Origin of the sequence: Myceligenerans salitolerans (assembly GCF_017349295.1) — a bacterium.
Lineage (GTDB): Bacteria > Actinomycetota > Actinomycetes > Actinomycetales > Cellulomonadaceae > Myceligenerans > Myceligenerans salitolerans.
Genome location: NZ_JAFMPK010000019.1, coordinates 1 through 213,292, shown reverse-complemented (window position 1 = coordinate 213,292; position 213,292 = coordinate 1). Strand labels below are relative to the sequence as shown.

General features: G+C 71.9%; 199 protein-coding genes, 5 tRNA genes, 1 other RNA gene and 3 pseudogenes. 127 read left to right on the top strand and 81 right to left on the bottom strand.

Annotated features, from left to right (window positions below):
- Positions 1-50: 50 nt before the first annotated feature.
- Together J0911_RS03010 and J0911_RS03005 are read right to left on the bottom strand one after the other, a co-directional pair.
- Positions 51-623: a hypothetical protein gene (locus J0911_RS03010; RefSeq protein WP_207273968.1), complete on the bottom strand. Its 573-nt coding sequence runs from the start codon at positions 621-623 to the stop codon at positions 51-53.
- Between the two features lies 1 nt (position 624).
- Positions 625-1,446, bottom strand: coding sequence for a hypothetical protein (locus J0911_RS03005; protein WP_207273967.1), 822 nt, complete (start codon positions 1,444-1,446; stop codon positions 625-627).
- Between the two features lie 55 nt (positions 1,447-1,501).
- On the opposite strand from J0911_RS03005, the gene J0911_RS03000 reads away from it, so the two are divergent.
- From J0911_RS03000 to J0911_RS02995, 3 genes and pseudogenes are all read left to right on the top strand, one after another.
- On the top strand, positions 1,502-1,969 hold the full coding sequence (locus J0911_RS03000) for a MafI2 family immunity protein (RefSeq protein WP_207273966.1): 468 nt from the start codon (positions 1,502-1,504) through the stop codon (positions 1,967-1,969).
- Between the two features lie 12 nt (positions 1,970-1,981).
- A pseudogene (locus tag J0911_RS21330) lies at positions 1,982-2,098 on the top strand (DUF7660 family protein); the annotation flags it as partial.
- An 18-nt stretch (positions 2,099-2,116) separates the two neighbouring features.
- Positions 2,117-2,608 carry a YxiG-like protein gene (locus tag J0911_RS02995; RefSeq protein WP_207273965.1) on the top strand — a complete coding sequence of 164 codons (492 nt, stop codon included), beginning with the start codon at positions 2,117-2,119 and terminating at the stop codon, positions 2,606-2,608.
- 325 nt (positions 2,609-2,933) lie between these two features.
- Here the strand turns inward: J0911_RS02995 and J0911_RS02990 are convergent, their stop codons facing one another.
- Positions 2,934-4,658: a lysyl oxidase family protein gene (locus J0911_RS02990; RefSeq protein ID WP_242636173.1), complete on the bottom strand. Its 1,725-nt coding sequence runs from the start codon at positions 4,656-4,658 to the stop codon at positions 2,934-2,936.
- A 223-nt stretch (positions 4,659-4,881) separates the two neighbouring features.
- Entirely contained in the window at positions 4,882-5,526 is a 645-nt protein-coding gene (locus tag J0911_RS02985) for a TetR/AcrR family transcriptional regulator (protein WP_207273964.1), read from the bottom strand.
- A gap of 54 nt (positions 5,527-5,580) precedes the next feature.
- Between J0911_RS02985 and J0911_RS02980 the strand changes: the two genes are divergently transcribed.
- The 6 genes from J0911_RS02980 to J0911_RS02955 all read left to right on the top strand — a co-directional run bounded on the left by J0911_RS02980 (position 5,581) and on the right by J0911_RS02955 (position 12,424).
- Complete coding sequence (locus J0911_RS02980; protein WP_207273963.1) at positions 5,581-6,954, top strand: MFS transporter; 1,374 nt, start codon at positions 5,581-5,583, stop codon at positions 6,952-6,954.
- 117 nt (positions 6,955-7,071) lie between these two features.
- Positions 7,072-8,082, top strand: a complete 1,011-nt coding sequence (locus tag J0911_RS02975) for a TerC/Alx family metal homeostasis membrane protein (RefSeq protein WP_207273962.1) — start codon at positions 7,072-7,074, stop codon at positions 8,080-8,082.
- 52 nt (positions 8,083-8,134) lie between these two features.
- Positions 8,135-9,082: a diacylglycerol/lipid kinase family protein gene (locus J0911_RS02970; protein WP_207273961.1), complete on the top strand. Its 948-nt coding sequence runs from the start codon at positions 8,135-8,137 to the stop codon at positions 9,080-9,082.
- A gap of 117 nt (positions 9,083-9,199) precedes the next feature.
- On the top strand, positions 9,200-10,393 hold the full coding sequence (locus J0911_RS02965; protein WP_207273960.1) for an acyltransferase family protein: 1,194 nt from the start codon (positions 9,200-9,202) through the stop codon (positions 10,391-10,393).
- A gap of 29 nt (positions 10,394-10,422) precedes the next feature.
- Positions 10,423-11,778: a sensor histidine kinase gene (locus J0911_RS02960; protein WP_207273952.1), complete on the top strand. Its 1,356-nt coding sequence runs from the start codon at positions 10,423-10,425 to the stop codon at positions 11,776-11,778.
- Positions 11,768-12,424, top strand: coding sequence for a response regulator (locus J0911_RS02955; RefSeq protein WP_207273950.1), 657 nt, complete (start codon positions 11,768-11,770; stop codon positions 12,422-12,424). The genes J0911_RS02960 and J0911_RS02955 overlap by 11 nt, the downstream gene beginning before the upstream one ends.
- Positions 12,425-12,558: 134 nt before the next feature.
- Here the strand turns inward: J0911_RS02955 and J0911_RS02950 are convergent, their stop codons facing one another.
- Positions 12,559-12,999 (bottom strand): DUF4383 domain-containing protein, encoded by a 441-nt coding sequence (locus tag J0911_RS02950; protein WP_207273948.1) that lies wholly within the window; start codon positions 12,997-12,999, stop codon positions 12,559-12,561.
- A 211-nt stretch (positions 13,000-13,210) separates the two neighbouring features.
- Here J0911_RS02950 and J0911_RS02945 point away from each other — a divergent pair, with 211 nt between their 5' ends.
- The 4 genes from J0911_RS02945 (at position 13,211) to J0911_RS02930 (ending at position 15,459) form a co-directional block, all read left to right on the top strand.
- Positions 13,211-13,693: a DUF892 family protein gene (locus J0911_RS02945; RefSeq protein ID WP_207273946.1), complete on the top strand. Its 483-nt coding sequence runs from the start codon at positions 13,211-13,213 to the stop codon at positions 13,691-13,693.
- A gap of 29 nt (positions 13,694-13,722) precedes the next feature.
- Positions 13,723-14,013: a hypothetical protein gene (locus J0911_RS02940; protein WP_207273944.1), complete on the top strand. Its 291-nt coding sequence runs from the start codon at positions 13,723-13,725 to the stop codon at positions 14,011-14,013.
- Positions 14,014-14,156: 143 nt separating this feature from the next.
- A complete protein-coding gene (locus tag J0911_RS02935) occupies positions 14,157-14,402 on the top strand; it encodes a nuclear transport factor 2 family protein (protein WP_207273942.1) in 246 nt (81 codons plus the stop codon).
- A gap of 19 nt (positions 14,403-14,421) precedes the next feature.
- Complete coding sequence (locus J0911_RS02930) at positions 14,422-15,459, top strand: DNA topoisomerase IB (RefSeq protein ID WP_207273940.1); 1,038 nt, start codon at positions 14,422-14,424, stop codon at positions 15,457-15,459.
- Between the two features lies 1 nt (position 15,460).
- Here the strand turns inward: J0911_RS02930 and map are convergent, their stop codons facing one another.
- Complete coding sequence (gene map / locus J0911_RS02925) at positions 15,461-16,249, bottom strand: type I methionyl aminopeptidase (protein WP_207273938.1); 789 nt, start codon at positions 16,247-16,249, stop codon at positions 15,461-15,463.
- Between the two features lie 77 nt (positions 16,250-16,326).
- Between map and J0911_RS02920 the strand changes: the two genes are divergently transcribed.
- The 3 genes from J0911_RS02920 (at position 16,327) to J0911_RS02910 (ending at position 19,263) form a co-directional block, all read left to right on the top strand.
- Entirely contained in the window at positions 16,327-16,629 is a 303-nt protein-coding gene (locus J0911_RS02920; RefSeq protein ID WP_207273936.1) for a helix-turn-helix domain-containing protein, read from the top strand.
- Positions 16,630-16,684: 55 nt separating this feature from the next.
- The gene (ddaH, locus tag J0911_RS02915) at positions 16,685-17,449 is read left to right on the top strand and encodes a dimethylargininase (RefSeq protein ID WP_207273934.1); all 765 of its coding nucleotides are present in this window, start codon (positions 16,685-16,687) and stop codon (positions 17,447-17,449) included.
- 116 nt (positions 17,450-17,565) lie between these two features.
- Positions 17,566-19,263 (top strand): glycoside hydrolase family 13 protein, encoded by a 1,698-nt coding sequence (locus J0911_RS02910; RefSeq protein WP_207273932.1) that lies wholly within the window; start codon positions 17,566-17,568, stop codon positions 19,261-19,263.
- Between the two features lie 2 nt (positions 19,264-19,265).
- Here J0911_RS02910 and J0911_RS02905 read toward each other — a convergent pair whose 3' ends face one another.
- Both J0911_RS02905 and J0911_RS02900 read right to left on the bottom strand, forming a co-directional pair.
- Positions 19,266-19,805, bottom strand: a complete 540-nt coding sequence (locus J0911_RS02905) for a putative immunity protein (protein ID WP_207273930.1) — start codon at positions 19,803-19,805, stop codon at positions 19,266-19,268.
- Between the two features lie 50 nt (positions 19,806-19,855).
- Positions 19,856-20,614, bottom strand: coding sequence for a TetR/AcrR family transcriptional regulator (locus J0911_RS02900; RefSeq protein WP_207273928.1), 759 nt, complete (start codon positions 20,612-20,614; stop codon positions 19,856-19,858).
- A gap of 93 nt (positions 20,615-20,707) precedes the next feature.
- On the opposite strand from J0911_RS02900, the gene J0911_RS02895 reads away from it, so the two are divergent.
- A complete protein-coding gene (locus J0911_RS02895) occupies positions 20,708-21,715 on the top strand; it encodes an ATP-binding cassette domain-containing protein (protein WP_207273920.1) in 1,008 nt (335 codons plus the stop codon).
- Positions 21,712-22,503 carry an ABC transporter permease gene (locus tag J0911_RS02890; protein WP_207273913.1) on the top strand — a complete coding sequence of 264 codons (792 nt, stop codon included), beginning with the start codon at positions 21,712-21,714 and terminating at the stop codon, positions 22,501-22,503. The genes J0911_RS02895 and J0911_RS02890 overlap by 4 nt, the downstream gene beginning before the upstream one ends.
- Here the strand turns inward: J0911_RS02890 and J0911_RS02885 are convergent.
- Together J0911_RS02885 and J0911_RS02880 are read right to left on the bottom strand one after the other, a co-directional pair.
- Positions 22,482-23,093 (bottom strand): histone deacetylase, encoded by a 612-nt coding sequence (locus tag J0911_RS02885; protein WP_207273912.1) that lies wholly within the window; start codon positions 23,091-23,093, stop codon positions 22,482-22,484. The two genes, J0911_RS02890 and J0911_RS02885, sit on opposite strands and share 22 nt — an antisense overlap.
- 31 nt (positions 23,094-23,124) lie before the next feature.
- On the bottom strand, positions 23,125-23,712 hold the full coding sequence (locus J0911_RS02880) for a carboxymuconolactone decarboxylase family protein (protein WP_207273910.1): 588 nt from the start codon (positions 23,710-23,712) through the stop codon (positions 23,125-23,127).
- A 215-nt stretch (positions 23,713-23,927) separates the two neighbouring features.
- Between J0911_RS02880 and J0911_RS02875 the strand changes: the two genes are divergently transcribed.
- The 5 genes from J0911_RS02875 to J0911_RS02855 all read left to right on the top strand — a co-directional run bounded on the left by J0911_RS02875 (position 23,928) and on the right by J0911_RS02855 (position 30,905).
- Complete coding sequence (locus J0911_RS02875) at positions 23,928-24,401, top strand: cold shock domain-containing protein (RefSeq protein WP_242636172.1); 474 nt, start codon at positions 23,928-23,930, stop codon at positions 24,399-24,401.
- A 329-nt stretch (positions 24,402-24,730) separates the two neighbouring features.
- Positions 24,731-26,551 (top strand): ABC transporter substrate-binding protein, encoded by a 1,821-nt coding sequence (locus tag J0911_RS02870; RefSeq protein WP_207273908.1) that lies wholly within the window; start codon positions 24,731-24,733, stop codon positions 26,549-26,551.
- 122 nt (positions 26,552-26,673) lie between these two features.
- Positions 26,674-28,197, top strand: a complete 1,524-nt coding sequence (locus tag J0911_RS02865; RefSeq protein WP_207273906.1) for an ABC transporter permease — start codon at positions 26,674-26,676, stop codon at positions 28,195-28,197.
- Positions 28,198-28,222: 25 nt separating this feature from the next.
- Entirely contained in the window at positions 28,223-29,170 is a 948-nt protein-coding gene (locus J0911_RS02860) for an ABC transporter permease (protein WP_207273905.1), read from the top strand.
- 4 nt (positions 29,171-29,174) lie between these two features.
- Positions 29,175-30,905, top strand: coding sequence for an ABC transporter ATP-binding protein (locus J0911_RS02855; protein WP_207273903.1), 1,731 nt, complete (start codon positions 29,175-29,177; stop codon positions 30,903-30,905).
- Positions 30,906-30,957: 52 nt separating this feature from the next.
- Here the strand turns inward: J0911_RS02855 and J0911_RS02850 are convergent, their stop codons facing one another.
- Positions 30,958-31,857 (bottom strand): hypothetical protein, encoded by a 900-nt coding sequence (locus J0911_RS02850; protein WP_207273990.1) that lies wholly within the window; start codon positions 31,855-31,857, stop codon positions 30,958-30,960.
- Positions 31,858-32,015: 158 nt separating this feature from the next.
- Entirely contained in the window at positions 32,016-32,963 is a 948-nt protein-coding gene (gene dapD / locus J0911_RS02845) for a 2,3,4,5-tetrahydropyridine-2,6-dicarboxylate N-succinyltransferase (RefSeq protein WP_207273901.1), read from the bottom strand.
- 138 nt (positions 32,964-33,101) lie between these two features.
- On the opposite strand from dapD, the gene dapE reads away from it, so the two are divergent.
- The 4 genes from dapE (at position 33,102) to J0911_RS02825 (ending at position 36,576) form a co-directional block, all read left to right on the top strand.
- Positions 33,102-34,325: a succinyl-diaminopimelate desuccinylase gene (dapE, locus tag J0911_RS02840; RefSeq protein ID WP_207273900.1), complete on the top strand. Its 1,224-nt coding sequence runs from the start codon at positions 33,102-33,104 to the stop codon at positions 34,323-34,325.
- Between the two features lie 102 nt (positions 34,326-34,427).
- The gene (locus tag J0911_RS02835; protein WP_207273899.1) at positions 34,428-35,243 is read left to right on the top strand and encodes an LOG family protein; all 816 of its coding nucleotides are present in this window, start codon (positions 34,428-34,430) and stop codon (positions 35,241-35,243) included.
- Complete coding sequence (gene folP / locus J0911_RS02830) at positions 35,240-36,238, top strand: dihydropteroate synthase (protein WP_207273898.1); 999 nt, start codon at positions 35,240-35,242, stop codon at positions 36,236-36,238. Before J0911_RS02835 ends, folP begins: the two co-directional genes overlap by 4 nt.
- A gap of 170 nt (positions 36,239-36,408) precedes the next feature.
- Entirely contained in the window at positions 36,409-36,576 is a 168-nt protein-coding gene (locus J0911_RS02825; protein WP_123815402.1) for a DUF3117 domain-containing protein, read from the top strand.
- 111 nt (positions 36,577-36,687) lie between these two features.
- Here J0911_RS02825 and J0911_RS02820 read toward each other — a convergent pair whose 3' ends face one another.
- Positions 36,688-37,293 (bottom strand): O-methyltransferase, encoded by a 606-nt coding sequence (locus J0911_RS02820; RefSeq protein WP_207273897.1) that lies wholly within the window; start codon positions 37,291-37,293, stop codon positions 36,688-36,690.
- A 230-nt stretch (positions 37,294-37,523) separates the two neighbouring features.
- Here J0911_RS02820 and sigE point away from each other — a divergent pair, with 230 nt between their 5' ends.
- The 7 genes from sigE to J0911_RS02785 are packed head-to-tail and all read left to right on the top strand — an operon-like array spanning position 37,524 to position 43,522.
- The gene (gene sigE / locus J0911_RS02815; protein ID WP_207273896.1) at positions 37,524-38,117 is read left to right on the top strand and encodes an RNA polymerase sigma factor SigE; all 594 of its coding nucleotides are present in this window, start codon (positions 37,524-37,526) and stop codon (positions 38,115-38,117) included.
- Complete coding sequence (locus tag J0911_RS02810) at positions 38,114-39,100, top strand: anti-sigma factor family protein (protein ID WP_207273891.1); 987 nt, start codon at positions 38,114-38,116, stop codon at positions 39,098-39,100. The genes sigE and J0911_RS02810 overlap by 4 nt, the downstream gene beginning before the upstream one ends.
- Positions 39,097-40,500 (top strand): S1C family serine protease, encoded by a 1,404-nt coding sequence (locus J0911_RS02805; RefSeq protein ID WP_207273889.1) that lies wholly within the window; start codon positions 39,097-39,099, stop codon positions 40,498-40,500. Before J0911_RS02810 ends, J0911_RS02805 begins: the two co-directional genes overlap by 4 nt.
- 32 nt (positions 40,501-40,532) lie before the next feature.
- On the top strand, positions 40,533-40,907 hold the full coding sequence (locus J0911_RS02800; protein ID WP_207273887.1) for a twin-arginine translocase TatA/TatE family subunit: 375 nt from the start codon (positions 40,533-40,535) through the stop codon (positions 40,905-40,907).
- 53 nt (positions 40,908-40,960) lie between these two features.
- Complete coding sequence (trpS, locus tag J0911_RS02795; RefSeq protein WP_242636170.1) at positions 40,961-42,037, top strand: tryptophan--tRNA ligase; 1,077 nt, start codon at positions 40,961-40,963, stop codon at positions 42,035-42,037.
- Positions 42,034-42,573, top strand: coding sequence for a 2'-5' RNA ligase family protein (locus J0911_RS02790; RefSeq protein WP_207273884.1), 540 nt, complete (start codon positions 42,034-42,036; stop codon positions 42,571-42,573). The genes trpS and J0911_RS02790 overlap by 4 nt, the downstream gene beginning before the upstream one ends.
- Entirely contained in the window at positions 42,551-43,522 is a 972-nt protein-coding gene (locus J0911_RS02785; protein ID WP_307864879.1) for a YihY/virulence factor BrkB family protein, read from the top strand. The genes J0911_RS02790 and J0911_RS02785 overlap by 23 nt, the downstream gene beginning before the upstream one ends.
- A 176-nt stretch (positions 43,523-43,698) precedes the next feature.
- Here the strand turns inward: J0911_RS02785 and J0911_RS02780 are convergent, their stop codons facing one another.
- The 4 genes from J0911_RS02780 to sdhC are packed head-to-tail and all read right to left on the bottom strand — an operon-like array spanning position 43,699 to position 47,173.
- Positions 43,699-44,466: a succinate dehydrogenase iron-sulfur subunit gene (locus tag J0911_RS02780; RefSeq protein WP_207273882.1), complete on the bottom strand. Its 768-nt coding sequence runs from the start codon at positions 44,464-44,466 to the stop codon at positions 43,699-43,701.
- Positions 44,466-46,298, bottom strand: coding sequence for a succinate dehydrogenase flavoprotein subunit (sdhA, locus tag J0911_RS02775; RefSeq protein WP_207273880.1), 1,833 nt, complete (start codon positions 46,296-46,298; stop codon positions 44,466-44,468). The genes J0911_RS02780 and sdhA overlap by 1 nt, the downstream gene beginning before the upstream one ends.
- 9 nt (positions 46,299-46,307) lie before the next feature.
- On the bottom strand, positions 46,308-46,793 hold the full coding sequence (locus J0911_RS02770; protein WP_207273878.1) for a succinate dehydrogenase hydrophobic membrane anchor subunit: 486 nt from the start codon (positions 46,791-46,793) through the stop codon (positions 46,308-46,310).
- Positions 46,793-47,173: a succinate dehydrogenase, cytochrome b556 subunit gene (gene sdhC, locus J0911_RS02765; protein ID WP_192863660.1), complete on the bottom strand. Its 381-nt coding sequence runs from the start codon at positions 47,171-47,173 to the stop codon at positions 46,793-46,795. Before sdhC ends, J0911_RS02770 begins: the two co-directional genes overlap by 1 nt.
- Positions 47,174-47,351: 178 nt before the next feature.
- Between sdhC and J0911_RS02760 the strand changes: the two genes are divergently transcribed.
- The 8 genes and pseudogenes from J0911_RS02760 (at position 47,352) to J0911_RS02725 (ending at position 57,254) form a co-directional block, all read left to right on the top strand.
- The gene (locus J0911_RS02760) at positions 47,352-48,509 is read left to right on the top strand and encodes a mannose-1-phosphate guanylyltransferase (RefSeq protein WP_207273876.1); all 1,158 of its coding nucleotides are present in this window, start codon (positions 47,352-47,354) and stop codon (positions 48,507-48,509) included.
- A 155-nt stretch (positions 48,510-48,664) separates the two neighbouring features.
- Positions 48,665-49,840 carry an amidohydrolase gene (locus J0911_RS02755; protein ID WP_307864881.1) on the top strand — a complete coding sequence of 392 codons (1,176 nt, stop codon included), beginning with the start codon at positions 48,665-48,667 and terminating at the stop codon, positions 49,838-49,840.
- Between the two features lie 173 nt (positions 49,841-50,013).
- Positions 50,014-51,090 (top strand): BMP family lipoprotein, encoded by a 1,077-nt coding sequence (locus tag J0911_RS02750; protein WP_207273874.1) that lies wholly within the window; start codon positions 50,014-50,016, stop codon positions 51,088-51,090.
- A 154-nt stretch (positions 51,091-51,244) separates the two neighbouring features.
- The gene (locus J0911_RS02745; RefSeq protein WP_207273873.1) at positions 51,245-52,765 is read left to right on the top strand and encodes an ABC transporter ATP-binding protein; all 1,521 of its coding nucleotides are present in this window, start codon (positions 51,245-51,247) and stop codon (positions 52,763-52,765) included.
- On the top strand, positions 52,762-54,099 hold the full coding sequence (locus J0911_RS02740; RefSeq protein WP_307864878.1) for an ABC transporter permease: 1,338 nt from the start codon (positions 52,762-52,764) through the stop codon (positions 54,097-54,099). Before J0911_RS02745 ends, J0911_RS02740 begins: the two co-directional genes overlap by 4 nt.
- The gene (locus J0911_RS02735) at positions 54,096-55,400 is read left to right on the top strand and encodes an ABC transporter permease (RefSeq protein WP_207273871.1); all 1,305 of its coding nucleotides are present in this window, start codon (positions 54,096-54,098) and stop codon (positions 55,398-55,400) included. The genes J0911_RS02740 and J0911_RS02735 overlap by 4 nt, the downstream gene beginning before the upstream one ends.
- 40 nt (positions 55,401-55,440) lie before the next feature.
- Positions 55,441-55,845: pseudogene (locus J0911_RS02730) on the top strand (cytidine deaminase); the annotation flags it as partial.
- A gap of 95 nt (positions 55,846-55,940) precedes the next feature.
- On the top strand, positions 55,941-57,254 hold the full coding sequence (locus J0911_RS02725) for a thymidine phosphorylase (RefSeq protein WP_207273865.1): 1,314 nt from the start codon (positions 55,941-55,943) through the stop codon (positions 57,252-57,254).
- Between the two features lie 43 nt (positions 57,255-57,297).
- Here J0911_RS02725 and J0911_RS02720 read toward each other — a convergent pair whose 3' ends face one another.
- On the bottom strand, positions 57,298-58,098 hold the full coding sequence (locus J0911_RS02720; protein ID WP_207273864.1) for a siderophore-interacting protein: 801 nt from the start codon (positions 58,096-58,098) through the stop codon (positions 57,298-57,300).
- Positions 58,099-58,187: 89 nt separating this feature from the next.
- On the opposite strand from J0911_RS02720, the gene J0911_RS02715 reads away from it, so the two are divergent.
- The 4 genes from J0911_RS02715 to rfbB all read left to right on the top strand — a co-directional run bounded on the left by J0911_RS02715 (position 58,188) and on the right by rfbB (position 62,415).
- Positions 58,188-59,279, top strand: a complete 1,092-nt coding sequence (locus tag J0911_RS02715) for an adenosine deaminase (protein WP_207273862.1) — start codon at positions 58,188-58,190, stop codon at positions 59,277-59,279.
- A gap of 58 nt (positions 59,280-59,337) precedes the next feature.
- Entirely contained in the window at positions 59,338-60,051 is a 714-nt protein-coding gene (gene deoC, locus J0911_RS02710) for a deoxyribose-phosphate aldolase (protein ID WP_207273860.1), read from the top strand.
- Positions 60,052-60,203: 152 nt separating this feature from the next.
- Positions 60,204-61,370 carry a nucleotide sugar dehydrogenase gene (locus J0911_RS02705; protein WP_207273858.1) on the top strand — a complete coding sequence of 389 codons (1,167 nt, stop codon included), beginning with the start codon at positions 60,204-60,206 and terminating at the stop codon, positions 61,368-61,370.
- 49 nt (positions 61,371-61,419) lie between these two features.
- Positions 61,420-62,415, top strand: a complete 996-nt coding sequence (gene rfbB, locus J0911_RS02700; RefSeq protein WP_207273852.1) for a dTDP-glucose 4,6-dehydratase — start codon at positions 61,420-61,422, stop codon at positions 62,413-62,415.
- 125 nt (positions 62,416-62,540) lie between these two features.
- Here the strand turns inward: rfbB and rfbC are convergent, their stop codons facing one another.
- On the bottom strand, positions 62,541-63,185 hold the full coding sequence (rfbC, locus tag J0911_RS02695; RefSeq protein WP_207273851.1) for a dTDP-4-dehydrorhamnose 3,5-epimerase: 645 nt from the start codon (positions 63,183-63,185) through the stop codon (positions 62,541-62,543).
- A gap of 74 nt (positions 63,186-63,259) precedes the next feature.
- On the opposite strand from rfbC, the gene rfbD reads away from it, so the two are divergent.
- Positions 63,260-64,171, top strand: a complete 912-nt coding sequence (rfbD, locus tag J0911_RS02690) for a dTDP-4-dehydrorhamnose reductase (RefSeq protein WP_207273850.1) — start codon at positions 63,260-63,262, stop codon at positions 64,169-64,171.
- Here the strand turns inward: rfbD and rfbA are convergent.
- From rfbA to J0911_RS02675, 3 genes are all read right to left on the bottom strand, one after another.
- A complete protein-coding gene (gene rfbA / locus J0911_RS02685; protein WP_207273844.1) occupies positions 64,135-64,998 on the bottom strand; it encodes a glucose-1-phosphate thymidylyltransferase RfbA in 864 nt (287 codons plus the stop codon). The genes rfbD and rfbA overlap by 37 nt on opposite strands.
- Before the next feature lie 85 nt (positions 64,999-65,083).
- A complete protein-coding gene (locus tag J0911_RS02680) occupies positions 65,084-66,991 on the bottom strand; it encodes a phospho-sugar mutase (protein WP_207273843.1) in 1,908 nt (635 codons plus the stop codon).
- Positions 66,992-66,995: 4 nt separating this feature from the next.
- The gene (locus J0911_RS02675; RefSeq protein WP_207273842.1) at positions 66,996-67,835 is read right to left on the bottom strand and encodes a purine-nucleoside phosphorylase; all 840 of its coding nucleotides are present in this window, start codon (positions 67,833-67,835) and stop codon (positions 66,996-66,998) included.
- 97 nt (positions 67,836-67,932) lie between these two features.
- Here J0911_RS02675 and J0911_RS02670 point away from each other — a divergent pair, with 97 nt between their 5' ends.
- The 3 genes from J0911_RS02670 to J0911_RS02660 are packed head-to-tail and all read left to right on the top strand — an operon-like array spanning position 67,933 to position 70,363.
- Positions 67,933-68,451, top strand: coding sequence for an NUDIX domain-containing protein (locus J0911_RS02670; protein WP_307864877.1), 519 nt, complete (start codon positions 67,933-67,935; stop codon positions 68,449-68,451).
- 9 nt (positions 68,452-68,460) lie between these two features.
- Positions 68,461-68,928 carry a hypothetical protein gene (locus J0911_RS02665; protein ID WP_207273841.1) on the top strand — a complete coding sequence of 156 codons (468 nt, stop codon included), beginning with the start codon at positions 68,461-68,463 and terminating at the stop codon, positions 68,926-68,928.
- Positions 68,929-68,932: 4 nt separating this feature from the next.
- Positions 68,933-70,363: an NAD(P)H-quinone dehydrogenase gene (locus J0911_RS02660; RefSeq protein WP_207273840.1), complete on the top strand. Its 1,431-nt coding sequence runs from the start codon at positions 68,933-68,935 to the stop codon at positions 70,361-70,363.
- 113 nt (positions 70,364-70,476) lie between these two features.
- Here the strand turns inward: J0911_RS02660 and J0911_RS02655 are convergent, their stop codons facing one another.
- The 3 genes from J0911_RS02655 to J0911_RS02645 form a co-directional block, all read right to left on the bottom strand.
- The gene (locus tag J0911_RS02655; RefSeq protein WP_207273839.1) at positions 70,477-70,938 is read right to left on the bottom strand and encodes a hypothetical protein; all 462 of its coding nucleotides are present in this window, start codon (positions 70,936-70,938) and stop codon (positions 70,477-70,479) included.
- Between the two features lie 80 nt (positions 70,939-71,018).
- The gene (locus tag J0911_RS02650; protein ID WP_242636169.1) at positions 71,019-72,830 is read right to left on the bottom strand and encodes an ATP-binding protein; all 1,812 of its coding nucleotides are present in this window, start codon (positions 72,828-72,830) and stop codon (positions 71,019-71,021) included.
- A gap of 182 nt (positions 72,831-73,012) precedes the next feature.
- Positions 73,013-73,699: a Maf family protein gene (locus J0911_RS02645; protein ID WP_307864876.1), complete on the bottom strand. Its 687-nt coding sequence runs from the start codon at positions 73,697-73,699 to the stop codon at positions 73,013-73,015.
- Positions 73,700-73,733: 34 nt separating this feature from the next.
- Here J0911_RS02645 and J0911_RS02640 point away from each other — a divergent pair, with 34 nt between their 5' ends.
- Positions 73,734-74,474: a crotonase/enoyl-CoA hydratase family protein gene (locus J0911_RS02640; protein WP_207273837.1), complete on the top strand. Its 741-nt coding sequence runs from the start codon at positions 73,734-73,736 to the stop codon at positions 74,472-74,474.
- A gap of 108 nt (positions 74,475-74,582) precedes the next feature.
- Here the strand turns inward: J0911_RS02640 and J0911_RS20970 are convergent, their stop codons facing one another.
- Complete coding sequence (locus tag J0911_RS20970) at positions 74,583-75,722, bottom strand: adenylate/guanylate cyclase domain-containing protein (RefSeq protein ID WP_207273836.1); 1,140 nt, start codon at positions 75,720-75,722, stop codon at positions 74,583-74,585.
- Between the two features lie 51 nt (positions 75,723-75,773).
- Positions 75,774-76,613: a biotin--[acetyl-CoA-carboxylase] ligase gene (locus tag J0911_RS02630; protein ID WP_207273835.1), complete on the bottom strand. Its 840-nt coding sequence runs from the start codon at positions 76,611-76,613 to the stop codon at positions 75,774-75,776.
- Between the two features lie 119 nt (positions 76,614-76,732).
- On the opposite strand from J0911_RS02630, the gene J0911_RS02625 reads away from it, so the two are divergent.
- The 4 genes from J0911_RS02625 to J0911_RS02610 all read left to right on the top strand — a co-directional run bounded on the left by J0911_RS02625 (position 76,733) and on the right by J0911_RS02610 (position 80,279).
- Positions 76,733-78,331 carry an acyl-CoA carboxylase subunit beta gene (locus tag J0911_RS02625; RefSeq protein WP_207273834.1) on the top strand — a complete coding sequence of 533 codons (1,599 nt, stop codon included), beginning with the start codon at positions 76,733-76,735 and terminating at the stop codon, positions 78,329-78,331.
- A gap of 78 nt (positions 78,332-78,409) precedes the next feature.
- Positions 78,410-79,021 (top strand): hypothetical protein, encoded by a 612-nt coding sequence (locus J0911_RS02620; RefSeq protein ID WP_242636168.1) that lies wholly within the window; start codon positions 78,410-78,412, stop codon positions 79,019-79,021.
- On the top strand, positions 79,018-79,260 hold the full coding sequence (locus tag J0911_RS02615; RefSeq protein ID WP_207273833.1) for an acyl-CoA carboxylase epsilon subunit: 243 nt from the start codon (positions 79,018-79,020) through the stop codon (positions 79,258-79,260). Before J0911_RS02620 ends, J0911_RS02615 begins: the two co-directional genes overlap by 4 nt.
- Positions 79,257-80,279: a hypothetical protein gene (locus tag J0911_RS02610; RefSeq protein ID WP_207273832.1), complete on the top strand. Its 1,023-nt coding sequence runs from the start codon at positions 79,257-79,259 to the stop codon at positions 80,277-80,279. Before J0911_RS02615 ends, J0911_RS02610 begins: the two co-directional genes overlap by 4 nt.
- Here J0911_RS02610 and J0911_RS02605 read toward each other — a convergent pair.
- From J0911_RS02605 to J0911_RS02595, 3 genes are all read right to left on the bottom strand, one after another.
- The gene (locus J0911_RS02605) at positions 80,249-80,692 is read right to left on the bottom strand and encodes a CBS domain-containing protein (protein ID WP_207273831.1); all 444 of its coding nucleotides are present in this window, start codon (positions 80,690-80,692) and stop codon (positions 80,249-80,251) included. The genes J0911_RS02610 and J0911_RS02605 overlap by 31 nt on opposite strands.
- A 218-nt stretch (positions 80,693-80,910) precedes the next feature.
- Complete coding sequence (locus J0911_RS02600; protein ID WP_207273830.1) at positions 80,911-82,617, bottom strand: DUF885 domain-containing protein; 1,707 nt, start codon at positions 82,615-82,617, stop codon at positions 80,911-80,913.
- A gap of 72 nt (positions 82,618-82,689) precedes the next feature.
- Complete coding sequence (locus J0911_RS02595; protein WP_207273829.1) at positions 82,690-83,439, bottom strand: SOS response-associated peptidase; 750 nt, start codon at positions 83,437-83,439, stop codon at positions 82,690-82,692.
- Positions 83,440-83,586: 147 nt separating this feature from the next.
- On the opposite strand from J0911_RS02595, the gene J0911_RS02590 reads away from it, so the two are divergent.
- The gene (locus J0911_RS02590) at positions 83,587-84,852 is read left to right on the top strand and encodes a multidrug effflux MFS transporter (protein ID WP_307864875.1); all 1,266 of its coding nucleotides are present in this window, start codon (positions 83,587-83,589) and stop codon (positions 84,850-84,852) included.
- Between the two features lie 106 nt (positions 84,853-84,958).
- The gene (locus tag J0911_RS02585; protein ID WP_207273828.1) at positions 84,959-86,395 is read left to right on the top strand and encodes an LCP family protein; all 1,437 of its coding nucleotides are present in this window, start codon (positions 84,959-84,961) and stop codon (positions 86,393-86,395) included.
- Between the two features lie 45 nt (positions 86,396-86,440).
- Here the strand turns inward: J0911_RS02585 and J0911_RS02580 are convergent, their stop codons facing one another.
- Positions 86,441-87,658 carry a pyridoxal phosphate-dependent aminotransferase gene (locus tag J0911_RS02580; RefSeq protein WP_207273827.1) on the bottom strand — a complete coding sequence of 406 codons (1,218 nt, stop codon included), beginning with the start codon at positions 87,656-87,658 and terminating at the stop codon, positions 86,441-86,443.
- 354 nt (positions 87,659-88,012) lie between these two features.
- On the opposite strand from J0911_RS02580, the pseudogene J0911_RS02575 reads away from it, so the two are divergent.
- The 14 genes and pseudogenes from J0911_RS02575 to ssrA all read left to right on the top strand — a co-directional run.
- A pseudogene (locus J0911_RS02575) lies at positions 88,013-89,311 on the top strand (TadA family conjugal transfer-associated ATPase); the annotation flags it as partial.
- 272 nt (positions 89,312-89,583) lie between these two features.
- A complete protein-coding gene (locus J0911_RS02570) occupies positions 89,584-90,438 on the top strand; it encodes a type II secretion system F family protein (RefSeq protein ID WP_207273825.1) in 855 nt (284 codons plus the stop codon).
- The gene (locus tag J0911_RS02565) at positions 90,435-91,370 is read left to right on the top strand and encodes a type II secretion system F family protein (RefSeq protein ID WP_207273824.1); all 936 of its coding nucleotides are present in this window, start codon (positions 90,435-90,437) and stop codon (positions 91,368-91,370) included. The genes J0911_RS02570 and J0911_RS02565 overlap by 4 nt, the downstream gene beginning before the upstream one ends.
- Positions 91,371-91,402: 32 nt before the next feature.
- Positions 91,403-91,588 (top strand): hypothetical protein, encoded by a 186-nt coding sequence (locus J0911_RS02560; RefSeq protein WP_207273823.1) that lies wholly within the window; start codon positions 91,403-91,405, stop codon positions 91,586-91,588.
- The gene (locus J0911_RS02555; RefSeq protein WP_207273822.1) at positions 91,585-91,962 is read left to right on the top strand and encodes a TadE/TadG family type IV pilus assembly protein; all 378 of its coding nucleotides are present in this window, start codon (positions 91,585-91,587) and stop codon (positions 91,960-91,962) included. The genes J0911_RS02560 and J0911_RS02555 overlap by 4 nt, the downstream gene beginning before the upstream one ends.
- On the top strand, positions 91,959-92,411 hold the full coding sequence (locus J0911_RS02550; protein WP_207273821.1) for a pilus assembly protein: 453 nt from the start codon (positions 91,959-91,961) through the stop codon (positions 92,409-92,411). The genes J0911_RS02555 and J0911_RS02550 overlap by 4 nt, the downstream gene beginning before the upstream one ends.
- On the top strand, positions 92,408-92,887 hold the full coding sequence (locus tag J0911_RS02545) for a hypothetical protein (protein ID WP_207273820.1): 480 nt from the start codon (positions 92,408-92,410) through the stop codon (positions 92,885-92,887). Before J0911_RS02550 ends, J0911_RS02545 begins: the two co-directional genes overlap by 4 nt.
- A 122-nt stretch (positions 92,888-93,009) precedes the next feature.
- On the top strand, positions 93,010-94,125 hold the full coding sequence (gene prfB / locus J0911_RS02540) for a peptide chain release factor 2 (RefSeq protein ID WP_207273819.1): 1,116 nt from the start codon (positions 93,010-93,012) through the stop codon (positions 94,123-94,125).
- A 216-nt stretch (positions 94,126-94,341) separates the two neighbouring features.
- Positions 94,342-95,154 carry a cell division ATP-binding protein FtsE gene (ftsE, locus tag J0911_RS02535; RefSeq protein ID WP_207273818.1) on the top strand — a complete coding sequence of 271 codons (813 nt, stop codon included), beginning with the start codon at positions 94,342-94,344 and terminating at the stop codon, positions 95,152-95,154.
- Between the two features lie 3 nt (positions 95,155-95,157).
- Positions 95,158-96,069, top strand: coding sequence for a permease-like cell division protein FtsX (gene ftsX, locus J0911_RS02530; protein WP_207273817.1), 912 nt, complete (start codon positions 95,158-95,160; stop codon positions 96,067-96,069).
- Positions 96,070-96,071: 2 nt separating this feature from the next.
- A complete protein-coding gene (locus J0911_RS02525; protein WP_242636167.1) occupies positions 96,072-97,412 on the top strand; it encodes a peptidoglycan DD-metalloendopeptidase family protein in 1,341 nt (446 codons plus the stop codon).
- Positions 97,413-97,539: 127 nt separating this feature from the next.
- Entirely contained in the window at positions 97,540-98,037 is a 498-nt protein-coding gene (gene smpB, locus J0911_RS02520; protein ID WP_207273815.1) for an SsrA-binding protein SmpB, read from the top strand.
- A gap of 3 nt (positions 98,038-98,040) precedes the next feature.
- Positions 98,041-98,361 (top strand): Rdx family protein, encoded by a 321-nt coding sequence (locus J0911_RS02515; RefSeq protein ID WP_207273814.1) that lies wholly within the window; start codon positions 98,041-98,043, stop codon positions 98,359-98,361.
- A 262-nt stretch (positions 98,362-98,623) separates the two neighbouring features.
- Positions 98,624-98,995: a transfer-messenger RNA gene (gene ssrA, locus J0911_RS02510) on the top strand.
- 283 nt (positions 98,996-99,278) lie between these two features.
- Here ssrA and J0911_RS02505 read toward each other — a convergent pair.
- The 3 genes from J0911_RS02505 to J0911_RS02495 all read right to left on the bottom strand — a co-directional run bounded on the left by J0911_RS02505 (position 99,279) and on the right by J0911_RS02495 (position 103,472).
- Positions 99,279-99,821: a hypothetical protein gene (locus tag J0911_RS02505; RefSeq protein ID WP_207273813.1), complete on the bottom strand. Its 543-nt coding sequence runs from the start codon at positions 99,819-99,821 to the stop codon at positions 99,279-99,281.
- A gap of 270 nt (positions 99,822-100,091) precedes the next feature.
- On the bottom strand, positions 100,092-100,280 hold the full coding sequence (locus tag J0911_RS02500; RefSeq protein WP_207273812.1) for a hypothetical protein: 189 nt from the start codon (positions 100,278-100,280) through the stop codon (positions 100,092-100,094).
- 342 nt (positions 100,281-100,622) lie between these two features.
- On the bottom strand, positions 100,623-103,472 hold the full coding sequence (locus tag J0911_RS02495; RefSeq protein ID WP_207273811.1) for a glycoside hydrolase family 9 protein: 2,850 nt from the start codon (positions 103,470-103,472) through the stop codon (positions 100,623-100,625).
- Between the two features lie 343 nt (positions 103,473-103,815).
- Between J0911_RS02495 and J0911_RS02490 the strand changes: the two genes are divergently transcribed.
- From J0911_RS02490 to nagB, 11 genes are all read left to right on the top strand, one after another.
- The gene (locus J0911_RS02490) at positions 103,816-104,805 is read left to right on the top strand and encodes a L,D-transpeptidase family protein (RefSeq protein ID WP_242636166.1); all 990 of its coding nucleotides are present in this window, start codon (positions 103,816-103,818) and stop codon (positions 104,803-104,805) included.
- Between the two features lie 162 nt (positions 104,806-104,967).
- Positions 104,968-108,411: a family 20 glycosylhydrolase gene (locus J0911_RS20115; RefSeq protein ID WP_307864874.1), complete on the top strand. Its 3,444-nt coding sequence runs from the start codon at positions 104,968-104,970 to the stop codon at positions 108,409-108,411.
- Between the two features lie 17 nt (positions 108,412-108,428).
- A complete protein-coding gene (locus tag J0911_RS02475; protein WP_207273810.1) occupies positions 108,429-109,634 on the top strand; it encodes an alanine racemase in 1,206 nt (401 codons plus the stop codon).
- A 22-nt stretch (positions 109,635-109,656) separates the two neighbouring features.
- Complete coding sequence (locus tag J0911_RS02470; RefSeq protein WP_207273809.1) at positions 109,657-110,058, top strand: RidA family protein; 402 nt, start codon at positions 109,657-109,659, stop codon at positions 110,056-110,058.
- A gap of 267 nt (positions 110,059-110,325) precedes the next feature.
- Positions 110,326-111,645, top strand: a complete 1,320-nt coding sequence (locus J0911_RS02465) for an extracellular solute-binding protein (RefSeq protein WP_207273808.1) — start codon at positions 110,326-110,328, stop codon at positions 111,643-111,645.
- A gap of 73 nt (positions 111,646-111,718) precedes the next feature.
- Positions 111,719-112,864, top strand: coding sequence for an ROK family transcriptional regulator (locus tag J0911_RS02460; RefSeq protein WP_207273807.1), 1,146 nt, complete (start codon positions 111,719-111,721; stop codon positions 112,862-112,864).
- Positions 112,865-112,943: 79 nt separating this feature from the next.
- On the top strand, positions 112,944-114,236 hold the full coding sequence (locus J0911_RS02455; RefSeq protein WP_207273806.1) for an extracellular solute-binding protein: 1,293 nt from the start codon (positions 112,944-112,946) through the stop codon (positions 114,234-114,236).
- Between the two features lie 99 nt (positions 114,237-114,335).
- The gene (locus J0911_RS02450) at positions 114,336-115,292 is read left to right on the top strand and encodes a carbohydrate ABC transporter permease (protein ID WP_207273805.1); all 957 of its coding nucleotides are present in this window, start codon (positions 114,336-114,338) and stop codon (positions 115,290-115,292) included.
- A 59-nt stretch (positions 115,293-115,351) separates the two neighbouring features.
- Positions 115,352-116,224, top strand: coding sequence for a carbohydrate ABC transporter permease (locus J0911_RS02445; protein ID WP_372434806.1), 873 nt, complete (start codon positions 115,352-115,354; stop codon positions 116,222-116,224).
- Positions 116,224-117,447 (top strand): ROK family protein, encoded by a 1,224-nt coding sequence (locus J0911_RS02440; protein ID WP_207273804.1) that lies wholly within the window; start codon positions 116,224-116,226, stop codon positions 117,445-117,447. The genes J0911_RS02445 and J0911_RS02440 overlap by 1 nt, the downstream gene beginning before the upstream one ends.
- A complete protein-coding gene (gene nagB, locus J0911_RS02435; protein ID WP_207273803.1) occupies positions 117,435-118,214 on the top strand; it encodes a glucosamine-6-phosphate deaminase in 780 nt (259 codons plus the stop codon). Before J0911_RS02440 ends, nagB begins: the two co-directional genes overlap by 13 nt.
- A gap of 85 nt (positions 118,215-118,299) precedes the next feature.
- On the opposite strand, the gene J0911_RS02430 is transcribed toward nagB, so the two are convergent.
- The 3 genes from J0911_RS02430 to J0911_RS02420 form a co-directional block, all read right to left on the bottom strand.
- Positions 118,300-119,781, bottom strand: coding sequence for a nicotinate phosphoribosyltransferase (locus J0911_RS02430; protein WP_207273802.1), 1,482 nt, complete (start codon positions 119,779-119,781; stop codon positions 118,300-118,302).
- A gap of 134 nt (positions 119,782-119,915) precedes the next feature.
- The gene (locus tag J0911_RS02425; protein WP_207273801.1) at positions 119,916-121,733 is read right to left on the bottom strand and encodes a DEAD/DEAH box helicase; all 1,818 of its coding nucleotides are present in this window, start codon (positions 121,731-121,733) and stop codon (positions 119,916-119,918) included.
- Positions 121,730-122,068, bottom strand: a complete 339-nt coding sequence (locus J0911_RS02420; protein WP_207273800.1) for a DUF3039 domain-containing protein — start codon at positions 122,066-122,068, stop codon at positions 121,730-121,732. Before J0911_RS02420 ends, J0911_RS02425 begins: the two co-directional genes overlap by 4 nt.
- A gap of 100 nt (positions 122,069-122,168) precedes the next feature.
- Between J0911_RS02420 and J0911_RS02415 the strand changes: the two genes are divergently transcribed.
- The 8 genes from J0911_RS02415 (at position 122,169) to rdgB (ending at position 128,493) form a co-directional block, all read left to right on the top strand.
- Positions 122,169-123,524: an AAA family ATPase gene (locus J0911_RS02415; protein ID WP_207273799.1), complete on the top strand. Its 1,356-nt coding sequence runs from the start codon at positions 122,169-122,171 to the stop codon at positions 123,522-123,524.
- A 112-nt stretch (positions 123,525-123,636) separates the two neighbouring features.
- On the top strand, positions 123,637-123,972 hold the full coding sequence (gene clpS / locus J0911_RS02410) for an ATP-dependent Clp protease adapter ClpS (protein WP_207273979.1): 336 nt from the start codon (positions 123,637-123,639) through the stop codon (positions 123,970-123,972).
- On the top strand, positions 123,969-124,766 hold the full coding sequence (locus tag J0911_RS02405; protein WP_207273798.1) for a DUF2017 family protein: 798 nt from the start codon (positions 123,969-123,971) through the stop codon (positions 124,764-124,766). Before clpS ends, J0911_RS02405 begins: the two co-directional genes overlap by 4 nt.
- Positions 124,767-124,860: 94 nt before the next feature.
- Positions 124,861-125,664, top strand: coding sequence for a glutamate racemase (gene murI, locus J0911_RS02400; protein ID WP_207273797.1), 804 nt, complete (start codon positions 124,861-124,863; stop codon positions 125,662-125,664).
- Positions 125,664-126,494, top strand: coding sequence for an MBL fold metallo-hydrolase (locus J0911_RS02395; RefSeq protein WP_207273796.1), 831 nt, complete (start codon positions 125,664-125,666; stop codon positions 126,492-126,494). Before murI ends, J0911_RS02395 begins: the two co-directional genes overlap by 1 nt.
- A 69-nt stretch (positions 126,495-126,563) precedes the next feature.
- Positions 126,564-127,325 carry a ribonuclease PH gene (gene rph / locus J0911_RS02390; protein ID WP_207273795.1) on the top strand — a complete coding sequence of 254 codons (762 nt, stop codon included), beginning with the start codon at positions 126,564-126,566 and terminating at the stop codon, positions 127,323-127,325.
- Positions 127,322-127,783 carry a DUF3054 domain-containing protein gene (locus tag J0911_RS02385; RefSeq protein ID WP_207273794.1) on the top strand — a complete coding sequence of 154 codons (462 nt, stop codon included), beginning with the start codon at positions 127,322-127,324 and terminating at the stop codon, positions 127,781-127,783. The genes rph and J0911_RS02385 overlap by 4 nt, the downstream gene beginning before the upstream one ends.
- 83 nt (positions 127,784-127,866) lie before the next feature.
- Positions 127,867-128,493 (top strand): RdgB/HAM1 family non-canonical purine NTP pyrophosphatase, encoded by a 627-nt coding sequence (gene rdgB, locus J0911_RS02380; protein ID WP_307864880.1) that lies wholly within the window; start codon positions 127,867-127,869, stop codon positions 128,491-128,493.
- Positions 128,494-128,550: 57 nt separating this feature from the next.
- Here rdgB and J0911_RS02375 read toward each other — a convergent pair whose 3' ends face one another.
- The 6 genes from J0911_RS02375 to J0911_RS02350 form a co-directional block, all read right to left on the bottom strand.
- Positions 128,551-129,753: a sulfotransferase family protein gene (locus J0911_RS02375; protein ID WP_207273792.1), complete on the bottom strand. Its 1,203-nt coding sequence runs from the start codon at positions 129,751-129,753 to the stop codon at positions 128,551-128,553.
- Positions 129,754-129,820: 67 nt separating this feature from the next.
- Positions 129,821-130,651, bottom strand: coding sequence for a LytR/AlgR family response regulator transcription factor (locus J0911_RS02370; protein WP_207273791.1), 831 nt, complete (start codon positions 130,649-130,651; stop codon positions 129,821-129,823).
- A gap of 4 nt (positions 130,652-130,655) precedes the next feature.
- Positions 130,656-132,077, bottom strand: coding sequence for a histidine kinase (locus J0911_RS02365; protein WP_207273790.1), 1,422 nt, complete (start codon positions 132,075-132,077; stop codon positions 130,656-130,658).
- 3 nt (positions 132,078-132,080) lie between these two features.
- Positions 132,081-133,781 (bottom strand): sodium/solute symporter, encoded by a 1,701-nt coding sequence (locus tag J0911_RS02360; protein ID WP_207273789.1) that lies wholly within the window; start codon positions 133,779-133,781, stop codon positions 132,081-132,083.
- Positions 133,778-134,119 (bottom strand): hypothetical protein, encoded by a 342-nt coding sequence (locus J0911_RS02355; protein WP_207273788.1) that lies wholly within the window; start codon positions 134,117-134,119, stop codon positions 133,778-133,780. Before J0911_RS02355 ends, J0911_RS02360 begins: the two co-directional genes overlap by 4 nt.
- A gap of 71 nt (positions 134,120-134,190) precedes the next feature.
- A complete protein-coding gene (locus tag J0911_RS02350) occupies positions 134,191-134,610 on the bottom strand; it encodes a hypothetical protein (RefSeq protein ID WP_207273787.1) in 420 nt (139 codons plus the stop codon).
- A gap of 328 nt (positions 134,611-134,938) precedes the next feature.
- Here J0911_RS02350 and J0911_RS02345 point away from each other — a divergent pair, with 328 nt between their 5' ends.
- From J0911_RS02345 to J0911_RS02335, 3 genes are all read left to right on the top strand, one after another.
- Complete coding sequence (locus J0911_RS02345; RefSeq protein ID WP_207273786.1) at positions 134,939-135,265, top strand: DUF4212 domain-containing protein; 327 nt, start codon at positions 134,939-134,941, stop codon at positions 135,263-135,265.
- Positions 135,262-136,938, top strand: coding sequence for a sodium:solute symporter family protein (locus J0911_RS02340; protein WP_207273785.1), 1,677 nt, complete (start codon positions 135,262-135,264; stop codon positions 136,936-136,938). The genes J0911_RS02345 and J0911_RS02340 overlap by 4 nt, the downstream gene beginning before the upstream one ends.
- A gap of 146 nt (positions 136,939-137,084) precedes the next feature.
- Positions 137,085-138,734, top strand: coding sequence for an ABC-F family ATP-binding cassette domain-containing protein (locus J0911_RS02335; protein WP_207273784.1), 1,650 nt, complete (start codon positions 137,085-137,087; stop codon positions 138,732-138,734).
- 442 nt (positions 138,735-139,176) lie between these two features.
- Here J0911_RS02335 and J0911_RS02330 read toward each other — a convergent pair whose 3' ends face one another.
- Positions 139,177-139,902, bottom strand: coding sequence for a hypothetical protein (locus J0911_RS02330; RefSeq protein WP_207273783.1), 726 nt, complete (start codon positions 139,900-139,902; stop codon positions 139,177-139,179).
- Between the two features lie 99 nt (positions 139,903-140,001).
- Positions 140,002-140,571 (bottom strand): NUDIX hydrolase family protein, encoded by a 570-nt coding sequence (locus tag J0911_RS02325; protein ID WP_207273782.1) that lies wholly within the window; start codon positions 140,569-140,571, stop codon positions 140,002-140,004.
- Positions 140,572-140,743: 172 nt separating this feature from the next.
- On the opposite strand from J0911_RS02325, the gene J0911_RS02320 reads away from it, so the two are divergent.
- Positions 140,744-141,154, top strand: coding sequence for a VOC family protein (locus J0911_RS02320; protein WP_207273781.1), 411 nt, complete (start codon positions 140,744-140,746; stop codon positions 141,152-141,154).
- A gap of 11 nt (positions 141,155-141,165) precedes the next feature.
- Here J0911_RS02320 and J0911_RS02315 read toward each other — a convergent pair whose 3' ends face one another.
- The 4 genes from J0911_RS02315 to J0911_RS02300 form a co-directional block, all read right to left on the bottom strand.
- Entirely contained in the window at positions 141,166-141,546 is a 381-nt protein-coding gene (locus J0911_RS02315) for a DoxX family protein (RefSeq protein WP_207273780.1), read from the bottom strand.
- Between the two features lie 176 nt (positions 141,547-141,722).
- A tRNA-Lys gene (locus tag J0911_RS02310) sits at positions 141,723-141,795 on the bottom strand.
- A gap of 160 nt (positions 141,796-141,955) precedes the next feature.
- A tRNA-Lys gene (locus J0911_RS02305) sits at positions 141,956-142,028 on the bottom strand.
- Positions 142,029-142,140: 112 nt separating this feature from the next.
- The gene (locus tag J0911_RS02300) at positions 142,141-142,437 is read right to left on the bottom strand and encodes a GroES family chaperonin (RefSeq protein ID WP_207273978.1); all 297 of its coding nucleotides are present in this window, start codon (positions 142,435-142,437) and stop codon (positions 142,141-142,143) included.
- Positions 142,438-142,590: 153 nt separating this feature from the next.
- Between J0911_RS02300 and J0911_RS02295 the strand changes: the two genes are divergently transcribed.
- From J0911_RS02295 to trmB, 12 genes are all read left to right on the top strand, one after another.
- Positions 142,591-143,073 (top strand): peroxiredoxin, encoded by a 483-nt coding sequence (locus J0911_RS02295; RefSeq protein WP_207273779.1) that lies wholly within the window; start codon positions 142,591-142,593, stop codon positions 143,071-143,073.
- Between the two features lie 213 nt (positions 143,074-143,286).
- Positions 143,287-144,276 carry a phosphate/phosphite/phosphonate ABC transporter substrate-binding protein gene (gene phnD, locus J0911_RS02290; RefSeq protein WP_207273778.1) on the top strand — a complete coding sequence of 330 codons (990 nt, stop codon included), beginning with the start codon at positions 143,287-143,289 and terminating at the stop codon, positions 144,274-144,276.
- Between the two features lie 67 nt (positions 144,277-144,343).
- Complete coding sequence (gene phnC / locus J0911_RS02285; RefSeq protein ID WP_207273777.1) at positions 144,344-145,123, top strand: phosphonate ABC transporter ATP-binding protein; 780 nt, start codon at positions 144,344-144,346, stop codon at positions 145,121-145,123.
- On the top strand, positions 145,120-145,926 hold the full coding sequence (gene phnE, locus J0911_RS02280) for a phosphonate ABC transporter, permease protein PhnE (protein WP_207273776.1): 807 nt from the start codon (positions 145,120-145,122) through the stop codon (positions 145,924-145,926). The genes phnC and phnE (J0911_RS02280) overlap by 4 nt, the downstream gene beginning before the upstream one ends.
- On the top strand, positions 145,923-146,816 hold the full coding sequence (phnE, locus tag J0911_RS02275; protein WP_207273775.1) for a phosphonate ABC transporter, permease protein PhnE: 894 nt from the start codon (positions 145,923-145,925) through the stop codon (positions 146,814-146,816). Before phnE (J0911_RS02280) ends, phnE (J0911_RS02275) begins: the two co-directional genes overlap by 4 nt.
- Before the next feature lie 48 nt (positions 146,817-146,864).
- Positions 146,865-146,946 (top strand) — tRNA-Leu (locus tag J0911_RS02270).
- 183 nt (positions 146,947-147,129) lie between these two features.
- Entirely contained in the window at positions 147,130-147,672 is a 543-nt protein-coding gene (locus tag J0911_RS02265) for a SigE family RNA polymerase sigma factor (RefSeq protein WP_207273774.1), read from the top strand.
- Positions 147,669-148,763: a hypothetical protein gene (locus tag J0911_RS02260; protein WP_207273773.1), complete on the top strand. Its 1,095-nt coding sequence runs from the start codon at positions 147,669-147,671 to the stop codon at positions 148,761-148,763. The genes J0911_RS02265 and J0911_RS02260 overlap by 4 nt, the downstream gene beginning before the upstream one ends.
- Positions 148,764-148,988: 225 nt before the next feature.
- The gene (locus J0911_RS02255; protein ID WP_207273772.1) at positions 148,989-150,311 is read left to right on the top strand and encodes an acyl-CoA dehydrogenase family protein; all 1,323 of its coding nucleotides are present in this window, start codon (positions 148,989-148,991) and stop codon (positions 150,309-150,311) included.
- A gap of 109 nt (positions 150,312-150,420) precedes the next feature.
- Complete coding sequence (locus J0911_RS02250) at positions 150,421-154,362, top strand: metallophosphoesterase family protein (protein ID WP_207273771.1); 3,942 nt, start codon at positions 150,421-150,423, stop codon at positions 154,360-154,362.
- Positions 154,338-155,636 (top strand): HupE/UreJ family protein, encoded by a 1,299-nt coding sequence (locus J0911_RS20110; RefSeq protein ID WP_307864871.1) that lies wholly within the window; start codon positions 154,338-154,340, stop codon positions 155,634-155,636. Before J0911_RS02250 ends, J0911_RS20110 begins: the two co-directional genes overlap by 25 nt.
- 49 nt (positions 155,637-155,685) lie before the next feature.
- Positions 155,686-156,501, top strand: coding sequence for a tRNA (guanine(46)-N(7))-methyltransferase TrmB (gene trmB / locus J0911_RS02240; RefSeq protein ID WP_207273770.1), 816 nt, complete (start codon positions 155,686-155,688; stop codon positions 156,499-156,501).
- A gap of 22 nt (positions 156,502-156,523) precedes the next feature.
- On the opposite strand, the gene J0911_RS02235 is transcribed toward trmB, so the two are convergent.
- Positions 156,524-157,117 carry a VanZ family protein gene (locus tag J0911_RS02235; RefSeq protein WP_207273769.1) on the bottom strand — a complete coding sequence of 198 codons (594 nt, stop codon included), beginning with the start codon at positions 157,115-157,117 and terminating at the stop codon, positions 156,524-156,526.
- 107 nt (positions 157,118-157,224) lie between these two features.
- The gene (locus J0911_RS02230) at positions 157,225-159,654 is read right to left on the bottom strand and encodes an FdhF/YdeP family oxidoreductase (protein WP_307864870.1); all 2,430 of its coding nucleotides are present in this window, start codon (positions 159,652-159,654) and stop codon (positions 157,225-157,227) included.
- Between the two features lie 75 nt (positions 159,655-159,729).
- On the opposite strand from J0911_RS02230, the gene fdhD reads away from it, so the two are divergent.
- Positions 159,730-160,584 carry a formate dehydrogenase accessory sulfurtransferase FdhD gene (fdhD, locus tag J0911_RS02225; RefSeq protein ID WP_207273975.1) on the top strand — a complete coding sequence of 285 codons (855 nt, stop codon included), beginning with the start codon at positions 159,730-159,732 and terminating at the stop codon, positions 160,582-160,584.
- A gap of 63 nt (positions 160,585-160,647) precedes the next feature.
- Here fdhD and J0911_RS02220 read toward each other — a convergent pair whose 3' ends face one another.
- The 3 genes from J0911_RS02220 to J0911_RS02210 form a co-directional block, all read right to left on the bottom strand.
- Positions 160,648-162,444 carry a carboxylesterase/lipase family protein gene (locus J0911_RS02220; protein WP_307864869.1) on the bottom strand — a complete coding sequence of 599 codons (1,797 nt, stop codon included), beginning with the start codon at positions 162,442-162,444 and terminating at the stop codon, positions 160,648-160,650.
- Positions 162,445-162,685: 241 nt separating this feature from the next.
- Complete coding sequence (locus J0911_RS02215) at positions 162,686-163,441, bottom strand: MerR family transcriptional regulator (protein WP_207273767.1); 756 nt, start codon at positions 163,439-163,441, stop codon at positions 162,686-162,688.
- Between the two features lie 327 nt (positions 163,442-163,768).
- Positions 163,769-164,611 (bottom strand): alpha/beta fold hydrolase, encoded by an 843-nt coding sequence (locus J0911_RS02210; protein ID WP_207273766.1) that lies wholly within the window; start codon positions 164,609-164,611, stop codon positions 163,769-163,771.
- 164 nt (positions 164,612-164,775) lie between these two features.
- Between J0911_RS02210 and J0911_RS02205 the strand changes: the two genes are divergently transcribed.
- Entirely contained in the window at positions 164,776-165,573 is a 798-nt protein-coding gene (locus J0911_RS02205) for a MerR family transcriptional regulator (protein ID WP_207273765.1), read from the top strand.
- Between the two features lie 174 nt (positions 165,574-165,747).
- Here J0911_RS02205 and J0911_RS02200 read toward each other — a convergent pair whose 3' ends face one another.
- A complete protein-coding gene (locus J0911_RS02200; RefSeq protein WP_207273764.1) occupies positions 165,748-166,371 on the bottom strand; it encodes a TetR/AcrR family transcriptional regulator in 624 nt (207 codons plus the stop codon).
- A 115-nt stretch (positions 166,372-166,486) separates the two neighbouring features.
- Between J0911_RS02200 and J0911_RS02195 the strand changes: the two genes are divergently transcribed.
- Both J0911_RS02195 and J0911_RS02190 read left to right on the top strand, forming a co-directional pair.
- The gene (locus tag J0911_RS02195) at positions 166,487-167,458 is read left to right on the top strand and encodes an alpha/beta hydrolase family protein (RefSeq protein WP_207273763.1); all 972 of its coding nucleotides are present in this window, start codon (positions 166,487-166,489) and stop codon (positions 167,456-167,458) included.
- Positions 167,459-167,740: 282 nt separating this feature from the next.
- Positions 167,741-168,139: a DUF4260 family protein gene (locus tag J0911_RS02190; RefSeq protein WP_207273762.1), complete on the top strand. Its 399-nt coding sequence runs from the start codon at positions 167,741-167,743 to the stop codon at positions 168,137-168,139.
- 32 nt (positions 168,140-168,171) lie between these two features.
- Here J0911_RS02190 and J0911_RS02185 read toward each other — a convergent pair whose 3' ends face one another.
- Positions 168,172-169,110: a LysR substrate-binding domain-containing protein gene (locus tag J0911_RS02185; RefSeq protein ID WP_278186733.1), complete on the bottom strand. Its 939-nt coding sequence runs from the start codon at positions 169,108-169,110 to the stop codon at positions 168,172-168,174.
- Between the two features lie 212 nt (positions 169,111-169,322).
- Here J0911_RS02185 and J0911_RS02180 point away from each other — a divergent pair, with 212 nt between their 5' ends.
- From J0911_RS02180 to J0911_RS02160, 5 genes are all read left to right on the top strand, one after another.
- A complete protein-coding gene (locus J0911_RS02180; protein WP_207273760.1) occupies positions 169,323-169,985 on the top strand; it encodes a hydrolase in 663 nt (220 codons plus the stop codon).
- 188 nt (positions 169,986-170,173) lie between these two features.
- Positions 170,174-170,740 (top strand): small multidrug efflux protein, encoded by a 567-nt coding sequence (locus J0911_RS02175; RefSeq protein WP_207273759.1) that lies wholly within the window; start codon positions 170,174-170,176, stop codon positions 170,738-170,740.
- 243 nt (positions 170,741-170,983) lie between these two features.
- Positions 170,984-171,316 (top strand): GNAT family N-acetyltransferase, encoded by a 333-nt coding sequence (locus J0911_RS02170; protein WP_207273758.1) that lies wholly within the window; start codon positions 170,984-170,986, stop codon positions 171,314-171,316.
- Between the two features lie 240 nt (positions 171,317-171,556).
- Positions 171,557-172,042: a cation:proton antiporter regulatory subunit gene (locus J0911_RS20965; protein ID WP_207273757.1), complete on the top strand. Its 486-nt coding sequence runs from the start codon at positions 171,557-171,559 to the stop codon at positions 172,040-172,042.
- 3 nt (positions 172,043-172,045) lie between these two features.
- A complete protein-coding gene (locus J0911_RS02160; RefSeq protein ID WP_207273756.1) occupies positions 172,046-173,251 on the top strand; it encodes a cation:proton antiporter in 1,206 nt (401 codons plus the stop codon).
- Positions 173,252-173,285: 34 nt separating this feature from the next.
- Here the strand turns inward: J0911_RS02160 and J0911_RS02155 are convergent, their stop codons facing one another.
- The gene (locus J0911_RS02155) at positions 173,286-174,017 is read right to left on the bottom strand and encodes a CPBP family intramembrane glutamic endopeptidase (RefSeq protein WP_207273755.1); all 732 of its coding nucleotides are present in this window, start codon (positions 174,015-174,017) and stop codon (positions 173,286-173,288) included.
- A gap of 251 nt (positions 174,018-174,268) precedes the next feature.
- Positions 174,269-174,799 (bottom strand): hypothetical protein, encoded by a 531-nt coding sequence (locus tag J0911_RS02150; protein WP_207273754.1) that lies wholly within the window; start codon positions 174,797-174,799, stop codon positions 174,269-174,271.
- 292 nt (positions 174,800-175,091) lie between these two features.
- On the opposite strand from J0911_RS02150, the gene J0911_RS02145 reads away from it, so the two are divergent.
- A complete protein-coding gene (locus J0911_RS02145) occupies positions 175,092-176,186 on the top strand; it encodes a GNAT family N-acetyltransferase (protein WP_207273753.1) in 1,095 nt (364 codons plus the stop codon).
- A 117-nt stretch (positions 176,187-176,303) separates the two neighbouring features.
- Here the strand turns inward: J0911_RS02145 and J0911_RS02140 are convergent, their stop codons facing one another.
- Positions 176,304-177,527: a glycosyltransferase gene (locus tag J0911_RS02140; RefSeq protein WP_207273752.1), complete on the bottom strand. Its 1,224-nt coding sequence runs from the start codon at positions 177,525-177,527 to the stop codon at positions 176,304-176,306.
- Between the two features lie 200 nt (positions 177,528-177,727).
- Between J0911_RS02140 and J0911_RS02135 the strand changes: the two genes are divergently transcribed.
- Positions 177,728-180,175, top strand: coding sequence for a Tex family protein (locus J0911_RS02135; protein ID WP_207273974.1), 2,448 nt, complete (start codon positions 177,728-177,730; stop codon positions 180,173-180,175).
- Positions 180,176-180,238: 63 nt separating this feature from the next.
- Here the strand turns inward: J0911_RS02135 and J0911_RS02130 are convergent, their stop codons facing one another.
- Positions 180,239-181,264: a glycine betaine ABC transporter substrate-binding protein gene (locus tag J0911_RS02130; protein WP_207273751.1), complete on the bottom strand. Its 1,026-nt coding sequence runs from the start codon at positions 181,262-181,264 to the stop codon at positions 180,239-180,241.
- A 105-nt stretch (positions 181,265-181,369) separates the two neighbouring features.
- Positions 181,370-183,532 (bottom strand): MMPL family transporter, encoded by a 2,163-nt coding sequence (locus tag J0911_RS02125; protein ID WP_207273750.1) that lies wholly within the window; start codon positions 183,530-183,532, stop codon positions 181,370-181,372.
- A gap of 86 nt (positions 183,533-183,618) precedes the next feature.
- Between J0911_RS02125 and J0911_RS02120 the strand changes: the two genes are divergently transcribed.
- The gene (locus J0911_RS02120; protein WP_207273749.1) at positions 183,619-184,263 is read left to right on the top strand and encodes a TetR/AcrR family transcriptional regulator; all 645 of its coding nucleotides are present in this window, start codon (positions 183,619-183,621) and stop codon (positions 184,261-184,263) included.
- 14 nt (positions 184,264-184,277) lie between these two features.
- Here the strand turns inward: J0911_RS02120 and J0911_RS02115 are convergent, their stop codons facing one another.
- The 4 genes from J0911_RS02115 to J0911_RS02100 all read right to left on the bottom strand — a co-directional run bounded on the left by J0911_RS02115 (position 184,278) and on the right by J0911_RS02100 (position 187,070).
- Positions 184,278-185,186 carry an ATP-grasp domain-containing protein gene (locus tag J0911_RS02115; protein WP_207273748.1) on the bottom strand — a complete coding sequence of 303 codons (909 nt, stop codon included), beginning with the start codon at positions 185,184-185,186 and terminating at the stop codon, positions 184,278-184,280.
- Positions 185,187-185,274: 88 nt separating this feature from the next.
- A complete protein-coding gene (locus J0911_RS02110) occupies positions 185,275-185,973 on the bottom strand; it encodes an ABC transporter permease (RefSeq protein ID WP_307864868.1) in 699 nt (232 codons plus the stop codon).
- The gene (locus tag J0911_RS02105; protein ID WP_207273747.1) at positions 185,970-186,629 is read right to left on the bottom strand and encodes an ABC transporter permease; all 660 of its coding nucleotides are present in this window, start codon (positions 186,627-186,629) and stop codon (positions 185,970-185,972) included. Before J0911_RS02105 ends, J0911_RS02110 begins: the two co-directional genes overlap by 4 nt.
- Positions 186,630-186,710: 81 nt before the next feature.
- Positions 186,711-187,070, bottom strand: coding sequence for a winged helix-turn-helix transcriptional regulator (locus J0911_RS02100; protein ID WP_207273746.1), 360 nt, complete (start codon positions 187,068-187,070; stop codon positions 186,711-186,713).
- A gap of 110 nt (positions 187,071-187,180) precedes the next feature.
- On the opposite strand from J0911_RS02100, the gene J0911_RS02095 reads away from it, so the two are divergent.
- Complete coding sequence (locus tag J0911_RS02095; RefSeq protein WP_207273745.1) at positions 187,181-188,041, top strand: SDR family oxidoreductase; 861 nt, start codon at positions 187,181-187,183, stop codon at positions 188,039-188,041.
- A gap of 109 nt (positions 188,042-188,150) precedes the next feature.
- Here J0911_RS02095 and J0911_RS02090 read toward each other — a convergent pair whose 3' ends face one another.
- Genes J0911_RS02090 through idi form a run of 8 tightly spaced genes read right to left on the bottom strand, consistent with a single transcriptional unit; the run spans position 188,151 to position 195,147 of the window.
- A complete protein-coding gene (locus tag J0911_RS02090) occupies positions 188,151-189,506 on the bottom strand; it encodes a TIGR01777 family oxidoreductase (protein WP_207273744.1) in 1,356 nt (451 codons plus the stop codon).
- Complete coding sequence (locus J0911_RS02085) at positions 189,503-190,372, bottom strand: prenyltransferase (protein ID WP_207273743.1); 870 nt, start codon at positions 190,370-190,372, stop codon at positions 189,503-189,505. The genes J0911_RS02090 and J0911_RS02085 overlap by 4 nt, the downstream gene beginning before the upstream one ends.
- Positions 190,362-190,667, bottom strand: coding sequence for a lycopene cyclase domain-containing protein (locus J0911_RS02080; protein WP_207273742.1), 306 nt, complete (start codon positions 190,665-190,667; stop codon positions 190,362-190,364). Before J0911_RS02080 ends, J0911_RS02085 begins: the two co-directional genes overlap by 11 nt.
- A complete protein-coding gene (locus J0911_RS02075) occupies positions 190,664-191,017 on the bottom strand; it encodes a lycopene cyclase domain-containing protein (protein WP_207273741.1) in 354 nt (117 codons plus the stop codon). Before J0911_RS02075 ends, J0911_RS02080 begins: the two co-directional genes overlap by 4 nt.
- Positions 191,014-192,675 (bottom strand): phytoene desaturase family protein, encoded by a 1,662-nt coding sequence (crtI, locus tag J0911_RS02070; protein WP_207273740.1) that lies wholly within the window; start codon positions 192,673-192,675, stop codon positions 191,014-191,016. Before crtI ends, J0911_RS02075 begins: the two co-directional genes overlap by 4 nt.
- Positions 192,663-193,553: a phytoene/squalene synthase family protein gene (locus J0911_RS02065; RefSeq protein WP_207273739.1), complete on the bottom strand. Its 891-nt coding sequence runs from the start codon at positions 193,551-193,553 to the stop codon at positions 192,663-192,665. Before J0911_RS02065 ends, crtI begins: the two co-directional genes overlap by 13 nt.
- A complete protein-coding gene (locus tag J0911_RS02060; protein WP_207273738.1) occupies positions 193,550-194,590 on the bottom strand; it encodes a polyprenyl synthetase family protein in 1,041 nt (346 codons plus the stop codon). Before J0911_RS02060 ends, J0911_RS02065 begins: the two co-directional genes overlap by 4 nt.
- Positions 194,587-195,147 (bottom strand): isopentenyl-diphosphate Delta-isomerase, encoded by a 561-nt coding sequence (gene idi / locus J0911_RS02055; RefSeq protein ID WP_207273737.1) that lies wholly within the window; start codon positions 195,145-195,147, stop codon positions 194,587-194,589. The genes J0911_RS02060 and idi overlap by 4 nt, the downstream gene beginning before the upstream one ends.
- Before the next feature lie 75 nt (positions 195,148-195,222).
- Here idi and J0911_RS02050 point away from each other — a divergent pair, with 75 nt between their 5' ends.
- Positions 195,223-195,822: a MarR family winged helix-turn-helix transcriptional regulator gene (locus J0911_RS02050; protein ID WP_242636164.1), complete on the top strand. Its 600-nt coding sequence runs from the start codon at positions 195,223-195,225 to the stop codon at positions 195,820-195,822.
- Between the two features lie 66 nt (positions 195,823-195,888).
- Here the strand turns inward: J0911_RS02050 and J0911_RS02045 are convergent.
- The 3 genes from J0911_RS02045 to J0911_RS02035 form a co-directional block, all read right to left on the bottom strand.
- A tRNA-His gene (locus J0911_RS02045) sits at positions 195,889-195,961 on the bottom strand.
- Positions 195,962-196,027: 66 nt separating this feature from the next.
- Positions 196,028-196,666, bottom strand: a complete 639-nt coding sequence (gene orn / locus J0911_RS02040; protein ID WP_307864867.1) for an oligoribonuclease — start codon at positions 196,664-196,666, stop codon at positions 196,028-196,030.
- Positions 196,667-196,859: 193 nt separating this feature from the next.
- Positions 196,860-197,015 carry a hypothetical protein gene (locus J0911_RS02035; protein WP_207273736.1) on the bottom strand — a complete coding sequence of 52 codons (156 nt, stop codon included), beginning with the start codon at positions 197,013-197,015 and terminating at the stop codon, positions 196,860-196,862.
- Between the two features lie 186 nt (positions 197,016-197,201).
- Here J0911_RS02035 and J0911_RS02030 point away from each other — a divergent pair, with 186 nt between their 5' ends.
- On the top strand, positions 197,202-198,512 hold the full coding sequence (locus tag J0911_RS02030; RefSeq protein ID WP_207273735.1) for an MFS transporter: 1,311 nt from the start codon (positions 197,202-197,204) through the stop codon (positions 198,510-198,512).
- Here the strand turns inward: J0911_RS02030 and J0911_RS02025 are convergent.
- From J0911_RS02025 to J0911_RS02005, 5 genes are all read right to left on the bottom strand, one after another.
- Positions 198,424-199,563, bottom strand: a complete 1,140-nt coding sequence (locus J0911_RS02025) for a PP2C family protein-serine/threonine phosphatase (protein WP_207273734.1) — start codon at positions 199,561-199,563, stop codon at positions 198,424-198,426. The two genes, J0911_RS02030 and J0911_RS02025, sit on opposite strands and share 89 nt — an antisense overlap.
- Complete coding sequence (locus J0911_RS02020) at positions 199,560-201,731, bottom strand: serine/threonine-protein kinase (RefSeq protein WP_207273970.1); 2,172 nt, start codon at positions 201,729-201,731, stop codon at positions 199,560-199,562. Before J0911_RS02020 ends, J0911_RS02025 begins: the two co-directional genes overlap by 4 nt.
- A gap of 5 nt (positions 201,732-201,736) precedes the next feature.
- A complete protein-coding gene (locus J0911_RS02015) occupies positions 201,737-202,801 on the bottom strand; it encodes a glutamate ABC transporter substrate-binding protein (protein ID WP_307864866.1) in 1,065 nt (354 codons plus the stop codon).
- Positions 202,798-204,084, bottom strand: a complete 1,287-nt coding sequence (locus J0911_RS02010) for a GlnX family signal transduction membrane protein (protein WP_207273733.1) — start codon at positions 204,082-204,084, stop codon at positions 202,798-202,800. Before J0911_RS02010 ends, J0911_RS02015 begins: the two co-directional genes overlap by 4 nt.
- Before the next feature lie 122 nt (positions 204,085-204,206).
- Positions 204,207-204,280: transfer RNA gene (locus J0911_RS02005), tRNA-Arg, on the bottom strand.
- A 149-nt stretch (positions 204,281-204,429) separates the two neighbouring features.
- Between J0911_RS02005 and J0911_RS02000 the strand changes: the two genes are divergently transcribed.
- The 6 genes from J0911_RS02000 to J0911_RS01975 all read left to right on the top strand — a co-directional run.
- Positions 204,430-206,121, top strand: a complete 1,692-nt coding sequence (locus tag J0911_RS02000; RefSeq protein WP_207273732.1) for a GTPase domain-containing protein — start codon at positions 204,430-204,432, stop codon at positions 206,119-206,121.
- Positions 206,118-207,728, top strand: coding sequence for a GTP-binding protein (locus J0911_RS20685; protein ID WP_207273731.1), 1,611 nt, complete (start codon positions 206,118-206,120; stop codon positions 207,726-207,728). The genes J0911_RS02000 and J0911_RS20685 overlap by 4 nt, the downstream gene beginning before the upstream one ends.
- Positions 207,729-207,783: 55 nt before the next feature.
- Complete coding sequence (locus tag J0911_RS01990; protein WP_207273730.1) at positions 207,784-208,392, top strand: single-stranded DNA-binding protein; 609 nt, start codon at positions 207,784-207,786, stop codon at positions 208,390-208,392.
- Between the two features lie 128 nt (positions 208,393-208,520).
- On the top strand, positions 208,521-210,203 hold the full coding sequence (ettA, locus tag J0911_RS01985; protein WP_207273729.1) for an energy-dependent translational throttle protein EttA: 1,683 nt from the start codon (positions 208,521-208,523) through the stop codon (positions 210,201-210,203).
- A gap of 123 nt (positions 210,204-210,326) precedes the next feature.
- Positions 210,327-211,280: a hypothetical protein gene (locus J0911_RS01980; RefSeq protein ID WP_207273728.1), complete on the top strand. Its 954-nt coding sequence runs from the start codon at positions 210,327-210,329 to the stop codon at positions 211,278-211,280.
- 55 nt (positions 211,281-211,335) lie between these two features.
- A partial coding sequence (locus J0911_RS01975; RefSeq protein ID WP_207273727.1) for a dynamin family protein occupies positions 211,336-213,292 on the top strand: 1,957 nt, incomplete at its 3' end.

The following is a 213,292-nucleotide window of genomic DNA, read 5'->3' as shown; positions in this document are numbered from 1 at the left end:
GATAGGGCTTGGGCACGATGACATCCTTCCAGCCCGCCGAAGCAGGCAAGTCAGTTGTCACCTATCCGTGCAGCAGACCCGACCGCAGCCGCCGTGAAGACTGTCGACGCACACCAGTCCCAGTTCTCGATGCCGCCGCTCCACTCGAACAACGACGTATAGAAGGCCTCAACGCCGACCTGGCGAACACCTTGATCGCCTGCCGCCAGCACTTTGAGCACATCCATCATCTGATTGCGACGCCGCTGCTCGTCGAGGCGCCCGGTGATGCCCGTAGTCGGCTCGCCGATGGCGTCGTCCCCAGCCGACGGTAGAGGGAGCCATTCGAGTTCCTGGAGACCTGGCACGTCACTGACCGGGCCGACTGTGGTCAGCGTGTTGTCGCGGACGTACAGTGCGATGCGCCCCTCGTGGTCGCAGGACGGGCACTCGCACAGCCAGGCATCCACGACCACGTCGGACACGGCACGATCGCCCACGTCGTTGCGGCCCCATCGCAGCACGTCGCCGAGGCTGTAGCGGTACTGCCACACGGCGCCGTACTGGAACTGGACCTCCCGTGGCGCGACCTCCTGGCAGGAGGGGCACTCGATCGTTACGTCGAGCGAGTTGAACAATCCCATGTCACTCCGCCACATAGCCCTGGTCGGCGAGCCACTCCGCGAGGAGATCGAGCGCCAGGGTGCAGGCCTGCTCGTTCTCCTCGACGGTCAGATCGTCGATCCGCGCGTTGGGACGCGCGGGGCCCGCGATGTGCCTCACGATGTGGTACTCCCAGGTGACGTTTGCACCGGAGGCGCCCAGGCGAGCGGTCAGCCACCGCGAGAGTCCGTGGAGGTCGGTCCTCAGCGTCCACAGCGACCCTGTCACGAACGCGGCGAGCGTCGAGAACGAGTCGCCCGAGACGAACATGCCGCGTCGCAGCCGCAGGTGATGCACCAGCGTGGCGGGGTTGTCGAAGTGCCACCGGTCGAGCCTGTCGCGGGGATCTTCTGGTGCTCCTGGACCCGACCAGCCTGCGGTGAAGTCGGTCGCGACGACGGTGATGGTGCCGCCGGTGAACGTCAACTCGTGACGGACGCCGCCCTTGTCGTCGGGCAGAATCTCGTCGACCAGCAGATTGGAGCGTGGCTGTTCGCTGTGGTCGCCGTCGGACTCCACCGACGTCACGCCCTGGTACCTCAGGACGAACTCGGGCGGCGCGTCGCCGTACGCCGCCAGGACCAGGGTGACCACGACGCCGTCGTCGGTGAATCGTGTGGACATCCGGTCGAAAGACGCGCTGCGCGGGCACCACGGGTGGCTGAAGTCGTAGTGTTCGGGATGGGTGGCGAACGCTCGCGCGCAGGGTGGAAGCTCCTCTGCGTGCTCGGCGAGCCACTCCAGATACTCCCGCGGGTCGGTCATCGACCCGCCGCCGGTCGACTCCACCTTCACGTAGCGCACACGGGAGTCTCCCACGGCGCACCGGCCAAGCCCAGCGGCCTGCGATGATCCGAGCATGTCATCGAGTCCTGGCTTCTCGCGGACCACTGTTCTGCTCTCACTCCAACAGGCGTTGTGGGATACGGTTACGCCCGGCCTGCGGGGCGTGACGGTGCGCCTCGGTGGGTCCGGGATCGAGGGCCGCATGATCTACGACCACGAGCCCGATGCCACGGATCGCGAGGACTGCTCGCTCGTGGAGACTTTCGTCGTCGCCGACGTCCCTGACGATGTCGAGGTCAGACTGAAGGCCGTCGCCGTCGTCCTACCCGAGGAGTGGACGCTGCTGGACGGAGAAGAGTGGGTCTACCTGCGCAAAGAACCCGCACCACCGCAACCCTGGCATCCGCACCCGAACCCAGCAGCAACACCGCTGCTGGACTCACCACGCACCCGCGACGAACTCGCGTCGTTCATCGACGAACTCGCGAGCACGAGCGCCGTGTCGCCCGGCGCCTGGGAGAACGCGACCCTGCCCGACTAACTTCACGCGCTCGCCGCGTGGACCCGCGACCTGGATGGCTACTACTTGGGCAACGGCGAGCCGGTACCCGAGACGCCTTCCTGGAACCTCGTGGCGCGGATGCTCCAGGCCGCGACCACCTACGAGTAGAAGTAGAAGGGATGCAGTGTGGACCGGCACCAACTCCAGGACGCGTTCGACGAGATCTTCGACCAGGCGCTTGTCTTCCATGGGTACGCCGACTACATGAGGGACTACGACCTCTACGTCTACGCGACGGCGGATCCGCGCACCGGAATCGCACCGGAACACCTGCGCTACCGGTTCACCCACTGTGTTCGTGCGACCGTGACCACGACTGTGCGGCGCGACGTCTGGGCGACGTCACTCGGCGATGAGTTCACCGACCACCTCGCCTGGCAGCGGGCCGGCGAACCGGACGGGTACGTCTGGGGCGTGCGGTGGCAGGCCCTCTACCCAGGAATCCGGCTTCTACCGGAGTCCGACGAGGCGGCACGATGGGCGTCCGAGCTGGGAGTCCCGTTCCACACGGCGCGCGTGGAGACGAACGCTCACGACATCGAACTGGTCTTCTCCGACCTCCGCATCGACCAGGTCGTCACCGGTCATGTCGTCCTCGCGTTGGATGAGGCGCCGTGATGAGCTACCCGTACCTCGGCGTCGAGGGCTACCAGCCGAACCTTCAGCGTGGCCTCGCAACGATCGCGGAAACGCATCGGCGGCGTCTTGCTGGGACTCATCGGCCGGCGCCTCACTCGGGCGTGGCTGCTCTGGGACCGTGCGCGCGACGAGTGGTTCGCCGATGCGCCGGTGCTCCTGGAGTTCGACGGTGAGCAGGTCGAGGTGTGTCACCACGCCCGGCAGCCTATCGGCGGTAGCTCGTGCCGATGCGGGCGGTCCGCAGTGCGCGCCACGGAGGCGGACGACGACGGGCCGCACCCGCCCGCCGTCGTCCGTCAGACCGTCAGTGGTGCGAGTGCGACGACATCGAGGCGGTGCCGGCCGTCCGGGCCGACTCCGTCGCGAACAGGTAGTCACCGGTCTCGGTGTCCACGCCGTCGATCTTCGGGACCTTCACCGTGCGCGCGCCCGGCTTGCCACCGATGACGACCTTCCGCAGGCTCACGTTGTTCTCGGCCGTCACCTCGTGCAGGTTGCCGTCCGGATTCACCGTGATGCGGATCTTGTAGGTGCCGTTGGGGACGCCGGTGAGGTCGAACGCCTCGGTCTGGTACTGCGCGTAGGTGTCGCCCCAGCCCACGGGCAGGGACTCGCGCATCCAGGTGGCTTCCTTCCCACCGCAGGCGCTCTCCAGGCCGATCAGCTCGGGACGCCATGCCGCGTTCTCCGCGAGCATGTCCACGGGGTCGGTCGGCACGAGGCACCACGACTGCTTGCCGCTGGTGGTGACCAGGTCGCCCTGGGGCGTGACGAGCTCGTACTGTGCGAAGTCGAGGAAGTGCCAGTGGTTGTGGCCCGGGGCGGCGTGGTACTTCATCGTGCCGGTCCTGGCGTACCCGACCTGCTCGCCGTCCTCGTAGAAGAACTGGTAGGCGTCCATCACGCTCTTGTTCGGACGGCGGAAGCCCTCCACCACGAGCGGGGCAGGGCCGGCGTTCCACTCGTGCGCGTTGAAGGTGAGCCGGTCCTTGCCGCCCTGCCGCTCGGTACCGATCGACCAGGCAGGCTCGGCGACGAGATCCGGGAGGGTGCCGTCCCGCGGATCCGCGACCTTCGGGGCCGCACCCTTCGTGCCCGGCTTCGCGCTGGCGGTCGCGTTGTCGGCCCGCTTGACCTCCTCGGCCAGGTACAGGTTCGGCGTGCGCTCCACGACGCCCGAGTCCTCGATCCCGCCGGCGGAGGCCGTGCCCGGTGACACGTCCTGCATCAACTGGCCGACGTCGGCGCCCTCGGCGCTGAATCCCTCCACGGGTTCACCCGCGAACCCGCCGTCGTCGCCCCATTCCTTCGACGCGTTGCGCACGGTGACCTTCTGCTTGAGCTTGCGCTCGCTGTCCGGGATGCCGAGGAACGCGGCCACCGGTTCGGTGATCGCCGTCGTCATCGTGAGCCGGTGGCCGATCTTCACGCCCTTGACGTCGGTGTAGGCCTCGAGGTTCGCGGCCCAGCCCTGGTCGACGCCGAACACCACGGACCGCGTGAACCAGTTGCCGCCGCAGAACGCGGGGTAGCTCGCTTCCGACGGGCCGTTCGGCGCGATGCGCCGTGTGTCGTAGCCCGCGGGGCACAGCGTGCGCTTCTCGTCGAACACCACCTTCCCCTGCGAGTTGACGATCCTGACCCGCAGGCCGTCCTTGATCCCGTTCATCCCGTCCACCAGTTCGGCGGGAACGGTGACGGTCTCGCCCCTCCTGGTGCCGTCGACGGTGGTCATGGTCATCATGGGCGTCGCGCCGTACGAGTCCCGCTTCGTGGCGAACTCGTAGCCGACCTCCGGCGCGGCGAGATAGCGCACGGAGTCGAGGAAGGCGAAGCTCTCGCCCGGGTAGGCGTACGCGTCCACCGTCGGAGGCCCGGTGATCCTCAGGCCGTTGTCGGTGTCCGACGCGGTGGACGGGGTCGATCCGTCGTCGGCGGACGCGGTGCCCGCGGCGAGCTGGGCCGCGGACAGCCCGAGGGTCATCACACCGGCCAGGCCGACGGCGGTCAGCCGGCTCCTGGATGCCAATCGCTTCTTCAAGACAACCTCCGGGGTCGAGTGGTGACGCTGTCGTCACTCCCGACGAGACTGCCGGGCAGAAGGTTGTGCCGAATGTGAAATACCCGCTAACTCCACAGCTTCTCGACATTCGCGCGCGAAATGCCGGTCTTCTCCACGAGGTTCGACGGCGCGTCGCCACGCGTCTGCCCGATCTCGCGTGGATCTGCGCCACGCGCGATACGAGGTCGGGTCAGAGCGGCAGGGAGTGCTGGATGTCGATGGTGCGGCTGTGCGCGACGAGTCTCTCGTAGTCGGACGCCGCGCCACGCATGAGGATCTCGATGAGTGCCTCGGCCTCGTCGTTGGACAGATGCGTCGCTCCGACGACGGCACGGTGATGGATGACGGCGTTGAGGATGTCGAGCAGACTGCCGATGTCGACGTCCTCGCGCAGGTCACCACGCCGTTGCGCCCGCTGGAGCAGGCCCGTGACGACGGCTCGAGGCGGTTCGTCGACGATGCGCCGGTACTCGGCGCGGAGCTCCTCGTCGTTCGCGCAGGCGACGTGGATCGCGTTCAGCACGTCGGGTCGGAGGGTGCGAAACGCGGAAAGGAACACTTTCATGCCTTCGGCCAGGTCGCACAGGGTGCATCCGGTGTCAGGCGCCGGTGGTACGTCGAGTCGCCACGCGACGACGGCCAGTGCGAGGTGGGTTCGCGTCGGCCAGCGTCGATAGATGGCGGCCCGGGTGGTGTGTGCCGTTCGCGCGACGGACTCGAACGACAGAGCCTGGAAACCGCGGTCGTCGAGCTGCCGGCCCGCTGCGGTGAGAACCGCGGTATCGATGCCCGGGTCGCGTGGCCGGCCCGCGCCGGCGCCCTTGCGCACGTCCATAGCGTCGACCATACTCCATTCCAATACGATACGCATTGCATCGAAAGGAACCTTGTGTCACGACGGAATCCGGAGCACGGCGACGCGGGCCCGCGCGCCTGGACAGGCCTGGTCGTGCTGATGTTGCCGCTGTTCGTGCTGTCCATCGACGTGAGCGTGCTCTATCTCGCGGCGCCTCACCTCGATGTCGCGCTCCGGCCCAGCCCGACCCAGTTGTTGTGGATCCTCGACATCTACGGCTTCGTGATCGCGGGCTCGTTGTTGACGATGGGTCGTCTCGCCGATCGGATCGGTGCGCGTCGCCTGCTGATGATCGGCTCCTCGCTGTTCGCGGCGGCATCGGTGGCGGCCGCGTTCGCGCCGAGTGCCGAGTGGCTGATCGCGTGCCGTGCGGCCATGGGCCTGTCCGGCGCCACGTTGATGCCGTCGACCCTGGCCCTGATCAAGGCGATGTTCACCGACGAGCACCAGCGTCGGCGCGCGGTGGCGATCTGGATGAGCGTCTTCTCCGGCGGCGTCGCAGTCGGCCCGGTGATCGGGGGAGCGATCCTGGAGGCATTCTGGTGGGGAGCGGTCTTCCTGCTCGCGCTACCGCCCATGGCGGCCGTCGTTCTGGCCGGCCCCTTCCTGCTGCCCGAGCAGCGGGAGGAGCGACCAGGTCGCGTGGACCTGGTGAGCGTGGGCCTGTCCTACTCCGCGATGCTGGCTCTCGTGTGGGCGCTGAAGCAGGTGGCCGCCGGTGAGAACGTCGGGTGGGCGGTTCCGGTCGCGCTGCTCGGGCTGATCTCCGGCTGGGCGTTCTGGCGGCGCCAGCCCCGCCTGCGGAAGCCGTTGCTCGACCGAACGTTGTTCGAGGTGCCACGTCTCCGGCGGGCGGTGCTCCTGCTCTTCTCGGGCCTCCTGGTCGTCAACGCCGTCTTCTATCTCTACCCGCAGCTGCTTCAGCTCGACCTCGGCCTGTCCGTCCTGGTCGCAGGCCTGTGGGTGATGCCGGTGGCGGTGTCGAGCATGCTGGCGACACTGGCGACGCCGCTACTGGTCCGTCGGTTCGGCGTCGAGCGGGTGATCGCGACCGGGCTTGCGGTCGCCGCCTCCGGGCTGGGAGCGGCCGCCGTCGCGAGCCTCATCGGTGGGCTGCCCGCGCTGGTGGTGGCCGTCGCCTGGACCGTGATCGGCGTGGCGCCGCTGCCCACCCTCGCCACCGACCAGGTGATCGGTGCAGCTCCGGCCGACCGTGCGGGCTCGGCGTCCGCGCTCACGGAGACGGCCGGTGAGCTCGCGGTGGGTCTCTCCGTCGCGCTCGTCGGGAGCCTCGTGATCGCGGCCGGTGCGCTCGACCGCGGGCTCCTGGTGACAGGGATCCTCGGCGCCGGACTGATCGGCGGCCTCGCGCTCCGCGAGGCGCGTACCGGCGGGAGCGCGGCGTGACGCCCTCGGGTCCGTGCGCCGGTCGACCGCCGTCGGCGCTTCGACCGGGAAGATCGAGGAGTTTCCCGTAATGTCAACCCTGCAGCTCCTGCGCCCGGAGACACGACGGAGGAAAGTGTGCTCGACATCAGCCCATTGACCTGGGCCCTCACCATCGGTCTGATCATCTTGCTGCTGGCCGTGGACCTGGTCCTGGCCGCGGCTCGCCCGCACCACGTCGGGTTCAAGGAGGCCACGGCCTGGTCGGTGTTCTACATCGCGGTGGCGATCGGGTTCGGCGTCTGGTTCGGACTGCAGTACGGCAGCACGGCGGGCACCGAGTACTTCGCGGGCTACATCATCGAGAAGAGCCTGTCGGTCGACAACCTGTTCGTGTTCGTGATCATCATGAGTACGTTCGCGGTACCGGACCGGCACCAGCACAAGGTCCTCGTCTTCGGGATCGCGCTCGCCCTCGCCATGCGTGCCGTCTTCATCGCCCTCGGCGCCTCTCTCATCAGCCTGTTCTCGTTCACCTTCCTGCTGTTCGGGCTCCTGCTGCTCTACACGGCCGTGCAGTTGTTCCGTCACCGCAACGAGGACCCGGACATCGAGAACAACCTGATGGTGCGCGGTGCGCGGCGGCTGCTGCCCGTCAGCGACGGGTACATCGGCGGCAAGCTCCTCGCCCGGGAGAACGGCCGCCGCGTGGTCACCCCGCTGTTCATCGTGCTCGTCGCGATCGGCAGCGTCGACCTGCTGTTCGCGCTCGACTCGATCCCCGCCGTCTTCGGCGTCACGGCGGAGGCCTACATCGTCTTCACCGCCAACGCCTTCGCGCTACTGGGCCTGCGGGCGTTGTTCTTCCTCGTCAAGGGCCTGCTCGACCGACTCGTCTACCTCTCGGCCGGTCTCGCGATCATCCTGGCGTTCATCGGGGTCAAGCTGATCCTGCACTGGGCTCACGTCGACATCGACGAGTCGATCCCCGAGATCCCGACACCACTCAGCCTCGGTGTCGTGCTCGGTGTGCTCGCCGTCGTGACCGTGGCGAGCCTGATCAAGACCCGCGGCCTCTCGTACGAGAAGGCACACGCCGGATCGCTCAGCCTGACGAGCACCAAGAAGAAGGACGGGACGCCGCAGTAGCCGCCGCGGCAGCGCGGCGCCCTTCCCCACCGACAACGGAAGCAGATCGCTCATGACCACACCCCGCGTGGGCGTCGTCTGGAACCCCGCCAAGACGACCCGACAGGATCTCGAGCGCGCGCTCGAGAAGGCAGGCTCCTCGGTGTCGTCGGCTCCGGAGGCCCTGTGGTTCGAGACGAGCGAGGACGACCCCGGCCAGGGCGCAGCCGCCCGGGCGACGGGCGAGGGCGTGGCCGTGGTGGTCGTCGCGGGCGGTGACGGCACCGTCCGGGCCGTCGCCGAGCATCTCGCGGAGGCGGACACCTCGGCCGCGCTGGGGATCGTGCCGCTCGGTACGGGAAACCTGCTGGCGAGGAACCTCGGAGTGCCCCTGGGGGACCTCCCTGGAGCGTTCGCCCGGGTGCTGGCCTCCGAACCGCGAGCCATCGACGTGGGATGGCTCGAGATCGACCTCGACGCCGGCACCGAACGTCACGCGTTCGCCGTCATGACCGGCTTCGGCCTCGACGCCCACATGATCACCGAGACGGACGACGACCTCAAGGACAGTGTCGGCTGGCTCGCCTACGTGGAATCGATGGGCCGCGCACTCTCCGCCAGCGACACGCTCGACATCCGGATCGCGGCCGACGGCGGACCGCGCCGCCACGAGCACGTGCACACCCTCCTCGTCGGCAACTGCGGAACCCTTCAGGGCGGGATCAACCTCCTGCCGGAGGCCGACCCGGGTGACGGTGAGCTCGACCTGCTCGCCCTGAGCGCGGCCGACGCGGCCGGCTGGGCCGACACGCTGCGCAACATGGTCTGGGACAACGGCATCAAACGGCTGGCCACGCGCCGCTCGGCGGCCGAGAGCAGCGCCAGCACCATGCACTTCCGCCTGCGCGGCCTCCAGGTAGAACTGTCGGAGCCGCGCGTGGTCGAGATCGACGGCGAGGATCTCGGGGAGACCACCCGCTTCGGCGTCACCGTTCAACCGGGCGCGGTCCGCGTCCACTGAGTACGCCCGAGGCCGCCCGGGGACGACGGCATCCACCGATCGGACGACCCGCGGATCATCCGATCGGTGTCCCCGTGGTTGATCCGCGTCCGCGGGGACACGGCCACGCTGGACGCCATGACGACACCCCCGGACCAGGTCCCGCCCGTGCGTACGGCCGCGACCTCCATCTCCGTCGCCGATGCCCGTTCCGCCGCCGCCCCGTCGGCACCACGTCTGGCGTGGATCGACAACCTGCGCATCTGGCTCACCGCGCTCGTGGTCCTGCACCACGCGGCGTTCACCTACGCGCCCTTCCCCGCCTGGCCGTACTGGGAGCCCGACCACGGGCTGGGAGGCAGCCTCCTCCTGCTGTTCGGCGTGTTCAACCAGATGTGGTTCATGAGCGCGTTCTTCCTCGTCTCGGGCCTTTTCGTGCCGGGTTCCTACGAGCGCAAGGGCACCCGCCGGTTCGTCGTCGACCGCCTGTGGCGGCTCGGCCTGCCGTTGCTGCTGGTCGTCGTGGCGCTACGCCCACTGGTGGACGGACAGAGGTACCAGGCCGCCCAGGACGCCGCCGCGGCGGCGGGGACGGAGCTGTCGCCGGTCACGTTCTACCTGCAGACCGCCCGGCCGATCTGGATGTGGTTCGTCGAGGTGCTGCTGGTCATATGCGTGGCCTACGCCGTCTGGCGAACGCTGCGCACTCGTCCTGTTGCCGCCGTGCCGCGTGCGGCCGCACCCACGGCGTGGACGCTCCTCGCACTCGGGGCCGGTTTGACCGGGGTGACCTACCTGTGGCGCATCGTGGTGCCGACCGGGGCCGGATGGCCCGTGCTAGGGCTCCCCACGCCGGACCATCTGCCGCTCTACGTGGCGTTCTTCGTGCTGGGCACGCTCGCGCTGCGCCGCGGCTGGCTCGACCTGCTGACTCCCCGTGCGGGCTGGATCGGAGCGGGGGCCGCGACCGTCGGCGCCCTCGTCCAGCTCGCCGTCATCGCCGATCCCGCGGCGGCCGGAGGCGGAACGTGGCAGTCGCTCGTCGTCGCCGCCGGGCTCGTGCCCACGGCGATCGGTACGACGGTCGCGGCCCTCGCTCTGTTCCGCTCCCGGTTCGCGCGCCAGGGGCGCCTGCTCCGGTTCCTGTCGACGCACACCTATGCCGTGTACGTCGTGCACGGCCTGGTCCTCGTCGGTGTCGGCAGGATGCTCGCCCCCGTCGACGCGCCGGTCCTGGCGAAGTTCGTGCTCCTCGCCGCCGCCGCGCTGCCGATGTGCTGGGCCGTCGCCTGGGGAGTGCGGAGCATTCCCGGCGCCAGGAGAGTGTTCTGAACCGTCCGCTCGCGCGGCAGGATGGGACGGTGACCGACACGACGGCGCCCCGCACCGCGGCCCGGGCCGCGCCCGCCTCCCCGGCCGCGGCCCGGCCCGCGTCTCCGGCCGCGCATCGGCTCGCGCCCCGGCGCTGGTCGGTGCGGCAGTGGCACGCGGACCTCACCGGCCCCGACTGGAGCGTACGTTTCGAAGCTGCGCTGGTCGCCCTGCCGTGGATCCTTCTCGCGGTCCCGCTCGTGCTCGACCAGGCGCTCAGCGACCGGGCCGACGACGGCGCGCGACTCCTCGGCGTGGGGCTGCCGGCCGCGGCCGGGGCCTGGATCTACCTCGGGCACACCCGCGTCGACCCCCTCCGGCGGACCGTGGTCGGCGCCGCGGTCCACCTCACGGGGCTGCTGGCGTTCTCCACCGTCCTGATCTGGTACGACGAGCTCTACCTCATCTTCGCCATCACCGGGTTCTTCCACAGCTACCACCTGCGACCGTGGCCGTTCACCGCGACGGCCGTCCTGGCCACCTCACTCGTCGTCAACGGTCTGGCCCTCTCCCCGTGGGACCCGACCCTGCGTTCCGTCGGCACGTTCGTCACGGTCGTCGTGGTCCAGTCCGCGGCGGTCACCGGCGGATACGTCTTCTCCGTCAAGGAACTCGAGCGCCATGACCGGCAGGCCGACACCGTACGACGGCTCGGGGAGGCGCTCGCGGAGAACGAGCGCCTCCACGTGCTGCTCGTCGAGCAGGCCCGCCAGGCGGGCGGTGCGGACGAGCGCCGGCGCCTCGCCGGGGAGATCCACGACACGCTGGCCCAAGGCCTGACCGGCATCGTCACCCAGGTGCAGGCCGCGCAACGGGTCTGGGACGATCCCGAACGCGCCAGGCCCCACGTCGACCGTGCCCTCGATCTCGCCCGCGAGTCGCTGGGGGAGGCCCGCCGGTCGGTCCAGGCGCTGCATCCGGCCGAACTGGTGGAGAGCCGCCTGCCGGAGGCGCTGGCCTCGCTGACCCGCCGCTGGTCCGCCGACAACGACACTCCTGCCACGTGCGAGGTCACCGGTAGCCCGGTGATGCTGTCACCCGCCGCCGAGATCGCACTGTTCCGTACGGCCCAGGAGTCCCTGACGAACGTGGCGCGCCACGCGCACGCGGCCCGCGCCGGGGTCACCCTCAGCTACACGGGTGACACGGTACTGCTCGACGTGCGCGACGACGGCGTCGGGTTCTCCCACGACGCGACCGCGTCGGGCGAGGCGGGGACCGGCTTCGGGCTCGCCGGGATGCGACGCCGGCTTTCCGGCGTGGGCGGGGTGCTCACCGTGGAGAGCGCCCCCGGCGAGGGAACCGCGATCAGCGCCCGCGTCCCGGGAGGCCCCCATGAAAGCTGACGACGGGACGGGTGGCGCGCCGATCCGCGTCCTGATCGCCGACGACCACCCCGTCGTTCGCAACGGCCTGCGCGGCGCGTTCGCGGACGACCCGGGCGTCACCGTGGTCGGTGAGGCGGCCGACGGCGACCAGGCCGTGGCACGCGCCTGCCAGGGGGACGTGCACGTGGTCCTCATGGACCTGCGCATGCCCGTGATGGACGGCGTCGAGGCGATCTCCGTGCTCCGCGAGCGCGCGCCCGGCGTGCACGTGCTGGTGCTCACCACGTTCGACGGCGAGGCGGACGTCCTTCCGGCGGTCGCGGCGGGTGCCACCGGCTACCTGCTGAAGGACGCCTCGACCGAGGACCTGGCGCGCGCCGTGCGCGCGGCCCACCGCGGCGAGGCGGTGCTCGCGCCGTCGGCGGCCGGGCGGCTCATGGGGCAGGTGCGCCGCCCGGCGGGCGCCGTGCTCTCGGCGCGCGAACTGGAGGTGCTCGCCCTCGTGGCCGACGGCGCCTCCAACCGGGACGCCGCCCGGCGCCTGTTCATCAGCGAGGCCAGTATCAAGACCCATCTGCTGCACGTCTACGACAAGCTGGGCGTGCGGGACCGTGCGGCGGCGGTCGGTGAGGCCTACCGGCGCGGGCTGCTCCCGGCACGATGAACTCACCACTTGTCGTCGCGACGCCGGCTGCCCGGGACGATGCCTCGCGGACGCGGACGCGGACGCGGACGCCGCCGCCGGACGGGCCGAAGCCCTTCCGGCGGCGGCGTCGCCTCGTCCGGCGGAACGCCGGGTTACGCCGGGCCCGGCATGGTGGTGTCGGGCCGCGGACGAGGCCACAGCGCGATGACGAGGCCGGCCACGGCACTGACGATGTGGAGCCAGTTGTCCGCGACGTTGATGTTGAGGATGTTGATCTCCGGGTCGTCCACGGCGATCAGGCCGTAGACGAAGGCCGCACCGTAGCCGACGGCGAGCAGCCAGCCGAAGGTTCGTGCCCCGCCCGGGGTCGCCCACAGGGCCAACCCGAGGAGACCGATCAGGACGTGCACGATGTTGTGCAGGGGGTTGATCGCGAAGCCGAGCAGGGTCTGGCCGTCGTCGTGCTCGGCGAAGCCCTCGAACCCGGTGACGAAGAACCCCGCGACACCAACCAGGAGATAGACCGCGCCGATCGCCAGGGCGAGCCACTGGAACGGTGCTCGCGTGCGCGTGGTGTGCATGGATTGCGTCATGGCGCCTCTCCATTCTGAGTGGTGATCAGTACGAACAGGCTGTGCGGGAACCGATCCACTCGCAACCGCTCGTGCGGACCACCGGCGAGTTGCCAGTGGGCGTCAGCTCCCTACCGTGGGAGGCAGGTCCAGAACCGGGCCGACACCCGTGGAGCGACGCCGCGGAACGCCGACCCGTGGGCGACCGCGTCGTCCGGAACGGAGGATCGACATGACGTCACGCGAGAAGATCATCGACTGGCTGAACGACGCGCACGCGATGGAACTGGCCCTGGAGGAGAACCTGGTCCGCCACGCGAAGGATGCCGAGGGCGACGTGACGGTGCAGGCCCGGATCGAGCAGCACGTCGAGGAGACCAGGCGCCAGGCCGAGATCGTGCGCGGCTGCGTCGAGACCCTCGGCGGCGAGGTATCCGGCAGCAAGGACGCGTTCGCCAAGATGTTCGGGGCGATGCAGGGCATGGCCAACCGGCCCATGGCCGACACCATGGTGAAGAACGCGCTCGCCGACTACGCCGCCGAGCACTTCGAGATCGCTTGCTACCGGGCCCTCATCGACGCCTGCGAGGAGATCGGGGCCCAGGACGTGTCCGTCCGGCTCACCGAGATCCTGCGCGAGGAGGAGGCCATGGCCCGGTTCCTCGAGCAGAAGCTGCCGGGCGCGGTGCGGACCGCGCTCGCCGATGCCGCCTAGCAGAGACGCCGCCTGGCGCAGGAGGAATCATGGCTGACACATCACAGAGCAGAACCACCACCGATCACGACGAGATCCGCGAGTGGGTGGAGCAGAACGGCGGGAGTCCGGCGAGCGTTCGCGGTACGGCGGACGGCGACGACGCCGGCGTGCTCCGGATCGACTTCCCCGGCGGCGCCGGGGAGGAGCAGCTCGAGCCGATCAGCTGGGACACCTGGTTCGAGAAGTTCGACGACGCCGGGCTCGCGTTCCTCTACCAGGCGGAGCGTGCGGGCGGCGGTGGCAGCACGTTCTTCAAGCTCGTCCGGGAGGGGGCCTGAGGGCCGCGGACGCGGCCGGCGGCACCGCAGCCGGCTCAGGAGCGGGCGCGCGCTCCACCCACGAGGTCCTGAACGACCACCTGGAGTGCCGGCGAAGCCTCGATCTGGAGCGGGACCTGCGGCGCAACTACGCGGACGACGTCGTGATGCTGTCCTGGGGCGAAGGGGCGCACCACGGGCACGACGGGGTGCGCCTCCTCGCCGGCGTCCTGCGGACCTACCTGCCCGACGGCGGCTACCGGTACGACGACCTCAGGATCGTCGACGCGTACGGGCTGTTGCGCTGGTCCGGCAGCGGGCCGCGTGACGAGCGGCTGCGCGGTGTCGACTCGTTCGTCGTCGCGGACGGGCGGATCATCGCCCAAACCATCAGCTACGTGGCCGACTGAGCGGCGAGGAGGAGCGGCGATGGACACCGTCGGCACCTCGCTCGCCCACAGCTGTGACACCGACCCGGGCATCCGTCGCCGCCGGCGCGGCAAGGGGTTCACCTACGTGGACGAACGGGGTGCCAGGGTCACCGACCGGGAGACGCTCGCGCGGATCCGTGCGCTCGCCGTCCCGCCCGCCTGGACCGACGTGTGGATCTGTGCGGACCCGGCCGGCCACCTGCAGGCCACGGGCCGCGACGCGAAGAACCGCAAGCAGTACCGGTACCACCCCCGGTGGCGCGAGCACCGGGACGCCGCGAAGTTCCACGAGCTGGCCGGTTTCGGCGAGGCGCTCGTGCCGCTGCGGCGACGCGTGGACGCCGACTTGCGCTCACCCGGGCTGGAACAGGATCGTGTGATCGCCACCGTCGTGTGGCTCCTGGACGCGACGCTGATCCGGGTCGGCAACGACGAGTACGTGCGTTCCGGCGAGTCGTTCGGGCTGACCACGCTGCGGAACCGGCACGCCGCGATCGAGGGCTCCGAGGTCCGGTTCCGTTTTCCCGGCAAGTCCGGCGCGCCGCACGACGTCGTCGTGCACGACCGGCGGGTCGCGCGGATCGTCCGCCGGTGCCGCGAACTCCCCGGTCAGCAGCTGCTGCGCTACGTCGACGGCGACGAGGTCCGGAGCGTCGGCTCCCGTGAGGTCAACGACTACCTCGGCCGCGTGACCGCCGCCGACTACACGGCCAAGACGTTCCGGACCTGGGGAGCCAGCGCGGTGGCCTTCGGCCACCTGCGCCGGCTGACCCCGTCGAACGGACGCGAGCACGACACGCAACGCGCCGAGGCCGTACGGATGGCGGCCGGCCATCTCCACAACACCCCGGTGGTCTGCCGCAAGAGCTACATCCACCCCGCGATCCTCGCCGACGACCGCGGCGAGCTCGACGAGCTGATCGAACGATCCGGGGCCAACGCCGCCCGGACGTCGCGCTGGATGGACGCCGACGAGCGTGCCCTCCTGAAGTTCCTCACGGAGGCCGAACGCATCCACGGATCCGCGGCAGCCTGAGTCAGGAAGCGCCGCCCTCACGGCTCGTGCCGGTGAGGATCTCGGCCCCGTCCTCGGTGACGGCGATCGTGTGCTCGCTGTGGGCGGTCCGGCAGCCTGTCGCGCTGCGGAGCGTCCATCCGTCGGCGTCGGTCACGAGCCGGCTGGTGTCCGCCATGACCCATGGCTCCAGAGCGAGCAGCAGGCCGGGGCGCAGCCGGTACCCCCGGCCGGGCCGTCCGATGTTGGGGACGTGTGGCTCCTGGTGCATCGTCGACCCGATCCCGTGCCCGCCGAACTCGGTGTTGACCGAGTAGCCCGCCTCGGCGAGGGCGGAGCCGATGGCATGGGAGACGTCGCCGAGGCGCGCCCCCGGACGGATGGCGGAGATCCCGGTGGCGAGGGCGTCCTCGGTCGCGCGAATCAGGGCCGAGCTCTCGGGGGCCGCGGGGCCGCCCACCACGAAGCTGATCGCCGAGTCCGCGGCGATCCCGCCGAGCGAGACGGCGAGGTCCAGGGTCAGCAGATCGCCGTCGGCCAGCCTGTAGTCGTGAGGCATCCCGTGGAGCACGGCGTCGTTGACGGCCGTGCAGATGTGGTGGCCGAACGGCCCGCGCCCGAAGGAGGGCGCGTAGTCGACGTAGCAGGACGTCGCGCCGGCATCCACGATCATCTCCCTGGCCCAGCGGTCGATATCCAGAAGATTGGTGCCGGCCGTGCTGCGGCCCCTCAGGGTGCGCAGGGTGTCGGCGACCAGGGCGCCGGTGTCCCGGGCACGGGCGAGCTCGGCCGGGGTGAGAATCTCGATCATGTGAAACCTCGTCGTGTGACCAATAACTATACCGGGAAAACTATACCGTAAAACTGTACCGGTACTAGAATCGGCTCATGGTCAGGTTGCCGCTCACCCCCGCAGAGGTCGAACGTGGACAGCGTCTCGGTGCGCTCCTGCGCCGGGCCCGCGGCACGCACTCGATCCTCGAGACCGCGCTCGATGCCGGCGTCTCGCCGGAAACCCTCCGGAAGATCGAGTCGGGCCGCGTGGCCACTCCTGCCTTCCCGACCGTCGCGGCGGTCGCCGAGGTCCTCGGCCTGTCCCTGGACGCGGTCTGGGCGGAGGTCAGCGGGGCCGACGGTGACGCCCCAGCGGTGGGCAGGCGGCGCGACGCGAACGAGCGGATCGCCTCCTGAGCCTCGACGGCCCGGCGAGATCCACCCGCGTTCCGCCGTCTGGGACGATGCCCTCATGAACCGCACCGCGCTCGTCCGTCGTCCGAGCCCTCGTCTGGCGGACGGCCTCGTCACCCACATCGACCGGCGGCCGGTCGACGTCGACCTGGCTCTGCGCCAGTGGGAGGCCTACGTCACGGCGCTGCACGACGCGGGCTGGCAGACCGTCGAGGTGCCGCCCGCCGACGGCTGCCCCGACTCCGTCTTCGTGGAGGACACCGTGCTCGTGTACGGGAACCTGGCCGTGATCTCACGGCCCGGCGCCGACGAGCGCAAGCCCGAGACGGCCGGCACCGAGACGACGCTCCGGGACCTCGGCTACCGCATCGCGCACATCGAGGCGCCGGGCACGCTCGACGGCGGGGACGTGCTCAAGCACGACGGCACCGTCTGGGTCGGCCTCGGCGGGAGGACGAACCAGGCGGGCGTCGACCAGCTCGCCGCACAGCTCGAACCGCTCGGGGCCACGGTGATCGGCGTACCGCTCACCAAGGTGCTCCACCTCAAGTCCGCCGTGACGGCGCTGCCCGACGGGACCGTCGTCGGCTTCGAGCCGCTCGTCGACGATCCGTCGGTGTGGCCGCGGTTCCTGGCGGTGCCGGAGGAAGCGGGGTCCCACGTCGTGGTCCTCGACGGGGGTACCGTCCTGATGTCGGCCGGTGCGCCTCGCACCAAGGAACTCTTCGAGGCGCGCGGCCTGCGGGTCGTCGCGGTCGACCTGACCGAGTTCGAGAAGCTGGAGGGCTGTGTCACGTGCCTCTCGGTACGGTTGCGTGGCTGACGCGCGGCCGTCGTCCGGCCGCCACCGTCCCGGGAGAGTCCGGACGGGCCAGAGGTTAGATTGAAGTGCTCGCCATCACCGGTCGCACCGTGGAAGGTAAGGAGACGAACCACCTCATGACCGAAGTCGTCGAGACCGACCTGACCCCCGACACGACCGACGACGCCGCCAACTGGTGGCGCCAGGCCGCCGTCTACCAGATCTATCCGCGAGCCTTCGCCGACTCGAACGCGGACGGCATGGGCGACCTGCCCGGCATCACGAGCCGGGTGCCGTACCTGCGGGCCCTGGGCGTGGACGCCGTGTGGCTCAGCCCGTTCTACCCGTCGGCACTCGCCGACGGCGGTTACGACGTCGACGACTACCGCGACGTGGACCCACGCCTCGGGACGCTCGACGACTTCGACCGGCTCGTCACGGCGTTGCACGACGCGGGCCTGAAGCTGATCGTGGACCTGGTCCCGAACCACACCTCGGACCGGCACGTCTGGTTCCAGGAGGCTCTGGCCTCGCCCCGGGGCTCGGCCGCCCGGGACCGTTACATCTTCCGGGACGGTGCGGGTCCGAACGGGACCGAGCCGCCCGCCGACTGGACGTCGGTCTTCGGCGGGCCGGCCTGGGAGCCGGTCGGGGACGGGCAGTGGTACCTGCACCACTTCGCGGTCCAGCAGCCGGACCTGAACTGGGACAACGAGGAGGTGCGGGCCGACTTCCTGCACACCCTGCGGTTCTGGTCCGACCGCGGTGTCGACGGGTTCCGGGTGGACGTGGCGCACGGCCTCGCCAAGGACCTCGGTGACGAGCTGCTCAGCCAGGCCCAGCTCGACGCGTTCCCGAAGGAGGGCGAGCACCCGCTGTGGGACCGCGACGACGTGCACGAGATCTACGCCGAATGGCGCAAGGTCTTCGACTCCTACGACCCGCCCCGTACGGCCGTCGCGGAGGCGTGGGTGGCGGCCCATCGCCGCGCCCGCTACGCCAGTGCCCACGGGCTGGGACAGGCGTTCAACTTCGACCTCCTCGAGGCGGATTTCGACGCGAAGCAGTTCCGCGAGATCATCACCTTCAACCTCGAACTGGCCGAGGAGTCGGGCTCGTCCACGACGTGGGTGTTCTCCAACCACGACGTCGTCCGGCACCCCACTCGCTACGGCCTGCCGCCACGTGGTCCCGGCGTGGGCGCGGGCGGGGGTGATCACACCGCCGAGAAGCAGGGCCGCAGGTGGCTCCTCGCGCGCGGCGCCGAGCCGGTGCTCCGGCGCGAGCTGGGGCTGCGCCGAGCACGGGCCGCCACGCTGCTGGAGCTGGCCCTGCCGGGGTCGTCCTACCTCTACCAGGGTGAGGAGCTCGGGCTGCACGAGGTGCCCGATCTCCCCGACAGTGCCCGGCAGGACCCCACGTTCTTCCGCAGCCCCGGCGTCGACGTCGGACGGGACGGGTGCCGCGTACCGCTGCCGTGGACGAGCGAGGGAGTGTCGTTCGGGTTCGGCGACGCCCCCGCCGACCTGCCTCAGCCCGACTGGTTCGCGCAGTACGCGGTCGACGTCCAGGACGGCGACCCGGCGTCGACGCTGACCCTGTACCGCCGGGCGCTGGCCCTGCGGCGCGAGCTGCAGACCGGCGAGACGATGACCTGGCTCGAGACCGGGCACGACGACGTGCTCGCCTTCGTCCGCCCGGGCGGGTGGCTCAGCGTCACGAACTTCGGGGCCGGTGCCGTGGACCTGCCCGAGGGGGAGGTGCTGCTCACGAGCGCCCCTCTCGACGACGACGGCCGGCTGCCCGGCGCGACGTCGGCCTGGCTGCGGGCCTGACCTCAGTCGTCGAAGACGCTCCAGCAGATCGCTGACCGTCTCCGCTGGTCATCGAGCACGAGCTCCCGGATCTTGCCGGGGATCCGGGCGCGCTGCCAGTCCCGTTCGGCGCGGCGGGCCGCCTCGGCGCCGTCCTCGGCGGCCGGGTCGCCGCCCGAGGTGGCGTCGGCGACGGCGGCCCGGATCGCGTACGCCGCCGCGCCGAGCGCGTGGGCGGCGACGTGGGCCACCGGCGCCGCCTGCCCGGCGGCGAGCGCGGCGAACTTCGCGGGGTCGGGCAGGCCGCGCCCGGAGGCGTTGGCCGGGAACGCGGCCCGGTGCGCCTCGCGCATGCCCACCTCCCCGCGCGCCCAGGCGAGTCCGGTCTCGATGGCGTCGCGCGGGCGGGTGTCGTCCGGGCGGGCCTCCTCGAAGATCCCCAGCACGTGGTCCGCGCAGAGGGCCGCCCACTCCGCGAGCAGGTAGTGATCCTCGTCGGTCAGGGTCCCGCCGCGGCGCAGGGTGATCAGTCGGGGGTCCCGTTCGGCGGGCAGGATCGGCATGCGCTCATCCAACTACATCGTGTCGTGGCCGCTCCACCGCTGCCCTCGGCTCAGGGCCGGTCCGGGTGCTCGACATACGCCACGATGCCGTCGATGATCCGCGCCAGTCCGAACTCCAGTTCCGCGGACGGGTCCGCCGAGGCCTGGTACGCCATCCCCGCGGCGGCGCCCACGCGGCCGGAGAGCGGGTACTCGCGTCCCGCCATCAGCCTCCCGAGCTCCGGCGCGTTCGCCTCCCACCACTCCGCCTCGGACACGCCCGACGCCCGTTCGGCCCGTCGCATGCGCTCCTGAGAGCGGGCGATGCCGGCGGCGAAGCCCATGAGCACGGCCACGGTCTGGTCCATCTCCAGGTCGTCCAGGCCGATCCCGTCGACGCCGGAGAGCTGCCATTCGTACAGGTCCGACAGCCCCGGGCCGATCCCGTTCTGCAGCACCATCACGTCTGTCAGCCAGGGATGCTCGTGGCAGATCCCGTAGTGCGTGCGGGCGATGAGCGCGAGACGCGCGCGCAGGCCGCCGGGCATCGCCGGCAGGGGATGGCGCCGGAACACCTGGTCGGCCATGAGCGCCAGGAGCTCCTTGCGGCCGGGGACATAGGTGTAGAGGCTCATCGCGCCGATCCCGAGCTCCGTGGCCAGCTGCCGCATGGTGAGAGCGTCCAGCCCGTCGCGGTCGGCGACCTTGATGGCGGCGTCGACGACGTCGTCCACGGTCAGGCTCTGCCTGCGCCCGCGCCGTGGCTTCGGGGGCTCGTCGAGGCCGTGCCGCCACAGGAGGCGCAGGACCGGGTCGGGCTGAGGTGCCATGCACACCACGATAACTTTCACGTACGCCGTACGGAATAGATGCTACGGTAGGCGGGTTCGAAATCGTACGACGTACGAGAAAAGGAGCCGGCCATGCCCGCACCACCCCTGACCGCCCGTGGACTCCACAAGCGGTACGGCGAGACGACCGCCCTGGACGGCTTCGACCTCGAGGTCGAAGCCGGTGCCGTCCACGCCCTGCTCGGTCCCAACGGCGCGGGCAAGAGCACCGCCGTGGGCGTGTTCGCCACCCTCACGCGCTGCGACGCGGGGGAGGTCCGGGTCGCCGGCCACGACGTGCGCCGCGACGCCGTGGCCGTCCGCGCCGCCATCGGACTCGTCGGCCAGGGGACCGCTCTCGACGAGGTCCTGCACGGCCGCGAGAACCTCGTCATGTTCGGACGCCTCCACGGGATGGCCCGCCAGGCCGCCCGCGAGCGCGCCGACGAACTGCTGGAGGCGTTCGGGCTGGCCGACGCGGCGGACCGGAAGGTGTCCACCTACTCCGGTGGCATGCGCCGCCGGCTCGACATCGCGGCCGGCCTGATCCGCCGGCCCGCCCTGCTGTTCCTGGACGAGCCGACGACGGGTCTCGACCCGCGCGCCCGGAACGAGGTCTGGCAGGCGGTACGGGAGATCGTCGCCGCGGGCACGACCGTGCTGCTCACCACGCAGTACCTCGACGAGGCCGACCAGCTCGCCGACCGGGTCACCGTGATCGATCACGGCCGGGTCGTCGCCGAGGGGTCGCCGGGCGGGCTCAAGCGCCGCATGGGCGGCGACCGGGTGCTGGTCACCGCGCCCCTGGGCGTCGACGTGGAAGCACTCGCGTCGAGCCTCGGCGGGGTCGCCGAACCCGGCCTGCGCCAGGTGGTGGTCGAGGCGGGGCCGGAGGGCGGGGCCGCCGCGGTCACCGCCGTCGTGCGGGCGCTCGACACCGAGGGCGTCGTCGTCGACGACATCCTGCTGCGGCGCCCGACCCTCGACGAGGTGTTCCTGAGCCTCACCGGCACGGGGCCGACGACGGAGGCGGGTGTGCCGGTTCCCGGCGCCTCCCGGCCCGCCGAGCTCCACCCGGCGACCGAGGGAGGCCGCTCATGACCGCCGTCGCCGCGACGCTGCGCCAGAGCTGGATCATCACCCTGCGCGACCTCAAGCACTGGCAGCGCGAGCCGTGGACACCCGTCTTCTCCGTCCTCTTCTCCGTGATGCTCGTGCTCATGTTCGGGTATCTCCTGGGCGGGGCGATCACGATCCCCGGCGGGGGCGACTACCTGCCCTACCTGCTGCCCGGGATCTTCGCGCTGTCGATGATGTTCGGCATCGAGGCGACGATGACCGCCGTCGCGAACGACACGAAGAAGGGCGTCACCGACCGGTTCAGAGCGCTGCCGATCAGCGGGGCGGCGGTGCCCCTCGGCCGGGCGGGTGCCGACCTGCTGAACTCCGCCGTCGAACTCACCGTCCTGCTGGTGGGCGGCGTCCTCATCGGCTGGCGTGCCACGGGCGGCGTCGGGGGAACGCTGCTGGCGGTCGCCCTGTTGCTGTGGTTCCGGTTCGCGATGCTGGTGATCGGGGTGTTCCTCGGGCTCACCATCCGCGGCGAGGGCGGGGTGACGGCGGTCCAGGTGCTGGTGTGGCCGGCCGGGTTCCTGTCCAACGCCTTCGTGGCGCCCGAGTCGATGCCCGCATGGCTCGGGCTGGTCGCCGAGTGGAGCCCGCTGTCGGCGACGGCGGCCGCCTGCCGGCAGCTCTTCGGCAACCCCACGGGAGCATCGGGTGGGTTCGTCGCCGACAACGCGGTACTCCTCGCCGTCCTGTGGCCCGCGGTGCTCGTCGCGGTGTTCACGCCGCTCACGGCGCGGGCCTACCGGAGGCTGGCGCGGTAGGGCGCGCGCCGCGGGAGCCACCTGCTCAGATACGTGTCCGCCCGCTCGCGGTCCCAGCCGTGCGACTCCGCCAGACCCGCGCGGATCATCGCGAGGTAGGGCTCCGACGGCGCGGCGTGCGGGCTGGTGCCGGCGCGGTGCGGCGAGGTGAACGTGTACATCGGCAGCCCGTCGAGGGTGCCGACGTGGACCATCGTCTCGTAGCGGCCCGGGCCGGCGCGGTAGGAGCCCACGAACCCCCGGTTCAGCACCGCTTCGAGAGCACTGCCGGAACGGGGCTCGCGGTGCATCTCCTGCTCCGCGATGTCGGTCAGCTGAGCGACGGTGACCCGGTACGCGCGGGCCGCCGTCGGACCGGGGGAGTGGTGGTCGTAGAAAGCGGTCGCGCCCTCCCACGTCGTGGAGGCGCCCCAGAAGTACAGCCGCCCGGACAGCTCGACCGGCCGGTCCTCGGCCGGGGGCCGCGCATCGCGCGCCCCCGGCTGGGCCCGCAGCGCCCCGGGCGGGCGGCCCCCGGCCAGGTAGCAGTTCAGGCGCTCGCGGGACAGATTGGATCCATAACTGACATACCAGACCTCGCGCGAACTCATCGGCACGATTGTGCCCGACGGCGGCCGGGGGTCACGCGGCCCCCGGGCCGCGGCTCGGCTCGGGCAGCGGCTTCAGGCCGCACGCCGCCGCGAACCCGTCGGACTCGATCCCGAGGGCGACGTTCGTCCGTGTGGTCAGGTTCGCGAAGGCGATGACCGATGTCAGCTCGACCAGCGCGGCCGGGCCGAGCCGCTTCAGGAGGGTGTCGACCATCTCGTCGGTGACCGTCGGCTCGGTATGGGTCATGGCCTCCGCGTACGCGAGGACGTCCCGTTCGAGCGGCGTGAACACGTCGGACTCGCGCCACCGCGGGACCTCGCGTGCCTTGTCCATGTCGAGCTTCTTGTTGTGCGCCTCGAAGTAGTTGAAGTCGAGGCACCAGGAGCAGCCGACGAGCGACGCGACGGCCATGTGGGCGAACGTCTTCAGACTCTCGTCGCAGGCGTCCCACTTCTTGATCTTGCCGCCGAGCCCCGCGGTCGACCTGAGGACGCGCTGGTTGTGCCAGAGCACGCCGAGGCTGGCGGGCACCGTACCCAGCGCCTTCCGCGCGAACCGCTTGACGACGGCGCCCTGGAAGCCGGTGATCTCGGCCGGTGGAACACGAGTGCTGGTCATGGTTGTCTCCCTCTTCTCGCTCTTTCCCACCACGACACCGGCCGCGGCCGGCGTGTGACAGGTGGGAGGCGCGGGTGACCGGTGTCACTCGCGTACCGGTGGAACGACGCGACACGGAGGCCGGGAGGCCCGGGGTGTCGCCGGGACGGCCTGGCGCAAACCTTGTGTGCTGGTCATAGACTCGCAGTCGAAGCGTTGTCCAGAGGTTGAAGGTGATGAGAGTGGTCCAGGGTCGGGTGATCCGATATGACGAGGTGCGCGGATACGGGTTCGTCGCGCCGGACGAGGGCGGGGACGACGTGTTCCTGCACGTGAACGATCTCGAGTTCGACAAGCGGAAGCTCGTCGTGGGGGCCGTGGTGGAGTTCGACACCGAGGAGGGGGACAGGGGTCCGAAGGCATCGCAGGTGACGCTCGTGTCGACACCGGTGGCCCAGCCCCAGGCGGTCGCCGCGGCGACGGGCAACGGGGCGGCGACGGTCCTGACCGGCCCCCCGGCACCGACGATCGTGCTGCCCGACACGGGGGCCGACGACGGCGACTCCGTCACGAGCCGCCAGCTCACGGCCGAGGTGACCGAGATGCTGCTCGCCGGCGTCCCGACCCTGACCGCGGAGCAGGTGGTGCTCACCCGGCAGGCGGTCGTCGCCCTCGCCACGGCACATGGATGGGTGAACGACCCGGCGTGACCCGGCGCCGGCCCGCGGGTGGGCCGGCACTCCGAGCCTGTGGCGGGATGCCGTCAATTGTGGCGGAATCCCGCCACACCCATGTATCAGGCTGTTGGCGTGTTTCCGCAATGTTTCGTCGCGCGGTGCTTGTGGACACGGGTGCTACCAGGCAATATCGAGTCGGTAACGATCGGTTGGTGCGAGGAACCAGGTGGGCGACGCTCGGTTCCGGGCTGAGTAACGTGAGCGGAAACCATGACGTGGGCCACTTCATGCGAAGGAGCGTGATGAGCCTTCGCGGTGGGCTGGACGGCCCTCGGCCCGCGCCATTTTCCTGAGGAGGAACATTGAAGATCAGGCGACTGAGCGCCGCGATCGCGGCGGTGGCCAGCGGTGCGCTGCTCTTCTCGGCGTGCTCGAGCCCGCTGGGTGGCGAGGAGACCACGGGCGAGACGGAAGGCGGCTCGGTGGAGGCCGACGGCCCCTGCAAGGCCGACCTCGGCGACGTCACCACGGCTGACGGCGATATCAAGGTTGCGAACGAGCAGGAGCTTTTCGCCTACAACGGGCTGACCTCCGACACGTACTCGACCTACAACAGCGCCATCCTTGACCGGATGCAGGGCTCGTTCTACTACTTCGGCACCGACGGCACCATCTGCCACGACGACGCCTGGGGCTCGTACGAGGCGCTGAGCCCGACGGAGATCCAGTACACGCTCAGCGACGAGGCGACCTGGTCCGACGGGACGCCCATCACCTACGCAGACTACCTGCTCGACTGGGCCACCCAGGCGATCACGAAGGACGTCGCCGTCAGCGACGACGCCACCGAGGAGCCGCTGTTCAACCACGTCTCCGGACTGACGCTGGGTGACTACGTCCCCGAGGGCCCCGAGGCCGACTCGGCCGACGCCAAGCAGTTCACCTACAACTACGAGCGGGTCAACGCGGACTGGGAGATCCTGGTCTCCACGGCGCTTCCGGCTCACGTGGTCGCCGAGCAGATCGGCGTCACGACCGAGGAGCTCGTCGACGCCATCCACAACCTCGACGCGGACGTGCTCGAGGACGCCGCGGAGTTCTGGAACGAGGGCTGGCTCCTCGACAAGCCGGGTGAGCTGCCCGACCCGGCGCTCACGCCGTCGAGCGGCCCGTACATGTTCGCCGAGGGCGGCTGGTCCGCCGGCCAGTCCGTCACCCTGACCGCCAACCCGGACTACTGGGGCCCGGCGCCGGCGACCGAGACGCTGACGTTCCGGCAGATCGCCGCCGACGGTCAGATCCAGGCGCTGCAGAACGGCGACCTCGACGTGATCCAGCCGAACGGCCCGGTCGTCGACACCGTCACGCAGCTCGAGGCCCTGGGCGACTCGGTCAATCTGGAGACGGGCCAGACCCTGATCTGGGAGCACCTCGACTTCAACTTCCGCGAGGGCAGCGCGTTCGCGGACGACGCGGGAGGCCTGGCCGCCCGCGAGGCGTTCGCCCTGTGCGTGCCGCGCCAGAAGATCGTGGACGACCTGATCAAGCCGATCGACTCCACCGCCGTCGTCATGAACGCGCGCGAGGTGTTCCCGTTCCAGGACAGCTACGAGGAGGTCACCTCCGCGTCCTACGACGGCCGGTACGACGAGGTCGACGTCGAGGCCGCGCAGGCGAAGTTCGCCGAGTCGGGTCTTGAGGAGGGCACCGAGATCCGGATCGGCTACCTGGACGGCAACCCCCGCCGTACGGACACGGTCGCCGCGATCAAGGCGTCGTGCGACGAGGTCGGCTTCGACATCGTCGACTCCGGCTCCCCCACGTTCTTCGACGAGGAGCTGGGCAACGGTGACTACGAGGTGGCCCTGTTCGCCTGGGCCGGCTCCGGCCAGATCACCTCGGGCGAGAACATCTACTCCACGCCGGGCGGCCAGAACTACGGCGAGTACTCGAACGAGACGGTCGACGACGCGTGGAAGACCCTCACGGAGTCCACGGACCCGGCCGTGCACACCGAGCAGGTGAAGACGATCGAGAAGGAGCTGTGGGACACCCTGTTCGGTATCCCGCTGTACGCCCACCCGGGCGTCGTCGCCTCCAGCTCGTCGGTGAACAACGTCCGCGCGACGGCCACGCAGGGTGGCGTCTCGTGGAACGCCGAGCAGTGGGCGCGCGCGGAGTGACCCGCCGCTGATCCCACCACCTGCGGGGAAGGGAGCACCTGCTCCCTTCCCCGCAGGCATGTCTTTCCGCTCTCCACCCCCTGTCCGCCTGTCGGCGGCCGCCTGCGAAGGGTCATGAACCCGTGTTCCTCTTCATCCTGAGACGCACACTCGCGTCCGTTGTCGTCCTGCTGCTCTCATCAGTGCTGATGTTCTGGCTGACGGTGAACTCCGGAGATCCTCTGGCCGATCTGCGCGGATCGAACGCCGACAACGCCCAGCAGCTCATGGACGCCCGTGTCGCGACGATGAACCTCGACCTGCCGTGGTACGAGCGGTACTGGATGTGGCTCGACGGTGTGGCCGGCTGCTTCACGGGATCGTGTGACTTCGGGGTCAACCGCAGCGGGCAGGACGTGCTCTTCCTGACCGGCCTCGCGGCGCAGTCCACCCTGCGCCTGGTGACCGCGGCCACGCTGATCGCGATCGTCGTGGGAGTGGCCCTGGGCATCCTCACCGCGATCCGGCAGTACTCCGGGTTCGACTACGGCGTGACGTTCGCGGCCTTCCTCTTCTTCTCGCTGCCGGTGTTCTGGGCCGCGGTGCTGCTCAAGGAGTTCGGCGCGATCCGGTTCAACGACTGGATCGCAGGCGGCCAGCTCGGGCCCGTCACGATCCTTCTCCTCGCGGCGGTGATCGCGGTGGCGCTACCCGCGGTCCTGGGCGGCACCACCCGGCGCAAGGTGGTCACCGGCGGTGCGACGTTCGCCTTCGTCGTCGTGGTGCTGTTCCTGTTCAACCTGCTGGACTGGTACCGGAACCCGATCTCCGGTCCGTTCACGGCGCTCGTCGCCGCCGGGGGTGCGGCGGTCCTGGTCACGGCCGTGGTGGCGGGCATCCGGAACCGCCGGGCCTTGTACGCGGCGCTGACCACCGCCGTCGTCGGCGTCATCGCCTACGCGGTCCTCGCCTTCACGCCCCTGCTGGCGGACCCCTCCTGGCTGGGTCTGTTCGGTCTGTTCGTGGTGGCGATCGCCGTCTCGCTGGTGATCGGCCGGCTCTGGGGCGGGTACAACAAGAAGCAGGTCATGCTCGTGACCGGCGTGACGGGCGCGCTCACGTCCCTGATCGTGGTCGCCGACATCCTGATCGGCTACTGGGCGCGCTTCCTCGGCCTGAAGTCTCGGCCGATCTCCACCATCGGCGCGCAGACGCCGAACTTCACCGGTGACTTCTGGGAGCGCCTCATCGACTACGGCACCCAGCTCATCCTCCCGACCGCCCTGCTCGCGCTGGTCTCCATCGCGACCCACTCCCGGTTCACCCGGTCGTCGATGCTCGAGGTGCTCAACCAGGACTACGTGCGTACCGCGCGGGCGAAGGGACTCTCGGAGCGCGAGGTCGTCGTCAAGCACGCGTTCCGGAACTCGCTCATCCCGATCACGACCATCGTCGCCTTCGACTTCGCCGCCCTGATCGGCGGTGCCGTCATCACCGAGACGGTGTTCGGCTGGCAGGGGATGGGGCAGTTGTTCATCACGGGACTGCGGCAGGTCGACCCGGCCCCGGTGATGGCGTTCTTCCTCGTCACCGGGACGGCCGTGGTCGTGATGAACCTGCTCGCCGACCTCGCGTACGCGTCCCTCGACCCGCGGATCCGGCGCTGACCCGCCGATCGGGAGGAGAAAACTCATGAGTGAATCACCGAAGAGCGGCGCCGGGAGCGACGCCCTGCTCGCCGCGGACCAGGAACTCGTGCCCGAGGCCAAGTCCTACAGCGCCAACCAGATCGTGCTGCGGCGCTTCCTCAGGCACCGGGGCGCCATCGCCGCCATGGTGGTGATGGCCGTCGTCATCGTCGTGGCCTTCTCGTCGATCGGGGTCGGCGCGATCCCGGGCTGGTGGGACAAGGACATCACCACGGCGTACGACAAGATCGGCACCGGAGCTCCGACGTGGGAGCACCCGTTCGGCCAGGACACCATCGGCAAGGACTACTTCGCGCTGACCATGCGCGGAACACAGATCTCCCTGTTCATCGCGTTCGGCGTCGGGATCATCTCCACGCTGATCGGCACGCTGATCGGCGCGATCGCCGGGTACTTCCGCGGCATCGTCGACTCGCTGCTGATGCGGCTGACCGACGTCGTCATCATCATCCCGCTGCTCGCCATCGCGGCGGTGCTCGCGCGGATGTCGGAAGGCGACCTCAACCTGCTGATCCTGGCGCTGGGCGTGCTCGTCTGGACCAGCCTGGCGCGGCTCGTGCGTGGTGAGGTGCTGTCGCTGCGCGAGCGGGACTTCGTCATGGCGGCCCGGGCCGTCGGCACGAGCCCGGGCCGGATCATCGTCCGGCACATCCTGCCCAACACGGTGGGCGTCATCACGGTGTCGGCCACCCTGACGATCGCGACGGCGATCCTGCTGGAGACCAGCCTGAGCTTCCTCGGGTTCGGCGTGCAGGCACCCGACGTCTCGCTCGGCTCGCTGATCTCCGACTACCAGGGCGCCTTCCTCTCCCGGCCGTGGCTCTTCTGGTGGCCGGGCCTGATGATCCTCGCGATCGCCCTGTCCGTGAACTTCATCGGCGACGGTCTGCGCGACGCGTTCGACCCCCGGCAGACCAGCACCAAGGAGTGACACCGTGACCACACTCGACATCTCCACCTCCGGTGCTACCGAGACCGCCGGGGACGCGGTCCTCTCGTTCGAGGGGCTGACCGTCACGTTCCGGACCCAGTTCGGCGAGGTGCACGCCGTCAAGGGCATCGACCTCGACGTGCGGCCCGGTGAGGTCGTCGCCCTCGTCGGCGAGTCGGGCTCCGGCAAGTCGGTGACCTCCACGACCGCGCTCGGGCTGCTGCCGGGCAACGCCCGTGTCAGCGGCACGGTTCGCGTGGGCGGGCAGGTCGTCGGTTCGCTGGACAAGGCCGGCCTGCGCCGGCTGCGCGGGAACGACGTCGCCATGGTGTTCCAGGAGCCCATGACGGCGCTCAACCCCGTCCTCACCATCGGTGACCAGCTCACCGAGGGCCTGCAGCTGCACGGCATCGCGTACGGCAAGGAGGCCGAGGCCCGCGCCGCCGAACTGCTGCGGATGGTGGGTATCCCCGAACCGGAGCGCCGGCTCAAGCAGTACCCGCACGAGCTGTCCGGTGGTCAGCGCCAGCGTGTCGTCATCGCGATGGCCATCTCCTGCGACCCGACGGTGATCATCGCCGACGAGCCCACCACGGCCCTCGACGTCACCGTGCAGGCCGAGATCCTGGACCTGCTGCGCTCGCTCACCGAGAAGCTCGACACGGCGATCCTGCTGATCACGCACAACATGGGCGTCGTGGCCGACATGGCCGATCGCGTCGCCGTCATGTTCAAGGGCGACCTCGTGGAGACCGGCACCGTCGACCAGGTGCTGAACCACCCACGTCACGAGTACACCAAGCGGCTGCTCGCGGCCGTGCCGCACCTGGGCGAGGGGCCGGGCCAGTTCGGTGACGTCACCCCGCCGGAACCGGTACCGGGGGAGGCCGCCGCGCTCGATCTGCGGAACCTGGTCATCGAGTACCACCGGATCGGCAGGCCCGCGTTCCGGGCCGTCGACGACGTGACGTTCCACGTCGACCCGGGCGAGATCGTCGGCCTGGTGGGCGAGTCGGGCTCCGGCAAGTCGACGATCGCCAAGTGTGCCCTCGGGCTGATCCCGTCGCGTTCCGGCTCCGTCTCGATCCTCGGGCAGGACTTCCGGAACACCCGGGGGCGCAGGCTCAAGGAGCTGCGCAAGCGCATCGGCGTGGTCTTCCAGGACCCGGCGGCGTCGCTCAACCCGCGGTTCCCGATCGGTGACCTCATCGCCGAGCCCCTCGTCGTGCACCAGGTGGGTGACGCCCGCTCGCGCCGCGAGAAGGTCATGGAGCTGCTGGACGCCGTCGAACTGCCGCCCGCGGTCTACAACCGGTACCCGCACGAGCTGTCCGGCGGGCAGCGTCAGCGTGTCAGCATCGCGCGGGCGCTGACGCTGGAGCCCGAGCTGCTCGTGGCCGACGAGCCGACGTCGGCCCTCGACGTGTCCGTGCAGGCCAGTGTCCTGAAGATGTTCACGTCCCTGCAGGAGCGGTACCGGTTCGCCTGCCTCTTCGTCAGTCACGACCTGGCCGTGATCGACCTGCTCGCGCACCGCGTCGTGGTGATGCAGAACGGCGAGATCGTGGAGCAGGGCGCACGGGAGGAGGTGCTGCGCAACCCGCGGGAGGACTACACGAAGCGTCTCCTGGCCGCGGCGCCGGTGCCCGACCCGGGAGAGCAGCGCCGCCGGCGCGAGGCACGCCACGCGCTCCTGACGTCACTCGGCGAGGAGTCGGCGGAGCTCCACCTCTGATCACGCGGCCGCCACCCGTGCCAGGCACCGCCTGGCACGGGTGGCGGGCTCGTTACCCTGCCACGGCGGGGAAGATCCGCACCTGGCCCGCCGGAAGCGGCTCCGCGGCCTCGCCCCACTCGGCGCTCTCCCGCGACCAGACCCGGTCCGCCACCTGGACCTCGACGACGTTCGTCTCCGCCGCGGTGGCGACGGCCCAGTGCGCCACGGCCCAGCCGCCGCGCGTGGCCTCACCCGGGGTCAGCGGCGTGGCGTCGACCTCGACGACCGCCGTGCCCGACGACGTCGTGCCCGAGGGGCCGAGCCCCAGGTCGCGGCCGAGTCGCCCGACCACCACGTCCAGCGCGGGCGCCGGTGCCAGCAGGGCGTCCTCGTCGACCGGCGCGATCTCGCAGGTCAGTGACGCGGGCGAATGGCCGGTCAGGCTCGACGCCCAGGCGCGGGAGCGGACCTCGTGACGCGCGTACGCCTCGGGATAGGCCGACCGCTGCACCGCCTGCGCCGCGTCGGTGATCTCCATGGTCTCGTAGCCGTCGATCTGTTCCAGGCCGTCGTAGAAGGCGTTGGTGGAGTACACCGGGTCGAGGATCTCCTCCTCGCTGCCCCATCCCTGCGACGGTCGCTGCTGGAACAGCCCGAGCGAATCACGGTCGCCGTAGGTGATGTTGATGAGCTTGGACTCCTGGAGCGCCGTCGCGAGGCCGATCGTCGCGGCCCTCGCGGGCAGGCCGCGCCGGACCGCCGTCTCCGCGATCAGTGCGGCGTTGTCTGCCTGGGCGGGTGAGAGGTACCAGTCCGTGCCGTCCAGTTCCGCGGCACACCGCTCGGTCAGCGGCGCGGTGCCCGACAGGTGGTTCAGGAGCAGTACCACCCCGGCCGTCGCCGTGGTGCCCACGATCGCCGTCGCGACCAGATACTTCAGGGCACGCCGCACGGGGCGGCGCCGGGGCACCGTGGTGCCACCGGGGGCGCTGCCGCCAGCATCGCCGGGCGAGCGGGTGAGCAGGACCATGCGAACCTTCCGGGACGGCCTCGAACGAGACGGCCCAGTTTAGAACGTGGATCCTGCGCGTTCCTCCAGGTTCGGTGAGTTTCCCGGCCGTGCGTTGGTCAGTTCTTGTGGAGAGCCTCGTTCAGCTCGACACCCGTACCGGCGCGGTCGATGACCTCGACCGTCCCCGTGGTCGAGTTGCGCCGGAACAGCAGGTTGGACTGCCCGGCGAGCTCCACGGCCTTGACCGTCATGCCGCCGCGCAACGTGACCTTGGTGCCCGCCGTGACGTACAGGCCCGCCTCGACCACGCAGTCGTCGCCGAGCGGGATGCCGAGCCCCGAGTTAGCGCCCAGCAGGCAGCGCTCGCCGAGCGAGATGACCTCCTTGCCGCCACCCGACAGGGTCCCCATGATGGAGGCACCGCCACCGACGTCGGACCCGTCGCCCACCGTCACGCCCGCCGAGATCCGGCCCTCGACCATGGACGAGCCGAGGGTGCCGGCGTTGAAGTTCACGAAGCCCTCGTGCATCACCGTGGTGCCCTCGGCCAGGTGCGCGCCCAGGCGCACCCGGTCGGCGTCGGCGATGCGCACGCCGGACGGCAGCACGTAGTCGGTCATCCGCGGGAACTTGTCCACGCCGTACACCGCGACGGGCCCGCGGGCCCGGAGGCGCAGCCGCGTCGTCTCGAAACCCTCGACCGCGCACGGTCCGGCGCTCGTCCACACCACGTTGGTGAGCACGCCGAACAGCCCGTCGAGGTTCACGGCATGCGGCCGCACGAGCCGGTGCGAGAGCAGGTGGAGGCGCAGGTAGCCGTCGGCGGCGTCCTTCGGGCCCGTGGACAGGTCCGCCACGACGGTCACGACGCGGGTGGTCACGCCGCGAGCGGCGTCGTCCCCCTGCAGTGCGACCAGATCGGCCGGCGGCTCTGCCGCGGCCGAGCCCTCGGCCGGCGGCTCCCCGAGCGCGGGAGCCGGGAACCAGGTGTCCAGGACGCTGCCGCCTGCGGCGATCGTGGCAAGGCCGTGACCCCAGGCGGTGGTGGGAGCGGTCGACGTCATGGCGCCCAGCTTAGGCGAGCAGCCGGCACCGGCCCGTCGTCGTCCACCACCCGAACGCCCGCCCGGCCCGGCGCCACGGCCGTCCGCCGCGGCCGGCGGGACGGCGCTCCCGGGCGCGCCGGGCATAGCCTCTGCCCTGTGACCGCATTCGACGAAGCCCTCCTCGCCCCCGACTCCGACCTCGTGGGCCTCACCGCCGCGATCTGCGACATCCCGTCCGTCTCGGGCGACGAGGCCGCTCTCGCCGACGCGATCGAGGCGACCCTGCGTGCCCGCCCGCATCTCGAGGTCCACCGGGACGGGGACGCGATCGTGGCGCGGACCGGCTTCGGACGGGACCGCCGGGTCGTCGTCGCGGGGCACATCGACACGGTGCCCGTCGCGGACAACCTCCCGACGAGGCTCGAGGCGCGGCCGGACCGACCGTCCGGCGGCGAGGACGCGCCGCCGGAGGGCCCGCTGCCGGAGGGCCCGCTGCCGGAGGGGGTGGGGCCGGAGGGGCCGGGGGACGGCGGATCGCGGCCGCGTGACGAACGCGTCCTCTGGGGCCGCGGCACGGTGGACATGAAGGGTGGCGTCGCGGTCGCCCTCGCGCTCGCCTGTGAGCTCGGGACGCCGGGCAGGGTACCCGCCGTCGACGTCACCTGGGTGTTCTACGACCACGAGGAGGTCGAGGCGGCGCGCAACGGCCTCGGCAGACTCGCGCGCAACGACCCCGGCCTGCTCGACGCCGACTTCGCCATCCTCGGCGAACCGAGCAACGCGGGGATCGAGGGGGGCTGCAACGGCACCATGCGCGTCGAGGTCCGCACCCGCGGCGTCGCGGCGCACTCCGCCCGCTCCTGGACCGGTGTGAACGCCATCCACGGCGCCGCGGACGTGCTCGCCCGGCTGGCGGGCTACCGGCCCCGCACCGTCACGGTGGAGGGCCTCGACTATCGTGAGGGACTCAACGCCGTGGGTATCCGCGGCGGGATCGCGGGGAACGTCGTCCCCGACGAGTGCGTGGTCGAGGTCAACTACCGCTTCGCCCCGTCACGCGGGGAGGCCGAGGCCGAGCGGCACCTGCGCGAGGTCTTCGAGGGTTTCGACGTGACCGTCACCGACTCGTCGCCGGGGGCCCGCCCCGGGCTCGACGCGCCCATGGCCCAGGACTTCGCGGCCGCCGTGCTCGCGGTCACGGGCGGCGAGCCGCGGCCGAAGTACGGCTGGACCGACGTCGCCCGCTTCGCGGGCCTGGGGATCCCGGCGGTCAACTTCGGGCCCGGCGACGCCCTCCTGGCCCACAAGGACGACGAGCACCTCCGCGTCGCGGAGCTGGCGGCCTGCCGCGACGCCCTGCGCGCGTGGCTGCTCGGCTGAGGTGCGCGAGGCCGTCTGCCGCCTCGCCCGCCGCCACGCCCACCGCCGCCCGGACCACCGCCGTCCGTCGTCGCCGGCACGCGGGCGGGATAGGTTTGCCGTATGAGTGACGACGGAGTTCCGCAGCGAGGACGCGGCTACCGGAAGGGCCCCGTGCTGCTGCGCGGCAACCAGATCCCGCTGGAGACCACCGACCAGCGCCTGCTCGCCAAGGGCGCACAGGCCGACTGGGTGCACTCCGACCCGTGGCGCGTGATGCGGATACAGTCCGAGTTCGTGGAGGGCTTCGGCGCGCTGGCCGAGATCGGCCCGGCCGTCTCCGTGTTCGGCAGCGCCCGCACCGACCCGGAGCACCCCGACTACGCCCGGGCCGAGGAGATCGGACGCCTGCTCGTCGAAGCCGGCTACGCCGTCATCACCGGCGGCGGCCCGGGCATCATGGAGGCCGCCAACAAGGGTGCCCACGAGGCCGGCGGCGTGTCCGTGGGCCTGGGCATCGAGCTGCCGTTCGAGCAGGGCGTGAACGAGCACGTCAACCTCGGTATCAACTTCCGCTACTTCTTCGCGCGCAAGACGATGTTCGTCAAGTACGCCCAGGGGTTCATCGTCCTGCCCGGCGGGTTCGGCACGTTCGACGAGCTCTTCGAGGCCGTGACCCTCGTGCAGACACGCAAGGTCACGAGCTTCCCGCTGGTCCTCTTCGGATCCGACTACTGGGGCGGCCTGCTGGACTGGGTCCGCACCGCCGTCCTGGACCGCGGCATGATCTCCGCGCACGACCTCGAGCTGCTGCACGTCACCGACGACCCGGGCGAGGCCGTCGAGCACGTCGTCGAGAAGGGCGCCGTCCTGGCCGACGAGAGGCGCGCCCAGGCGGCGCTCGCCGCCGAGGAGCAGGCCGCCGCGGGTTCCGCGTGAGCGGAACGGCCCCCCGTCCCGCGGGGACCGTCCGGGCAGCGGACGCCGTTCCCCCGGGGTCGGCACCGCTCGTGCTGCGGGGGCGTGAGCTCGGTCGCGAGGGCGGCGCCGTGCGGCCCGTGATCATGGCGGTGGTCAACCGCACCACCGACTCGTTCTTCGCCCCCGCCCGGTTGCCCGACGACGACGCCGCGCTCCGCGCCGCGGAGCGGGCGCTCGCACAGGGCGCGGAGATCCTCGACGTCGGCGGAGTGCGCGCGGGCGTCGGTCCCGACGTCGACGAGGCCGAGGAGCTCCGGCGGGTACTCCCCGTCGTCGCACGGGTCCGCACCGAGCTCCCGGAACTCCTGGTCTCGGTCGACACCTGGCGCTCCGGCGTGGCACGCGCCGCCGTCGAGGCGGGCGCCGACCTGATCAACGACACCTGGGCGGGCCACGATCCCGCGCTCGTGGAGGTCGCCGGTGCGGCGGGGGTGGGCGTCGTCTGCTCGCACACCGGCGGCGCCACCCCGAGAACCGATCCCTGGCGCGTGGAGTACTCGCCGTCCCCGGCGCCCGGCGGGCCGAGCGACGAGACCCCCGGCCTCGACCCGCGGGACGGCGTCGTGGACGACGTCCTGGCGACGCTGCGAGCGGCCGCCGAGCGGGCCGTGGCCGCGGGGGTGCCGCCGTCGTCGGTGATCGTGGACCCGACGCACGACTTCGGGAAGAACACCTGGCACTCGCTGCACCTGCTGCGTCGCACCGCGGCGCTGGCCGCACTCCGGTTCCCGCTCCTGATGGCGCTCAGCCGGAAGGACTTCGTGGGCGAGACGCTCGACCTGCCGCCCGGTGAGCGCCTGGAAGGCACGCTCGCGGCGACGGCGGTGGCGGCCTGGCTCGGGGCGCGGGTGTTCCGTGCGCACGACGTCGGCGCCACGCGACGGGTCCTCGACATGGTGGCCGCGCTGCGCGACGAGGCACCTCCCGCCGCGGCTCTTCGTGGCCTCGGCTGACCCCCGGGGACCAGCGCCGAGGCGCACGGTGGGGCGGTTCCGGGAGGAAACGGAAGTGTGAAGAAGGTGGCTCGAATTCGACTAGAATGGGCCGGTGCCCTCTGTCACACGGCGACAGCTGACGGAGGACGAAGCACACGGTAACGGACAACGGAATGGGAGAGCCACACATGGCTGCGATGAAGCCGCGTACGGGTGACGGGCCGATGGAGGTCACCAAGGAGGGGCGCGGCATCGTCATGCGTGTTCCGCTCGAGGGCGGCGGTCGGCTGGTCGTCGAGCTCAACGCGACCGAGGCGACGGAACTGGGCGAGGCTCTCAAGGGCGTTGTCGGCTGAGGCCGACGGGTCGGTCCCGGCGGAGCCCGGCCCCCGCGGACGCCGTCCGTCGAGCCCGCCGGGGCCCGGATCCCTCGGCGCCGGTGGTGTGGTCGGCCCGGCGCCCGGGTCTCAGCGGCGGACCGCCAGCAGCAGGCCGTCGCCGCTCGGCACCATGGCCGGCATGACGCGCTCGTCGTTGCGCAGTGCGCGGCCCACCTCCCGCACGATCGTCGTGATCTCGTCGCGGCGGGTCGGATCGGCGACGCGGTCCCGGTGCAGGGCGTCGTCGACGGCGAGCAGCCCGCCCGGGCGCAGCAGGCGCAGCGCCTGTTCGACGTACTCCGGGTAGGCGTACGGTTCGGCCCCCACGAGCACGAGGTCGTAGTGGCCGTCGGTGAGCCGGGGCAGCACCTCGTCCGCGCGGCCCGGGATGATGCGCGTGCGGCGCGGGTCCACGCCCTCCTCGGCGAAGGACTCGCGCGCCGCCCGCTGGTGCTCCACCTCCCGGTCGATGGTGGTCAGCTGGCCGTCGGCGGGCATGCCGCGCAGCAGCCACAGCGCCGCGACACCGGCGCCCGTGCCGACCTCCACGACCGCCCGCGCGCGCATCGACGCGGCCAGCACCCGCAGCAGCGCCCCCGTCCCGGGCAGCACCGACGGGCAGCCGAGATCCGCGGCACGCTCGCGGGCACGCAGCAGCACGTCGTCCTCCGGCACGAACGACTCGCTGTACATCCAGGCCGCGGCCTTCGCGTGACGGCCGCCCGTGTGCTCCGTGGCTGCGCTGATGACATCCTCCAGGTCTGTGCAGACGCCATGCTTCCTCGGACTCCGCTCCGCGCGCGTGCCTCTTTCCCGGTCCGCACGCTCCGCCGCGCCCTTCGTCAGCGTGGATCGGGGGCCAGGCTACCGGTGCCGCGGGAACGACTGGAGACTCCTGGGCGTTGTGAGGGACGATGAGTCTCATGAGCGTGTCGAAGCCGGAACCCGAGGGTCAGGTCACGGCCGAGCCCTGGCAACCTCCCACCTGGGAGGAGATCGTGCGCGAGCACTCGGCGCGCGTCTACCGGCTCGCCTACCGCCTGACCGGTAACCAGCAGGACGCCGAGGACCTGACCCAGGAGACGTTCATCCGGGTCTTCCGGTCCCTGTCGAGCTACACGCCCGGCACGTTCGAGGGCTGGCTGCACCGCATCACGACGAACCTCTTCCTCGACATGGCGCGCCGCCGCAAGCGGATCCGCATGGAAGCCATGGGGGACGACGACGGCGCCGTGGCCGCCACGGGAGAGCAGGGCCGGCCCGAGCGCGAGTTCGAGCACGCCAACCTCGGGCACGACGTGCAGCACGCGCTGGACGAGCTGCGGCCGGAGTACCGGGCCGCCGTCGTGCTGTGCGACATCGAGGGGCTCAGCTACGAGGAGATCGCCAAGACCCTGAACGTCAAGCTGGGCACCGTCCGGTCGCGGATCCACCGGGCGCGGGCTCAGCTGCGGGAGGCGCTGGAACACCGGTCCCCCGAGGCGGTGCGCGCCGGCGAGGCCGGAGGTGAGGCATGACGCCGCACCTCGGATCCTGGATCTCCGCACTGGCGGACGGGCAGCTCGACGCCGGCCAGACGGAACAGGCCCTCGAGCACGTGGCGATCTGCCGCGCGTGCGCGCGTGAGCTGGACGACGCGCGGCGCTCCCGCCGCCTGCTCTCGTCGGCCACCGACGACGTACGTCCCGACCCCACGCTGACCGCGCGCCTCATCGCGCTCCAGGCGTCGATCCCGGGCACCGACGACGATCCCCTGCGCAGTCCGCGCCGCCTGGCGTTCGACGCACCGGATGCCGCGGCACGCCCGCACGGCACCGCGCGGCCCGGGTGGGGCGGCGTCCCGCTGCCCGGCCTGGTCGACGGCGTCCGGCTCAGCGGGAACGTTCCCACGGGCCGCCGTCGTACCGCCCGGTTCCTGGCGTTCGGCGCCGGCAGTGTGGGCGCGCTCGGGCTGGTGCTGTTCGGCCTGGGCCAGAGCCCGCAGGTGTCCCCGGGAATCTCCGCGGCCGACGCGATGACCATGCTGGCGAGGACGGGACCGGACGAGCGTGCCGCGGGTACGGACGTCCTGGGCGGGCTGGCTCCTGCGGGCACCGTCCCCGAGCAGCGCAGCGCCGCCGCGCTCGACTGGGTCGTCGCCGAGGGCTGGGCCGCGCCGTCGGACCTGCCCGAAGGCCTGGAGGTCACGGCGGTCCGGCTCGTCGGCGACGAGGGGCAGATCCTCGAGATCGACCTGTCCGGCGAGGCCGGGCACGCGGTCGTGCGGGAGCAGATCGGGCGGCTGGCCGGGGGGAGCGATTCCGTCCAGGTGCTGGCCCGCACCCCGGCCCATCTGGCATGGCAGTCGGACGAGGTCGTCGTGGACGTCGTGGCCGATCTGCCCGAGGACAGGCTCGCCGAACTCGTGGCATCCTTCCCGGCCCGTGATTACGATGCCGGGGTCCTGTCCCGCATCGCACGCGGGTGGAGTACGGCTACGGGAGCGATCACCAGTCCATGAGCGACGACAACCCCTTCGCACCACCGACGCCCGCGTCCCGGCAGGTGCCTCCGCCCCGGCCGCCGGACGAGGTGCCACCGGGCGCCTCATCGGGGCCGGACGCCGAGCGGGCGCACGCCGACCGGCCGGGTGGCGGCCGGCCGGGCACGAGCGGGCCGGCCCCGTACCCGCACGGGGCGCCGACGAGCCCGCCGCCGCCACCGTTCACCACGGTGCAGACCGTCTCCCACCCGGGACACGGCGCCGGTCCGGTGCCACCGCCACCGCCGCCTCCCGCGGGCCGCACGCGGGCGCGGGGCCTCGGTGCGGGGTCGATGGTCCTCGTGGCGTCGCTGGCCCTCCTGGCCGGGCTCCTGGGCGGCATCGGTGGGTCGGCGTTGATGGACGAACGGGAGGACACCGCACGCCCTGCCGACGCGGCCCTGCCGAAGGCGGCCGGCGGCGCGACCGTGGACCGGCCCGAGGGCTCCGTGGCGGCCATCGCGGCCGAGGCGCTGCCCAGCGTCGTCTCGATCGCCGTGCGCGGCGCCGAGGGCGAGGCCACCGGCTCGGGCATGGTCCTCAAGTCGGACGGCTACATCCTGACGAACAACCACGTCGTCGCGGGCGCGACCACGTCGGGGGCGCCGGTCTTCGTGACGTTCTCCGACGGTCACGAGAAGCGGGCGGAGATCGTGGGTGCCACCCCCGACTACGACCTGGCGGTGCTCAAGGTCGACGAGGAGGGGCTCACACCCCTCGTCCTGGGCGACTCCGATGCCGTCGTCGTCGGTGACGACGTGCTGGCGGCGGGTTCCCCGCTCGGCCTGGACGCGACCGTGACCACCGGTATCGTGTCCGCGCTGCACCGTCCCGTGCAGGCCGGGGAGCAGTCCGCGACCGCCTTCATCGACGCGATCCAGACCGACGCCGCGATCAACCCCGGCAACTCGGGCGGCCCGCTGCTGAACTCGGCCGGTGAGGTGATCGGGATCAACTCGGCGATCGCGCAGGCGCCCGGTTCCCTGACCGCGACCGGCAACATCGGTCTCGGCTTCGCCATCCCGTCCAACCAGGCGCGCCGGACCGCCGAGCAGCTCATCGAGACCGGTGAGGCGACGTTCCCGGTGATCGGCGTGCTCCTTGACCAGACCTACCAGGGCGAGGGCGTCAGGGTCGCGAGCACGGCACAGGGGGGCCAGCCGCCGGTGACACCGGACGGACCGGCCGACCGGGCCGGCATCGCACCCGGCGACGTGATCCTGGCGATCGACGGCAGGCCGGTGTCGCGGTCCGACGAGCTGATCGTCGCGATCCGCGCGATGGCTCCCGGAGACGCCGTGACCCTCCGGGTCCGGTCCGACGGCGAGGGCGAGGGACGCGAGGTGCGCGTCGTCCTGGACGAGAAGACCAGCGGCTAGGGGCCGCGGTCCGCGCGGGTAGGCTGTGGCGCGTGTTCGGGATCAACGGGTGGGAGCTCGGTCTCATCGTCGTGCTGGCGGTCGTGCTCATCGGCCCCGAGCGGCTGCCGGGCTACGCCGAGCAGCTGGGCCGTGCCGTGCGGCGGGCCCGCGGGTACCTGACCGACGCGAGGAGCCGGGTGGACGAGGAGCTCGGGCCCGAGTTCCGGGACGTCGACTGGTCGAAGTTCGACCCGCGGCAGTACGACCCGCGCAAGATCGTGCGGGACGCCCTCCTGGACGACGGCCCGCTGGACGGCGATCCCGGTCGGCGTCCCGGTTCCGCGAGCCCGGGCGCGGCCCGGGACGGCGAGCCCGGGACGGCGGCGCCCGCCGGGCGGCCCCCCTACGACGACGAGGCCACCTGACGGACGCGCACGAGATTCGTCCCCTCGGGGCACGGCCTGCCAGAATGATCCCCATGCCGTCCGAAACTCAGGTTGCGGCGGGGCCCACGGCCGTGGCCGACCGCCCCGTGAAGCAGCGCATCTTCTCCGGGATGCAGCCCACGCACGACTCGCTGACCATCGGGAACTACATCGGCGCGTTGCAGCAGTGGGTGGCACTGCAGGACTCGTACGAGGCGCTCTACTGCGTGGTGGACCTGCACGCCCTCACCGTTCACCCGGATCCGGCCGTGCTGCGGGAACGCACACGCCGGACCGCCGCGCAGTACCTCGCGGGCGGGGTGGACCCGAAGCGCTCGATCCTTCTGGTGCAGTCCCACGTGCCCGAGCACGCCGAGCTCGCCTGGCTGCTGTCGTGCCAGACCGGGTTCGGTGAGGCGAGCCGGATGACGCAGTTCAAGGACAAGGCGGCGAAGCAGGGCACCGAGGGGACCACGGTCGGACTGTTCACCTACCCCGTGCTCATGGCGGCGGACATCCTGCTGTACGACGCCGCCCTCGTGCCCGTCGGCGAGGACCAGCGGCAGCACCTCGAGCTCTCACGCGACCTCGCGGAGCGGCTGAACACACGCTTCGGCGAGGGCACGGCCGTCGTGCCGGACGCGCACATCGTCAAGGACGTCGCCAAGATCTACGATTTGCAGGAGCCCACCGCGAAGATGAGCAAGTCGGAGGCGGGCAAGGGCTCGCTCCTGCTGCTCGAGGACGTCAAGCGGGCCGCGAAGAAGATCAAGTCGGCGGTCACCGACGCGGACGAGACGTATGGCGTGCGGTTCGACCCGGCGGCCAAGCCGGGCATCTCGAACCTGCTGACGATCTTCTCCGCGGTCACCGGCCGGCAGGCCGACGAGATCGCCGCCGAGTACGACGGCCGGGGCTACGGACACCTCAAGGTGGACCTGGCCGACGCGGTCGTCGCGTTCCTGGAGCCGTTCCAGGAGCGTGCGAACACGTACCTGCGGGACCCGGCCGAGCTCGACGCGGTGCTGGCCGACGGTGCGGACCGGGCCCGTGCGATCGCGCAGCCGGTGCTGGACCGGATCAAGGACCGGTTCGGGCTGCTCCCGGCGCGCGCCGGGGATGCGCGGTGAACATCCCCGATCGCGCGCCCGGGCAGGTACGCATCGGGATCGCGGTGGCCGTGCCGGAGCCGTACGCGGCCCTGCTCGCCGCCGCCCGGTCGGCGGTGGGCGATCCGCTCGCCGACCTGATCCCGCCGCACATCACGCTGCTCGGCCCCACCGTCATCGACCAGTCCGACCTGGACAAGGTGCGTGACCACCTGGACCAGGTCGCCGCCTCGGTCGGGCCCTTCGAGGTGCACCTGCGCGGCACGGCCACGTTCCGGCCGGTTTCGCCGGTGGTCTTCGTGGCGCTGGCGCAGGGCATCGCCGAGTGCGAGACGATCGAGTCGCGCGTGCGCACGGGCATGCTGGCCCAGGACCTGCGGTTCAACTACCACCCGCACGTGACGATCGCGCACGAGGTGCCGGACGACCGCCTCGACAAGGCGTACGAGGCGCTGCGCGACTTCGAGGCGAGGTTCGAGGTCGCCAGCTTCTGGCAGTACGAGCACGGCGACGACGGTGTGTGGCGGCCGCAGCGTGAGTTCGGCCTGGGGGGCTGACCGGGTGGTGCGGGCGCTCAGGGAGCTCTGGCAGCGGTGGCAGGAATCCCGTCCGGGGCGCACCCTCACGCGCTACACCGAGCGCGGCGGCAACGTGCTGTGCGGCGGGATGGCCTACACGGCCCTGTTCTCCCTGTTCGCCGCCCTGACCATCGGGTACACCGCGTTCTCCGCCGTGCTGGGGCGTGACGCCGAGCTCCAGGAAGCGGCGCTCGCCCAGGTGGACCAGTGGGTCCCGGGGCTGATCGACACCGGGTCGGGCGGCGTGATCCAGCCGGACGACCTCCTGCTGACGAGCGCGTTCAACCTGACGTCGGTCATCGCGGCGGTGGTGCTGCTGTGGACCGCGACCAGGTTCATGGGGGCGCTGCGCGTCGCGGTGCGCTCCATGTTCGACCTGGCCGACGACGGGCCGAACGTCGTGGTGGCGCGCCTGCTCCAGCTCGGTGGCTTCCTCCTGCTGCTCGCAGGGGTGCTCGTGGGCGCGGCCGTCGGCGTCGCGGTGAGCACGGCGGCGCCCTGGCTGCTGGACCTGATCGGTCTCGGAGGTGCCAGCCGCGTCGTCGTGCAGACGCTGGGGCCGGTCGCCGGGGTGGTCGTCGACGCCGCGGTCGTCGCGGGCGTCATCCGGTACGTCGCGGGCGTCCGCATCCCGAGGCGCGAACTGGTCACGACGGCCCTCGCCGTGGGTGTCGCGACGGGCCTGCTGCGCTGGGCCGGGAGCTCGCTCATCGTGGAGCTGGCCTCCCGCAACGCGCTCCTCGCGGGCTTCGCGGTCCTGGCCAGCGTGCTGATCCTCGTCAACCTCGTGGCCCGGGTCCTGCTCCTGTCCTGCGCCTGGGCGGCCGAGGCGAACGGCGTCCGCACGGACGGCGGGGCGCCGGCGGAGACGAACGCGCACACGGACGGCGGGGCCGGGCCGGAGGCCGCGGCGGCGTCCCGGGCCTGAGCCCGGTGGCACCCCGGACCTGGGCCGGGTGACCTCCCCGGCCGGTCCGACGGCCTCCCGGCCCGCGCCCGCCCCCGCCCGGGCCGCGCCCGCCCCCGTCCGGACCGATCCGGCCGGCGCCGGGCACGAGAAGGCCGCCTCCCCGGCGAACGGGCGAGGCGGCCGATCTCACCGGATCAGAAGGCGCGCGTGATCATCGCGCGCTTGACCTCCTGGATCGCCTTGGTGACCTCGATGCCGCGCGGGCAGGCCTCCGTGCAGTTGAAGGTCGTGCGGCAGCGCCACACGCCCTCCTTGTCGTTGAGGATCTCCAGGCGCTGCTGGGCGCCCTCGTCACGGCTGTCGAAGATGAACCGGTGCGCGTTCACGATCGCCGCCGGGCCGAAGTACTGGCCGTCGGTCCAGAACACCGGGCAGCTCGACGTGCACGCCGCGCACAGGATGCACTTGGTCGTGTCGTCGAACCGCTCGCGCTGCTCGGCGGACTGGATACGCTCCTTGGTGGGCTCGTTCCCGGTCGTGATGAGGAACGGCATGATCTCGCGGTACGACGCGAAGAACGGCTCCATGTCCACGACCAGGTCCTTCACCACGGGCAGGCCCTTGATGGGCTCCACGAGGATCGGCTTGCCGGGGTTCACGTCCTTGAGCAGCGTCTTGCACGCCAGCCGGTTGCGGCCGTTGATCCGCATCGCGTCCGAGCCGCACACGCCGTGCGCGCAGGACCGGCGGAACGTGAGGGAACCGTCGTGCTCCCACTTGATCTTATGCAGCGCGTCCAGCACGCGGTCCGTGCCGTACGCGGTGATGTGGAACTCGTCCCAGTACGACTCGCCCGCGGCGTCGCCCTCCGGGTTGAACCGGCGGACCTTGATCGTCACGTCGAAGCTGGGGATCTCGCCCGTCTTGGGCTGGGCGTCGGCCTTCTCCATCACAGCAGTCATCAGTACTTCCGCTCCATCGGCTCGTACCGGGTCTGGGTCACGGTCTTGGAGCCCAGCACCACCTTGTAGCCGTCGAACTCCTCGACGTGATCGAAGTAGCCCGCGATGTGCCCGTCGGCCTCGTCCGCCGCGGCGGTGGGCCGCCGGTACGCCATCGTGTGCTGCATGTAGTTCGCGTCGTCGCGGTCCGGGTAGTCCTCGCGGTAGTGCCCGCCGCGCGACTCCTTCCGGTTCAGCGCGCCGACCACGGTGACCTCCGCGATGTCGAGCAGGAAGCCCAGCTCGACGGCCTCCAGGAGGTCCGTGTTGAACATCTTGCCCTTGTCCTGCACGGACGCGCCTCGGTACCGCTTGCGCAGCTCGCGGATGTCGGAGAGCGCCTGGTTCAGCGACTCCCCGGTCCGGAACACCTGGGCGTTCGCGTCCATCGTCTCCTGCAGCGCGCGGCGGATGTCCGCGATGCGCTCGCCGTCGGGCCGCTCGCGCAGCTCGGTCAGCTGCGCCTCGACCATCGCCGCCGGGTTCTCGGGCAGGTCGATGAACGACGCCGTCTTCGCGTACGCCGCCGCGGACCGCCCGGACCGCTTGCCGAACACGTTGATGTCGAGCAGCGAGTTCGTGCCGAGCCGGTTCGAGCCGTGCACCGAGACGCAGGCGACCTCGCCGGCCGCGTACAGCCCCTTGACGACGTCGTGCCCGTTGCGCAGCACCTCGCCCGCCACGTTGGTCGGCACGCCGCCCATCGCGTAGTGCGCCGTCGGGTACACCGGCACCGGCTCGGTGTACGGCTCGATGCCGAGGTAGGTCCGCGCGAACTCGGTGATGTCCGGGAGCTTGGCGTCGATGTGCGCGGGCTCCAGGTGCGTCAGGTCGAGCAGGACGTAGTCCTTGTTCGGGCCCGCGCCGCGGCCCTCGCGCACCTCGTTGGCCATCGACCGGGCGACGATGTCGCGCGGCGCCAGGTCCTTGATCGTCGGGGCGTAGCGCTCCATGAACCGCTCGCCGTCGGCGTTGCGCAGGATGCCGCCCTCGCCACGGGCCGCCTCCGACAGGAGGATGCCGAGCCCGGCCAGGCCCGTGGGGTGGAACTGGAAGAACTCCATGTCCTCCAGGGGCAGGCCGCGGCGGTAGGCCAGCGCCATGCCGTCACCCGTCAGGGTGTGCGCGTTCGACGTCGTCTTGAAGATCTTCCCGGCGCCGCCCGTGGCGAACACGATGGCCTTGGCCTGGAAGACGTGGATCTCACCGGTCGCCAGGTCGTAGGCGACGACGCCGGTGGCGTTGACCTCGGCGCCCTCCTCGACGTCCTCGGTGGCGAGGTCACGGTCCGTGATGAGGTCGAGCACGTAGAACTCGTTGAAGAACTCCACGTCCTGCTTCACGCAGTTCTGGTAGAGCGTCTGCAGGATCATGTGGCCCGTGCGGTCCGCGGCGTAGCACGCGCGGCGCACCGCGGCCTCACCGTGGTTACGGGTGTGGCCGCCGAACCGGCGCTGGTCGATCCTGCCCTCGGGCGTGCGGTTGAACGGCAGGCCCATGCGCTCCAGGTCGAAGACCGCGTCGATGGCCTCCTTGGCCATGATCTCGGCCGCGTCCTGGTCGACCAGGTAGTCGCCGCCCTTGACGGTGTCGAACGTGTGCCACTCCCAGTTGTCCTCCTCGACGTTGGCGAGCGAGGCGCACATACCGCCCTGCGCGGCACCGGTGTGGGAGCGGGTGGGGTACAGCTTGGAGATGACCGCGGTGCGAGCCTCCTTCGAGGACTCGAGTGCGGCGCGCATGCCCGCGCCGCCCGCACCGACGATCACGACGTCGTACTGGTGGGTGATCAAGACTCTCTCCTAGGCGGTGCAGAACGAGGCGAGCAACTCGGGGTCCGCGCCCACGGGGCACGGTTCGAACGTGAAGATGACGAGCGTGCCGAGCACCACCACGATCGTGAAGGCCAGGTACAGCAGCCCCTTGAGGACGCCGCGCGTCACGTCGCGCTCCGCGTAGTCGTTGATGATCGTACGCAGGCCGTTCGTGCCGTGGATCATCGCGAGCCAGAGCATCAGCAGGTCCCAGATCTGCCAGAACGGGCTCGACCACTTGCCACCGACGAACGCGAAGTCGATCGCCTTCACACCCTCGCCGACCATGAGGTTCACGAACAGGTGCCCGAACACCAGCACCACGAGCACCACGCCGGACGCCCGCATGAACACCCAGGAGTACAGCTCGTAGTTGCCGCGCGTCGTCTTCTTGCGCATGTAGGGGGAGCGAGGCGCGTCGAGCGTGCCCACCTGCTCGGCCACCGCGGGGGTTCCGTGGGTCGCGCTGGTCATCAGTGGCCTCCGAAGACGTTCATGAGGTGACGCGGCAGGAAACCCGCCATCGTCACGACGAAGAGCCCGAGGACGATCCAGAGCATCACCCGCTGGTAACGGGGGCCGTTGGCGAGGAAGTCCACGAGCATGATCCGGATGCCGTTGAACGCGTGGAAGACGATCGCGGCCACGAGGCCCACCTCGCCGAGTCCCATGATCGGCGTCTGGTACGTGCCGATCACTGCGTTGTAGGCCTCAGGCGACACGCGTACCAGCGCTGTGTCCGTGACGTGGACGAGCAGGAAGAAGAAGATCGCGAATCCGGTCACGCGGTGCGCGACCCAGGACCACATGCCTTCGCGGCCGCGATAGAGCGTGCCGCCTTGTGCGGTGGGCACTTCGGGAGCCTCCTATGGCTTTCCGGTGAACGTATGAGGCAGGCGTCTCCCACTGTAGTGACACCCGGTCGCATCGATCGTCCGAGAGATGTGGTTCCGGCACGTGAGATGGTCGATTTGTGATTGATCGCACAGAGGAGATGTCGCCTCCCGAACCCACGTCACTATGCTGCTTCCCATGAGCAATCCCGCGGGCACCAGCAGTGCCGCCGCCGAGACCGCCGTCGGACCCGTCGAAGGATTCCACGCCGTGATCCCCGCGGGCGGGGCGGGAACCCGGCTCTGGCCCTTGTCCCGCAGGAGGGCCCCGAAGTTCCTGCACGACCTCACCGGGTCCGGCCGCACGCTCCTGCAGGCCACGGTCGACCGCCTGAGCCCGCTGACCGGTGCCGACGGGATCATGCTGGTCACCGGTACCCACCACGTGGCCGCATGCCGCGCGCAGCTGCCCGGCCTGGACGAGCAGAACGTCCTCGCGGAGCCCTCACCACGCGACTCGATGGCCGCGATCGGCCTGGCCGCCGCCGTCCTGGCCGAGCGCCACGGCGACGTCGTGATCGGGTCCTTCGCCGCGGACCACGTGATCTCGGGACAGCCCGCCTTCGAGAGCGCGGTCCGTGAGGCCGTCGCCGCGGCCCGGGCCGGTTACGTCGCCACCATCGGGATCGCCGCCTCGCGGCCCTCCGTCGCGTTCGGCTACATCCGCTCGGACGGCACCCTCGGCGTCGACGGCGCACCCAGCGCGCAGCACGTGCGCGGTTTCACGGAGAAGCCGGACGCCGCGACGGCGCGCGAGTACATCGCCTCCGGCGAGTACCGGTGGAACGCGGGGATGTTCGTCGTGCGGACGTCCGTGCTGCTGGGCCACCTCGCCGAGCAGCGACCCGAGCTGCACGACGGCCTGCGCACCATCGCCAAGGCCTGGGACACCGGCGACCGGGACCGCGTCCTGGCGGACGTCTGGCCCGGGCTGGAGAAGATCGCCATCGACCATGCCATCGCCGAACCGGTGGCCGACGCCGGCGGCGTCGCCGTGGTCCCCGGGACGTTCGGCTGGGACGACGTCGGCGACTTCAACTCTCTCGCCGCCCTGCTGCCGTCGGACGACGACGAGGGCTCCAAGGTGCTCGGCGACACGGGCGACGTGCTCCGGATCGACAGCGCCGGGTCGGTGGTGGTCCCGGCGAGCGGCCGTCTGGTGAGTGTGCTGGGCCTCGACGACGTGGTGGTCGTGGACACCCCCGACGCCCTGCTGGTCACGACCCGCGCCCGCGCGCAGCAGGTCAAGCAGGTCGTCGACGCGGCCCGCGCCCGTGACCTGGACGAGCTCCTGTAGCAGCCGTGGCGTCCGGTCCACATGGCGGTCCCACATCATGGGACGAGCGAGCGCGGGAGGGTGTGACCCCCGTTACAGTGGGGCGGGTGACATCGACCCAACCCGCCGTGAGCGTCGCAGAGCTGGATCAGATCGTTTCGACCGCCCCGACCCGGGTGACGGGCGCGCTCGTCGCGCAACGCGTGACCGAGCTCGCGCAGGAGCTGGAGAGCGAGCTGATCGCGTTCCGGCGGGACGTGCACGCCCACCCGGAGCTCTCGCGCCGTGAGACGCGGACGACGGCGGCCGTGGCGGACCGGCTGCGCGCCGCGGGGCTGAGCCCGCGGCTGCTGGAGGGCACCGGCCTGGTGTGCGACATCGGTCCCGCCGACGGCCCTCGCACGGGTCTGCGTGCCGATCTCGACGCGCTGCCGCTGCAGGACACCAGCGGGGTCGAGTTCGCCTCCACGGCGCCCGGCGTCGCGCACGCCTGCGGTCACGACGTCCACACCACGACCGTCCTGGGCGCCGGCCTGGTGCTCGCCCGGCTCGCGTCGGAAGGGCTGCTGTCCCGCGGCGTGCGGCTGTTCTTCCAGCCCGCCGAGGAGGTCATGCCGGGCGGCGCGCTCGACATCCTGGGCACCTCGGAGCTCGACGACGTGGAGCGCATCGCGGCGGTGCACTGCGACCCGAAGATCGACGTCGGCACCATCGGCACGCGGATCGGCTCCATCACCTCGGCCGCCGACGCCGTCTCGGTCACCGTCTCGTCGCCCGGCGGGCACACCTCACGCCCGCACCTGACCGGTGACGTGGTGTTCGCACTCGGCCAGGTGATCACCCAGGTCCCCGCCGCGCTCGGGCGGCGCCTCGACCCCCGGTCGGGCGTCAACCTCACGTGGGGCACGGTGCAGGCGGGCAGCATGCCCAACGTCATCCCGTCCGTCGGGACGGTGAAGGGCACGTTGCGCTGTCTCGACGTGGCGGCCTGGGAGAACGCCGGCGACCTGGTGCGCGACGTCGTCGAGCAGGTGGTCAAGCCGTACGACGTCGAGGTGACCGTGCACCACACGCGCGGTGTTCCTCCCGTCGACAACGACGCCGCCGAGACCACCGCCCTCGAGGAGGCGATCCGGGAGACCATCGGCGCGGACGCCATCGTCCTGACCGAGCAGTCGATGGGCGGCGAGGACTTCGGGTGGTACCTGACGAAGGTGCGCGGCACGATGGCGCGGCTCGGCACGCGGACCCCCGGCGGCCGGACGTACGACATCCACCAGGGCGACCTCGTCGTGGACGAGCGCGCGATCGGCGTCGGGGTCCGGATGCTCGCCCAGTACGCCGCCCGCTGAACCGGGCGGCCGAGGGTGACGGGGCGCACACATACCACCGGGTTCCGGTGACGCTTCGGTAACGACTTGTCGTCGTCACCGGCTCGATACGCGGATCGTCTCAGGTGCTGGATAATCTCGATGCATTGCTGGGCCTGACCGAGGCCCTCAAAGAACCCATCGAGGAGCAACAGGTGAAGAAGGCTGTAGCGCTCACCGCGCTGACCGGTGCTGCGGCACTCGCACTCTCGGCTTGTGGGGCCGCCCCCGAGGAGTCCGGCGGCAACGAGGCCACCAGTGACTTCCTGCCCTGCATCGTCTCCGACGAGGGCGGATTCGACGACAAGAGCTTCAACCAGCTCAGCTACGAGGGCGTGCAGGCCGCGGCCACGGCGATCGGCGCGGAGGTCCGGCAGGTCGAGTCCAACTCCGAGACCGAGTACCAGGGCAACGTCCAGTCGCTGGTCGACGAGGGCTGCGACGCCATCGTGACCGTCGGCTTCGCGCTGTCGGCGGCCACGATCGAGTCCGCCACCGCGAACCCCGAGATCAACTACATCCTCATCGACGACCCGGCGGACGCCGACGGGGACGGCGAGACGGACGCCGAGAACATCAAGCCCCTGCTGTACAACACGGCCGAGGCGGCGTTCCTCGCCGGCTACCTGGCCGCGGGCTACTCGGAGACCGGCAAGGTCGGCACGTTCGGCGGCATGGAGTTCCCGACCGTGACGATCTTCATGGACGGCTTCAAACAGGGGGTCGACCACTACAACGAGGTCAAGGACGCCGACGTCGAGGTGGTCGGCTGGGACGGTGAGACCGGCTCGTTCACGGGCGGCTTCACGGCGGACAACACCGCGAAGAACACGGCGACGAACATCATCGACCAGAACGTCGACGTGCTCCTGCCGGTCGGCGGTCCCATCTACCAGTCCGCGATCAACGCGATCCAGGACTCGGGCAAGGACGTCGCGCTGATCGGTGTGGACGCCGACCTGTACGAGACGGACCCGGCCACCCAGGACCTCGTGCTGACCTCCATCCTCAAGGGCATGGACGTCTCCACGTCGCAGGCCGTGCAGCAGGCGGCCGACGGCTCGTTCGACCCGACGCCGTACATCGGCACGCTCGAGAACGAGGGCGTGGGCCTCGCCCCGCTGCACAACTTCGAGGGTGAGGTCGACCCGACGCTGATGGCCGAGGTCGACTCGCTGCGGGAGTCGATCATCGGCGGTGAGATCGAGGTGGACTCCTACCTCGCCGAGTGACGCTTCGTATCCCGGGGCCGCGCGCGTTTGCCGCTCGCGGCCCCGGAGTGCGTCAATGGGACGGGCAGCGGCTCCGCTCCGGCACGACGACGTGCCCGGGCGGAGCCCGACGAGCGGCAGGAGAGAGTGCAGCGGTGCTGCGGAGAGGAACGACATGCGGCTGGAGCTGCGGGGTATCACGAAGCGCTTCGGTGCGCTGGTCGCCAACGACCACATCGACCTGACGGTCGAACCGGGTGAGATCCACTGCCTGCTCGGTGAGAACGGTGCGGGCAAGTCGACGCTGATGAACGTGCTGTACGGGCTGTACGAGGCCGACGAGGGCGAGATCCTGCTGGACGGCGAGGTCCAGCACTTCTCCGGCCCGGGCGACGCCATGGCGGCGGGCATCGGCATGGTGCACCAGCACTTCATGCTGGTGCCGGTGTTCAGCGTGGCCGAGAACGTGATGCTCGGCCACGAGCCGGGCCGCGGCGGCGTGCTCGACGTCGAGTCGGCGCGGGCGCAGGTGCGGGAGATCTCGGAGCGGTTCGGCTTCCACGTCGACCCGGACGCCCTGATCGAGGACCTGCCGGTGGGCGTGCAGCAGCGGGTCGAGATCATCAAGGCCCTGTCGCGCAACGCGGACGTCCTCGTCTTCGACGAGCCGACGGCGGTCCTCACGCCGCAGGAGACCGACGAGCTCATGGCGATCATGCGCCAGCTGCGTGACTCCGGCGCCGCGATCGTGTTCATCACCCACAAGCTGCGCGAGGTCCGCGAGGTGGCGGACCGCATCACCGTGGTGCGGCACGGCAAGGTGGTCGGTGAGGCGAGCCCGACGGCGTCCGACGCCGAGCTCGCCTCACTCATGGTGGGACGCGCCGTCGAGCTGACCGTGCACAAGGAGGAGCCCCGGTACTCCGAGGGCCTGCTGCGGGTCAGCGGGCTGCAGGTCGTCGACGAGGCCGGAACCGTGGTGGTCGACGACGTGTCGTTCGAGGTGCGCGGCGGCGAGGTCCTCGTCGTCGCGGGCGTGCAGGGCAACGGGCAGACCGAGCTCACCGAGGCGTTGCTGGGCCTGCAGGACGACGTGTCCGGGAGCGTCACGCTCGACGGGCAGGAGCTCACGGGGCTGAGCGTGCGCCAGGTGCTGGACCGGGGCGTCGGCTTCGTGCCGGAGGACCGTACGCACGACGGCCTGGTGGGGGAGTTCACCATCGCCGAGAACCTCATGCTGGACCGTTCCGACGGGCCTCCCTTCGTCCGGTCCGGCTCGCTGCAGCTGGCCTATCGCGACGAGTTCGCCCGGGACGCGGTCGCCGAGTACGACGTCCGGACGCTCGGGATCGACACCCCGGTGGGCAGGCTGTCGGGGGGCAACCAGCAGAAGGTCGTGCTCGCCCGCGAGCTGAAGCGCGACCTGCGGCTGTTCGTGGCGGCGCAGCCGACGCGTGGTGTCGACGTCGGCTCGATCGAGTTCATCCACAAGCAGATCGTGGCCACACGCGACGCCGGTGTGCCCGTGGTCGTGGTCTCCACGGAGCTGGACGAGGCGGCCGCGCTGGCGGACCGGATCATGGTCATGTACCGCGGACGGGTGGTGGGGATCGTGCCGTCGACGACGCCGCGCGACACCCTCGGACTGATGATGGCGGGGATCCCGCCGGTCGAGCACGGAGGAGAGGCCGCGTGAGCCACCAGAAGGACCCCAACCCGGGACCCGGGCCGGAGACCGAACCGGGCCGGGCCGAGGAACTGGAGCAGGAGGTCGCACGCGAGTCGGGCGCCCCCGCCGGGCCGGAGAAGGCCGACGACACCGCCGACCGCCTCGCACACGCGCTGCAGCAGACGATGAGCCACCGATGGACGGTCGCGGTCGGTGCGATCCTGCTCGCCGTGCTCGTCGGCTCGGTGATGATCGCGTTCACCGACGAACGTGTGACCGCCGCCGCGGGCTACTTCTTCGCACGCCCCGCCGACACGTTCGTCGCGCTGGGCGACGCGATCGGTGGCGCGTACTCCGCGCTGTTCCGCGGTGCGGTGTTCAACCCGCGCGCCGACGGCTTCGCGGCGCAGATCCGGCCGCTCACCGAGACGTTCAACTACGCGACGCCGCTGATCGCGGCCGGGCTCGGCGTGGCGCTGGCGTTCCGGGCCGGCCTGCTCAACATCGGTGGTCAGGGGCAGATGCTCATCGCGGCCGCCGCGGCGGGCTGGGTCGGCTTCGGCGTGACCGGTCTGCCGGTCGGCGTGCACACGCTGCTCGCGGTGGTCGCCGGTGTCGCCGGAGGCGCCGTGTGGGCCGGGATCGCGGGCGTGCTCAAGGCCCGCACCGGTGCGCACGAGGTCATCGTCACGATCATGCTCAACTGGATCGCGTTCTACCTGGTGGCCTACTTCCTGGCGACCCCCGGCCTGCTGCAGGCCCCCGGGTCGGCCAACCCGAAGACACCGCCCACCCCGGAGTCGGCCCAGCTGCCCGAGCTGCTCGGCGAGCGGTACAACCTGCACTGGGGCTTCGTGCTGGCGCTCGGCGCGGTCGTCTTCGTCTGGTGGCTGCTGAACCGGTCCTCGCAGGGCTTCGCGTTCCGGGCCGTGGGTGAGAACCCGCGCGCCGCGCGCGTGGCCGGTATCGATGTCCCGTGGACCACGGTGAAGGTCATGCTGGTGGCCGGCGGTCTGGTGGGGATCGCCGGCGCGACGCAGGTGCTGGGCCAGGTCACCACCGGTTTCGGCGGTGACATCGACGCCGGGATCGGCTTCGACGCGATCACGGTCGCCCTGCTGGGCGGCTCGAACCCATGGGGTGTGCTGGCCGCCGGGATCCTGTTCGGGGCGTTCAAGGCCGGTGGTACGGCGATGCAGGCCTCCGAAGGTGTGCCGAACGACATCGTGCTCGTGGTGCAGTCCCTGATCGTGTTGTTCATCGCGGCGCCGCCGCTGGTTCGCGCCATCTTCCGGCTCCCCGATCCGGAACGTCGCCGTCGGCCGCGAAAGGCCCGGAAGATCAAGGAGGAGGCAGCGTGAGCGCCGCAGTCGAGGCCCAGGGCACGCCCGGAACGCCGCCGTCGGACACCGAGAAGCGCCACCGCGTGCACGTGGGGTGGAAGGCCGCGAACGGCCTGATCATCGTCGGTGCCCTGTTCGCCCTGCTGCTCGTCGCCGTCCCGCGCGACGGCGTGACGAGGTTCGCCCTGTCGCGGGGTGCCGACGCACTCCAGATCCCCCTGCTGGAGATCCCGGCGATGCCGCTGGCATGGGGATGCCTCGTCGTCCTGGCGCTGATCGCCGCGTACTCCGTGGTACGTACGCTGGCGAACCGGAGGACGTCGGTCTGGGCGATCGCCGCGTTCGGAGCCGTCTTCCTCGTCGGGTTCCTCGCCTGGGCGGGCGCGGGGAGCTCCGGCACCCTGTCGATCGTGAGCCTGCTGTCCGGATCGCTCCTGGGCGCGGTGCCGCTCGTCTACGGTTCGCTGAGCGGCGTGATCGGCGAGCGGTCCGGCGTCATCAACATCGCGATCGAGGGGCAGATGCTCGCGGCGGCCTTCACCGCCGCCGTCGCCGGCTCGATCACGGGCTCGCCGTTCGCCGGCGTCCTGGCCGCCGTGCTGGCCGGCATGCTCGTGGCCCTCGTGCTCGCGCTGTTCACCGTCACGCACCGGGTCAACCAGATCATCGTCGGGGTGGTGCTGAACGTGCTGGTCCTCGGGCTGACGTCGTTCTTCTACTCGCAGGTGCTCGTCCCGAACGCGGCGACGCTGAACAGCGCTCCGCGGTTCGGCTCGTGGACCGTCCCGCTGCTCAACGACATCCCCGTGATCGGGCCGGTGCTCTTCGACCAGGCTCCGCTGATCTACCTGATGTACCTGGTGGTCGCCGGGGTGTGGTTCGCGCTGTACCGCACTCGCTGGGGCCTGCGGCTGCGGGCCGTGGGCGAGCACCCGAAGGCCGCGGACACCGTCGGCATCAACGTGGAGCGCACCCGCTACCTGGCCCTGCTCATCGGGGGCGCGTGCGCGGGCCTCGGCGGGGCCTTCTACACGACCGTCGCGGTCGACCAGTTCGGCCTGAACATGACCGCGGGCGCGGGCTTCATCGCCCTGGCCGCGATGATCTTCGGGAAGTGGGACCCGGTGCGGGCGGCCATGGCGGGCCTGCTGTTCGGCTTCGCGTCGAACCTGCAGAACGTGCTGAGCGTGGTCGGGTCGCCCGTGCCGAGCCAGTTCATGCTCATGGTCCCGTACGTGGTCACGCTGTTCGCGGTCGCCGGGCTGGTGGGCCGTTCGCGCCCGCCGGCCGCGAACGGCCAGCCGTACGTGAAGGGCTGATCCCGTGAGCACCACCGACGACGACGGCCCGGGGCACCCCGTGTCCGGCGCTCCGGGCCGGTCCCTTCGCCCCGACTGGACGGCGCTCCGGGCCGCGGCGCGCGACGCCCTGCGGTTCGCCTACGCGCCGTACTCCGGGTACGCGGTCGGGGCGGCCGCCCTGGCCGACGACGGACGGCTGCTGACCGGTGCCAACGTGGAGAACTCCGCGTACGGCGTCACGCTGTGCGCCGAGTGCTCGCTCGTGAGCGCGCTGGCGATGTCGGGCGGCGGCCGGCTCGTCGCGTTCACCTGTAGCGACGCCGACGGGCGGGTGATCATGGCCTGCGGCCGCTGCCGTCAGCTCCTGTGGGAGCACGGCGGCGCGGACCTGTTGGTCGACACCCCGCGAGGCGTGCTGACCATGGATCAGGTGCTGCCGCAGGCGTTCGGACCCGAGGACCTGGCCCGGGTGAACGGCGGCCGGGCGGCTGCCGGCCCGGGCACCGCGGCGCCCGCCGCGCGAGACCTTGGCAGTGAGGCCCACGGAGAGGAACCGTCATGACGACCGAGCAGTTCGACGCCGTGGACGTGATCCGCGCCAAGCGGGACGGCCTGGCGCTGTCCGGCGCGCAGATCGACTGGGTGGTCGGCGCGTACACCCGGGGGGTCGTCACCGACTACCAGATGTCGGCGCTGGCCATGGCGATCTTCCTGAACGGGATGTCGCGTACGGAGGTGGCGCACTGGACCGGCGCGATGATCGCCTCCGGCGAGCGGCTGGACTTCTCCGGCCTGTCGCGCCCCACCGCCGACAAGCACTCCACCGGCGGTGTCGGGGACAAGATCACGCTGCCGCTGGCGCCGCTGGTCGCGTCGTTCGGCGTGGCGGTGCCGCAGCTCTCGGGGCGCGGGCTGGGGCACACCGGCGGCACGCTGGACAAGCTCGAGTCGATCCCCGGCTGGCGGGCCGCGCTGTCCAACGACGAGACCGTCGCGCAGCTCGAGGACGTCGGCGCGGTGATCTGCGCGGCCGGGTCGGGCCTGGCTCCCGCGGACCGCAAGCTCTACGCGCTGCGCGACGTCACCGGCACCGTCGAGTCGATCCCGCTCATCGCCAGCTCCATCATGTCGAAGAAGATCGCGGAAGGCACCGGCGCGCTCGTGCTCGACGTGAAGGTGGGCTCGGGCGCGTTCATGAAGTCCCTGCCGCAGGCGCGCGAGCTCGCCCGGACGATGGTGGACCTCGGGACCGACGCGGGCGTGCGCACCGTGGCGTTGCTGACCGACATGTCGGTGCCGCTCGGGCTCACGGCCGGGAACGCGCTCGAGGTGGCCGAGTCGGTCGAGGTGCTCGCCGGCGGTGGCCCGGCGGACGTCGTCGAGCTGACCGTCGCGCTCGCCGTCGAGATGCTGGCGGGGGCCGGCCGGCCGGCCGGCGCCGACGAGGTGCGGGCAGCGCTCGCCGACGGGCGCGCCATGGACACCTGGCGGCGCATGATCGCCGCGCAGGGCGGTGACCCGGACGCGAGGCTCGAGGTGGCGAAGGAGACGGAGACGGTCGTGGCCGGGGAGGACGGCGTGCTGACCCGCCTCGACGCCTACGCCGTGGGAGTCGCCGCGTGGCGGCTCGGGGCGGGACGTGCCCGCAAGGAGGATCCGGTGCAAGCCGCGGCGGGCGTCCAGCTGCACGCGAAGCCGGGCGACCGGGTGAGGGCCGGCCAGCCCGTGATGACGCTGCACACCGACACCCCTGAGCGCTTCGCTCGCGCCCGGCAGGCGCTGGAGGGCGCATGGGAGGTGGCGCCGCACGGAACTGCTGAGGCGGCCGCCGCGGCCGCCCCGGGAAGGCTGATCCTCGACCGGGTCGCGTGACCTCAGATCTCGACGTGCGCGTCCGTGCCGTCGACGAGCGCTCTCAGCGCGTCAGCGCCGCGTCGTCCTGCTCGACGGCGGCGCGCCAGGCGGGCTTCTCCGCGCGCCAGCCCTCGTCGTCGCGCCCCTTCTTCCAGTAGCCCGACGCCGACAGCAGCTCGCGGGGGATCCCGAGCTCCGCGCGGGCCCAGCGGCGCAGGTCGCGAACGCAGCCGGCCTCGCCGTGCAGGAAGGCGTGAGGGATGCCACCGGGCAGCGCACCCGCCTCGTGGGCGGTGCGGACCGTCTCGAAGAGCCCGGGGCCTCCGTCGCGGTACACCCAGGTGACGCGCAGGTCGCCGTCGGACACGAGCTCCTGCCGCTCCTGAGGCCCGGCGACCTCCACGAACGCGTGCGCCCGGGCGGAGTGCGGCAGGGCCTCGCACGCCGCCGCGATCGCGGGCAGCGCCGACTCGTCACCCACGAGCAGATGCCAGGGAGCGTCCGCGGACGGCACGTAGTCGCCGCCCGGGCCGAGGAAGGACACCTGGTCGCCCGGCCGGACCCGGCCGGCCCACGGCCCGCCGTACCCGTCGCCGTGCTCGACCACGTCGATGTCCCAGCCCTCGCCGTGCACCCTGCGGATCGTGTAGGTCCGCACCAGGGGACGCCCCCCGGGCGCGGGCGGGGGGCCGAGCACGATCTTGATGTACCGGTCCGTGAACGGCCCGGGATCGACGGCCGCGAGCGCCTCGCCGCCCAGCGTCACGCGGACCATGTGCGGCGTGAGACGCCGGACGGCCGTGACGGTGGCGGTGACGGGGGTGCGCGACTTCCGGGCGGTGGGGATCTCAGCGATCTGCATAGTGAGGCAAGCCTAACCTCTTTTGTCGCCCGGCGGGTGTGGAGCCGTCCGCCGGACGACGAGGCCGCCGGGTAGGTAGGTTGGACGGCATGACACATCTCGGCGTCGACACCATCCAGGCGCTGCCCAAGGTCCTGCTCCACGACCACCTCGACGGGGGGCTGCGACCCGGCACCGTCAGCGAGCTGGCCGACGCCGTCGGTCACGAGCTGCCCGCCGCGCCGGCCGGGCTCGCGGACTGGTTCGCGAGGGCGGCCGACTCCCACTCGCTGGTCCGCTACCTCGAGACGTTCGCGCACACCGTCGCCGTCATGCAGACCGCCGAGGCCCTGGAGCGCGTCGCCCGCGAGGCGGTCCTCGACCTCGCCGCCGACGGCGTCGTGCACGCCGAACTGCGCTGGGCACCGGAACAGCACCTCGAACGCGGGCTGACGATGACCCAGGCCGTCGAGGCCGTGCAGACCGGGATCGACGACGGGGTCGCGCGCGCGGCCGCCGACGGCCGCACCATCCGCGCCGGGCAGATCCTCACCGCCATGCGACAGGCCGACCGCTGGACGGAGGTCGCCGACCTGGCGATCGCCCTGGCGGGCGACGGAGTCCTCGGCTTCGACCTCGCCGGGCCGGAGGACGGCTTCCCGCCCGGACGGCACGACGGCGTGTGGCGGCATCTCGCCGCCCACCAGGTGCCGGTGACGATCCACGCCGGCGAGGCGGCCGGCGTCGACTCCGTCGCCGAGGCCCTGCACACCGGGCAGGCGCTGCGGCTCGGGCACGGCGTCCGGATCGCCGACGACATCACGTTCGGCCCCGGCGACGCGCCCGCCGAGCTGGGGCCCGTGGCCCACTGGGTGCGCGACCAGCAGATCCCCCTCGAGGTGTGCCCGGTGTCCAACACGCAGACGGGAGCCGCGGAGTCCGTCGCCGCCCACCCGATCACGCGCCTCAAGGAGCTCGACTTCGCCGTGACGCTCAACACGGACAACCGCCTGATGTCCCGCACCTCCATGACCCGCGAGATGATGCTCCTGAACACCGAAGCCGGCTGGACCCTCGAGGACCTGCTCGACGTCACCGTGGCCGCGGCGTGGAGCGCCTTCGTGCACCACGACGAACGGCGCACGCTCGTCGAGCAGGTGATCGTGCCCGGCTTCCAGAAGATCGAAAGGGCACAGCTCTGACGAGGTACCGGACGCCGGGCGTACGGGAGGCCTCGGAGCGGTGCGGAACGGAGCAACGATGACCCTGGACCGTGCGGCGCTCGCCGCCACCGTCGACCACACCCTGCTCAAGCCGGAGGCGACGGCCGACGACGTCACCGCGCTCGTCGAGGAGGGCGCCCGGCTCGGGGTGTTCTCCGTGTGCGTGTCGCCGACGTTCGTGGCCCACGCGCGCGAGGCCGCGGCCGGGCGGCTCGCGGTCGCCACGGTGTGCGGGTTCCCGTCGGGGAAACATGTCAGCGAGGTGAAGGCGGCCGAGGCCGCCCGTGCCGTGTCCGAGGGCGCGGACGAGGTCGACATGGTGATCGACGTCGGCGCCGTGCGGGCCGGACTGTTCGACGACGTCCGCGCCGACATCGCCACCGTCCGGGCCGCCGTTCCCGAAGGACGCCTGCTCAAGGTGATCATCGAGTCCGCGGCCCTGACCGACGACCAGATCGTCGCCGCGTGCGAGGCCGCCGAGGCGTCCGGCGCCGACTTCGTCAAGACGTCCACCGGTTTCCACCCCACGGGCGGCGCGTCCGTCGAGGCGGTCTCGCTCATGGCGAGGACCGTCGGCGGGCGGCTCGGCGTCAAGGCGTCCGGCGGCATCCGGGACCTCGGCACGGCACTCCGGATGATCGACGCCGGCGCGACGCGGCTGGGCCTGTCGGGTACGGGCGCGGTGCTGGACGGGTACGACGGCGGCGCGGTACCGGCCGGCGGCGCCGTGCCGGCCGGCGGCGGCTACTGATCCGGCCGAGGCGAACCGCCGCCGGTCCGGCGGCGGTCCGCCGTGCCGGACACCTTGCACGCCGGGTGCTCGGTGAGAAGTCCCTGCGGTGAGCTTCTGGTCCTCGGGTGAAGCCCGGCGTCCCGCTCGCGCTCAGCCTCTACTATGGCCGCATGAAGATCGCCGTTGTCGGTACCGGATACGTCGGCCTGTCGAACGCAGTGCTGATCGCCCAGAATCACGAGGTGTGGGCTGTCGACCTCGACGCGTCGAAGGTCGCCCTGGTGAACGAGCGGCGCTCGCCGATCGTCGACGCGGAGCTCGAGGAGTACCTGCGCGACCGGGAGCTGAACCTCACCGCCACGCTGGACGCGCACGCCGCCTACGAGGGTGCGGAGATCGTCGTCGTCGCGACGCCGACGAACTACGACGAGGTGACGAACTTCTTCGACACCTCGTCGGTGGAGTTCGTGGTCAAGGACGTGCTGAGCGTCGCGCCGCGCGCGACGATCGTCATCAAGTCGACCATCCCCGTGGGCTTCACCGAGCGGATGCGCTCCGAGTACCCCGACGCGTCGATCGTGTTCTCCCCGGAGTTCCTGCGCGAGGGCCGCGCGCTGTACGACAACCTGCACCCGTCCCGGATCGTGGTCGGGGACCGCTCGGAGCGCGGCAAGCGCTTCGCGGACCTCCTGCTGGAGGGTGCGGTCACGAAGGACGTCCCGGTGCTGCTGACCGACGCGACCGAGGCCGAGGCCATCAAGCTGTTCGCCAACACCTACCTGGCGCTGCGGGTCGCGTACTTCAACGAGCTGGACAGCTACGCCGCCACGCACGGTCTCGACACGGCCCAGGTCATCGAGGGCGTGGGCCTGGACCCGCGGATCGGCTCCCACTACAACAACCCGTCCTTCGGTTACGGCGGCTACTGCCTGCCCAAGGACACCAAGCAGCTGCTGGCGAACTACTCCGAGGTGCCGCAGAACCTCATCCAGGCCGTGGTCGACGCGAACACCACGCGCAAGGACTTCGTCGCCGCGGACATCCTCAAGCGCGACCCGAAGGTCGTGGGTGTGTACCGGCTCGTCATGAAGTCCGGCAGCGACAACTTCCGTGCCTCGGCCATCCAGGGCATCATGAAGCGGATCAAGGCCAAGGGCGTCGAGGTCGTGGTGTACGAGCCGACCCTGGAGGACGACGAGTTCTACCACTCCGAGGTCGTCAAGGACCTCGACGAGTTCAAGGCCCGCGCCGACGTGATCATCGCCAACCGTCGTACCGAGGTCCTCGACGACGTCGCCGAGAAGGTCTACACCCGCGACATCTACGGGCGCGACTGATCACATCCGCGTACGCGCGCACCACGAACGGCAGGGGATACTACACAGCGTGAAGGTCCTGGTCACCGGCGGCGCCGGTTTCATCGGAGCGAACTTCGTCCAGCAGACGGTCCGCGAACGGCCGGACGCCGAGGTCACCGTCCTCGACGCGCTCACCTATGCGGGCGACCGCGGCTCGCTCGCGCCGGTCGCGGAACGGGTGCGGCTCGTCGAGGGGTCGATCACCGACGCCGTCCTGGTGGACCGGCTGGTCGGCGAGGCCGACGTCGTCGTCCACTTCGCGGCCGAGTCGCACAACGACAACTCGCTCGACGACCCGTCCCCGTTCGTGCAGACCAATCTCGTCGGCACGTTCACGCTGCTGGAGGCCGTGCGCAAGCACGGCACCCGGTTCCACCACATCTCGACGGACGAGGTCTACGGGGACCTCGAGCTCGACGACCCGGCGAAGTTCACGCCCGAGACGCCGTACAACCCGTCGTCGCCCTACTCGTCCACGAAGGCGGGCTCCGACCTGCTCGTGCGTGCCTGGGTACGGTCGTTCGGTGTTCGGGCCACGATCTCGAACTGCTCCAACAACTACGGCCCGTACCAGCATGTCGAGAAGTTCATCCCGCGCCAGATCACCAACCTCCTCGACGGTGTCCGCCCCCGCCTCTACGGCGCCGGGCGCAACGTGCGGGACTGGATCCACGTGGAGGACCACAACACCGCCGTCTGGGCCGTCATCGACCACGGGCGGATCGGTGAGACCTATCTGATCGGCGCCGACGGCGAGCAGAACAACCTGGACGTGGTGCGGACCCTGCTGGAGCTGTTCGGCCGCGAACCCGACGACTTCGACCACGTCGCGGACCGTCCGGGCCACGACCTGCGCTACGCGATCGACGCGACCCGGCTGCGCGACGAGCTCGGCTGGACGCCCCGGTACACGGAGTTCCGGGACGGGCTGGCGGCGACGATCGAGTGGTACCGGGGCAACGAGGCCTGGTGGAGGCCGGCGAAGGCGGCTACGGAGGCGAAGTACGCGCGGACCGGCCAGTGAGTTCTCTGGTGGGGTCCGGTCCGGGGGCTGGGGTGTGGTGTGCGCCGCCTCCGCTCACGGGCCCTTGGGGGCCCTCCGCTACGGTGTGACGGCGGCGCACACCACACCCCAGCCCCCGGACCTCGCTATGCACTCACTGGCCGGTCCGCGCGTACTTCCCGCCTGGTCGCCAGGTAGCTGCTGACTGCTTCCATGGTGGGGAGGAGGCCGTTGGCTTCCGCCTCGGCGAGGGTGGGGGCGGACTCGTCCTTTGGTGAGAGCTGCGGGGAGAGGGGGCTTCCGTCGCGGGCCGTCGTCGGCCAGTCGATGCCGACGGTGGGGTCCAGCGGGTGGATGCCGTGCTCGCGCTCGGGTGCGTAGCCGGCCGAGCAGAGGTACATGACCGTGGAGTCGTCCTCCAGGGACATGAAGGCGTGGCCGAGGCCCTCGGACAGGTACACGGAGCGGCGGTCGACGTCGTCGAGCAGCACGCCGTCCCACCGGCCGAAGGTCGGCGAACCGACGCGGACGTCCACGACGACGTCGAGCACCGCGCCGCGCAGGCACTGCACGTACTTGGCCTGGCTCGGCGGGACGTCCGCGAAGTGGATGCCGCGCAGCACCCCGGCCGCGGAGACGGAGCAGTTGGCCTGCTGCAGGTCGAAGGAGTGCCCGACGGCGTCCGCGAACGGGCCCGCCTTGAACGCCTCCAGGAAGAGACCGCGGGCGTCGCCGAACTGCTTCGGGGTGATCTCGAACGCGCCGGGCACGGACAGCTCGCGGTACTGCATGAAAACTCCTCGGGGCCGGGACGATCCCACGTGGCGGAGGTGGGGAAGGGACGTCGGACCCTAGGATCATACGTATGGAACCAAGGCGTGGCGTCGGGGAACGATGGCTGGTGGTCGGGGCCGCAGGGATGCTCGGACAGGACATGGTCGAGGTGATCCGGTCCGCGGGGCGTGAGGTGGACGGCGTGGGCCGGAGCACCGGGCTCGACGTCCGCGACCCCGCCGTCGCAGCGCGCGCGGTGAGCGGCTACGACGTCGTGGTGAACTGCGCCGCCTGGACGGCCGTCGACGACGCCGAGGCCCACGAGGCGGACGCGTTCGCCGTGAACGCCGTGGGGGCGGCCAACCTGGCCCGGGGCTGCACGACGGCGGGCGCCCGCCTGGTCCAGATCTCCACGGACTACGTGTTCGACGGTGCCGCGACGGCGCCCTACGCGGAGCACGCGCCGGTCGCGCCCCGGTCGGCCTACGGACGCACCAAGGCCGCGGGGGAGTGGGCGGTACGCACGGAGGCGGCCGATGCCCTGATCGTGCGCACGGCGTGGCTGTACGGTGCCGGTGGGAACTGCTTCCCGCGCACGATGGCGCGCCTCGCCGCCGAGAGGGACCACCTGGACGTCGTGGCCGACCAGGTGGGGCAGCCCACGTGGACGCGTGACCTCGCGGACCTCGTCGTGCGGCTCGTCGACGCGGACGTCCCGGCCGGGACGTACCACGGGACGTCCTCGGGACAGGTGTCCTGGTTCGGCTTCACGGAACGCGTCGTCGCGGCCACGGGGAGCGTTGTGACGCTGGAGCCGACGACCACCGACGCCTTCCCGCGCCCCGCGCCGCGGCCGGCGTACTCGGTGCTCTCCCACGGTGCCCTGGTCGAGGCCGGCGTCACCCCGATCGGCGACTGGGCGGAGCGCTGGGAGAAGGCCGCGGCCGAGGTGCTCGGCCCCGGCGCCTACTCGTCCAGCAGCCCCAGCAGGTACCGCCCGTAGCCGGACTTCGTCAGCTTCTCCGCGCGGGCGCGCAGCTCCTCGTCCGTGAGGAAGCCGCGGCGCCACGCGACCTCCTCCGGGGCGCCGATCTTGAGCCCCTGGCGGCGCTCGATCGTCCGGACGAAGTCCGAGGCCTCCAGGAGCGAGTCGAACGTGCCGGTGTCGAGCCAGGCCGTGCCCCGCGGCAGGACCTCGACGCGCAGCTTGTCCCGCTCCAGGTAGTGGCGGTTGACGTCGGTGATCTCGTACTCGCCGCGGGCCGACGGGCGCAGGCTCTTCGCGATCTCCACCACGTCGTTGTCGTAGAAGTACAGTCCCGGCACCGCGTAGCTCGACCGTGGCCGGGCCGGCTTCTCCTCGAGCGAGAGGGCGCGGCCGGCGTCGTCGAACTCGACGACGCCGTACGCCGTCGGGTCCGCGACGCGGTAGGCGAACACCGCGCCGCCGTCGATGCCGGAGAACCGGGTCAGCTGGGACCCGAGCCCCGGGCCGTAGAAGATGTTGTCGCCGAGCACGAGTGCGGCCGCGTCGCCGCCGATGAATCCCTCACCCAGCACGAATGCCTGGGCCAGCCCGTCCGGCGCCGTCTGGACCGTGTACTGCAGGTTGATGCCGAACTGCGAACCGTCGCCGAGCAGCCGCTGGAACTGGCCGGCGTCGTGCGGGGTGGTGATCACCAGGATGTCCCGGATCCCCGCGAGGATCAGCGTGGACAGAGGGTAGTAGATCATCGGTTTGTCGTAGACGGGGACCAGTTGCTTGCTGACCCCGAGCGTGATCGGGTGCAGCCGGGTCCCGGACCCGCCGGCCAGGATGATTCCGCGCATGGTCCCCGATCCTTCCATGCCCGGCGTGGTGTGCAACCACTCCGGCGGTCGCGGCAACCACTCCGGCGGTCGTGCTCCGGTCTCCTCAGAGCCCGAGCGCGACGGCCATCTCCTTCTGCAGACGTTCCAGGCGCTTCTGGGCGGTGACGCGGGCGCGGCCCAGGTCCTCGGCGGTCGCGTCCGCCGCGACCGGCGTCACGACCTCCAGGTAGCACTTCACCTTGGGTTCGGTCCCGCTGGGCCGGACGATCACGCGGGTGTCGTCCGCTGCCGTCAGCACGACGCCGTCGGTGGGGGGCAGGCCGTTCGTGCCCGCCGTGAGATCGACGACCTCGGTCACCGGCGCACCGTCCAGCTCCGCCGGGGGCGCGGCCCGCAGCGTCGCCATCGCCTCCGGGATACGGGCGAGGTCGTCGAACCGTGCCGCGAGCTGTCCGGTGCTGTACAGGCCGCAGGCACGTGCGATGTCGTCCAGGGCGTCCCGGAGCGTGCGCCCCGACTCCTTGAGCCGCTCGGCGAGCAGCGCCACACGCAGCGCGGCCGACAGGCCGTCCTTGTCCCGGACGGCCTCCGGGTCGACGCAGTACCCGAGCGCCTCCTCGTACCCGAAGACCAGGTCCGGCGTACGGGAGATCCACTTGAACCCGGTCAGCGTGGTCGCGTGGCGCAGTCCGTGCCGCTCGGCGATCCGCGCGAGCACGCGGGACGACACGATCGAGCACGCCAGGGTGCCGGACGACGTGCGCTGGGCGGCGTCCCAGCCGAGCAGGGCCCCGACCTGGTCGCCGGTGAGCATCCGCCAGCCGTGCGACGCCGCCGTCTCCGTGCCCTGGTGGGTGCCCCAGTCCGGGTCGCGCACGGCGACGGCGCAGCGGTCGGCGTCGGGGTCGTTCGCGATGACGAGGTCGGCCCCGAGATCGGACGCCATCGACAGCGCGAGATCGAGGGCGCCCTTCTCCTCCGGGTTCGGGAACCGCACCGTGGGGAACGCCGGGTCCGGGTCGAGCTGCTCCTCCACGGGGACCACGTCCGTGAAACCCGCGTCCGCGAGCACCCGTCCCAGCGTCCTCCCGCCGACGCCGTGCAACGACGTCGTGATGATCCGCAGCGGCGGCGGCCCCGTGTAGTCGTCCGGGACGGCGACGGCGGTGCGAGGGTCCGCGGCCGGTACCAGGCGAGGCGCGTGCACGTCGCGGATGTGCAGGTCGGGATCGTGGAGGGACGCGACCCGCCGCAGGTACGCCTCGTGGATCTCGGTGCCCAGCACCGTCCAGCCGTCCGTGGCGCGCGGCACGGAGGACGCCCCGCCCGGTGCGGCGGACACGCGGGCGATCTCCGCGGCGATCCGCGCGTCGTACGGCGGCACGATCTGCGCGCCCTGTCCGGCGTCCGTGACCACGCGCCCGCCGAGATAGACCTTGTAGCCGTTGTCGGCGGCGGGGTTGTGGCTCGCGGTCACCATCACGCCGGCGTCGGCGTCGAGATGACGGACGGCGAACGCGAGCACCGGTGTCGGCAGCGCAGCGGGCAGGACCGCGACCTCGACGCCGGCGGCGGTCAGCACGGCGGCGGTGTCCCGCGCGAAGTCGGCCGACCGGTGCCGTGCGTCGTAGCCGACGACGACACGGGGCGCGTCCGCGACGGCGGACGTGAGATACGCGCCCAGGCCCGCGGCCGCCGTGACGACGACCGCCCGGTTCATCCGGTGCGGGCCGGCGGCCATCGCGCCGCGCAGCCCCGCGGTGCCGAACTCCAGCGGCCCGGAGAACCGGTCGCGGAGCTCCGCGACCGCCGTCCGGCGCAGGTGCGGCTCGGCGGTCCGGGCGAGCAGGCTCCGCAGTTCGGCACGGTCGGCGTCGTCCACGTCGGCGGCGATCCACGCCTCCGCGCGGGCGATCAGCAGGTCGTCGTCCCGGAGCGGATCCGCCTCGCGTGGCCCCGGGGTCCCGCCGTCGTCCCCGGCGGTGCTCGTGTTCTGCGTCGAGGTGCTCATGCCACTAGATCTTCGCGACGATACGGGCGAGGAGATCGCTGATCCGGGGCCCGGCCTGTTTGCCGGCCTCCAGCACCTCCTCGTGGGACAGCGGCTGCGCGCTGATACCGGCCGCCAGGTTCGTGACGAGCGAGATACCGAGCACGTCCATGCGGCAGTGCCGGGCCGCGACGGCCTCCAGCGCCGTGGACATGCCCACGAGGTCCGCGCCGAGCAGCTGCGCCATCTTCACCTCGGCGGGGGTCTCGTACTGCGGACCGTGGAACTGCGCGTACACGCCCTCGGGCAGCTCTGGGTCCACCTCACGGGCGACGGCGCGCAGACGGGGCGAGTAGACGTCGGTCATGTCGGCGAACTTCGCGCCCTCGAGCGGGGTCCGGGACGTCAGGTTCAGGTGGTCCTTCAGGAGGACGGGCTGGCCCGGCCGCCAGCCGATGTGCGTGGTTCCGCAGCCGTTCGTCAGGACCAGGGTCTCGGCGCCGGTCGCCGCCGCGGTCCGCACGCCGTGCACCACCCGGCGCACCCCCATGCCCTCGTAGAGGTGGGTACGCGAGCCGAGGACCAGCGCGTGCCGCACCGAACCGTCGGGGCGCTCGACGCGGATCGAGCGCGTCGTCGACCGGTGGCCCTCGACGGCCGGCTTGAGGAAGCCGGGGATCTCGGCCGTGGGCATCTCGGCGACCACGTCACCGATGAGCTCGGCCGCGCCGCCCCAGCCGGACCCCAGCACGAGCGCGACGTCGTGACCGGCCACGCCCGACTTCGCGGCGATGTGCTCGGCGGCGGCTGCGGCGACGTCGAACGGGTCGGTGGTGGGGTCGTCGAGGTCCGGGGCGGTGCTCATGATCCGAGGTTAACCGGCGGCGACACCGGGGGCCACCGCCGCCAGGCGCGGCCCTCACGAGTGTCCGCCCGGGGACCGGTCTGCCAGACTGGCGGTCGTGTCCGAATCGCTGAAGCCCCCGCCCGGTCTGCATCGCCATGACGGCGACGAGTGGGTGACGTGCGGCGACCACCGGCACTGGGGCCGCTTCGGCGCGGCAGGCCTGCTCCTCGTGCGGCGCGCGGCCGACGGCGCTCCGGGGCACCTCGTGCTGCAGCACCGGGCGCTGTGGTCGCACATGGGCGGCACCTGGGGCATCCCCGGCGGTGCGCTCGCCCCGGGGGAGAGCGCCGGCGACGGCGCACTGCGTGAGGCGCAGGAGGAGGCCGCCGTCGACCCGGCCGCCGTCCAGGTGGTGGGTACGCACGTGCTCGAGCATCCCGTCTGGAGCTACACGACGGTGGTCGCCGAGGTGCGGCCGGGAGCCCGCGTCGTGCCCCGGGCCGCCGACGCGGAGAGTCTCACCGTCCGCTGGGTCGCGCTGGGCGAGCTCCCGGACCTCACGCTGCTGCCGCCGTTCGAGGCCGCGCTCCCCGACCTGCTGGATCTCCTGCCCCCACGGGTCCGGGCGGGATAGGGTCTGCGCGTGCACATCCGCATCACTCCCGCCGAGGTCCTGGGTCTGGTCAAGGTCGCAGGCCAGCCCGTTCCGCCCGTGATCAGCTCCGTGAGCGGCGACGGCGACGTCGTCCGCGTCGTCGCCGATCTGCGCCGACTCGACGCCCTGCCGGGCCCGCTCAAACTCGCCGTCCGGATCGCGCCGATCGTGCGGGCCGACGTGCGAGTCGTCGCCTTCGCCGCCGGCGTCGCCACCCTGGAGGTCGAGGCGAACGCCGCCGGGCTCCCGGCGCACAGGCTGCTCTCCCTGGCCGCCGCGCCCATCGAGCAGGCCCTCGTCAAGCAGGACCTGCCGCCCGGCGTCGTCGACATCCAGCACGACGCACGGATCGCCGTCGACGTCGAGCGACTCCTGGAGGCGAAGCTCCCCGGGCTCACCGTGACGAACCTGCGTCTGGCGGACGGGGAGATCGTGCTGGACGGCTCGGTAGGCTGAGCCCGTGACCACGCCTGCCCCACCCGAACGCGAGCCTGCCCACATCGTCGTCGTGGGGGGTGGTCCGGGCGGTTACGAGGCGGCGCTCGTCGCCGGCAGCCTGGGCGCGCGCGTCACCGTCGTCGAACGTCAGGGACTGGGCGGGGCGGCGGTGCTGACCGACGTCGTGCCCTCGAAGACCCTCATCGCCACCGCCGAGTGGATGACGATCGCCGACCGCGCGCCCGAGCTCGGCATCCGGCTGACCGACGAGGCGGCCAAGCGCGACCTCACCGTCGACCTGCGCGCCGTCAACCAGCGTGTGCTGGAGCTCGCGGAGGCGCAGAGCGCGGACATCCGCGGCCGGCTGGTGCGCGAGGGCATCGAGATCGTGAGCGGCACCGGGCGGCTGGACGGGAAGTCCCGTGTGGTCGTCGAGCCGGAGGACGGCGGCGAGCCGCGCGTGCTCCACGCCGACACGGTTCTCCTCGCCCTCGGCGCGACGCCGCGCATCCTGCCCACCGCGGTCCCCGACGGCGAGCGCATCCTCACCTGGACGCAGATGTACAACCTGGACGAGCTGCCGGAGAAGCTCATCGTCGTGGGCTCCGGCGTCACCGGTGCGGAGTTCGCGGGCGCGTACAACGCGCTGGGTTCGGACGTGGTGCTCGTGTCCTCGCGGGACCGCGTGCTGCCGGGCGAGGACGAGGACGCGGCCGAACTGCTGGAGGGCGTGTTCCGCTCGCGCGGTATGACGGTGCTGAGCCGTACGCGTGCCGAGGCGGCCGTGCGGACGGACGACGGCGTCGCGGTGACGCTCTCCGACGGCCGCGTGGTACACGGGTCGCACGTGCTCGTGGCCGTCGGCGGTGTGCCCAACACCGAGGGCGTGGGGCTGGAGGAAGCCGGGGTGACGCTCACCGCGAGCGGGCACGTCGAGGTCGACAAGGTCTCCCGGACCTCCGCGCGCGGCGTCTACGCCGCGGGCGACTGCACCGGTGTGCTCCCGCTGGCCTCCGTGGCGGCGATGCAGGGCAGGATCGCCATGCAGCACGCCCTCGGCGACGGGGTCGCGCCGCTGCGTCTCGGTACGGTCGCCTCCAACATCTTCACCGCGCCGGAGATCGCCACGGTGGGCTACAGCGAGGACGCCCTCAAGAAGCAGGGCTCGCGGTACATCACCACGACGCTCCCGCTGGCCCGGAACCCGCGCGCCAAGATGCTCGGCATCCGCGACGGGTTCGTGAAGCTGTTCGCCCATCCGGAGGCCGGCGTCGTCCTGGGCGGGGTGGTCGTCGCGCCGCGTGCGGGCGAGCACATCTTCCCGATCACGCTGGCGGTGCGGCACCGGCTCACGGTGGAGGACGTCGCCGCGTCGTTCACCATCTACCCGTCCCTGAGCGGCACGACCGCCGAGGCGGCGCGCGTCCTGGACGCCCGCGTCCAGGAACGCTGAGGCGCGGGCGCCCGTCGGCGGCCGAGGGCGACGCGCCGCCCGGACGACGATGCCGGGGCGGCGCGCCACCTCGGTGACGTGCCGCCCCGGCAGGGGAGAGGCCGAAGAGGCCGTCAGGCCGGCGTGCCCTCGACGATGACCTTGCCGCCCTCCAGGCGGATGCCCGTCACGTCCTTGACGCGGTCCGCGAGGACGGTGGCGAGGTTCACCGAGAACGTGCCCGCGCCCAGCGAGACGACGTCGGTCGGCAGGCCTTTCTCCTTGAGGAGGCCCTTGACGATCGGCTGCGCCAGGCCGAGCAGCTTGCTGACCGGGAGGCCGGCGGCGTCGGCCTTCAGGTTGAACGTCGCGACACCGTCGGTCACCTCCTTGACCTCGGCCGACGCGTTCAGCGTCGGAACCACCTTCGCCGCGGCCTTGACGGCGGCGGGAGCGTCGACGAGACGGCGGAGGTCGGCGTGCGCCGACGCGGTGCCGTCGTCGACCTTCACGTCGCTGATGAACGACGGCAGGCCGGAACCGGGGCGGACAAGGGCGATGGCCTCTTCGGGCGTGAGTGTCAGTGCTTCAGTCACGAGGCAAACCCTAGCGGACCGAACAGGGTGCAAATGACCAGATCAGCCCGGTATTCGATCCGTGATCTCCGAGGGCCCGGTCAGTCGGTGATCTCGCAGATCACGGCGCCCGCCGTGACCCCCGCACCCGCCTCCGCGACGAGGGCCGCCACCGTTCCCGAACGGTGGGCGACCAGTGGCTGCTCCATCTTCATGGCCTCGAGCACGACCACCAGATCGCCCTCGGACACCTGGTCCCCCTCGTTCACGGCGACCTTGACGATCGTGCCCTGCATCGGCGAGGTCAGCGTGTTGCCCGTGGTCGCGGACTTCGTGCCGCCGGAACGCCGGCCGGGCCGCCGCGCGGCGTTCGCGGAGCGCGCCTTCCCGGCCGCCACGCCGAGGCCCACCGGCAGCACCACCTCCAGACGCCGCCCGCCGACCTCCACGACCACACGCTCGGCCAGTTCCTCCGGCTCGCCCTGCGGCGACGGGGCCGCGACCGGCGCGGGCCCCAGGCCCTTGACCGTCTCCGCGAACTCGGTCTCGATCCAGCGGGTGTGCACACCGAAGACGTCGGAGGGCGAGTCGTCGCCGGACACCAGCTCCGGCACGAACGCCGGGGCCTCCAGCACCGCACGATGGAACGGGACGACCGTGGGGATCCCCTCGATCCGCAGCTCGCGCAGCGCGCGACGCGCCCGCTGCACCGCCTGGGCGCGCGTCGCGCCGGTGACGACGAGCTTGGCGATCATCGAGTCGAAGTTGCCGGACACGGTGTCGCCCTCGACGACCCCTGTGTCGACGCGCACGCCCGGGCCGGACGGCCAGACGATCGTGTCCAGCGTGCCGGGAGCCGGCATGAACCCGGCTGCCGGGTCCTCACCGTTGATCCGGAACTCGAAGGAGTGCCCGCGCACCTCCGGCGCGCCGTAGCCGAGCTTCTCGCCCGCGGCGACACGGAACTGCTCGCGCACCAGGTCGATGCCCGTGACCTCCTCCGTCACCGGGTGCTCCACCTGCAGACGCGTGTTGACCTCCAGGAACGAGATCGTGCCGTCGACACCGACGAGGAACTCGCACGTCCCCGCACCGACGTAGCCCGCCTCACGAAGGATCGCCTCCGACGCCTCGTAGAGCGCGGCGGTCTGCTCCGCGGTGAGGAACGGCGCGGGAGCCTCCTCGACCAGCTTCTGGTGCCGCCGCTGCAGCGAGCAGTCACGCGTCGAGACCACGACGACGTTGCCGTGCGCGTCCGCGAGACACTGCGTCTCCACGTGCCGCGGCTTGTCCAGGTACCGCTCCACGAAGCACTCGCCCCGGCCGAACGCCGCCGTGGCCTCGCGCACGGCGGAGTCGAACAGCTCGTCGATCTCGTCGTGCGTGCGGGCGACCTTCAGGCCGCGGCCCCCGCCGCCGAACGCCGCCTTGATGGCGATCGGCAGACCGTGCTCCTCCGCGAAGGCGCGGACCTCGGCGGCGTCCGCCACCGGATCGGCCGTCCCCGGAACCAGGGGAGCGCCCGCGCGCTGCGCGATGTGCCGCGCGCTCACCTTGTCGCCGAGCGCCTCGATCGCCGCCGGCGGCGGACCGATCCAGACCAGTCCGGCGTCCATCACCGCCTGGGCGAACTCGGCGTTCTCGGAGAGGAACCCGTACCCGGGGTGGACGGCGTCGGCCCCCGACCGCCGCGCGACGTCGAGCAGCTTCGGGATGTCCAGATACGTCTCGGCGGCCGTGGTGCCGCCCAGTGCGAACGCCTCGTCGGCGAGGTGCACGTGCAGGGCGTTCCGGTCCGGGTCCGCGTACACCGCCACGGAGGCGATCCCCGCGTCGGCGCACGCGCGGGCGACGCGGACGGCGATCTCACCGCGGTTGGCGATGAGCACCTTGGAGATGCTGGCGCTGGGCATACGAGAACTGGGCACGGCTCACGGTAACGCGACCGGACGTCGTCGGACGTGTGGAAGGTCCGCCAACGAGGCCGGAGCGCGTTTGGAGGAATCCACCATGCGGGGCGACGTCCGCGAGCCCCGGCGCTCCCCGCGCCCGGCCGTGCTGTCGGATTCCGCAACACGTGCGGTGCGCCGATCGGTCAGGCGGTGCGAAGCGTGTGCCACGGTACGCCGATGTCACGCAGCAGCGCGCGGAGCAGCGGCAGGCTGATCCCGACGACTCCGTGGTGGTCACCTTCCACCCGGTCGACGTACGGCCCGCCGAGACCGTCGATGGTGAACGCGCCCGCCACCTCCAGTGGTTCCCCCGTGGCCACGTAGGCGTCGATCTCGTCGTCCTCCATCTCGCCGAACCAGACGGTGGTGGAGCTCGTGGCGCCCACCGTCGCACCGGTGCCGCCCGCGTCCGCGTCACGCAGGTCGACCAGCCAGTGACCGGAGTGCAGCACCCCCTTGCCGCCCCGCATCGCGCGCCAGCGCTCGCGGGCGACCTCGGGCGTCGCGGGCTTGCCGACCACCTCGCCGTCGATCTCCAGCATCGAGTCGCAGCCGACCACGACGACGCCTCCGCCGGTGTCCGAGCCGTCGGCCACGGTCGCGCCCTCGCGCGCGTCCCCGCCGGCGGGAGTCCGGCGCGCGACGTCCTCCGCCTTCGCCTGCGCGAGCAGGAGCACGGCGTCCTCGGGCCCGAGGACGCCGGTGCGGCGGGCATCGGCGAGCAGCGCCTCCTCGTCGACGCCGGAGACCCGCACGACGGGTTCCACGCCCGCGGAGCGCAGCGTCGCGAGCCGGGCGGGGGAGCGGGAGGCGAGCACGAGTCGGAGCACGGGCGCCAGGTTAGCCGAGACGTACGCTTCGGCCATGTCGCACATCGCCTGCACCGTGGACGACGACGCCGTCGCGCACGTCCGCCTCGACCGGCCCGACAAGCTGAACGCGCTGACGCTCGACATGCTCACCGACCTCGCGGCGACCGCACGGCGCCTGCGTCGCGTGCCCGGGCTGCGCGCGGTGGTGCTCTCCGGCGAAGGGCGGTCTTTCGGCGCGGGACTGGACCTCGGCGCCGCGGCTCGCGACCCCGCGGGGGTCGCCAGGGCGTTCGTGCCGACGTGGCGCGGCACCAACCGGTTCCAGGAGGCGTGCTGGGCGTGGCGCCGCCTGCCGGTTCCCGTGATCGCGGCCGTGCACGGGCACGTCCTCGGGGGAGCCCTGCAGCTCGCCCTGGCTGCCGACCTGCGGATCACCGCGCCCGACGCCCGCTGGTGCGTCATGGAGGTGGCCCGAGGCCTGGTGCCGGACATGTCGGGTGTCCAGGTGCTGTCGGAGCTGACCGGGATGGAGACGGCACGGCGCCTCACGCTGACCGCCGAGGAGTTCTTCGGGACGGAGGCGGTCCGTCTCGGCCTGGCGAGCTCGGCGTCCGCCGACCCGCTGACCGAGGCCCGGGCGCTCTCGGGAACCATCGCCGGTCACCGGCCGGAGGCCGTCCGGGCGGCGAAGCGCCTGCTCGACCGTACCTGGCGCCGGGGGCCGCTGCGGACGTTCGCCGCCGAGCGCGCGGCACAGCTCCGCCTGCTTCCCGGGGCGATGCGCGGCCGCTGACACCCGCTGCTCGCGCGCCGGACGCCGCCGGCCGGACGCCGTCGGCCGGACGCCGCCGGCCGGACGCCGTCGGCCGGATGCCGCCGACCGGGGGCGCGTGGTGCGGTGTCAGCCGGTGTACGCGCGCTGGAGCCGAACCGGTGCGAGCGGCCCGATCCCGGGCACCTCCCGGACCGGCTGGCTCGTGAGCGCGTACTGCGACGACGACGCGGCCAGGATGTCCGCCGTCGCCTTGTCCACCAGCACGGTGGAGGGCTCCGCCTGGTCGGTCAGCCGGGACGCGAGGTTCACCGACGGGCCGAACACGTCGCCGAAACGCGACAGCACGCGGCCCCAGACGAACCCGACGCGCACCGGGATCTCGGGTTCGTTCGGGGCTGCCGTGCCGAGGGACTCGCCGGTCGCCTCCGCGAGGTTGAGCGCGACCTGGGCGCCGGTCTCGGCGTCGTCGGCCACGAACAGGATGGCGTCGCCGATCGTCTTGACCACGCGACCGCCGCAGTTGGTGATGATGTCGCGGGCGCCGGCCTCGAAGCGCTGCACGAAGTCGGCCAGCTCGGCCGACTCCAGGCCCGCGGTCCGCTTCGTGAAGGACACGACGTCGGCGAACCCCACCGCGCGCGGCAGCGGGAGCTGGTGGGCGTCGTGGTCCGCCTCGTCACGCGCCCCGGCGAACTCGATCGCCATGCGCCCGGTCAGCGCCGCGAGCTGCCGCCGCCAGGCGTGCTCGAGCTGGCGGCCGAGGATCTCGGCGAGATCGGGCAGGCGGTCCAGCGCGAGCAGTCGTGCCGACGTCTCGTCCAGTCCGTAGCGCCGGGCCAGGTGCTCCACGAGGGCCTCGACCTGCCAGAGCGCGAGGCGCTCGGTGGTGTGTCCCATCGCCCGGACGAACGCCATGCGCGCCCTGGCGTCCATCTCCTGGGCCTCGAAGACCTCGTCGATCTCGCGCAGCGCCGTGACGTCCGACGCCGTGAACCACTTGTCGGTCGGATGGGTCACGGGCAGCCCCATCCAGCGCCAGAAGTCCTCGATCTTCTTCCGGTCCAGACCGGTCCGCTCGACGATCTCCGAGAAGGTGTACTGCCGCGGCCCGCCCAGGATCTCCTCGTCGAGCCGGGTCGCGGTGTCCGAGCCGAACGCGTGGGAATGGCCGTGTTCCGGTCCGGACGAGTCGGCGGGCGCGTCCTGGTGAGGCCGGTCCTCCGGTGCTGGGGCGCTCTCGGCGCGGTCGGGTTCGTTCTCGAGCACGGGCCTTAGCCTAGGGGTCGCCGCTCGCGGAACGGGGACCTGACGTACCGGTCATCGCAGATGGTGGACGTCCCCCGCCGAGACCGCGCGTTCCTCGCCGTCATCGGTGCGGATCACGAGGGCGCCCGTCGCGTCGAGCCGCAGCGCCTCGCCCTCGACGGTGCCCGAGCCGCCCGCCAGCTCCGCGCGGACGCGCGTGCCGAGGGTCGCGGAGACGCGACCGCACTCGTCGGCCAGTCCCGACCCGACGGGATCGCCGCCTGCCTGCTCCCACCGGCCGACGGCGTCGGTCAGCTCCGTCAGGAGCGTCGCGAGCAGCGGGGTGCGGTCGAGCTCCCCGAATCCGGCGAGCGCCAGCGACGACGCGGTCGCCACGGGCAGTTCGTCCCGGTCCTGGGAGACGTTGAGCCCGATGCCCAGCACGACCGCCGCCGGGGTACCGGCACCACCGGTGGGCAGCACCTCGGCCAGGACACCCGCCACCTTGCGGTAGCCGCCCAGCCCTGGCGCCGGCCTGTCCGCCCGGACGAGCACGTCGTTGGGCCACTTCACCGCGAGCCCGCCGGGACCGTCGTCGTCCGGGGAGACCGCCCGGACCACGGACGCTCCGGCCAGCAGCGGCAGCCAGCCGAGGCGCGCGGCGGGGACGGACGGGCGCAGGACGACCGAGACGATGAGGGAGGCGCGGGGCGGCGTCGCCCAGGAGCGGCCGGCGCGGCCACGACCGGCGGTCTGGTGCTCGGCGACCAGTGCCGACGGCGCGGGCCAGGCATCCGGCTCCGCCCGTACGGCGGCGGCGAGCTCACCGTTGGTCGACGCCGCCTCCTCCACCACCTCGATCCGGTGGAAGCCGGGAACGTCCAGCTCGTGGGGGCGAAGCGGTGCGCGCATGGCCACATCCTGCCTCGCCACCGGCCGAGCCGCCGCTGTAGGAACCGCACAAGGCCCGCCGACCCCACGCTGAAGACCCTGCCATCGAGTTGGCCGAATCTTCCAACTAGGCTGCCCCCGTGAACGACGCCACGACCACTGCTCCCGCGGGCACCCAGGCCAAGCTCGACGACCTCGAGGCCCGCCGTGCGGCCGCCGTCACCGATCCGGAGGTGACCGCGCAGGCCAAGCAGCACAAGCGCGACAAGAAGACGGCACGTGAGCGGATCGCCGAGCTGCTCGACGAGGGCAGCTTCGTCGAGCTCGACGCGCTCGCGACGCACCGCAGCCGCAACTTCGGTCTCGACAGGAAGCGGATCCCGGGCGACGGCGTCGTGACCGGGTACGGCACGGTCGACGGCCGTCAGGTGTGCATCTACGCGCAGGACTTCACCGTGTTCGGCGGCAGCCTGGGCGAGGTGCACGGCGAGAAGATCACCAAGGTGCAGGACCTGGCGCTGCGTACCGGCGTGCCGATCATCGGGATCAGCGACGGCGGCGGCGCGCGCATCCAGGAGGGCGTGGCGGCCCTGACGCAGTTCGCGGAGATGTTCCGGCGCAACGTGGCGGCGTCGGGCGTGATCCCGCAGATCTCCCTCATCCTCGGGCCGAGCGCCGGCGGCGCGGTGTACTCGCCGGCGCTGACGGACTTCATCGTCATGGCGGACGGCACGTCGAACATGTTCATCACCGGGCCGGACGTGATCCGTTCGGTGACGGGGGAGGACGTCGACTTCGAGACGCTGGGTGGCGCGCGGACGCACAACGCGACGTCGGGCGTGGCCCACTACATGGCCAACGACGAGGAGGACGCGCTCGACTACGTGCGCCACCTGCTCGGCTACCTGCCGCAGAACAACCTGAGCGACGCGCCGGCCTTCCCGGCCGAGGACACCCCGCTCGAGGTCACCGCCGACGACGAGGCGCTGGACCGGCTCGTTCCCGACTCCGACAACCAGCCCTACGACATGCGCGACGCCGTCGAGGCGGTGCTGGACCCGGAGTCGTTCCTGGAGGTCCAGCCGATGTTCGCGGCCAACGTGCTCACGGGCTTCGGGCACGTGGAGGGGCAGGCGGTGGGCATCGTCGCCAACCAGCCGCTGTCGATGGCGGGCACGCTGGACATCGACGCGGCGGAGAAGGCCGCGCGGTTCGTGCGCACATGCGACGCGTTCAACATCCCCGTGCTGACGTTCGTCGACGTGCCGGGCTTTCTTCCGGGCGTGGGCCAGGAGCACCAGGGGATCATCCGCCGCGGCGCGAAGCTGATCTACGCCTACGCCGAGGCGACGGTGCCGCTGGTCACCGTCATCACCCGCAAGGCGTACGGCGGCGCGTACATCGTGATGGGCTCCAAGCAGCTCGGCGCGGACATCAACCTGGCCTGGCCCACCGCGCAGATCGCGGTCATGGGCGCGAGCGGCGCCGTGAACATCCTGCAGCGCGGCGCGCTGAAGAAGGTCGCCGACGACGGCGGCGACGTCGAGGCGGAGCGCGCCCGGCTCACCGCGGAGTACGAGGAAGCCATCGTCAACCCGTGGGACGCGGCCGAGCGCGGGTACGTCGACGCGGTGATCCGCCCGTCGGAGACGCGCGTCCAGGTGGTCCGGGCGCTGCGGGCGCTGCGTACCAAGCGTGCCAGCCTGCCGCCGAAGAAGCACGGCAACATTCCCCTGTGAAGGGGGCACACAGTCGGGCGCACTACGCTTGGCCTCTCACGGCCCTGTCCCCGGCCGGCCCCACCGGAGGAACCCCACATGAGCCATGAGGACGCCACGCACGGCCCGGCACCGCTGGGCCCCGTGGATCCTGAGCCGCTGCACCGCGCGGTGGACGCGCTCGCCGCGACCCTGCACGACTACGTCCGCACGGCGGTCGGCGTGCGCGCGGAGTTCGGCGCCGCCGAGGCCGACGAGGACCCTCGCGTGCATGCTCTCGAGGAGAAGGTGGGGCAGCGGAACGCCGACCTCTTCGACACCCTGCACGCCGCCCTCGGCATGCACCCGGACCTCACGACGTCCATCTGGGAACCGGGTGCGGACGGTGCCGGCCGGCCGGACGAGGCCGGCGCGCAGCAGCGGGCGGAGGCCTTCTACCTGAGCTTCCTCGTGGCCGCGCGCGGCGCCGACGCCTCGCTCGACGGGGTGCTCGGCCTGGTCGACGCCACGGGGGAGGACATCGCGGAACGCCTGGCCGACGGCGGCTACGAGGTGCTCGAGTGGATCTCCTCGCGCGGCGCCCCGGCCGGGTTCGACGACGGTCCGCTCGCCGAGGACCTGTTCGACGGGACCGACGACGAGCTCGGCGACGCCGGGTTCGACGACGACTCCGGCCCTGGCCGGGACGACTTCAGGGAGGACGATCGATGAGCACGCACCCCCAGGTACGCGTCGTGCGCGGCCGGCCCGATGACGTCGAGGTGGCCGCGCTCGTGGCCGGCCTCGCGGCCGTGACCGCCGCCGTCGAGCCGGACGACGCCGCCCCGATCGACGAGTGGACCAACCGGTCGCGGGTGCTGCGCGGCAACGGCGCCGCGACGGCGCAGAACTTCGGTGGCCGGTCCGGCCGCCACAACGCCGACTCCTGGCGCTGGAGCCTTCGCTCGTGAGCGCGCGGGCGCGTGTCGTCGGCGCACTCGTCGAGTCGCCGCTGCAGCTGCTGTGCACGATCGAGGCGCATGCCGCGGGACTCGGCGGGGACACCACCCGGGTGCACGTGCGCGACGACGTCCCCACACTGGCCCAGGTGAGTCATGCCCTCTGCCGTGCGGACCTGCCGGCCGGCCTGACGATGGACGTGCGGCCGGTCCGGAACGCCATGTGGTCCCTGAACCGGAACCGCATCGTCGGGGAGGCGTTCTCCGGCGTGGTGCAGACCGCCCTCCTGACGCGCCCGGTCGCCTCGATCACGCTCGTCGACGACGGGCTGGCGGCGCTCGACCTCGACCGCATCCTCACCTCCCCCACGGGGGCCTTCGTGCGTTCGGGCGTGCGCTCCGGTGCCGCCCGCCGGGTGCTGGGCCGCGCGACGGCCGAGCGGCTGCGGTCGCTGGCGCGACGCGGCGGGCTCACCCTGTTCACCGCTCTTCCGCTGCCGGGCGACGCGCTCGGGCGTCTGTCGGAGGCCGGAGTGCGGGTGGTGCGCGACGAGTTCGCGTGGTTCGCCTCCCAGCCGCTGGAGGCGGCTCCCGCCGAGCCGACCGTCGTCGTGGGCTCGGGGCTCGTGGGTGCCGGCTTCGTGGACGCCGACAGCTACTTGTCCTGGGTGTTGTCCCTGGCCGCCGAGGGACCCGTGCTGTACGTGCCGTACCGCCGCGACGAACCGTTGGTGCAGCGCGTCCTGCGGACGACGCCCGGCGTGACCATCGCCGACCCGGGGGCGATGCTCGAGTTGCGGCTGTCCGGCATGCACGAGGGCCAGCGGGTGCTCAGCCTGCCGACGACGTCGACCGTGCTGCTCACCTCGATCCTCGGGCGGCGCGGAGTGAACGTCGAGGTCAAGGCCGTGCCCGACAGCTGGTGGGCGCCGAGCGTCCCGGAGCAGGTGCGCAAGGACGCGGCGTTCCTGGTGGACCTGTCCGCCGCCGCCCGGGACGCTCAGACCGGGGCGCGCCCTCCGGTGATGTAGTCCGTGAGCTGGTCGCACTCGGCCTGCATCTCGGCGATCCGGTGCTTCACGACGTCACCGATGCTCACGATGCCGGCCAGCCGGCCCTCCACGAGCACGGGGACGTGGCGGACCCGGTGCTCCGTCATCACGGGCATCAGTTCGTCGAGCGTGGCCCCGGGCTCGCAGGTGTGCACGTCGGCCGTCATGATCTGCGCGACGGTGCGGTCCAGGACCCCGTCGCCGTCCGCGTGCAGCCGGCGGACCACGTCGCGCTCGCTGACGATGCCGTCCACGCGGGCGCCGTCGCCGGACACGACGACGGCGCCGATACGGTGCTCCGCGAGCAGTGCGAGCAGGTCGCGTACGCTGCGGTCGCCCGGGATGGTGACCACCGCGTCGCTCTTACGCCGTAATGCCTCAGTCACCCGCATGGGAAGCACCTCCGTCGCTGCTCGCCGGGCCCGCGCCGTCGCGAGCTCCCTCCTCGACGGTACGGCACCGACGCCTGTTCAGGTAGGGGCGTGCGCAGGGCGCCGTCCCGCTCTCCCGGCCCTGGGGACGGCCACGCGAGCCGGAACACTGTGCCGCCGGCCCGAGCACCTGCCCGGGCCGGCGGCCGGCCTCGTGGCCCGACGAACCGCCGCGGGACTCAGGCGAGCGCGTCCCGGAGCACGTCGAGACCCACCGAGCCCAGGTTCAGCGCACGGGCGTGGAACGCCTTCGCGTCGAACTCCTCGCCCCGGGCGGTCGCGGCGGCCTTCGCCTCGTCCCGGGTCCGCTCCCACAGCCGCTGGCCCACCTTGTACGACGGCGCCTGCCCGGGCCAGCCGAGATACCGGTGGTACTCGAAGCGCACGAACTCCTCGGGCATGTTCACGTTCGCCTTGAGGAACTCCCATGCCGTTGCGGCGTCCCAGGTCTTCCCGCCCCAGGCCGCGGGTGCCCGGAGTCCGAGGTGCATCCCGATGTCGAACACGACGCGGGCGGCCCGCAGGCGCTGGCCGTCGAGCATGCCGAGCCGGTCACCCGGGTCGTCCAGATAGCCGAGGTCGGCCATGAGCCGTTCCGCGTACAGCGCCCAGCCCTCGCCGTGACCGGAGACCCAGCACGCCAGCCGCCGCCACGAGTTGAGCGTGTCGCGCGCGTGCACGGCCTGGGAGCACTGCAGGTGGTGACCGGGGACGCCCTCGTGGTAGACGGTCGTCTTCTCCCGCCACGTGTTGAACTCGGTGACACCCTGAGGCACGGACCACCACATGCGCCCGGGCCGCGAGAAGTCGTCGCTGGGCGGGGTGTAGTAGATGCCGCCGGTCTGCGTGGGCGCGATCAGGCACTCCAGGTTCAGCACGGGGTCGGGGATGTCGAAGTGCGTCCCGTTCAGGTCGCGGATCGCGGCGTCCGAGGTCTCCTGCATCCACGCCTTGAGCGCGTCGGTCCCGAGCAGTTTGCGCGCCGGGTCCTCGTCGAGCATCCGGACCGCGTCCTCGACGGTCGCGCCGGGGCCCGCGATCTCGCGCGCCACCGCCTCCTGCTCGGCCACGACACGGGCGAGCTCATCGACCCCCCACGCGTACGTCTCCTCCAGGTCGACCGTCGCGCCGAGGAACGTCCGGCTGAACAGCGCGTAGCGGTCGCGGCCCACGGCGTCGGCCTCGGGCGCCTGCGGGGCGAGCTCGGACTCGAGGAAGTCGGCGAGCTTCGCGTACGCCTCGCGGGCCCCGGCGGCGTTCAGCTCCAGCTCGCGCCGCAGCAGGCTGCACGACGACGAGTCGTCCAGCACGGACTCGGCCTCCTTGCCGCGCACGAAGGAGGTGAAGAACGACTCGTCACCCGCCAGCTCGCGAGCCTGTGCGACGCACTCGCGGACCTGCCGGACCGCGGCGACGTTGCCGCGGGAGGCGGCGAGGCGGAGCGACTCGGTGTAGCCGTCGAGGGCCGTCGGCAGGGCGCCCAGCCGGCTCGAGACGTTCTCCCAGGCCTCGACGGAGCCGGTCGGCATCATGTCGAAGATGTCCCTCAGGTACTGGACCGGCGAGGCGATGTTGTTCAGGTCCGCGACGTCCTCGCCGGCGTCGTGCAGTTCGAGCGCCAGGCCCAGCCGCTCCCGCATGGCGGCGAGCGTCACGTGGTCGACGTCGTCCACGGGGTCCACGGCGTCGAGCGCGTCGAGGGTGGCACGGTTCAGGGCGGCCGCCTCCTCGTGGTACGCCGGGTCCAGCGCGTCCACGAGGTGGTCGTGCCCGGGGACGCCGATCTCGGTGGCGGTGGTCGGGCTGTGCTCGGTCAGGCGCCGCACGTGCTCGTCGGCGACGGCGTCGACGGCGGTGGGCGTTCGTGTGATGGAGGGTGTGGTCACACCGGGAGGGTACTGCCGTCGTGGCGACCGACGCCTGCGGTTTTCCGGCCCGCGGCGTGGCCGGCGGGGGCGTCAGAGGAGCACGGGCTCCGGATCCAGGGGTTCCGGATCCGGCTCGATCAGGCCTGGCCCGTCGTTGCGGACGGAGCCGACGGCGGCACCCACCGGGGTGGTCGTCAGCGGGGTGCCCGGCGCTCGCAGGACGGCCGCCGCCTCCTCGGTGCCGACCTCCGGATCCAGCCAGCGGGCCCAGGCGTCCCGCGGCAGGACCACGGGGGTGCGGTCGTGGACGAGCTCCAGCTTCCCGGTGGCCGGCCCGGTGATCACCGTGGTCGTGACGAGCCAGCGGGCGGGGTCGTCGTCGGGCCTCGAACGGTCACGCCAGAACTCGTACAGGCCGGCGAAGGCCGCCGTGCGGCCGGTGGCCGGCCGGATCCAGTAGGCCTGCTTGGCCGCTGTCCCGCCGGTACGCAGCTTGCGCCACTCGTAGTAGCCGTCCGCGACGACGAGGCAGCGCCGGGCGGCGAACGGCTTGGCGAACGCCGGCTTGTCCGGCAGCGACTCGCTGCGCGCGTTGATCATCCGTGCCCCGATGCCCGGGTCCTTGGCCCAGGAGGGCACGAGGCCCCAGCGGGCGACCCGCATCGACCGCGTGACCTCACCGGTCGTCCGGTCAGGGCGCTCGACCACGATCCTGACCGGGTCCGTGGGCGCGACGTTCCACGACGGCCCCAGCAGGCGGGCGTCCTCGGCGAGCTCGGCGACCGCGAGCTCGTCGGCCAGATCCTGGGCGTCCCGGAAGGACGCAAATCTTCCGCACATGCCCTCAGTCTGCTCCGGCTGTCTGACATCGTCGGCCGGCCGGCGTGACGGGAATTACCCGTGACACGTTCGTATCGTTTCGATAGACTGGGGAAACCGTCCTCACGCATCGTCGCAACCCGCTCTCGTCGTGCCTTCAGGAGACTTGTGTCCACCGCGCAGCTCGCTTCCCGTCCCGTCGCTCTCCCTCCCGTCCCGGCCGCCCCCACCGCACCCACGCGTCCTCGCGGCAGGACCGTCGCCCTCTGGGTCGTCATGCTCGGCTCGCTCTGCGCGCTGCCCGCCTTCACCACGGACATGTACCTGCCGGGCATCCCCCAGGTCGCCGCGGACCTCGGCTCCACCGAGGCGATGGCCCAGCTGACCGTCTCGGCCATGCTCGTCGGTGGCGGGCTCGGCCAGCTCGTCATCGGGCCGCTCTCCGACCGGTTCGGCCGTCGCGCCCCGCTGCTCGTCGGTCTGGTGCTGCACGTCGTGACATCGCTGCTGTGCGTCGTCGTGCCCACGATGAGCGGCCTGATCGCGCTGCGGGTGATGCAGGGATTCTTCAACGCCGCCGCCGGCACGACCGCGATGGCCGTCGTCCGTGACCGCTTCGTCGGCTCCGAGGCGGCGCGCGTCCTCTCCCGCCTCATGCTGGTCATCGGCATCGCGCCCATGTTCGCCCCCACCATCGGCGCGGCCATCCTCTCCGAGGCCTCGTGGCGCTGGGTGTTCGTGCTGCTCGCGGCCATGGGGGCGGTTCTCGCGCTCATCGTGCTGCGGTTCATGCCCGAGACCCACGGGTCCGAGCAACGTGTCGCCACCCGGACGAACCGCGTGTTCGCCGGATATCTGACGCTGCTGCGGGACCGGCAGTTCCTCGCCCTGGCGGTCCTGCCGGGCCTGTCGTTCGGCGTGCTCATGAGCTACGTGGTCAGCTCGCCGGTGGTGTTCCAGCAGGAGTTCGGGCTCTCGCACGGGCAGTTCTCCCTGCTGTTCGCCGCCAACGGCGTCGGGCTGGTGCTCGCCGCCCAGGTGAACGCCGCGCTCGTGCGCCGGGTCGACCCCATGCGCCTGATGCGGTTCGCCGTCGTGGCGCAGACCGTCACCGCGGCGGCACTCCTGGGCGTCGTCCTGCTCGACGTGGGCGGCCTGATGGGTCTCCTCGTGGTGATGTGGTTCGTGCTGGCGACCCAGCCGCTCATCCAGCCGAACGCCGCGGCGCTCGCGATGTCGCGGCACGGTGAGATCGCCGGGACCTCGGCGGCCATGATCGGGGCGGCGCAGTCGTCGGTCGCGGGAGTCGTCAGCTCGCTGGCCGGCTTCCTCGGCGGAGGTTCGGTGGCGATGGTGTCCGTGATGTTCGCGTCCGTACTCGGTGCGCTGCTGGTCATGGCCGTCGCGACCCCGGCCTTCCGCCGGCGCCGCTGAGATCGGCGCGGTGTCGCGGTTCGGCGGGTTCGGGCTGCCGGGCAACGTTTTGTTCCTGACAAGCGTCTGAACAAGTGTGAAACGCGGTGACGCTATCCTCCGGCCTATGCCTCAGCCCGACCGGCCGTCCGCGCAGCACGCGTCGATGCCGCCACATCGGATCCCCAAGCGTACGGACCGGCCGGCCAACCGGCACTCCTCGGGCAAGGGCTGGTCGCGCAAGCCGCGCATCGTGGCGATGTCGTTCGTGGGCGTGCTCGCGCTGGGCGGCGCTGCGGCGGCGACCGTCATGGAGCAACTCGCGGCGGAGGTCGAGGTCTCCGACGTCTCCGGCATCGTGCAGGGCGCGAGCAAGGAGGTGAAGGACCCGTCCGACCCCTTCAAGGACGTCCCGGTCAACATCCTCGTCATGGGCACCGACTTCCGTGACGCGGAGAACATCGCCGTCGCCGGTGGTGGGAACGAGACGGGCATGCGGTCCGACACCACGATGCTGGTGCACATCTCCCGCGACCGGTCGTGGATCCAGGTCGTGTCGATCCCGCGTGACTCGATGGTGAACCGGCCGGGGTGCGAACTGCCGGACGGCAGCATGGCGCCGGCCCTCGGGCTCGGGCAGTTCAACGGCGCGTTCAACGCCGGCGGCTACCTGACCGGTGAGGGCGAGAACGACCTGACCTACGGTGCGGCCTGCACCATCACGACGGTCATGGACAACACCGGCATGCCGATGCCCAACCACATCGTGGTCAAGATGCACAGCGTGCTCGACGTCGTCGACGCCATCGGTGGCGTGCGTGTGTGCCTGCCCTACCCGATCGTGACTCCGCAGCAGTACGGTGGCGTGAACCTTCCCGCGGGGCCGCAGACCCTGGACGGCATGGACTCGCTCGACTACCTGCGCGCACGCCACGTCGAGGGGACGACCCAGAGCGACCTGGACCGCATCGACCGGCAGCAGGGGTTCATCAACGCGCTCCTGCGGCAGATCCTGTCGGCCGACACGATGGCGAACCCGGCGAAGATGCTGAACCTGTCCAAGGCGGTGCTGGGGTCGGTGAACCCGGACCCGGAGCTCGGCGACGCCCGGAACCTGGTGGGTCTCGCGTTCAGCCTCAAGGACATCCAGAAAGAACGGATCCTGTTCACCACGGTTCCGAACCAGCCCTGGACGCAGGATCCCAACCGCGTCGAATGGACCTACGAGGCGGACCAGCTGTGGGCCGATCTCGCGAACGACGTGGCGCCGGCGAACCTGCCGCCGCTCAAGGGCGAGGGCACGCCGAGCGGCGGTACGTCCGGTGGAGAGGACGGTTCCACGGGCGACGGCACGACGGGTTCCGGTGACGGGGGGACGTCAGGTGGCGGGGGCGGTGGCGGCTCCACGGAGGGCGGCGACGGCTCCGGCGAGGGCGGGGCGAACGGCGGCGGCTCCGGCGGTACGGCGGGGAACGGCACCACGGGTGAGGGGACCGGCGCGGAGTCGGACGGCGAGGCGTCCCCGGATCCGGAGCCGAGCCAGCCGACCGGCACCTGTTCCTGAGCCGCGGGGCCGGTCGCGACCTCACGGACGTGGTGCGCGGACGACTCAGCCGAAGGCTTTCCCGAGCCGCCGCATCCCCTCCTCCAGCACGTCGCGCTGCTTGACGTAGGTGAAGCGGACCCAGCTGCTCAAGGCCTCGGACGTCGTGGAGCCGGGTGCGCAGAAGGCGGGCACGGGCACGGCCACCACGCCCGCGAGTTCGGGAAGGCGGCGGCAGAGTTCCGTCGCGTCGTCGAACCCCAGCGGGGACGCGTCGGCGGAGACGAAGTAGGTGCCCGCGGGCACCGCGACCTCGAACCCGGCGGCCGTGAGGCCCTCGCAGACGAGGTCGCGGCGTTCGGCCAGGGACGTGGCGAGTGCCCGCGGGACGGCGTCGTCGGCGAGCACCTCGGCGATCGCGGGCTGGAACGGCGCGCCGGAGGTGAACGTGAGGAACTGCTTCACGGTGCGGACGGCCGTGATCAGGTCGGCCGGACCGCTCACCCAGCCGATCTTCCATCCGGTGAGCGAGAAGGTCTTGCCGGACGACGACACCGTCAGCGTGCGCTCCCGCATGCCGGGCAGGGTGGCGACGGGGACGTGGCGGGCGTCGTCGTACACGAGATGCTCGTAGACCTCGTCGGTGACGACGACGGCGTCGTGCTCCCGTGCGACGGCGGCCACGGCCTCCAGCTCGGCGGGCGTGAGCACCGCGCCGGTGGGGTTGTGGGGCGTGTTGATCACGATCACGCGGGTGCGCGCGGAGGCGGCCGCGCGCAGGGCCGCGACGTCCAGCCGGAAGGTGCCGTCCCGCGGCAGGAGCGGTGCGGTGACGTGCGTGGCGCCGGACAGGGCGATGCACGCCGCGTGGACGTCGTAGAACGGCTCGAGGGTGAGCACTTCGTCGCCGGGTCCGGCGAGCGCCAGGACCGAGGCGGCGATCCCCTCGGTCGCACCGGTCGAGACGAGGACCTCCGAGTCGGGATCGAGGTCGATCCCGTAGTGGCGGTGCTGGTGGTCGGCGACGGCTCGGCGCAGCTCGGGCACGCCGTCCCCGGGGGCGTACTGGTTGCGGCCGGCGCGGATGGCGGCGATCGCGGCGTCCTTCGCCGCCTGGGGGCCGTCGACGTCAGGGAATCCCTGGCCGAGGTTGACGGCACCGGTCCGCGCCGCGAGGGCGGACATCTCGGCGAAGATCGTGGCGGCGACCGTGCCGTCGCCGGACATCAGGCCGATGGATCGGGCGACGGACTGCCAGGGACCGGGAGGGCCGACGGTGGTCATGGGCTCGACCCTAACGACTCGGTGTGGTGCGGGGAACGTCGTGCGGCGTGTCCGCTCGGCGGGCATCCACCGTCCGTCCACCGGCACCGTGCGCCGGGCTCCCGCGTCGCGGTGCTCTCACCAGGGCGTATGTGGAAAAGACCGTGGATCTGTGGATAACTCCGGCACGCCCTGTGGCGTGTCGTCCACAGGGCGCGGAAACACTGGTCCTCGGGACGGCCAACTCTGCACAGAGTTATCCACAGGTACTCGCCCGTGGCGAGCGGATTCGGACTCATGCCCCTACGCTCGACGGCAGCAGCGATCGGGGGGTCGCTGACCTGGGAACACACCAGCATAGTCAGGGGGACACGTATGCCCGTCGCTGCCGGGAGGAACGCCACGGCCGGAGTGGAGCCGGACGCCGCCGGCGGCGTCGCCGAACTGCCGCCCGACGGCGCGGCGGGTGTCGCCGTACTGGAACGTGAGGTGCGTGAACTCGTCCGCCGGCACGGCGTGGACCCGGTGGCCGAGACCGGCCGCCTCGAGGACCTGGTCCGTGAGGCGACGTCGGACTACGAGGAGCGGGCGGCACGCGGCGTCGTCACCCCGCTTGCCGACGTCGCGGCCGCCGCCCGCGAGGTGTTCGACGCCGTGGGCGGGCTGGGGCCGCTCCAGCGTTACCTCGACGATCCCGAGATCGAGGAGATCTGGATCAACGGGCCCAGCCAGGTGTTCGTCGCCCGCGGCGGCAGGAGCGAACTGACCACCACGATCCTCGGCGCCGGCCAGGTGCAGGACCTCGTGGAGCGGATGCTCAAGTCCACGGGACGCAGGCTCGACCTGAGCAGTCCCTTCGTGGACGCCTGCCTGCCCGGGGGCGAACGGCTCCATGCCGTGCTCCCGGGCATCACCCGCCGTGACCTGAGCGTCAACATCCGCAAGCACGTGGTGCGCGCGTCGGGGCTCGACGAACTGGTCCGCCTCGGCTCGCTGACGCGTCACGCGGCCACGTTCCTCGACGCCGCGGTCCGTGCGGGGCTCAACGTGCTGGTCGCCGGCGCGACCCAGGCAGGCAAGACCACCATGCTCAACGCGCTGGCCGGCTCCATCCCGTCGCACGAGCGTGTGGTCTCGTGCGAGGAGGTCTGGGAACTGCGGCTTCCGGTGCGTGACCAGGTCGCCATGCAGTGCCGGCAGGAGTCGCTGGAGGGCACGGGCGAGATCCCGCTGCGCAGGCTGGTCAAGGAGGCGCTGCGGATGCGACCCGACCGCATCGTCATCGGCGAGGTCCGTGAGGCGGAGGCGTTCGACCTGCTCATCGCCCTGAACTCGGGCATCCCGGGAATGTGCACCGTACACGCGAGTTCCGCGCGGGAGGCCGTCGGCAAGATGACCACTCTCCCGTTGCTGGCGGGAGAGAACGTCACCGACCGTTTCGTCGTACCGACGGTGGCGGCCGCCGTCGACCTCGTGGTTCACCTGGCCGTCGAGCGGGGGCACCGGGTGGTTCGCGAGATCCTCGCCGTCACCGGCCGCGTCGAGAACGGCGTCGTGGAGACCGCCACCCTCTTCCGGCGTGACGGCCAGGGGCTACGCCGCGCCGACGGCATGCCGCCCCATCCGGAGAGGTTCGCCGACGCCGGGATCGACGTCCACGCGCTGCTCGCCGGGCGCGGTCTGCGGGCCGCGGAAGTAGCCGGTGGTGCGGGCCCGGCCGGGCACGGCGGCGACATCGCCGCGGCGTTCGCCGGACGGGCTGCGGGGCTGGACCCGGTCCTGGGCCCCGAACCGGCCTCGGGCCACGAACACGGCTCGGCGTCGCGTGACGAGGGCGCCGTTCGGCCGGCCCACGCGCCGCGTAGCCGAGCAGGTCAGGAGCCGGACGCCCGGACCGGTGCCGCACCACGCGCCGTGTCGCCCTGGACGATCGCGGCGCGCACCTGATGGGCGTCGTCGTCGGCCTGCTCCTCGGAGCGGGCGTGTGGTGCCTCTGGTGGTCCTGGTGGGAAACGCCCTCCGGCCGGCGCCCCGGGGTGCGCACCTCCCGGACGCGCGAGCTGCTCAACCAGGCCGGTCTCGCGCACGTCTCGCCCTCGGCCCTCCTCGGCGCCACGGTGGCGGCCGCGTCGACCACCGCCGTCGTCGTGCTCGCGGCCACCAGATCACCCGCGGTCGCGCTCTGCTTCGCGGCACTCGCGTCGCTGGCACCCCGAGCCGTGCTCCGCGCGCGCTCCCGGTCCCGGCAGCGCGCCCTGCGTGCGCTGTGGCCGGACGTCGTCGATCACCTCGCGTCCGGTGTGCGCGCGGGGCTGTCCCTACCCGAGGCGGTCGCCCAGCTCGCCGAGCGCGGGCCTGCCGCCCTGCGCGAACCCTTCGCGCAGTTCGCACGCGACTTCCGCGCCTCCGGCCGGTTCGGTGACAGCCTCACGGCGCTCAAGGACCGGCTCGCCGACCCGGTGGCCGACCGGATCGTCGAGGCGCTGCGGATCACGCACGACGTCGGCGGGCGTGACCTCGGCCGGCTCCTGCGGACGCTGTCCGCGTTCCTGCGGGACGACCTGCGTACCCGGGGAGAGCTGGAGGCCCGGCAGAGCTGGACGGTCAACGGCGCACGCGTCGCCGTCGCGGGGCCGTGGCTGGTTCTCGCGCTGCTCGCCACCCGCCCCGGCGCCGTCGGCGCGTACGACTCGCCGGCCGGGGTGTGGGTCCTGATCGCCGGTGCCGCGTGCTCGTTCGCCGCCTACCGGGTCATGCTGCGGGTCGGGCGCCTCCCGGCCGAGGTGCGGGTGCTGCGATGAACGCGTGGGCAGCATGGGGTGGCATGGCCGGGCTCGGAGCGGGAGCGGGGCTGTGGCTGCTGTGGGCGGCGGCGAGGGCCCGCCGCCCCAGTCTGGTGGAGCGGCTCGAGCCGTATCTGCGTCCGCGTGCGGCGACCTCGGCCCTGCTGCACGACGGCGACCGCCCGCGTACCGGGCCGTTCGGGCTGCTCGTGGAACTGGTCGCCCTGCCTGCGGTCGCGGCGCGGCTGGAGCGCCTCGGCTCGCCGGCCGACGCGCTGCGGCGCCGACTCGACCGGGCGGGCGCGGACGAGACGGTGGAGCACTTCCGGGCGCGTCAGCTCACCTGGACCGTTCTCGGTCTCGCCGCGGGGCTGGGAGCCGCGATCCTGCTCGCATGGACGCGCCCCACCCCGGGCATCGTGCTCGCGGCGGTCGTCGTGCTCAGCGGTGGCGTCGGCTACGTGGCCTGTGATCAGGCGCTGGGCTGGGCCGTGCGCCGGCGGGAGGAGCGGATGCTCGCCGAGTTCCCGACGGTCGCCGACCTGCTCGCGTTGGCCGTCGCGGCGGGGGAAGGCCCTGCTGCCGCGCTCGACCGCGTGGCGTGCGGCACCACCGGGGAACTGTCCCGCGAGCTGACCCGCGTCGTCCGGGCCGTTCGCGCGGGGGCCGCGGTGCCGGACGCGCTCACCGCGATGTCGGCACGTACGGGCTGTGTCCCGCTGAGCCGGTTCGCGGACGCCGTGGCCGTCGCTCTCGAACGCGGCACACCACTGGCCGGGGTGCTGCAGGCCCAGGCGCAGGACGTCCGCGAGGCGGGCCGGCGTGTGCTCATGGAGTCCGGCGGGCGCCGCGAGATCGCGATGCTCGTGCCCGTGGTCTTCCTGATCCTGCCGGTGACCGTCATGTTCGCCGTGTTCCCCAGCCTCGCCGCCCTGCGCGTGGGGTTCTGACGCCCGAAGAGATCCGACGAAGGGATACCGAGATGCTGCCGACAGTCCACCGCGCGCCGCGGGGCCGCGCCCGCGACCCCGAACGGGGTGACGTTCCCGGATGGGTCCTGATCACCCTGATGTCCGCAGGGCTGGTCGTCGCCCTCTGGGCGGTCGCCGGCCCTCTCCTCGAGGACGCGTTCCGCCAGGCGATCAGTTCGGTGACGGGCAGCGGATGACGGCACGGCGCGAGCACGGTGCGGCGGTCGCCGAGACCGTGGTCGTCACGGGGTTCGTTCTCGTCCTGCTGCTCGGTGTCATCCAGGTGACGCTCGCCGTCCACGCGCGTGCCCTCGCGGTCGACGCCGCCGCCGAGGGCGCCCGGGTGGCAGCCCGCGCGGACCGCGGGCCGGCGGACGGGGTCGCCCGTGCCCGGGAACTCCTGACGGCGTCCCTGAACAGCTCGTACGCTCGCGACGTGACGGCCCGGGAGACCACGCTGGACGGGTTGCGCGTCATCGAGGTGCGGGTCACCACCCCGCTTCCGGTCATCGGCCTGCTGGGACCGGCCGAGGCCGTCACCGTTCGCGGGCACGCACTGGAGGAACCATGACGGGGGCCCGCGATCGGCGCGGTGCCGCCGAGGCGGGTTCGGCGGTCGTGGAGATCCTGCTCGCCGTGCTGCTGCTCGTGCCGCTCGTCTACCTCGTCGCCGTCGTCGGACGGGTCCAGGCGGGAACGTTCGCCGCCGAGACCGCCGCGCGGGAGGCGGTGCGGGCGGTCGTGACCGCCGAATCGGCGGACCAGGGGGCCGCGAGGGCGGAGGCCGCCGTACGGATCGCCCTCCGTGACCAGTCCCTGCCCGACGGCGCGGGGGCGCTCGACGTCGAGTGCGAGCACCCGGTGTGCCTGACCCCAGGGGGAGAGGTGGCGGCCGTGGTCCGTGTCTCGGTGCCGCTACCCCTCGTGCCAGGGGCGGTGGGGGCACACGTCCCTGCCGCGGTGCAGGTGGACGCGGCACACGTCGGCACCGTGGACCGGTACGCGGCGGTGCGGCCATGAGCCCCGGCCCTTCCTCGACGCGCCCCGCCGACCCGGAGGACGGCCGCGTATGGCTGCTGACCGCGACGTTCGTGATGTTCGCGGTGGCACTGACCGGAATGGTGGCGTCGGCGACGGCGGTCCACCTGGACCGCAAGCAGCTCGCCGGCCTGGCAGACTTGCTGGCGGTGCACGCCGCGCAGGCCGTCGACGAGCACCGGCTGTACGCGGGCGACCTACCGCCCGCCGGCCCACCCGGGACGGGTGGCCCCCTGGTGCTGGACGACCGCAGCGTGGCGGCCGCCGTCGAGCGGTACCTCGCCGCACATCCGGGCACCGCACCCGAAGGCCTCCGGGTCGTGTCGGCCACGTCGCCGGACGGCCGCTCGGCCCGTGTCGCTCTCGCGTCGCCGAGCCGGCCTCCGCTGCTCGGCTGGTTCACGGACGCGGCGTCGCCCATCGTGGTCACGGCGGCGTCGACGGCGAGGGCGTGGTGAGGGCGTGGGGAGGACGGGCCTCGCCGCGAGGACCCGTGCCGCCCTGAACGGGCGGCCGCCGTGCCTCCGGGGGCAGCTCGGCCGGGGCCGGTCGGTGGACCGGGCAGGTAGGCTGGATACTCGTGGCAACCATCGACTTCCCGTCCGAGATCAAGGGCCTGCGCGGCACCCTCGAGTCCATCGAGGCGGTCAGTGACCCCAGCGCGCTGCAGGGCAAGATCGCCGAGCTGTCCGAGCAGGCGTCGGCGCCCGACCTCTGGGACGATCCGGAGACCGGGCAGAAGGTGACGTCGGCGCTGTCGGCGGCGCAGGCCGAGCTCGACCGGGTGAAGAAGCTGGGGGCGCGGATCGACGACGTCGAGACCCTCGTGGAGCTCGGTGAGGAGATGGAGGACGAGGACTCCCTCCAGGAAGCGGAGACGGAGATCGCCGCCATCCGCAAGGATCTGGACTCGCTCGAGGTGCGCACGCTCCTCAACGGCGAGTACGACGCGCGTGAGGCCGTCGTCACGATCCGGGCCGGCGCCGGTGGCGTGGACGCCGCGGACTTCGCCGAGATGCTGCTGCGCATGTACCTGCGGTGGGCCGAGCGGCACGGGTACCCCACCAAGGTGGGTGACACGTCCTACGCCGAGGAGGCGGGCCTGAAGTCGGCGACGTTCGAGGTCAACGTCCCGTACGCGTTCGGCACCCTCTCCGTCGAGGCGGGCACGCACCGGCTCGTGCGCATCTCGCCGTTCGACAACCAGGGGCGCCGGCAGACGTCCTTCGCCGCGGTCGAGGTGGTCCCCCTCATCGAGCAGACCGACCACATCGACATCCCGGAGTCCGAGCTGAAGATCGACGTGTACCGCTCCTCCGGGCCCGGAGGACAGTCCGTCAACACGACCGACTCCGCGGTACGCATGACGCACATCCCGACGGGTGTCGTGGTCGCGATGCAGAACGAGAAGTCGCAGATCCAGAACCGCGCCGCCGCCTACCGGGTGCTCCAGTCCCGGCTGCTGCTCCTGCGGCGCCAGGAGGAGGCGGCGAAGAAGAAGGAGCTCGCCGGAGACATCAAGGCGAGCTGGGGCGACCAGATGCGCTCCTACGTGCTGCAGCCGTACCAGATGGTCAAGGACCTGCGCACCGAGCACGAGCAGGGCAACACGCAGGCCGTCTTCGACGGAGCCATCGACGACTTCATCGAGGCCGGCATCCGCTGGCGCCGCAACCAGCAGATCGCGGACTCCTGACGCCGTCGCCCCGACGTCCGCGGCGCCTTGTCGCGAAATTTCAGACCTTCCCCTGAAAGCCCCCGCGGGAGCCGCGACACGAAACGGGCCACCGGCGTGTCTCGCCGTGTGCGTCGGCAAAATCACCCTTAGCCTCGCAGTGGGCCGTCGCCGGTGGTGACGCCCACGGGCCGCCGGGCAGGGCCGGGGGCCGACGTCATCCGTGGGGGAGTGCACGTGATTAGGTTCGAGAACGTGTCGAAGGTCTACACGCGCGGTGCGCGGCCCGCCCTCGAGGACGTCTCGGTGGATGTGCAGCGCGGCGAGTTCGTCTTCCTGGTCGGGGCCTCGGGCTCCGGGAAGTCGACCTTCCTGTCCCTCGTGCTCCGTGAGCACCGGCCCACCCGCGGCAGCATCTACGTGGCCGGCCGCGACGTCGCCCGGTTGTCCGCCTGGCGGGTGCCCAAGCTGCGCCGCGAACTCGGCGTCGTCTTCCAGGACTTCCGCCTCCTGCAGAACAAGACGGTCTACGAGAACGTCGCCTTCGCGCTCAAGGTGATCGGCAGGCCTCGCTCCGCGGTGCGGGACACCGTCCCCGAGATCCTCGACATGGTCGGCCTGACCGGCAAGGAGAAGCGGATGCCGACCGAGCTGTCCGGTGGCGAACAGCAGCGCGCCGCCATCGCGCGCGCCATCGTCAACCGGCCGCAGATCCTCCTTGCCGACGAGCCCACCGGCAACCTCGACCCCACCACCAGCCTCGGCATCATGCGGCTGCTGGACCGCATCAACAGCACCGGCACCACGGTCGTCATGGCGACGCACGACGACGAGATCGTCAACGAGATGCGCCGCCGTGTCGTCGAGCTGTCCGACGGCGTCGTCGTGCGGGACGAGGCGTCCGGCGGTTACGGCGAACGCGAGTCGATCCTTCCCGACGTCGGCCGGTCCGCGGTCCTCGACACACCCACGGGCAGCGTCCGCCGGCTGAGTGCGATACCCCGGCCCGGCCAGCCCCGGGTCCGGGCGTTCACCCGCGGGGAGGCCTGAGACGTGCGATTCCAGTTCGTCGCCGGTGAGGTGGCAGCAGGCCTGCGGCGCAACACCACCATGGTGGTCGCCGTCGTCCTCGTGACCTTCGTCTCCCTCACCTTCGTGGGCGCCGCGGCGCTCCTGCAGAGCCAGATCGGCAAGCTCAAGGACGACTGGTACGACCTCGTCCAGGTCTCCGTCTTTCTGTGCCCTACCGGCTCGCTGATGCCGACCTGCGCCGCCGGCGAAGCCACCGATGACCAGATCGACGCGGTACGCGACGTCATCGACACCGAGCTCGCCGACGAGGTCGAGGCCGTCTACGTCGAGACCAAGGCCGAGGCCTTCGACGCCTTCACCGAGCGCTATCCCAACGGGTATCAGGGCACCCAGCTCACCGAGGACGACATGCAGGCGTCGCTCCGCCTCGAACTGGCCGACCCCGAGCAGTTCGCCGTGGTCAGCGACGTTCTCACCGGCCGCGACGGAGTCGAGCTCGTCGAGGACCAGCGCGCCGTCTTCGAACCCCTCTTCCGCACCCTCAACGTGGCGACCCTCCTCGCGGCGGGCCTCGCGGGTGTCATGCTCCTGGCCGCCGTCCTCCTCATCACCACCACCATCCGGCTCTCCGCCGTCTCGCGCCGCAAGGAGACCGAGATCATGCGGCTCGTGGGCGCGTCGAACCTGTTCGTCCAGCTGCCGTTCCTCCTCGAGGGTGCGATCGCCGCCGTCACCGGCGCGCTCCTCGCCTGCCTCGGGCTGTGGCTCGCGGTGCGTTTCCTGGTCACCGACTGGCTGGAACGCTCCGTCGACTGGGTGGCCTACGTCGACTCCGGCGACGTGCTCACCGTCGCGCCGTTCCTCGTCCTCGTGGCGGTGGCGCTCGCGGCGGTCAGCTCCGTCGTCACTCTCAACCGGTACACGAGGATCTGATGATGTCGCACCGAAATCTGGCACGAGCCGTCCCGGTGGCCCTCGCACTCCTGCTGGCCCTCGGCGGCGGTACCGTCGTCGTCCCCGCCGCGGCCGACGACCTCGACGACCAGCGCGCCGCCGCGGAGGCGCGGGCCGAAGCCAAGGAGCGGGAGCGGGAGGAGCTCGAGAGCAGCCTCGAGCACACCGACCAGCGGCTCGCGGAGGCCGCGCTCGAGCTCAACGACGTGGAGGCCCGCCTGCCGCTCGCCGAGGCCGAGCTGGCCCAGGCCGAGGCCGGACTGGAACAGGCGGAGCGGGAGGCCGCGATCCTCGCGCAGCGGCTCACGGACGCCCAGTCCGAGGAGGCCAGGATCGTCCGCCAGATCGCCGACGACGCCGGCAAGGCGGACACGGCGCGGGAGGACATCGTCCAGATGGCGCGGGAGGACTTCCGGTCTTCGGGCACGACGACGGCGCTCGGGCTGGTCACCGGCGCGCAGACCACCGAGGAGTTCCTCGCCGGGTACGCCGTCTCCTCCTCGGCGGCGCGGAGCCAGGCGCGGGCACTGGCCGAACTGCAGGACTCCGCGGCGCAGGCACGCAACCTCAAGGCCCGCCTCACCGCGATCCGCGAGACCGTCACGGAGCTCAAGACGCTCGCCGACGAGAACGTCGAGCGCAAGAAGCAGGCCCGCGAGGAGGCCGCGACCACGAAGGCCGAGATCGAGAGCCTCATCGGGGAGCAGCGGCAGCTCAAGAACCGCATCGAGCGGCGCAGGGCCGCCGCGACCCGTTCGCTGGAGGAGACCGAGCAGGCGATCAGCTCGATCGAGGCGGACCTCAAGGAGATCATCGCCGAGCAGCAGGAGCGTGACCGGCAGCGCGCGGCCAGCCGGAGCGGGCGGGGAAGCGGCGGGTCCGGCGGCGACGGCGGGTCGTCTGGCGGGTCGCCGGGGACGGCGTCGTACCTGACGTGGCCGACGGCGAACCCCGTGGTCACCTCCTCCTACGGAATGCGTTTCCACCCGGTGCTGAACTACTGGCGGCTGCACGCCGGCACGGACTTCCGCGCCTACTGCGGTACCCCCATCCTGGCGGCGAACTCGGGCACGGTGCTGTACGCGCGCACCATCCAGGGACTGGGCAACCAGGTGCTCATCGACCACGGCTACACCGGTTCGGGCAACAGCCTCATGTCCAGCTACAACCACCTCACGAGCTGGGCGGTCTCGCCGGGGCAGCGCGTGACGCGGGGCCAGGTGATCGGCTACTCGGGGACCACGGGCACCTCCACCGCCTGCCACCTGCACTTCGAGGTCTACGTCAACGGGTCCACGGTGGACCCGATGACCTACCTCTGAGTCCGGCCTCGCGCCCTAAATCACCGGACGGGGCGGTTGACGGCGCGTATCCTGGAACGTCGCGCGCGAACCCGGACGGACGCCGGTCCGCTGGACGTGCCGATGTGATCGGACGTGGAGGGAGACCATGGCGAAGGGCGCCAAGAAGAAGCAGAAGCCCGAGGACCCGCGCAAGATCGTGGCGAACAACAAGAAGGCACGCCACGACTACGTGATCGAGGACGTCTTCGAGGCGGGCCTCGTGCTGTGGGGCACCGAGGTCAAGGCGCTACGCATGGGGCGCGCGTCCCTCGTGGACGGCTACGTGCACGTCGACCGGGGAGAGGCCTGGCTGGAGGGCGTGCACATCCCCGAGTACTTCCAGGGCACCTGGAACAACCACTCGCCCCGCCGCAAGCGCAAGCTGCTGCTGCACAAGGACGAGATTCTGCGTCTGCAGGCCAGGGCGCACGAGAAGGGCCACACGGTGGTGCCGCTGTCGCTGTACTTCCTGGACGGCCGGGCCAAGGTCGAGATCGCGCTCGCGCGCGGCAAGAAGGAGTACGACAAGCGCCAGGCCCTGCGCGAGAAGCAGGACAACCGCGAGGCCCTGCGCGCCATGCGCCACCGCGAGAAGCTGAGCTAGGGCATGCCGGGGCCGCGCGTCGTCATCACCTACTGCGTCCGCTGCAAGTGGCTGCTGCGTGCCCAGTGGTATGCCGCGGAGCTGCTGCAGACCTTCGAGTCCGAGGTCGGTGAGGTCGCCCTGCGGCCGGCCGCCAAGGACGTCGAGGCCGGCGTCTTCCGGATCCAGGTGTTCGGGTCCGACGACGACGCCGCGCCCGTCACCGTCTGGAACCGCAAGCGCGACGGCGGGTTCCCCGACATCGCCGAGCTCAAGCGCAGGGTCCGCGACCTGGTTGCGCCGCAGATGGCGCTCGGTCACGCGGATCGCGCGGCCGAGGGCTGACGGTGAGGATCGTTCTCGCAGCCTGATCGTGCCGGGGCCTGATCTGGTGGCTCGTGGTCTGGTGGCTGCGCACGTGATCATGGTCGGGCTGTGCCCGATCGGCGCGTCGGCGCTCCCTGTTATGCCTGTGACCTGGGCGTTCGTGGACGACGGCGGTCGTGGCGCGGTCCGGAAATAACGTGACGGGCCCGCGTGTTGATCCACTAGACTGAGTACCTCGCCGAAGTCCACGGGCATCGGCGGGGCGTTGACAACTCAACATGGGGCTGATCGGTTTCGACGGTGGTCGTGCTTCGAGGGGAAGCGGGCCGAGGATGCAGACTTATCTCGCTAACGATGTCTGCAAACCAATAGTTGCCGATACCAACTCGCGCAACGACTTCGCCCTCGCCGCCTGAGGCGAGCCCGAAGTCCGTCGGCCCGGGGGTGCTCTCACCCCGGTAGCCGGCGTCATCTTGAGAGCCACTGCTGGTAGTCCACGTCACCGGGACTACCGGGACTTCTAGGTGACTGAGCCCGTCCGCGAATGAGTCTGCGCAAGCGCGGGGGCCGAGAAAAGCCATAGCAGACTGCGCCCGGAGAAGTCCTCGAAAAGCGACACCGGACCCGGGTTCGATTCCCGGCAGCTCCACTCGACGAGGGGCGAGCTGTGTCCGCGGAAAGCGTGGACCGGCTCGCCTCGTCATGTTTCGTGGGGGTGCAACCCCACACCCCGCCCCCGGGCCCCCGCCTGGGTATCGTTCGGTGTGAAGGGCTTGGGACGTGTCCACCACCGTCCGGGCACATTCCACGGCTCGCAGCCGTGTGAACGGCTCCTTGGGCTCGCTCTCGGTGATCTCGTCCTCGTCGATGTCGAGGGCAAGGGAGATCGCCCGGGGCGGGCGGCGGATCCTGTCGGGGGCCACGCCGTGGCGTGTTCAGCCCGTTTCGGACGCGTGCTCGTACCGGCTGACGGGGACCGCGAGGGGGCCGATCCCCAGGCTGCGGCGCACCGCCTGGTAGAACTGTTTCTGCTGGCTGCGGATCTCCCGGTCGAGCGGTTCCCAGTCGGCAGGGTCGAACCTGTCGAGGTCCCGGATCTTGTACTCCAGATTTCCGGTCGCGTGCCACATCCGGCCGCCGGTGGCCACCGTGTCGTCGTCGGCGATCAGGCACAGCGACTCCCAGGCCAACATCCGCCGGTAATTCGCCGCCTGCAGGCGTGTGTGTCCCTCGTCGGCGTCGAGCGGGGGAGACTTGTCACCCTGCCGCAGGTGCACCGTCATGCTGGCCAGTGTCTGGACGATCTCCCGGATCGACGCGACGTACTCGGCGCTCACGTCGAGCACCTGCTTGTCGAACCGAACCCGCTGTTCCCGGCGCCAGCGTGCGGCGTCGGTGGCCGCGGTCGTGACCAGCGTGCCGACGACGCCGATCACCACTCCGACGAGGGTGGGCAGCTGCGTGAGGAAGGCATCCACCCGGCAAAGCTACCATTAGAGACATATAGCACTAAGTTCTGGGTGTGACGGGCTGGTGGAACGTCGTGCCCTGTGGGGGTGCAACCCCCACACCCCGCCCGGGGGTACGCCCCCGGACCCCCGCGGTGGTCGCGTTGTTCGAGTAGCGTCCCTGCAGGCGGCGTGTGCCCTTTCGGGCCACGCCGTCTCGTCATGTCTTGCGGGAGCGGAGCCCCCACGCCCCGCGCCGGGGGCGCGCCCCCGGGCCCTCGGTCGTGATGGGGTGGCCGCTCACTTCCGCGACAGGTCCACCAGGGGAACGGTGAACTCTCGCTTCCGCAGCAGGCCGGGGGATTCCACCACCGCTTCCATGCCGGTCCAGCCGCGCCGGATCGCCTTCACCACACCTTCGGACCCGTGCTCCGTGCTCGATGCTCCGGTGACCCGGACCTCGACACCGGTGGCGATCGCGTCGCCCATAGCGTTCTTCTCTCTGTTGTTGCTCCGGCCGGGCCGGCGCGCGTGACACGTGTCGCGCGGTCAGAAGCCCGGCTCGATGGTGGGGGAGAGCCTGCCAGCGAGAGAAGAATGCCGTCAAGAATAATTGAGATGTTGCTGTTGGACGCATGTCCAGCATTTCTGTTCGTACATTTCTTGACGCACGGGGGTCAATTCCGTAGATCGTAGACGTGCCCTGGTCAGCGCGGATTTGCGCCTCCCTGCCCGGGCGCAGCGGTGCCCGCGAGCGGCTGCGCCGCCCCGGTCCGCGAGGTGGCGGAACGGGGCGGCGCGGCCAGTCGGTGCCACTCCACGGCGTCGGTGTCACTCCATGGTGCAGGGCGTTCCGTTGAGCAGGACGGTGGTCGGCGGGACCGGGGTCCCCGTGCCGATGAACCCGAAGCTCCACGTCGCTCCCGGCGCGAGATCGGGGGCCCACCCGGGTGCGACGACGGTCACCGCCGAGCCGGCCTGCGTCGCCGTCCCGCTCCACGCCTGCGAGATCGTCTCGCCGTTCGTGAACTCCCACGTGACGACCGCGTCCTCGACGGTCCCGGTCCCGGTGTTCGTCACCGAGACCTCGCTCTGGAAGCCGGTGTCCCACTGGTTGACGACGGTGTACACCGCCGTGCAGGAGATCGCGCCCGGGTCGGGGGCCTGGGCGGTGGTGAAGGTCGCCACGGCACTGGCCTGCGAGGCGTTGCCCGCGTTGTCGGTGGCGACCACGGTGATCTCGTAGCTCGTCCCGGCGTCCAGGCCGGTGAGCGTGTACGCCGCGGTGGGGGTGGCGGCCACGACCGCTCCGTCGAGGAGTACCTCGTACGAGGCGACGCCGGATCCGTCGTCGGTGGCGGGGGCCCAGGTCAGGGTCGCGCTGTTCGCGGTGATGTCGCTCACGACCGGGGTGCCGGGTGTCGTGGGCGGCGTTGTGTCGGGTGACGGCTCCTCGGCCGTGGTGAAGGACGTCGTGGCGCTAAGGTCCGACGTGTTGCCGGCGTTGTCGGTGGCGACGACGGCGACCTCGTAGGTGGTCTCGGCGTCCAGCCCGGTGAGGGTGTGGGCAGGGGTCGTCGTGGTGGCCACGACCGCTCCGTCCAGCAGTACGTCGTACGAGGCGACGCCGGATCCGTCGTCGGTGGAGGGCGTCCAGGTCAGGGTGGCGCCGTAGGCGGTGACGTCGTCGGCCACGGGGGTGCCCGGCGTCGTGGGTGCCGTCGTGTCGGGTTCGGCCGGCCCCGGTTCGGAGCCCCACAGCAGCTCGGTGCCCTCGTAGAGCGTGATCCGGTCGTTCTTGGCCGGGTCGGCGCCGACCGCGGTGTAGGACCAGTCGTTGCTCGGATCCCACACGTCGGCGGTCACCCGGAACTGGATCTCGCGCCGGTGCTGCGACTGACCACCCGGGTACACGGGCGAACCGGAGCAGTCGATCTCGACGTAGTACTGGTCCCCGCCGGCGTGGCCGACGGCCGCCGCACCGTCGGGGCACTCGGTGTAGTTGGTGGAGGCCTGGATCGTCGCCGGGTCGGCGCCGGCGTCGAGCGTGAACCAGTAACGCACCCGCACGTCGTCGAGCACGCGCGCGGGGAAGGCCGACCGGTTGCGCACCATCGCCTTGATCTCGGTGAACTGGGTGCCTGGCTGGTTGAGGCTCGACTCGACGAAGAACTCGTCCTGGTCAGGGGTCTCCGGCTGGGGGAAGTCGGCGAGCGGGGTGCCGCCGTACTCGTCGACCAGGTACGCGAGGGCCGAGGTGAAGCCCGCGTTGTAGTCGGTGGCGACCTCGTTCGACACGTAGTCCGACCGGTCGTCGGTGTACGAGTCGTCGGGCGAGCCCGGGCCTCCGACCAGCGCGCCGTAGAGCGTGTGCCGGGTCTCGGCCGGATCGGTCAGCGAGTCGAGCCAGGACCCGTGGGCGGTGCGGTGGTGCGGGTCCTGCGGCGGGTTCTCGCCGAACCCGACGACGTACGACGAGCCGCGCGGATTGTCACCGAGCGCGTAGTCGATCTGACGCTCGCCGAAGTCCTGGTAGGTCTGCGCGCGCGTCGTGTCACCCTGCTGGGCGAGCCAGTCGCCGTAGGTCAGGGCGACGAACGCCGTGTTCGCGGCGTAGCGCAGCGAACCCCACGTGTCCAGGTGCGCCTGGCCGCCGGGGGAGTAGTCCACCCGCTCACCGTTGTACCCCGTGGTCCAGTAGTCGAGCCATCGGTTCGCGTCCTCGACGTACCGTTGATCGCCGGTGGCCTGCGCCAGCAGCGCGTACGCGCCGTAGGACTTGTCGTCCCACGCGACCGTCCAGCGGTAGGCGCGGGTGTCGGTCTGCGGCTCGGTCCCCAGGTGGTCGTACTCCGCCTCCGCCTTCGCGAGATAGGACGGGTCGCCCGTGGCCTCGTAGAGCCAGTAGGCGCCCCAGACCAGCTCGTCCTGGTAGCCCGACCACGAGTTGTAGAAGTTCCCCGCGGGGACGCAGTCCGAGTACTCGCCCCGGTACGTGTCCGCGAAGTCGTAGAGCTGTTCGGCGTGCGTGACCAGCTCGGCCGCGTACGCCGGGTCGGAGTCCGCGAAGACGACGGACGACGCCGCCATCGCGGCCGCCGTCTCTCCCGCGACGTCGCTGCCCGGGCACGACGCGTCGACCTTGTAGGCCGGACGTTCCATCTGCATCGCCTCGGCCGGTCCCCACCACTTGTGATCGGCGTCGCCGTCGCCCACCTGCGCGTAGAGCACGTTCGGCTCCGGGTGTGCCTTGATGAAGTAGTCGTTGACCCAGCGCAGCGAGTCCAGCAGCTCGTCCTGCTGGCCGGAGGCCGTGTAGCCGCCGGGACTCTCGATCGCCCCCCACGCGAGCATCGTCGTCGTGAACGCCATCGGCAGGCCGAACTTCACGTGGTCGCCCGCGTCGTACCAGCCGCCCGTCAGATCGAGCCCGACGTCGGCGCCGTCGTCCAGGGCGGAGTCGCCGCGCCAGTTCACGCGGAAGTCGTCGGGAAGGTCGCCGGAACGCTGGGCGTCGTAGAAGAACAGCGATTTCTGCAGGACCTCGGCGTAGTCGTGCTCGCCGGCCGCGGCGGCCGACGGCGCGACGCCGGCCGCCCCGGCGGTGAGCAGAGCACACGTCGCCGTGAGCGCGGTGGCCCGCGCCGCCGCGCGCCGTCGTGCGGTGTCTCGTGGGTGCATGGCTACCTCTCGGAATCCGCCCGCGTCCACGTCGACGCAGGTCCGTTCGACACTTTCGCCAGGTGCCCAGCGAGCGGCAAGGAGCGGCCGGAGGCCGAAACGTTTAGCCGTCCGGTCCCCGCCCACGTCCCGTGCCCCTGGCCCCGCTCCCGCCGTCCGTTCTCCCGCCGTCGGGTCACGGTCCGGTGACGATGTGTCACCGCGGAGCAACGGACGGCACGGCCCGGCCGTCTCCACCCATGACGAACGGCACGTGCGAGTTCCCCGGCAGGGGGAGAAGCGGTCGGCGGCGAGCGGCAACGGCCCGGGCCGATCGCGGTGCCGCCATATGGGAGGAAGATCGATGGACGACGGCGTGACACGCAAGATGACGATCGGCACCCTGGGGGTGGTGGCGCTGGCGGCCGCGCTCGTCACGGCCGGTAGTGGCGAGGCGGTCGAGACGACCGCGGACGCCGCCACGCCGTCGGCCACCAGCGACACGGAGGGGTCGGGCGGTCTCCTGTCGGCCGCCGGCCTGGAGTCGGCGCTGGACGCGCGACGCATCGCCGAACAGGAGCAGGCCGCCGAGCGCCGAGCCGACGCCGCGAGGGCCGCCGAACAGGCGAAGGCCCGCGAGGAGGCCCGGGCGGAAGCCGAGGCGGAGGCGAATGCGGAGGCGAAAGCCCGGGCGGAGGCGAAGGCACGGGCGCAGGCCGAGGCGCGGGCCAAGGCCGAGGCGGAGCGGGAGGCCCGCCTCGCCGAGATCACCCTCGGCGAGCGTGGCGAGCACGTGGCGCGGATGCAGGAACGCCTGCGGGAGCTCGGTTACCAGGTCGGCGCCGCGGACGGGGTGTACGGCGCCGAGACGTGGCAGGCGGTGGTGGCCCTCCAGAAGGTCGCCGGCCTGGGCCGGGACGGTGTGGTGGGGCCGGCCACCAAGAAGGCCCTGGACAACGGCGTCGTCCCCGTCTCGCGGTTCGGCGGCACCGGGGTGGAGGTGGATCTCGGCCGGCAGGTGCTGCTCATCGTCGAGAACGGCACGGTGATCCGGACGTTCAACGCGTCGTCGGGCAACGGCGAGAGCTACGAGGCTCTTGGCGCGCGCTATGTCGCACACACCCCGAGCGGCAGCTACTCCGTGTACCGGCAGGTCGACGGGATCCGGGAGTCGTCCCTCGACCTCGGCAGCATGTACCGGCCCAAGTACTTCACCGGCGGCATCGCCGTGCACGGCTCACCGTCGATTCCGGCCTACCCCGCCTCGCACGGCTGTGTGCGTGTGTCGAACGCCGCGATGGACTGGATCTGGTCCTGGGGCGCCTCGATCGGCACCCCGGTGCACGTGTACTGAGCGAAACGCCGCATGGCGGCGGCCGGCCCGTCGCGCGGCGGTGAGCGAGAACCCGCGGGCGGGCCATGCCCTCCGCCGGGCCGAGGTCTACCATTTCGGGCCGCTTCGTGCGCGGGCACCGCCCGCGTCACGTGACGCGAGTCGGCACTAAGGTTGCACTCCGTGACCCACCACGAACTCGGTCTCGTTCCCGCACCCGTGTCGCTGGAGACCGGGAGCGGTACGGTCACGCTCGGCGACGGAGCACGGGTGGTCGCGGACGCCTCCCTTCGCCCCGCGGCGCGATGGTGGCGCGGGGTCACCGAGGCGGCGTTCGGGATCGACCTGGTGCCCGGCGGTGGGACCGCGGACGAACCCGACGTGAGCTTCGATCGGGTCGACCACCTTCCGGCGGGCGGCTACCGCCTGCGGGTCTCGCCCGCTCCGGCCCGTGACCCGGATCCGGTGGACGACGGGCGGCTTCGCCCCGTGCAGGGTCCGGCGGTGCCGCCGGCGGACCGCGTGGCGCCGCCGCGCGCGCGAGTCAGGGTGGAGGCCGCCGACCTCGACGGCGCCCATGCCGCGGCACAGACCCTCCGGCAGCTCGCGGGGACCGCCGCGTACCGCCGGGCAGCCACGCGGTCGCGCGCCGACCTTCCCGTCGTCAGCCTCACGGACCACCCCCGCTTCCCTCACCGCGGCGTTCTTCTCGACGTCGCACGGCACTTCCTGCCCAAGCACGACGTACTGCGCTTCGTCGACCTCGCCGCGACGCACAAGCTCAACGTGCTGCAGCTCCACCTCACCGACGACCAGGGCTGGCGGTTCGAGGTGCGCCGCTATCCCGAGCTGACACAGGCCGGCGCGTGGCGCGCGGAGTCCACGGTCGGAACCTGGCGTACCGGCACCGGTGACGACACGCCCCACGGCGGCTTCTACACGCAGGACGACCTGCGTGAGATCGTCGCCTACGCGCGCGACCGCGGAGTCACCGTCGTCCCCGAGATCGACGTGCCCGGACACGTCGAGGCCGCCGCTGCCGCCTACCCGTTCCTCGGTACCCGGAAGGACCGGCGCGGTGTCCGTACCACCTGGGGCATCAGTGAAGACGTGCTCGACCCGTCCCACGAGTCGCTGTCGTTCTTCCGGCACGTGCTCGACGAGGTCGCGGAGGTGTTCGACGCGCCGTGGATCCACCTCGGCGGCGACGAGGTGCCGCCGGACCGCTGGCAGGGGACACCGGCCATCCGCGCCCGGGCCGCCGCGCTCGGCCTCACGCGACACGACGGTGCCCCCGACGTCACCCGCCTGCACGGCTGGTTCCTGGCGCGTCTCGCCGCCCACGTGCGGTCCCTCGGGCGGCGGGCGATCGTCTGGGACGAGGCGTTCGGCCCGGACCTGCCGCGCGACGTCGTGGTCATGGCGTGGCGGTCGGGCAGCCCGAGCGTCGCGTCACGTGCCGCCGCGGCCGGGCACGACGTCGTCGTCGCACCCGAGGCGGCGTGGTACCTGGACCACCGCGGTGGTGACCACCCCGGCGAACCGGTCCCGGTCGGCTTCCTCCGCACCACCGAGGACGCCCTCTCCTACGACCCGGGCCCGTTCCTGCCCGCCCGGCCGGCCGCGACGGACCGCAGCGGCGCGCCCCACGGGCGGCTGCTGGGCGGGCAGGCGCAGGTGTGGACCGAGCACCTCGACTCCGCCCGCCGCGTCGACTACGCCACCTTCCCACGGCTGGCGGCCGTCGCCGAGGTGCTCTGGTCGCCCGAGGCCGACCGCTCGCCCGGAACGCCGTCGTCGGCGCAGTTCCTGGACCGGCTGGCCCGGCATCACCTGCCACGGCTCGACGCGTACGGCGTCGAGTACCGGCCCCTCGCCGGACCCCTGCCGTGGCAGCGCAGACCCGCCGTACGGGGCGCGCCGCGGGACCTCCCGCGCGAGATGGCCGAGGCGCGCGACGCCGAGACCCGCCTCCACGGCGCCGAGGCGGGGGCGCTCGCGGACCTCTTCCTGCGGCCCCGGGCCCCCCGTGCGGCCGCGGTGTCCGGCAGCGGGCCCCGCACGGAGCACGTCACGACGATCCGCGCGGCACGGCTGCCGCTGCCCGGCGGCTCGCTGTCCGAGCCGGTCGACCTCCACCTCGCCGACGGACGCGTCGCGCTCGTCACGCGTGCGGGCACCGGCGGCGCCCTCGACGGTCGCGTGCTCGACGCGGGCGGACGCGTCGCCCTGCCGGGGCTCGTCGACGCGCACTCGCACGCCGAGGGCGTGGTGTTCGAGCCGGAGGTGCAGCTGGCACTCCTGCGGCAGGGCGTGACGACCGTCGTCACCGGTCAGGACGGCGTCTCGTACGCGCCCGGCGACGGCCGGTGGCCCGCCACCTACTTCGCGGCGATCCTCGGCGACCACCCGCGGTACCGCGGTCCCCGGGTCCGCGACCTGCTGGCCTCCTACGACGGTACGGTCCCGGTGAACGTCGCCTACCTCGCCCCGCACGGCACCATCCGGCACGAGGTGCTGGGGGACGACCCCAAGCGGGCCACGAAGAAGGACCTCGCGCGCATGCGCGGGCTCCTGCGGCAGGCGCTCGCCGACGGCGCGTGCGGGCTGTCCACCGGCCTGGAGTACGTGCCCGGCGGGTACGCCGACGAGCGCGAACTGGTCACGCTCACACAGGTCGTGGCGACGCATGGACTGCCGCACGTCAGCCACATGCGCGGGTACGAGGACAAGGCCGGTGACGGGTTCGCCGAGCTGGTGCGGGTCGCGCGGGCGTCCGGGGCGGCCACGCACGTGTCGCACTACCACGGGCCCGCGGCCGAGCTCGCCGGCTACGTCGACGAGGCGCGGGCCGAAGGGCTCGACGTGACGTTCGACTCCTACCCGTACCTGAGGGGATGCTCGATCCTCGCGATGGTCTCGCTGCCCTCCTGGCTGCCGCTCGCGGACCCCGAGGCCACGGTGACCGCGCTGCGGGATCCCGCGGTGGTCGCGCGGCTGCGGCGCGAGCACTTCGCCGGGCTGGCCGAGCTCTGGCCGCGGATCACGTTCGCGTCGGTCCCGGAGCGCGGGCACCGCAACCTCACCTGGGCGGAGGGGCGCACGCTGCCCGACGTCGCCCGGCTCCTGGGCCTCGACCCCGCCGGCGCCGTGATCGAGATCCTCGTGGCGACCGGCCTGCGGGCCACGTGCGTGTTCGCCCAGCCGCCCACGAACTCGGCGGAGTCGGTGCGGGCGCTCGCGAACCACGCGGCGCACCTGGGCGGGTCTGACGCGATCTACCTGGGCGGACGTCCGCATCCCCGGGGCTGGGGCGCGTTCGCGCGGATGCTCGCCGAGCGCGTCGGCTCCGGCGACTGGTCGTGGCACGACGCCGCGGAACACCTGTCCGGCAGGGCGGCACGTCGTTTCGGTTTCGCCGGGCGCGGTTCACTCGCCGCCGGCTCCGTGGCCGACGTCGTCCTGGTCGATCCGGGCACGGTCCGCGACCGCGCCACCTATGACCTGCCGCGCGTGGTCGCCTCGGGCGTCGACGACGTCCTGGTCCGCGGCGTCCCGGTACTCTCGGACGGCCACCTGACGGAAGCCACCCCGGGCCGCCCGGTACGCCCCGTGCGGCGGCGATGATCCGGCACAATCTCCCCGTGCGCATCGACGACTTCTCGCTGTCCTGGCCCCTGCTCACCGTCGACCGGGCGGCGCTCGAGCACAACATCACCTGCGTGGCCGACGTGTTCTCGGAGGCGGGCGTGGAGTTCGCACCGCATGTGAAGACGCACATGTCCACGGGGATCTACCGGCGTCAGGCGGCCGCCGGTACCTGGGGCGCGACGGTGGCCACGCCCGGCCAGCTCCGGGAGGTCGTGTGGTGGGGCAAGGTGGGACTGCGCACGCGCGTCCTGCTGGCGAACGAGCTCACCGACCCGCGCGAGGCCCGGTGGCTGCGCGCCGCGCTGGACGCGGGCGAGGTCGAGGAGGTCTGGGTCTACGTCGACTCGCCGGAGGGCGTGGCCCTTCTGGACGCGGCGTTCGCCGAGGCGGTGTTTCCCGAGCGGCTCGGCGTGCTGGTGGAGGTCGGCGTGCCGGGCGGACGCACCGGGGTGCGGTCGATCGCCCAGGTCGCGGCCCTGGCCCGGGAGGTGACCCAGGCGGGGCTGCGGCTCGTCGGCGTCGCCGGGTACGAGGGGCCGGTGGCGGGCGGCACGAGCGCCGGCGAGCTCGACGCGGTGGCGGCCTGGTGCCATGACCTGCGCGCGGCGGGCGCCCGTGTCGCCGGCCTGGTGCCCGGCGAGGTGGTGCTCAGCGCGGGCGGGAGCGCGTTCGCCGACGTCGTGCTGCGCGAGCTGACCAAGCCGCTGAGCGATCCCGCCGGCGCGACCGTGGCGGCGCGCGTGGTGCTGCGCTCGGGCGCGTACGTCGCCCACGACCACGGCCACTACCACCGCGCCGACCCGTGGCGCCGGCTGGGTGCCGGCCCGCTCCGACCGGCGCTGACCGTCTGGGGCCAGGTGCTGTCGACGCCGGAGCCGGGCCTGGTCATCTGTGGGACGGGACGGCGCGACGTGTCGTCGGACCTCGACCTGCCCGTGCCGCTGGTGGTCCGCACCGTGGGCGACGACGGGCGCCTGGGCAAGGCTCGTGACCTGCCCGACCGCTGGGGCGAGGTGACCGCGCTCAACGACCAGCACGCGTTCGTCCGGGTGACCCCGGACGCGGCGCGGGAGCTCCGGCCGGGCGACGTCGTCGGGTTCGGCGTCTCCCATCCCTGCACGACGTTCCAGCTCTACCGGACGGCGTACCTGGTCGACGGCGACGAGATCGTCGAGCCGCTGCAGCTCGCCTTCCACTGAAGCACACCGCGAGAGGAACCCCATGACCAAGGAAGCCATCCGCACCGACTCCGCTCCCGCCCCCGCGCACGTCTTCCACCAGGGCGTCCGCAAGGGCCCGTTCGTCCAGGTGAGCGGGCAGGGTCCCGTCGACCCGGCGACGGGGGAGTACGTGCACGCCGGTGACGTCGCCGCGCAGACCACGCGCACGCTGGAGAACGTGGCCGCGATCGTGGAGGCGGCGGGCGCGACGTTCGACGACGTCGTCATGCTGCGGGTGTACCTCACGTCACGGGACGACTTCGCCGCGATGAACGAGGCGTACGGCGCGTTCGTCACCGAGCGCTGCCCGTCCGGCGTGCTGCCGAGCCGTACCACCGTGATGGTGGGCCTCCCGCGTGAGGAGATGCTCGTCGAGATCGATGCCCTGGCCGTCACGGACTGAGGGCGGCGACCGGCGGCCCGGTGACAGGCTCCGCCACCAAACGGGGTTGCCGGTCCCTCCCGTGCGCCCGAACGGGTGAAAAGCGGGCCGGTGCAGCGCTTCCGCCGGTCAGCGGCGGTGTCAAGGTTCGGTTGCGGTCCGCGCGAGGGACTGGACTTTGCGTGCCCGACGATGTTCAGTAGGGGGCCTAACTTATAAGTCGGCGCACAGGGGAGCCGACGTGACGCCAGGCGTGTGATGCGCCGGCCCCGTCGGAAAGGTCCCCGCATGAAGAAGAGTTCTCGTCTCCTGGTGGTCGCCGCGACCGTGGCGTTCGCGGCCCTGGCGGGTTGCGCGCCCGGTCCCGCGGGGGCCGGGCCGAGCGCCTCCGGCGGTGACCGGCCCACCACGGTGCGTGTCTGGCTGGCGGGCCAGGACACGCCGCAGGCGGCCATCGATCACCTGACCCGGACGTTCGCCCGCGAGCACCCGGACGTCGAGCTGCTCGTGGAGCGGCAGTCCTGGAACGGGCTGGTCGAGGTGCTGACCGAACGTCTGAGCGGCGGGACGCACCGCGTGGCGCCCGACGTCGTCGAGATGGGCAACACCCAGTCGGCCGCCCTCGACGCCGGAGGGCTCCTCGCGCCGATCACGCCGGAGCAGTACGAGGAACTCGGCGGTGACGACCTCCTGCCCGGTTTCGTCGAGGCCGGCACCTACGACGGCGTGCGCTACGCGCTGCCCTACTACGCGGGCTCCCGGGTGATCTTCTACTCGGAGCAGCTCCTCGGGGACCGCCCGGTGCCCCAGACCCTCGACGAACTGGTGGAGACCGCCGTCAGCATGCGGACGGCGGAGTTCTCGGGCATGTGGATGCCCGGGCGTGACTGGTACAGCGCGCTGCCGTTCATCTGGGAGAACGGCGGCTACGTGGCGGAGCGGCGGGACGACGGGACCTGGGACGCGGGCTTCTCCTCGCCCGGCGGGATCGAGGGCATGCGGCAGGTGCAGCGGCTCATGACGGCCGCGTCCAACGCACCCGCCGGTGACGACGGTACCGACCTGGTCCAGCCGTTCTGCGCGGGGGTCGCGGGCTTCGTCTCGGCGCCGACGTGGATGCGGTGGGAGATCCAGGCGCCGGAGGAGCCGGAGGACGGCGGGGTGCCGGGCTGCGCGTCCACCTACGGCAAGGACCTGAGGGCCATTCCGCTCCCGGGGAGCGAGCCGGGGGAGGTGGCGCCCGTGTTCGCGGGCGGGTCGAACATCGCGATGGCCGAGGAGTCCCCCAACCCCGAGCTCGCCTACGAGGTCATGCGCATCATGCTCGGGGACGAGTACCAGACGATCCTCGCGGAGAACGGCCTGATCCCCGGACGCCGGTCGCTGGCGGACGCGGTGGACCAGTCCGATCCGATCGCCGCGGCGGGGGTGGCCGCCGCGCAGGGGGCCCGCCTCACCCCCGCCACGCCCAAGTGGGGCGACATCGAGGACCACGGGATCATCCCCGCGGCCTTCGCGCGCCTCGCCCGGGGCGCCGATCCCGTCACGGTCGCCCAGGACCTCGATGCGCAGATCGAGTCGATGCTCAACTGGCGCGTCGGCGGGTGAGATCCGGTAACGGTCAGGTAACGGCACCGTCCGGGAATAGACAGAACGCTGTTAATCAGGTGTACTAACAAACATGCCGACGACGACACGCAGCAGCGGAAGAGTGGGGGCGCGTCTGCGCGCCACCTCCAAGGTGCTCCCCGAGCACGCCCGGGCGCACAACCGGTCGCTCGTGCTGCAGCACCTGTTCCACGAGGGGCCGACGTCGCGCGCCGACCTCGCGCGGGCCACCGCGCTCACCCGCGTCACCATCTCCGACCTCGTCTCGGTCCTCATCGCGGAGGGTCTCGTCGAGGAGCTGGGCACCCGCCCCGGCCAGCGCGTCGGCAAGCCCGCGATCCTCGTCGGCCTGCGCGGCGACGCCTTCCAGATCGTCTCTCTCGACCTCACCGACGCCGCCCAGATGCGCGGCGCCGTGATCAGCCTGACCGGCCAGGTCGTCGAACGCCGCACCCTCGACGTCGACGGCCGCACCGGCGAGGAGCTCACCGACCTGGTCGCCCGCTTCGCACGCCTGCTCGTCGCCCAGGCGACCTGCCCCGTGCTCGGCATCGGCGTCGGGTCACCCGGCGTCATCGACGACCACGGCCGCGTCATCGAGGCGCCGAACCGTGGCTGGTACGACGTCCCGCTCGCCGAGGTCCTCACCGACCGCATCGGACTGCCCGTCCAGGTCGCCAACGACGCCAACACGGCGGCACTCGGCGAGTTCACCTACGGCGGTGCCGCCTCCGGGATGCTGCTGCTCCTCGTCGGGCTCGGCGTCGGCGCCGGGATCGTCGTCGACGGCATCCGGGTCCACGGCCTCCGCTTCGCCGCCGGCGAGCTCGGGCACACCACCGCCGTCGACGACGGCGAACCGTGCGCCTGCGGCCGCCGTGGCTGCCTCGAGACCGTCCTGTCCACCCGCGCGCTGCGCAGCGCCGTCGAGGACAAGGACCCCACTACTGCTGACGCCGACCTCGCGGAAGTCGGAAGGGTGCTCGGAACGACCCTGGCACCCGTCGTCAGCGCGCTGAACCTCGCCGAGGTCCTGCTGAGCGGTCCCGCGGACCTGCTCGACGGACCCTTGCGGGAAGCAGCGCAGGAGACGCTCCAGCAGCGGACGATGCCGGCGGTCAGCGCCGGGCTCCAGCTGCGGATGTCGTCTCTCGGCCAGGACGTGGTGCTTCTCGGTGCCGCCGTCCTGGTCCTGTCCGCTCAGCTGGGGGTGTCGTGAGCACACAGGAGTGGTCACGGGAGGGCGCGGCAACGAACCGCACCGACATCACAGGCAAGACCGAGAGGAATGACAAAGCGTGAGAAAGAACCGTCTCGTCGCCGTCACGGCGGCGGCATCCATGACCATGGCACTGGGCGCGTGCTCGTCCGGCGCCGAAGCCGGTGACGGCGACGGCGGCCCGAGCACCGGTGAGGTCCGCGTCTGGCTGGTCGGCACCGACACGCCCGACGAGGCCCGCGACTATCTGAAGGAGACGTTCGAGGAGCAGAACGAGGGCTCCACGCTCGTCATCGAGGAACAGTCCTGGGAGGGACTGGTCGACAAGTACACGACGGCGCTCGCGGGCTCGGACGCCCCGGACGTGGTCGAGGTCGGTAACACGCAGGCGTCGGCGTTCACGTCGTCGGGCTACTTCAGCGAGATCACCGCCGAGGAGTTCGAGGAGCTGGGCGGCAGCGACCTGCTGCCCGGGTTCGTCGAGGCCGGGGACTGGGAGGGCGCGCACTACGCGCTTCCGTACTACGCCGGCTCGCGTGCGGTGTTCTACAGCCCGCAGCTGGTCGACGCCGAGGTGCCGACCACGCTCGACGAGTACGTCGACACGGCGAAGAGCCTCTACAAGGAGGGCGAGTTCTCCGGCGTCTGGTGGCCGGGCCAGGACTGGTACAACGCCCTGCCCTTCATCTGGGAGAACGGCGGCTACATCGCCGAGCAGGCCGACGACGGCACCTGGGAGGCCGGCTTCTCGACCGAGGGCGGCATCGCCGGCCTCACCCAGATCCAGGACCTGATGCTCAACGCGTCGAACGCGCCGGCGGACGGGCAGGAGACCGACCTGCAGATCCCGTTCTGCGAGGGCAAGATCGGCTACCTCTCCGCCCCGACGTGGATCCAGTGGTCGATCAACGCTCCCGAGGAGCCCGAGACCGACGACGGCGTGCCGGGCTGCGCGTCGACGTACGGCGGCGACCTCGAGGCGTTCGCCCTTCCGGGCAAGGACGGCGGCGCCGCCCAGGTGTTCGCCGGCGGCTCGAACATCGCCATCGCGCAGAAGTCCGAGCAGCGCGACCTCGCGTACGAGGCGCTCAAGATCATGCTGAGCGACGAGTACCAGTCGATCATGGCCGGCATCGGTCTGATCCCCGCCAAGGTGTCGCTGGCCGGCGAGGTGCCGCAGGAGAACTCGATCGGCGTGGCCGGTGTCGAGGCGGCCGCCAACGCCAGGCTCACCCCCGCCACCCCGAAGTGGGCCGACGTCGAGGCGCAGACCGTGCTCCAGACCCAGTTCACGCGACTCGCCAACGGTGAGGACGTGGAGCAGGTCGCGGCCGACATCGACGCCGAGATCGAGTCGATCCTCAACGGCTGATCCAGCAGCCCACCTCTCGCGGTCCCCCGCCCGGCAGCCCCGGAGCCCGGGCGGGGGACCGTCACACTGCCCCCTCCACCTGCTCATCGGAAGGCAGCCATGAGCTCCCTCGTCACCGAACCCGTCGCGCCCCCGGCACCCGCGCCGCCGGCACGACCGCGGCAGCGCCGCCGCTTCCCCACCGTCCCCTGGCTGATGCTGTCCGCGTCGATCCTGATCCTCGGCGTCGTGACCGGGTACCCCGTCGCGCGGATGCTGATCATGTCCTTCCAGGAGTACGAGCGCGCCCAGGTCATGGGCATGCCCGCCGAATGGGTGGGCCTGGACAACTACGTCGCGATCCTCACCGACAGCGGCTTCTGGGCCGTGCTGGGGCGCAGCATCGTGTTCATGGTCGTCGCCGTGACGCTGACCATGGTGTTCGGCACGCTCATCGCCCTGCTGATGATGCGGCTCGGGAAGAAGATGCGGCTCCTGGTCGCCGTCGGCCTGCTGCTCGCCTGGTCCATGCCGCCCCTGAGCTCGACCACGATCTGGGGCTGGATCTTCGACACCGAGTACGGCCTCGTGAACAACCTGCTCACGCGGATCACGGGGGAGCGCTGGTTCGGTCACTCCTGGCTGCTCGACCCGCTCGGCTTCTTCACCATCCTGACGTTCATCATCGTCTGGGGCGCCATCCCGTTCGTCGCGTTCACCATGTACGCGGGCCTGTCCCAGATCCCGGGCGAGGTCCTCGAGGCCGCCCAGCTCGACGGCGCGGGCCCCTTCGCGCGCTTCCGGCTCGTCATGCTGCCGTACGTGCGCACCATCGTCACGGTGCTCATCGTGCTCTCCATGATCTGGGACCTCAAGGTCTTCCCCCAGGTCTACGCACTGCAGGACATCGGCGGTGACCGCGAGAAGACCAACACCATCGGCGTGTACATCTACCAGATGGGCATGGGGCAGGGGCACTTCGGGACGGCCAGCGCGATCGCGTTCGTGTTCGTCGCGATCATGCTCCTGCTGTCGGTCTACTACGTGCGCCGCACCATCAAGGAGGAGGAGCTGTGAACCGGGCGAGAACGGCCGACCTGAAGCCGGCGGCTCCGCCGCGCGGGGCCGCGGGCACCATGCCGAGCACGCGGGTGCGCCGGTCACCGGCCAGACGGATGCGGGACGCCGGATGGGGGCTCGTCGCCGTCCTCGTGTTCGCGGTCTTCGTGTTCCCCGTCTACTGGATGCTGAACACGTCCTTCCTGCCGAACAACAGGATCCGCGGCGAGGAGATCTCGTTCTTCCCGATGCCGGACGTCTTCACCCTGGACAACTACCGTTCGGCGATGTTCAGCCAGGAGCGTGCGCCGTTCCCGCCCGCCGTGGTGAACTCGCTGAGCGCCACGTTTATCACCCTGGTGGTGTGCCTGGTGATCGGCTTCGTCGCGTCGATCGCACTGACCCGGTTCACCTTCAAGGGGCGGCGCACCTTCATCATCCTCATCCTGGTGATCCAGATGATCCCGGGCGAGGCGATGATCATCTCCCTCTACCGGATCATCGACGGCTGGGCGCTGATCAACACGATCATCGGCCTGTCACTGGTCTACGTGGCGGGTGTGCTGCCCTTCACCATCTGGACGCTGCGCGGCTTCGTCGCGGGTGTGCCGAAGGAGCTGGAGGAAGCGGCGATGGTGGACGGCTGCTCACCGGCCGGCGCCTTCTGGCGGGTCACGTTCCCGCTCCTGGCGCCCGGCCTCGTCGCCACGGGAATCTTCGCGTTCATCAACGCGTGGAACGACTTCGTGCTGGCGCTGGTGATCATGCAGCGCCCCGACACGATGACCCTGACCCTCTGGCTGCGGACCTTCCTCATGGTCACGCAGGCCACCAACTGGGGCGCGGTCATGGCCGCCGCGGTTCTCGTGGCGATCCCGGCCGTGATCTTCTTCCTCATCGTCCAGGGCCGGATGTCCGGTGGCCTGGTCGCCGGCGCGGTGAAGGGCTGATGACGAACACGAGCACCAACCGGTCCGGGCCGGCGGCACACACGGTCGGCCTGGACATCGGCGGCACCAAGATCCTCGGCGCGCTCCTCGACGCCGAGGGCGGCCTGGTCGCGACCACGCGCCTGGCCACCGAACTCGGGCCCGACGGCGTCGTGCGGTCCGCCGCCCGCGCCGTGCGCGACGTCGTGGACGCCGCCGGTCTCAACCTGTCCGTGGTGGGCGGCATCGGGCTGGGTATCCCGGGCATCGTCGACGCCCGCGCGGGCACCGTGAAGCACGCGGTCAACCTCGGCGTCGGCGACGAGCTCCCGCTCGCCGAGCGGCTGTCGACCGCGCTCGGCGGCATCACCGTCGTCGTGGAGAACGATCTCAACGTCGCCGCGGTCGGCGCCGCGCACCTCCTGGAGCGCGGCGGCGGAGCGGACGGCACGCCCGGGACCGGCACGTCCGCGTCCGCGAAGCACGAGGACCTCGCGTTCCTCGCGCTCGGCACCGGTGTCGCCTCCGGTCTCGTCATGGACGGCCGGCTGCGCCGCGGTGTCAGCGGCGCCGCGGGCGAGATCGGCCACGTGCCCGTGGACCCCGCGGGCCCAGACTGCTCCTGCGGTCAGCGGGGCTGCATCGAGACGTTCGTGTCGGGGACGGCGCTGGCCGCCGCGTGGCCCTCGCGGCACGGCAGGCCTTCCCCGGTGGAGCTCTTCGAGGCTGCCGACGCGGGAGACGCCGCGGCGGTCCGCGTCCGGAAGGCGTTCGCGGACGCGGTCGCGGCCGCCGTCCGCCTGCTCGTGCTGACCGTCGACGTGCACTACGTGGTCCTGGGCGGAGGCGTCGCACAGCTCGGGCGGCCCCTGCTCGAGGTGGTGCGCGACTCCCTGCGGGAGCAGGCGGAGGCATCGCCCTTCCTCGCGTCGCTGGGCCTGCCCGCACGTGTCACGCTGGCACCGATGGACGTGCCCGTCGCCGCCGTCGGCGCGGCGGTGCTCGGCCGGAGGGACGAGCGGGACGGTACCGGGGGAGTCCGGCGGGCACGACCGGCCGCATCGGCCGGTTCGCCGGAACGCCCGGTGTCGCGGCCGGGCGACGGACCGGGAACGGCGGACACGGGCACCGGCCCGGACGAGGACGGCCGTCCGGAGGCGGACACCCGCACGGAGGCGCCCGCCGGCGCGGACACCGCCCTGGCGGGCGCGGAGACGGAAGGGACGTTGACATGGAGGTCGTGATCGCGCCGGCGGACGAGCTCGCGCGGCTGGCGGCGGACTCGATCGAGGCGCTGCTGTCCGAGCGCCCCCGCGCCGTGCTGGGTCTGGCGACGGGGTCGAGCCCCCTGAAGGTGTACGACGAGCTCGCCCGCCGGCACAAGGACGGGCTGTCCTTCGCGCACGCCCGCGCGTTCATGCTGGACGAGTACGTCGGGCTGCCGGGCGACCATCCCGAGCGGTACCGGAACGTCATCGAGCGGGAGATCGCCTCCCGGGTCGACTTCGCCCCCGGAGCGGTCCAGGGGCCGGACGGCAACGCGCAGGACCTGGACCGCGCGTGCGCGGACTACGAGGCCGCCATCGCGGCGACCGGAGGGGTCGACCTGCAGCTCCTCGGCATCGGCACCGACGGGCACATCGCCTTCAACGAGCCGGGCTCGTCGCTGGCCTCGCGCACACGGATCAAGACGCTGACGCGCCAGACCCGCGAGGACAACGCGCGGTTCTTCGGCGGCGCGGTGGACGACGTCCCGCGCCACTGCCTGACCCAGGGTCTGGCGACGATCATGTCGGCGAAGCACCTGGTGCTGCTCGCGACCGGCCGGGCCAAGGCGGAAGCGGTGCACCAGCTCGTGGAGGGCCCGATCTCGGCGATGTGGCCGGCCACGATCATGCAGCTGCACCCGCACGCGAGCGTCCTGGTCGACGACGCGGCAGCCGGCCGTCTCCAGCTCGCCGACTACTACCGCCAGACCTACGCGGAGAAGCCGGCCTGGCAGGCGCTCTGACGGACCGACGGCGCCGCGACCTCCGCCGCGACGGCGCCACGACTTCCGCCGGGACCGCGCCACGACCGGCCCAGGCCGCGGGCGGTCAGTCGGTCAGCGCCAGGGGAGTGGTCGGCAGTGCCGGGTCCCCGGCCGACAGGCGGCGGGCACCGCGGGGCAGCTCCGCCCGGGCGTTCGCGTGGGTGCGCACCGCGTTCTCCACGCCGTAGGCGCCGACCCAGCGGGAGTCGACCGCGCCCTCCACGACGAGCGGAGCGTGCAGCAGGCGCACGTCCCGGTTGTCGGGGGTCCACGCGGTGACCAGCTCGTCCGGTCCCGTGACGAGGAGTTCCTCGGTCGCCCGGCCGTCGGGCCCGTACCGGCGGCCGGCCGCCTTGCGGCCCCCGCGCGACTCCTTGCCCGACGACGCCTTCTCCACCGGTTCCAGCCGGCCCGCCGAGTTCTCCCGCGCCACCAGCTTGTAGACCATCCCGCACGTGGGCGCTCCGGAGCCGGTCACCAGGTGCGTCCCGACGCCGTAGACGTCGACCGGGACGGCCGCGAGACCCGCGATCGAGTACTCGTCCAGGTCCGACGTGACGACGATCTTCGTGTCGTGGGCGCCCAGTTCGTCGAGCCGCGCGCGCACCTCGACCGCGAGACCACCGAGGTCGCCCGAGTCCAGCCGAACCGCGCCGAGGCCGGTACCCGCCACCTCGACGGCGCGGTCGACGCCGCGCAGCACGTCGTAGGTGTCCACGAGCAGGGTGGTTCCCGGGCCGAACGCCTCCACCTGGGAACGGAACGCCGCGACCTCGTCGTCGTGCAGGAGCGTGAAGGCGTGGGCCGCGGTGCCGATGGTGTCCAGGCCGTAGCGCATGCCGGCCTCGAGGTTCGACGTGCCCGCGAACCCGGCGACGACCGCGGCGCGGGAGGCCGCGATGGCAGCCTGCTCGTGGGCCCGCCGGGACCCCATCTCCAGTACCGGCCGGTCGACCGCGGCACTGGTCATGCGCGACGCGGCCGACGCGACCGCCGAGTCGTAGTTGAGGATCGACAGGACCAGCGTCTCCAGCAGGACCGCCTCGGCGAACGTGCCCTCGACCTGGAGGACGGGCGAGCCCGGGAAGAACATCTCACCCTCCGCGTACCCCTGGATGGTGCCGTTGAAGCGGTACCGGGAGAGATAGTCGAGGGTTCGCGCGTCCACGATGCGTTCCCGCTCGAGGTACGCGAGCTCGTCGTCACCGAACCGGAAATGCGGTAGCGCTTCCAGCACCCGGCCCGTTCCCGCCAGCACGCCGTACCGGCGCCCGGCCGGGAGACGGCGGGTGAACACCTCGAACACGCAGTGCCGGTGCGCCGTGCCGTCGGCGAGGGCCGCCTGGAGCATCGTCAGTTCGTACCGGTCGGTGAGAAGGGCGACCGACGGCCGTGCCGCGGGGCGCGGCGCGGCGGGCAGGTCCGCGGGGAGGTCTTCCGGCAGGCCCTGACCCGGTTCGGGAGCCGCCGGCGAGGCCGGCTCGACGAGGCGCAGGGCAGGCCAGTCGCTGAGCGGGGCGCCGATGCCCCGGGGCTCGCTGGTCATGCGGTCCACGGTATGGCAGGGGGAGGTGCCGAGCAGGCTGAAAGCGCGGACTTTACGCAGTCGTCTCACGATCTGACCGTGTCGGAAACATCACGGCGAGGCTCTCGTCACAGGCAGGGCCTCCCGGACGGAGGTCAGCGAGCCCCGACGAACCACCGCCGCACCTTCGCCACCCGCTCCTCGAGCTGGGCCGCCGTGGCGAGCGGCACCTCGGGACCGCCGCACTCGCGCCGGAGCCTGGTGTGGATGACGCCGTGCGGCTCGCCGGACCGCTTGGCCCACGCCCCCACGAGCTTCGACAGCTCCTTGCGCAGCTCGCCCGCGCGGCGGTGCTCGTGCTCGGCCCGCTCGGCGGCCTGCTCGCGCTCCGTGAGCTCCTGGGCCGCCCGGGCTCCTCGTGCCTTGACCTGGTCGGCCTGGCGCTGCCGCAGCAGGGTGGTCACCTGGTCGGGCTCCAGCAGCCCCGGCAGGCCGAGGAAGTCGAGCTCCTCCGCGGAGCCGACGTCCGCACCCGTGCCGAACTCGCCGCCGTCGAACAGGACACGGTCGAACGACGCCTGGGCGTCCAGCGCCTCGAAGGTGCCCTGCGTGAGGTCACCCGACGCCTTCTCCTCGCGGTTCGCCTCGGCGAGGAGCCCGGCCTCCGGGTCGTACTCGATGCCCTGTTCCTCGGCGGTGCCGGGGCGGTCCAGCGCGTGGTCGCGTTCCACCTCGAGCCCGCCGGCGAGCTCCAGGAGGGGAGCCACCGACGGCAGGAACACGGACGCGGTCTCGCCACGCGTGCGGGCCCGGACGAACCGGCCGACGGCCTGCGCGAAGAACAGCGGGGTCGACGTCGACGTCGCGTACACGCCGACGGCGAGCCGGGGCACGTCCACGCCCTCCGACACCATGCGCACCGCGACCATCCAGCGGTCGTCGGACGAGGTGAACTCCTCGATGCGCCCGGAGGCTCCGGCGTCGTCGGACAGCACCACCGTGGGGCGCTGCCCGGTGATGTCGGTCAGATGCGCCGCGTACGCGCGGGCGGTGTTCTGGTCGGTGGCGATGACGAGGCCGCCGGCGTCCGGCACGGTACGGCGGACCTCGGTGAGGCGCTTGTCCGCGGCGCGCAGGACCGACGGGACCCACTCGCCCTCCGGGTCGAGGGCGGTGCGCCACGCCTGGGCGGTCATGTCCTTGGTCATGGCCTCGCCGAGCCGGGCGGAGACCTCGTCGCCGGCACGGGTCCGCCACCGCATGTCGCCCGAGTAGGTCAGGAACAGCACCGGACGCACGACGTGGTCGCGCAGGGCGTCACCGTAGCCGTAGGTGTAGTCGGCCCTGGACCGGCGGACGCCGTCCCGGTCCTCCTCGTAGGTGACGAACGGGATGGGCGAGGTGTCGCTGCGGAACGGCGTGCCGGTCAGCGCGAGACGGCGGGTGGCCTCCTCGAACGCCTCACGGACGGCGTCGCCCCAGCTCAGGGCGTCGCCGCCGTGATGGACCTCGTCCAGGACCACCAGGGTGCGGGCGGCGTCGGTCCGTGCGCGGTGCAGTGCCGGGTTGGCCGCCACCTGGGCGTAGGTGAGCGCGACGCCGTCGTAGTGGGCGCCGTGTCTGCCCTGGGCGTTCGTGAAGCTGGGGTCGATGCTGATGCCGACGCGCGCGGCGGCGTCGGCCCACTGGTGCTTGAGGTGCTCGGTCGGCGCGACGACGGTGACCCGGCGGACCACCCCGGCCTCGAGAAGCTCGGTGGCGACGCGCAGGGCGAAGGTCGTCTTGCCGGCGCCCGGCGTGGCGACCGCCAGGAAGTCGCGCGGGGACCGCTCGCGGTAGAGCTCCAGCGCCTCGGCCTGCCAGGCGCGCAGGTTCGACGCCGTACCCCAGGGGGCACGGCGCGGGAAGGTGGGGCTCAGGTGCGAGGCGGCCGCAGACGACGGTGTGCGCGGAAGCTGCGGCGTGTTCGTCACGTGCCGGATCCGCCTCCGGCCGGACCGCCGTCGCCGCCCTTGCCGGAACCGCCCTTGCCGTCCTGCGGCTCGCGCAGCCCCTCGTAGATCTCCTTGCACACCGGGCAGACCGGGAACTTGCTCGGATCGCGCCCCGGGACCCAGACCTTGCCGCACAACGCGATCACCGGGCGTCCGGACAGGGCCGAGCCCATGATCTTGTCCTTGCGCACGTAGTGGGCGAAGCGCTCGTGGTCCCCCGGCTGCGCCTCCTCACGGGTCTCCTCGCGCTCGAGGACGCTCGTGGAACCGCTGGTGCGGGGATCGTCGGGCGGGCTGTCGAGGGGGTCGCTCATGGTCCGGGATTCTACTGCCCGTGACCGACATCGACGCGGGGTGACGGCCGGTCACCCATTTCCCTTTACGGTCGTATAGCCCGCCTGGTAGACAGGGCCGGTGGCGGAACACGACGAGAGGAACACCCTGCACGCGAGCACCCACGACACCACGCCCCCGCCCGCCGACGGCTCCGCCTGGCCGGATCTCGGCCCGCACGACGACGCGGCCCGCGCCGCCGTCGCCGGGATCGCCGCGCTCCTCGGCCGGCCGATCCCCGAGCGGACGACGGAACCGCGCAACGCCTCCGAATGGCTGGCCCGGACCTGGGACGTGCACGAGGGGGCTCTCGAGACCGTCTCACGGCCCGTCTCGCCGGTCCTGCACCTGCTCTACGGGTTCGTGCTGGGCCGCTGGATCGCCGAGCACGCCGACGACGTCACCCAGCGCGGCCCCGACCGTCGCGCGCCGCAGATGTCCCGGCTCGACCTGGGTGCCGGGATCGGCGTCACCGTCCCGACCGCCGCGACCGTGCTCTTTCCCGCGGGTACCCGTGACGAGCACCCGGTCGCCGTCGAGACGGGGTACCAGTACGGCGACCCGTTCCTGACGGCCCACGCCCTGCCCGGCCGGCGCGACGTCGCCGAGCGGGCGCTCGACGCCCTGAGCGACGACCTCGCGGCCGACCACCCCTACCGGGGCCGCACCCTGCAGGCGAACGGTTCCGGGCGGCTGTCCATCAAGCCCGTCACGCCGACTCCGCAGGAGCGCGCGGATCTCGTCCTCCCGGACGACGTCTGGCACGAGATCGGCCTGTTCTGCGCCGGCGTGACGACCCGTCGCGACACGCTGCGCGCGCTCGGCCACTCGACGTCGCGCGGCCTGCTGCTGGCCGGCCCGCCCGGGGTCGGCAAGACGAAGCTGGCCCGGGTGCTCGCCACCGAGCTCGCCGGGACCGTCACGGTCGTCCTGGTCACGGCGGACGTCCTCCGTACCTGGATGACCGAGCTCTACGAGGAGGTCCGCACGCTCGGGCCCTGTCTCGTCGTGCTCGAGGAGATCGACTCCGTGGGTGGGAAGGAGAGCCGCGGGACCACGAGCTTCGGCGAGTTCCTCGACGCCCTCGACGGCGCACGCGCCACCGACGACGTCCTCACGGTGGCCACGACGAACGATCCGGCCGCGCTGGACCCGGCGGTCAAGCGCCCCGGCCGCTTCGACACGGTCCTGGAGGTGCCGCCGCCCGACGCCGCCGGGCGCGAGGCGATCCTGCGGCTGTACCTGCCGGCGGGCGTGGACATCGACGTCGGCCTGGTCGCCTCGTTCCTCGACGGCGCGACGGGCGCCGACCTGCGGGAGGTCGCCCGCCGCGCGCTCCTGGAGCATGGTCTCGACGGTCTCACGACCGATCGCGTGCTGGACATCGCGACGTCGGGCCGGTGGAAGCCGGCGGCCGTCGTGGGGAACTATCTTTGATCTTCACCCGGCCGGATGGCCAGGGTGAATGCCGCGGGAACGAGTGGCGGAAGATGTGATTCCGGGGCCCGGAGATCGCTAAGGTAGGGGGGTGACTTCCTCCGCTGCGCAGATGCCCCTGTCCGCGCCCGCGGCGACAGTCTCAGCCGGGACGGCCACCCAGCGGGAGACCGAGCAGGACGCGGTTCAACGGCCCGCCGATCCGTGGGTGACGATCGTGTGGAACGATCCCGTCAATCTCATGTCGTACGTGACGTACGTCTTCGAGAGCTATTTCGGCTACCCACAGGCGAAGGCCCACTCGCTGATGATGCGGGTGCACAAGGACGGCAAGGCGGTCGTGTCCAGCGGGGGACGGGAGCGCATGGAGGTGGACGTGCAGGCCATGCACGGGTTCGGGTTGTGGGCGACGCTGCAGGAGACCGGCGACGCCCAGGGAGCGGCATGACGCCGTTCCGCGCCATGCGACGTGGCTACGAGTCGCGGATGGATCCGGTCGAGCGCGCGGTGCTCGCCCGGGTGGCACGCGACGTCGCCACGATGGTCCGCGACGAGACGGGCCTGCCCGCCGCCGCGCCCGAGCCGGATCCGAACGACGTGCCGACGCCCCACACCGGCAGCACCACGCGCGTGTGGAACAAGGGACTGCTCGCGCCCGACGAGATCACCGACGGCGACCTCGCGAAGCTCACGGGGATCTCGTCGGTCGGGCCGATGCCGCAGGATCCGGCCGTCCGGCGCCTCCTGCCCGATGCGAGCCGGGACGACCAGGCCGTCGCGGGGGAGTTCCGCCGGCTGACGCAGAACGACCTGGCGCGGGAGAAGGTCGAGCGCCTGGAGGCGTTCGCCGATCTGCTCGAGCCCCCGGCCTCCCGGGACGACCCCGAGCCCGAGAAGGCACCGTGGCAGACCCTCGGCCGTCACGGCGCACCGCCGCCCGTGCGGGTGTCGCGCGAGTCGGCCGAGGCCGTCGCGGGAGCACTCACGGACATGCGTCTGGTCATCGCGCAGCGTCTGGGGCTCGAGTCCGACGACGACGTGAACGCCCTGACCGACCAGGTGATGTGGGACCAGCAGATGGGCCGGGAGATTCCCGTCGCGGCCGACGGGCGCGCGGCCCGGCGCTTCTGGTCCGGCGTGTTCGTCGCGGCCGGCTTCGCCCTGGAGACCTTGATGGAGGTCATGATCGCGGACCTGCGCGGACGTCCCCGGCCCGCGGACGGCGGCGCGGAGGACAACTGAGCGGTGGTCCCGCACCCCGAACGTGGCAGGTATCACCCACGACGCGTGGCCCTGGTAACGGATCGGACACATCCGCGCGATTAGCATCGCCTCCGTGAACGACGCGCCCATCGGCATCTTCGACTCCGGCCTCGGCGGCCTCACGGTCGCGCGCGCCATCCTGGACCAGCTACCGAACGAGCAGATCCGGTATCTCGGCGACAACGCGAACACCCCGTACGGCCCCAAGCCGCTCGGCGCGATCCGCGCGATGGCGCTCGACGTCATGGACCGACTCGTGTCCGACGGCGTGAAGATGCTGGTCATCGCGTGCAACACGGCGTCGTCGGTGGCGCTCCGCGACGCCCGTGAGCGGTACACGCTGCGCCACGGCATCCCCGTGGTCGAGGTCATCCTCCCGGCGGCGCGGACGGCGGTGCGTACCAGCCGGTCCGGCCGGATCGGGGTGATCGGCACCCGTGCGACCATCGAGTCGCTCGCCTACGACGACGCGTTCCACGTCACCCCCGGGCTGGAGATCACCACCCAGGCGTGCCCCGAGTTCGTGCGCCTGGTCGAGGAGGGGCAGACCTCGGGCGAGGACGTGCTCAAGTACGCCCACGAGTACCTGGACCCCGTCAAGGACGCGGGTGTCGACACCCTCGTCCTCGGCTGCACCCACTACCCGCTGCTCACCGGGCCGATCAGCTACGTGATGGGCGAGGGCGTCACGCTCGTGTCCAGCGCGGACGAGACGGCCAAGGACGTGTACCGCAAGCTCGTGGAGCACGACCTGGAGCGGAGCCCCGAGGCGGGTGCTCCCGTGCACGCGTTCCTGACCACCGGCGCGCCCGAGGCGGTCCGGCCGCTCGCGCACCGCTTCCTCGGCCCCGAGGTGTCCCGTATGGAGGCCGTCTGATGCGCCTGATCACTCTCGGGGTCTCGGGTTCGGGTCCCGGCCCGGGTTCGCCGGCGTCGTCGTACCTCGTGCAGGTCTCGGCGGCTGAGGCGGCCGCCGCGGGCTTCGAGGCCCGCGACTGGACCGTGGTCATGGACCTCGGCAACGGTGCGTTCGGCGCCCTGCAGCGCGCCGTCGATCCGTTCGACGTCGACGCCGTGGCGATCTCCCACCTGCACCCCGACCACTGCGCCGACCTGTCGGGCATGTACGTCTACCTGCGGTACCACCCGGAGCACGGGTCCGCCCGCACGGGCAAGGGCAAGCAGCTGCCGGTGTGGTCGCCCTCGACGACGGCGGTGCAGGCGGCCCGCTCCTACGGGCTGAGCGACGGCGAGACCATGGACGCGGACTACGACTTCCGGTCCTGGCGGGCCGGAGCGCCCGTGGAGGTGGGTCCGCTGACCCTGGAGCCGTACCGGGTGTTCCACCCCGAGGAGTCGTGGGGCGTCCGGGTCACCGGCCCCAGCACGCTGCGGCCGGACGAGCGTGCCGTGATCGCGTACACCGGCGACACGGACTACTGCCCCGGGGTCGTGGCGCTGTCCCGGGACGCCGACCTGCTGCTCAGTGAGGCCGCGTTCGTCGAGGGCCGCGACGACCACGTCGAGCCGGGCATCCACCTGACGGGCAGGCGGGCCGGGCGGGTCGCGCACGAGTCGGGCGCCAAGCGGCTCCTCCTGACGCACCTGCCGGTGTGGAACGAGCCGGCGATCACGCTCGCGGAGGCCCGTGACGAGTACGACGGCGACGTCCGCCTGGCCCAGCCCGGGGCGACCTACACGGTGTGACCACCCGCCGGCCGGGATCGCGGCGGCCGGGTCGCTGCCCGCCACGGGGACCCCGCGTAGGCTTCTCGCGTGACTATCAGTACCTCCGACATCACGCGTGCCGACGGGCGCGCCACCGATCAGCTCCGCCCCGTGAGGATCACCCGCGGCTGGCTCGACCACGCCGAGGGCTCCGTGCTCGTCGAGTTCGGCCGTACGCGGGTGCTGTGCGCCGCGTCGTTCGAGGAGGGCGTGCCGCGCTGGCGCCGAGGCTCCGGCGAGGGGTGGGTGACCGCCGAGTACGCGATGCTGCCGCGGTCCACGAACACGCGCGGGAGCCGCGAGTCCGTCAAGGGCAAGATCGGGGGCCGCACGCACGAGATCTCACGCCTCGTGGGGCGGTCCCTGCGGGCCGTGGTTGACATGTCCGCGCTCGGCGAGAACTCGATCGTGCTCGACTGCGACGTGCTCCAGGCCGACGGCGGCACCCGCACCGCGGCGATCACCGGTGCCTACGTGGCGCTGGCCGACGCCGTCGCCTGGGGGCAGCGGCACGGTCACATCACCTCGCGCGGCAAGCCCGTGCTGACCGATTCCGTGGCCGCCGTGTCGGTCGGGATCATCGACGGCACGCCGATGCTCGACCTGCCGTACGAGGAGGACGTCCGCGCCGAGACCGACATGAACGTCGTGGTCACCGGCAGCGGCACGTTCATCGAGGTGCAGGGCACGGCCGAGCACGCGCCGTTCGACCGGGCCGAGCTCGACACGCTGCTGGACCTGGCCGTGACGGGTGCGGCCGACCTGACCCGGATGCAGCAGGAGGCCCTGGCGCGGGAGCTCGGCGGATGACGGCGGCCGGCGGCGGACCGGGGCACGCCGGCGGAGGGACGGGCGGTGCCGGTGCCGTCCCGGTCGTGCCCGCCGTCGTCGCCGACGCCGTTGCCGTCCTCGTCTTCTCGATCGCCGGGATGAACGCGCACGGCACGCTGATGGTCGAGCTCGGCCGGGTCGCGTGGCCGTTCGCGGTCGCCGCGGCGGCGGGCTGGGCCTGGACGCGCGCCTGGCGGGACCCGTCGAGGCTGTGGCCCGTGGGCGTCGCGGTCTGGTTCACCACCGTGGCGCTCGGGATGATCCTGCGGGTTGCCACCGGTGGCAGCTTCGCGGTCTCGTTCTTCCTGGTGACCGCCGCGTTCCTGGGCGTCACCATGCTGGGCTGGCGCGGGATGGTGGCCGTGATCCGCCGTGGCACGACGGCGCGTTCCACCGCCGCGGGGCGCGGCGGTACCGATCAGGAGGAGGCGACGTGACGGGACAGGACACGAGCGGGACCGCACCGGCGGACGGGACGCCTCGGACGGCGGTCCGGACGCCGCCGGGCGCACGGCTCGTCATCGCGACCCACAACCGGAAGAAGCTGGCGGAGCTCCGTACGATCCTGGCCGAGGCCGGTGTCGACCTGCCCTCCGGCGGCCTGGTCACCTCGGGGGAGATCGGCGCGCCCGAACCCGTCGAGGACGGCGTGACGTTCGAGGCCAACGCCCTCCTCAAGGCCCGTGCGGTGTGCGAGGCGACCGGTCTGGCCGCCGTCGCCGACGACTCCGGTCTCGCCGTGGACGTCCTGGGCGGGGCGCCGGGCATCTTCTCCGCCCGCTGGGCGGGACGGCACGGCGACGACCAGGCGAACCTGGACCTGCTCCTCGCGCAGCTCGCGGACGTCCGGCCCGAGCACCGGGCCGCCGGCTTCGTCTGCGCGGCGGCCCTCGTCACACCGGACGGCACCGAGGAGGTGCGCACGGGCGAGATGCGGGGCTTCCTCACCCAGGCGCCACGCGGCACGAACGGCTTCGGCTACGACCCGGTCCTGGTCCCCGACCGGCAGTCCCCCTCCGCGGAGGGAACGCCCGGAACGCGCACCGCCGCCGAGCTGGACCCCGCGCAGAAGAACGCCATCAGTCACCGTGGCCGGGCCTTCCGCGCCCTGGCTCCGCTCGTCGTGCGGGCCCTCGGCGAGTCGTGACACGCGCCGGGCACGGCTCCGGCCAGGCAGCGCGCCGGCCGGAGCGCCCGGCGGCGGTCAGGGCAGGACCGACGGGATCTTGTACCCGGCGAACGCGGCCGCCACCTGGAACTCGTCCAGCCCGTACCGCTCCAGGGTGTACCGGTGGCCCTTGTGGTGGGGGCGGTCCCGTGCCGTGGCGAGGTTGGCCTCGTCGGCGTCGGTCCACGTCATGCCGAGACTCTTGAACACGCCGCGCATCACCTTCGAGGGCTCCTCGACCAGGTCGTTGTACGAGACGTCGACCAGGGTGCCGTCCTCCAGCTGGTCCCTCTGGGAGAGCGCACGGTCCACGCCCTCGGACAGGATCGCGAGCCACTCGGCCCCGATCGCGGCGAGGTCCACCGTGCCGGGCTTGTAGTGCATGTTCCGCAGCGCCTCGGACATGGAGCAGCCCGAGGCGAGGGCCTTCCCGGGAGCGCGGTGCGTCCAGACGAACCGCGCGTCCGGGAACGCGCGCTGGATCTCGGGCATCCGCCACAGGTTCGCGGGATGCTTGAGGATCCACCGCTGTGGTTCCTGCCCGAACGACAGCACCTGCAGCGCGTCGCGCAGGAGCAGGAAGTCGTCGGTGAGGTCCGCCCCTGCGAGGTAGCGCCGGTACTCCGGCACGGTCGCCGCCGAGCTGTGCAGCTCGGAGTGGTCCCGCAGGAAGAAGTCCTCCTCCTCGCTGGTCGCGATCAGCGGGTGGATCTGCGACCAGTCGGGGCTGAGCCGGTCCATGAACGAGAGCCGCTTGGTGGTGCGCTCGGCGATCCGCTCACGTTCCGCCGGATCCTCCACCGGAAGCCCCAGGTTGAGCATCTCCCACAGCAAGGGGCCGCGGGTGCCCGGCGACCGGGCGATGACGTTGTAGGTGAAGGTGGTCCCGGTGCGGGGCAGCCCCACCACGAACACGGGCTCGGGAACCGGCTGCTCCCGCACCTCGGGGTGCCGCGCCTGGATGTCCCTGATGACCACCCGGTTGCGGAGCCGGTCCCTGATGCCGCTCTGCACCGTCGTCCAGCCGAACGGGCTCAGGTCCGGGTTCGCGGCGTGCGCCCGCAGGAGCAGACGCAGCGGCTCGACGGCGGCGACGTCCGCCGCGCCCAGCGGCCGGTGCCCGCGCTGCGCCTCGGCCAGCAGTTTCTCGAACGCCGCGTCGGGATCCTTGCGGGTGCGCGCCCCCGGCAGGAGAAGCACGTTGAGCATCCTGAGCATGGGCGGAGTGGCTTGGGGCATGAAGGTCATACTGCCCATTTGCACAGGTCAATACAAGGGGGATGAACTTCCGGCCGCGTCATGCTCGTCACGCCCCGAGACGACGGCGCAGCTCCGCGGCCTGTCGCCGCGACACCTCCACCCGGCTGCGCTGGCGGTCGTTCATCACACAGGCCAGTGCGCCCTTGAAGTCCGGCACGAGCTCCCGCACATGGTCCAGGTTCACCAGATAGGACCGGTGCGTCCGGAAGAAGTGCCCGCGCAACCGCCGTTCCAGCTCGTTCAGCGAGAACGTGACGAGGAAGCGCTCGTCGGCCAGCTTCAGGTACGAGTAGCCGCGCGCGGCGCTCGCGTAGACGATCGCGCGCTGGTCCACGAGGACGGTCCGCCCGTCCTTCTGCACCGGAACCTTCGCGAGCGGCCGGGGCAGCTCGTGCTCGTCCGGTTCCTCGCCGCCCGGCGGGACGACGGGTGGCGTCCGCCCCGTGCCGCCCTCGGCCCGTGCCGTTCCGGGGACCGCGCCCGTGCCGTCGTCGCTCCCGGGCTGCGTCAGCGCCCGCTCGACCGCCCGGGCCAGCCGGGCGGCGTCGAACGGCTTGACCAGGTAGTCCGCGGCCTCCAGGTCGAACGCCTCGACCGCGTGGTCGGGGTGCGCGGTGGTGAACACGATCCGGGGTGGCCGTGGCAGCCTCCGTGCCGCCGCGGCGACCTCGAGCCCGCTCGTGCCCGGCATCCGGATGTCGAGCAGCACGAGATCGTACGGGATCGACTCCAGCAGCTGCAGGGCCTCGCCGCCGTTCGCGGCCTCGCCGACCACCTGCACGTCGCCGAGCTCCTCCAGCAGGTACCGCAGCTCGGCCCGCGCGGGCGCCTCGTCGTCGACGATCAGCGCACGCGGGCGGGTGTCGTCGTCGCGCACGGACTCAGCGTAGTGGGACGCGCAGGTCCACGACGGTCCCCTCGTCCGGCGTGGACCGGACGTCCAGGGAGAAACGCCCTCCGAACAGGGTCGTGAGCCGCTGCGAGATGTTTCGCAGCCCGACCCCGGTGTGCAGGTGCCGGGTCGTGCCGCCGCCCTCGCGGTCGCCGCCTGCCGCGTCGTCCGTCTCCCCGTCGCCCGTCTCACCGGCCGCCGGCCCGCGGCCGGCGCCCCCGCCCGCACGTGCGCGGCGCCCGCCGTCCGGGCTCGCGGTCAGGTGCGGGCCGTCCAGTTCCTCCAGCACCTCGGGAGGCATGCCGACGCCGTCGTCGGACACGCGGATCGACGTCGTACGGGTCAGGGGGTCCACGCGGGCCCGGAGCGTGACGGTCCCGCCGTCCACCTTGTCCGCCAGCCCGTGCTTCACCGCGTTCTCCACCAGCGGCTGGATGGTCAGCACGGGGACGTGGGCGGTCAGCACCTGGGGGTCGATGTCGTACCGCACCCGCAGCCGGTCCCCGAACCGCGCCTGTTCCAGAGTCAGGTAGGTCCGGACGAAGAAGTACTCCTGCGCGAACTCGGCGAGCTGCCCGTCCTGGCGCACCGCGTACCGGAAGAAGTCGCTCAGCCGCAGCAGCAGCGCCCGGGCCTCCTCCGGGTCGGTGCGGGACTTCGACGCGATCGTGTTCAGCACGTTGAACAGGAAGTGCGGGTTGATCTGCGCCCGCAGCGCGTGCAGGCGTGCGTCGGCGGCGAGCTCGCGTTCCCGGTCGGCCTCGGCGAGCTCGAGGTGCAGCGACAGGATGCCCGCCATGTCCTCCACCTGCCCTCGTCCGGCGGGCTCCGGGCCCGTGCGGAGCACGACGAGCGCCCCCACGACGCGGTCGGCGACCATGAGCGGCGCGGCGACGGCGCCCGCCAGCGGGCAGTCGGGCTCGCCGCAGCCGAGATCCGCCGTGCTGCGGGACGTCGCGCTGCGCCCGGAGGCGATCGCCTTGAGCGTGACGCGCGCCCGCACCGGCCCGCCTGCCCGGTGATGGTCCTCGCCGGGGCCCACGAACGCCAGGAGACGCTCCGTGTCGGTGATCGCCACGGCGTCGCCGCCGAGCAGCGGGCGAAGCAGGTCGGCGGTGCGGCGCGCGGCGTCGGCCGTCAGACCCGACCGCAGCGGCATCGCCCGGCCCCCCGCCACGATGCTCCGGGGCCCGCCACGGCGTGGCTCCGGGCCGCGGCGCAGCACGGTGGCCGACCTCGGCCCGCGCAGGGCCGACGGGTACCCGAGGACGACGACGAGGGTGACCACGACGCCGGCCACCACGGTGGTCCCCACACCGAGCGGCGGATCCACGATCACCTGCGTGACGAGATACACCACACCCCATGTCACCGCGATGCCCCCTGCGAGCAGCACGCTCCCCGAACGCATTTCTCAGTCCCCCTTCTGCCGGTCCCGCCGCCCCCTGCCGAGGCTGCTGATCGTGAGGTGCGCGAGGCGTTCCGCCTGCCGGTCGGCCGCCGTGCCGTGCATGATCAGCCACTGGCGGTCGACGTCGTCCGGCGGGCGCGTCGCCCGTGACACCAGCACGCACACGACGGCGGCGAGCGGCGCGGCCACCAGCGTCGGGGTCACCAGCGTCTCGCCGATGCCCGGCCCGACGGGCAGCATGCCCAGCACGAACATGCTGATCGAGGTCACGCCGCCGGTGAGCATGCCGGCCACCGCGCCGGCCGCCGTCGTCCCGCGCCACCAGATGGCCAGGACGAACACCGGCGTCAGCGCCGACCCGGCGATCGCGAAGGCCCAGGTCACCATCGCGGCGACGATGGACGGGACCGAGGGCGCGAGGCTGTCGGGCTGCAGCACCATGGCCATCCCGGCGGCGGCGAGCGCGACGACGGCGGTGCTCGCCCGGCCCGCCCAGACGGCCTGGCGCTGCGTGGCGCGCGGGTTGATGTGCCGCTCGTACACGTCGTGCCCCCACGACGCGGCGGCGGCGAGCAGCAGGCCCGCGATGGTGGACATGACGGCCACCAGCGCTCCGGCGGCGATGACCGCCAGCCCGATGTCGCCGCCGTAGAGCCGGCCGAGGACGGGCAGGGCGTGCTCGGGGACGCGCAGCACGCCGTCGGTCGTGAGGGCCGCGAGCCAGGCGTGCTCGTCGGCGGCGTCGGCGATCCGACGGCGGGCCGCGGTGCCGAGCATCACGGCCAGCGCGTAGAACAGGCCGGCGAGTCCCAGCACCCAGACCGTGGTCATGCGTGCGGCGGTGCCGGTGGGACTGGTGAAGTACCGGTTCATGACGTGCGGCAGCCCGGCCGTCCCCATGACGAGCGTGAGAATGAGAGCGAACTGTGCGAGCGGTCCGTAGGCGGCGCCGGGCTCGCCGAACGTCGCCGCGGTGCCCGGGTCGAGCTGGTCGGTCTCGGCGTGCAGTTCCCAGCCGGTCGGGCCGGGAACGGGATTGGCCAGTGGTGTGGCCGAGAGGTCGGAGACGGCCTCGGGGTAGCGGAAGCCGGAGCCGATGGCGGCGAGGGCGAGCCAGACCAGCGCCCCGAGGAGCACGAGGAACTGCACCGCCTGCGTCCAGGTGGTGCCGCGCATGCCGCCGAACGCGACCAGGGCGGCGACGAACATCGTGGACAGCAGCACGCCCGTGCCGTAGGGGTCGAGGCCGGGCAGCCCGCGGCCCACGAGGAGCTGCCACGTGATCCCGCTGCCCACGGCCTGGGGGATGAGATAGCTGAGGATGACCACCTGCACGACGCCGACCGACACCAGCCGGACCCGTTCCGACCCGAGACGCCGGCCCAGGAAGTCGGGGATCGAGAACTCGCCGAAGCGGCGCAGCGGCGCCGCCACGAACAGCAGCACGGGCACGAACCCGGCCGCGAACCCGACGGCGTACCAGACACCGTCCAGGCCGGACACGTACACGGCCGCCGCCACACCGAGGAACGACGCCGCGGAGAAGTAGTCGCCGCAGATGGCCAGGGCGTTGGTCGCCACCCCGACCCGCTGGCCGGCCAGGTAGAAGTCCACGGTGGAGGTGCCGCGTGGACGTACCAGCCAGGCCACCAGCACCAGGGCGGTGACGAGGGCCACCAGGGCGGTGGCGCCGGCCGCGGTCACGGCGTGTCCTCGGTCCCGGCCTCGGTGGTGTCGTCGTGCGCGCCGCCCAGCATGCGGGCCTCGACGGCGGACGACAGCGTGGCGGCCGCCAGCCCGACGGCGAGGAAGAAGACGTACAGCCCGAACGCCGCCATGGCGAATCCCGGACTCATCCCGCCGTCGATCCGCGCCCCGGACCACCAGCCGAGCGTGAGGGACAGGGCGGGCACGCCGAGCACGGCGGCGAGGAACAGGACGAAGTGCCACACGGCGACCCGGCGCAGCGTGCGGAACGCGGCGTCGACCTCCGCGGGGGTGTCGTGCTCGTCCACGTCGAGACGGATACCGGCGTCGTCCATGGGGCTCAGTCTGGCCTGGATCGGGGCGGTGCGGGGGTGGGTGCTCTGCCGGAGCCGGTCATCGGGCCGGGTCAGAACGGGTTCCGGTAGAGCCGCCAGGCGGTCGCCAGGACGACGACGGCGCCCGCGCCGGTCAGGACGAGTCCTTCACCGGCCCAGACGTGCCACCAGGCGTCCGTGGCCGCCACGGTCCGGCCGAGCTCCACGGACTGCCAGGCCGCGATGAAGGCGACGGGCAGGCCGACGACGGCACAGTGTGCGACGGCGGAGACGCGGTAGGGGATCACGGCCCCGGCGAAGAGCGCCAGGGCGAGCGTGCCCGTCCAGAGCCCGGGACCGCCGTAGCCGGGAAGGTTGCCCGCGGCGGTGCGGACCCACGGCAGCAGGGAGCCGACGAGAACGCAGAGGGCACCCACGATCATCATCGTGCTGCCGGGGTGGAAGATCCGGCGGCGCACGGTGGGCCCGGATGCGCTCGACGTCGAGGACATGCAGTCGATCGTAGGGCACCGGCAACCCCGCGCCGCCGTCCGGCCCGGCGGTGTGCGGCGACCGACCCGCGAGCGGGTGTGCCGGCGCCTCGAGCGGTCGGTCTCGCCTCGCGAACGGCCCGAGCCAGCCGACGGTGCCGCTGGCCGGCCGGAGGTGACCGCTCGCCAGGCCGCGACCGCCGTCGGACATTCTGCCCCTTGCCGGTCCGGCGGTGGAGCCACTTGGCTCATCGTGGGAAGAGATGTGACCCGGGCCACAACGGTCCCGGCCCGGTTCCTCCGGCACTGCTCTTCCGTACTGCCGGACCGAGACGCAAAGGAGCGCACCATGTCCGACGACGTCATGACGCCGGAGGGCGGCCCACCGCCCGGCGGCGGGAGCAACGGGTGGCGGAAGGAGTACTGGCGCAAGAACCTGCGGCTCATGGTCGCGCTGCTGATCGTCTGGTTCGCCGTCTCGTTCGGCTGCGGAATCCTTTTCGTGGAGCAGCTCAACCAGGTCGTGATCGCCGGGTTCCCCCTCGGGTTCTGGTTCGCCCAACAGGGCTCGATCTACACGTTCATCGTGCTGATCCTCGTCTACGCCATCCGCATGGACCGGCTCGACCGTGAGTACGGCGTGCACGAGCGCGACCACGACGGGGGGCTGACATGAGCGAGACACAGGTCTGGGCGCTCGTCTTCGTCGTCCTGAGCTTCGGCGTCTACATCTACATCGCCTGGCGCAGCCGGGTGAAGGAGACCAAGGGCTTCTTCGTCGCCGAGCAGAACGTGCCGGCGGTCGCCAACGGAGCCGCGGTCGCGGCGGACTGGATGTCCGCGGCGTCGTTCATCTCGATGGCGGGGCTCATCGCGTTCCTCGGCTCGGACGGCTCCATCTACCTGATGGGCTGGACCGGCGGCTACGTGCTGCTGGCCCTCCTGCTCGCGCCGTACCTGCGCAAGTGGGGCAAGTTCACCGTCCCGGAGTTCGTCGGTGACCGGTTCAGCGAGACCGTGCGGTCCGTGTCCGCCGTGGTCGCGATCATCGTCTCCTTCACGTACGTCGTCGGGCAGATGGCCGGCGGCGGCATCGTGTTCGCGCGGTTCCTGGAGATCCCGCAGGCCGGCGGCGTCGCCATCGCGGCCGCCGTCATCTTCACGTACGCGGTGTTCGGCGGCATGAAGGGCATCACCTGGACCCAGGTGGCCCAGTACACCGTGCTGATCGTCGCCTACCTGATCCCCGCGTGGGCCGTGGCGCACACCATGACCGGCATCCCGATCCCGCAGGTGTCGTTCGGGCAGATCCTGGACGAGCTCAACGCGCTCCAGGCGGAGTTCGGGCTGGACCAGTACACGCAGGCGTTCACCGCCCGTCCGCAGATCGACGTGTTCCTCGTGACGATGGCGCTGATGATCGGTACGGCCGGCCTGCCGCACGTGATCATCCGCTTCTACACGACCAAGTCGGTCCGCGGTTCGCGCTGGTCGGCGCTCTGGGCGCTGGTCTTCATCGCCCTGCTGTACACGACGGCCCCGGCCGTCGGCGCCTTCACCAAGGTCAACCTGCTCGACGGCGTGCAGGGACAGGCGGTCGACGCACTCCCGCAATGGGTGCAGAACTGGCAGGCGACGGGCCTGGTGTCCGTCTCCGAGACGTCGGAGACCGTCAACTCGGTCACGAACAACGCCGACACCTTCGCGGCCGGCGAGGCCGACCTGCTCGTGAACAACGACATCCTGGTTCTCGCCAGCCCCGAGATCGCGGGCCTGCCCGCGCCCATCGTCGGGCTCGTGGCAGCGGGCGGTCTCGCCGCGGCGATGTCGACGGCGGCCGGTCTGCTGCTGGTCATCTCCTCGTCCGTGTCGCACGACCTGTACTTCCGCTACGTGGACCACCACGCCTCCGAGGCGCGGCGGCTCGGGGTGAGCCGGATCGCCATGGGCCTGGCCGTGCTCGTCGCGATCTACTTCGGCATCAACCCGCCCGCGTTCGTGGCCCAGGTGGTCGCCTTCGCGTTCGGGTTGGCGGCATCGACGTTCTTCCCGATCCTGGTGCTCGGCATCTTCTGGAAACGCGCGAACGCCGCCGGCGCGGTGTCCGGCATGCTCGCCGGCCTCGTGTTCACCGCCAGCTACATGATCTACACGCTGGAGGTGTTCGGGACGAGCGCCAACGAGCACGTGCTCGGCATCAGCCCGGAGGGCATCGGCACCATCGGCGCCGTGGTCAACCTGGTCGTGACGATCGTGGTCTCGCTGGCGACCCGGCCACCGTCCGAGGAGGTCCAGGAGATGGTGGAGCAGATCCGGTACCCCTCGGAACGCGAGGAGACGCACGCCTGACCGACCACCGAACCCCGGGGCGTGGCGGGCCCAGCGACCCCGCCGCGCCCCGGCCCGGACCCGGCCCGGTGCCGGGAAGCCGCCTCCCCCTGGCGAACGGCTTCCCGGCGCCGGGCCGCGTGTCGAGGAACTCATAGGGTTGACCCATGCACCTTGTCGCCGACGCACTCGCCTTCTCCTATCCCGGGCGGGACGTCCTGCGAGGGGTCGGCGTCGCCGTCAACCCGGGCACACGGCTCGGCGTCGTCGGCGAGAACGGCTCCGGGAAGTCCACGTTCCTGCACCTCCTCGCCGGACTGCTCGACCCGACCGGGGGAGAGGTTCGCCGTAGCGGCACCGTCGCGCTCGTGGAACAGGAACTCCGGCCCGCCTCCGGGCAGACCGTCGGCGACCTGGTCGCCGCCACCCTCGACGGCCTCCGGCAGGCCTCCGCCGAGCTCGACGCCGCAGCCGCCGCCTTCGACCACGAGGCCGGCGACCTCGCCGAACTGCAGCGCACCCTCGCCCGCGCCGAACACCTCGCCGTCTGGGACGCGGACCGCCGCGTCGACGTCGCCCTGACCCGGCTGGGCGCGCCCCGTGACCCGGCCCGGCCGCTCGCCGAGCTCAGCGTCGGCGAGCGATATCGCGTCCGCCTGGCCTGCCGCCTCGCCGAACGCGCGGACCTGCTGCTGCTCGACGAACCCACCAACCACCTCGACACGAGCGCCATCGACTTCCTCACCGGTGAACTCGTCGCCTGGCGCGGGGGAGTGGTCGTCGTCACGCACGACCGCGAGCTGCTCGACGACGTCGCCACCGCCATCCTCGACCTCGACCCGTCCTGGGACGGCAGGCCCGTGCTGTACGGGCAGCCCGGCTACCTCTCCTACCGGTTCGCCAAGAACCAGGCGCTGCACCGCTGGCGGCAGAGATACCGCGCCGAACGCAAGCGTGCGGCCCGCCTCGCCGAGGTGCTCGACGCCTCCTACGAGGGGCTGTCCGACGAGTGGCGGCCCCCCAAGGGCTCGCAGAAGCACCGCCGTGCCACCCGGGCGCGCATCCACGTCAAGGCCGCCGACCGCCTCGCCCAGAAGCTCGAGGCCGAGGCGATCGAGGTCCCCGTCCCGCCGCCGGCGCTCGCGTTCCCCGACCTGCCCGCGATGTCACCGGGCTGGGATCCGGGCGAACCGCTGGTCGAGGTGCGGAACCCCCGGGTGGCGCTCGCCGAGGCCAGGAAAAGTGTCCCAAGTGTGCTGCTCGACCTGCCGGGTACTCGCGTCGCGATACCGCCGTCGGGCCGGCTGCTGGTCACCGGACCGAACGGCACCGGGAAGTCGACCCTGCTCCGGGTGCTCGCGGGGGAGGCAGGGCTCGGCCGGGGGAGTCGCGTGTCCCGGGAGGGTGTGCGGATCGGCGTCGTCGGACAGGAGAGCCCGGCGCTGACGCCCGCCGCCGCGCGACGGACCGGGTTCGAGACGGCCGCCGACGAAGCGCTGTCGCTCCTCGCGGCCGGGGAGCTCGATCCCGACCACGTGGTGGCGGTGGCGTCGCTCGGCCTGCTGTCGGAGGAGGACCTGGACCGCCCGCTCGGCGAGCTGTCGGTCGGGCAACGACGGCGGTTCGAGCTGGCGCGGGCGCTCCTGCACGTCCCCCACCTGCTGCTGCTCGACGAACCCACCAACCATCTGTCGATCGATCTTGTCGACGAGCTCACGCGCGCCCTGACCACCACGCCGGCCGCCGTCGTCGTCGCCACCCACGACCGCCGCATGCGCGAGGAGCTGGCGGACTGGCCCCACCTGACACTCCCCTGACGTCGGCCGTGCCTCGGCCCTGACCTCGGCCCCCGCTCTCGGGCTGCCCCGTCCGGGCCCGACGTCCGGGCTGCCGGCCGCCACCCCGGGGCTGCCCGGGCCGCCACACCCGGCCGCCACGCCCGGCCGCCACGCCCAGCCGCCACGCCCAGCCGCCACGCCCAGCCGCCACACCCGGGTCGCCACGCCCGGGTCGCCACGCCCGGGTCGCCACGCCCGGGTCGCCACGCCGAGCGGCGACCACGCCATGTTGTGGTGGTGGTTGCGCTCTCACCCCCACGAGATGGCGTGGTCGCCGGTCGGTGCGCCACGAGATGGCGTGGTCGGCGGTCGGTGTCCCGCGAGATGGCGCGATCGGCGGTCGGTGTCCCGCGAGATGGCGTGGTCGGCGGTCGGTGGTCGGTGGTCGGGGTGCCGCGGAATGGCGTGGTCGGCGGCGCGTCTAGCGAGTGAGGGTGACGCCACGCTCGCGGCCGAGGTGGGTGCGGATGGTCGTGGCGAGGTCGCGGAGCTCCAGGTCGGCGCGGTCCACCGCGGTCTCGTCGAGGGTCACGCCCAGGAGGTAGCGACCCGAACCGTGGTGCACCTCGACCACGAACACCGCGCCCTTCTCGACGTCGAGCACGAGCCGCAGCACCCGGCCGGAGTCCAGCTGGGCGAAGTCGTCGTCGAGCAGTTCCACCAGGGCGCGAAGGCCCTCACCGTAGCGTTCGTAGACCCGACGGTGCTTGTCCGCGTCGGCGAGGCCGAGCAACGGCGCGAGCGCGGGGTCCTCCAGGACGTCGACCCGGAAGATCCCCTTGCCGCGGGTGTGGTATTGCAGGTAGTGCAGGCTGTCCGGGGCGAGCCGCGCGGTGCAGAGCGCCACCACGCCGTCCGTCTCCGGGCCGTAGGGCCGCAGCGCATGGTGCGAGACGTGCTCCGTGCGCGTCCGCATCTCGCGCGCGGCGCGCGCCTCGGCCCGCCGGGCCCGGAGGTGGCCCAGCCGGTCGATGCCGAAGAGCAGGGCGCTGATCCCGCCCAGGACCCCGACGAAGAGGACACCGCGGCGCAGGCTGAAGTTCTCGTCCAGGAGTGACGCCATCCCGAGCTCGACGAGGAACGGGAGCAGCAGCGAACCACCGAGGCCGGTAGCGACCTTGCCGGCGAGCTTCGTGTGCCCGTGCATGCGCCTCCCCGTTCGCGGGTGCCCGGGTGGCACCTGGGAAGTTATACCCCATCATGGGCATCTCGGGCGGTGCCGGCGTGCTGTGGCGGGCAGCGTCCGTCAGGTCAGCCGGCCGACGTGCGCCATCGCCTGCCGCACGAGGGTGCCCTGGCCGTTCATCATCTCGGCCTGCACCGTGTCGGCGCACGCCTCCTCCGGCGTCATCCAGGCGAGGTCGAGCGCGTTCTGCTGCGGGCGGCAGTCACCCGTCACCGGCACGACGTAGGCCATGGAGATCGCGTGCTGGCGCGGGTCGTGGAAGGCGGTGATCCCCGGGGTGGGGAAGTACTCGGCGATCGTGAACGGCTGCGGCGACGGCGGCACCTGCGGCAGTGCCACCGGGCCGAGATCCTTCTCGATGTGGCGCAGCAGCGCGTCCCGCACCCGCTCGTGGTACATCACGCGGCCCGACACCAGCGCACGCGTGATCGCCCCCTGGGTGTCGACGCGCAGGAGCAGGCCGACGGCGACCACATCCCCCGAGTCGTCCACGCGGACCGGCACCGCGTCCACGTAGACCAGGGGAAGCTGAGCGCGCACCACCGCGAGATCCTCCTCCGTGAGCCAGCCGGAGGTCTGGGAGTTGTCACGGTAGAAGTCGTCGGCAGGGTAGTCCGCGGTGTCGGTCACGGACCCTTTTCTACCAGGATCGGTCGCCTGAGGCGGGAAGATCCGGCTCCGGACCTTCCACACACCCCGCCGTACCGTCGTGGCGGGCGGCGGCAGGGGTGTTGCACGTGGCCGATCACGGCTGCGATGCCGGAGCCCTTGCGTGTCCCGCGGGATGTGCTGCGCTTGAACGATGATCCCGCGTATCCGACAGGTGGTGCTCGACACCACCGACGCCCGCGCCCTCGCCGAGTTCTACCGGAAGCTGTTCGGGCTCTCCTACCGGCGTGGCGACGAGACGCCACCGCCGGGCGAGTCCGACCCGAAGGGCCGGGACTGGCTCGTCCTGCGGAACGACAGCGGGATCTCCCTCGCGTTCCAGCAGGTCGACGAGCTGTCCCGTCCCACCTGGCCGGACCCTGACGTGCCGCAGCAGCTGCATCTCGACACCACGGTGCCCGATGTCGCCACGCTCCACGAGGCGCGCGACCACGCCCTCGCGCTCGGGGCGGTGCAGCTCGACGACCGGTCGGAAGATCCCGAGGAGCCGCTCTACGTCTTCGCCGACCCGATGGGCCACCCGTTCTGCGTCTTCGTCGAGTGAACGTATCCCGCTCAGGCCGCGAAGGCCGCAGGACCGAACCGGCCCCAGGCGATGAACACGGCGATGGCGAGATAGGTTCCCGTCAGGGCTACGAGCCTGGTCTGGCCGAGGCGGCCATGGGTCACCATCGCACCCACCATCAGGACGGCCCAGCACGTCGCCGTGACCGGGACCAGCACCGGGGCGATGCCGACGATCGGCGGGAGGATGAGCCCGGCCACCGCCAGCAGTTCCACGATGCCCAGGGCCTTGACGGGCCCCGCGCTGGTCACTGTCGTCCAGGTGCCCTCCATCGAGTCGAGCCGGGCTTTCGAGAGGAACGTCTTGGTGACGCCTCCGAGCAGAGCGACGGCCGCCAGTACGGCGGTCGCGATCCAGAGAGCGAGATCCATCGGTTCTCCTTCGTCGTCGGAACGTGACGAGCCCGCCGAGCACTGCCGCGGCCTCGTCACCACGACACGATCACCGGGGGCAGCGTGACGTGATCTGCCTCACGAGGTCGATCGCCGGCGCCGGGACGACATGACGAGGCGGCGTGGTCCCAAGGACCACGCCGCCTGCCGTCGAGTGCGCCATCAGGGACTCGAACCCCAAACCCGCTGATTAAGAGTCAGCTGCTCTGCCAATTGAGCTAATGGCGCCTAACCCCACCCAACCCCATGATCACACCGCACGACGGCGACGGACACAACCACGGAGGGGGCCCGGGGGCAAGCCCCGGGCGGGGTGTGGGGCTGCGCCCCACAAGACATCAACGAAGCGAAAAGGCTCACGAAGTGAGCACACCCCGGCCTCGCTGAGTGCGCCATCAGGGACTCGAACCCCAAACCCGCTGATTAAGAGTCAGCTGCTCTGCCAATTGAGCTAATGGCGCGTGACGGAGAGCAACACTACCAGGACGTCCGCCCAGGCTCACAACCGAATACGACGTGACCTGCATGACAGGCCCGCGGGAGCGTCCGTGCCGGCGGACGCCCCCGCACCAGCTACAGGTAGAGCCCCGCCGCACTGTCGCCGTCGTCGACCGTGTGCACGCCGTGCACGTCGCGCTCCCGCAGCAGCACGTAGTCGGTGCCACCGAGCTCCACCTCGGCCCGGTCCTCCGGATCGAACAGGACCCGGTCCCCGACGCCGACCTGCCGTACGTGCTCGCCGGCCGCGACCACCTTCGCCCACGCGAGCCGCTTGGGCCCGGCCGCGGTCGCCGGGATCACCAGCCCGCCCGTGGACTGCCGCTCGGCCTTGTCCGTCTCGGGCTCGACGAGGAGACGGTCGTGCAGCATGCGGATCGGGAGGCTGCCCGACGGCGCCTGCCCTCCGACGGGATTCTTGACTACGGAACTCACGGCCCCAACGCTACGCGACCGCGGGACCGCGACCGACGTCGGGTCGGCGCCGGGCCACGACGCAGGCCGGACACGGATACCGTGGGCTCCATGACCACACGGCTCGAACCCGGCGACAAGGCCCCCGACTTCGAACTCGCGACCGCCGGCGGCGGCACCGTCTCGCTCGCCGACCTGCGGGCGAACGCTTCGCGGGGCGTCGTCGTCTACTTCTACCCGGCCGCCTCCACGCCCGGCTGCACCAAAGAGGCCTGCGACTTCCGCGACTCGCTCGCCGCGCTGCAGGGCGCGGGCTACGCCGTGGTCGGCGTCTCACCGGACAAGGTGGCCAAGCTGGAGAAGTTCGCCGACGCGGAGTCGCTCACCTTCCCGCTCGCCTCGGACCCCGAGCACGCCACGCTCGAGGCCTACGGGGCGTGGGGCGAGAAGCAGAACTACGGCAGGACGTACGTGGGCGTGATCCGCTCCACGGTCGTCGTGGCGCCGGACGGCTCCGTCTCCCTGGCGCAGTACAACGTCCGCGCCACCGGGCACGTGGCCCGCCTGCGCAAGGCGCTCGGCGTCGACGGGTGAGCCGCGGCGCGGCGTGCCGGTCAGGAGCTCGCCGCCGCCCGCGCCGCCGTCCGGCCGCCGCCCCCCGGATGTCCGCCGAGTCCGGACCGTGACCTCGAATTCGCCGGGCCGTCACCGCCCGGAAGGAATCGGACCGCGACCTGTGTCTAGCGTGAGGTGCGTTCGGCGTGGCCGATACCGGCCGCGTGCCACCTTCTCACGAGGAGAGACCTGATGAAGCGATCTGCGGGTATCGCCGTCGCGGCGGCCGCGGCCCTCGCCCTGACCGCCTGCGGCGGAGGCACCGACGAGGGCTCGGGCTCGGAGGAGCGCGACGTTCCGGAGACCCTGACCCTCGGCCTGGTTCCGTCCCAGGACCAGGACCAGCTCGTCGAGGACGCCGAGGTGCTCGGTGACCTCCTCGGGGAGGAGCTCGGCGTCGAGGTGGAGACCTCGGTGTCGACCGACTACGCCGCCCTCGTCGTGGCCATGCAGACCGAGCAGGCCGACATCGGCATGTTCGGCCCGGTCGCCCTGGTCCAGGCCGTCGACCAGGCCGACGCCGAAGCGGTGCTGCAGGCCGTGCGTTACGGCTCCTCGACCTACCACACGCAGTGGATGACGAACGACCCGGACACGTACTGCCTGGACGAGGTCGTCACCGAGACGGACGACGACGGCACCGAGTTCGCCTTCTGCAACGGCGCCGAGGCCGTCGAGGGCCCCACGGGCGAGGACGCGCTCGCGCTCATCGAACAGGGCACCACGATCTCCTTCGTCGAGGAGGGCTCGGCCTCCGGGTACTACTACCCCGCCACCCAGCTCGCCGAGGTCCAGGGCATCGACCCCCTCACGGACATCACGTCGATCTTCGCGGGCGGGCACCCGAACTCCGTGTTGAACGTCGTACGCGGGGACGCCCCGATCGGGGTCTCGTTCAACGACGCGCGCGCCGAGGTGCTCGAGGAGGAGCCGGACGCCGGTACGGAGGTCGTCGTGTTCGCGTCGTCGCCCGAGATCCCGAACGACGGCGTCGCCGTCGCCGGCTCCTTCTCCGACGAGGCGACACAGCGGATCACGGACGCCTTCGTGGCACTCACCGAGAGCGAGGAGGGCCTCGCGGCCCTCGACGCGGTGTACGGCATCGAAGGCCTGGAGCCCGCCGACCTCGACGCGCTGGACGCCGCCCGCCAGGTCGCGGCGAACTTCGGCGACGCGGAGTGAGGCAGGAGGTGGGCACCGGGCCCGGCGTGCCGGGCACGGGGCCCACCACGACGGACGGGAGAAACCGATGATCACCTTCCGTGACGTCCACGTCACCTACCCGACCGGGACCAAGGGGCTCGACGGCGTCTCCCTGGAGATACCCGAGGGCGAGTTCGTGGTGGTCGTGGGCCTTTCCGGGGCAGGCAAGTCGACGCTCGTCCGCGCCGTGAACGGGCTCGTGCCCGTGACCTCCGGCGAGCTGGAGGTGAACGGACAGCGGGTCGACGGCGCGCGCGGGGGCACGCTCCGACGCCTGCGCGCCGACGTCGGCATGATCTTCCAGGGCTTCAACCTCGTCACCCGTGTCAGCGTCCTGAGGAACGTCCTCATGGGCCGGCTCTCGCACTCGCCCGTGAGCTCGCTGTTCGGCGTGTACGGCGCGGCGGACAAGGAGATCGCGTTCGACGCGCTCGACCGCGTCGGCATCCTCGACAAGGCGTACGTGCGGGCCTCCCGGTTGTCCGGCGGCCAGCAGCAGCGTGTCGCGATCGCGCGCGTTCTGGCGCAGCAGCCGCACGTGGTGCTCGCCGACGAGCCCGTGGCCTCGCTCGACCCGCCCACGGCCAACGCGGTCATGGCGGACCTGCGCCGCGTGCAGCGGCAACTGGGCATCACGACCGTGGTCAACCTCCACTTCCTGGACCTGGCCAAGAGCTTCGCCGACCGGATCGTCGGCATGCGCGCCGGGAGGATCGTGTTCGACGGGCCCGCCGCCGAGGTCGACGACAGGGTGTTCGAGAGCATCTACGGCCGCTCGCTGAGCGTCCAGGACGTCTCCACCGCCGAGGTGGACCGCCTGACATGACCGCCACGACCACCGTGCCCGCGCCGGGACGGGCGGTACCGCCGAAGCCGCGCCCGCCGTGGGGCCTCTACGCGGGACTGATCGCCTGCGCGGTCGTCACCGTGTGGGCCGCGCTCGGCATCGAGTTCACGCTCGCGCCACTGTTCTCCGACCTCACCCGGGGGCGGGAGGTCGTCGCCGAGTTCTTCCGCCCCGACTGGGAGTTCGCCTGGCGGGTGCGGGAACAGTGGCTCGAGACGCTCCAGCTCGCCGTCGTCGCCGGCTCCCTCGGCTGCCTCCTCGCGCTCGTCCTGGCCCACATGGCCAGCGACGTCACCGCACCGCCCTGGATGGCCCGCACGCTCAAGGCGCTGCTCGCCGTCGAGCGCTCGCTGCCCGACGTCGCGTGGGCGCTGCTCGCGGTCGCCGTCGTCGGCAACGGGGCACTGGCGGGCATCCTGGCCCTGTTCGCGTTCAACGTGGGTGTCGCGGCGAAGCTCACGGCGGAGAGCGTCGACGCCGTCGACCGCGGCCCCGTCGAGGCCGCCACCGCCGTGGGCGCGAGCGCGGTGCAGCGTGCCGTGGCAGCCGTGCTCCCGCAGGTCATGCCGAACTTCTTGTCGTACTCGTTCTACGTCTTCGAGCTGAACATCCGTGCCTCGCTCGTCATCGGCCTGGTCGGCGCGGGGGGTATCGGCCAGGTCATCAAGACCGAGCTGTCCCGCTTCCAGTACTCGCACATCTCCGCGATCGTGGCGGTCTTCGTCGTCGTGGTGTTCGTCCTCGACCAGGCCTCGGCGTGGTTGCGCAGGAGGCTGATATGAGGACCGTCGGGACGCGTCCGCCCGCCGCGGGGCCGGTGGACGGTGACCGGCCGAAGCGGCCGAACCCGTGGAGGCAGGTCACCGGTTCCCTGGTGACCGCCGTCGTCGTGGTCCTGTGCGTCGTCACCGTCGACGCGCAGTGGGCCCGCCTGTCCGAGGCGCCCGGCATCCTCGGTGACTACCTGCGGCTGATGACCCGCGGCGTGCTGCAGAACCCGATGGCGGACCCGTACACCGACTACTGGTCCAAGGCCTTCGAGTACATGGTGGAGTCGCTGCAGATGGCGTGGATCGGCACGCTCGTCGGCGCGGTGCTGTCGTTCCCGGCGGCGTTCCTCGCTGCCCGGAACGTCTCGCCGAGGCCGGTCGTGTTCGTCACCCGGCAGGTCCTCAACGTGATCCGTGCGATCCCGGAGCTCATCCTGGCGATCGCGATCATGCTGCCGATCTTCGGTCTGGGGCCGCTGGCCGGTGCGCTGGCGCTCGGTGTCGGCTCGGTGGGGACGCTGGGGAAGCTCGGCAGCGAGGTGATCGAGGCGGTGGACCCGCGTCCCGTCGAGGCGGTCGCCGCGACCGGCGCGCGACGGCTCCACGTGCTCGCCTGGGGTGTGCTCCCGCAGGCGCTGCCCGAGATCGTGGCGCTCTGGCTCTACCGGTTCGAGATCAACATCCGGGCCGGGGCGATCCTCGGCGCGGTGGGCGCCGGCGGCATCGGCTCGATCCTCACCCAGCTGTTCGAGGCGCGGCTGTGGGACCGGATCGGGATCACGCTGTTCCTCGTCATCGCGGTCACGGTCCTGGTGGACCAGCTCTCGGCGCGGGTGCGGCACCGCATCATCGCGGGCGGCGGCAAGGACCCGGTGGCCGGCGAGGCGGAGGCGCTGGCATGAGCCGGCGCGGGCCACGCGGGAGGGAGCACCGCTTACACTGAGGTCCGCGCGCGAGTGGCGTAACTGGCAGCCGCGCCAGGTTTAGGTCCTGGTGTCTTCGGACGTGCGGGTTCGAGTCCCGCCTCGCGCACTCGAAGCTACCCTGCGAAGAGCAGGGCCGCCGCCGGTGGCGACGATTGCACGGCGGTCTGCCCGGAGGAGCAACCCCGTACCACCGAGCGGCGTCTTCTTGGGGCGTGATGACCGACAACCAGCCAGTGCCGCCGAGTACTGCCCCACCCGACCGTCCGGCGCACGCCCCGGGAGACCCGACATGACCGCCGCCACGGCTGTGGACGGCGTGTCCGTCGTCGTCCGTGCGACGACGGAGCGGGAGTTCACTGAGTTCGCCCGGCGCTCCATGCCCGTCCTGTACCGGATCGCCTACCTGCTGTGCGGCGACGAGCACCGCGCCCACGACCTGACCCAGCTCGCCCTGGAGCGGACCTTCCGCGCGTGGCCCCGCGTGCGCGACGGGTCGCCGTTCGCCTACGCGCGGCGGGCGCTCGTCACGTCGCGGATCGACGCGTGGCGCCGTACGCGGCGGGACGTGCTGCGCGAGCCGGAGACCTTCGACCGCGCGGACGAGGTCCGCGAGCCCGCCGTGCACGAGCGGGACCGGCTCGTGCACGCCCTCGCGCAGCTCCCTCCGCGGCAGCGCCGTGTCGTCGTGCTGCGCTACCTGCTCGACCGCAGCGAGCAGGAGACCGCCGAGGATCTCGGCATCAGCCGGGGAACCGTCAAGTCGACCGCGTCTCGCGGCCTGGCGAACCTGCGCACCGTCCTGGGAACGACCGACGAGGAGCCACAGCGATGAACGACCTCCTGACGAGCGAGAAGCGCGTCGTCGCGGCGATCCAGCCGCCGGCCTGGGCCGACGCGGACACCATGGCGGCGACGGCGATGCACCGTGTCCGACGCCGGCGCGTCGTCGTCCGTGCGGTGGGCGCGGCGGCCGCGGTGCTGGCCGTGGTCGGCGGGGTCGCCCTGGCACAGCCGCAGCCGGAGCCGGAGCTCCCGGGGGCGTCGGCGCCCGCGGTACAGCCGGTGGCGTCACCCGACGCCGACATCCCCGCAGGATGGTCCGCATACGAGTTCGGCGGACTGACGTTCGCCGTTCCCTCCGACTGGATCGAACACGACTCGATCGGAGTCAACGGCGAGCCCGGGACGCTGTGGACCGACGAGACGATCACCGAGCAGTTCCAGCTCCAGGTGGGCGCCGAACCCGGGTGGGCAGGGCCGCCCGAGGACACCACGGAGTGGGACGTGCCCGGGGCCGAGCGTGCGGCGCTGTACCGGTACGACAACCAGACCGGTGTGGCAGCCAACCTTGAGGTGGAGCGGGCCGACGGCTACTTCTACCAGGCCGTGGTCAACGTGCCGTCGCAGGAAGCGCTCGACACGATCCTTGCCGGCCTGCGCCGGACGCTCTCCGTCAGCACCGATCCCGCCGACGTGGAGGAGCTCTTCGGATCGACGGACGAGCTGCCCGTCGTCGAACTTCCGAGCGGTCTGCCGGGCGGCTGGCGCGTCCAGGAGGTCGACGGTCTGGAATTCGGGATTCCGGCGGGCGGGGAGTACGACGGCCCGCACACCGACTCCGGCGACTCGACGTCCAGCACCTGGTTCGACGATGCCGAGAAGCGTGAGATCTGGGTGACCTACTGGGCCGAGGGCCGCGACGCCCTCGCGGTGCCCGGCGCCGACAGCGGAGCCGGGACCTTCCCGCTCGACGGCGCCGACTACGTCACCCTCGGCTCCGTCACGGACGAGGACGGCAGCCGCGAGACGGTGATCACGGTGCGCCGAGCCGACGGCGGAACGTACCAGGTCCGCGTGGTCGCCCCGAAGGGTGCGGGCACCGACCTGGCCCTCCAGGTCGCGGGGACGCTCGCGCTCCGCTGAGAACACCCCTCGCTCCGCCGGTTCCGCGCGAGAACCCGCACGGGCGATCCGTTCGGTCCGGGCCCTGATCGGCATCCGCTGATCAGGGCCCAGCTCCGTCACCCGGCTGGCGTTGTCACCCCCGGCGCTGTCACGCCGGCTGGGTCTGTTTGCGGTGGTGCTGCCGCGGCGTCGGACGGACCGCGGAGGGCAGCGCGCGGTGCCGGAGCCGTTACAGTCCGTGACATGACCACAGTCGTTCATTCCTCCTCGCCCGCGGATCTGCTGGACATCGAGTCCGAGTTCGGGGCCGCCGAACTCGAGGTGCGCGATCGGGTCCGCGAGTTCACGGACCGGCGGATCCGGCCGAACATCGCGCGGTGGTTCGCCGACGCCGTGTTCCCGCGCGAGATCGTGCCCGAGCTCGGCGAGCTGGGCCTGCTCGGGATGCACCTGGACGGGTACGGCTGCGCCGGCCGGTCCGCCGTCGAGTACGGCCTCGCCTGTCAGGAGCTCGAGGCCGGCGACTCCGGGATCCGGACCTTCGTGTCCGTGCAGGGCTCGCTCGTGATGTCCGCGATCCACAAGCACGGCTCGGCCGCACAGAAGGAGGAGTGGCTGCCGCGCCTCGCGCGCGGCGAGGCGATCGGTTGCTTCGGCCTGACCGAGCCCGGCGCCGGCTCCAACCCCGCGAGCATGACCACCCGCGCCCGCCGCGACGGCGGGGAGTGGGTGATCGACGGGGCCAAGCGGTGGATCGGCCTCGCGTCGATCGCGGACGTCGCGGTGATCTGGGCCAAGGTGTCCGACGACGACACCGGGGCGGTGTCCGACGGCGGGGAGGTGCCCGACGCCGGGGCGGTGCCCGACGGCGCCGCGGACGCCCGGCTCGACGGCAGCGTCGGGTCGGACGCGCGTCCGGCGGAGATCGCGGGGCGTGGGCGGGTCCGCGAGCGCGTGCGCGGCTTCCTGGTGCCGACGTCGTCGCCGGGCTTCACGGCCACGCCCATCGAGCCGAAGCTGTCGATGCGCGCCTCGATCCAGTGCGACGTCGCACTGGACGGCGTGCGCGTGCCCGAGGACGCGATCCTGCCCGAGAACCCCGGCCTGCGCGGGCCGTTCGCCTGCCTGGACGAGGCGCGGTACGGCATCGTCTGGGGCTCGGTGGGCGCGGCCCGCGACGCGTTCGAGGCGGCCCTGGCCTACGCCGGCGAGCGCGTCCAGTTCGGGGTCCCCGTCGCGTCGCACCAGCTCACGCAGGAGAAGCTGGTGAACATGGCCCTCGAGATCAGCAAGGCACAGCTCCTGGCCCTGCGGATCGGCCGGCTCAAGGACGCCGGACGGCTGGAGGCGCACATGGTCTCGGCGGGCAAGCTGAACAACGCCCGCACGGCGATCGAGGTGTGCCGCACCGCTCGCACGGTGCTCGGCGGCAACGGCGTGACGCTCGACCACTCGCCGCTGCGTCACGCCAACAACCTGGAGTCGGTGCGCACCTACGAGGGCACCGACGAGGTCCACACCCTCATCCTGGGCCGTCACCTGACGGGCCTCCAGGCCTTCCGCTGAGCCGACCGCATCGCGGGACGTTCCCGCAGTCTTCGAGCAGGAGTCGATTCCTGTTCATCCTTGTCGGGCAGCTTGAGACGCGATCCTCAGGCAACTGAAAGGGACCGCCATGCGCGCGATCGGGCGATCACGCAGGAGACTGCTTCAGGCGGCGGCAGCTGCGACTGCGACGACGCTGCTGCTCACCACGTGGGCGGCGACGTCGTCGGCTGCGACCACAACGGGCGGGGGCGTCGCGACAACTGCCTCCGCGGCGGACTTCACCGGCTCCGACCGGAAGCCCGGCCGACCCGGGGCGGACGAGCCGGCGTCGGCCCCGCTCCTGACGCCTGGCGACGGCGACTACCTGGAGGGCACCGTCACCGTCGCGGCCACGCCGACCGCACCCGGCGCGAGCGTCACCAGCCTCCGCGTGGACGGGGAGGTCCTCCCCGGCGCCACGGAGACGCTCGGGACCTCCGCGCTCCGGTTCGACGTGGGCAGCAACTCGGCCGACCGGTCGTTCGGCAACTGGTTCGAGATCAACGGCCACCGCATCGACCAGCCCGAGACCTGGGCGAGCGAGCGCGCCACCCTGGAGGTCCCGAACGAGTACCTGACCACGGGCGAGAACGTCGTCGGCATCTTCGCCGGGCCCAAGGAGAACACCTCCTGCGGCACGAACCACGACGACTTCGTCCTCTCGAACGTCACGCTCGAGCTGCTCGGCGAGACCGCCGACGGCGAGGAGAACGAGTACACGTACGACTTCGGGGACGGGAACTGCGGGTCCAACACGTCGAAGCTGCTCGGCGCGGAGCTGAGTTTCTTCGTCCAGGGCGACCCGCAGGCCACCACGAGGCTCACGGCCGAGCTCGACACGACGGCGCTCGGCAACGGCACGCACGAGTTGTCGGCCGGCACGGAGACCGGTGCCGTTACCACGCACACCGTGACGGTCAACAACGCTCCGGCCGGCGCCCCGAGCCTCATGCCGCTGGACGGCACGGTCGCGAACGGGATCCTCCCGGTCGTGGCGGCGGCCCCGGCGGGCGGTGACGGCGGAGTCGTGGACGTGACCGTCGACGGCGAGACGCCGCCCGCGGCAGAGCACCTCGGCGGCACCGCGGCGACGTTCTCGTTCGACGTCGGCGCCAACTCGATCGACGACGCCTTCCACAACTTTCTGCGGGTCAACGGGCACCGCGTCGAGCTGGGCGGCGACTGGGCCGACGAGCGCGTCGACGTCATCCTCCCGGGCAGCATCCTGGTGCCGGGCGAGAACACGGTCGAGATCGTCACCGGCGACTACGGCTCGTCCTGCGGCGTCAACCGCGACGACTTCACCGTCTCCGGCCTCGAGCTCGTGTACGACGGCGAGCCGGTGCCGGGCCGCGACGTCGCCGACCGCTACGCCATGGGCGACGGCTCGTGCGGGTCGAACGACTCGCTGCTGCGGGAGGTCGAGCTCATCTGGACGATCGATGCCCCGGGGGTCTCCCTGGCCGACTCGCTCGGCGCGGGCGACGCGACGCTCGCGTTCGACATCGGCTCGAACTCGATGGAGGCCCGCTACCACTCGTACCTGCTGGTCAATGGCCAACGCGTGGACCTGGACGAACGTGACTACGTGTCCGAGCGGGTCGAGGTCACGGTGCCGAACCAGTGGCTGCTCGCGGGCTGGAACCGCGTCGACGTGATCGCCGGCACGCTGGAGGGCACGTCCTGCGGCGACAACCGCGACGACTACGCCCTGTCCGCCCCGGAGCTGATCCCGGCCGAGGGCACGGCCACGCACGTGAGCATGCGCACGACCCACAACATCGGCGACGGCAGCTGCGGGTCCAGCGTGAACCCCGAGGTCGAGGCCGACTGGAACTTCCACGTCGACGCGCCGGCGCGCGGCCTGCTCGCGCAGGTCCGCACCGCCGAGCTGCCTGACGGCGAGCACACGCTGGCGGCGACGTCGACCACCGGCGAGCTCGCCACCCGCACCGTGACCACCGACAACAGCGGCCCGGCCGTCGCCGCGAGCACCCCCGCCGAGGGCGACCGGATCACCACGAGCGTGCCGCTGTCCGTCGAGCTGAGCGACGACTCGGGCGTCGTCCACGGCCCGCACCTGACGCTCGACGGCGCCGAGATCGCCGTCGGCGACCCGGTCGGGCCGGGGCTCGCCGCGGGCGAGCACACCCTGGAGGTCCGTGCGACGGACGGCCTGGGCAACGAGTCCGTGCGCGAGGTGTCGTTCACCACCGCCGGCGTCCCGGACGTGCCGTCCGCGCTCACGCCGGCCTCCGGGACGCGGGACGTGCGGGCGCCGGTGACATTGTCGGCCACGGTGAACGAGCCCGACGGCGGGGACGTGACCACGGTGTTCACCCAGGCCGAGGCGCTCACCCCGACCCGCGCGTGGCAGGGCGAGTCGGCCGGCGTGCCCACGACCCTGCGGGTGCCGGGCGAGAAGCGGATCAGGGACACCCGCGGGCTCGCGCCGGGCGACGGCCGGGTCGTGCCGTCGCCGTCGGCTGCGGACGTCACCTACCAGCGGTTCGACGTGCGCGTACGCGGCCGGGTCACCGAGCCGGTCCTGCGCTGGGAGGGCACCGCCGATCCGGCACGCCTGGTGACCCTGTACGCGTGGAACGCCGACGAGCGGGCGTGGGAAGCTCTGGCGACCCGGCGCGGCGCCGCCGAGGCGGACACCGCGCTCGAGGCCGCCGTCGGACCCGAGCACATCACCCGCGGCACGGTCCACGCCATGGTCACTGGCACCGACCCGTTCGCCGACGACATCGACCCCGGTGACCCCGACCGGTTCGCCGACCCCGACGACTACGACTTCGCCATGGTGCACTACACGGACACGCAGTACCTCTCCGAGGGCGCTGTCGAGGGCGCCACGGAACGGGAGCGCCGGACCTGGGGCAGCGCCTACACCGGCGTCATGGACTGGGTCGTGGACAACGCCGACGAGCGCAAGATCGCGTACGTCGCGCACACCGGCGACATCGTCGAGAACAACATCCGCACCCTGGCGCCGGGGCTCGAGGAGCAGGTCATCGGGGAGTTCGAGTTCGCGTCCCAGGCGCAGGGCCGCATCGACGCCGCCGGCATCCCGAACGGCGTCGTCGCGGGCAACCACGACAACCAGTCCGGCCAGGACCCGACCCTGTACAACGAGTACTTCGGGCCGGACCGGTACGAGGCGCTGTCGAAGGAGTGGGAGGACGCGACGTACGGCGGCACGATGACGCCCGGCTCGAACGAGAACCACTACGACCTGTTCACGGCCGGTGGGCTCGACTTCGTGGTGGTGGGGCTGAGCTACGGCGTCACGCGGGACGAGGCCGAGTGGGCGGCGTCGGTCTTCCAGCGCTACTCCGACCGCAACGGCATCCTGCTCACGCACGACTACCTCGAGCCGTCCTCCTCGCCGGACGGGCGCGGTGCGAACCTCGGTGGGTCGGACGGGCCGCTGCTGTACGACCTGCTGGTGCGGGACAACGACAACGTGTTCCTCGTGCTTGCCGGGCACCGGCACGGCGTGGGCACGAACGTGCGGCCGCCGGTGGTGGGCGACATCGGGCACGGCGTCGTGGAACTGCTCGCCGACTACCAGTTCTACACGGTACGGGCCGACCGGCTCGGGCTCGACCAGGCGGGCTACGACCCCGCCACGAAGCTGCGGTTCGGGGCGTCGTTCTTCCGGATGCTCCAGTTCGACGTCGCCGCCGGCGAGATGCACGTGGACACCTACTCGCCGCTGCTGGGTGAGTTCGGTGCCACCGAGTACGACGAGGACCGGCGGTTCAACGGCCTCGAGGACAACATGGTGCTGCCCGTCGACCTGACCAGCCGCACCACGAGCTTCGAGACCGAGGCGGTCGTGCTGTACGACCCGGTCGCGGAGATCGGGCGCGACACGGTGGCGGCCGGCGGGACGGCGAGCGTGGAATGGCCCGGCCGCCTGCGGCCCGGCCGCACCTACGCCTGGCTCGTCACGGCTCGCACGGAGGGCGGCGGCCGTGCGACGACGTCCCCGGCGTGGTTCACGACGGCGCGGAAGTGATCCGGCGCATCACCCTGGTGAGTCTGGCGGCGGCGGCTCTGGTCGCCGTCGCCGGGCCTGCCGTCGCGCATGATGCGACGTCGGACGTGTACGCGGAGGTCACCGGCACGACGACGTCGGACATCGACGTGGTCGCCACGCTCGACCTCGAGTACGACCTGCTGATGAAGTCCGCCTGGCTGCGGGCCGACGCCTACGCCGCGGCCGGCCGCGACGCGCAGGTCGCGAAGCTCGCCGAGTACGAGGCCGACGTCGACGCGTACGTCACCGCGCGGTTCGAGGTCGCCTACGACGGCGAGCCGTGCGCGCCGTCGCTGCTCGGTGCGGACGTCGTGGAGCGGAACTCGGTGGCGTACGCAGCGCTCGACTACGCGTACGCGTGCGACGGCGACCCCGGGCAGGCACACCGGGTGACCAGCGCACTCTTCCCGGACGAGGAGTCGTTCGTGCACTCGGCCGAGACCCTCGTGCGCTACGACCTGGACGGAGAGCGGGGCTCGGCCGTGCTCACCGCGTCCTCGCCCACCCTGGCCACGGGCGAGTGGCGGCTCGCGAAGCAGCTCGGGTCATTCTTCCTGCTCGGGGCCGAGCACCTGCTGTTCGGGCCCGACCACGTGCTGTTTCTCCTCGCGCTGCTGATCGGGGCGCGGCGGCTGCGCGACGTCGTGCTGGTGGCGACCGCGTTCACCGTGGCACATTCCGTGACCTTCCTGCTCGCGGCGCTCGGGCTGGTGACCGTGTCGGGCGCGGTCGTGGAGCCGGTGATCGCGGCGTCCATCGCGGTCGTGGCGGGGGCGGACCTCGCCGGGCTGTGGCGCGGCGGGCGCCGAGGGAGTGGGCGGTGGTCGCCGGCCGACGACGACGTGGCGGCCGACGACGACGTGGCGGGCGGCGGCGTCGTGGCGGGCGGCGGCGTGCGGGTGGACCTGCGAGATACCCTGCGCTGGTCGCGGCCCTCGGGGCGGCGGGAGACCTTGTGGGACCGGTGGCGGCTGCCCGTGGTGGTCGCGTTCGGGCTGGTGCACGGCCTCGGGTTCGCCGGGGCGCTCGGGATCGACGCGGCCTGGTCGTGGGATCTGCTGTGGTCGCTGCTCGTGTTCAACATCGGGATCGAGGCGGTGCAGCTCGGGATCGTCGCAGTGGCGTTCCCGCTGCTGGTGGTGCTGCGGTCGCGGGCGCCGCGCGCGGCGCGGTGGCTGCTCATGGCAGGTTCGGTGGCGATCGGCCTGGTCGCCCTCTGGTGGATGGTCGAGCGGCTGATCCCGGCGGGCTGAGGAGAGCTCCCGGCGGCCGGGGACCGCGGCGGGCACGTACGATTCTCCGGTGAGTCAGCGCCAGTCCGTCCCCGACCCGTCCCGGTTCCGCACGTCCCCCGTGAGCTTCGCGTCGCGGTCCGGGCGGTTGACGACGGGACAGCAGCGGGCCTGGGACACCCGGCGGGACGTCTACCTGGTGGACGCGCCCCGCCACCACGGGCGGATGTCGGTGGACCCGGCATGGCGGTTCGACGCGGCCGCCGTGTACGGCCGGACGGCGCCGCTGGTGCTGGAGATCGGTTCGGGCCAGGGCGACGCGATCGTCACGGCGGCCGCCGCCGACCCGGGACGCGACTACCTGGCCGTCGAGGTGTACCGGCCCGGCGTCGCGCAGGTGATGGTGCGCGCCGACCGGGCGGCGCAGGAGCGTGGCGCGGGAACCCGTGAGGCCGACTCCGATGGCGTGGCCGGGGGCGACGGGGCTGGCGACGGCCCTGGTCTGCCGAACCTCCGCGTCATGCAGGTCAACGCTGCCGAGCTGCTGGACACGGCGATCCCCGCCGGATCGCTCGACGAGGTGTGGACCTTCTTCCCCGATCCGTGGCACAAGTCGCGGCACCGCAAGCGGCGGCTGGTCGCCCCCGCGTTCGCGGAGAAGGTGACGAGGGCCTTGCGTCCCGGCGGTCTCTGGCGGCTCGCGACCGACTGGGCGGAGTACGCCGAGCAGATGCTGGACGTCCTGGAGGCAGCCCCCGGGCTCCGCAATGCCCACGGACCCCGCGCCACCGCCCCACGGTTCGAGGGCCGTGTCGTCACGGGCTTCGAACGCAAGGCCCACAGGGCGGGCCGAGACATCACGGACCTGACCTACCTCCGCGACTGACGGGCCGCCGGGCGAGCCTGGTTCAGGCCGTCTTCGACCCCACCTCGGCGAGGCGGCGCTCGCGGGCTCTGAGCGCGCCCGTCGTCATGCCGTAGATCGCGACGGCGCCGAGCACCTGGACGAGTACGTCGTCGAACGACAGGTTGCGGCCCCGTCCCAGCACCCCTTGCAGGATCTCGTCGGTACCCGCCACGACCGCCGCCGCGACGACGACCCGCCAGCCGGACGACAGCGCCGTCCAGCGCAGCGGGGCGACGGCGGCGAAGGGTGCGAGCAGCAGGAAGTTGCCGGCGACGACGGCGACCTGCGGCGGCACCTGCGTGAGGCCGTACTCCGGGATCCAGCGGGTGAACCAGTACTCGAACGTCGCCGCGAGCTCCGTGAACGGGATGGGGTTGGGGGTCAGGGTTCCGGGACTCGCGTGGATGCCGAGGGTGACCCAGACGTAGACGGCCGCGTGGAGCGCCAGGACGACGTCGAGGATCCAGCCCGCCTCGGCGGCGCGGTCGGCGTCGGAGCGGATGCTCGCGTGATGCACGACGGCGATCGCGGCTGCCACGAGGCTGATCGCGATCGCGATCGGGGCGAGGTCCAGTCCGCCGAGGACTCCGGGCATGGCTACTCCTGATCGTTCGGTGCCGGGCAAGGCAGACCAAACCTACTGGCTGCGGCGGAGGTTCCGGCGAGATTCGGCCGGATTCGGACGGCCACGGACAGGAACGGTCACGGTTCCAGGCGGATCACCACGGACTTCGACGCCGGGGTGTTGCTGCCCTCCGCCGTGTGGTCCAGGGGGACCAGCACGTTCGTCTCGGGGTAGTAGGCGGCGGCGCAGCCCTTCGCCGTGGGGAACGCGACGACCCGGAATCCCGGCGCCCTACGTTCCTGAGGCGCGGCCGTTCCATGAGTTTCGGCCGTCGTACCGGCATCGCCTGTTCCGCCGGTTCCGGCTGTTCCGCCGTTCCCGCTGGACCCGCCGTTCCCGGCTGCCCCGGCGTGCCACTCCGACACGAGGTCGACCGTCTGGCCGTCCGTGACGCCGAGCTCCGCCAGGTCGTGCGGGTTCACGAACACGACGCGGCGCCCGCCCGTCACACCGCGATACCGGTCGTCCTGGCCGTAGACGGTGGTGTTGAACTGGTCGTGGCTGCGGACGGTCTGCAGCAGGAGCCGCCCTTCGGGCACCCGCACGACATCGAGCGGGTTGACGGTGAAGCGTGCCCTGCCGGTCGCCGTCGGGAACCTCCGCGCGTCGCGCGGCGGATGCGGCAGCACGAACCCGCCGGGCTCGGCCACCCGCCGTTCGAAGTCCTCGAAGCCCGGCACGACGCGTGAGATGGATTCCCGGATCCGCGAGTAGTCGTCCCCGAACTCCGCCCAGGGTGCCGGGTCGTCGTCGCCGAGCACGCGGCGGGCCAGGTCGGCGACGATCGCCGGTTCGCTCCGCAGCAGGTCCGACGCCGGCCGGAGCGTCCCGCGCGAGGAGTGCACCACGCTCATGGAGTCCTCGACGGTGACGAAGCGCGGCGCGGTGGCGCGGGCGGCGCGCCCGCGGCCGCCGTCGTCCCGTTCGGTCCTGCCGAGGCAGGGAAGGATCAGCGAGCGGCGGCCGGGGACGACGTGCGAGCGGTTGAGCTTCGTGGAGACGTGCACCGTGAGCGGGACGGTGGCCAGCGCCGCCTCGGTGACGTCGGTGTCCGGTGTGGCGGCCGCGAAGTTCCCGCCCATGGTCAGGAAGACGTCGATGCGGCCGTCCCGCATCGCGCGAATGGTGTCGACGGTGTCGTGGCCGGGATCGCGCGGCGGTTCGAAGCCGAACTCGGCGCCGAGCGCGTCGAGGAAGGTCGCCGGCGGGCGCTCCCAGATGCCCATCGTGCGGTCGCCCTGCACGTTGCTGTGCCCGCGCACCGGACAGGCACCCGCTCCCGGCCGCCCGATGTTGCCACGCAGCAGGAGGAAGTTGACCACCTCGCGGATGGTCGCGACGGCGTGCCTGTGCTGGGTCAGGCCCATCGCCCAGCAGACGACGACGTTCCGCGCGCCGACGACGTCGTCCGCGAACGCCTCGATCTCGGAGCGGTCGAGGCCGGTGGCGTCGTGCACGTCGGTCCAGGACAGGGCGCGCCAGGCCGCGGCCGCCTGCTCGAAGCCGTCGGTGTGCGCGGCGATGAAGTCGTGGTCGAGGACCGGCGGCCGGCCGCGGTCGCGAGCGGCGTCGTCCCGTTCGAGGAGCAGGCGGTTCACCGCCTGGAACAGCGCCAGGTCGCCGGCGAGGCGGACCTGGAGGAACCGGTCGGCGAGCCGGGTGCCGCGGCCGACGATGCCGCGGGCGCGCTGCGGGTTGCGGAAGGTCCGCAGCCCGGCCTCGGGCAGCGGGTTGATCGCGACGATCCGCGCGCCCCGGTCCTTCGCCGCCTCCAGGGCGGTCAGCATGCGCGGATGGTTCGTCCCGGGGTTCTGCCCGACGACGACGACCAGGTCGGCGTGGTCCGTGATGTCCGCCAGGGACACGCTGCCCTTGCCGACGCCGATCGTCTCCGTCAGCGCCGTCCCGGACGACTCGTGGCACATGTTGGAGCAGTCCGGCAGGTTGTTGGTGCCGAGCTTGCGGGCCAGGAGCTGGTAGAGGAACGCCGCCTCGTTGCTGGTGCGGCCCGAGGTGTAGAACGCGGCGCGGTCCGGGGTGCCGGCCGCGCGCACGTCCCGGAGTGCACCGGCGACCAGGTCCAGGGCGTCGTCCCAGCTCACGGGACGGTAGTGGTCGGCGTCCGCGTCGCGGAGCAGCGGCTCGGTGAGGCGGCCCGACCGGCCGAGCCGGTGGTCGCTCCAGGTGCGCAGCTCGGAGAGGGGATGGGCGGCGAAGAACGCGGCGTCCGCTCGCTTGCGGGTGGCCTCCTCGGCGACGGCCTTGGCGCCGTTCTCGCAGAACTCGGCCGGATGCGGTCTGTCGGGCTCGGGCCACGCGCAACCGGGACAGTCGAAGCCTCCGTGCTGGTTGACCAGGCGTAGCGCCTTCAGGCCGCGCCCGAGCCCGGGCTCCTCGACGACGTCGGCCATCGCGTGCACGACGCCGGCCACGCCGGCCGCCTCACGCTTCGGCGGCCGGACGTCCAGCGGCGGCTCGGGGCCTGCGGTGCGGGCGTCGTCACTCACACGAGCGACTCTACGCCGCGCGACCAGGGCCCCGGCCGCCCACGTGCCACGACCGCACCGGGGGACACTGGGGGCATGGGAGCGAGCAGCGAGCGGCGGAGGGTCGTGCGGGTGGGTCCCGGGAGCGGGTCCGCCGGGTCGGCGCGGACGGCACGGCCCGACACCCTCGCGGTCGAGGAGCCGCTGATGGTGCGACTGGTGCGTGGTGGCGGTCCGGTGCGGTCGCCGTCGTTGGCGGGGCCCGGGAGCGAGCCGCTCACGCTCACGATGCGTACGCCCGGGAACGACTTCGACCTGGTCGCGGGGTGGCTCGTCGGGGAGGGGGCCGTGGGGTCGGCGTCGGACGTCGTCGGCATGAAGGCATGCCGCGACGAGGACAACACGATCGACGTCGCGCTCGCGCCCGGTGTCGTGCCACCGCGGCCACGAGCGCAGCTGACCACGAGCGCGTGCGGGGTGTGCGGGTCGGACACGATCGTCGGGGTGTCGGGCGCGCTGCGCTGGCCGGTGGCGGGTGACCCGGTCAGGGTCGGCGCGGACGTCGTCACCGGCCTGCCCGGACGGCTGCGCGAACGGCAGCGGACGTTCGAACGGACGGGCGGGCTGCACGCGGCCGGCCTGTTCACGGCCGACGGCGAGCCGCTCTACGTCCGCGAGGACGTCGGGCGCCACAACGCCGTGGACAAGGTCGTCGGCGCCGCCCTGCGGGACGGCCGGCTGCCCGCTGCCGGGACGGTGCTCCAGGTCAGCGGGCGGGCGTCGTTCGAACTGGTGCAGAAGGCCGCACGGGCGGGGATCCCGGTCCTGTCGGCGATCTCGGCGCCGTCGACCCTGGCCGTCGACCTGGCCGAGAGCTGCGGCCTGACCCTGCTCGGCTTCGTGCGCGGCGGGTCGATGAACGTCTACGCCCGGGCGGACCGTGTGCGGTGAGTCTCCCTCCGGGTATCCCGCCTGCGGTCCTCGCCGAGCGCGGTGTCACCGCCGAGCCCGCGCTCATGCGATCGGGCCCTGATACCTCATCCAGTAGTCGATCGCCTCGGGCCGGGGACGGGCCGTCATTCCGCTGGGGACGCCGATCTCCATCACCTGCTCCGGGGAGTCCGCGAACGTGGACCAACGGGGCAGGCCCGCCCCGTTGGGGTCGCCGGTCCGGACGAAGTTCAGCCAGTAGCCGCTGAGCTGATCGCGTAGCAGGTAGTCGGCCGGGCCGTAGTCGGCGGCGCCGTCCGCGCCGAGGTTGTCGAAGGCGTACATGACCTCCGCGCCGTGGTACGCCCCGTACTCCCGCAGGCTTTCGTCCGGCGGGGTGTGCGTGAAGAAGTACAGGTAGGCGGGCGCCTGGCCGCCGTCGGTCTGCAGCCGCGCCCAGCGGTACATCGCACGAGTGAAGACGCGGTCGGTCTGGGCCTGCAGCATCGAGTCGAGCACCTGCTCGGCGGTCTCGCCGGGGTACAGGTCCAGGAACGCTTCCGCCTCCTCGCCGTGGTCCTCCTGCACGGTCGCGCGGTACTCCTGGGGGGACACCGGCTCCGGGGGAAAAGCCCGGATCAGGGAGTCCTCGTCCGCGTTGCTGCCGACCATCGTCGCAACGTCGAGCTGGTCACCCGAGGCGTAGATCTTCGCCGGGCTGCGGTCCAGAACGTGCCCGTCGACGGAGGGCCGCCAATGCGGGCCGACGGCCGCGGCGGCCTCGGCGATCCGTTCGGCCGGCAGTTCGCGCAACTGGGCCACCGTCTCGACCCCGAGCTCCTGGGCCAGTCGAACGCCCGCGTTCTCCGCGACCGTACGCGAGTCGCCCTGGTCGCCGTCCTCGGTGTTCCCCTCGGTGCCCATGCAGGCGCCGCTGCCGGCGATGATGCCGTCGAACAACCCTTCGGCCAGGGGCGTGGCCCCCAGGATGCACACGCTCTCGCCGCCTGCGGACTCACCGGCGATCGTCACCCGGTCGGGGTCACCACCGAAGGCAGCGATGTTCTGCTGCACCCACTCCAGGGCGGCGATCTGGTCCAGGATCCCGTAGTTCCCCGACGCGCCGTAGGACGACTCGGTGGCCAGGTCCGGGTGGGAGAGGAACCCCATGACGCCCAGACGGTAGTTGATCGTGATCACGATCACCTCACCGGTGGAGGCCAGCGCCTCGCCGTCGTACAGGGGCAGGGCACCCGATCCGGTGGCGAAGCCACCACCCGGGACATAGACGAGCACGGGCAGTTGCGCGGACGCGGGCTTCGCGGCACGCCAGATGTTGAGGTAGAGGCTGTCCTCGCTGACCGGGTAGGGGTTGAGGAACGTGTCCTCCAGGGGGATGTCGAGGGTCCGGGACAGCGCCCTGGTGGCGAAGGTCGTGGTGGCCTGCACCGGCGCCGCCGAGAACCGGTCGGCGACAAGCACCTCGGACCGCGGCGCCGGGGGTCGCGGCGCCTGCCACCGCAGGTCGCCGACCGGAGGCTCGGCATACGGCACGCCCGCGAAGATCTCGACCGTGCCTGCGTCGTTGCGCACGCCGGTCACCGGGCCCTGCGCGGTCTCGACCGGCTGCGTCGCCTCTCGCTGCGCACCTCCGGCCACCCGCAGCTGTGGCCCCGGATGGGCGAGCACCACCGTTGCCGCCACGACCGCGCCCGCCACCAGCCACGCCCCCACACGAAGCGCGACACCGCGCCGCAACCACCACGACGACATCAGCACCACGACGACCAGGAGCACCGCGACCAGCCCCCAGCCCCACCACGGCGTCTCGTTCAACCACCCGAGCACCAGCACGAGCGCCACCAGCACGACAAGCGGCACCCAGAACCAGACCGAGCACCGCCAAGGACCGGACCAGGGCGCGCGAGGGGACACCTGCTCAGCCGTTTCCACAATGCTGCCTTTCTTCCTTCTTTCTCCATCGCCCCCGCTCGCCGTGGCGCGCGCATGGGCCGGAGCGTGGCCTGCCTCGGTCGGGCCGCGCCGCCCAGGTCGCCGGCATTGTTCGGGTCGGTCCCTGCGACTGCATGGTGCGATCCAGGAGTCTGCCGTCGGTATGTGGTCAACGACTCTCGGGCGGTTGCTCTGCCTGCTTACCGGGCAGTTGTTCATGTGCGAGCGCGCTAGCGCGGATGAGGACGTCCAACTGGGCTGGGTTGTACAGTTCCGCCACCGCCTCGACGAACGTCTCTGCCGTGACGGCTCTGCTCTTGGAGAGGTGCGCGGCTGGGTCGGTCAACCACGGATAGTCGATGAGATTCTGCCGGAGAGTGCTCGCGAGCCTCTCAGCGAGGTCCCGCCGTGTCTGCTCGTCTGCATCGGCCGGAAGCTGGTCGATGTCAGCGCTGAGACCGTCGGAGTCGGCCTCGGCCATCTTCTGAACATCGGCGAGCGCTTCCTGGTCGTACAACTGTGTGTAGATGTGAATCATCGAGCTATCCGCTTCGGAAAGCCGTGTCGCCACGGAAGCGAAGCCTGCGGGCGCGTGTGCGGGGGACCGTTCGCGGAGGATTGCGGCAATCTCGTCCCGGGCCTTGGTCAAACGTTCGATGCTCGCTCGGAGCTCGGCGTCGAGGTCACGGAGAGCGTCCGGCGTGCGATCGGACTTCGCGTTGACGTCACCGATCCCTGCGAGCGGCACCCCCAGGTCGACGAGGCGTCGAATCCGAAGGAGGCTCACGAGGTGCTCAACTCCGTACTGTTTGTAGCCGTTGGAGCGACGCTCGGGTTCGTCGAGCAACCCGACACGGTGATAGTGACGGACCGTGTTCACGGTCGTGCCCGCCAGCTCTGCCAGTTCCCGCGTGCTCCACGGCATCTCTCGCCCTCTCCGCGCTCACGGAGCGCAAGTACCAATATCAGCACCAGCCCGACGTCGCGTTGCGATGCTCCAACCACGACAACAGCATCTGCATGGTTCTGCACGAGACCGAAGACTTCGAAGCGCCCGGCAGCGTGCCCCGGCCCGAGCGCACCATGCTCCGCTCAGGCCGATGGAGTATCGGCTCGACCAGTTCTCGAGGCCGATGGGCCGAAATCCGAAGCATCATCCGCATGATCACCAGCACGAAGTTCTACCGACTGGCCGGGTGAACGGGCTCTGAGGAACTCCGCCGTGACCGGGTGCAGGCCGCAGCTGGGGTGTTCATCTGCGGAGGAAGTCCTTGAGCGCACGGTTGACCTCGTCGGCGTGAGTCCAGAGCAGGCCGTGAGGGGCGTCCTCGATCTCGACGTAGTCGGCCTCAGGTACGGCCGCGTGGAACCGGCGGGCCGTGGCATCGATGGGCAGGATGTTGTCCTTCGTCCCGTGCAGGATCAGGGTCGGCTTGCTCGCGGCGCGAACAGCCTCCACGTCACTCCGGAAGTCCTCGAGCCACGACGGGACGACGGCGTACGCCGCGACCGGGGCACTCTTGACCGCGACGTTCCAGCTACCGGCCACGGCTTCCTCACTGATCCGCGACCCGAGCGTCGCGTCCAGGTTGTAGAAGTTCTTGAAGAACTGCGTGTACCACGCGTACCGATCGCCTTTCGCCGCGGCGGCGATCTCGTCGAATGCCGCCTGCGGCAGTCCCTCCGGGTTGTCGTCGCGCTGCACGAGGAACGGCTCGAGCGAGGCGAGGAACGCCAGCTTCGCGACTCGGTCGTGCCCGTAGCGCGACACGTACCTGGCAAGTTCTCCGGTGCCCATCGAGAATCCGACCAGGACGACGTCCCGCAGGTCCAGGGTCTCGAGCAGCGTGTTCAGGTCTGCCGAGAACGTGTCGTAGTCGTACCCCGAGCCGACCTTCGAGGACTGCCCGAACCCTCGACGGTCGTAGGTGATCACCCGGTACCCTGCGGAGAGGAGTTCCTGCGTCTGCTTCTCCCAGCTGTGACCGTTCAGCGGATACCCGTGGATCAGCACGACGGGCTGCCCGACCCCCTGGTCCTCGTAGTAGAGCTCGATCGGCGTGCTGTTCTCGTCACCGACGGTGATGTGTCCCATGATCCTGACCTTTCAGCTCCGGCTGGCGGGGTGCCGAGCGGGGACACCAGCAGACACCCTGTGGTTGCAACACGGTCAAGGGATTCCCCGTCGATCCCGCGTCGTCTCCTGATCGGTAGTTTCTACTGACGCGACGACCTCACCTCGACCGCGAGCATCACGGTATGGCATGGAGCACACGCGAACTGGCGGATCTTGCGGGCACGACAGTGAACGCCATACGGCACTACCACGCGCTCGGGCTCCTGGATGAGCCGCCGCGCACGTACAACGGCTACAAGCAGTACGGCGTCCGCGATCTGGTGAACCTTCTGCGCTTGCGCCGACTCGCCGGACTGGGCCTCCCGCTCGCGGAAATCGGCACGACGAAGGAGAGCGACGCGACGGAAGCGCTGCGCAGGGCAGACACGGTGCTGCGGGAAGAGATCGAGCGCTTCCGCCGGTCACGAGCCGGAATTGCGGCGTTGCTCCGCTCAGGCGCCCCGGTCGACACGCCACCGGGCTTCGAGGTGGTCGGCGCGCGCTTGGCGGAGTCCGATCGTGCTCTCATCCATGTCTGTACGCGGATTCACCCGCCTGCCACCCTCCTGCGCCTTCGGCTCATGGTCTCCGCAGAATCGGCTGAAGTGCGAGACCGGTTCCACGCGCTGACACCAGGTGCGAGCGAGTTGACCCGGAAACACCTGGCGGAGGACCTTGCGCATGGCGGTGCGCACTGGCGCTCGACCGTCTGGCTGGAGCCGACGGAGTCGGGCGCGCACGAGCCATCCCCCACGCGCATGACGCAGCAGGCCTTCATCGAAGCACTGACCGCCCTCTACAACCGCGCTCAGCACGACGTTCTCCGACGGGCCGACGTCGCGCTGCGCGCCCAGCGGCGCACCGCGGGTGCCAGGCGAACCGGGCTGGGCGTGTCTCCCGTTCGGAGCCATGTTCCGGTGGCATTCCCTCGACCTCAGTGACCCTCGGTGGAGCTCGTGCCCGGCAGCCGGCTCCTTGCCTGCTCCCGTGATCCCCCCAGGGTGGAGCGCACGACAACTTCGCGTACCCCGGATACCTCTCCTCCTTCTTCGTCCGGGGCGAGGACCGCATCACCGGTGGTCGCGGCTTCCACGGGGCCGATGCGTCCGCGCCGGTCAGTCAGGCTCCGGGTCGCGGTCGTGTCGTTCACCGGTGAGCACTCCTGCCACGAGGAGAGCGACCAGCCGGGCGGCGTCGTAGCGGGAGTCGTTGTCGCCGACGATGCACAGGTTGCCGATGCCGCGCATGAGCATGTACCCGGATACCTGCCCGGAGGTGTCCGGTCCGAGCGCGGCATCGAGCAGGTCGTCGCACACCGGCACGAGCCGGTCGACGAAGTACTGGTGCAAGGTGTTCACGCCCTGAGCGTCTGAGCCGAGCGCCCCGGCGAGTCCGTGCTTGGTCACGAGGAACTCGACGAAGCCCGCGGCCCATCGTTGCAGGGCGACTGCGGGGTCGCCGAGTTCGCGCAGGAGAGCAGGGCCGGCTTCGGCCAGTGCTTCCACCTGGTGCTGATAGACCGCCGCCACCAGCGCCGGGCGTGTCGGGAAGTGCCGGTAGATCGTCCCCATCCCCACTCCGGCGCGCTCGGCGATCAGCCGGACCGGCGCGTCCACGCCCTCCGTCACGAAGACAGCGGCCGCGGCGTCCAGCAGGGCCTGTTCGTTGCGCTTCGCGTCGCTGCGTTTCGGGCGAGGGCTCGAGTCGGTGGAACGGTCGAGAGGGCCAGGTGTCGTCATAGGAACCTTCGTCGGTACTTGCAAAGCGGAGCAACGCTCCGTATTGTTGCGGAGCAACGCTCCGCTTCCATTGTGGCCGATGGAGGCGCCGAACACAAAGGACCAGTGATCTCCCATGAGTGGTACTCCCGCAACAACCGACACGCCGATCATCAAGGCGCTGGACGACGTCGTGGGGTTCGGAGAACGAGTGGTCTCGGTCGCCCCCGTGCGCCTGGACGCGCCAGACCGAACACTGCCGCTCGACGTGCGCGTCTCCGCCCCCGTGAACGGCACCGCCCTGCCGGTCCTGCTGTTCTCGCACGGCAACGGATGGTCACACGATGGGTACGCGCCCCTGACGGCCTTCTGGGCATCCCGTGGGTTCGTCGTCGTCCAACCGACACACCTGGACTCGCGTCGCGACGGCATCGGATTCGACCACCCCGGCTTCGGCCAGGTCTGGACCGAGCGACACGCCGACCTCCTGCGGGCCATGGACCAGCTCGAGACGATCGAACGGGCCGTGCCGGGTCTCGCTGGACGGGTCGACCACGAACGGGTCGTCGCGGCCGGACACTCGTGGGGCGCGCAGACCGTGCAGATGCTGCTCGGCGCTCGTGTCCTCGACAGCACGGGGCAGGCGGGTCAGGACTACTCGGACCAGCGCGTCACGGCCGGCGTGCTGCTGGCCGCCACCGGGAGCGGTGGCCAGGAACTGCACCCGTTCGCCCAGGAGCACTTCCCCTTCATGAACCCCTCGTTCGCCGAACTGGTCACACCCACGCTCGTGGTGGCCGGCGACAACGACCAGTCGAAGATGTCCAGCCGCGGCCCGGACTGGTTCACCGACGCCTACACTTACAGCCCTGGCGCCACAGACCTGCTGACTCTGTACGGCGCCGAGCACTCCCTGGGCGGCATCCCGAACTGGGAAGCCGCCGAGACCACCGACGAGAACCCCGAGCGGGTCGCCCTCCTGCAACGACTGACCACCGCCTACCTGCGCAGCGCGCTGGACTCGACCGACGCCGGATGGGCCAGGGCCACCGCGGCGTTGGCCGGGACCGGTGCGGAACTCGGCCGTATCGACAGCAAGATCCTCTGAGTTCTCGACACCGCTCGGATCCCAGGAACCAGGAGGGGGGCAGCCTCGCCGAGCAGTAGCCCGGCACACGCTCGGTGAGTCGAGACCTTGACCGTGTGCCGAGAACACGGCTTCTACTGGGATCATGCATACGTGCACCCACGGGCCCGCCGCTCCCGCCCACGTGGTGGCAGCGGTGGCTCGCCACCACGGGCACGCGGTGCCCGAAAACCAAGGGCCGCCGGTGGGTGTCGCAGGCTGGGCCGCGTCTTGGAACCCTGTCCGAACTTTCCCGGAGGCCTCATGAGATCCGTTCACACGGTCCAGCGCATCGAGGCCGCGGCCGTCGTGCTCCTGTCCGTCATCGCGGCCGTCGCTGTATATCCCCGGTGGTGGTGGGTCATTCTGGCGGCGTTCCTTCTCTTCGACCTGTCGATGCTGGGTTACGCCCGGTCCGCCGCCGCAGGTGCGGTCTCGTACAACGCGGTGCACAACTACGCATGGCCCGCGGCTTCCGCGTCGGTCGCCCTCACGACTTCGTCGGTCTCGCCCACTCTCTCGACCTGTGCCGGCGTCCTCGCATGTGCCTGGGCCTTTCACGTGGGCGTCGACCGCACGTTGGGATACGGCCTCAAGCTCCCGAGCGCATTCACCCACACCCATCTCGGGAAAATCGGCGGCCATGGCGAAAGGCGGAAGTGACGGCGTCAACGAGAAGCATGCGATACAGGCCGCTATGAGCCGTCCCCGGCATCCCGCTCCTGGCGTCCGATCGGACCGCGCAGCCAGTGGTGGCGTTCGGCACACCGTCGTGCGGTGGCCAGGATGCTTGCGACAGCGGTCGCGGGGTCGTTCGTCGACCACAGGATCGACAGCTCGGCGGGGATCTGCGGATCGACGACGTCGCGGACGGTGAGGGCAGTACCGAGATTCGCGGCGTGCTCGGCGAACGACGCGGGGGCCAATCCGACCTCGCGCCCACCGGAGAGGCGGGCGAGCATCGCGTTGACGGGTGGGTCCTCGAACGCGCAGACCTCCGGTGTGAAGCCCACCTCGTGGCACGCCGCGACGATGCGGTCGTAGTACGCAGGTGCGAGTGGGCGCGGGAACAGCAGCAGCGTCTCGTCGTGAAGGTCCGCAAGCGGGATCTTCGGTGCCGCGGCAAGGCGGTGCCGCGTGCTCAGGAGGGCGGAGACCGCCTCCCGGCGCAGGATCTCGCCGGTTACCCCGTCGAAGGGCTGCGGTGAGAGGGCGAGGCCGATGTCGAGGTCGCCGACGCGGAGCCGCTCGGGGATCTCGGCGCTGAAGATCTCTCGGGCGTCGATCGTGACGTCGGGGTGCGCCTCCTGGAGTGCGTCCAGGAGCGTGGTGATGGTGCCGAAGTTGGCGACCGGGGTGTAGCCCAATCGGATCGTCGTAGTGATTCCTGATCCGGACAGCCGGGTGAGCCGCACGGCTTGTTCCAGCGCGGTCAGCGCTTTGGGCGCCTCCTGAGCGAGCGTTCGCCCCGCGGCGGTGAGCTGTACCCGACGACTCGAACGGACGAACAGCGGCGTGCCGAGGGTCTCCTCGAGCTTGCGGATCTGGTGGCTCAGAGACGGCTGGGAGATGTACAGGCGCATGGCCGCACGGCCGAAGTGGAGTTCTTCGGCGACGGCCAGGAAGTAGCGCAGGAGGCGGGGGCTGATATCGATAGACAGATCCTATCGTCCGACGTCGGTACAAGTCTTGGACGCCCGCCGGACGTCCCCCATAGCGTCGTGTCACGCCACGGCGGTGCTGCTCGCCGTCCCGAGGCGGTCCGGCTGGGAGGCCTGAGCATGGCCACGGCAGAACAGCTCTGAGCCTGCCCCCGGCGGCCAACCCATCACACAGAAGGAAGAACATGACGCGTACCGCAAAGGTCGGACTCGACGCACTGCTCACTCCCGAGGAGAGCGTGCTGGTGCTCATCGACCACCAGCCTTTCCAGGTCGCCAATCTCCACAGCCACGAACCGACCCTCGTCGTCAACAACACCGTCGGCCTCGCCAAGTTCGCGAAGGTCTTCGACGTGCCGACGATTCTGACCACAGTGATCGAGGAACGCGGCGGCCACCTCGTCCAGGCGATCCAGGACGTCTTCCCGGACCAGACGCCGATCAACCGCACGTCGATCAACACCTGGGAAGACCCTCGCGTCGTCGAGGCCGTGAAGAAGACCGGACGCAAGAAGCTGATCATTGCCGGGCTGTGGACCGAGATCTGCGTCGCCATGCCCGCTCTCCACGCACTGGACGAGGGGTACGACGTCTTCGTCGTCACCGACGCCAGCGGCGGGGTGAGCGCCGAGGCGCACGACATGGCGGTACGCCGCATGGAACGAGCCGGCGTGGTCCCGGTCACCTGGTTGGTCGTGTCCAGTGAATGGCAGCGCGACTGGGCCCGCGAGGAGACGGCGAACCAGCTCGGACCGATCCTCTTCGAGCACGGCGGAGCAACCGGCGTCGCACTCGCCTGGGAGCTGCAACTGCTGGCCACCCCCACCACCGGCAGTGCAGGTGCGTAGCGCCGATCGTTGCTGAGCAGGAGGCGGGCCTGGCAACCGTGGCGTGCACCAGGCCCGCCTCCGTGCGTCCCGTCGAAGCAGAGAGCGCGTGCACCGCATGACTTGACCCTGTTCCAAGGACACGGTCTCTACTGGGAAAGAGCCGAGATGGCTCGACATCCGCAGCCTGCTCCACAAGGAAGCTCACCATGAATCCCCTTGAGCAACTCGTCAACAGCTTCCAAGATCTCGTGGGACAGGTTCCCGAGATCATTCAACCTGTCGTCGTGCTGCTCGCCGGCGCGATTCCGTTCATCGAGGGCGAGGTGGCAGCGGTGATCGGTGTCGTCGGCGGCCTCAACCCCATCGTGGCAGGCATCGCCGCGGCTTCAGGAAACTTTCTCTGCGTTCTCCTCGTAGTACTCCTCACCTCAAGGGCTCGCGCCGCCGTCGTGAACCGCCGCACGACCCTCGTCGGAGCGGACGTGGCGACCGCGCGATTTCCCGAGTCGGCGGACCTCGCTCAGACAACGCCCGCCAAGCCCGAGTCGAAAGGCCGCCGACGCTTCAAGAAGTGGCTGGTCCGATTCGGAGTTCCTGGCGCGAGCATCCTCGGCCCTCTCGCCATCCCGACCCAGTTCACCTCCACGATGCTCGTCGCCAGCGGGACCCCGCGAGCGTGGGTACTGCTCTGGCAGGCTGTGGCGATCGTTCTCTGGACGGTCGTGACGACCACGTCGGCCTGGCTCGCGCTGCAGCTCGTCGTTCCCGTCTGACCGCTGAGACTTTGCCTGGTCACGCATCGCAAGTCCGCGTCCCCCTGGCAAGCAGTAATCGCCGCTGGACAACTTGGGAGGGACTTCCTCGTGCGTGAGAGCAATCGTCGCTGCGGCATCCGCCGTGGCGACCCGCGTCCGGGGCACGGCGACGCCCACGACCGACGAGCACCGATCCACCACAATCCACCCGGCCGAGAGACGTGCGGGGTCACCCGCACCTGTCACAGAAGGACCACGGCGATGAACGATCAGAACCAGCAAGACGTGACCGTCCGCGACAACCCGGACAAGAGCCGCTTCGACGTGCTCGTCGACGACATCCAGGCCGGGTTCTCCGTATACAAGGACTTCGGCGAGGTGCAGCGCATTTTCTACCACACGGTGGTCTTCGATGCGTTCGAAGGCCGGGGTCTCGCCAGCACCCTCACTCGCAGCGCACTGAGCACCAGCATTCAGGCGGGACACCGCATCGTCGCCGTCTGCCCCTACGTGAAGAAATGGCTCTCGACGCACCACGACTTCGACGACGCCATCGACTCCCCGGGTCGGGAACACCTCCGCGCCCTGCGCTGAGCCCTGCACCACGGCGCATCGGGGCCACTCGGCACGACGCTTCTCGCGCTCCCGACCGGAAGGGCCACGCACCAACGCCTGGTCTGTGCGGAATCCGTCACGCCCATTGGCGCGTTGCTCATCGGGGAGAGCGGGGCCGGAGGCCGGGACCGGGGGAGTCGACCGGTGACGACCGACTGCCGGCGGGGCCGTCGATGCATGACGGACCGCCCGACGCAAAGACGAATGGAGGAATCGACCGTGGACGTTGAGCGCACAGAGCTACCCGGAATCGGTGTCCGGTTCGAGTTCGAGACCAAGCGGGGAGTGCGCCTGGGCGTCGTCGCCCACCGCGACGGCCGCCGCGACTTCATTCTCTACGACCCCGACGACCCCGACTCCGCCCTCGAGTGCATCAACCTCGACGCCGACGAGTCCGGGTCCATGGGCGAGCTGCTTGGTGGCGCCCGGGTCATCGAGAAGCTCAACCGGCTGCATCACGAGATCGACAACCTCGTGTCACGGCAGCTTCTGGTCGAGGCGACCAGCCCCTTTGCGGACCGGCCACTCGGTGACACCCGGGCGCGTACCCGCACCGGCGCCTCCGTCGTGGCGATCATCCGTGACTCGGGCGTCGAGACCGGGCCCTCGCCGTCGGCGGTCCTGCACGTCGGCGACCGCCTGGTGACGATCGGCACCGAGGAGGCGGTCGCCAAGGTCGGCCGCATCCTGCGCGGGCTCGAGTAGGCCTTGCACCATCTCGTCGAGGTCTTTCTGCAGCTCGGGCTCGTCATCCTGGGCCTGGGCGTCCTGGGTGCGGCCGCGGGTCGCTTCGGGATCTCCGCCATTCCCCTCTACCTGCTCGGGGGGCTGTCGTTCGGAGTCGGAGGGGTCCACGATCTCGGGGCGATCACCGAGTTCCTCGACATCGGGGCGGAGATCGGCATCGTGCTGCTCCTTTTCACGATCGGCCTGGAGTACACACCGCGCGAGCTGGTCGGGACCATGCGCACCTCCTGGCGGGGCGCGATCGTCGACCTGCTCCTGAACGCCGCACCCGGTGTGATCTGTGCGCTGCTGCTCGGGTGGGGTCCGCTGGCCGCTGTCGTGTTCGGCGGCGTCACCTACATCTCCTCCTCCGGCATCATCGCCAAGGTCATGACCGACCTGGGATGGCTCGGCAACCGGGAGACCCCGACCGTGCTCTCGCTGCTCGTGGCGGAGGACCTCGTCATGGCGATCTACCTTCCGATCGTCACCACGATCCTCGCCGGGCTGGCGTTCGCACAGGCCGCATGGGGTCTCGCGCTGGCCCTGCTCGCCGTCGGCGCCGCCTTCCTGATTGCCTCCCGCGGCGGCAGCCTGCTCTCGCGGTTTCTCGCGTCACCCAGCGACGAGATCCTCATGCTCAAGGTCCTCGGCGTCATCCTGGTTGTCGCGGGGCTCGCCGAGCAGGTCCACGTCTCGGCTGCCGTCGGCGCCTTCTTCGTCGGCATCGCGCTCTCTGGCGAGGTCTCCCACCAGGCCGAACGCATCCTGGCGCCGCTCAAGAACTTGTTCGCGGCCATCTTCTTCGTCAACTTCGGCCTGCAGACCGACCCGCAGTCCCTGCCGCCCGTACTCGCCGCGGCCGCAGGTCTGGCGGTCGTGACGGTCGGCACGAAGTTCGCCACCGGCTGGTGGGCGGCGCGTCAGACCGGCTCGGCCTTCACCGGCCGGCTGCGCGCCGGGCTGCTGCTCCTTCCCCGCGGAGAGTTCTCCATCGTCATCGCCGGCCTCGGAGTCTCAGCCGGGCTCGACCCGCAGCTGGGCTCGATGGCCGCCGCCTACGTGCTGATCCTGGCCGCACTCGGACCGCTTGCGCCACGCCTGGCCGACCCGATCTCGACCAGGTACCGCAAGAAGCTCCGCGCCCGTCGGCCGGAGCCGGCGACGGATGCCGAACACGTGGTGTGAGTCCCCGGCAAGGGACGATCGGGGTGACGCGCCCTCACACGGCGGGGCCGGGCGTCCCGGTCAGCAGCACGAGCAGGGGCAGGGCGGCGTTGTTGACTGCATGAACGATCACAGCGGGCCAGATGGACCCGCTGCGGCGCATGACTTCGGCAGCGATGATGCCCACCACGAACGCTGAGGGCAGCGCGATGTTGATGCCGTGGACGACGGCGAAGAAGAGCGAGCTGGACAGGACGCCGATGACCGGCCCGTAGCGCAGCAGGGCGTTGGTCACCACGCCGCGGAAGAAGAACTCCTCGCCGATCGGGGTGAGGACCGACAGGAACACGAAGGTCAGGATCAGGGGTAGCACACCGCCGCCGGCGGCATCGTAGTAGGTGCCCTGGGGGTCGGAGCTGAATCCGGTCACCGCGATGATCCCTGTGTTGAGCAGGCCTTTGACCACGAGCGCGATGACACCGGCCGCCACGCCGACCAGCACCCAGCGCCCGCTGGTGCGGCGCACGCTGAAGGCGCCCCAGGAACGGATCCGGATGAGGGCCGCGACCGTGAAGCCGATCAGGCCGGCGACTCCCGACCATGCGGTCAGGATCAGTCCGTGGACCACCGGGTCCTCGTCGAGGCCGACGAGACCGAACAGCCGGATCACCGGCAGGGCGACGAACGCGGCGAGTGTGCCGACGATGACCTCGGGCCAGCCTGGTCGAGCAGGTGGTGCGGTAGCGTTCGAAGTCGGCTTCGAGTGGTCGGCATGGCTGGTCGACATGGCGGTGAACTCCCTGGTCTGGTTTCCGGGCGCAACACGGCCAGTGGAAGCGATGTCCCTGGGACAGGGTCAAGAGGCAGCGGACGGCAGCCTGCGTTCCGACGCGTCGCGGCACATGCGACATCTCGGTACCGCACGTCGGACCCTACCTGCCGCGCAGGTTCATGGGTGGAAGCCCACGCACATGCAGCACGACGGCGGACGCGCCCCGCACGTCCCGGGAACCGGGGCCGTGCGGGACACGCCTCAGGTCAGCACAGGTCGATCGTCCAGATCGGGTCCCAGTACACGGCCTTCTTCTGGCCCGGCCCGACCGTGTCCTCCTGCTGTCCGCCCGACCCGAGCAGGCGGACGGTCACCCCGCCGGTCTGGTTGTTGTACGACCAGCGGGCGTCGAACCAGTTCGAGAGGCTGTAGTTGGCGCACGCGTAGAAGTCGTACGCCCGGTACAGGCCGTTGTCCTGCTGCTGGTAGGTGCAGAACCGCCCGCTCGGGCAGGTGTTGACCAGGTCGATCGCCTGGCTGTACGTGCGGTCGTAGAAGGTGTTCTCCGGCGCCGGCGACACACCAGGATTCGCGAGGGCTCCGGCGTCGTCGGCCGACTGCGCCGCGAGCGCGGACCGCAGGGACCGTCCGTCGTCGGACATGCTCGTGACACCGGCGCCCGGCGCCGAGCCCGCGTCGTTCTCGGTGGCTTGTGCGGCCGAGGCCGTGCCGAGGACGCCGGTCAGTGCCATCAGGAACCCTGCCAGTGCGGCGAGGGCCCGCTTCGAGAGTGCCATGGGATCCTCCATCCCGTTCGCGCTCGGAACCGGCCGGCTCGTGATGTTCCGGACTCAGGGGTGAGTCGCTCGCCGTCGGTGCCGGCCTGGCCCGGCACCGTGCCGGGCATCGCGCGGAACACGACGAACGTAGGTCTCCGCTCTGCGGGGCCGCGACAAGGTTCGCCAGCCGGCGAACGCTTCGGTGCCGCCCGAAAGGTGCGGCGGCGGTGTATCAGGAAGTGTCGGCCGCCCGTCCTGTCCGACGGGAAAATGCCTGGCCGGGTGGTCGCGTCCGGACGACACTGACGGCATGCGCATCATCGAGGCTCCGCATCCGCCGTCCCTGGACCATCCCGACGCCTGGGCCTATCACGGCATCGGCGAGATCGGGCGGGCCGTGTCCCTGGAGACGTGGGGCGTCGAGGACACCGCGGTGAGCGCCAACGACGTGCTCGTCACCATGTCGAACCAGCAGTACGCGGACAAGGTGCGGCTGGTCGCCGTCGAGGACGAGGGCGGAGCGGCACCGGCCGTCGTCGGCCACACGCTCCTGTACATCCCGCGGAGCGCCAACCCGCACCTGGTCATGATCCCCGAGTTGGAGGTGGCGCCGCAGGCCCGGGGCAACGGCGTCGGGCGCGCGCTCGCCGAGGCCGCCCTCGACCGCGTGCGTGCGGCCGGGCGGACCACGGCGCTGTTCGGCGTGGACTTCGGCGAGGAGGACCCGGAGGCGACCGAGTGGGTCACGGCGTCCTCCGGCAAGGGGCGCGTCGCGGCGGGCCTCCCGGGGATCAGGCTGGCCCGCTCGCTGGGGGCCGAGTGCGCCATCGTGGAGCGCAAGTCACTGCTGGAACTTCCGCTCGCGCCGGGCGCGCTGGAGGTGTTCGAGGTGGAGAGCCGCGCCGTCGCGGGCGACGCCTATCGCCTGCACACCTGGTGGGACCACATCCCGGAGGCGTGGATCGACGCCTACGCCGCGCTGGAGACGGCGCTCGCCGCCGACGAGCCGCGCGGTGACCAGGATGTCGAGACCGATCCGTGGGACGCGGAGCGGGTGCGGAACGCCGACGCGCAGCATGCCGCGCGCGGCAACGGCTACGTCATCACGGCCGCCGAACACGTCGGGACGGGCGAGCTCGCCGCGATGACGATGCTGCTGCACCCGAAGGACGAGAGTCGTGAGTACGCCGAGCAGGAGGCCACGGTGGTGCTTCGCGCCCATCGCGGACACCGCCTCGGCATGCTGGTCAAGGCGGTGAACGCGCGGGCCCTGCTCGAGGCGAGGCCGAGCACCCGGCGTGTCTGGACGTGGAACAACGAGGAGAACCCGCACATGCTGGCCATCAACGTGGCCCTGGGCTTCCGCCCGGCGGGCGGGTGCGCGGAGATGCAGCTGTCGGTCTGAACGCGACGGCTGCTCGGGCGCGGGACGGCGCCCGGGGCGACGGGCGTGAGCCGGGCGGGTGTGGACGGGCGTGATCCGGGCCGGTGGGGCAGGCGGTGCTCGCGGGCTGGGTGCGGGTCAACCAGCCGCCGTGGGGTCCCAGGCGGTGACGAGCCGGGCGGCTGTCCGCGCGCCGTCGGTCCGGACCGTGCCGGACGCCGCGGCGGCCCGGGCCCGCGTCTCGGGGGACAGCGCGGTGTCGAGGGCGGCCGAGAGGGAGTCGGTGGTCGGCACGGGCCCTTCGTGGGCCGCCCCGATCCCGAGCCCCGCCACGCGGCCGCCCCAGTACGGCTGGTCCGCGACCTGCGGCACGATCACCTGCGGGGCGCCCGCGCGGGCGGCCGTCGTGGTGGTGCCGGCGCCCCCGTGGTGCACGACGGCGGCGACCCGGCGGAACAGGTCCTGCTGGTTGACCTCGTCGACGACGTGGCAGTCGTCGCTCGTCCCGTCCGGCGCCAGGGCGGCCCAGCCGCGGCCGAGCACGATGCGCCGGCCATGGGCCCGGACCGAGTCGAAGGCCGCCCGGGCGGTCCGCTCGGCATCCTGCAGCGGCATGCTGCCGAACCCCACGTACACGGGCGGTGCGCCGGCCGCCAGGAACTCCTCCAGGCCGTGAGGCAGCGGACGTTCGTCGGGACGCGTCCACGCGCCGGTCTGGGTCACGTCGAGGTCCGGTGTCGGCTCCCAGGGTGCGAGAACCGGGTCGGAGGCCAGCAAGGGGTGGTCGCCGAGCACGAGATCTCGCACGCTTCCGGTCGGTGACAGCCCCCACGACTCGCGGAGAGCGTTCACGGGCGGGCCGAACAGCCGCTGGAGGTGCTCGCCGTTGAGGTCCCACAGCACCCGGTTGTCGGTCTCCCCGTCCGGGAACGTCTGGCCCGGCCAGGGCACCGGGGGGTGGTGCGGCGACGGCACGAAGTTCGTGGAGAACGTCGCGCCCGTGTACGGGACGCCCCGCTTCTCCGCGGCTGCCCGCACACCGGCCTGCATCCCGATCACACCCGCGGACACCACGGCGTCGCAGTCCCCGGCGGCCGTCACCGCCTCGTAGGCCATGGCGGCCAGCTCGGCCGTGATCTCCGGGAGCGTCTTCGGCCGCTCGCCGGCGAGCAGGCCCGTCGCCAGGGCGCGTATCGGCCGGCCGACGGGCGTCAGCGGGACGTGTGCCTCGTCGAGCAGCCCGGAGAAGTCCGGTGGCGCGCAGACCCGCACGTCCGCGCCCAGCTCCCGCAGGGCCAGGGCCAGCGCGACCATCGGCTCGACGTCCCCGCGTGACCCGTAGGTGGTCAGCAGTACCCGCATCGTGTGCTCCTCCGTCGTCGGCAGTATCGGCCAGGTCCGGCGATTCTGTGGGACGACGGGGGCCTTGCCGCAAGACCCCCCGTGCGCTATACGTTGAGAGTGGCAAGGAGAGTTCTCTCCTTGCCTTCGTCGTCCCTCGCTTTCGTCGTCGGCGGTGCGTCCAGGCCGGGCCGAGGCGACGCGTGTCGGTGTCTCCTGGCATGATTCGATGCGGCCTGCGGAGGCAGAGCCGGTTGGATCCGACGAGGTGGGGGACAGTGCAGAGCATCAACGCGCGCATCGCCGAGGAGCTGGGTGTCCGGGAGAACCAGGTCGCCGCGGCGGTCGGCCTGCTGGACGACGGGGCGACGGTCCCGTTCATCGCCCGGTATCGCAAGGAGGTGACGGGCACGCTCGACGACGCGCAGCTGCGCACGCTCGAGGAGCGGCTGCGCTACCTGCGCGAGCTGGAGGAACGGCGGGCGGCGATCCTCCAGTCCATCGAGGAGCAGGGGAAGCTCACCGACGAGCTGCGCGCCCGGATCCTCACCGCGGACACGAAGTCCCGGCTCGAGGACATCTATCTCCCGTACAAGCCCAAGCGGCGCACCAAGGCGCAGATCGCGCGCGAGGCGGGCCTGGAGCCGCTGGCCGAGGCGCTCCTCGGGGACCCGGGTCTCGATCCGGAGCCGACTGCGGCCGCCTACGTCGACGCCGAGAAGGGCGTGGCCGACGTCAAGGCCGCCCTCGACGGCGCGCGTGCCATCCTCGTCGAGCGCATGGGGGAGGACGCCGATCTCCTGGGCACGCTGCGCGAGCGGCTCTGGGCACGCGGGCGCATGGTCTCCCGGGTGCGGGACGGCGCGGCCGAGAAGGGCGCCAAGTTCGCCGACTACTTCGACTACTCCGAGGACCTCGCGAGCCTTCCGTCCCACCGCATCCTGGCGATGTACCGCGGTGAGAAGGAGGAGGTCCTGGATCTGGTGATCGAGCCGGAACCCGACGCCGAGCCCGGGGTGCCGACGTCCTACGAGGCGGAGATCGCGGACCGGTTCGGCGTCCGGCAGCAAGGGCGCCCCGGTGACAAGTGGCTCGGCGACACCGTCCGCTGGGCCTGGCGCACCAAGATCCTCGTCCACCTGGGCATCGACGCGAGGCTGCGGCTGCGCACGGAGGCCGAGGACGAGGCCGTGCGGGTCTTCGCCGCCAACCTGCGTGACCTGCTGCTCGCGGCGCCCGCCGGGTCCCGCGCCACGATGGGCCTGGACCCGGGACTGCGTACCGGGACGAAGGTCGCCGTCGTGGACGCGACGGGCAAGGTGGTCGACACGGCGACGATCTACCCCCACGCGCCCCGGAACCGCTGGGACGAGGCGCTCGCCACGCTCGGGGCCCTCGCCATGAAGCACAAGGTCGAACTCGTCGCGATCGGCAACGGCACCGCCTCGCGTGAGACCGACAAGCTCGCGGCCGAGCTCGCGAAGAACCTGCCGGGCCTGACGAAGGTCATGGTGAGCGAGGCGGGGGCGTCGGTGTACTCCGCGTCGGCGTTCGCGTCGGCGGAACTGCCCGACCTCGACGTGTCCCTGCGCGGCGCCGTGTCGATCGCGCGCCGCCTGCAGGATCCCCTGGCGGAACTGGTCAAGATCGACCCGAAGTCGATCGGCGTGGGCCAGTACCAGCACGACGTCACCGAGACGAAGCTCTCGCGGTCCCTCGACGCCGTCGTGGAGGACTGCGTGAACGGCGTGGGCGTGGACCTGAACACGGCGTCGGCGCCGCTGCTGTCGCGTGTCTCGGGGATCACGAGGACTCTCGCGGAGAGCATCGTGTCGCACCGGGACGCGAACGGCCGGTTCACCTCCAGGTCGGGGTTGAAGGAGGTGGCACGGCTCGGGCCGAAGGCCTTCGAGCAGTGCGCCGGCTTCCTCCGGATCCGCGGCGGTGACGAGCCGCTCGACGCCTCGTCGGTGCACCCGGAGGCCTATCCGCTCGCCCGGAGGATCGTCGCCGCGACCGGGGCGGAGGTGACCGGGATCGTCGGGAACCAGGGAGCGCTCAAGGGCGTGAGGCCCACCGACTTCGTGGACGACCAGTTCGGCCTCCCGACCGTGACCGACATCTTCGCGGAGCTGGTGAAGCCGGGCCGTGACCCGCGGCCGGAGTTCACCACGGCGTCGTTCACGGACGGCGTGGAGACGCTGGCGGACCTGGTCCCGGGCATGATCCTGGAGGGGCAGGTGACGAACGTGGCCGCCTTCGGTGCGTTCGTGGACGTCGGTGTGCACCAGGACGGGCTGGTGCACGTGTCGGCGATGTCCAAGCGCTTCGTGGAGGACCCGCGCGACGTCGTGAAGTCGGGCGAGATCGTCAAGGTCAAGGTGCTCGACGTGGACGTGGCGCGCAAGCGGATCGCCCTGACGCTGCGCCTGGACGACGAGGTCGGCGTCGCGGGCGGCGCGACCGGCGGCAGCGCGCGCGCCGGCGACGGGCCCGACGACGGTCGCGGGTCCGGCGGTCGCCCGGGTGGCGGCCGGGGGCGGAGCAACGGCGGCCGAGGTGGCCGGGGCGGGCAGGGCCGCGGAGGCCAGGGCGGCCGGGGCGGCAAGTCCTCGGCGCCGGCGGACACGGCCATGGCGGACGCGCTCCGGCGGGCCGGGCTGGCCTGACCGTGTCGCACAGCCGGCCGCCGCGACGCCTGGAGACGTCACGGCGGCCGGCCCGCGCGGGCGTCACTGCGTGCTCAGGGACCCGTCCGAGCTGAAGACGAGGCCGAGGGTGATCTCACCCTGCTTCAGCGCCTCCTTGGTGAGCGGTCCGCCGGCGTCGAGCGAGCGGAACTCGCTGAACGTCAGCCCGTACGTCTCCTCGAGCCCCGGCTGGCAGAACGGGCGCTCGGTGCACTCCGGCCCGGCGCCGAGGATCAGCCCGTCGCAGGTCTCCGCGAGTTCGGAGAGCGTCGTGACACCGTGCTCCTCGGCGAACGCGGTCGTCACCGCGAACGCGTTCTGGTCCTGCGCGTCCGACGGCTCGCCCACCACGAGCCCGACCTCGTCCGCGAGCCCGCGCAGCCCTTCCACCGTGGCGCCCAGGTCGCTGCTCGCGACCGGCTCGGCGTCGGGGCCGTTGACGTCCACGTTGATGAACTCGGTCAGTGTTCCGACGTACTCGGGTACGACCTGGATCTGCTCACCCTTCCGCAGTGCGGGCAGATAGGCCTCGCGGTTGCCGATGGTCGTGACCTCGGCGTCGTACCCGGCGTCCTGCAGCACCTCGGCGTAGATGTTCCCGAGCGTCGCGCTCTCGGCGAAGTCGGCGGCACCGATCGTGACCGGCCCGGCCTCCTCGGCCTCGTCGACCTCGATGCCCGCGGAGGCGACGAATTCCGCGGCGACGTCCTCGGACTTCTCCCGGTCGATGTCGACCGACCGGTTCAGGGCGATGAGGGTGTCGGTGTCCAGCGCGGCCGACACCTCGTCGAGCACGGCGACCAGCTCCGGGTACTGGGCGGCGGTGTCGGCGTTCACCGCCGGGATGATGTTGTCGACGGTCTGGAGGTTCTGGTCGTCGTCGAGCACGACGATCTCGTCACCGGGGATCGGTTCGCAGGTGGCGGCGACCGTGGTGGCGCCGCCGGACGTCTCACCCCCCGCGGATCCGGGCTCGCCGCACGCGGTGAGGAGGGTGAGGCCGACGACGGCGGTCGCCGCGCCGGCCAGGCGCAGCGGGGTGGACAAAGGTGTGCGTGCGAGGCGCATCGTGACTCCGGTTCTGCTGTGTACTGGTGTTCTACGGTCGAACTGTCCTATTCGATCGTGACCGGGGGGCGCTGGCAAGGGGGAATCGCTCAGGGTGCCGGCCGCTCAGCCCTCGCGCAGGCCGATCCGGTCGTGGAGCCGCCGCAGGGGTCGCGGTGCCCACCAATTGGCATGGCCGAGGAGGCGCATCGAGGCCGGCAGGAGAACTCCGCGGATGATGGTGGCGTCCACCGCGACGGCCAGCGCCATCCCGATGCCCAGCTGTTGCAGGAAGGACACCTGGCTGCTGGCGTAGATCGCGAAGGAGACGGCGAGGATGAGTGCGGCCGCGGTGACCAGAGGCGCCGACCGTGCGATGCCGCGCGGGACGGATCCGGTGGGATCACCGGTGCGGTCGTAGTCCTCCTTGATCCGGGAGAGCAGGAACACCTCGTAGTCCATCGACAGGCCGTAGGCGATGCAGAACATGAGGATCGGGACGCTCGGTTCGATCACCCCGGTGGTCGTGAACCCGAGGACGGGAGCGAGCCCGCCCTCCTGGAATCCCCACACCATGACGCCGAACATCACGGTCAGCGAGAGCAGGTTGAGCACGGTGGCCTTGACCGGGGCGAGCACGCTGCCGGTCATCAGGAAGAGCACCGCGAACGTGACGACGAAGACCAGCACCGCGACCAGGGGCAGCCGCTCCACCACCCCGTCGCGATAGTCGGCGAGCTCCGCGGGGTAACCGCCCACCAGCACGTCGCCGGGCGCCTCCACGGCACGCACGTCCCGCACCAGCCCGACCGGGTCGTCCGCCAGGCGTTCTCCCGCGGGAACCACCGCGAGCCGGTGCGCCGTGCCGTCCGTGAAGCGTTCCGGCCCGTACGGGCCCGGGTCGCCGACGCGACCGCCTTCCTCGTACGCACCGGCCGCCGAGTCGACACGCAGCACGCCCGGCAGTTCGGACAGCCGCGCCGCGTACCCGGCGACCGCCTCGTCCGTCGTGTCCCGCGCCACGACGTGGACGGCGTCGGCGTCCTCGGTCTCGAAGTCCTCCCGGATCACGTCGTACATGTCCCGCACGGGCTGCCCGGCCGGCAGGACACGGTCGTCCGGGGCCCCGAAGTCGATCGCGAGCGCCGGAGCGCCGAGGCCGAGCACGACGACGAGCCCGAGGGCGCCACCGGCCAGCGGACGGCGCATCACCGCCGAGGACACCCGGAACCAGAAGGTGCTCTCGCTCGTGCTGCCCGGTCTGGCCGGCTGCCTTCTCGCGGCCCGGTGCCCGAGCAGGCCGAGGGCGGCCGGCACGATCACGAGGGCGCCGAGTACCGCGGTCGCGACGACGGCGATGCCGGCGTAGGCGAAGGACGACAGGAACGGGTAGGGGAAGACGAAGAGGACCGACAGGGAGGCCGCGACGGTCAGCCCGCTGAAGACCACGGTGCGGCCCGCCGTCGAGACCGTGCGCCGCACGGCTGCCGGCACCGGGCTGCCGTCCGCCAGTTCCTCGCGGAACCGGTGGACCAGGAACATGCTGTAGTCCACGCCGAGGCCGATGCCCATCACGAGCGCGATGTTGGCGGCGAAGGTGCTCACCTCGGTGAAGGCCGTGACGCCGCGCAGGATCGCCAGCGTTCCGACCACGGAGAACAGGCCGACGCCCAGGGTCACCAGCGCCGGTGCGATCCGCCGGTACACCAGCCACAGAAGTGCCGTGACGACCGGGATGATGACGAGCTCCGCCCGCAGGAAGTCCGTGCGTGCCTGCTCGGCGACGACCCGGAAGACCTCATCGCTTCCGCCGAGCTGGACGCGCACCTCCGGCGCGTCGATTCCCTGCACGAGGTCGGCCTGGAGGCGTGGCAGGACCTCGCTGCGGACGTGGTCGGCATCGCCCGGGACCCAGGCGAGCAGGAGCCCGTGCCGGCGGTCCTCGCTCGCGAGGGTGTCCGGTGCGGCCGGGCTCCAGTACGACCAGGCGTCCCGTACGCCCGGATACGCGGCCAGGGTCGCGGTCAGCTCCCGGCCGACCGCGGCGACTCCCGGGTCGTCGACGTCGCCGTCCGCCGCCGTGATCAGCACCGCCACGTTCGGGGCGGAGGTGCCGAACCGCTCCCCGAGGAACTCGCGGGCCGCGACGGACTCGGACTCCGGGGCTTCGTAGCGGTTCAGGGCGAGAGCGTCGGCCGTGGTCGCCGCGATCCCGGCGAGCAGGACGAACAGCGCGGCGGCGGCGACGAGCACGCGGCGGGGGAAACGGGTCGCGAGACCGGTGAGCATCAGCATCTCCTCGGTAAGGTTTACGAGCGACTACTCGCATCGAGAGAATACGAGTGATCGCTCGTGTTGTCGAGGAGGGGAGAGACATGACCGACGAGCACGCGGCGCAGCCCGCCCGGCCGCGGCGCCAGGCCCGAGGACGGCGACGCATCGAGGAGATCCTGCGCGCGGCGGCCGTGGTGTTCGCCGATCGCGGGTACGACGCCGCCACGACCAACGCCATCGCGGCCGAGGCCGGCATCTCACCCGGTTCGCTCTACCAGTTCTTCCGTAACAAGGACGAGGTCGCGAAGGGGCTGTCGGAGTACTACGCCGAACGGCTCGACGAGCTCTCGGGCACGACCTTCGCCGTCCGGGTCGGTGCCGACCCGGACGTCGGGTCACTCGTGGGCGGCCTGCTGGAACAGATCGTCGCGTTCAACCGCGCCCACCCCGGGTTCAAGGCGCTCTTCTCCCGCACCGACATGCCGGCCGGCCTGCGGGCGGCCGTCGCCCCGGTGCAGGACGCCTTGCACGCCCGTGTGCACGCCCTGATCTCCCAGCTGCTTCCCGGCGTCGCGCCCGACGAGTCCGCCCGTGTCGCGACCGTCGCCATCCAGCTCGTCCGAGGCATGATGCCGCTGATCACCGAGGCCGACGGCGACGAGGCCGAGGCGCTTGCCGCCGAGCTGCACCGGGCGCTGGTCGGCTACCTGTCCACCGAGCGAGGCCGACCGGGGGCCGCGCCCTGACCCGTGCCGGCGGCTCAGAGCCGTCGCAGGATCGCGTCCGCCATCGTGCCGAAGGCGTCCACGTCTCCCGCCAGCTGCATCCACAGGGACGGTTCGGTGAGTTCGAGCTCCATGAGCATCGGCGTACCGTCGTCGCCGGTGACCAGGTCGACACGGGCGTACAGCAGCGGCTCACGGGCGCCCAGCTCGGCCTGTGCCACCTCGAGCGCCTTCCGTGCCACCTCGACCTGCTCGGCCGACGCGGTGAAGGGCCGCATCTCCTCCGTGGCGTACAGCCCCTGCGTCGGACGGAACGGGCCGTCCAGCAGGGCGTTGCGGCGCACCGAGTGCGTCAGCTCGCCGTCGAGGAACACCAGGCACGCCTCGCCCGCCGTGTCCACCGAGGTGACGTAGGGCTGGATCATGGCCCAGCGGCCGCCGTCGAGCAGGCGTTTCGCGTGCTCGATCGCGAGGGCACGCGACTCGGCTGACACCGGCTGGTACCGCCCTGTGTCGTTGGCGCCGGCGCTGACCACCGGCTTCACGACGAAGTCGCCGAAGGCCGGCATCCGCGTGTGAACCGCGCGCTTGGACAGATGCCGGGCCGGATCGAGCCAGATGGTCGGGATCACGGGAACGTCCGACGCCTCCAGGGTGCGCAGGTAGCGCTTGTCGGTGTTCCACTCGAGCACGTCGGCACAGTTGAGGAGCGTGGGCACCGATTTCGCCCAGGCGACGAACTCGTCTCGCCGGGCCGAGTAGTCCCAGGTGGAGCGGACCACGACGAGGTCGTACGACGACCAGTCGACGCGGGCGTCGTCCCAGACCGCGGGCTCGGCGGTGACGCCCCGCTCGGCCAGCGCGGCGACCAGCGGCTGGTCGCCCTTGTCGAGCTCGGGCAGGACGGAGCAGGTGGCCAGTGCCACGCGGTGGTTCTCAGTCACATCGTGAGCGTAGCGGCGTCACGTGACGGGTGTCCTACCGGCTCGTGCCGCAGACGCCGCCGGTGCCCGCGGGGCGGAGGCAGTGGGCTCAGGATGCCGCGCGAGCTCCCCGCCGCCGCGACGTGGTCACCCGCAGGGGCGCCGGGGTGACGAGCCGCTGCGCCACCGCCAGGAGTCCGTCCAGCACCAGGGCGAGCAGCGCCACGACGACGCCGCCCGCCAGCACCTGTCCGTACCGCTGGGTGCCCATCCCGAAGGCGATGATCTGTCCCAGCCCTCCGCCGCCGGCCAGCGCGGCCAGCGGGATGGTGGCGACGACCTGCACGATGGTGGTGCGCAGCCCCGCCGCGATGAGCCCGGTGGCGAGCGGCAGCTCCACGTGGAGCAGGACGCGCGTGCCCGACATGCCCATTCCCCGGCCCGCGTCACGCGCGGCCGGGTCCGCCCCTCGCACGCCCTCATAGGAGTTCGTGAGCAGCACCGGTACGGCGAAGACGGCCGCCGCGAGGACGGTGGCCGTGTTGCCGAAGAGGCCGCCGGCGGCCAGGAGCAGGATGATGCCGAGGGTCGGCATGGCGCGGGTGGCGTTGCCGACCGCCACCATGGCGCCGGCCCCGCGCCCCGTGTGCCCCAGCCAGGCGCCGAGCGGGATCGCGAACGCGGCCGCGAGCGCGACGGCGACCGCGGTCATGACCAGGTGCTCGATGCCCAGGTCGATGATCCCGCCTTGCCGGGTCCAGGTCAGGGGGTCGTTGAGCCACAGAAGGGCTTCCTCGGCGACGTTCACGCGTGTCCCTTTCCGCGCCACGGGGTCAGGGCCCGCCCTCCGGCCCAGAGGGTGAGGTCGAGCGCGAGGGCGAGGAGAACGCAGGCGAGCGTCGCGGTCATGATCTCGGCACGGTAGAAGTTGTTGCGGAAGCCCTGGAACATCAGCTGCCCGAGCCCGCCGTAGCCGACGACGACGCCGACCGTGACGAGGGCGACCGTCGACACCGTGGCCAGCCGTAGGCCGGCGACGACGGACGGGAGCGCGTTGGGCAGCGCCACCCGGGCGAGCACGCGTACCGGCCCGTAGCCGAGGCCCCGCGCGGCGTCCAGCACGGCCGGGTCGACGCCGTCGAGCCCGGCCACGGTGTTGCGCAGGATGACGAGCAGCGCGTAGATCACCAGGCCGATGAGCACCGGGGTGCGTCCGATGCCCAGGAGGGGCGCCAGGATGGCGAAGAGTGCCAGGCTCGGCACCGTGTAGAGCACGGCGGCGGTGCCGATCACGATGCCGGACAGCCAGCGGACCCGGGAGACCAGGATGCCGAGTGGCACGGCGATGGCCGCGGCGATCGCGACCGACTGCACCGTGATCGCGGCGTGCTGGACGGTGTGCTCCCACAGGGTGTCCGCGTTCTGGACCACGTAGGTCCAGGAGAACCAGGGGTTGGCGGCCATGGCGAGGACGCTATCGCGCCCGGCCGGCATCGACGAAGGATGCGGCGCGGGCCTCGTGTCGCGGTGCCGGGTGCGGTGCCGTCACCGGTTGACGGTGCTTTCCAGGACGTCGGCGAGGGCGCGCAGGTGGCCCGCGACCTCCCGCCCGAGCGGGGTGAGCTCGTACTCGACGCGGGCCGGGATGACGTCCACCACGTCGCGGACGAGGAGCCCGTCGCGCTCCAGCGTCCGCAGGTTCTGGGACAGCATCTTCTCGCTGATGCCGTCCACCCGGCGTCGTAGCGCGTTGAAGCGGGTCCGGCCGTCGAGCAGGGCGAGCAGGGCGAGCGACGCCCATTTCGAGGTGACGTCGTCGAAGACGGCGCGCGAGGCGCAGTCGCGGGCGAACACGTCGGCGACCAGCGCAGGGCTGGGTCCGGTCGCGGGATCGTGCCGCGTCATCGAGCCTCCTTCTCGGCCTCGTGCCCCCGACGGGGTCGTCCCATCCTATAGCGCCAACCTGCTGTATGGTACTTTCGATTTGAAAGTACAACCGAAGGGAAGGGCCGACCATGTCACAGGTCTATGCGGTCACGGGTGCCTCCGGGCATCTGGGCCGGCTGGTCGTCGCGGAGCTGCTCGATCGAGGGGTCGAGGCGAACAGCGTCGTCGCGATCGCGCGCACGCCGGGCAAGCTGGACGATCTCGCCGAGCGCGGGGTGCGCGTCCGGGAAGGCGACTACGACCGGCCGGAGACCCTGACCGCTGCCCTGTCCGGGGTCGACCGTCTGCTGCTCGTCTCCGGATCGGAGATCGGCCGGCGCGTCCCGCAACACACCGCGGTCATCGAGGCGGCCAAGGCCGGCGGGGTGCGGCGCATTCTCTACACGAGCGTCCTGCGGGCCGGTGACACGGGCAATCCGGTGGCACCCGAGCACGTCGAGACCGAGAGGGTGCTGCGCGAGGCGGGAGTGCCGCACACGGTCCTGCGCAACGGCTGGTACCTCGAGGTCTACACGGACCAGGCCGACCAGTACCTGCGTACCGGCCGGATCCTGGGCGCCACGGGCGCGGCCCTGATCTCCGCCGCCCCGCGCGCGGAGTACGCCGCCGCCGCGGCATCCGCGCTCCTCGAGGACGTCGACGGCGACGTGGTGTACGAACTCGGCGGTCCGGGCTTCTCCCTCGCGGACCTCGCCGTCGCGGTCACCGACGTCACGGGCACGGAGGTCGTGTACGAGGACCTCACGCCGGAGGCGTACCACTCGGCGCTCTCCGAGGCGGGGGTCGACGAGGGCACCGCCGGGTTCCTCGTGGCGATCGACCGGTCGATCGCCGACGGCGAGCTGGCCACCGACAGCGAGGACCTCGGACGCCTGCTCGGCCGTGCTCCGGCCTCGCTCGGTGAGGCCGTCAGGTCCCTCCTCCGGTAGGCCGCCACGACACACCCGTGCCCGCGGGCACACGGTCACCCGTCCGGCGCCGGTTCACCGTCCACGGTCGGCCGCGCGGGCTTCGACGGGGTTCCCGTGGTGGCGCGGATCAGTCCGCGCCCGCCGGGTCACGGCCGAGCAGATGCCGCAGTGCGGGCTCCAGGCTCGTGTGCCGGAACCGGTGGCCCCGGGACCCGAGCACGGCGGGGGAGACCCGTTGGCTCGCTTCGGCGAGTTCGCTCACGCCCTGGCGTCCCAGCACCAGTCGTGGCCCCACCGAGGGCACCGGCAGGACGGCCGGCCGGCGCAGGACCCGGGCGAGCGTCGCCGTGTAGGCGCCGTTGCGTACCGGCTCCGGCGCGACGGCGTTGACCGGTCCGGCCAGTTCCGGGTCGTAGAGGGCCCGGTGGTAGACGTCCACCAGATCGTCGATGCCGATCCACGACTGCCACATCCGCCCGTCGCCGAGCCGGCCACCGAGCCCTGCCGTGAACAAGGGCCGGAGCAGGCGCAGCGTCCCACCTCGCGGCGACTGCACCAGGCCGGTGCGGACGTTCACCACGCGCACCCCGGCGGCGCAGGCCGGGGCGGTGGCCTCCTCCCAGTCGGCCACCACGTCGGCGAGAAAGCCGTCACCCCGCGCGCTCGACTCGTCGAGCACCTCGTCTCCGCGGTCCGCGCCGTAGTAGCCGATGGCGGAGGCGCACACGAAGACCGCGGGGCCGTCCGGGGTGCGGCCGGCAAGCCGCGCGAGTGCCCGGGTGGGCCCGATCCGCGAGTCCCGGACGGCGGCGCGATGTGCGGCCGTGAAGCGGCCGCCGATGGAGGCGCCGGCGAGATGGATCACCGCGTCCACGCCCCGCAGCAGGTCGTGCGCGGGCGCATCGGGGTCCCAGCGGCGCTCGCCCGGACCGCGCGGTGTTCCCCGCACCAGCCGGATGACGCCGTGACCCGCCGTGGTGAGGAAGGCGGCCAGCGCGCTGCCGACCAATCCGCTGCTGCCCGTCATGGCGATGACCAGCGGTCGGTCGCCCTGCCCGCGGGCGGCCGCCTGCGCCGCCAGGTCCAGGCGCAGCTGCCGGTGCCGGTAGGCGAACATGCTCCGGAGCAGCGCGCGTGGGACCGTGGTCTCCACGGTGTCCGTGACCCGTGTGCGGCCGCGCTCGTCGTCGAAGGAGTGGGTGTGCCGCCACGGCAGCACCCAGCGCAGGGGCGCCGAGACCAGTTCGTCCACGAACTGCCGCGGCGGGTGCCCGTCGGAGTGCCGGGCCACCCACCTCAGGCCCAGGGGCAGCCCCAGCACGGCCTCCCCGTCCGACAGCGACCGCGCCTCGCGCAGCACCCGCACCGGTACCCACGGCGGGGTCAGGCGCACGACCGCACCGGGACGCTCGTGCCAGGCGAACACCTCGGGCACGGGGTGCTCCACCACGCTCGACCACGTCAGAGGTCTTCCGCTCGTCATGCCATACCTCCGTTGCGCAGGACGTACCAGATGAGGACCATCGTCAGTGCGGTGCCGCAGGCGTAGTTGATCCACAGGAAGTGGCGCCAGCCCCGGTTCGCCCGTGCCGAGTGCGCGTCGTCGAGACGCGCGTGCGGCAGGGCGGCGGCGAGGTACGGCAGCGCGAGCAGCGCGGTGAGCGGCCCGGGCCAGGTCGTGGTCAGGGCGAGCAGCCCTGCCGCGGTCCAGGCCACGAGCGCGAACCGCACGGTGCGGGCGGCGCCGAGCGCGGTGGCAACCGAGGAGATGGCGCCGGCCCGGTCCGGCACGATGTCCTGGACGGCGCCGAAGGCATGGCTGGCCATGCCCCACAGGAGGAACGCGCCGAGCGCGGCCAGTGTCCCCGGGTCGAACTCCGCCCGGGCCAGCGTCAGGCCGTAGACCGCGGGGCTCACGAAATGCACGCTGGACGTCAGGGAGTCGAGGAACGGGATCTCCTTGAACCGGAAGGGCGGCGCGGAATAGGCGACCAGGGCGAAGAGGCTGACGGTCAGAGCCACCCAGGACGACGGCGGTCCGAGGGCCACGAGCGGCACGAGGAACGGGACACCGGCGAGCACCGACGCGACCAGGACGGTCCGGTGCCGGCGCGGCGGCAGCAGCGCTCCTTCCACGCCGCCCTTGCGCGGGTTGCTCAGGTCCGAGGCGTAGTCGAACACGTCGTTGACGCCGTAGAGCGCCAGGTTGTACGGGACAAGGAAGAACACGGTCCCCACCACCAGCGCCGCATCGATCTCCCGTGTCGCGAGGAGGTGCGCGGCCGCGAACGGATACGCGGTGTTGATCCAGCTCAGGGGCCGTGAAGCGCGAAGGAGGTCAGTGATCATCGTCGCCTCCGAGCAGCGACCAGAGCGCCGGCAGGAGCACGACGGCGGCGACCGGGTACGCGAAGTCCTCCACGGGCGCGAGCCCCACCCGAAGACCCGAGATGTGCGCGTCCGAGTACGCGAACAGTCCGGCGGCGATCATCGCGTTGTCGAACACGGCGGTCAGCAGCAGCAGGACGGCGGCGGCGAGCGCGGTCCGCCGCCACGGCGTCCTGCGGCCGGTGGCCCACCGGACCACGGCGGCCAGCCCCGTCGCCACGCCGAGGAACAGGACGCAGAGTACGAGGTACGTCATCGCGCGAGGTCCTCCCTCCGCACCTCGGACCGCGCCGCCACCCGGTGCAGGACGCGGCCCGCCCCCAGGACGAGCACCATGGTGAGCTCGCACAGGAACAGGAGGAACACGAGCTCCTCCAACGGCAGTTCCGGTGCCAGCATGACACCGGTCATGTACGACGTCCCGCCGTGGAAGAACACGCCGAACGAGATGCCCGCCAGGTCCCAGGCGAGAAAGAACGCGGTACCGATCAGGAGCACGCCCGCGGCCCGCGCCGGGGCGTGCCAGCAGAACAGGCGGAACCTCGCGTCCAGGAGCAGGACGAACCCGGCGCTGACGAGCAGGACGGCCAGATACGCGAAGCTCATGAGGCCTCTGCTCCCGCCGTCCGGTCGTCCGGGACGTGGGCCCGGCCCCGTCCCGTCACCGGCCGGTCGGCCGCCGACGTGGATCCCGGGGCGCGTCCGGGCTCGGCGAGCGGGCCCGCGCCGGTCTCGCCCCGCAGGCGCTTGAGCACGAGTTCCGCGCTGATGAGACACATGGGCAGCCCGATACCGGGAATGGTCGTCGCACCCGCGTACAGCAGGCCGGAGACGCGGGCCGAGGCGTTCGAGCCGCGGAACAGCGCGCTCTGCCGCAGGGTGTGGGCCGGGCCGAGGGCGCCCCCGCGGAACGCCCCGAACTCGCGCTCGAAGTCGGCCGGGCCGATGGTGCGCCGTACCACCACCCGGTCGGCGAGGTCCGGGGTGCCCGTCCAGGCGCCGATCTGCGCGATCGCGTCGTCGACGATGCGTTCCACCCGCGTGTCCCCGCCGCCGTCGACCCCGCCCGAGCCGATCGAGGTGTCGGCGGGCACCGGGACGAGGACGAACAGGTTCTCGTGACCGGCAGGAGCCACGTCGTCGGTCGCGCTCGGACGGCAGACGTAGAGGGAGGCGGGGTTCGGGACCTCGCGCCGCCCGCCGAAGATCGCGTCGAAGCCGGCATCCCAGTCCTCGGCGAACAGGAGCGAGTGGTGCGCCAGCCGCGGCAGTTCACCGCGCACGCCGAGCAGGGCCAGGACCGCGCCGGGGCCGGGATCACGGCGCCGCCACCAGCGCGCCGAGCGGCTACGGTGCCGGGCATCGAGCAGGCGGTGCTCGGTCACGTGCAGGTCGGCCGTGGAGACGACGACGTCCGCCGCCACCTCGCGGGTGCGCCCCGCGTGGGACACCTCGACCCCGGTCGCTCGTCCGCCGTCGACGACGATCCGCTCGACGCGGTGGTCCGTCAGCAGCTCGGCCCCGGCGCGGCGGGCCAGACCCGCGGTCGCGTCGACGACGGCGGTGAGTCCGCCGCGCGGGTAGAAGACGCCCTGCGTCACGTCCAGATGGCTCATCAGGTGGTACATGCTCGGGGCGGCGCCCGGTGAGGTGCCGAGGAACACGGCGGGATAGCCGAGGATCCTCCGGACCCGGTCGTCGCCCGTGTGCCGCGCGGCGAAGCGGTCCAGCGGTTCGGCGAGCAGCCGCAGCAGGCGGGGCAGCCCCCGGACCACCTCCCGGTCCAGGAACGGACGCAGCGAGGTGAAGGTCGAGTACAGGAAATGCCGGGTGGCCAGGCGGTAGGTGATGGCCGCCGAATCGAGGTACGCGGACAGGCGCCGGCCGGATGCCGGGTCGAGCCCCAGCAGCGCCTCGCGGGCACCCGACGCGGGCAGGTCGAAGGGTTCGGCCGTGCCCTCGAAGTACACCCGGTAGGAGGGGTCGAGCCGGACGAGGTCCAGCTCGTCGTCGGCCGTCGTGCCGAGCATGCGGAAGAAGTGGTCGAACACCTCGGGCATCAGGTACCAGGACGGGCCCGTGTCGAAGCGGAAGCCGTCCCGTTCCCAGCTCCCCGCGCGGCCGCCGAGCGCCTCGCGCGCCTCGAACAGCGAGACGTGCGCCCCCTCCCGGGCCAGCAGGGCCGCGGTCGCCAGACCCGAGAATCCGCCGCCGATCACGACCACCCGCTGTCCGCGCACCCCGTCGTCGTTCATGCCACCCATCTTTCGCCCGTCTGCGTGCGGGTGAGCACCGTCGCGACGATGCGAGCCTTCACGGCGGCCGGGACGGACACCCGCCGGGTCCGCAGCGCGCCGGCCGGCGTCCGCCGCAGACGTTCGTTCAGTTCCGTGAACAGTGCCGTCGCCAGCGCGGTCGCGCGCCGCGGACCCGGCGGCAGCAGGGGCAGCACGGCACGCGCGGCTGCGAGGTCGGCGTCGACGTCCGCGACGACCCGTGCCTTGTGGGCGTCGTCGAGCCGCTCCGGCCCGGTACCGGGGAAGTAGGTCCGTCCCAGGCGGTTCTCGTCGTCGCCGAGGTCGCGCAGGAAGTTGATCTTCTGGAACGCGGCACCCAGCCGGCGTGCGCCCTCCTCGAGGCGCCCGCGGACGCCGTCGGGCACGGGGTGGTCGTGCAGGAACGCACGCAGGCACATCAGGCCGACCACCTCGGCCGACCCGTGCACGTAGGCGCGGTACTCCTCGTCGCTGAGCGACGCGACCGGGTCGAGGTCCCGGCGCATGGACGCGAAGAACGGGCGGACGAGCGTCTCGTCGATGCCGACGCGCCGGGCCGTCGTGGCGAAGGCGTGCACCACGATGTTGGCGCTGAAGCCGCCGCGCAGGGTCGCGAGGGTCTCCGCCTCCAGCGCGTCGAGGGTGTCGCGGCAGGCGCCGTCCAGGAGTCCGGCCTCGTGCGCGGGGCCGTCCACGATCTCGTCGGCCACCCGCACGAGAGCGTAGATGTCCTGGATCATGCCCCGTACCGGGGCCGGCAGCAGGCGCGTGGCAAGGCTGAACGACGTCGAGTAGGCGGCGATGACGTGAGCGGCCGCGGCGTGGGCCGTCGCCGAGTACAGCGCGAGGGAGGACGACGGGTTCACGCGGCACGCTCCGTGAGCCGGGTGGCGAGGCCGGCGAGATCCTTTCGCAGACCGGCGGGCAGTGCCGTCCCGCCGATCGTCGCGACCGCCTCCTGCCGCCGGGTCTCGATGAGCTCGGTCATCGCCGTCCGCGCGCCGGAGGCCACCAGGGCCGACCGGAGCAGCTCGGCACCGGGCTCGTCGAGGTCGGGGTCGCCCCACAGGTGGCGTACGGCGATCCACTCCGGATGTCCCTCGGCGAAGGCGACGAGCAGGGTGCGCTTGCCCTGGCGCAGGTCGCTGAGGGTGCTCTTGCCCGTGCGGGAGTCGCCGAACACGCCCAGCACGTCGTCGCGCAGCTGGTAGAGCACGCCGAGTTCGACGCCCACCTGCTCCAGGTCCGCCGACGCCCCGTCGCCCGCCTCGGCGAGCACCGCTCCCGCGCACAGCGGTGCCGCGAACGAGTAGCCGGCCGTCTTGTGCGCCATCATCCGCAGCACGGAGTCCGTCGTCGCGGACGCGGTGCCCAGGCCGAACGCCACGTCGTCGTGCTCGCCCGCGGCAGCTCGGAACAGGTGCTCGTCGACGAGTTCCGTCAGCTCCCCGCGCACCGCCGGCCGGACCCGGGCGAGCAGCGAGTAGGTCGCGCTCAGGAGCAGGTCCCCGCCCAGGATGCCGGACGCGTCGCCCCAGGACCGTGCGGCCTCCGGGAGCAGTCCCGACTCGGTGGCGTCGGCGGCGAACTCGGCCGGGAGGTTGCGCCGTCCGCGCCGGCTCAGGTCGCGGTCGATCACGTCGTCGTGCAGCAGGAGCGCCGTGTGCAGCAGTTCGAAGGATGCCGCGGCCACCGCGGCGTCCTGCGGGTACGGCGCGCCGAACGCGCGGTGGGTGTCGAGCAGGAGGCGCGGCCGCAGCCGTTTCCCGCCGAGGCTCGACCGCGCCAGCCGCTGCCACAGCAGCGTGTAGTGCTCGGCGAGCGCGTCCGCACGCCGGATGCGACCTTCGAAGAAGTCGGTCAGTACGGTGTCCACGGCGTCACGCGTGAGCATCTCGGTCATCGGGATACCACCCCGCCCCGCCCGTCGTCGCCGGGAGCGGCGTAGAGGCTCATCTCGCGGGCCTGTTGCACGAACCAGGGGGAGAACGCCCAGGGAGCGCCGCGCAGCGCCGCCCCGAGCGCCGCCGGAGCCGGCCAGGCGATCTCCGCCACCTCGTCGGGGTTCGGGCGGGGGCCTTCGTCCGTGACCGCCTCGTAGACGGGGCAGAACTCGTTCTCCACGACCCCTGCCGCGTCGACCGCGCGGTACCGGAACCGGGGAAGCACCACCCGCAGGTCGCGGATCCGCAGGCCGAGCTCGTCGCGGGCGCGGCGGACGACGGCGTCCTCCATGGGCTCGCCGGGCTGCGGATGGCCGCAGAACGAGTTCGTCCACACTCCCGGCCACGTGCGTTTGCCGAGGGAGCGGCGCGTGGCCAGGACCTGGCCGGCCGGATCCAGCACGTGGCACGAGAACGCCAGGTGCAGCGGCGTCCTGGCGGAGTGCACGGTCGCCTTGAGTTCCGTTCCGATCGGGGTCCCGTCCTCGTCCACCAGGACCACCTTCTCCGTCACCATGGTTCTCCGTCCAGGTAGCTAGCCTGGCTACATTTAAGCACAGGAAGTAAGAATTCAGGCTAGTAGAATTCCAGTATGATCCGTGCATCCCGGAGCGGCGACGGCAGCGGGCCCTCGATGCTCGATCCTCGCGTGATGGATCCCGACCAGGAGATCGTGCAGCGGGCCGGGCTCGACGACCGGGAGCTCGACGAGGTGGTTCGTGTCCTGGAAGGCCTGCACCGCTGGCGGGAGACCGAACGGCGGATGAGCGAGGCCTCCAGCCGGTACATGAAGCTCGGTGAGACGGACATGCGCGCACTGCGCTTCGTCATCGCCACGCAGAACCACGGGCTGATCGCGACCCCGGGCGCGGTCGCGGCGCACCTCGGCATCTCCTCCGCCTCGACGACCAAGATGCTCGACCGGCTGGCGGCGGGTGGGCACATCCGACGGCTCGCTCACCCCACCGACCGGCGCAGCCTGGCCATCGAGGTGACCGAGGAGACGCGGCGCACCGCACGGGAGTCCGTGGGCAAGGCGCACGCCCGGCGGTTCGACGTCGTCGCCCGACTGAGCTCGCGCGAGAGGGTGCTCGTCGCGCGGTTCCTGGAGGACCTCTCGGACACCGAGCTCGCGGGCGTGGGACTCTCGGAGGCCGGGCCGGACGGCGCAGGCCCGCTGCCCGCGCCATGAGCGTCCCGCACGACGCAAACGGCGGGCCGGGCCTGGAGAACCAGGACCGACCCGCCGTTTCACCGGGGTGAGTAACGGGACTTGAACCCGCGACCCTCGCGACCACAACGCGATGCTCTACCAGCTGAGCTATACCCACCATGCCCGCCGGTCAACACCGGCGGCCGACGAAAAGCATACATGAGGTCGGGCTCGCCGCCCGAACTCAATCGGCGTTCGGTAGCTGCTTCGTGACCGACGTCTCCTTCACGCGGGCCGCCGCCGCACGGGCCGTGTCCGAGTCCGGCCCGGGATGCGGGGGGAACAGGGCCTCGCGGTAGTAGCGGAGCTCGTCGATGGATTCCAGGATGTCCGCGAGCGCCCGGTGGCCGCCGTCCTTGTCGGGGCTCGCGAAGTAGACGCGTGGGTACCAGCGGCGGGCGAGCTCCTTGACGGAGGAGACGTCGATGATCCGGTAGTGCAGGTGGTTCGCGAGCTCGGGCATGTGGGCGTCGAGGAACATCTTGTCCGTGCCGACGGAGTTGCCGGCCAGTGGTGCCTTGCCCTGCGCGGGCACCCATTCGCGGACGTACTCCAGCACCCGGGACTCGGCCTCGGCGAGGGACAGGCCGCCGGACAGCTCGTCGAGAAGACCGGACCTGGTGTGCATCTCCCGCACGAAGTCGCCCATCTGCGCGAGTGCCTCGGCGGGCGGCTTGATGAGGACGTCGACCCCGTTGCCGAGGGGTTTCAGCTCGGAGTCGGTGACGACGGCGGCGACCTCGACGAGCGCATCGGCACTCACGTCGAGGCCGGTCATCTCACAGTCGATCCAGACGATGCGGTCGGCGGGGCTGGTGCTCACGGCGCCCAGCCTACGACGTGCCGTCCGGCGGGAACGGCCTGCCGGTGTGCGGCGCGCGTCGTCGGACCGGGCGCCGGGTGCGTTCCCGGGCCCCACCGGCACAAAACAGCGACACGCCGTCAGAAACAGGATCTGACGGCGTGTCGCTGCCGTGTGGTGGCCGCAGGCCGGTTCGGCGTGCGGTGCGGCCGGGTCAACGGGCCGGGTTCCGGCGGAGGGACCGGAGCATGCTCCGGGACTTCCGCTGGCCGCGCCGGCGGCGCTGCTGCCGGTCGCGGCGGAGCTCCTCGGCGTGGTCGAGCTGTTCCTGGTGGAGAGCCCGGATGAGGGTGTAGTCGATGGTGTGCACGTGAGTGCCCTTCGTGACGCTGGACTGCCGGGACGAGCCGGCGCGAGGTCTGGCCGGACCTCTCCGCCACCCGGTCGTCGGGACCAGGCGGACGCCACCGCGGTGTGACTGCACACTCTCAGGTTCCGGGCAGGTGGCGCACGGCTTTTTCCTGGTGGCGGATTCTGCTGCTGTTGGCGTCCAGCCATGTCCGAACCAGCCCCGGTCGTGCAACGGGCCGACGGCCCGCCCGGCGGGCACGCCGCACACGAACCGTCGCAGTACCTCAGGACCCCGACCTTCCGCTGGCTCACGGCCGGCTGGGCGCTCACGAACTTCGCCGACTCGGCGCTGATGCTCATCGTGGCGATCTGGGTGGCGGACCTCACGGGAAACGCCGCCGCGGGCGGCCTCACGTTCGCGATGCTGGGGCTGCCCGCACTCGCCTCACCGTTCCTCGGCGTCCTCGCCGACCGTGTCTCCCGCCGGAAGCTGCTCGCCTGCGCGTACCTCCTGGGCGCCGCGTGCCTGGTCCCGCTCTTCTGGGTGCACGACGCCGGGACCGCCTGGGTGATCTATCCCGTGACGGTGCTGTACGCGCTGGTGGCGTACGTGACCGCCGCCGGGCAGTCGGGTCTCCTGAAGGACCTGCTCCCGGACGAGGCGCTGGGCCACGCCAACGCCCGGCTCGCGATGATCGACCAGGTGTTCCGGGTGGCGATGCCGTTCGCCGGGGCGGGCGCATACGCGTTCGCGGGCCCGTTCGTACTGGTGGCGGCGACGATCGCGGCTTTCGTCGGTGCGGCGGTGGTGTTCGCGTGCCTGCGGTTCGGGGAGTCGGTGGTCCCGCCGGAGCAGCGCGTGACGGTGCGCGAGGTCGCCGGCGGTTTCCGTCAGTTGTACGCCGGCGCGCCCCTGCGGCCGCTGACCAACGTCATGCTCGTCGCGTTCGCGTTCATCGGGCTGGTCAACGCCGTGGTGTTCGCGGTCCTGGAGGACGTGGGCATCCCCAACGCGTGGCTGCCCCCGCTGCTGGTGCTGCAGGGAGTCGGCGGGCTGGCGGCGGGTGCGCTCACGCCCCGCCTCATGCTGCGATGGGGGCGTGGCCGCGTGGTCGCGGTGGGCATCCTGCTCGCCGGTGCGGGGCTCGCGCCGCTGCTGCTGGCGATGGTGCCGCTGGTGGTGGTCGCGCAGCTCGCGCTCGGCTTCGGGACGACGTCGGCCGTCGTCGCCTACGTCACCGAACGCCAGGTGGTCACGCCGTCGGGCCTCCAGGGGCGCACGGCGGCGGCCAGCCAGCTCCTCCTGAACTTTCCCCAGGTGGTGTTCACGGTGGCCGGTGCCGCGCTGCTGGCGGTGTGGGACTGGCGGGTGATCGTCGCGGTGAACGTGGCCGCCCTGCTGCTCGCCGGCCTCGCGGGCCTGCGTGTCAGGCCGCCGGCTCCGCGTCCGCCGGCTCCGCGTCCGTCCCTTCCCGCTCACCACGACCAGGCTCCACCCGGGCCAGCGCCACGGTGATGTTGTCCCGTCCGCCGGCCGCGTTGGCCCAGAGCACGAGTGCTGCCGCCGTCTCGGACGGGTCGGTGGTCCCGCCGGACAGCCGGTGCACGAGGTCCGCGACGTGCTCCGCCTCGGAGCAGTAGTTCCACAGGCCGTCCGAGCAGACCAGCACCCAGCCGGGCACCTCGGGGAGCATGGCCGCGCAGTGCGCGTCGTGGTCCGGGGCGCTGCGGCCGAGCCAGCGGGTGATGGCGTGCGACTGCGGCGAGTGCTCGGCCTGCTCGCGTGAGAAGCCGGCCGCCATCATCTCCTGGGCCCACGAGTCGTCGACGGACAGCTGCTCGGCGACGCCGTCGTCGGGCAGCCAGTAGACCCGCGAGTCGCCGAGCCAGCCCGCCACGACGAGGCCCGAGTCCACCACCGCCGCGGCGAACGTGCAGGCCGGTGGGTCGATGGCCGGTGTACTGCGGCGCCCCGAGCTCGAGGCACCGCGTGCGATCTCGTCGCCGGTGCGGACGACGGCGGCGCCCGCGGCCCGGGACGCGGCCACCATCGCCTGCGTCCACTCCGCGACCCGGCGCTCGATCTTCCCCCGTACGGGCAGCGAGCCCACCGGTTCGAACGTGACCAGGGCGTCCCGCGCCACCCGCGCCGCCTCCAGCGAGGCGACATCGGAGTTCGGTGCGCTGGACACGCCGTCGCACACCACGAGCGCCGCGGTGCCGTTGGCCGAGCCCGGGCCCGCGGCGGCCAGCGCCATCGCGTCCTCGTTGCGCGCGTGCCGTACCCCGCGATCGCAGACGCCGGCGACCCAGTCGGAGGGCTTCTCGGTGAAGTGGTCGCGTGCGGACAGGCGCGGCGGGGGCGGAGTCACGGACGAGTCGGGGTCCGGGTCGACGACCGTGACGACCGGGATCGGCTCGGTGGGCGGGGCGCCGGTGGCCTCGTCCCCCTCGACCGCCTGTCCGCGCAGCTCGAAGCCGCACTGCTCGCAGAACCGGGCGCCGGGGGCGGAGAGCTCTCCGCAGCGCGGGCAGCGTGACTTGGTGTTCTCGTCAGGAGTGCTCATCGCAGCGTCCAGCGTCGCACGGAGTTGGCCCGGTCGACGAGCGTGACACGGGCGCGACGGCTCTCCGTGAACTGGGCGAGCCGGCGCAGGCCCGCCTCCAGGGCATCGCGCAGATCGGGCTCGTCGGCCACCGCGCCCGCGACGCGGATGCCCGGGGCGGGCCCGTGCCGGAGCACGTGGTCGAGGGCGCGCTGCAGTGCCTCGACCACCACCTGGGTGCGCATCCGGGCGGGCACCGGAGCGTCATCGATCACCTCCGCGGCCTGCGCGAGGGAGGGCAGCCCGCGACCGGACCCGATGAGCAGGCGGGCGCGGGCGAGGCGGGCGTCGCCGTACGAGCCACGGGTCGGGACGACGAAGTCGAGCGCGTCGAGGGCGCCGTCCAGGTCGTCCCGCGCGAGACGCACCCGGGCCAGGCCGAACGCGGCCGCCCCCGTGTAGTTGGCGTCGGTACGGGCGCAGACGGCGTACATCTCGTGGGCGACCCCCAGCTCGCCCGACTGCTCGCACGCGCAGGCGAGCGCCAGCTTCGGCGCGAGTTCCCCCGGGACCTGCCCGTACACGGCGTTGAAGGCCGCGGCGGCACCGGCGGCGTCGCCCTCGGCGAGGCCGGCGAGACCTTCCATCCAGGCGGCGCGCCACTCCCAGGGGTCGAGGGAGAGGATCTGGCCCACGGTGTCGCGCACCCGCGGCACGTCGCCGGTCTCGAGCGCGGCACGCGCCTCGGCGAGCAGGACCTCGACGGTGCGCCGCGGGGCGAGCGCGAGCTGGTCCATGCGTGCCGCGGGATCCGTGAGGTTCACGCCCGCGACCCACGAGCTCATGGGGTCGGTGGGGTCGGGCGCGAGCGGGGGCAGCTCGTCCCACCGCAGCGGGCCACCCGAGCCGTCGGCGGGCGGCACGCCGAACAGCGCCGAGGCGGCCGACGTCGTCGCGCCGCCGCTTCCCGTCCGTTCCAGGGCGACGACCTCCCGCAGCACCCCCAGCAACTGCACCCGAGCCTCCTCGACCGTGAGGAAGCGGTCGTCCCGCGAGGGATGGCAGGCCTTGACCAGCCAGCGGTGCAGCGAGTCGTGCCGGGCGAACAGCGGTGTCTCCTCCACCGACGGGAGGGTGTGCTCGTGGACGCTGGTGCTTCCGGTGAAGTCCAGGACCAGGGTCGCGAGGGTGCGGCCGATCGTGTAGATGTCCGACGCGACGGACGGTCCCGACCGGGCCACCTCGGCGGCCTGGAATCCGCGCGTGCCGTAGATCAGCGTCGTCGTGTCGGACATGCGGCGCACCCCGCCGAGGTCGATGAGCTTGACGGTGTCGCCCTGGACCACCACGTTGTCCGGCTTGAAGTCGCAGTAGAGCAGGCCGCGGTCGTGCAGGTAGGTGAACGCCGGCATGATCTCGAGCAGGTAGGCGATGGCGTGGTCCGGCGGGAACGGCGTGCGCCGTTCCTCCCGCAGCTCCTTGAGCGAGCGGCCACCCACGTATTCCATCACCGTGTAGCCCGCGCCGGCGTGCCGCGCGAAGTTGTAGATCTCCACGATCGACGGATGCTCCACCTCGGCGAGGAACTCCCGTTCGCCGACGGCGACGTCGTACGCCTCCGTGCTGTCGGCGTTCAGCAGTCCCTTGAGGACCACCCAGCGGTTGGCGACGTTGCGGTCGCGGGCCAGGTAGATCCACCCGAGGCCGCCGTGGGCGATGCACCCCACCACCTCGTACTGCCCGCCCACGAGTTCGCCGGGGGACAGGGACGGAGCGAAGTCGAACGGGATGCCGCACGCCGCGCAGAAGCCCTTCGTCCGGCCCGGGAGACCGTCGCGGGCCCGTCCGACCGGCTCGCCGCACGCCGAGCAGTACCGCTTCTCCTCGGCCAGCTCGGGGTGCTCCATGACCGAGGCGATCGGGTCCTGGACCTCGGGCGTGGGCACGATCGTCAGCCCCGCTCCGAGGCGCTTCTCGCGCAGCCAGTGCGACGACGTGCTGTGCAGCTGGGCGTCACGGGAGACCGTCGCGATGGCCGAACCGAGGGCGGTCATGCTCAGCCGCGACGAACTGGTCGCCGCGGTACCGCCGGGCACGCCGGCCGTCGCCGCCCGCGGCGGGATTCGCGGCGGCATGGGCGCGGCCCGGTCCGCGGGGCCGGGCGTGGGCGACACCGCGCCGCCACCCATCCGGATCACGCGGCCCGCCCGTAGACCGGGGTGGGCGGCGCGGGGGCCTCGCCCAGGACGTCCGCGAGCCAGCGGTCGTAGCTGCGGCGCCAGCTCCCGTCCGAGACCCGCTGCTCGAGCACCGCGTTCACGAACCGCACCAGGTCCACCTGGTCGGCCGGGATGCCGATGCCGTACGGCTCGTCGCTGACGGCGTCACCCACCACCTTGGCGTACGGGTCCTGCGCGGCGAAGCCCGCGAGGACGGTGTCGTCGCCCGTGAGGGCGTCGACCCGGCCCTGCTGGAACATGGCCAGGCACTGCGTGTGCGTCGCGGCGGCCACCGGTTCGACGTCCTCCCAGGTACGGAGCAGGGCCAGCGACGTCGTGTCCTGCGACGCGCAGACACGCTGCCCGTCGAGGTCACCGATGCCCTTGACGCGGGACGTCGACGGCACCAGCAGCTTCTGTCCGGCATGGTAGTACTCGGCCGAGAACGCGACGTGCTCCCACCGTTCGCACGTGATCGTGTACGTCCGTACGACGATGTCGACCTCGTGGTCGATGAGCACCTGTTCGCGCTGTGCGGACGTGATCACCCGGAACCGCACACGCCCCGGGTCACCGAAGATCGCCTTCGCCACCGCGCGGGCGACGTCGATGTCGAACCCCTCGATGTTCCCGGTGAACGGGTCACGCGCGCTCATGCGCAGGGTGTCCGCCGAGATCCCGACCCGGAGGGCACCACGCTCGCGGATGCGCGCCATCGTCGAGCCCTCGGGCACGACGCCGGGGCCGGCGTCCTGCGGTGCGTACGAGGCGGTGGCGGGTGCGCCGTCGGAGCACTCCTGCAGCTTCCGGGGGAACCCGCCCGGCCCGCCGGCGGCCCCCGACCCCGCCTCCTGACGTTCCCGGCCGTCACCGGGAACGTCACCCCGCGTCACCGTCAGGTCCTCGAACCGGGTGGTGGCGGCTCGTGGCATGGCGCAGGCTGCCAGGGCCAGGACGACGAGACCGGACACGACCGCGGCGGCCAGGCGTCGCCGCTCCGGGCGCCTCCGCCGGGAACGGCCGGTGAACGCCCTGTTCACAGGTACTCCTTCTGCCGGGCCCAGATCCCGGTGGCGGTCATGCCCGCGGCGAGCAGGCCGGCCACCAGGGCGATCCAGCCGGTGCCCCGGGACACGGCGGAGGCCTTGGTGAGCTGGGCGGCGGCGCGTTCCTCCGTGGTGGTGACGTCCTGGGTGGCACGGGCGGCGAACCTCTCGAACGCTGCCATGGCCGAGCCGTCGCCCGTGGCGATCGCCGCCCTGACCGCCTCCTCCCAGCGGCCGGAGTCGTCGAGCGCCCGGATCTCCGCGTGCCCTTCCAGCCAGCCCCGCAGCAGGTCACCGGTGGGACGCTCGGCGCCGGCGGCGTCGTCGGACGCCGACAGCAGCGCCGTGGCCCGCATCGTGGAATGCTGGAAACGGTCCTCGTGCTCCCGCCCCGACCCGCGCTTGATGAGGGTGAGCGACTCCTGCGACTTGGCGTCCGTGGCCGCCGCGAGCGCGGCGGAACTGGCGACGGTCGCGGCATAGGGGCCGTCCGCGACCTTGTGCGCCACGACGTTGCCGCCGACCACGCCGATCGCCACCGCCAGTGAGCCGAGCAGGGCGAGGCCGGTGGCGACCACCATCCACGGGCTGATCATGCGGTGCGTGCGGCGCGCCAGCCACCACTGCACGAGTCCGAGCACGACGAGGGCGGTCATCACGGCCAGCAGGGGCGACTGCCGCATCGACACCGCGGCCAGATGGTCGTCCATCCGTGCGGTGAGACGGTTCGCGACGTCGTCGAGCACCGGCAGCGCCTCCTCCCGCAGGGTCGCCGACGCGAGGTCCAGGTAGCCGGTGCCGACCGGGAGGCCCTGCCGGTTGTTCGCGCGGGCCGACTCGACCAGTCCGGCGTAGCGTTGCACCGCGTCGGACACGACGGCCAGCTCGTCGGCGCGTTCGGGCGCACGAGCCGCGAGCGGAGGAACGGCACGCGCGGCCGCCGCGAGATTCTCCGTGTAACGCTCCCGCATGGCGGTGGGTTCGAGCCCACCGACGAGGAAGGCGCTCGTGGCCGCGGCGTCGGCGGACACGAGACGGTTGCGCAGATCCTGGGTCGCCACGAGATCGACGGCGTCGGCGTGTGCGACGTCGAGGTCCGACGACTGGCCGGTGCCGGCGAGGAAGCCGGCGATGCCGAGCGCGACGCAGGCGAGGACGGAGACGACCTGGGCGAGCCCGAGGCGGCCCGGAGTGCCGGAGACGGCGCTCGCGGCACGCCGGGCGAGGCCGTGCGGGAGGGCTTTCGAGCCGGGCCGGTGCGGTGCGGCCACGGTCATCGGCGTACCTCCGGAGGCTCTGGATGGAAATTTCCGCGCCACCACCGGCGCTTGTCGCTGTGCTGAGTCACGGTAGAGGTCATCCTGGGAACCTGCGACTCGTGCGCGGGTCGAGCTAGAGGTGCCCCCGGCAGGATTCGAACCCGCGACCTCGTCATTAGAAGTGACATGCTCTATCCAGCTGAGCTACGGAGGCGTACGCCCGCGCGGGGCGCGGGCCTATCGTATCGATCCTGGCCGCAGAGTTGGACCAGGAATGTGGACCAGTATCGTGGAAGCAGTCCGCGGACGCCTGCCCGACGTCCCCGGTTGGCAAGGGGCATGTGGAGATATCAGGATGAACCCGTGACTCTCGGAACGCGCTCCGCCGCCCTCGGCCGCCGGGGCGGCGTCGACCCCGACGTCGCCGAGCAGCTCGGCTTCACGGTGCACGACGTCGTCCAGGACCTCCGCGGCGACATCGCCGCTGTGCGGCTCCCGCTCCCGATCGAGGGGGCCGAGGAGGCCGAGGCCTCCCGCGCGCGGCTGCTCGCGCAGCTCGACGAGCACCTCCTGCCACGGCTCGCGGAGCTGTCCAGCCCCGCGCTCGTGGTACTCGCGGGCTCGACGGGAGCCGGCAAGTCGACCATCTTCAACAGCCTGCTGCGCGGTGACATCTCCGACGCGGGAGTGCTGCGCCCGACCACCCGGGAACCCGTGGTCGGCGTCCATCCCCGGGACCGGGTGACGCTCAAGGCCGGTCCCGTCACCGAGCTGGCGCGGGTCGTCGAGCACGAGGGGGTGCCGCGCGGTACCGCCCTGCTGGACGCACCCGACCTCGACTCGTTCGTCTCGCAGAACCGCAGCACGGCGGGAAAGCTCCTGGAGGGGGCGGACCTGTGGCTGTTCGTCACCACGGCGGCGCGGTACGGGGACGCCCTGCCCTGGGAGGCGCTCGACCGGGCGCGGGAGCGTGGCGCGAGCGTGGCCATCGTGCTCAACCGCGTCGGCGAGGACGATCTGGCGACGATCCGGGGCGACCTGAACGCACGGATGCGGGAACGCGGCATGACGGACGCGCCCCTGTTCGTCATCCCGGACGTGGGCCCGCACGAAGGACTGCTCGAGTCCCGGCTCGTGGCCGGGATCGGCCGCTGGCTGGCCATGATGGCCGGGCCGGAGCGGTCCCGCACCGTGGTGGTGCGCACCCTCAAGGGCGCGCTCAAGGCGCTCCCGGACTGGGTGGACGGCCTCGTCGACGCCGTCGACGCGCAGGGTGCCGCGGCTCGGGAGCTGCGCCGCGTGATCGACGTCGTCGTCCCCGACGCCGAGGCCGTGGCGCGGGCCGCGATCACCGCCGGGACGGCCGGCGGCTCGCAGGTGACGGCACGCTTCGCGGAACTCGTGGCGAGCCGGCGCATCGACCGCGTGACGATGCGCGACGGCGTCGTGCGGGCGACGAGACGTGCCGGCCGGGCCCGCTCGGAGGCGCTCGCCCCGTTGCGGGAGGAGGCGAGGAAGGCCGCGGAGCGGTCGATCTCCGCCGCCGGGGCCCGTACGGAGGAGCGGCTGCGGGCCGAGCTGGCCGGTCCGGGCGCGCCGGCCGCGGGTGCGGCCGTGGCGCCGTCGGGCAAGGACCGCGGGCAGGCGCGCGAGGAGTGGGCGGCCGAGCAGGCGTCCGCCTGGGTCGCCGAGAGCGACCGCCTCGTGGCGGCGCTCGGCGGTGCCGAGGAGGCACCCGGCGAGGAGCCTCCCGTCGCGGTGGACGAGGAGGCCGTACTGGGCGCCCGGCGGGCGTTCGGCGACGCCGGTCTCGCGACGCTGCTGCTCGCCGCCGCGCTCGGGAACGACGACGCGGCGCGCCTCCTGGGCAAGGTGCTGGGCGACGCGGTCGACACCCTGGTGCGGCCGCTGCGCGCCGACCTGGCCGACCGGACCGCGCTAGCGGTTGCGGCGGAGGCCCGATCTGTCCAGAGTGCCCTTGAGATCCCCGCCCTCGCCGACGACGCGGCAGCCACGCTGCGTGTTCGGCTCGCCGAGCTCAGGAGGCTGACATGACGAGCGCCTCGACGCGGCCACCCGGCCGTGCCGGAGACGATGCCGCGCTGCGCGCCCGGACCGAAGACCTCGGCCGCGCGCTGCAGATAGCGGGGTCCCGCCTCGACGACGCCGTCTTCGGCCGCGTCGCGAGTGCCGTGGCGGGTGTCCGGGAACGCATCGCGCTCGGCGTGGACCACACCGTCATCGCCCTCGCGGGCGGCACCGGATCGGGCAAGTCGACCCTGTTCAACCGGATCTCACGGCTCTCGTTCGCCGAGGTCGGGGTCAAGCGCCCCACCACGGCGAAGGTCTCGGCCTGTTCGTGGTCCGACGACGCCGCCGCGCTCCTCGACTGGCTCGGCGTCGAGCGCGAGCGCCGCATCACCCGTGCCGGCGAGCTCGACGGGGCCGACGAGGACGGCTTCGGCGGCCTCGTCCTGCTCGACCTGCCCGACCACGACTCCGTCGCCCCGGGGCACCGCGAGATCGTGGACCGGGTGCTGCCGCTGGTCGACCTGCTCGTCTGGGTGGTGGACCCGCAGAAGTACGCCGACGACGCGCTGCACTCCGGCTATCTGCGCGGCGCCGGCGAACGGCCCGGATCCATGGTCGTCGCCCTGAACCAGATGGACACCGTCCCCGCCGGTCAACAGGACAACCTCGCTCGTGACGTGGCGCGCCTGCTGCGCGACGACGGCGTCGGCGAGGTGCCGGTCGTCCCCGTCTCGGCCAGGACCGGGTACGGCGTGCCGGAGCTGCGCGAGCTGCTCGAGCAGGCGGTCCGGCGTCGTTCGGTGACCGCCGGCCGCGCCGCCGCCGAGCTCGACGCGGCCGCCGCCGCACTGCTCGAGGAGACGCCGGCCGAGGTGCCCTGGCACACGTCCACGGTGCTCGCCGCCGAGACCGACGCCCTCGGCGAGGCGGTCGGGCTCGGCCCCGTCGCGGCGCAGGTCGCGGCATCCGTGCAGAACGGGTACGGGCGGCCCGAGTTCCCCGCACCGGATCCCGACGCCGTCGCCCTGTCCCGCGCGCGCTGGCTCACCGGGGCCGGCGAGAACCTGCGACCCGGCTGGCAGCGGTCCCTCGCCGAGTCCGTCGCCTCGGCCGAACACGTCGGCGCCTCCCTCGCGACCGCACTGCGTGGCGTGACGCTCGACGTCCGCGGACCGGCTTCCGCGCGCCCGCTCCGGCGTGCGGCGCTCGTCCTCGTCGGGCTCGCCGTCGTGCTCGGTCTGGCCACCGTGCTCGCGTCCATGCAGGTGCTCCCGCTCGACGACACCGGGTCGACGGTACTCGGCGTGACCGGCGTGGTGGCGGCGCTCGCGGCACTCGGCGTGTTCCTGGCCGCGACGCGGATCCGGCGGGCGCTGGCGCGGCGCCGCGAGCAGGCGGTCCTCGCGGCGGGGCGTGCGGCCGTCGAGCGGGTGCTGGAGCGGGCCCTCGGAGAGCCCACGCAGCGGCTTCTCGACGAGCACCGGCAGGTGCGTGAACTCGCGCAGTCGGCGCGCGAGGACGGACCGCCGGCGTCGGACAGGGCCGGCCGGACGTCGACCCCGGGCCGGGGAAACAGCTCTTCGTCCACAGGCTCTGCCCGGGTGTCCTCCGCGGAGGTCGCTCGCGCGTGATGCTGGTCCCGGCGGGCCGGCAGGGGGCCGGTCCGCGGGAGCGAAGGAGCACGACGTGAGCAATGACGTGAAGGTCACCGTGACGGGAAACGCGGGCAGCGACCCGGTGATCCGGCGGTCGGGCAGCGGCAACGAGTGGACGACGTTCTCGGTGGCCAGCACGCGGCGCATCCGGGACACGAACGGTGAGTTCTACGACGGCCCGACGATCTGGTTCCAGGTCAAGGCCTGGGGGCATGCCGCGGTGAACATCAGCAAGAGCGTCAAGAAGGGCCAGCCGGTGATGGTCGCCGGCCGGCTCGAGGTGGACGAGTGGGGCGAGGAGGCCCGCCGCCGGACGAGCCTGGTGATCAACGCCGACGCGGTGGGCCCCAACCTCATGAAGGGGCGCGCCGACTTCCAGCGCGTGATCCCGTCCGACGAGCCTCCGGGTGCCGCGGGGGAGGGGCGTGGCACCGCTGCGCCCTGGCGGGCTGGTGGCCTCGCCCGCGGTGTGCCGGACGAGGACGTCTGGGCCACGGCCGCGACCGGGCCGGAGACGCCGGCCGGTACGCAGGCTCCCGGCGATGCCGAGGACGAGGACACCCGAACGGCGACGGCACCGCCCGGTGCCGTGACCGCGGCCACCGGGACCCAGGACGAGATCGAGCGGTCGCGCGGGTAGGCGTCGTCCGCAACGCGTAGGCTGGGGGCCGACGCCGCCCGTCGCGGCCGTGCGCGATGTGCGTGAGCAGGTCGCCGCGCGACGGGTGCAACCCCCTCCCTACCTGTTGAAACGGTGGAACGAAGGCAGTGGCTGAGTTCATCTACTCCATGTACAAGGCGCGCAAGGCGCACGGCGACAAGGTCATCCTCGACGACGTGTCGCTGAACTTCCTCCCCGGCGCGAAGATCGGCGTCGTCGGCCCGAACGGAGCCGGGAAATCCACGATCCTGAAGATCATGGCCGGACTGGACACGCCGTCGAACGGCGAGGCCCGGCTGTCGCCCGGCTACACGGTGGGGATCCTGCAGCAGGAACCTCCGCTGAACGAGGAGAAGACGGTCCTGGGCAACGTCCAGGAGGCGGTCGCCGACATCCTCGGGAAGAAGGCGCGGTTCGACGAGATCTCGGCGCTGATGGCCGAGCCGGACGCGGACTTCGACGCGCTGCTCGCCGAGATGGGCACGCTTCAGGAGGAGATCGACGCGGCGGACGCCTGGGACCTGGACAACCAGCTCGAGCAGGCGATGGACGCCCTGCGGTGCCCGCCGCCGGACGCCGACGTCAAGGTGCTCTCCGGTGGTGAGCGCCGCCGTGTGGCGCTGTGCAAGCTGCTCCTGGAGAAGCCGGACCTGCTGCTGCTGGACGAGCCCACCAACCACCTCGACGCCGAGTCGGTGTTGTGGCTGGAGCAGCACCTGGCGAACTACCCGGGCGCCGTCCTCGCCGTCACGCACGACCGGTACTTCCTGGACCATGTCGCGCAGTGGATCTGCGAGGTCGACCGCGGGCGCCTCTACCCCTACGAGGGCAACTACTCGACCTACCTCGAGAAGAAGCGGGAGCGTCTCGAGGTCCAGGGCAAGAAGGACGCGAAGCTGGCCAAGCGCCTGAAGGACGAGCTGGACTGGGTGCGCCAGAACGCCAAGGGGCGGCAGACCAAGTCCAAGGCGCGTCTGCAGCGCTACGAGGAGATGGCCGCCGAGGCGGAGCGGACCCGGAAGCTCGACTTCGAGGAGATCCAGATCCCGGCCGGCCCGCGCCTCGGTTCGCTGGTCCTGGAGGCCGAGAACCTCCGCAAGGGCTTCGGTGACCGAACCCTGATCGACGGGCTCAGCTTCACCCTGCCGCGCAACGGCATCGTGGGTGTCATCGGACCGAACGGCGTCGGCAAGACGACCCTGTTCAAGACGATCGTCGGGATGGAACCGCTGGACGGCGGCACGCTGAAGGTCGGCGACACGGTCTCGGTGTCCTACGTGGACCAGTCCCGTGGTGGCATCGACCCGAACAAGACGCTCTGGGAGGTCGTCTCCGACGGGCTGGACTTCATCAAGGTCGGCAACGTGGAGATCCCGTCCCGTGCCTACGTCGCGTCGTTCGGGTTCAAGGGCCCGGACCAGCAGAAGCCGGCCGGCGTGCTGTCCGGTGGCGAGCGCAACCGCCTCAACCTGGCGCTGACGCTGAAGCAGGGCGGCAACCTGCTCCTCCTCGACGAGCCCACCAACGACCTGGACGTCGAGACCCTGGGATCCCTCGAGAACGCTCTGCTCGACTTCCCGGGCTGCGCGGTGGTGGTCTCCCACGACCGCTGGTTCCTGGACCGCGTCGCCACGCACATCCTGGCGTACGAGGGCACCGAGGAGAACCCGGCGAACTGGTACTGGTTCGAGGGGAACTTCGAGTCGTACGAGGAGAACAAGGTGGAGCGTCTCGGCGCCGACGCGGCGCGCCCCCACCGCGTCACCTACCGTCGCCTGACGCGCGACTGAGCGAGACGGCAGCGCCCCCGGTGAATCGCATCGCGCCATTCATCGGGGGCGGCCCCTTGTCGCCCGGCGCAACAATAGGGGCGGGTTTGCCGGGAATGGGGCGAGTCGGGGAGGATTGCCCCCATGGTGTTCTCCGTGCCCCGTCCCGGATGGCAGGATCTGCCGCCCCCTGTTCGCCGGCGCATCTCGGAGGAGCTCGGCAGCCGGGTCATCGGGTGGACGACGCTGCCCATGAGCGGCGTCGCCGACGGGGTGACGATGTCCCTCCAGACGGGCGCGGGAACGCAGGTGTGCACCGTCGTGAACACGTCGGATCCCCGCGCCCAGGAGCTGGCCCGCCGTGCGGTCCACGTCGTGGGCGCGCTTCCGGCGGCGGCTCCCGCTCCCACGCTGCTGTGGTGGTTCGACGAGGATCTCGACGGCTTCGGGCGCTGGATCGTGGCCAGCTGGGCGATGCGCGACATCCGGCCGATCGGCGACGAGTGGACGACCGACGAGATCGCCGCCGCCCTCGGGGTTCTCCAGCAGGTGCGCGAGTTCGAGGCGCCCGCCGGCGGGATGTTCCTGGACAGCGCCGAGGTCTTCGACGACGGGCCGTGGCGGCGCCTCGCCGACGAGCGTCCTGACGGGTTGCGCAACTTCTCCCCGTGGCTCGAGCCGCGCCTGGAGGCGCTCGCCGAGATCGCCGTCCACAGCGGGGAGGCCGTGTCCGGCACCACGCTCGTCCACGGGGCACCGACGCGCCAGGTCCTGTATCCGTCGCTGACACCGGGCGGACGGCCGGTGGCCTCCGCTTGGTCGCACGCCTCACGCGGAGCGCCGTTCGTGGACACCGTCCTCCTGCTCGCCCACATCCGCGCGGAAGGCGGTCCGCCGCCCGAGGTGGTTCTCGCTCGGCACCCGCTGCCGTCCGGAACCGATCCCGATGCCGTCACCTGCCTCGTGACGGCGCTCACTGGTCAGCTCATCGAGCACGCGCTCCAGCCGGCGCGTGCGACACCCGGGCAGCGGCCGTCCGTCCTGCGGGCCCGTGCGAGCGTCTGCGTGGAATGGCTCCGCCGCCGGCTCGGGTTCTGAGCGCCTCGCCCGTCTCCACGGGACTGGCCTGCGCGCTTGGGGCAGACTGAGCGCCATGACCGAGCAGCCCGACGACGTGCCCACGGAACCCGAACGCGCCGCCGGTCCCGCGCCCGACGCCGCCGTCGGGGACCTCACGAGCGCGCTGGAGAACCTGCGCACGCGGCTCGGCACGCTCCGTCTCCCGCTCGAGACCCCCGGCGCCGACCAGGCGCGCGACGCGCGCCGCCGGTCCGTCGACCAACTGGACGACTACCTGCTTCCGCGCCTGCGCTCGCAGCAGGCCCCGCTGCTCGTGGTCGTGGGAGGCTCGACCGGCGCCGGCAAGTCGACCCTCGTGAACTCGGTCCTGGGGGAGGACGTCACCCTTCCCGGCGTGCTGCGTCCCACCACCCGCGCGCCCGTGCTGGTGCACCATCCGCTCGATGCCCGGTGGTTCACCGGCGACCGGGTCCTGCCGGGCCTTGCGCGCGTGACCGGCGCGGGCGGGCCCGCGGGCGTGCAGGAGCCGGCCACCGCGCCCGTGTCCGGCGGTCCCGCTCGCCACGACGCCGCCCCCCGCACCGCGGCGGCGGAGTCCCGGACCCTGCGCATGGTCGCGAGCGAGGCCCTGCCTCCCGGCCTGGCGCTGCTCGACGCGCCGGACATCGACTCGGTCGAGCAGGCCAACCGTGATCTGGCCGCGCAGCTCCTCGGCGCCGCCGACCTGTGGCTCTTCGTCACCACCGCGGCACGCTACGCGGACGCCGTCCCGTGGGACCTGCTGAACTCGGCGGCCGAGCGGCGTGCGCAGGTGGCCATGGTCCTCGACCGCGTCGACCCCGGGGCCGAGGCCACGGTCGACGACCTCCGCGACCTCATGGCGGAGCAGGGCCTGGGCGATGCGCACCTGTTCGTCCTGCCCGAGGCGGAGCTGACGCAGGAGGGCTATCTCCCCGAACGAGCCGTCGCGCCCGTCGCCGACTGGCTCACGGACCTGGGCGGCGACGCGAGTGCCAGGGCGCACGTCATCGCGGCGACGCGGGACGGCGTCGTCGACGACCTGGTACGGCGGGCCGAGGGCCTCGCCGATGCCGCCGACGCCCAGCAGGAGGCGGACGCGCGCCTGCGCGCCGTGGTCGCGGGTGCGTACGCCGACGCGGTCGCCCATGTGAACGCGGCCACCTCGGACGGCGCGCTGCTCCGCGGTGAGGTGCTCGCCCGCTGGCAGGACTTCGTGGGAACGGGGGAGTTCTTCCGCGCGGTGGAACAGAACGTCGGGCGGGTGCGGGACGCGATCGGTGCGTTCTTCCGGGGCAGACCGCGGCAGGCGCCTCAGGTCGAGCACGCGATCGCGCACGGTCTGGAGTCGGTGGTGCTCGACGCCGCCGAGGGCGCGGCGGAACGGGCGTACGCGGGATGGCGGGGCGACACGGCGGGCAGGGTCCTGCTGGACGGGCTCGAGCTGTCACGGGCGTCGGGCACCCTGCGGGCCGACGTCGGGGAGCAGATCCGCGGCTGGCAGTCCGACGTGCTGAACCTCGTGCGGGAACAGGGCTCCGCGAAGCGCGGCACCGCGCGGGCGCTGTCGTTCGGCGTGAACGGCCTGGGTGTCGCCCTGATGGTTCTCGTGTTCGCGTCCACCGGGGGCCTGTCCGGGATCGAGGTCGGTATCGCGGGCGGGACGGCGGTTCTGGCGCAGCGCCTGCTGGAGGCCGTGTTCGGCGAGGACGCCGTGCGTCGGCTCGCCGTCGAGGCCCGGGAACGGCTGACCACCCGGGTCCGGACGGTCATGGACGGCCAGGCCGCGCGGTACACGGCGCAGCTCGACGCGGTGGGATCGGCCGACGCCGGAGGCGTCGCCCTGCGCGGCGCGGCACGCGCCGTGGCGGACGCCGCCGGCGTGGAGCGAGGCTCCCGCTCCACGGCGGGATCCCGGACCGGCGATGCCACGTCGGTGCCCGCCTCAGGGACCTCGCCGCGCGGCCTGCGCGGCGCGGGCATGGGCGCCGGCGAGCCGGCCGTGACCTCTG

Coding starts and splice junctions, on each gene's coding strand:
- J0911_RS03010 (WP_207273968.1), bottom strand. CDS start 623: ATGGGATTGTTCAACTCGCTCGACGTAACGATCGAGTGCCCCTCCTGC.
- J0911_RS03000 (WP_207273966.1), top strand. CDS start 1,502: ATGTCATCGAGTCCTGGCTTCTCGCGGACCACTGTTCTGCTCTCACTC.
- J0911_RS02985 (WP_207273964.1), bottom strand. CDS start 5,526: ATGGACGTGCGCAAGGGCGCCGGCGCGGGCCGGCCACGCGACCCGGGC.
- J0911_RS02970 (WP_207273961.1), top strand. CDS start 8,135: ATGACCACACCCCGCGTGGGCGTCGTCTGGAACCCCGCCAAGACGACC.
- J0911_RS02965 (WP_207273960.1), top strand. CDS start 9,200: ATGACGACACCCCCGGACCAGGTCCCGCCCGTGCGTACGGCCGCGACC.
- J0911_RS02955 (WP_207273950.1), top strand. CDS start 11,768: ATGAAAGCTGACGACGGGACGGGTGGCGCGCCGATCCGCGTCCTGATC.
- J0911_RS02950 (WP_207273948.1), bottom strand. CDS start 12,999: ATGACGCAATCCATGCACACCACGCGCACGCGAGCACCGTTCCAGTGG.
- J0911_RS02945 (WP_207273946.1), top strand. CDS start 13,211: ATGACGTCACGCGAGAAGATCATCGACTGGCTGAACGACGCGCACGCG.
- J0911_RS02940 (WP_207273944.1), top strand. CDS start 13,723: ATGGCTGACACATCACAGAGCAGAACCACCACCGATCACGACGAGATC.
- J0911_RS02930 (WP_207273940.1), top strand. CDS start 14,422: ATGGACACCGTCGGCACCTCGCTCGCCCACAGCTGTGACACCGACCCG.
- map (WP_207273938.1), bottom strand. CDS start 16,249: ATGATCGAGATTCTCACCCCGGCCGAGCTCGCCCGTGCCCGGGACACC.
- J0911_RS02920 (WP_207273936.1), top strand. CDS start 16,327: ATGGTCAGGTTGCCGCTCACCCCCGCAGAGGTCGAACGTGGACAGCGT.
- ddaH (WP_207273934.1), top strand. CDS start 16,685: ATGAACCGCACCGCGCTCGTCCGTCGTCCGAGCCCTCGTCTGGCGGAC.
- J0911_RS02910 (WP_207273932.1), top strand. CDS start 17,566: ATGACCGAAGTCGTCGAGACCGACCTGACCCCCGACACGACCGACGAC.
- J0911_RS02905 (WP_207273930.1), bottom strand. CDS start 19,805: ATGCCGATCCTGCCCGCCGAACGGGACCCCCGACTGATCACCCTGCGC.
- J0911_RS02900 (WP_207273928.1), bottom strand. CDS start 20,614: ATGGCACCTCAGCCCGACCCGGTCCTGCGCCTCCTGTGGCGGCACGGC.
- J0911_RS02895 (WP_207273920.1), top strand. CDS start 20,708: ATGCCCGCACCACCCCTGACCGCCCGTGGACTCCACAAGCGGTACGGC.
- J0911_RS02890 (WP_207273913.1), top strand. CDS start 21,712: ATGACCGCCGTCGCCGCGACGCTGCGCCAGAGCTGGATCATCACCCTG.
- J0911_RS02885 (WP_207273912.1), bottom strand. CDS start 23,093: ATGAGTTCGCGCGAGGTCTGGTATGTCAGTTATGGATCCAATCTGTCC.
- J0911_RS02880 (WP_207273910.1), bottom strand. CDS start 23,712: ATGACCAGCACTCGTGTTCCACCGGCCGAGATCACCGGCTTCCAGGGC.
- J0911_RS02875 (WP_242636172.1), top strand. CDS start 23,928: ATGAGAGTGGTCCAGGGTCGGGTGATCCGATATGACGAGGTGCGCGGA.
- J0911_RS02860 (WP_207273905.1), top strand. CDS start 28,223: ATGAGTGAATCACCGAAGAGCGGCGCCGGGAGCGACGCCCTGCTCGCC.
- dapD (WP_207273901.1), bottom strand. CDS start 32,963: ATGACGTCGACCGCTCCCACCACCGCCTGGGGTCACGGCCTTGCCACG.
- J0911_RS02835 (WP_207273899.1), top strand. CDS start 34,428: ATGAGTGACGACGGAGTTCCGCAGCGAGGACGCGGCTACCGGAAGGGC.
- J0911_RS02825 (WP_123815402.1), top strand. CDS start 36,409: ATGGCTGCGATGAAGCCGCGTACGGGTGACGGGCCGATGGAGGTCACC.
- J0911_RS02820 (WP_207273897.1), bottom strand. CDS start 37,293: ATGTACAGCGAGTCGTTCGTGCCGGAGGACGACGTGCTGCTGCGTGCC.
- sigE (WP_207273896.1), top strand. CDS start 37,524: ATGAGCGTGTCGAAGCCGGAACCCGAGGGTCAGGTCACGGCCGAGCCC.
- J0911_RS02810 (WP_207273891.1), top strand. CDS start 38,114: ATGACGCCGCACCTCGGATCCTGGATCTCCGCACTGGCGGACGGGCAG.
- J0911_RS02805 (WP_207273889.1), top strand. CDS start 39,097: ATGAGCGACGACAACCCCTTCGCACCACCGACGCCCGCGTCCCGGCAG.
- trpS (WP_242636170.1), top strand. CDS start 40,961: ATGCCGTCCGAAACTCAGGTTGCGGCGGGGCCCACGGCCGTGGCCGAC.
- J0911_RS02780 (WP_207273882.1), bottom strand. CDS start 44,466: ATGACTGCTGTGATGGAGAAGGCCGACGCCCAGCCCAAGACGGGCGAG.
- J0911_RS02770 (WP_207273878.1), bottom strand. CDS start 46,793: ATGACCAGCGCGACCCACGGAACCCCCGCGGTGGCCGAGCAGGTGGGC.
- J0911_RS02760 (WP_207273876.1), top strand. CDS start 47,352: ATGAGCAATCCCGCGGGCACCAGCAGTGCCGCCGCCGAGACCGCCGTC.
- J0911_RS02745 (WP_207273873.1), top strand. CDS start 51,245: ATGCGGCTGGAGCTGCGGGGTATCACGAAGCGCTTCGGTGCGCTGGTC.
- J0911_RS02725 (WP_207273865.1), top strand. CDS start 55,941: ATGACGACCGAGCAGTTCGACGCCGTGGACGTGATCCGCGCCAAGCGG.
- J0911_RS02720 (WP_207273864.1), bottom strand. CDS start 58,098: ATGCAGATCGCTGAGATCCCCACCGCCCGGAAGTCGCGCACCCCCGTC.
- J0911_RS02715 (WP_207273862.1), top strand. CDS start 58,188: ATGACACATCTCGGCGTCGACACCATCCAGGCGCTGCCCAAGGTCCTG.
- deoC (WP_207273860.1), top strand. CDS start 59,338: ATGACCCTGGACCGTGCGGCGCTCGCCGCCACCGTCGACCACACCCTG.
- J0911_RS02705 (WP_207273858.1), top strand. CDS start 60,204: ATGAAGATCGCCGTTGTCGGTACCGGATACGTCGGCCTGTCGAACGCA.
- rfbC (WP_207273851.1), bottom strand. CDS start 63,185: ATGCAGTACCGCGAGCTGTCCGTGCCCGGCGCGTTCGAGATCACCCCG.
- rfbD (WP_207273850.1), top strand. CDS start 63,260: ATGGAACCAAGGCGTGGCGTCGGGGAACGATGGCTGGTGGTCGGGGCC.
- rfbA (WP_207273844.1), bottom strand. CDS start 64,998: ATGCGCGGAATCATCCTGGCCGGCGGGTCCGGGACCCGGCTGCACCCG.
- J0911_RS02680 (WP_207273843.1), bottom strand. CDS start 66,991: ATGAGCACCTCGACGCAGAACACGAGCACCGCCGGGGACGACGGCGGG.
- J0911_RS02675 (WP_207273842.1), bottom strand. CDS start 67,835: ATGAGCACCGCCCCGGACCTCGACGACCCCACCACCGACCCGTTCGAC.
- J0911_RS02650 (WP_242636169.1), bottom strand. CDS start 72,830: ATGCCCAGCGCCAGCATCTCCAAGGTGCTCATCGCCAACCGCGGTGAG.
- J0911_RS02640 (WP_207273837.1), top strand. CDS start 73,734: ATGTCGCACATCGCCTGCACCGTGGACGACGACGCCGTCGCGCACGTC.
- J0911_RS02630 (WP_207273835.1), bottom strand. CDS start 76,613: ATGCGCGCACCGCTTCGCCCCCACGAGCTGGACGTTCCCGGCTTCCAC.
- J0911_RS02620 (WP_242636168.1), top strand. CDS start 78,410: ATGAGCCATGAGGACGCCACGCACGGCCCGGCACCGCTGGGCCCCGTG.
- J0911_RS02615 (WP_207273833.1), top strand. CDS start 79,018: ATGAGCACGCACCCCCAGGTACGCGTCGTGCGCGGCCGGCCCGATGAC.
- J0911_RS02605 (WP_207273831.1), bottom strand. CDS start 80,692: ATGCGGGTGACTGAGGCATTACGGCGTAAGAGCGACGCGGTGGTCACC.
- J0911_RS02595 (WP_207273829.1), bottom strand. CDS start 83,439: ATGTGCGGAAGATTTGCGTCCTTCCGGGACGCCCAGGATCTGGCCGAC.
- J0911_RS02585 (WP_207273828.1), top strand. CDS start 84,959: ATGCCTCAGCCCGACCGGCCGTCCGCGCAGCACGCGTCGATGCCGCCA.
- J0911_RS02580 (WP_207273827.1), bottom strand. CDS start 87,658: ATGACCACCGTCGGCCCTCCCGGTCCCTGGCAGTCCGTCGCCCGATCC.
- J0911_RS02570 (WP_207273825.1), top strand. CDS start 89,584: ATGGGCGTCGTCGTCGGCCTGCTCCTCGGAGCGGGCGTGTGGTGCCTC.
- J0911_RS02565 (WP_207273824.1), top strand. CDS start 90,435: ATGAACGCGTGGGCAGCATGGGGTGGCATGGCCGGGCTCGGAGCGGGA.
- J0911_RS02560 (WP_207273823.1), top strand. CDS start 91,403: ATGCTGCCGACAGTCCACCGCGCGCCGCGGGGCCGCGCCCGCGACCCC.
- J0911_RS02555 (WP_207273822.1), top strand. CDS start 91,585: ATGACGGCACGGCGCGAGCACGGTGCGGCGGTCGCCGAGACCGTGGTC.
- J0911_RS02550 (WP_207273821.1), top strand. CDS start 91,959: ATGACGGGGGCCCGCGATCGGCGCGGTGCCGCCGAGGCGGGTTCGGCG.
- J0911_RS02545 (WP_207273820.1), top strand. CDS start 92,408: ATGAGCCCCGGCCCTTCCTCGACGCGCCCCGCCGACCCGGAGGACGGC.
- J0911_RS02525 (WP_242636167.1), top strand. CDS start 96,072: ATGTCGCACCGAAATCTGGCACGAGCCGTCCCGGTGGCCCTCGCACTC.
- smpB (WP_207273815.1), top strand. CDS start 97,540: ATGGCGAAGGGCGCCAAGAAGAAGCAGAAGCCCGAGGACCCGCGCAAG.
- J0911_RS02515 (WP_207273814.1), top strand. CDS start 98,041: ATGCCGGGGCCGCGCGTCGTCATCACCTACTGCGTCCGCTGCAAGTGG.
- J0911_RS02500 (WP_207273812.1), bottom strand. CDS start 100,280: ATGGGCGACGCGATCGCCACCGGTGTCGAGGTCCGGGTCACCGGAGCA.
- J0911_RS02495 (WP_207273811.1), bottom strand. CDS start 103,472: ATGCACCCACGAGACACCGCACGACGGCGCGCGGCGGCGCGGGCCACC.
- J0911_RS02490 (WP_242636166.1), top strand. CDS start 103,816: ATGGACGACGGCGTGACACGCAAGATGACGATCGGCACCCTGGGGGTG.
- J0911_RS02470 (WP_207273809.1), top strand. CDS start 109,657: ATGACCAAGGAAGCCATCCGCACCGACTCCGCTCCCGCCCCCGCGCAC.
- J0911_RS02465 (WP_207273808.1), top strand. CDS start 110,326: ATGAAGAAGAGTTCTCGTCTCCTGGTGGTCGCCGCGACCGTGGCGTTC.
- J0911_RS02460 (WP_207273807.1), top strand. CDS start 111,719: ATGCCGACGACGACACGCAGCAGCGGAAGAGTGGGGGCGCGTCTGCGC.
- J0911_RS02450 (WP_207273805.1), top strand. CDS start 114,336: ATGAGCTCCCTCGTCACCGAACCCGTCGCGCCCCCGGCACCCGCGCCG.
- J0911_RS02445 (WP_372434806.1), top strand. CDS start 115,352: ATGCCGAGCACGCGGGTGCGCCGGTCACCGGCCAGACGGATGCGGGAC.
- J0911_RS02440 (WP_207273804.1), top strand. CDS start 116,224: ATGACGAACACGAGCACCAACCGGTCCGGGCCGGCGGCACACACGGTC.
- nagB (WP_207273803.1), top strand. CDS start 117,435: ATGGAGGTCGTGATCGCGCCGGCGGACGAGCTCGCGCGGCTGGCGGCG.
- J0911_RS02430 (WP_207273802.1), bottom strand. CDS start 119,781: ATGACCAGCGAGCCCCGGGGCATCGGCGCCCCGCTCAGCGACTGGCCT.
- J0911_RS02420 (WP_207273800.1), bottom strand. CDS start 122,068: ATGAGCGACCCCCTCGACAGCCCGCCCGACGATCCCCGCACCAGCGGT.
- clpS (WP_207273979.1), top strand. CDS start 123,637: ATGCCCCTGTCCGCGCCCGCGGCGACAGTCTCAGCCGGGACGGCCACC.
- J0911_RS02405 (WP_207273798.1), top strand. CDS start 123,969: ATGACGCCGTTCCGCGCCATGCGACGTGGCTACGAGTCGCGGATGGAT.
- J0911_RS02395 (WP_207273796.1), top strand. CDS start 125,664: ATGCGCCTGATCACTCTCGGGGTCTCGGGTTCGGGTCCCGGCCCGGGT.
- J0911_RS02385 (WP_207273794.1), top strand. CDS start 127,322: ATGACGGCGGCCGGCGGCGGACCGGGGCACGCCGGCGGAGGGACGGGC.
- J0911_RS02375 (WP_207273792.1), bottom strand. CDS start 129,753: ATGCCCCAAGCCACTCCGCCCATGCTCAGGATGCTCAACGTGCTTCTC.
- J0911_RS02365 (WP_207273790.1), bottom strand. CDS start 132,077: ATGCGTTCGGGGAGCGTGCTGCTCGCAGGGGGCATCGCGGTGACATGG.
- J0911_RS02355 (WP_207273788.1), bottom strand. CDS start 134,119: ATGGACGACGCCGGTATCCGTCTCGACGTGGACGAGCACGACACCCCC.
- J0911_RS02350 (WP_207273787.1), bottom strand. CDS start 134,610: ATGTCCTCGACGTCGAGCGCATCCGGGCCCACCGTGCGCCGCCGGATC.
- J0911_RS02345 (WP_207273786.1), top strand. CDS start 134,939: ATGTCCGACGACGTCATGACGCCGGAGGGCGGCCCACCGCCCGGCGGC.
- J0911_RS02340 (WP_207273785.1), top strand. CDS start 135,262: ATGAGCGAGACACAGGTCTGGGCGCTCGTCTTCGTCGTCCTGAGCTTC.
- J0911_RS02335 (WP_207273784.1), top strand. CDS start 137,085: ATGCACCTTGTCGCCGACGCACTCGCCTTCTCCTATCCCGGGCGGGAC.
- J0911_RS02330 (WP_207273783.1), bottom strand. CDS start 139,902: ATGCACGGGCACACGAAGCTCGCCGGCAAGGTCGCTACCGGCCTCGGT.
- J0911_RS02320 (WP_207273781.1), top strand. CDS start 140,744: ATGATCCCGCGTATCCGACAGGTGGTGCTCGACACCACCGACGCCCGC.
- J0911_RS02315 (WP_207273780.1), bottom strand. CDS start 141,546: ATGGATCTCGCTCTCTGGATCGCGACCGCCGTACTGGCGGCCGTCGCT.
- J0911_RS02300 (WP_207273978.1), bottom strand. CDS start 142,437: ATGCTGCACGACCGTCTCCTCGTCGAGCCCGAGACGGACAAGGCCGAG.
- J0911_RS02295 (WP_207273779.1), top strand. CDS start 142,591: ATGACCACACGGCTCGAACCCGGCGACAAGGCCCCCGACTTCGAACTC.
- phnD (WP_207273778.1), top strand. CDS start 143,287: ATGAAGCGATCTGCGGGTATCGCCGTCGCGGCGGCCGCGGCCCTCGCC.
- phnC (WP_207273777.1), top strand. CDS start 144,344: ATGATCACCTTCCGTGACGTCCACGTCACCTACCCGACCGGGACCAAG.
- phnE (WP_207273776.1), top strand. CDS start 145,120: ATGACCGCCACGACCACCGTGCCCGCGCCGGGACGGGCGGTACCGCCG.
- phnE (WP_207273775.1), top strand. CDS start 145,923: ATGAGGACCGTCGGGACGCGTCCGCCCGCCGCGGGGCCGGTGGACGGT.
- J0911_RS02265 (WP_207273774.1), top strand. CDS start 147,130: ATGACCGCCGCCACGGCTGTGGACGGCGTGTCCGTCGTCGTCCGTGCG.
- J0911_RS02260 (WP_207273773.1), top strand. CDS start 147,669: ATGAACGACCTCCTGACGAGCGAGAAGCGCGTCGTCGCGGCGATCCAG.
- J0911_RS02255 (WP_207273772.1), top strand. CDS start 148,989: ATGACCACAGTCGTTCATTCCTCCTCGCCCGCGGATCTGCTGGACATC.
- J0911_RS02250 (WP_207273771.1), top strand. CDS start 150,421: ATGCGCGCGATCGGGCGATCACGCAGGAGACTGCTTCAGGCGGCGGCA.
- J0911_RS02235 (WP_207273769.1), bottom strand. CDS start 157,117: ATGCCCGGAGTCCTCGGCGGACTGGACCTCGCCCCGATCGCGATCGCG.
- fdhD (WP_207273975.1), top strand. CDS start 159,730: ATGGGAGCGAGCAGCGAGCGGCGGAGGGTCGTGCGGGTGGGTCCCGGG.
- J0911_RS02215 (WP_207273767.1), bottom strand. CDS start 163,441: ATGCCGTGGAGCACGCGGGAACTGGCAGAGCTGGCGGGCACGACCGTG.
- J0911_RS02210 (WP_207273766.1), bottom strand. CDS start 164,611: ATGGGACACATCACCGTCGGTGACGAGAACAGCACGCCGATCGAGCTC.
- J0911_RS02205 (WP_207273765.1), top strand. CDS start 164,776: ATGGCATGGAGCACACGCGAACTGGCGGATCTTGCGGGCACGACAGTG.
- J0911_RS02200 (WP_207273764.1), bottom strand. CDS start 166,371: ATGACGACACCTGGCCCTCTCGACCGTTCCACCGACTCGAGCCCTCGC.
- J0911_RS02195 (WP_207273763.1), top strand. CDS start 166,487: ATGAGTGGTACTCCCGCAACAACCGACACGCCGATCATCAAGGCGCTG.
- J0911_RS02190 (WP_207273762.1), top strand. CDS start 167,741: ATGAGATCCGTTCACACGGTCCAGCGCATCGAGGCCGCGGCCGTCGTG.
- J0911_RS02180 (WP_207273760.1), top strand. CDS start 169,323: ATGACGCGTACCGCAAAGGTCGGACTCGACGCACTGCTCACTCCCGAG.
- J0911_RS02175 (WP_207273759.1), top strand. CDS start 170,174: ATGAATCCCCTTGAGCAACTCGTCAACAGCTTCCAAGATCTCGTGGGA.
- J0911_RS02170 (WP_207273758.1), top strand. CDS start 170,984: ATGAACGATCAGAACCAGCAAGACGTGACCGTCCGCGACAACCCGGAC.
- J0911_RS02155 (WP_207273755.1), bottom strand. CDS start 174,017: ATGTCGACCAGCCATGCCGACCACTCGAAGCCGACTTCGAACGCTACC.
- J0911_RS02150 (WP_207273754.1), bottom strand. CDS start 174,799: ATGGCACTCTCGAAGCGGGCCCTCGCCGCACTGGCAGGGTTCCTGATG.
- J0911_RS02145 (WP_207273753.1), top strand. CDS start 175,092: ATGCGCATCATCGAGGCTCCGCATCCGCCGTCCCTGGACCATCCCGAC.
- J0911_RS02140 (WP_207273752.1), bottom strand. CDS start 177,527: ATGCGGGTACTGCTGACCACCTACGGGTCACGCGGGGACGTCGAGCCG.
- J0911_RS02135 (WP_207273974.1), top strand. CDS start 177,728: ATGATTCGATGCGGCCTGCGGAGGCAGAGCCGGTTGGATCCGACGAGG.
- J0911_RS02130 (WP_207273751.1), bottom strand. CDS start 181,264: ATGCGCCTCGCACGCACACCTTTGTCCACCCCGCTGCGCCTGGCCGGC.
- J0911_RS02125 (WP_207273750.1), bottom strand. CDS start 183,532: ATGCTCACCGGTCTCGCGACCCGTTTCCCCCGCCGCGTGCTCGTCGCC.
- J0911_RS02120 (WP_207273749.1), top strand. CDS start 183,619: ATGACCGACGAGCACGCGGCGCAGCCCGCCCGGCCGCGGCGCCAGGCC.
- J0911_RS02105 (WP_207273747.1), bottom strand. CDS start 186,629: ATGGCCGCCAACCCCTGGTTCTCCTGGACCTACGTGGTCCAGAACGCG.
- J0911_RS02100 (WP_207273746.1), bottom strand. CDS start 187,070: ATGACGCGGCACGATCCCGCGACCGGACCCAGCCCTGCGCTGGTCGCC.
- J0911_RS02095 (WP_207273745.1), top strand. CDS start 187,181: ATGTCACAGGTCTATGCGGTCACGGGTGCCTCCGGGCATCTGGGCCGG.
- J0911_RS02090 (WP_207273744.1), bottom strand. CDS start 189,506: ATGACGAGCGGAAGACCTCTGACGTGGTCGAGCGTGGTGGAGCACCCC.
- J0911_RS02085 (WP_207273743.1), bottom strand. CDS start 190,372: ATGATCACTGACCTCCTTCGCGCTTCACGGCCCCTGAGCTGGATCAAC.
- J0911_RS02080 (WP_207273742.1), bottom strand. CDS start 190,667: ATGACGTACCTCGTACTCTGCGTCCTGTTCCTCGGCGTGGCGACGGGG.
- J0911_RS02075 (WP_207273741.1), bottom strand. CDS start 191,017: ATGAGCTTCGCGTATCTGGCCGTCCTGCTCGTCAGCGCCGGGTTCGTC.
- crtI (WP_207273740.1), bottom strand. CDS start 192,675: ATGGGTGGCATGAACGACGACGGGGTGCGCGGACAGCGGGTGGTCGTG.
- J0911_RS02060 (WP_207273738.1), bottom strand. CDS start 194,590: ATGACCGAGATGCTCACGCGTGACGCCGTGGACACCGTACTGACCGAC.
- idi (WP_207273737.1), bottom strand. CDS start 195,147: ATGGTGACGGAGAAGGTGGTCCTGGTGGACGAGGACGGGACCCCGATC.
- J0911_RS02050 (WP_242636164.1), top strand. CDS start 195,223: ATGATCCGTGCATCCCGGAGCGGCGACGGCAGCGGGCCCTCGATGCTC.
- J0911_RS02030 (WP_207273735.1), top strand. CDS start 197,202: ATGTCCGAACCAGCCCCGGTCGTGCAACGGGCCGACGGCCCGCCCGGC.
- J0911_RS02025 (WP_207273734.1), bottom strand. CDS start 199,563: ATGAGCACTCCTGACGAGAACACCAAGTCACGCTGCCCGCGCTGCGGA.
- J0911_RS02020 (WP_207273970.1), bottom strand. CDS start 201,731: ATGGGTGGCGGCGCGGTGTCGCCCACGCCCGGCCCCGCGGACCGGGCC.
- J0911_RS02010 (WP_207273733.1), bottom strand. CDS start 204,084: ATGACCGTGGCCGCACCGCACCGGCCCGGCTCGAAAGCCCTCCCGCAC.
- J0911_RS20685 (WP_207273731.1), top strand. CDS start 206,118: ATGACGAGCGCCTCGACGCGGCCACCCGGCCGTGCCGGAGACGATGCC.
- J0911_RS01980 (WP_207273728.1), top strand. CDS start 210,327: ATGGTGTTCTCCGTGCCCCGTCCCGGATGGCAGGATCTGCCGCCCCCT.